The organism is Glycomyces sambucus (assembly GCF_900102815.1).
GTDB lineage: Bacteria > Actinomycetota > Actinomycetes > Mycobacteriales > Micromonosporaceae > Glycomyces > Glycomyces sambucus.
In genome coordinates, this window is sequence record NZ_FNGF01000004.1 from 280,714 (window position 1) to 501,650 (window position 220,937).

Annotated in this window: 223 protein-coding genes, 1 tRNA gene, 4 pseudogenes and 2 riboswitches (2 of these 230 only partly in view); of the genes and pseudogenes, 95 read left to right on the top strand and 133 right to left on the bottom strand. The window is 72.3% G+C overall.

What is annotated here, in order from left to right; genetic code table 11:
* Positions 1 to 3,693, bottom strand: the 5' portion of a protein-coding gene (locus BLS99_RS13770) for a DUF5979 domain-containing protein (protein WP_176953356.1). Its footprint begins 3,270 nt before the window's first position; 3,693 of the gene's 6,963 nt are visible here — the first part of the coding sequence; its start codon is at positions 3,691 to 3,693; its stop codon lies beyond the left edge, outside the window.
* Positions 3,694 to 3,889: 196 nt separating this feature from the next.
* Here BLS99_RS13770 and BLS99_RS26245 point away from each other — a divergent pair, with 196 nt between their 5' ends.
* Positions 3,890 to 4,495 carry a ribosomal protein L7/L12 gene (locus BLS99_RS26245; protein WP_176953357.1) on the top strand — a complete coding sequence of 202 codons (606 nt, stop codon included), beginning with the start codon at positions 3,890 to 3,892 and terminating at the stop codon, positions 4,493 to 4,495.
* Between the two features lie 25 nt (positions 4,496 to 4,520).
* Here the strand turns inward: BLS99_RS26245 and BLS99_RS13780 are convergent, their stop codons facing one another.
* Positions 4,521 to 4,973 carry a universal stress protein gene (locus BLS99_RS13780; RefSeq protein ID WP_218126488.1) on the bottom strand — a complete coding sequence of 151 codons (453 nt, stop codon included), beginning with the start codon at positions 4,971 to 4,973 and terminating at the stop codon, positions 4,521 to 4,523.
* A 172-nt stretch (positions 4,974 to 5,145) separates the two neighbouring features.
* Here BLS99_RS13780 and BLS99_RS26625 point away from each other — a divergent pair, with 172 nt between their 5' ends.
* Positions 5,146 to 5,937, top strand: coding sequence for a YflT domain-containing protein (locus BLS99_RS26625; RefSeq protein ID WP_218126489.1), 792 nt, complete (start codon positions 5,146 to 5,148; stop codon positions 5,935 to 5,937).
* A gap of 150 nt (positions 5,938 to 6,087) precedes the next feature.
* Here the strand turns inward: BLS99_RS26625 and BLS99_RS13790 are convergent, their stop codons facing one another.
* Entirely contained in the window at positions 6,088 to 7,314 is a 1,227-nt protein-coding gene (locus BLS99_RS13790) for an MFS transporter (RefSeq protein WP_176953358.1), read from the bottom strand.
* A gap of 75 nt (positions 7,315 to 7,389) precedes the next feature.
* Between BLS99_RS13790 and BLS99_RS13795 the strand changes: the two genes are divergently transcribed.
* The gene (locus BLS99_RS13795) at positions 7,390 to 8,355 is read left to right on the top strand and encodes an ArsR/SmtB family transcription factor (RefSeq protein ID WP_218126490.1); all 966 of its coding nucleotides are present in this window, start codon (positions 7,390 to 7,392) and stop codon (positions 8,353 to 8,355) included.
* Here BLS99_RS13795 and BLS99_RS13800 read toward each other — a convergent pair.
* On the bottom strand, positions 8,321 to 8,683 hold the full coding sequence (locus tag BLS99_RS13800) for a DMT family transporter (protein WP_091050465.1): 363 nt from the start codon (positions 8,681 to 8,683) through the stop codon (positions 8,321 to 8,323). The two genes, BLS99_RS13795 and BLS99_RS13800, sit on opposite strands and share 35 nt — an antisense overlap.
* 1 nt (position 8,684) lies before the next feature.
* Positions 8,685 to 8,999, bottom strand: a complete 315-nt coding sequence (locus BLS99_RS13805; RefSeq protein ID WP_091050469.1) for a DMT family transporter — start codon at positions 8,997 to 8,999, stop codon at positions 8,685 to 8,687.
* A 14-nt stretch (positions 9,000 to 9,013) separates the two neighbouring features.
* A riboswitch (guanidine-III (ykkC-III) riboswitch) is annotated at positions 9,014 to 9,080 on the bottom strand.
* Positions 9,081 to 9,225: 145 nt separating this feature from the next.
* On the opposite strand from BLS99_RS13805, the gene BLS99_RS13810 reads away from it, so the two are divergent.
* Complete coding sequence (locus BLS99_RS13810) at positions 9,226 to 9,708, top strand: MarR family winged helix-turn-helix transcriptional regulator (RefSeq protein ID WP_091050472.1); 483 nt, start codon at positions 9,226 to 9,228, stop codon at positions 9,706 to 9,708.
* 1 nt (position 9,709) lies between these two features.
* Here BLS99_RS13810 and BLS99_RS13815 read toward each other — a convergent pair.
* Positions 9,710 to 10,684, bottom strand: a pseudogene (locus BLS99_RS13815) (pirin family protein).
* A gap of 215 nt (positions 10,685 to 10,899) precedes the next feature.
* Here BLS99_RS13815 and BLS99_RS13820 point away from each other — a divergent pair.
* Genes BLS99_RS13820 through BLS99_RS13830 form a run of 3 tightly spaced genes read left to right on the top strand, consistent with a single transcriptional unit; the run spans position 10,900 to position 13,462 of the window.
* Entirely contained in the window at positions 10,900 to 11,952 is a 1,053-nt protein-coding gene (locus BLS99_RS13820; protein ID WP_091050475.1) for an LLM class flavin-dependent oxidoreductase, read from the top strand.
* Positions 11,952 to 12,578, top strand: a complete 627-nt coding sequence (locus BLS99_RS13825; RefSeq protein ID WP_091050479.1) for an NADPH-dependent F420 reductase — start codon at positions 11,952 to 11,954, stop codon at positions 12,576 to 12,578. Before BLS99_RS13820 ends, BLS99_RS13825 begins: the two co-directional genes overlap by 1 nt.
* Before the next feature lie 41 nt (positions 12,579 to 12,619).
* Positions 12,620 to 13,462 carry a maleylpyruvate isomerase family mycothiol-dependent enzyme gene (locus BLS99_RS13830; protein WP_091050482.1) on the top strand — a complete coding sequence of 281 codons (843 nt, stop codon included), beginning with the start codon at positions 12,620 to 12,622 and terminating at the stop codon, positions 13,460 to 13,462.
* Positions 13,463 to 13,489: 27 nt separating this feature from the next.
* On the opposite strand, the gene BLS99_RS13835 is transcribed toward BLS99_RS13830, so the two are convergent.
* Positions 13,490 to 13,846: a DoxX family protein gene (locus BLS99_RS13835; RefSeq protein ID WP_091050484.1), complete on the bottom strand. Its 357-nt coding sequence runs from the start codon at positions 13,844 to 13,846 to the stop codon at positions 13,490 to 13,492.
* Between the two features lie 37 nt (positions 13,847 to 13,883).
* Between BLS99_RS13835 and BLS99_RS13840 the strand changes: the two genes are divergently transcribed.
* From BLS99_RS13840 to BLS99_RS13880, 9 genes are all read left to right on the top strand, one after another.
* Positions 13,884 to 14,438, top strand: coding sequence for a TetR/AcrR family transcriptional regulator (locus tag BLS99_RS13840; RefSeq protein ID WP_176953359.1), 555 nt, complete (start codon positions 13,884 to 13,886; stop codon positions 14,436 to 14,438).
* 76 nt (positions 14,439 to 14,514) lie between these two features.
* Entirely contained in the window at positions 14,515 to 17,889 is a 3,375-nt protein-coding gene (locus BLS99_RS13845) for a DUF4132 domain-containing protein (RefSeq protein ID WP_091050489.1), read from the top strand.
* Positions 17,890 to 18,071: 182 nt separating this feature from the next.
* A complete protein-coding gene (locus BLS99_RS13850; protein WP_091050491.1) occupies positions 18,072 to 18,455 on the top strand; it encodes a group I truncated hemoglobin in 384 nt (127 codons plus the stop codon).
* A 4-nt stretch (positions 18,456 to 18,459) separates the two neighbouring features.
* A complete protein-coding gene (locus BLS99_RS13855; RefSeq protein WP_091050493.1) occupies positions 18,460 to 19,566 on the top strand; it encodes a globin domain-containing protein in 1,107 nt (368 codons plus the stop codon).
* 16 nt (positions 19,567 to 19,582) lie between these two features.
* Positions 19,583 to 20,188, top strand: a complete 606-nt coding sequence (locus tag BLS99_RS13860; protein ID WP_091050497.1) for a DivIVA domain-containing protein — start codon at positions 19,583 to 19,585, stop codon at positions 20,186 to 20,188.
* 179 nt (positions 20,189 to 20,367) lie between these two features.
* A complete protein-coding gene (locus tag BLS99_RS13865) occupies positions 20,368 to 20,967 on the top strand; it encodes a dihydrofolate reductase family protein (RefSeq protein WP_091050500.1) in 600 nt (199 codons plus the stop codon).
* 13 nt (positions 20,968 to 20,980) lie between these two features.
* Positions 20,981 to 21,310 carry a YciI family protein gene (locus BLS99_RS13870; protein ID WP_091050503.1) on the top strand — a complete coding sequence of 110 codons (330 nt, stop codon included), beginning with the start codon at positions 20,981 to 20,983 and terminating at the stop codon, positions 21,308 to 21,310.
* On the top strand, positions 21,307 to 22,524 hold the full coding sequence (locus BLS99_RS13875) for an RNA polymerase sigma factor (protein ID WP_091050506.1): 1,218 nt from the start codon (positions 21,307 to 21,309) through the stop codon (positions 22,522 to 22,524). Before BLS99_RS13870 ends, BLS99_RS13875 begins: the two co-directional genes overlap by 4 nt.
* Before the next feature lie 48 nt (positions 22,525 to 22,572).
* Positions 22,573 to 23,295 (top strand): class I SAM-dependent methyltransferase, encoded by a 723-nt coding sequence (locus BLS99_RS13880; protein ID WP_091050509.1) that lies wholly within the window; start codon positions 22,573 to 22,575, stop codon positions 23,293 to 23,295.
* 9 nt (positions 23,296 to 23,304) lie between these two features.
* On the opposite strand, the gene BLS99_RS13885 is transcribed toward BLS99_RS13880, so the two are convergent.
* Entirely contained in the window at positions 23,305 to 23,733 is a 429-nt protein-coding gene (locus BLS99_RS13885; protein ID WP_143034798.1) for a hypothetical protein, read from the bottom strand.
* Between the two features lie 165 nt (positions 23,734 to 23,898).
* Between BLS99_RS13885 and BLS99_RS13890 the strand changes: the two genes are divergently transcribed.
* Entirely contained in the window at positions 23,899 to 26,250 is a 2,352-nt protein-coding gene (locus tag BLS99_RS13890) for a heavy metal translocating P-type ATPase (protein ID WP_218126493.1), read from the top strand.
* Positions 26,181 to 26,693, top strand: a complete 513-nt coding sequence (locus BLS99_RS13895) for a hypothetical protein (RefSeq protein WP_091050515.1) — start codon at positions 26,181 to 26,183, stop codon at positions 26,691 to 26,693. Before BLS99_RS13890 ends, BLS99_RS13895 begins: the two co-directional genes overlap by 70 nt.
* Before the next feature lie 362 nt (positions 26,694 to 27,055).
* Here BLS99_RS13895 and BLS99_RS13900 read toward each other — a convergent pair whose 3' ends face one another.
* Both BLS99_RS13900 and BLS99_RS13905 read right to left on the bottom strand, forming a co-directional pair.
* Complete coding sequence (locus BLS99_RS13900) at positions 27,056 to 27,700, bottom strand: alpha-ketoglutarate-dependent dioxygenase AlkB family protein (RefSeq protein ID WP_091050519.1); 645 nt, start codon at positions 27,698 to 27,700, stop codon at positions 27,056 to 27,058.
* A complete protein-coding gene (locus tag BLS99_RS13905) occupies positions 27,697 to 28,944 on the bottom strand; it encodes a helix-turn-helix transcriptional regulator (RefSeq protein WP_218126494.1) in 1,248 nt (415 codons plus the stop codon). The genes BLS99_RS13900 and BLS99_RS13905 overlap by 4 nt, the downstream gene beginning before the upstream one ends.
* Positions 28,945 to 29,150: 206 nt before the next feature.
* Between BLS99_RS13905 and BLS99_RS13910 the strand changes: the two genes are divergently transcribed.
* Positions 29,151 to 30,563 carry an MFS transporter gene (locus tag BLS99_RS13910; protein ID WP_218126495.1) on the top strand — a complete coding sequence of 471 codons (1,413 nt, stop codon included), beginning with the start codon at positions 29,151 to 29,153 and terminating at the stop codon, positions 30,561 to 30,563.
* Positions 30,564 to 30,696: 133 nt separating this feature from the next.
* Positions 30,697 to 31,188, top strand: a complete 492-nt coding sequence (locus BLS99_RS13915) for an AAA family ATPase (RefSeq protein ID WP_281243605.1) — start codon at positions 30,697 to 30,699, stop codon at positions 31,186 to 31,188.
* Between the two features lie 52 nt (positions 31,189 to 31,240).
* On the opposite strand, the gene BLS99_RS27775 is transcribed toward BLS99_RS13915, so the two are convergent.
* The 4 genes and pseudogenes from BLS99_RS27775 to BLS99_RS13930 all read right to left on the bottom strand — a co-directional run bounded on the left by BLS99_RS27775 (position 31,241) and on the right by BLS99_RS13930 (position 33,199).
* A complete protein-coding gene (locus tag BLS99_RS27775; RefSeq protein WP_425432617.1) occupies positions 31,241 to 31,753 on the bottom strand; it encodes a DinB family protein in 513 nt (170 codons plus the stop codon).
* 42 nt (positions 31,754 to 31,795) lie between these two features.
* Positions 31,796 to 32,272: pseudogene (locus BLS99_RS27660) on the bottom strand (SRPBCC family protein); the annotation flags it as partial.
* The gene (locus BLS99_RS13925; RefSeq protein ID WP_091050535.1) at positions 32,269 to 32,637 is read right to left on the bottom strand and encodes an ArsR/SmtB family transcription factor; all 369 of its coding nucleotides are present in this window, start codon (positions 32,635 to 32,637) and stop codon (positions 32,269 to 32,271) included. The gene BLS99_RS13925 and the pseudogene BLS99_RS27660, both read right to left, overlap by 4 nt.
* Positions 32,638 to 32,740: 103 nt before the next feature.
* On the bottom strand, positions 32,741 to 33,199 hold the full coding sequence (locus tag BLS99_RS13930) for an acyl-CoA thioesterase (RefSeq protein ID WP_091050539.1): 459 nt from the start codon (positions 33,197 to 33,199) through the stop codon (positions 32,741 to 32,743).
* 185 nt (positions 33,200 to 33,384) lie between these two features.
* On the opposite strand from BLS99_RS13930, the gene BLS99_RS13935 reads away from it, so the two are divergent.
* From BLS99_RS13935 to BLS99_RS13945, 3 genes are all read left to right on the top strand, one after another.
* Positions 33,385 to 34,596 carry a wax ester/triacylglycerol synthase domain-containing protein gene (locus tag BLS99_RS13935; protein WP_143034799.1) on the top strand — a complete coding sequence of 404 codons (1,212 nt, stop codon included), beginning with the start codon at positions 33,385 to 33,387 and terminating at the stop codon, positions 34,594 to 34,596.
* 105 nt (positions 34,597 to 34,701) lie between these two features.
* Positions 34,702 to 35,997 (top strand): hypothetical protein, encoded by a 1,296-nt coding sequence (locus BLS99_RS26250; protein WP_091050544.1) that lies wholly within the window; start codon positions 34,702 to 34,704, stop codon positions 35,995 to 35,997.
* 262 nt (positions 35,998 to 36,259) lie between these two features.
* Positions 36,260 to 37,399 (top strand): cation diffusion facilitator family transporter, encoded by a 1,140-nt coding sequence (locus tag BLS99_RS13945; RefSeq protein WP_091050546.1) that lies wholly within the window; start codon positions 36,260 to 36,262, stop codon positions 37,397 to 37,399.
* Between the two features lie 9 nt (positions 37,400 to 37,408).
* Here BLS99_RS13945 and BLS99_RS13950 read toward each other — a convergent pair whose 3' ends face one another.
* Positions 37,409 to 37,774, bottom strand: a complete 366-nt coding sequence (locus BLS99_RS13950; RefSeq protein WP_091050550.1) for a winged helix-turn-helix transcriptional regulator — start codon at positions 37,772 to 37,774, stop codon at positions 37,409 to 37,411.
* Positions 37,775 to 37,830: 56 nt separating this feature from the next.
* On the opposite strand from BLS99_RS13950, the gene BLS99_RS13955 reads away from it, so the two are divergent.
* A complete protein-coding gene (locus BLS99_RS13955; protein WP_091050553.1) occupies positions 37,831 to 38,511 on the top strand; it encodes an SDR family oxidoreductase in 681 nt (226 codons plus the stop codon).
* A gap of 90 nt (positions 38,512 to 38,601) precedes the next feature.
* Here the strand turns inward: BLS99_RS13955 and BLS99_RS13960 are convergent, their stop codons facing one another.
* Together BLS99_RS13960 and BLS99_RS13965 are read right to left on the bottom strand one after the other, a co-directional pair.
* On the bottom strand, positions 38,602 to 39,042 hold the full coding sequence (locus tag BLS99_RS13960; protein WP_091050558.1) for a VOC family protein: 441 nt from the start codon (positions 39,040 to 39,042) through the stop codon (positions 38,602 to 38,604).
* Positions 39,043 to 39,088: 46 nt separating this feature from the next.
* Positions 39,089 to 40,000 carry an SDR family oxidoreductase gene (locus BLS99_RS13965; RefSeq protein ID WP_091050560.1) on the bottom strand — a complete coding sequence of 304 codons (912 nt, stop codon included), beginning with the start codon at positions 39,998 to 40,000 and terminating at the stop codon, positions 39,089 to 39,091.
* Positions 40,001 to 40,091: 91 nt separating this feature from the next.
* On the opposite strand from BLS99_RS13965, the gene BLS99_RS13970 reads away from it, so the two are divergent.
* The 6 genes from BLS99_RS13970 (at position 40,092) to rocD (ending at position 45,664) form a co-directional block, all read left to right on the top strand.
* Positions 40,092 to 40,757: a TetR/AcrR family transcriptional regulator gene (locus BLS99_RS13970; protein WP_091050563.1), complete on the top strand. Its 666-nt coding sequence runs from the start codon at positions 40,092 to 40,094 to the stop codon at positions 40,755 to 40,757.
* Between the two features lie 53 nt (positions 40,758 to 40,810).
* Entirely contained in the window at positions 40,811 to 41,350 is a 540-nt protein-coding gene (locus tag BLS99_RS13975) for a GNAT family N-acetyltransferase (RefSeq protein ID WP_218126496.1), read from the top strand.
* 152 nt (positions 41,351 to 41,502) lie between these two features.
* Positions 41,503 to 42,072: a PadR family transcriptional regulator gene (locus BLS99_RS13980; protein WP_091050567.1), complete on the top strand. Its 570-nt coding sequence runs from the start codon at positions 41,503 to 41,505 to the stop codon at positions 42,070 to 42,072.
* Positions 42,069 to 43,142, top strand: a complete 1,074-nt coding sequence (locus BLS99_RS13985; RefSeq protein ID WP_091050568.1) for a serine hydrolase domain-containing protein — start codon at positions 42,069 to 42,071, stop codon at positions 43,140 to 43,142. Before BLS99_RS13980 ends, BLS99_RS13985 begins: the two co-directional genes overlap by 4 nt.
* Positions 43,143 to 43,277: 135 nt before the next feature.
* Positions 43,278 to 44,321, top strand: a complete 1,044-nt coding sequence (gene tsaD, locus BLS99_RS13990) for a tRNA (adenosine(37)-N6)-threonylcarbamoyltransferase complex transferase subunit TsaD (protein WP_091050575.1) — start codon at positions 43,278 to 43,280, stop codon at positions 44,319 to 44,321.
* 146 nt (positions 44,322 to 44,467) lie between these two features.
* Positions 44,468 to 45,664 carry an ornithine--oxo-acid transaminase gene (gene rocD / locus BLS99_RS13995; RefSeq protein ID WP_091050578.1) on the top strand — a complete coding sequence of 399 codons (1,197 nt, stop codon included), beginning with the start codon at positions 44,468 to 44,470 and terminating at the stop codon, positions 45,662 to 45,664.
* 36 nt (positions 45,665 to 45,700) lie between these two features.
* On the opposite strand, the gene BLS99_RS14000 is transcribed toward rocD, so the two are convergent.
* Positions 45,701 to 46,876: an FAD-dependent monooxygenase gene (locus BLS99_RS14000; RefSeq protein WP_091050581.1), complete on the bottom strand. Its 1,176-nt coding sequence runs from the start codon at positions 46,874 to 46,876 to the stop codon at positions 45,701 to 45,703.
* Positions 46,877 to 46,978: 102 nt separating this feature from the next.
* On the opposite strand from BLS99_RS14000, the gene BLS99_RS14005 reads away from it, so the two are divergent.
* From BLS99_RS14005 to BLS99_RS14015, 3 genes are all read left to right on the top strand, one after another.
* Positions 46,979 to 47,560 carry a TetR/AcrR family transcriptional regulator gene (locus tag BLS99_RS14005; RefSeq protein ID WP_091050583.1) on the top strand — a complete coding sequence of 194 codons (582 nt, stop codon included), beginning with the start codon at positions 46,979 to 46,981 and terminating at the stop codon, positions 47,558 to 47,560.
* A gap of 58 nt (positions 47,561 to 47,618) precedes the next feature.
* Complete coding sequence (locus BLS99_RS14010) at positions 47,619 to 48,602, top strand: phosphotransferase enzyme family protein (protein ID WP_091050587.1); 984 nt, start codon at positions 47,619 to 47,621, stop codon at positions 48,600 to 48,602.
* Between the two features lie 78 nt (positions 48,603 to 48,680).
* Positions 48,681 to 49,415, top strand: coding sequence for a VOC family protein (locus tag BLS99_RS14015; RefSeq protein WP_091050590.1), 735 nt, complete (start codon positions 48,681 to 48,683; stop codon positions 49,413 to 49,415).
* A 41-nt stretch (positions 49,416 to 49,456) separates the two neighbouring features.
* Here BLS99_RS14015 and BLS99_RS14020 read toward each other — a convergent pair whose 3' ends face one another.
* Entirely contained in the window at positions 49,457 to 50,779 is a 1,323-nt protein-coding gene (locus BLS99_RS14020) for an FtsX-like permease family protein (RefSeq protein WP_091050599.1), read from the bottom strand.
* On the bottom strand, positions 50,776 to 51,555 hold the full coding sequence (locus tag BLS99_RS14025; protein ID WP_218126497.1) for an ABC transporter ATP-binding protein: 780 nt from the start codon (positions 51,553 to 51,555) through the stop codon (positions 50,776 to 50,778). The genes BLS99_RS14020 and BLS99_RS14025 overlap by 4 nt, the downstream gene beginning before the upstream one ends.
* 60 nt (positions 51,556 to 51,615) lie before the next feature.
* On the opposite strand from BLS99_RS14025, the gene BLS99_RS14030 reads away from it, so the two are divergent.
* Both BLS99_RS14030 and BLS99_RS14035 read left to right on the top strand, forming a co-directional pair.
* Positions 51,616 to 52,176 (top strand): TetR/AcrR family transcriptional regulator, encoded by a 561-nt coding sequence (locus BLS99_RS14030; protein WP_091050602.1) that lies wholly within the window; start codon positions 51,616 to 51,618, stop codon positions 52,174 to 52,176.
* 47 nt (positions 52,177 to 52,223) lie between these two features.
* Positions 52,224 to 53,504, top strand: coding sequence for an ArgE/DapE family deacylase (locus tag BLS99_RS14035; RefSeq protein WP_091050607.1), 1,281 nt, complete (start codon positions 52,224 to 52,226; stop codon positions 53,502 to 53,504).
* 188 nt (positions 53,505 to 53,692) lie between these two features.
* Here BLS99_RS14035 and BLS99_RS14040 read toward each other — a convergent pair whose 3' ends face one another.
* From BLS99_RS14040 to BLS99_RS14060, 5 genes are all read right to left on the bottom strand, one after another.
* On the bottom strand, positions 53,693 to 54,883 hold the full coding sequence (locus tag BLS99_RS14040) for a M20 metallopeptidase family protein (protein WP_091050611.1): 1,191 nt from the start codon (positions 54,881 to 54,883) through the stop codon (positions 53,693 to 53,695).
* Positions 54,884 to 55,048: 165 nt separating this feature from the next.
* Positions 55,049 to 55,423 carry a YciI family protein gene (locus tag BLS99_RS14045; RefSeq protein ID WP_091050615.1) on the bottom strand — a complete coding sequence of 125 codons (375 nt, stop codon included), beginning with the start codon at positions 55,421 to 55,423 and terminating at the stop codon, positions 55,049 to 55,051.
* 263 nt (positions 55,424 to 55,686) lie between these two features.
* Entirely contained in the window at positions 55,687 to 56,139 is a 453-nt protein-coding gene (locus tag BLS99_RS14050; protein WP_091050618.1) for a DUF4383 domain-containing protein, read from the bottom strand.
* 156 nt (positions 56,140 to 56,295) lie between these two features.
* Positions 56,296 to 56,958: a helix-turn-helix domain-containing protein gene (locus tag BLS99_RS14055; RefSeq protein WP_091050621.1), complete on the bottom strand. Its 663-nt coding sequence runs from the start codon at positions 56,956 to 56,958 to the stop codon at positions 56,296 to 56,298.
* The gene (locus tag BLS99_RS14060) at positions 56,955 to 58,133 is read right to left on the bottom strand and encodes a sensor histidine kinase (RefSeq protein ID WP_091050624.1); all 1,179 of its coding nucleotides are present in this window, start codon (positions 58,131 to 58,133) and stop codon (positions 56,955 to 56,957) included. The genes BLS99_RS14055 and BLS99_RS14060 overlap by 4 nt, the downstream gene beginning before the upstream one ends.
* 184 nt (positions 58,134 to 58,317) lie before the next feature.
* Here BLS99_RS14060 and BLS99_RS14065 point away from each other — a divergent pair, with 184 nt between their 5' ends.
* The 6 genes from BLS99_RS14065 to BLS99_RS14090 all read left to right on the top strand — a co-directional run bounded on the left by BLS99_RS14065 (position 58,318) and on the right by BLS99_RS14090 (position 62,148).
* On the top strand, positions 58,318 to 58,560 hold the full coding sequence (locus BLS99_RS14065; protein ID WP_091050627.1) for a LuxR C-terminal-related transcriptional regulator: 243 nt from the start codon (positions 58,318 to 58,320) through the stop codon (positions 58,558 to 58,560).
* Positions 58,561 to 58,756: 196 nt separating this feature from the next.
* A complete protein-coding gene (locus tag BLS99_RS14070) occupies positions 58,757 to 59,005 on the top strand; it encodes a hypothetical protein (RefSeq protein WP_091051445.1) in 249 nt (82 codons plus the stop codon).
* A 172-nt stretch (positions 59,006 to 59,177) separates the two neighbouring features.
* On the top strand, positions 59,178 to 59,894 hold the full coding sequence (locus BLS99_RS14075; RefSeq protein WP_176953360.1) for an ABC transporter ATP-binding protein: 717 nt from the start codon (positions 59,178 to 59,180) through the stop codon (positions 59,892 to 59,894).
* Positions 59,891 to 61,420, top strand: a complete 1,530-nt coding sequence (locus BLS99_RS14080) for a hypothetical protein (protein ID WP_091050634.1) — start codon at positions 59,891 to 59,893, stop codon at positions 61,418 to 61,420. Before BLS99_RS14075 ends, BLS99_RS14080 begins: the two co-directional genes overlap by 4 nt.
* The gene (locus tag BLS99_RS14085; RefSeq protein ID WP_143034801.1) at positions 61,314 to 61,634 is read left to right on the top strand and encodes a hypothetical protein; all 321 of its coding nucleotides are present in this window, start codon (positions 61,314 to 61,316) and stop codon (positions 61,632 to 61,634) included. The genes BLS99_RS14080 and BLS99_RS14085 overlap by 107 nt, the downstream gene beginning before the upstream one ends.
* A 34-nt stretch (positions 61,635 to 61,668) precedes the next feature.
* The gene (locus BLS99_RS14090; protein ID WP_091050639.1) at positions 61,669 to 62,148 is read left to right on the top strand and encodes a hypothetical protein; all 480 of its coding nucleotides are present in this window, start codon (positions 61,669 to 61,671) and stop codon (positions 62,146 to 62,148) included.
* A gap of 19 nt (positions 62,149 to 62,167) precedes the next feature.
* On the opposite strand, the gene BLS99_RS14095 is transcribed toward BLS99_RS14090, so the two are convergent.
* Positions 62,168 to 63,730, bottom strand: a complete 1,563-nt coding sequence (locus BLS99_RS14095; RefSeq protein ID WP_091050642.1) for a lipase family protein — start codon at positions 63,728 to 63,730, stop codon at positions 62,168 to 62,170.
* A 253-nt stretch (positions 63,731 to 63,983) separates the two neighbouring features.
* Here BLS99_RS14095 and BLS99_RS14100 point away from each other — a divergent pair, with 253 nt between their 5' ends.
* Together BLS99_RS14100 and BLS99_RS14105 are read left to right on the top strand one after the other, a co-directional pair.
* Positions 63,984 to 64,679 (top strand): sensor domain-containing protein, encoded by a 696-nt coding sequence (locus tag BLS99_RS14100; protein WP_091050646.1) that lies wholly within the window; start codon positions 63,984 to 63,986, stop codon positions 64,677 to 64,679.
* Between the two features lie 22 nt (positions 64,680 to 64,701).
* The gene (locus tag BLS99_RS14105; protein ID WP_091050649.1) at positions 64,702 to 65,721 is read left to right on the top strand and encodes a hypothetical protein; all 1,020 of its coding nucleotides are present in this window, start codon (positions 64,702 to 64,704) and stop codon (positions 65,719 to 65,721) included.
* A gap of 101 nt (positions 65,722 to 65,822) precedes the next feature.
* On the opposite strand, the gene BLS99_RS26255 is transcribed toward BLS99_RS14105, so the two are convergent.
* Together BLS99_RS26255 and BLS99_RS14110 are read right to left on the bottom strand one after the other, a co-directional pair.
* Positions 65,823 to 65,963 carry a hypothetical protein gene (locus BLS99_RS26255; RefSeq protein ID WP_176953361.1) on the bottom strand — a complete coding sequence of 47 codons (141 nt, stop codon included), beginning with the start codon at positions 65,961 to 65,963 and terminating at the stop codon, positions 65,823 to 65,825.
* 18 nt (positions 65,964 to 65,981) lie between these two features.
* Positions 65,982 to 66,920: an AraC family transcriptional regulator gene (locus BLS99_RS14110; RefSeq protein WP_091050651.1), complete on the bottom strand. Its 939-nt coding sequence runs from the start codon at positions 66,918 to 66,920 to the stop codon at positions 65,982 to 65,984.
* Between the two features lie 80 nt (positions 66,921 to 67,000).
* Here BLS99_RS14110 and BLS99_RS14115 point away from each other — a divergent pair, with 80 nt between their 5' ends.
* Entirely contained in the window at positions 67,001 to 67,537 is a 537-nt protein-coding gene (locus tag BLS99_RS14115) for an anthrone oxygenase family protein (protein ID WP_176953362.1), read from the top strand.
* Positions 67,538 to 67,723: 186 nt separating this feature from the next.
* Positions 67,724 to 68,335, top strand: coding sequence for a hypothetical protein (locus BLS99_RS14120; protein ID WP_091050657.1), 612 nt, complete (start codon positions 67,724 to 67,726; stop codon positions 68,333 to 68,335).
* Between the two features lie 61 nt (positions 68,336 to 68,396).
* Here the strand turns inward: BLS99_RS14120 and BLS99_RS14125 are convergent, their stop codons facing one another.
* Entirely contained in the window at positions 68,397 to 70,115 is a 1,719-nt protein-coding gene (locus BLS99_RS14125) for a dihydroxy-acid dehydratase (RefSeq protein ID WP_091050661.1), read from the bottom strand.
* A gap of 149 nt (positions 70,116 to 70,264) precedes the next feature.
* Here BLS99_RS14125 and BLS99_RS14130 point away from each other — a divergent pair, with 149 nt between their 5' ends.
* A complete protein-coding gene (locus BLS99_RS14130) occupies positions 70,265 to 70,954 on the top strand; it encodes an SDR family NAD(P)-dependent oxidoreductase (protein ID WP_091050664.1) in 690 nt (229 codons plus the stop codon).
* Here BLS99_RS14130 and BLS99_RS14135 read toward each other — a convergent pair.
* The 4 genes from BLS99_RS14135 to BLS99_RS14150 form a co-directional block, all read right to left on the bottom strand.
* Positions 70,948 to 72,357: an FAD-binding oxidoreductase gene (locus BLS99_RS14135; RefSeq protein WP_091050667.1), complete on the bottom strand. Its 1,410-nt coding sequence runs from the start codon at positions 72,355 to 72,357 to the stop codon at positions 70,948 to 70,950. The two genes, BLS99_RS14130 and BLS99_RS14135, sit on opposite strands and share 7 nt — an antisense overlap.
* A 159-nt stretch (positions 72,358 to 72,516) precedes the next feature.
* A complete protein-coding gene (locus BLS99_RS14140) occupies positions 72,517 to 72,822 on the bottom strand; it encodes a hypothetical protein (protein ID WP_091050670.1) in 306 nt (101 codons plus the stop codon).
* A 158-nt stretch (positions 72,823 to 72,980) separates the two neighbouring features.
* The gene (locus tag BLS99_RS14145; protein ID WP_091050673.1) at positions 72,981 to 73,415 is read right to left on the bottom strand and encodes a CBS domain-containing protein; all 435 of its coding nucleotides are present in this window, start codon (positions 73,413 to 73,415) and stop codon (positions 72,981 to 72,983) included.
* Positions 73,416 to 73,520: 105 nt separating this feature from the next.
* On the bottom strand, positions 73,521 to 74,825 hold the full coding sequence (locus BLS99_RS14150; protein ID WP_091050677.1) for an MFS transporter: 1,305 nt from the start codon (positions 74,823 to 74,825) through the stop codon (positions 73,521 to 73,523).
* Between the two features lie 89 nt (positions 74,826 to 74,914).
* On the opposite strand from BLS99_RS14150, the gene BLS99_RS14155 reads away from it, so the two are divergent.
* The 3 genes from BLS99_RS14155 to BLS99_RS14165 all read left to right on the top strand — a co-directional run bounded on the left by BLS99_RS14155 (position 74,915) and on the right by BLS99_RS14165 (position 76,563).
* Positions 74,915 to 75,418 (top strand): Lrp/AsnC family transcriptional regulator, encoded by a 504-nt coding sequence (locus BLS99_RS14155; RefSeq protein WP_218126499.1) that lies wholly within the window; start codon positions 74,915 to 74,917, stop codon positions 75,416 to 75,418.
* 100 nt (positions 75,419 to 75,518) lie between these two features.
* Positions 75,519 to 76,160 (top strand): hypothetical protein, encoded by a 642-nt coding sequence (locus tag BLS99_RS14160; RefSeq protein WP_143034802.1) that lies wholly within the window; start codon positions 75,519 to 75,521, stop codon positions 76,158 to 76,160.
* Positions 76,161 to 76,263: 103 nt separating this feature from the next.
* On the top strand, positions 76,264 to 76,563 hold the full coding sequence (locus BLS99_RS14165) for a hypothetical protein (RefSeq protein ID WP_091050682.1): 300 nt from the start codon (positions 76,264 to 76,266) through the stop codon (positions 76,561 to 76,563).
* A 25-nt stretch (positions 76,564 to 76,588) separates the two neighbouring features.
* On the opposite strand, the gene BLS99_RS14170 is transcribed toward BLS99_RS14165, so the two are convergent.
* Both BLS99_RS14170 and BLS99_RS14175 read right to left on the bottom strand, forming a co-directional pair.
* Entirely contained in the window at positions 76,589 to 77,317 is a 729-nt protein-coding gene (locus BLS99_RS14170; RefSeq protein ID WP_091050688.1) for a GNAT family N-acetyltransferase, read from the bottom strand.
* Between the two features lie 21 nt (positions 77,318 to 77,338).
* The gene (locus BLS99_RS14175; protein WP_091050692.1) at positions 77,339 to 79,606 is read right to left on the bottom strand and encodes a hypothetical protein; all 2,268 of its coding nucleotides are present in this window, start codon (positions 79,604 to 79,606) and stop codon (positions 77,339 to 77,341) included.
* 107 nt (positions 79,607 to 79,713) lie between these two features.
* Between BLS99_RS14175 and BLS99_RS14180 the strand changes: the two genes are divergently transcribed.
* A complete protein-coding gene (locus BLS99_RS14180) occupies positions 79,714 to 79,905 on the top strand; it encodes a DUF1737 domain-containing protein (protein ID WP_091050695.1) in 192 nt (63 codons plus the stop codon).
* Here BLS99_RS14180 and BLS99_RS14185 read toward each other — a convergent pair.
* Entirely contained in the window at positions 79,859 to 80,977 is a 1,119-nt protein-coding gene (locus BLS99_RS14185) for a hypothetical protein (protein ID WP_091050698.1), read from the bottom strand. The genes BLS99_RS14180 and BLS99_RS14185 overlap by 47 nt on opposite strands.
* A gap of 127 nt (positions 80,978 to 81,104) precedes the next feature.
* On the opposite strand from BLS99_RS14185, the gene BLS99_RS14190 reads away from it, so the two are divergent.
* Complete coding sequence (locus BLS99_RS14190) at positions 81,105 to 82,265, top strand: sensor histidine kinase (protein ID WP_143034803.1); 1,161 nt, start codon at positions 81,105 to 81,107, stop codon at positions 82,263 to 82,265.
* Positions 82,262 to 82,921, top strand: coding sequence for a response regulator (locus BLS99_RS14195; protein WP_091050705.1), 660 nt, complete (start codon positions 82,262 to 82,264; stop codon positions 82,919 to 82,921). The genes BLS99_RS14190 and BLS99_RS14195 overlap by 4 nt, the downstream gene beginning before the upstream one ends.
* Before the next feature lie 48 nt (positions 82,922 to 82,969).
* On the opposite strand, the gene BLS99_RS14200 is transcribed toward BLS99_RS14195, so the two are convergent.
* A complete protein-coding gene (locus BLS99_RS14200) occupies positions 82,970 to 83,536 on the bottom strand; it encodes a GNAT family N-acetyltransferase (RefSeq protein ID WP_091050707.1) in 567 nt (188 codons plus the stop codon).
* Between the two features lie 127 nt (positions 83,537 to 83,663).
* Positions 83,664 to 84,437, bottom strand: coding sequence for a GNAT family N-acetyltransferase (locus BLS99_RS14205; RefSeq protein ID WP_143034804.1), 774 nt, complete (start codon positions 84,435 to 84,437; stop codon positions 83,664 to 83,666).
* A 245-nt stretch (positions 84,438 to 84,682) separates the two neighbouring features.
* Here BLS99_RS14205 and BLS99_RS14210 point away from each other — a divergent pair, with 245 nt between their 5' ends.
* Positions 84,683 to 85,180 carry a hypothetical protein gene (locus tag BLS99_RS14210; RefSeq protein WP_143034805.1) on the top strand — a complete coding sequence of 166 codons (498 nt, stop codon included), beginning with the start codon at positions 84,683 to 84,685 and terminating at the stop codon, positions 85,178 to 85,180.
* Positions 85,181 to 85,304: 124 nt separating this feature from the next.
* On the opposite strand, the gene BLS99_RS14215 is transcribed toward BLS99_RS14210, so the two are convergent.
* On the bottom strand, positions 85,305 to 86,588 hold the full coding sequence (locus BLS99_RS14215; RefSeq protein WP_218126500.1) for an extracellular catalytic domain type 1 short-chain-length polyhydroxyalkanoate depolymerase: 1,284 nt from the start codon (positions 86,586 to 86,588) through the stop codon (positions 85,305 to 85,307).
* An 85-nt stretch (positions 86,589 to 86,673) separates the two neighbouring features.
* Complete coding sequence (locus tag BLS99_RS14220) at positions 86,674 to 87,963, bottom strand: MFS transporter (RefSeq protein WP_091050717.1); 1,290 nt, start codon at positions 87,961 to 87,963, stop codon at positions 86,674 to 86,676.
* 111 nt (positions 87,964 to 88,074) lie between these two features.
* Between BLS99_RS14220 and BLS99_RS14225 the strand changes: the two genes are divergently transcribed.
* The 5 genes from BLS99_RS14225 to BLS99_RS14245 are packed head-to-tail and all read left to right on the top strand — an operon-like array spanning position 88,075 to position 92,636.
* The gene (locus BLS99_RS14225; RefSeq protein WP_091050719.1) at positions 88,075 to 88,923 is read left to right on the top strand and encodes a PaaX family transcriptional regulator; all 849 of its coding nucleotides are present in this window, start codon (positions 88,075 to 88,077) and stop codon (positions 88,921 to 88,923) included.
* Positions 88,923 to 89,840 (top strand): SDR family NAD(P)-dependent oxidoreductase, encoded by a 918-nt coding sequence (locus BLS99_RS14230; protein WP_091050723.1) that lies wholly within the window; start codon positions 88,923 to 88,925, stop codon positions 89,838 to 89,840. Before BLS99_RS14225 ends, BLS99_RS14230 begins: the two co-directional genes overlap by 1 nt.
* Positions 89,837 to 90,712, top strand: coding sequence for an amidohydrolase family protein (locus BLS99_RS14235; protein ID WP_091050725.1), 876 nt, complete (start codon positions 89,837 to 89,839; stop codon positions 90,710 to 90,712). The genes BLS99_RS14230 and BLS99_RS14235 overlap by 4 nt, the downstream gene beginning before the upstream one ends.
* A gap of 5 nt (positions 90,713 to 90,717) precedes the next feature.
* Positions 90,718 to 92,184, top strand: a complete 1,467-nt coding sequence (locus BLS99_RS14240; RefSeq protein WP_091050729.1) for an acyl-CoA synthetase — start codon at positions 90,718 to 90,720, stop codon at positions 92,182 to 92,184.
* A complete protein-coding gene (locus BLS99_RS14245) occupies positions 92,181 to 92,636 on the top strand; it encodes a MaoC family dehydratase (protein WP_091050733.1) in 456 nt (151 codons plus the stop codon). The genes BLS99_RS14240 and BLS99_RS14245 overlap by 4 nt, the downstream gene beginning before the upstream one ends.
* Before the next feature lie 45 nt (positions 92,637 to 92,681).
* On the opposite strand, the gene BLS99_RS14250 is transcribed toward BLS99_RS14245, so the two are convergent.
* The 3 genes from BLS99_RS14250 to BLS99_RS14260 all read right to left on the bottom strand — a co-directional run bounded on the left by BLS99_RS14250 (position 92,682) and on the right by BLS99_RS14260 (position 96,351).
* Entirely contained in the window at positions 92,682 to 94,802 is a 2,121-nt protein-coding gene (locus tag BLS99_RS14250; RefSeq protein ID WP_091050736.1) for an alpha/beta hydrolase-fold protein, read from the bottom strand.
* 143 nt (positions 94,803 to 94,945) lie between these two features.
* Positions 94,946 to 95,635 (bottom strand): hypothetical protein, encoded by a 690-nt coding sequence (locus BLS99_RS14255; protein ID WP_091050739.1) that lies wholly within the window; start codon positions 95,633 to 95,635, stop codon positions 94,946 to 94,948.
* Positions 95,632 to 96,351, bottom strand: a complete 720-nt coding sequence (locus BLS99_RS14260; protein ID WP_091050742.1) for a hypothetical protein — start codon at positions 96,349 to 96,351, stop codon at positions 95,632 to 95,634. Before BLS99_RS14260 ends, BLS99_RS14255 begins: the two co-directional genes overlap by 4 nt.
* 175 nt (positions 96,352 to 96,526) lie before the next feature.
* Between BLS99_RS14260 and BLS99_RS14265 the strand changes: the two genes are divergently transcribed.
* Positions 96,527 to 97,165, top strand: coding sequence for a hypothetical protein (locus tag BLS99_RS14265; RefSeq protein ID WP_143034806.1), 639 nt, complete (start codon positions 96,527 to 96,529; stop codon positions 97,163 to 97,165).
* Between the two features lie 10 nt (positions 97,166 to 97,175).
* Here BLS99_RS14265 and BLS99_RS14270 read toward each other — a convergent pair whose 3' ends face one another.
* Genes BLS99_RS14270 through BLS99_RS27780 form a run of 4 tightly spaced genes read right to left on the bottom strand, consistent with a single transcriptional unit; the run spans position 97,176 to position 102,064 of the window.
* The gene (locus BLS99_RS14270; RefSeq protein ID WP_091050750.1) at positions 97,176 to 98,675 is read right to left on the bottom strand and encodes a molybdopterin-dependent oxidoreductase; all 1,500 of its coding nucleotides are present in this window, start codon (positions 98,673 to 98,675) and stop codon (positions 97,176 to 97,178) included.
* A gap of 55 nt (positions 98,676 to 98,730) precedes the next feature.
* Positions 98,731 to 99,882, bottom strand: coding sequence for a trans-sulfuration enzyme family protein (locus BLS99_RS14275; RefSeq protein ID WP_091050754.1), 1,152 nt, complete (start codon positions 99,880 to 99,882; stop codon positions 98,731 to 98,733).
* Positions 99,883 to 99,929: 47 nt separating this feature from the next.
* Entirely contained in the window at positions 99,930 to 100,748 is an 819-nt protein-coding gene (locus tag BLS99_RS14280; RefSeq protein ID WP_091050757.1) for an MTAP family purine nucleoside phosphorylase, read from the bottom strand.
* Entirely contained in the window at positions 100,745 to 102,064 is a 1,320-nt protein-coding gene (locus tag BLS99_RS27780) for a glycosyltransferase family 2 protein (protein WP_091050761.1), read from the bottom strand. The genes BLS99_RS14280 and BLS99_RS27780 overlap by 4 nt, the downstream gene beginning before the upstream one ends.
* 113 nt (positions 102,065 to 102,177) lie before the next feature.
* Here BLS99_RS27780 and BLS99_RS14290 point away from each other — a divergent pair, with 113 nt between their 5' ends.
* From BLS99_RS14290 to BLS99_RS14310, 5 genes are all read left to right on the top strand, one after another.
* Positions 102,178 to 102,867, top strand: coding sequence for a response regulator transcription factor (locus BLS99_RS14290; protein WP_218126501.1), 690 nt, complete (start codon positions 102,178 to 102,180; stop codon positions 102,865 to 102,867).
* Positions 102,867 to 104,090 carry a sensor histidine kinase gene (locus tag BLS99_RS14295; protein WP_091050768.1) on the top strand — a complete coding sequence of 408 codons (1,224 nt, stop codon included), beginning with the start codon at positions 102,867 to 102,869 and terminating at the stop codon, positions 104,088 to 104,090. Before BLS99_RS14290 ends, BLS99_RS14295 begins: the two co-directional genes overlap by 1 nt.
* Positions 104,087 to 105,373 (top strand): hypothetical protein, encoded by a 1,287-nt coding sequence (locus tag BLS99_RS14300; protein ID WP_091050771.1) that lies wholly within the window; start codon positions 104,087 to 104,089, stop codon positions 105,371 to 105,373. The genes BLS99_RS14295 and BLS99_RS14300 overlap by 4 nt, the downstream gene beginning before the upstream one ends.
* A gap of 19 nt (positions 105,374 to 105,392) precedes the next feature.
* Positions 105,393 to 106,439 carry an NAD-dependent epimerase/dehydratase family protein gene (locus BLS99_RS14305; RefSeq protein ID WP_091050775.1) on the top strand — a complete coding sequence of 349 codons (1,047 nt, stop codon included), beginning with the start codon at positions 105,393 to 105,395 and terminating at the stop codon, positions 106,437 to 106,439.
* A gap of 80 nt (positions 106,440 to 106,519) precedes the next feature.
* Positions 106,520 to 107,056, top strand: coding sequence for an alpha/beta hydrolase (locus BLS99_RS14310; RefSeq protein ID WP_091050778.1), 537 nt, complete (start codon positions 106,520 to 106,522; stop codon positions 107,054 to 107,056).
* Between the two features lie 57 nt (positions 107,057 to 107,113).
* Here BLS99_RS14310 and BLS99_RS14315 read toward each other — a convergent pair whose 3' ends face one another.
* The 6 genes from BLS99_RS14315 to BLS99_RS14335 form a co-directional block, all read right to left on the bottom strand.
* Positions 107,114 to 108,454, bottom strand: a complete 1,341-nt coding sequence (locus BLS99_RS14315) for a TfuA-like protein (RefSeq protein ID WP_091050781.1) — start codon at positions 108,452 to 108,454, stop codon at positions 107,114 to 107,116.
* A 3-nt stretch (positions 108,455 to 108,457) separates the two neighbouring features.
* Entirely contained in the window at positions 108,458 to 109,606 is a 1,149-nt protein-coding gene (locus tag BLS99_RS14320) for a YcaO-like family protein (protein WP_218126502.1), read from the bottom strand.
* Between the two features lie 71 nt (positions 109,607 to 109,677).
* Positions 109,678 to 109,845 (bottom strand): hypothetical protein, encoded by a 168-nt coding sequence (locus BLS99_RS26260; RefSeq protein ID WP_176953363.1) that lies wholly within the window; start codon positions 109,843 to 109,845, stop codon positions 109,678 to 109,680.
* Positions 109,846 to 110,019: 174 nt separating this feature from the next.
* The gene (locus BLS99_RS14325) at positions 110,020 to 110,430 is read right to left on the bottom strand and encodes an arsenate reductase ArsC (protein ID WP_091050784.1); all 411 of its coding nucleotides are present in this window, start codon (positions 110,428 to 110,430) and stop codon (positions 110,020 to 110,022) included.
* A gap of 41 nt (positions 110,431 to 110,471) precedes the next feature.
* Positions 110,472 to 111,554 carry an ACR3 family arsenite efflux transporter gene (arsB, locus tag BLS99_RS14330; protein ID WP_091050788.1) on the bottom strand — a complete coding sequence of 361 codons (1,083 nt, stop codon included), beginning with the start codon at positions 111,552 to 111,554 and terminating at the stop codon, positions 110,472 to 110,474.
* Positions 111,551 to 111,922: an ArsR/SmtB family transcription factor gene (locus tag BLS99_RS14335; RefSeq protein ID WP_091050791.1), complete on the bottom strand. Its 372-nt coding sequence runs from the start codon at positions 111,920 to 111,922 to the stop codon at positions 111,551 to 111,553. The genes arsB and BLS99_RS14335 overlap by 4 nt, the downstream gene beginning before the upstream one ends.
* 219 nt (positions 111,923 to 112,141) lie before the next feature.
* On the opposite strand from BLS99_RS14335, the gene BLS99_RS14340 reads away from it, so the two are divergent.
* Positions 112,142 to 112,789, top strand: coding sequence for an arsenate reductase ArsC (locus BLS99_RS14340; protein WP_091050794.1), 648 nt, complete (start codon positions 112,142 to 112,144; stop codon positions 112,787 to 112,789).
* Between the two features lie 102 nt (positions 112,790 to 112,891).
* Here the strand turns inward: BLS99_RS14340 and BLS99_RS14345 are convergent, their stop codons facing one another.
* Entirely contained in the window at positions 112,892 to 114,397 is a 1,506-nt protein-coding gene (locus tag BLS99_RS14345; protein ID WP_091050798.1) for an FAD-dependent oxidoreductase, read from the bottom strand.
* Between the two features lie 110 nt (positions 114,398 to 114,507).
* Here BLS99_RS14345 and BLS99_RS14350 point away from each other — a divergent pair, with 110 nt between their 5' ends.
* Positions 114,508 to 114,867 carry an ArsR/SmtB family transcription factor gene (locus BLS99_RS14350; protein WP_091050801.1) on the top strand — a complete coding sequence of 120 codons (360 nt, stop codon included), beginning with the start codon at positions 114,508 to 114,510 and terminating at the stop codon, positions 114,865 to 114,867.
* A gap of 36 nt (positions 114,868 to 114,903) precedes the next feature.
* Here the strand turns inward: BLS99_RS14350 and BLS99_RS14355 are convergent, their stop codons facing one another.
* The 5 genes from BLS99_RS14355 to BLS99_RS14375 form a co-directional block, all read right to left on the bottom strand.
* Positions 114,904 to 115,692 carry a sulfite exporter TauE/SafE family protein gene (locus BLS99_RS14355; RefSeq protein WP_218126503.1) on the bottom strand — a complete coding sequence of 263 codons (789 nt, stop codon included), beginning with the start codon at positions 115,690 to 115,692 and terminating at the stop codon, positions 114,904 to 114,906.
* A gap of 42 nt (positions 115,693 to 115,734) precedes the next feature.
* Positions 115,735 to 116,067, bottom strand: coding sequence for a YnfA family protein (locus BLS99_RS14360; protein WP_091050804.1), 333 nt, complete (start codon positions 116,065 to 116,067; stop codon positions 115,735 to 115,737).
* Positions 116,068 to 116,080: 13 nt separating this feature from the next.
* Entirely contained in the window at positions 116,081 to 116,503 is a 423-nt protein-coding gene (locus BLS99_RS14365; protein WP_091050808.1) for a MerR family transcriptional regulator, read from the bottom strand.
* Positions 116,500 to 116,901, bottom strand: coding sequence for a hypothetical protein (locus BLS99_RS14370; RefSeq protein ID WP_218126504.1), 402 nt, complete (start codon positions 116,899 to 116,901; stop codon positions 116,500 to 116,502). Before BLS99_RS14370 ends, BLS99_RS14365 begins: the two co-directional genes overlap by 4 nt.
* Before the next feature lie 242 nt (positions 116,902 to 117,143).
* The gene (locus tag BLS99_RS14375; protein WP_091050815.1) at positions 117,144 to 117,821 is read right to left on the bottom strand and encodes a hypothetical protein; all 678 of its coding nucleotides are present in this window, start codon (positions 117,819 to 117,821) and stop codon (positions 117,144 to 117,146) included.
* A 220-nt stretch (positions 117,822 to 118,041) separates the two neighbouring features.
* Here BLS99_RS14375 and BLS99_RS26265 point away from each other — a divergent pair, with 220 nt between their 5' ends.
* Entirely contained in the window at positions 118,042 to 118,191 is a 150-nt protein-coding gene (locus tag BLS99_RS26265; RefSeq protein ID WP_176953364.1) for a hypothetical protein, read from the top strand.
* 2 nt (positions 118,192 to 118,193) lie between these two features.
* Here the strand turns inward: BLS99_RS26265 and nhaA are convergent, their stop codons facing one another.
* Together nhaA and BLS99_RS14385 are read right to left on the bottom strand one after the other, a co-directional pair.
* Positions 118,194 to 119,561 carry a Na+/H+ antiporter NhaA gene (nhaA, locus tag BLS99_RS14380; protein WP_218126505.1) on the bottom strand — a complete coding sequence of 456 codons (1,368 nt, stop codon included), beginning with the start codon at positions 119,559 to 119,561 and terminating at the stop codon, positions 118,194 to 118,196.
* A gap of 91 nt (positions 119,562 to 119,652) precedes the next feature.
* A complete protein-coding gene (locus BLS99_RS14385; RefSeq protein WP_091050818.1) occupies positions 119,653 to 120,531 on the bottom strand; it encodes an alpha/beta fold hydrolase in 879 nt (292 codons plus the stop codon).
* A gap of 210 nt (positions 120,532 to 120,741) precedes the next feature.
* Here BLS99_RS14385 and BLS99_RS14390 point away from each other — a divergent pair, with 210 nt between their 5' ends.
* Positions 120,742 to 122,226, top strand: a complete 1,485-nt coding sequence (locus tag BLS99_RS14390) for a serine/threonine-protein kinase (RefSeq protein ID WP_091050821.1) — start codon at positions 120,742 to 120,744, stop codon at positions 122,224 to 122,226.
* Positions 122,227 to 122,280: 54 nt separating this feature from the next.
* Here the strand turns inward: BLS99_RS14390 and BLS99_RS14395 are convergent, their stop codons facing one another.
* The 10 genes and pseudogenes from BLS99_RS14395 to BLS99_RS14440 all read right to left on the bottom strand — a co-directional run bounded on the left by BLS99_RS14395 (position 122,281) and on the right by BLS99_RS14440 (position 134,949).
* Entirely contained in the window at positions 122,281 to 123,531 is a 1,251-nt protein-coding gene (locus tag BLS99_RS14395) for a hypothetical protein (RefSeq protein WP_091050824.1), read from the bottom strand.
* 215 nt (positions 123,532 to 123,746) lie between these two features.
* Positions 123,747 to 124,730, bottom strand: coding sequence for a hypothetical protein (locus BLS99_RS14400; RefSeq protein WP_143034807.1), 984 nt, complete (start codon positions 124,728 to 124,730; stop codon positions 123,747 to 123,749).
* A gap of 454 nt (positions 124,731 to 125,184) precedes the next feature.
* Entirely contained in the window at positions 125,185 to 125,889 is a 705-nt protein-coding gene (locus tag BLS99_RS25700) for a hypothetical protein (protein ID WP_143034808.1), read from the bottom strand.
* 448 nt (positions 125,890 to 126,337) lie between these two features.
* Positions 126,338 to 127,939, bottom strand: a complete 1,602-nt coding sequence (locus tag BLS99_RS14410; protein WP_091050832.1) for a hypothetical protein — start codon at positions 127,937 to 127,939, stop codon at positions 126,338 to 126,340.
* A gap of 412 nt (positions 127,940 to 128,351) precedes the next feature.
* Positions 128,352 to 129,719 carry a serine hydrolase domain-containing protein gene (locus BLS99_RS14415; protein WP_091050835.1) on the bottom strand — a complete coding sequence of 456 codons (1,368 nt, stop codon included), beginning with the start codon at positions 129,717 to 129,719 and terminating at the stop codon, positions 128,352 to 128,354.
* 268 nt (positions 129,720 to 129,987) lie between these two features.
* Positions 129,988 to 130,887: pseudogene (locus tag BLS99_RS27785) on the bottom strand (carbohydrate kinase family protein); the annotation flags it as partial.
* Positions 130,821 to 131,813, bottom strand: a complete 993-nt coding sequence (locus tag BLS99_RS14425; protein ID WP_218126507.1) for an alpha/beta hydrolase — start codon at positions 131,811 to 131,813, stop codon at positions 130,821 to 130,823. The gene BLS99_RS14425 and the pseudogene BLS99_RS27785, both read right to left, overlap by 67 nt.
* A gap of 2 nt (positions 131,814 to 131,815) precedes the next feature.
* Positions 131,816 to 132,640 (bottom strand): carbohydrate ABC transporter permease, encoded by an 825-nt coding sequence (locus BLS99_RS14430; RefSeq protein ID WP_091050837.1) that lies wholly within the window; start codon positions 132,638 to 132,640, stop codon positions 131,816 to 131,818.
* Positions 132,637 to 133,593 (bottom strand): carbohydrate ABC transporter permease, encoded by a 957-nt coding sequence (locus tag BLS99_RS14435; RefSeq protein ID WP_091050840.1) that lies wholly within the window; start codon positions 133,591 to 133,593, stop codon positions 132,637 to 132,639. The genes BLS99_RS14430 and BLS99_RS14435 overlap by 4 nt, the downstream gene beginning before the upstream one ends.
* Positions 133,594 to 134,949 carry an ABC transporter substrate-binding protein gene (locus BLS99_RS14440; RefSeq protein WP_091050842.1) on the bottom strand — a complete coding sequence of 452 codons (1,356 nt, stop codon included), beginning with the start codon at positions 134,947 to 134,949 and terminating at the stop codon, positions 133,594 to 133,596.
* Positions 134,950 to 135,091: 142 nt separating this feature from the next.
* On the opposite strand from BLS99_RS14440, the gene BLS99_RS14445 reads away from it, so the two are divergent.
* Positions 135,092 to 136,123: a LacI family DNA-binding transcriptional regulator gene (locus tag BLS99_RS14445; RefSeq protein ID WP_091050845.1), complete on the top strand. Its 1,032-nt coding sequence runs from the start codon at positions 135,092 to 135,094 to the stop codon at positions 136,121 to 136,123.
* A gap of 1,455 nt (positions 136,124 to 137,578) precedes the next feature.
* Here BLS99_RS14445 and BLS99_RS14450 read toward each other — a convergent pair.
* Genes BLS99_RS14450 through BLS99_RS25710 form a run of 3 tightly spaced genes read right to left on the bottom strand, consistent with a single transcriptional unit; the run spans position 137,579 to position 138,641 of the window.
* On the bottom strand, positions 137,579 to 137,854 hold the full coding sequence (locus BLS99_RS14450; protein ID WP_091050849.1) for a DUF397 domain-containing protein: 276 nt from the start codon (positions 137,852 to 137,854) through the stop codon (positions 137,579 to 137,581).
* On the bottom strand, positions 137,854 to 138,045 hold the full coding sequence (locus BLS99_RS25705; RefSeq protein ID WP_143034809.1) for a DUF397 domain-containing protein: 192 nt from the start codon (positions 138,043 to 138,045) through the stop codon (positions 137,854 to 137,856). The genes BLS99_RS14450 and BLS99_RS25705 overlap by 1 nt, the downstream gene beginning before the upstream one ends.
* Positions 138,042 to 138,641 carry a Scr1 family TA system antitoxin-like transcriptional regulator gene (locus tag BLS99_RS25710; RefSeq protein ID WP_342761281.1) on the bottom strand — a complete coding sequence of 200 codons (600 nt, stop codon included), beginning with the start codon at positions 138,639 to 138,641 and terminating at the stop codon, positions 138,042 to 138,044. Before BLS99_RS25710 ends, BLS99_RS25705 begins: the two co-directional genes overlap by 4 nt.
* A 456-nt stretch (positions 138,642 to 139,097) precedes the next feature.
* On the opposite strand from BLS99_RS25710, the gene BLS99_RS14460 reads away from it, so the two are divergent.
* Positions 139,098 to 139,484 carry a hypothetical protein gene (locus BLS99_RS14460; RefSeq protein ID WP_143034811.1) on the top strand — a complete coding sequence of 129 codons (387 nt, stop codon included), beginning with the start codon at positions 139,098 to 139,100 and terminating at the stop codon, positions 139,482 to 139,484.
* 218 nt (positions 139,485 to 139,702) lie between these two features.
* Here BLS99_RS14460 and BLS99_RS14465 read toward each other — a convergent pair whose 3' ends face one another.
* From BLS99_RS14465 to BLS99_RS25720, 3 genes are all read right to left on the bottom strand, one after another.
* On the bottom strand, positions 139,703 to 142,225 hold the full coding sequence (locus tag BLS99_RS14465; RefSeq protein ID WP_091050857.1) for a DEAD/DEAH box helicase: 2,523 nt from the start codon (positions 142,223 to 142,225) through the stop codon (positions 139,703 to 139,705).
* The gene (locus BLS99_RS14470) at positions 142,222 to 143,844 is read right to left on the bottom strand and encodes a site-specific DNA-methyltransferase (RefSeq protein WP_143034812.1); all 1,623 of its coding nucleotides are present in this window, start codon (positions 143,842 to 143,844) and stop codon (positions 142,222 to 142,224) included. Before BLS99_RS14470 ends, BLS99_RS14465 begins: the two co-directional genes overlap by 4 nt.
* A 418-nt stretch (positions 143,845 to 144,262) precedes the next feature.
* Positions 144,263 to 144,784 carry a hypothetical protein gene (locus tag BLS99_RS25720; protein ID WP_143034814.1) on the bottom strand — a complete coding sequence of 174 codons (522 nt, stop codon included), beginning with the start codon at positions 144,782 to 144,784 and terminating at the stop codon, positions 144,263 to 144,265.
* A gap of 611 nt (positions 144,785 to 145,395) precedes the next feature.
* Here BLS99_RS25720 and BLS99_RS25725 point away from each other — a divergent pair.
* Positions 145,396 to 145,884: a hypothetical protein gene (locus BLS99_RS25725; RefSeq protein WP_143034815.1), complete on the top strand. Its 489-nt coding sequence runs from the start codon at positions 145,396 to 145,398 to the stop codon at positions 145,882 to 145,884.
* Between the two features lie 307 nt (positions 145,885 to 146,191).
* Here the strand turns inward: BLS99_RS25725 and BLS99_RS14480 are convergent, their stop codons facing one another.
* Positions 146,192 to 146,776: a DinB family protein gene (locus tag BLS99_RS14480; RefSeq protein WP_091050864.1), complete on the bottom strand. Its 585-nt coding sequence runs from the start codon at positions 146,774 to 146,776 to the stop codon at positions 146,192 to 146,194.
* A 222-nt stretch (positions 146,777 to 146,998) separates the two neighbouring features.
* Here BLS99_RS14480 and BLS99_RS26270 point away from each other — a divergent pair, with 222 nt between their 5' ends.
* From BLS99_RS26270 to BLS99_RS14495, 4 genes and pseudogenes are all read left to right on the top strand, one after another.
* Entirely contained in the window at positions 146,999 to 147,376 is a 378-nt protein-coding gene (locus tag BLS99_RS26270) for a hypothetical protein (protein WP_176953337.1), read from the top strand.
* A pseudogene (locus tag BLS99_RS27790) lies at positions 147,376 to 147,420 on the top strand (hypothetical protein); the annotation flags it as partial. The gene BLS99_RS26270 and the pseudogene BLS99_RS27790, both read left to right, overlap by 1 nt.
* A gap of 21 nt (positions 147,421 to 147,441) precedes the next feature.
* Positions 147,442 to 147,642 (top strand): hypothetical protein, encoded by a 201-nt coding sequence (locus BLS99_RS27005; RefSeq protein WP_091050872.1) that lies wholly within the window; start codon positions 147,442 to 147,444, stop codon positions 147,640 to 147,642.
* Between the two features lie 259 nt (positions 147,643 to 147,901).
* Positions 147,902 to 149,020, top strand: coding sequence for an alpha/beta hydrolase family protein (locus tag BLS99_RS14495; RefSeq protein ID WP_091050874.1), 1,119 nt, complete (start codon positions 147,902 to 147,904; stop codon positions 149,018 to 149,020).
* Positions 149,021 to 149,308: 288 nt separating this feature from the next.
* Here BLS99_RS14495 and BLS99_RS27440 read toward each other — a convergent pair whose 3' ends face one another.
* A complete protein-coding gene (locus BLS99_RS27440; RefSeq protein ID WP_091050878.1) occupies positions 149,309 to 151,903 on the bottom strand; it encodes a helix-turn-helix transcriptional regulator in 2,595 nt (864 codons plus the stop codon).
* Between the two features lie 121 nt (positions 151,904 to 152,024).
* On the opposite strand from BLS99_RS27440, the gene BLS99_RS14505 reads away from it, so the two are divergent.
* The 3 genes from BLS99_RS14505 to BLS99_RS14515 are packed head-to-tail and all read left to right on the top strand — an operon-like array spanning position 152,025 to position 153,774.
* On the top strand, positions 152,025 to 152,513 hold the full coding sequence (locus BLS99_RS14505; RefSeq protein ID WP_143034818.1) for a DUF1579 family protein: 489 nt from the start codon (positions 152,025 to 152,027) through the stop codon (positions 152,511 to 152,513).
* The gene (locus BLS99_RS14510; RefSeq protein ID WP_091050885.1) at positions 152,510 to 152,986 is read left to right on the top strand and encodes an SRPBCC family protein; all 477 of its coding nucleotides are present in this window, start codon (positions 152,510 to 152,512) and stop codon (positions 152,984 to 152,986) included. The genes BLS99_RS14505 and BLS99_RS14510 overlap by 4 nt, the downstream gene beginning before the upstream one ends.
* Before the next feature lie 56 nt (positions 152,987 to 153,042).
* The gene (locus BLS99_RS14515) at positions 153,043 to 153,774 is read left to right on the top strand and encodes a DNA alkylation repair protein (RefSeq protein WP_091050890.1); all 732 of its coding nucleotides are present in this window, start codon (positions 153,043 to 153,045) and stop codon (positions 153,772 to 153,774) included.
* A gap of 242 nt (positions 153,775 to 154,016) precedes the next feature.
* Here the strand turns inward: BLS99_RS14515 and BLS99_RS14520 are convergent.
* Positions 154,017 to 154,101: transfer RNA gene (locus tag BLS99_RS14520), tRNA-Leu, on the bottom strand.
* Positions 154,102 to 154,258: 157 nt separating this feature from the next.
* Here BLS99_RS14520 and BLS99_RS14525 point away from each other — a divergent pair.
* Both BLS99_RS14525 and BLS99_RS14530 read left to right on the top strand, forming a co-directional pair.
* Positions 154,259 to 155,272 carry a phosphotransferase gene (locus tag BLS99_RS14525; RefSeq protein WP_091050893.1) on the top strand — a complete coding sequence of 338 codons (1,014 nt, stop codon included), beginning with the start codon at positions 154,259 to 154,261 and terminating at the stop codon, positions 155,270 to 155,272.
* A 48-nt stretch (positions 155,273 to 155,320) separates the two neighbouring features.
* On the top strand, positions 155,321 to 156,418 hold the full coding sequence (locus BLS99_RS14530) for a C45 family autoproteolytic acyltransferase/hydrolase (protein ID WP_176953365.1): 1,098 nt from the start codon (positions 155,321 to 155,323) through the stop codon (positions 156,416 to 156,418).
* On the opposite strand, the gene BLS99_RS14535 is transcribed toward BLS99_RS14530, so the two are convergent.
* Entirely contained in the window at positions 156,367 to 156,786 is a 420-nt protein-coding gene (locus tag BLS99_RS14535) for a DUF6463 family protein (RefSeq protein WP_091050900.1), read from the bottom strand. The two genes, BLS99_RS14530 and BLS99_RS14535, sit on opposite strands and share 52 nt — an antisense overlap.
* A 60-nt stretch (positions 156,787 to 156,846) precedes the next feature.
* On the opposite strand from BLS99_RS14535, the gene BLS99_RS14540 reads away from it, so the two are divergent.
* Positions 156,847 to 157,437 carry a TetR/AcrR family transcriptional regulator gene (locus BLS99_RS14540; protein ID WP_091050903.1) on the top strand — a complete coding sequence of 197 codons (591 nt, stop codon included), beginning with the start codon at positions 156,847 to 156,849 and terminating at the stop codon, positions 157,435 to 157,437.
* Here the strand turns inward: BLS99_RS14540 and BLS99_RS14545 are convergent.
* From BLS99_RS14545 to BLS99_RS14585, 9 genes are all read right to left on the bottom strand, one after another.
* Entirely contained in the window at positions 157,434 to 158,243 is an 810-nt protein-coding gene (locus BLS99_RS14545; protein ID WP_091050907.1) for a TrmH family RNA methyltransferase, read from the bottom strand. The genes BLS99_RS14540 and BLS99_RS14545 overlap by 4 nt on opposite strands.
* A 76-nt stretch (positions 158,244 to 158,319) precedes the next feature.
* A complete protein-coding gene (locus BLS99_RS14550) occupies positions 158,320 to 159,354 on the bottom strand; it encodes an SPFH domain-containing protein (protein WP_091050910.1) in 1,035 nt (344 codons plus the stop codon).
* A complete protein-coding gene (locus BLS99_RS14555; protein ID WP_091050913.1) occupies positions 159,342 to 159,857 on the bottom strand; it encodes an NfeD family protein in 516 nt (171 codons plus the stop codon). Before BLS99_RS14555 ends, BLS99_RS14550 begins: the two co-directional genes overlap by 13 nt.
* A gap of 95 nt (positions 159,858 to 159,952) precedes the next feature.
* Positions 159,953 to 161,011, bottom strand: coding sequence for a ferrochelatase (locus BLS99_RS14560; RefSeq protein WP_091050917.1), 1,059 nt, complete (start codon positions 161,009 to 161,011; stop codon positions 159,953 to 159,955).
* Positions 161,012 to 161,021: 10 nt separating this feature from the next.
* Positions 161,022 to 161,804, bottom strand: coding sequence for an enoyl-ACP reductase FabI (fabI, locus tag BLS99_RS14565; protein ID WP_091050920.1), 783 nt, complete (start codon positions 161,802 to 161,804; stop codon positions 161,022 to 161,024).
* A 45-nt stretch (positions 161,805 to 161,849) separates the two neighbouring features.
* The gene (locus BLS99_RS14570; protein ID WP_091050923.1) at positions 161,850 to 162,554 is read right to left on the bottom strand and encodes a beta-ketoacyl-ACP reductase; all 705 of its coding nucleotides are present in this window, start codon (positions 162,552 to 162,554) and stop codon (positions 161,850 to 161,852) included.
* Positions 162,555 to 162,656: 102 nt separating this feature from the next.
* Complete coding sequence (locus BLS99_RS14575; protein WP_091050927.1) at positions 162,657 to 163,607, bottom strand: VWA domain-containing protein; 951 nt, start codon at positions 163,605 to 163,607, stop codon at positions 162,657 to 162,659.
* A 14-nt stretch (positions 163,608 to 163,621) separates the two neighbouring features.
* On the bottom strand, positions 163,622 to 164,476 hold the full coding sequence (locus BLS99_RS14580) for a DUF58 domain-containing protein (RefSeq protein WP_091051472.1): 855 nt from the start codon (positions 164,474 to 164,476) through the stop codon (positions 163,622 to 163,624).
* Between the two features lie 46 nt (positions 164,477 to 164,522).
* Positions 164,523 to 165,602: an AAA family ATPase gene (locus tag BLS99_RS14585; protein ID WP_091050929.1), complete on the bottom strand. Its 1,080-nt coding sequence runs from the start codon at positions 165,600 to 165,602 to the stop codon at positions 164,523 to 164,525.
* A gap of 421 nt (positions 165,603 to 166,023) precedes the next feature.
* Here BLS99_RS14585 and BLS99_RS14590 point away from each other — a divergent pair, with 421 nt between their 5' ends.
* From BLS99_RS14590 to BLS99_RS14605, 4 genes are read left to right on the top strand one after another with little or no spacing between them, the layout of a single operon-like run.
* Entirely contained in the window at positions 166,024 to 166,587 is a 564-nt protein-coding gene (locus tag BLS99_RS14590) for a hypothetical protein (protein ID WP_091050933.1), read from the top strand.
* A gap of 23 nt (positions 166,588 to 166,610) precedes the next feature.
* Positions 166,611 to 166,817: a hypothetical protein gene (locus BLS99_RS14595; RefSeq protein WP_218126508.1), complete on the top strand. Its 207-nt coding sequence runs from the start codon at positions 166,611 to 166,613 to the stop codon at positions 166,815 to 166,817.
* A 7-nt stretch (positions 166,818 to 166,824) separates the two neighbouring features.
* Complete coding sequence (locus BLS99_RS14600; RefSeq protein ID WP_091050937.1) at positions 166,825 to 167,331, top strand: PH domain-containing protein; 507 nt, start codon at positions 166,825 to 166,827, stop codon at positions 167,329 to 167,331.
* Positions 167,328 to 168,746, top strand: a complete 1,419-nt coding sequence (locus BLS99_RS14605) for a PH domain-containing protein (protein WP_091050939.1) — start codon at positions 167,328 to 167,330, stop codon at positions 168,744 to 168,746. Before BLS99_RS14600 ends, BLS99_RS14605 begins: the two co-directional genes overlap by 4 nt.
* Here the strand turns inward: BLS99_RS14605 and hisG are convergent.
* Together hisG and BLS99_RS14615 are read right to left on the bottom strand one after the other, a co-directional pair.
* On the bottom strand, positions 168,743 to 169,600 hold the full coding sequence (gene hisG, locus BLS99_RS14610; protein WP_091050943.1) for an ATP phosphoribosyltransferase: 858 nt from the start codon (positions 169,598 to 169,600) through the stop codon (positions 168,743 to 168,745). The genes BLS99_RS14605 and hisG overlap by 4 nt on opposite strands.
* Positions 169,601 to 169,614: 14 nt before the next feature.
* Positions 169,615 to 169,878 carry a phosphoribosyl-ATP diphosphatase gene (locus tag BLS99_RS14615; protein WP_091050946.1) on the bottom strand — a complete coding sequence of 88 codons (264 nt, stop codon included), beginning with the start codon at positions 169,876 to 169,878 and terminating at the stop codon, positions 169,615 to 169,617.
* A gap of 226 nt (positions 169,879 to 170,104) precedes the next feature.
* Here BLS99_RS14615 and BLS99_RS14620 point away from each other — a divergent pair, with 226 nt between their 5' ends.
* A complete protein-coding gene (locus BLS99_RS14620) occupies positions 170,105 to 170,809 on the top strand; it encodes a GH12 family glycosyl hydrolase domain-containing protein (RefSeq protein ID WP_091050949.1) in 705 nt (234 codons plus the stop codon).
* A gap of 61 nt (positions 170,810 to 170,870) precedes the next feature.
* Here the strand turns inward: BLS99_RS14620 and BLS99_RS25735 are convergent, their stop codons facing one another.
* Positions 170,871 to 171,623, bottom strand: coding sequence for a TetR/AcrR family transcriptional regulator (locus BLS99_RS25735; RefSeq protein WP_176953366.1), 753 nt, complete (start codon positions 171,621 to 171,623; stop codon positions 170,871 to 170,873).
* A gap of 109 nt (positions 171,624 to 171,732) precedes the next feature.
* Here BLS99_RS25735 and BLS99_RS14635 point away from each other — a divergent pair, with 109 nt between their 5' ends.
* Entirely contained in the window at positions 171,733 to 172,644 is a 912-nt protein-coding gene (locus tag BLS99_RS14635) for an NmrA family NAD(P)-binding protein (RefSeq protein WP_091050956.1), read from the top strand.
* Here the strand turns inward: BLS99_RS14635 and BLS99_RS14640 are convergent.
* Positions 172,637 to 172,912 carry a DUF1905 domain-containing protein gene (locus BLS99_RS14640; RefSeq protein ID WP_091050960.1) on the bottom strand — a complete coding sequence of 92 codons (276 nt, stop codon included), beginning with the start codon at positions 172,910 to 172,912 and terminating at the stop codon, positions 172,637 to 172,639. The genes BLS99_RS14635 and BLS99_RS14640 overlap by 8 nt on opposite strands.
* A 180-nt stretch (positions 172,913 to 173,092) precedes the next feature.
* Here BLS99_RS14640 and BLS99_RS14645 point away from each other — a divergent pair, with 180 nt between their 5' ends.
* Positions 173,093 to 174,532 carry an ArnT family glycosyltransferase gene (locus tag BLS99_RS14645; RefSeq protein WP_218126509.1) on the top strand — a complete coding sequence of 480 codons (1,440 nt, stop codon included), beginning with the start codon at positions 173,093 to 173,095 and terminating at the stop codon, positions 174,530 to 174,532.
* 50 nt (positions 174,533 to 174,582) lie between these two features.
* Here BLS99_RS14645 and ribH read toward each other — a convergent pair whose 3' ends face one another.
* The 17 genes from ribH to BLS99_RS14730 form a co-directional block, all read right to left on the bottom strand.
* Positions 174,583 to 175,053 (bottom strand): 6,7-dimethyl-8-ribityllumazine synthase, encoded by a 471-nt coding sequence (gene ribH / locus BLS99_RS14650; protein WP_091050963.1) that lies wholly within the window; start codon positions 175,051 to 175,053, stop codon positions 174,583 to 174,585.
* Between the two features lies 1 nt (position 175,054).
* Complete coding sequence (locus BLS99_RS14655; protein ID WP_091050967.1) at positions 175,055 to 176,320, bottom strand: bifunctional 3,4-dihydroxy-2-butanone-4-phosphate synthase/GTP cyclohydrolase II; 1,266 nt, start codon at positions 176,318 to 176,320, stop codon at positions 175,055 to 175,057.
* Positions 176,317 to 176,907, bottom strand: coding sequence for a riboflavin synthase (locus BLS99_RS14660; RefSeq protein WP_091050971.1), 591 nt, complete (start codon positions 176,905 to 176,907; stop codon positions 176,317 to 176,319). The genes BLS99_RS14655 and BLS99_RS14660 overlap by 4 nt, the downstream gene beginning before the upstream one ends.
* 89 nt (positions 176,908 to 176,996) lie before the next feature.
* A riboswitch (FMN riboswitch) is annotated at positions 176,997 to 177,140 on the bottom strand.
* Between the two features lie 79 nt (positions 177,141 to 177,219).
* The gene (locus tag BLS99_RS14665; RefSeq protein ID WP_091050973.1) at positions 177,220 to 178,209 is read right to left on the bottom strand and encodes a GGDEF domain-containing response regulator; all 990 of its coding nucleotides are present in this window, start codon (positions 178,207 to 178,209) and stop codon (positions 177,220 to 177,222) included.
* Positions 178,210 to 178,216: 7 nt separating this feature from the next.
* Positions 178,217 to 178,912 carry a ribulose-phosphate 3-epimerase gene (gene rpe / locus BLS99_RS14670; RefSeq protein ID WP_091050977.1) on the bottom strand — a complete coding sequence of 232 codons (696 nt, stop codon included), beginning with the start codon at positions 178,910 to 178,912 and terminating at the stop codon, positions 178,217 to 178,219.
* A gap of 75 nt (positions 178,913 to 178,987) precedes the next feature.
* A complete protein-coding gene (locus BLS99_RS14675) occupies positions 178,988 to 180,340 on the bottom strand; it encodes a glycoside hydrolase family 6 protein (protein WP_091050981.1) in 1,353 nt (450 codons plus the stop codon).
* Between the two features lie 145 nt (positions 180,341 to 180,485).
* Positions 180,486 to 181,931 (bottom strand): RsmB/NOP family class I SAM-dependent RNA methyltransferase, encoded by a 1,446-nt coding sequence (locus BLS99_RS14680; RefSeq protein WP_425432615.1) that lies wholly within the window; start codon positions 181,929 to 181,931, stop codon positions 180,486 to 180,488.
* The gene (fmt, locus tag BLS99_RS14685) at positions 181,892 to 182,812 is read right to left on the bottom strand and encodes a methionyl-tRNA formyltransferase (protein WP_091050988.1); all 921 of its coding nucleotides are present in this window, start codon (positions 182,810 to 182,812) and stop codon (positions 181,892 to 181,894) included. The genes BLS99_RS14680 and fmt overlap by 40 nt, the downstream gene beginning before the upstream one ends.
* Positions 182,809 to 183,360, bottom strand: coding sequence for a peptide deformylase (def, locus tag BLS99_RS14690; RefSeq protein ID WP_091050991.1), 552 nt, complete (start codon positions 183,358 to 183,360; stop codon positions 182,809 to 182,811). Before def ends, fmt begins: the two co-directional genes overlap by 4 nt.
* A 217-nt stretch (positions 183,361 to 183,577) precedes the next feature.
* Positions 183,578 to 184,285, bottom strand: a complete 708-nt coding sequence (locus tag BLS99_RS14695; RefSeq protein ID WP_091050995.1) for a twin-arginine translocation signal domain-containing protein — start codon at positions 184,283 to 184,285, stop codon at positions 183,578 to 183,580.
* A complete protein-coding gene (locus BLS99_RS14700) occupies positions 184,282 to 184,986 on the bottom strand; it encodes a hypothetical protein (protein WP_091050998.1) in 705 nt (234 codons plus the stop codon). Before BLS99_RS14700 ends, BLS99_RS14695 begins: the two co-directional genes overlap by 4 nt.
* Positions 184,986 to 185,744 (bottom strand): hypothetical protein, encoded by a 759-nt coding sequence (locus BLS99_RS14705; RefSeq protein ID WP_091051002.1) that lies wholly within the window; start codon positions 185,742 to 185,744, stop codon positions 184,986 to 184,988. Before BLS99_RS14705 ends, BLS99_RS14700 begins: the two co-directional genes overlap by 1 nt.
* A 2-nt stretch (positions 185,745 to 185,746) precedes the next feature.
* Entirely contained in the window at positions 185,747 to 186,619 is an 873-nt protein-coding gene (locus BLS99_RS14710) for an ATP-binding cassette domain-containing protein (RefSeq protein WP_091051006.1), read from the bottom strand.
* Entirely contained in the window at positions 186,616 to 186,981 is a 366-nt protein-coding gene (locus tag BLS99_RS14715) for a GntR family transcriptional regulator (RefSeq protein WP_091051011.1), read from the bottom strand. The genes BLS99_RS14710 and BLS99_RS14715 overlap by 4 nt, the downstream gene beginning before the upstream one ends.
* A gap of 126 nt (positions 186,982 to 187,107) precedes the next feature.
* Complete coding sequence (locus tag BLS99_RS14720; RefSeq protein WP_091051014.1) at positions 187,108 to 187,749, bottom strand: response regulator; 642 nt, start codon at positions 187,747 to 187,749, stop codon at positions 187,108 to 187,110.
* On the bottom strand, positions 187,746 to 188,963 hold the full coding sequence (locus BLS99_RS14725; protein WP_091051017.1) for a sensor histidine kinase: 1,218 nt from the start codon (positions 188,961 to 188,963) through the stop codon (positions 187,746 to 187,748). The genes BLS99_RS14720 and BLS99_RS14725 overlap by 4 nt, the downstream gene beginning before the upstream one ends.
* A gap of 112 nt (positions 188,964 to 189,075) precedes the next feature.
* Entirely contained in the window at positions 189,076 to 189,555 is a 480-nt protein-coding gene (locus BLS99_RS14730) for a VOC family protein (protein WP_091051020.1), read from the bottom strand.
* A 105-nt stretch (positions 189,556 to 189,660) separates the two neighbouring features.
* Between BLS99_RS14730 and BLS99_RS14735 the strand changes: the two genes are divergently transcribed.
* On the top strand, positions 189,661 to 190,011 hold the full coding sequence (locus BLS99_RS14735; protein ID WP_091051024.1) for an iron chaperone: 351 nt from the start codon (positions 189,661 to 189,663) through the stop codon (positions 190,009 to 190,011).
* 233 nt (positions 190,012 to 190,244) lie between these two features.
* On the opposite strand, the gene BLS99_RS14740 is transcribed toward BLS99_RS14735, so the two are convergent.
* Positions 190,245 to 191,474, bottom strand: a complete 1,230-nt coding sequence (locus BLS99_RS14740) for an MFS transporter (RefSeq protein WP_091051027.1) — start codon at positions 191,472 to 191,474, stop codon at positions 190,245 to 190,247.
* A gap of 60 nt (positions 191,475 to 191,534) precedes the next feature.
* Between BLS99_RS14740 and BLS99_RS14745 the strand changes: the two genes are divergently transcribed.
* Positions 191,535 to 191,897 carry a MerR family transcriptional regulator gene (locus BLS99_RS14745; RefSeq protein ID WP_091051030.1) on the top strand — a complete coding sequence of 121 codons (363 nt, stop codon included), beginning with the start codon at positions 191,535 to 191,537 and terminating at the stop codon, positions 191,895 to 191,897.
* Positions 191,894 to 192,136 carry a hypothetical protein gene (locus BLS99_RS14750; protein ID WP_091051034.1) on the top strand — a complete coding sequence of 81 codons (243 nt, stop codon included), beginning with the start codon at positions 191,894 to 191,896 and terminating at the stop codon, positions 192,134 to 192,136. The genes BLS99_RS14745 and BLS99_RS14750 overlap by 4 nt, the downstream gene beginning before the upstream one ends.
* On the opposite strand, the gene BLS99_RS14755 is transcribed toward BLS99_RS14750, so the two are convergent.
* From BLS99_RS14755 to pyrR, 13 genes are all read right to left on the bottom strand, one after another.
* The gene (locus tag BLS99_RS14755; protein ID WP_176953378.1) at positions 192,133 to 194,016 is read right to left on the bottom strand and encodes a primosomal protein N' family DNA-binding protein; all 1,884 of its coding nucleotides are present in this window, start codon (positions 194,014 to 194,016) and stop codon (positions 192,133 to 192,135) included. The two genes, BLS99_RS14750 and BLS99_RS14755, sit on opposite strands and share 4 nt — an antisense overlap.
* 93 nt (positions 194,017 to 194,109) lie before the next feature.
* Positions 194,110 to 195,303: a methionine adenosyltransferase gene (metK, locus tag BLS99_RS14760; protein ID WP_091051037.1), complete on the bottom strand. Its 1,194-nt coding sequence runs from the start codon at positions 195,301 to 195,303 to the stop codon at positions 194,110 to 194,112.
* A 129-nt stretch (positions 195,304 to 195,432) separates the two neighbouring features.
* A complete protein-coding gene (gene coaBC, locus BLS99_RS14765) occupies positions 195,433 to 196,623 on the bottom strand; it encodes a bifunctional phosphopantothenoylcysteine decarboxylase/phosphopantothenate--cysteine ligase CoaBC (RefSeq protein WP_091051039.1) in 1,191 nt (396 codons plus the stop codon).
* An 8-nt stretch (positions 196,624 to 196,631) separates the two neighbouring features.
* Positions 196,632 to 196,904, bottom strand: coding sequence for a DNA-directed RNA polymerase subunit omega (rpoZ, locus tag BLS99_RS14770; protein WP_091051042.1), 273 nt, complete (start codon positions 196,902 to 196,904; stop codon positions 196,632 to 196,634).
* Positions 196,905 to 196,953: 49 nt separating this feature from the next.
* Positions 196,954 to 197,556, bottom strand: a complete 603-nt coding sequence (gene gmk, locus BLS99_RS14775) for a guanylate kinase (RefSeq protein WP_091051045.1) — start codon at positions 197,554 to 197,556, stop codon at positions 196,954 to 196,956.
* 20 nt (positions 197,557 to 197,576) lie between these two features.
* Positions 197,577 to 197,900 (bottom strand): integration host factor, actinobacterial type, encoded by a 324-nt coding sequence (gene mihF, locus BLS99_RS14780; protein ID WP_091051049.1) that lies wholly within the window; start codon positions 197,898 to 197,900, stop codon positions 197,577 to 197,579.
* Positions 197,901 to 198,049: 149 nt separating this feature from the next.
* On the bottom strand, positions 198,050 to 198,964 hold the full coding sequence (gene pyrF, locus BLS99_RS14785) for an orotidine-5'-phosphate decarboxylase (protein WP_091051052.1): 915 nt from the start codon (positions 198,962 to 198,964) through the stop codon (positions 198,050 to 198,052).
* A 13-nt stretch (positions 198,965 to 198,977) separates the two neighbouring features.
* Positions 198,978 to 200,051 carry a quinone-dependent dihydroorotate dehydrogenase gene (locus tag BLS99_RS14790; protein ID WP_091051055.1) on the bottom strand — a complete coding sequence of 358 codons (1,074 nt, stop codon included), beginning with the start codon at positions 200,049 to 200,051 and terminating at the stop codon, positions 198,978 to 198,980.
* A 90-nt stretch (positions 200,052 to 200,141) separates the two neighbouring features.
* The gene (gene carB, locus BLS99_RS14795) at positions 200,142 to 203,462 is read right to left on the bottom strand and encodes a carbamoyl-phosphate synthase large subunit (RefSeq protein ID WP_091051058.1); all 3,321 of its coding nucleotides are present in this window, start codon (positions 203,460 to 203,462) and stop codon (positions 200,142 to 200,144) included.
* Positions 203,455 to 204,591 (bottom strand): glutamine-hydrolyzing carbamoyl-phosphate synthase small subunit, encoded by a 1,137-nt coding sequence (gene carA, locus BLS99_RS14800; RefSeq protein ID WP_091051062.1) that lies wholly within the window; start codon positions 204,589 to 204,591, stop codon positions 203,455 to 203,457. The genes carB and carA overlap by 8 nt, the downstream gene beginning before the upstream one ends.
* Positions 204,588 to 205,886 (bottom strand): dihydroorotase, encoded by a 1,299-nt coding sequence (locus BLS99_RS14805; RefSeq protein ID WP_091051065.1) that lies wholly within the window; start codon positions 205,884 to 205,886, stop codon positions 204,588 to 204,590. The genes carA and BLS99_RS14805 overlap by 4 nt, the downstream gene beginning before the upstream one ends.
* Positions 205,883 to 206,803 carry an aspartate carbamoyltransferase catalytic subunit gene (locus tag BLS99_RS14810; RefSeq protein WP_091051069.1) on the bottom strand — a complete coding sequence of 307 codons (921 nt, stop codon included), beginning with the start codon at positions 206,801 to 206,803 and terminating at the stop codon, positions 205,883 to 205,885. The genes BLS99_RS14805 and BLS99_RS14810 overlap by 4 nt, the downstream gene beginning before the upstream one ends.
* A complete protein-coding gene (pyrR, locus tag BLS99_RS14815; RefSeq protein WP_091051072.1) occupies positions 206,800 to 207,378 on the bottom strand; it encodes a bifunctional pyr operon transcriptional regulator/uracil phosphoribosyltransferase PyrR in 579 nt (192 codons plus the stop codon). The genes BLS99_RS14810 and pyrR overlap by 4 nt, the downstream gene beginning before the upstream one ends.
* Before the next feature lie 272 nt (positions 207,379 to 207,650).
* On the opposite strand from pyrR, the gene BLS99_RS14820 reads away from it, so the two are divergent.
* Positions 207,651 to 208,151, top strand: coding sequence for a transcriptional regulator (locus BLS99_RS14820; RefSeq protein ID WP_091034397.1), 501 nt, complete (start codon positions 207,651 to 207,653; stop codon positions 208,149 to 208,151).
* Positions 208,152 to 208,221: 70 nt separating this feature from the next.
* Here BLS99_RS14820 and nusB read toward each other — a convergent pair whose 3' ends face one another.
* The 5 genes from nusB to aroC all read right to left on the bottom strand — a co-directional run bounded on the left by nusB (position 208,222) and on the right by aroC (position 212,565).
* Positions 208,222 to 208,668: a transcription antitermination factor NusB gene (gene nusB, locus BLS99_RS14825; protein ID WP_091051074.1), complete on the bottom strand. Its 447-nt coding sequence runs from the start codon at positions 208,666 to 208,668 to the stop codon at positions 208,222 to 208,224.
* A 2-nt stretch (positions 208,669 to 208,670) separates the two neighbouring features.
* Positions 208,671 to 209,228 carry an elongation factor P gene (efp, locus tag BLS99_RS14830; RefSeq protein ID WP_091051076.1) on the bottom strand — a complete coding sequence of 186 codons (558 nt, stop codon included), beginning with the start codon at positions 209,226 to 209,228 and terminating at the stop codon, positions 208,671 to 208,673.
* Positions 209,229 to 209,336: 108 nt separating this feature from the next.
* Positions 209,337 to 209,771: a type II 3-dehydroquinate dehydratase gene (gene aroQ, locus BLS99_RS14835; RefSeq protein ID WP_091051079.1), complete on the bottom strand. Its 435-nt coding sequence runs from the start codon at positions 209,769 to 209,771 to the stop codon at positions 209,337 to 209,339.
* Positions 209,768 to 211,324, bottom strand: a complete 1,557-nt coding sequence (aroB, locus tag BLS99_RS14840) for a 3-dehydroquinate synthase (RefSeq protein WP_091051082.1) — start codon at positions 211,322 to 211,324, stop codon at positions 209,768 to 209,770. The genes aroQ and aroB overlap by 4 nt, the downstream gene beginning before the upstream one ends.
* A gap of 62 nt (positions 211,325 to 211,386) precedes the next feature.
* Positions 211,387 to 212,565, bottom strand: coding sequence for a chorismate synthase (aroC, locus tag BLS99_RS14845; protein ID WP_091051085.1), 1,179 nt, complete (start codon positions 212,563 to 212,565; stop codon positions 211,387 to 211,389).
* 231 nt (positions 212,566 to 212,796) lie between these two features.
* On the opposite strand from aroC, the gene BLS99_RS14850 reads away from it, so the two are divergent.
* Positions 212,797 to 214,074, top strand: a complete 1,278-nt coding sequence (locus BLS99_RS14850; protein ID WP_091051484.1) for an ABC transporter substrate-binding protein — start codon at positions 212,797 to 212,799, stop codon at positions 214,072 to 214,074.
* 54 nt (positions 214,075 to 214,128) lie between these two features.
* Here BLS99_RS14850 and BLS99_RS14855 read toward each other — a convergent pair whose 3' ends face one another.
* Complete coding sequence (locus BLS99_RS14855) at positions 214,129 to 215,130, bottom strand: Gfo/Idh/MocA family protein (protein ID WP_091051087.1); 1,002 nt, start codon at positions 215,128 to 215,130, stop codon at positions 214,129 to 214,131.
* A 287-nt stretch (positions 215,131 to 215,417) separates the two neighbouring features.
* Here BLS99_RS14855 and BLS99_RS14860 point away from each other — a divergent pair, with 287 nt between their 5' ends.
* Together BLS99_RS14860 and BLS99_RS14865 are read left to right on the top strand one after the other, a co-directional pair.
* Positions 215,418 to 216,470 (top strand): LacI family DNA-binding transcriptional regulator, encoded by a 1,053-nt coding sequence (locus BLS99_RS14860; protein WP_245712252.1) that lies wholly within the window; start codon positions 215,418 to 215,420, stop codon positions 216,468 to 216,470.
* 84 nt (positions 216,471 to 216,554) lie between these two features.
* On the top strand, positions 216,555 to 219,149 hold the full coding sequence (locus tag BLS99_RS14865; protein WP_091051095.1) for a glycoside hydrolase family 9 protein: 2,595 nt from the start codon (positions 216,555 to 216,557) through the stop codon (positions 219,147 to 219,149).
* Positions 219,150 to 219,336: 187 nt separating this feature from the next.
* Here BLS99_RS14865 and BLS99_RS14870 read toward each other — a convergent pair whose 3' ends face one another.
* Both BLS99_RS14870 and BLS99_RS14875 read right to left on the bottom strand, forming a co-directional pair.
* Positions 219,337 to 219,738, bottom strand: a complete 402-nt coding sequence (locus tag BLS99_RS14870) for a hypothetical protein (RefSeq protein WP_091051098.1) — start codon at positions 219,736 to 219,738, stop codon at positions 219,337 to 219,339.
* A gap of 103 nt (positions 219,739 to 219,841) precedes the next feature.
* A protein-coding gene (locus BLS99_RS14875; RefSeq protein ID WP_091051101.1) for an RICIN domain-containing protein crosses the window boundary here: on the bottom strand, positions 219,842 to 220,937 show its 3' portion. It continues 794 nt past the right edge of the window; 1,096 of the gene's 1,890 nt are visible here — the last part of the coding sequence; the start codon falls outside the window, past its right edge; the stop codon is at positions 219,842 to 219,844.

Below are 220,937 nucleotides of genomic sequence, written 5' to 3' on the forward strand. Positions count from 1 at the left end.
GCCGTCCGGGAGCGCGAGCGCGGTGGCGGGCCGCCCGTTCGTCCAGGCGCCGCCGGTGACGGCGACGCCGGAGCCGGTGTCGGTGAAGGTGCCGCCGGTGAACGCGTCCACTTGGACGCGGTCGATCGGGGCGGCGAAGGCGAAGGCGCCGAAGCCGGTGAAGTCGTACTGGTTCCACAGCAGCGGCTCGTCGTCGGTGAGCGTCATGAGGTTGGCCCGGGTGGTGCCGCCGGGGCGTCCGGTGACGGTCATCGTGGTCGGGCCGTCGGAGGGCTCGACGATCTGGGCGGGGTCGAAGGACTTCCCGGCGGTGACGGTGAGGTCGATCCCGGTGAGGGCGATGGTGTCGTCGTCCGTCGCGGTCGGCTGGTCCTCGTCGGTGCCGCCGAGGTCGGCGACCTTGGCCTGCACGTCGTTGGCGACCGGCGAGTCGGCGGTGGTGACGGGGGCGCCGCCGTCGCGGTGGGTGGCGCGCAGGCGCAGGTCGAGGACGAGCCCGGCGGTGGCGCCTGCGGCGATGCGGCCGTCGTGGGAGACGGCGATGCCGACGGCGTCGGCGAGTTCGGCCTCGGTGAGCGCGAGCGCTTCGTCCACGGTGTACGCCTGCGCGGAGCCGTCGGCGAGCGTGAGCGTGACGGTGGTGGTCGCGGTCCCTTCGGGGACGGTGACGGACACGATCTGCTTGAGGTCGAAGACGTCGAACGGGTCGCCGGTGACCGGGTCGGCGACGGTGAGGCTGTCCACCATGGCCGCGGTCCGGTTGACGGCGGTGATGGTCACGCGCCCGGAGGGGTAGGCCGCGGCGTCGGTGCCCGTGGGCGGGATGCCGAGGGGGCCGCCGGCCCAGTCCTTGGTGACGCCGACGTTGAGCGGGACGTCGATGATGAGGACGTCGTCGCCGTCCTCGTCGCGCACGACCTGGGTGCCGCCGGTGGAGCCGGTGGCGCTGGCGGTGTCGTGGACGAGGCCGGGGCTGCCGGGCACGTTGTACTCGCGGGAGCCGAGGACGGGGTCGGGGTCGGCCTGCGGGTCGCGGACCTCGTCGCGGACGCGGAAGGTGAGGCGCAGGGCGCGGTCGTTGCCGGTGGATCGCGAGACGCCGTCGCCGACCTGCGGGAGGGTCGGGTCGGTGCCGATGCGGTCGGCGCGGGTGGGGCTCTCCACGAACACGAGGCGGACGCTCAAGGTGGACGCCTGCTCGTCGGCGGTGAGCGTGTACCCGGGGAAGGCGCCGTCGCAGGCGTCCGGGCAGGGGTCGCCGGCGGCGCGGACCCAGGCGGTGCCGTTCCACAGTTCGACGCGATCGACGGCGTCGTAGGTGAGCCACGGGTCGTCGGCGGCGCTGATCGCGTCGATCGCGACAAGGTCGAAGGCGTTGAAGAACGAGTCGCCCACGGCGGTGGCCTCGGGCGAGGCGACGTCGGCGATGACGACCTGGTCGAGGCCGGAGTAGCCGCCGGTGGACCAGTGGAGTTCGGCGTCGATCTCGTCGCCGGAGCGGGCCGTCACGGTCTTGCCGGCGCCGGGCGTCGGTTCGAGGAAGGTCTTGTCGATGAGGTCGCCTTCGCCGGGCGTGACGGGGTTGAGGTCGACGCTCGCGCAGGCGTCGCCGCTGTCGGCCGCGACGTCGCCGTTGGAGGCCGAGGAGGAGGCGCAGTCGGTCACGGACTCGTCGGAGCCGGCCGCGGGGCCGGAGCCGTCGCGCTTCTGGTCGCGCAGGGCCGCTTGGAAGTTCGGGGACACCGAGGTGCCGGGCGCGAACCCGTCCGGGTCGTAGTAGTCGAACTTCAGGCCCTGGATCTGGTCCTGGAGGTCGGCCGGGATCGGGATGTTGACGACGGCCGCGCCCTGCAGGTCCTCGGCGCCGGGCAGGACGACCCACTCGGTGCCGTTCCAGTAGGAGACGGTGAGCGTGGCGCCCGCGGGGATCGCGGTCTGGGTGATGGCGGTGGCGTTGAACGAGTTCCAGAACGGGTCGGGGTCCGGATCCGGCGGGACCGCGGACGGGTCCTGGACGACGAGGTGGGTGGCGTCGGTGGTGGAGGCCGGGAACGGCTCGATCTGGGCCGGGAGCTGGACGACGACCTTCTCGCCGGGGACCGAGTTGATCTCGGCCGGGCTGATGCGCTTGCCGATGTCGACCGCGAGGCGGGCGGCGAGGGTGGTGAGGGAGTCGGAGGCGGTGGCCGAGCCGGTGTCGTCGCCCTCGGCGACCTCGACCAGGACCTGGTTGTCGTGGACGAGCTCCTCTTCGGCCTGGTCGGGGTCGGTGTCCACGGTGAACGGGAGGGTGGCCTGGGCGCCCGAGACGATGTCGCCGGTGAAGACCGCGGTGAACCCGGTGACGGTCTTGCCGCCCGAGGGCGCGGGGAGGGTGTCGGCCTCGGTGGTCGTGAAGGTCTCGGTGGTGCCGTCGTCGTACGTGTAGGTGATGGAGGCTGCGGTGGCGCCGGAGGGCCAGACAACGCCGTCGGTGAACCCGGTGAAGGTGAGGCCGTTCTCGAAGGGGTTGGCGGTGCTCGGATCGGGCTCGGTGATCGTCATGGTGTCGACCGGGGTGCCGGCGTTGGTGCCGGTGAGAGTCACCGTGGACGGGTCGCCCGCGGCGACCGGGTCGGGGTCGAAGGACTTCCCGGCCCCGGCGGTCACGTCGAGCGGGATCAGCGTGTAGTCGGCGCTCGCGTCGCCGGTGGCGGTCTCGCCTTCGGCGGCGGTCTCGGCGGTGGCGGTGTTGTCCACGACCGTCTGGCGGTCGATGTCGGACACGTTGTCGCGCTGGACGAGTTCGAGCCCGATCTCGGCGGTGCCCCCGGCGGGGAGCGGGTCGCCGCCGGAGTCGGTGAAGGTGAGGCGCACGCCGCGCACGTCGTCGGGGTCGACGCCGGCGGGCAGGACGGCCTCGGGCCCGGGCGTGCCCGCGACCCAGGCGCCGTCGACCCAGACCTCGACGAGGACCTGGTCGGCGCCGTCGGGGAAGACCACGTCGCCGAAGCCGGTGAAGGCGAGGTAGTCGAAGGGGTTCGGGCTGGCGGCGGGGTCGGTCGGGTCGGTGACGCGCAGGTAGTCGACGTCGCCGTTGGAGGCGTCGGCGGCGGTGATCGTGGCGGTGGTGGCGGTGCCGGGGCGCGCGACGGCCTGGTCCGGGTCGAAGGACTTGCCGGCGGTGACGTCGAGTTCGAGCGGGACCTGCGGGGTGACCTCGGCGGTGTCGTCGGCGTCGGGGGCGTTGTCGGCGGTCGCGGTCGCGGTGTTGGGGACCGGGATGCCGTCGGCGGAGTGCGGCAGGTCGGGGTCGACGCGGACCTGGATCTGGACGGTCGCGGTCGCTCCGGCGAGCAACCCCTGGGTGCCGTCGCCCCCGGCGTCGGTGAACGCCACCGTCACGGTCTGGCCGTCCACCGCCGGGCTGCCGGCGGCGCCGGTGACCAGGGGCGTGCCCACGACGGTGAACTCGGCGGGGATGACGTCGGTGAGCTCGGCGTTCGCGCACGTCGGCGTGAAGGAGGTGCAGCCGATGACGATCGAGTACGTGAACGTCTCGCCGGGCTGGACGGTCTCGGCGGAGGCGGTCTTGGTGACGGTCATCGACCCGTCCTGCTGCGCCGCCGCGGGAGCCGCCGGTGCGAGCAGCACGACGAGCCCCGTCGCGAGGGCGAGGACCGCGGCCGCGGTTTTCCGTCCGAACGAGCGCATGGGACCTCCGGTAGACCGGCCGATGTGCACACCGACAGGAGCGCACAGACCTCGGGACACTAACACTCTGCGTAGTCGCATAAGGACGTATCGTGCTTCGGGCTCGCCGCGCCCGCCCGCTGGCGGGCCGGGGCTAGGCTGGGCCGTCTCGCCCCTGAGCAGCCGGGGCGCGGGAACCGACCTGAAAGGACCCGCCGTGGACCGCGACCCCGACATCGCACTGGTGGCGCTGGCCGTCATCCTCGTGGCGGGGGCGATCGCCGCCGTCGTCGGCGGACTCCGCAGCGACCGGAGGCGGTCGCGGATCGCCGGATCGACCGGCGCCTTCAGCGCCGCGCAGGTGCGCGGCGGGGAGTGGTCGCTCGTGCTCGACCGCACCGGGGACCGGCAGATCCAGGTCATCAAGGAGATCCGCACGATCACCGGCCTCGGGCTCGCCGAGGCGAAGCGGCTCACCGACCGGGCGCCGTCGATCGTGCTCGACCGGGTCGACCACGCCTCGGCCAGCGCGGCCTACCAGGTGCTGGCGACCGCGGGCGCCACCGTGCGGATCACCGAGGTCGGCCCGCCCGAGCCGCCGGCGCCGGGCCTGTGCACGGTGGTCCTGCACGACGCCGGGCCGAAGAAGATCCAGGTGATCAAGGAGATCCGGATGCTCACGGGCCTCGGGCTCGCGGAGGCGAAGCAGCTGACCGACCGGGTGCCCTCGACCGTGCTCGCCGATGTGGACTCCGAGACGGGGGCCGCAGCGCAGGCCAGGCTCACCGCCGCGGGTGCGACGGTGCGGGTCACCGGGTCCTAGGCGCCGCTGATGGTCGCTGCCCGGGTCACCGGGGGCCGGTCGGCGCCGTCGCGGTCCTGACGACCACGACCGGGCAGGGCCCGTTCGCGACGCAGTGCTGGCTCACCGAGCCCAGCAGCATGCCTTTGAACCCGCCGCGGCCGCGGCCTCCCAGAACCAGGAGGGCGGCGCCTTCGGCGGCCTCGGTGAGGACGCGCGCCGGGTGGCCCATGACCGTGGTGCGCTCGACCTGAACCTGACCGTCCTCGGCTGCGGCCGCGCGGACGGTCTGCTCGGCGACCTGCTTCGCGGCGGCGTCGAACTCGGCCTCGTCGGGCATGATCATCATGCCCGCGCCGTAGGCCATCGGCACCTCCCAGGCGGTGACCACCTGGACCGTCGCGCCGGTGAGCGCCGCCTGGCGCACCGCCCAGCGGACGGCCTCCACCGACTCCTCCGACCCGTCGGCTCCGACGACGATCCGTTCCTGCTGCTCCATCACCGCTCCCCCCGCGACCACTTCGCGTACCCGCCACGCTACCGAAGGTCGCGGCGGTATCGGTCCGGTCGGGGCGATCGCCAGTACAGAGGGGTGAGGGTTTCCCGCGCCGTCCCCAGGGGAAGCCCGAACGGGTAACGACCACAAGCGACCTCAAGAAGGACGGTGCGCGATGAGCCGACGCGACGGGCAGACGACCGCCGGATTCTCCGGCGGCGGGCAGGTGCTGGTGGGTTCCTACCGGGACTACGCCGACGCCGAGCGGGCGGTGGACCACCTCTCGGACAACCGCTTCCCGGTGGAGCGCACGGCGATCGTGGGCCGGGGGCTCACGAGCGTGGAGCGGGTCACCGGGCGGCTCACGACGGGCCGGGCCGCGGGTCAGAGCGCGATCTCGGGCGCGGTGCTCGGTGCGCTCTTCGGCTGGCTGTTCGGGCTGTTCAACTGGGTGGACCCGCTCATCGCGGGGCTGCTCCTGGCCCTGTACGGCGCGCTTATCGGCGCGGTGGCGGGTGCGCTGATCGGCATGGCGGCCCATGCGCTCACGGGCGGGCGGCGCGACTTCTCGTCGGTTGGCGAGCTGCGGGCCGACAGCTACGACCTGCTGGTGGACGCGGCCCACGCCATCGAGGCGGGGCGCCTGCTCGACGCCGAGGGCGGGCCCGGTCGCGGGGGCGATCCGGTGAGCACGACCGATGACGCCGCCGATGAGACCGCCGATGCGGCCGTGGACGAGAAGCGCGACATCGCCGACGAGGCGGACCGCCGCGGCATCGACGACGACACCGCCGTGAACGAGGACCGGCGCGACAAGCGCAGCCGGGTCGACCACGACGAGGAAGTGAACGCGGTCGTGCAGGAGAGCCGCCGCGACCGGCGCCGCCGGGCCCACCGCGAGGCGGAGGACCAGGCGGAGGCCGAGGCCGCCGCCGAGGACCGCGCCGAACGCCGACGCATCGTGTAGCGGTCGTATCGGCCGGCAAACGCGACTCGGCAGCGGTCGCGGCCTTGAGACCAGGGCGGGAGCCCGGGGGTTCCCGCCCTCTCGCGTGCCATCAGCGGCCGGGCCCTGCACCTTTGGGCCCTGGGCCGCTGGGCCCTACACGGATTGGCCCTACACGGTTGGAAAGTGCCGCCGGGCCGCGAACAGGATCGTCCATTGCAGGGCCATGCCCGCGGCGCCGACCCACATGGCCGTCCCGGGCGAGGCGAGTTCGCCCACCGCGGCCGCCGCGGCGGCGCCGATCGCGACCGCGCCCATGAGGAGGAAGCGGAACACCGAGTTCATGCGGCCCAGGAGCGCGTCGGGCGTGACCTGCTGGCGGAGGCTGATGCCGACCACGTTGGCCACGCCGATCACCGAACCGGTGAACGCCCACGCCGCGGCCGCCACCCATGCGCCCCAGCCGGGTCCGACCAGCGGCAGGCACAGCGCGGCGGGTGCGGCCAGGGCCCCGACCGCCCAGAGCGCGCGCCCGGCGCCGAGGCGCGAGCGCAGCCGCCGGGCGGCGGTCGCGCCTGCGAAGACCCCGACCGCGCCCGCGGCGAGCAGCAGGCCGAGGCCGTACGCGGGCAGGCCGGCGCCGACCCACACGAGCGGGAGCATGACGAGGAACATCTGGATCGAGCAGTTGTTCACGGCCCCTGCGAAGGCGAGGGCGCGCAGGGCCGGGTCGCGCATGACGTGGCCGACCCCTTCGGCGATCTCGCGGACGAGGGGGCGCCGGGGCGCGGCCGGGGCCGCGGGGGTGCGCACGCGGGCGACGAACACGGCCGACCAGACGTACCCGGCGGCGTCGGCGAGGATCGCCAGCGGCGCCCCGATGAGCGAGACCAGGAACCCGGCGGCCCCGTTGCCGCCGATGCCGAGTCCCGAGTCGAGGGCCACGAGGCGGGCGTTCGCGCCGGTCAGGTGCGCGCGGTCGACCACGGCGGGCAGGACGGACTGGTGGGCGATGTCGAACGCGGTGGTGCCGACCCCCGCGAGGAACACCACGGCGTAGAGCTGCCAGATGGTGAGCGCGTCGAACCACCAGGCGGCGGGCACGCTGAGGAGGAGCGCGGCGCGGGCCAGGTCGGCGGCGACCATGAGGCGGCGCTTGTCGGCGCGGTCGATCCAGGCCCCGGCCGGGAGTCCGAACAGGAGCGCCGCGGCCGTGGCGAGGGCCGCGAGCGTGCCGACCTCGCCCGCGCTCGCGCCCAGCGCCTCGATCGCCAGGAGCGGCACGGCCAGGTAGGACAGGTAGGTGCCGAGCTTCGCGGCGACGGCGGCGGTGAACAGGTGGCGGAAGTCCCGGTTGTCGCTCAGGCGGTCCGAGGCGGGGGCGGTCGTGGCGGTCACCGGCCGAGCGTCGCTCCGCGCGGGCGGCGCGGCAATGGATTCCGCTGTGGCTGAATCCGCGGCTAGATTCGAGGGGTGATCGAGCTGCACTTGTCCGTCGCCGACCTCGCGAGCACGCGGTTCGCGCTCTCGCCGCTGTGGGAGGTGACCGCGAGCGTCCGCGTCCTGCGCGCCCCTGACGAGCACGCCCTGCACCGGCGCTGGGTCGGCGCGGTCCGGGACCGGTTGCGGCGCATCGACCTGCGGCTGCTGCGCGACCTCGTCCCGGCGTCGGGCGGCCTCCCGGCGTTCCTCGCCCCGCCGCCGTCGACCTCGACGCCCGACATCGCCACCGAGCTCGCCGCGATGCGCTCGCTCGGCTACGAGCGGATCCGCTCCGGGCTCGACATGCTCGCGACCACGCCCGCGATCGAGCGGTTCCGCGAGGACCCCGACGCCGGGCTCGCACGCCTGGCCGCGGTGGTCGAGGCGTACTGGGAGGCCGCGCTCGCGCCCTGGTGGCCGCGCATCCGGACCCTGTGCGAGCACGACCTGCGGTACCGGGCGGCGCTGCTCGCCGAGGGCGGCGCGCGGCGCCTGTTCGCCGACCTCTCCCCGCACCTGGCCTGGGACGGGGCCGGGACGCTCCGCATCGACACCCCGGGCTGGACGATCGACCAGGCCCTCGGCGGGCGCGGACTCCTGCTGGTGCCCACCGTGTTCGGCGGCGACCGCGTCCACTCGGTGGTCGCCGAGCCGTGGCAGCCGACGATCCGCTACCGCCCGCGCGGCCTCGGGATGCTCTGGCGGGCCGAGACGCCGCGGGCCGCGGCGGGGCTGGCGGGCGTCCTGGGCGCGACCAGGGCCTCCCTGCTCGCGGCGCTCGGCGAGCCCGCCGACACCGGCGACCTCGCCGACCGCTGCGGGATCAGCCCCGGCGGGGCCTCGCAGCAGCTCCAGCTCCTGCTGAAGGCGGGCCTGGTGACGCGCCACCGGGCGGGGCGGCGCGTCCTCTACGCCCGCACGGTCACCGCGGAGGCGCTGCTGGAGGCGGCGCGGTGACCTCGCGCGGCTCGTGGGCGACGAGCTTGAGGCCGATGACGGCGGCGATGATCCCGGACAGGAACACGACCTTCCCGGCCGAGACGTCCTCGGCGCCCGTGGCCATCGCGTAGGCGACGGTCAGGGCCGCGCCCACACCCACCCAGACGGCGTAGGCCGTCCCGAGCGGGAGGTGCCGGACGGCCCACCCGAGGCCGATCATGCTGGCCGCCAGGGCGACGAGGAAGACCGCGGCGGGCCCGGGCGCGGACAGGCCTGCGGACTTCCCCAGGGCGGTGGCCCATACCGCCTCCAGGACGGCGCTGGCGAGCAGGACGATCCACGGCATGTCAGCTCACCGTCTTGAGGCCCACCACGGAGCCGATGAGGAGGAGCAGCAGGAGCGAGCGCGCGAGCGTGAACCGCTCCTGGCCGGTGGCGAAGCCCCACACGAGGGTGAGCGAGGCGCCGACGCCGACCCAGACCGCGTACGCGGTCCCGGCGGGCAGCGAGAGCATCGCCCAGGCGAGCCCGGCCATGCTCAACACGAGCGCGATGAAGAAGAGGACGGTGGGCTTCGGCTTCTTGAAGCCCTGGGAGGCGGCGAGGGCGGCGGCCCAGACGGCCTCCATCGTCCCCGCGGCGATCAGAACGGCCCATGCCATGGCGACAGCCTCGTTTCGCGGCCGTCTTGTCGTGGTGCGGGTACAGCTCCCTCGTCCGCGGACCCGATCGCCGGGTCCCGCCTCCGATGCTAGCCGGGTCCGGGCGAAAGGCAAGGGGCAGACGCGTCACACCGCCCGGACCGGTTGACGCGTCATCCGCCGGGCGCTACGGTAGTTGACACGTCATTCATCACGGTGCGGCCGGCGCCGCCGACAGGAGGCCCCCATGGCACAGCGGCAGGGCGGGACCGCGCTCACCCGCACGGAGCTCGACAGCTGGCGCGTGTTCGTCGAGACCACCGACGAGCTGCGCGCGACGCTCGCCGGGCGGCTCCAGGCCGACAGCGGGATCTCGGCCGGGGACTACCGGGTGCTGCTGGAACTGAGCGAGGCTCCCGACCGGCGGATGCGGTCCTCGCACCTCGCGGACGCGATCGGCTGGGAGCGCAGCCGCCTCTCGCACCACCTGGGGCGCATGGAGAAGCGCGGGCTCATCCGGCGCGAGGCCGCCGCGGGCGACAACCGCGGCGCCCAGGCCGTGCTCACCGACGAGGGCCGCACCGCCCTGCGCCGGTCGAGCGTGCCGCACTTCCACGCCATCCGGGAGCTGTTCCTCGACGCGCTCACCCCGGCGCAGCTCGCCGCCGCGCGGGACGTGGCCGAGACGCTGCGCGGCCACCTCGACGCGCTCAAGGCGGACGGGTCGTAGCTCAGGTGCGCGGCGGCGGGTTGCGCCGCGGCATGATGACCGCGTTCGGCAGGGCCGGCGCGGGCAGGCGGCGGCCGGGGTAGCCCTCCACGGCGCCGAAGCGGTCGGAGGCGGACTCCCAGTCCTGGCGGGCGGCCACGATGTCGTCGTGGCTGCGGCCGATGAAGTTCCACTACATGACGATCTCCTCGCCGAAGGGCGGGCCGCCGAGCAGGATCGCCCGGACCGGGGCGTCGCCCTCGTTCACGAGGGTGAGCGTGCTGGTACCGGGCGCGGTGTAGCCGAGTTCGGCGGGCCGGATCGCGGTGCCGTTCAGGGTCGCCTCCCCGGCGTCCAGGAGCAGGCCGTGCTCGTACGCGGGGTCGGCGTCGAGGACCGCGGTCGCGTGCGGGTCGAGGTCGATCTGGGCGCCCAGCAGCGGCGTGAACGTGCGGACCGGGGAGGCCGACCCGGCGAGGGAGCCCAGGAAGACCCGGATCTCGGCGCCGCCGGCGCGCACGGGTTCGGGCACGTGGTGCTGGAAGTCGCGGGGGGCGCGGCGGTCGGCCTCGGGGAGGGCGACCCAGAGCTGGACGCCGTGCAGGACCACGGTGCCGGGGGTGGAGACCTCGGAGTGGGCGATGCCCAGGCCGCCGGTCATCAGGTTCATCTCGCCGGGGCGGATGTACGCGTGGGTGCCCAGGCTGTCGCGGTGCTCGACCTCGCCGGCGAAGAGCCAGCTCACGGTCTGGAGCCCGGTGTGCGGGTGGGGCGGGACGTCCATCCCGGCGGCGGAGGCGACCGCGACCGGGCCGTAGTGGTCGGCGAAGCACCAGGCGCCGATGAGGGTCCGGGCGCGCTGGGGCAGCGTGCGCCGCACCTGCATCGCCCGGGGGCCGCCCAGGGGCACCTCGCGCGCCTCCAGGACTTCGACGCCGGGGGCGGGGCCGACCGGTGCGCATTGCACCTCTTCGGGATCGGCTTCGACGTTGCTCACTGCGACCACCTGCGATCGGAAGTAGTTGTCATGTCATTCACCTGCCCCCGAGCATAGCCCGCCGGAGGCGGCGGCCGGCGGGTTCGGCGGCCGGGGGCCCGCATGGTGGCGCGCGCCGCAGTCGGGGCCGAATGGTTGACGCATCATCGACCGGGCCCTACGATTGACATGTCAATCAGTTTCCGGCCTCCGGCCGGGCGATCGAGGAGACGCACGTGAACGGCATCGAGTTCGGCATCGACAGCTTCGGCGACCTGCCCCGCGACGACCAGGGCCGGGTCACGACCTACGCCGAGGCCATCCGCGCCACCGTCGAGGAGGCGGTCCTGGCCGACCAGGCCGGCATCGACGTCGTGGCCCTCGGCGAGCACCACCGCCCCGAGTTCGCGATCTCCTCCCCCGAGACCGTCCTGGCCGGCATCGCCACCCGCACCGAGCGCATCCGCCTCTCGTCGGGCGTGACCGTGCTCAGCTCCGACGACCCCGTGCGCGTCTTCCAGCGCTTCGCCACCGTCGACGCGCTCTCGAACGGACGCGCCGAGATCATCCTCGGCCGCGGCTCCTTCACCGAGTCGTTCCCGCTGTTCGGCTACGACCTCGCCGACTACGACGCCCTGTTCGAGGAGAAGATCGACCTCTTCCACAAGCTCCTCGACGAGAAGCCGGTGAGCTGGACCGGCACGCAGCGGGCGACCCTGGTCGACCAGGACGTGTTCCCCAAGACCGAGTCCGGGCGCCTGCCCACCTGGGTCGGCGTGGGCGGCAGCCCGCAGTCGGTCGTGCGCACCGCCCAGTACGGGTTCCGGCTCATGCTCGCCGTCATCGGCGGCCCCGCCGAGCGCTTCGCGCCCTACGTCGACCTGTACCGCCGCGCCACCGACCAGCTCGGGACCACCGCGTACCCGGTCGGCCTGCACTCCCCCGGTTTCATCGCCGAGACCGACGAGGAGGCGAAGGAGCTGTTCTACCCCGGGTACAAGGTCGTGCGCGACCGCATCGGGAAGCTGCGCGGGTGGCAGCCGCTGCGCCGCGAGGAGTTCGAGCACGAGGTCGAGCACGGCTCGCTCTACATCGGCTCCCCCGAGACCGTGGCCCGCCGGATCGCCAAGGCGATCGGCGCGCTCGACGTCGGCCGCTTCGACCTCATCTACTCCGCGGGCGGCGCCATGTCCGCCTCCGCGCGGCTGCGGGCCGTGGAGCTGTACGGCACCAAGGTGATCCCGCTCGTGCGCGACCTCCTCGCCGACGCCCCCGAGAAGGAGTCCTGATGGAGGCGAAGACGATCGGCATCCTCGGCGCCGGCAAGGTGGGCACCGTGCTCGCCCGGCTCGCGGTCGCGGCCGGGTACCGGGTCCGCATCGCCGGGTCGGGCGACCCGGCGAAGATCGCGCTCACCGTCGAGGTCCTGACGCCCGGCGCCGAGGCGGTCACCGCCGCCGAGGCCGCCGAGTCCGACATCGTGGTCCTGGCGCTGCCGCTGGGCAAGTTCCGGCGGATCCCGCCGCTCACCGGGAGGCTGGTGGTCGACGCCATGAACCACTGGTGGGAGGTCGACGGCCCGCGCGAGCGCGTCCTCGACCCCGGCGAGACGTCGAGCGAGGCGGTGCGCGCGTTCCTGGGCGCCGACCGGTTCGTCAAGGCGTTCAACCACATGGGCTACCACGATCTGGAGGCCGAGGCGCGGCCCGCGGGCGCGCCGGGCCGCAAGGCCATCGCGGTGGCCGGGGACGTCGAGGCCGATGTGGCGGCCGCGGCGCGGCTCGTCGACGACCTCGGTTTCGACCCCGTGGTCGCCGGGACGCTCGCCGAGGGCGTGCGCATGGAGCCGGGCAGCCCGGTCTTCGGCGCGAACGTGACGGCCGAGGAGCTGCGCGGACTGCTCGCGGCGGCCTGAAACCGGTTGAGCGGCGCGGGTTCCCGGGGGAGACTGCCGGGATGACTCCGCTCGACGATCCGTGGGCCCGGCTCGGCGCCCCCATCGACCCCCGCCCGCTCTTCGCGCCCGAGCACGCCGCGCTCATCGCGACCCTGCGCGGCCTCGCGCCCGCCGACTGGCGCGCCGAGGCCGTACCGGGCTGGACGGTGCGCGACCTCGCCTCGCACGTGCTCGCCGACTGCTACGGCCGCCTGCGCAACCGGGACGGCCACCGCGAAGGCCCCGCGTTCGAGGAGGGCGAGACGCTGGAGGCGTTCATCCACCGGATCAACCAGGAGTGGGTCGACGCCTTCGCGCGCGTCAGCCCGGCCGCCTTGACCGACACGCTCGACCTCATCGGGGCGCAGACCGCCCGCTACTTCGCGGGGGTGGACCTCCAGGCTCCGGCGGTGGGCGTGTCCTGGGCCGGGGTGGACCCGTCGCCGATGTGGCTCGACGCGACCCGGGAACTCACCGAGATGTGGACCCACCGGCAGCAGATCCGGCACGCGGCGGGGCTGGGAACCGATCCCGACCCCCGGTTCCTGTCGGTGGTCCTCGACGCGTTCATGCGGGCCCTCCCGCACACCTTGCGCGATACCGCCGCGCCGCAGGGGACGCAGGTGACGGTGCGCGTGGCGGGCCCGGCGGGCGGGACCTGGACCGCCACGGCCGCAGACGACGGGTGGACCCTGGCCCGGTCCGAGGGCCGGTCCGCCGCGGTGGTGGAACTGGACGCCGAGACCGCCTGGCGGCTGTGCACCCGCGGCATCGAGCCCGGGGCCGCGCTGGAGCGGGCCCGGATCGAGGGCGACCGGGCACTGGCGGAGGCGGCCTGCCGGATCGTGTCGATCGTCTACTGAGGCGCAACCGCTTCGCGGCGCCGGGGCTCAGGCGAAGGAGTACAGGAGCGTGAAGACGCTCAGGGCGAGCATGCCGGCGGCGTTGAGGAAGAGGTTGCGGCCGAAGTCGCGCGCCCGCACGTGCATCGCGACGGCGGACAGGAAGTAGAGGACGACCGCGGCGGCGGTGAGGGCACCGAGGTAGGGGACCCAGATCCCGGCGACGAGCCCGGCCGCGGCGGCGAACTTGAGCGGGGCGGCGACCCACCACCAGCGGCGCGGGAAGCGCACGTCCTCGAAGCACTTCGCAACGAACGCGACCGGCCGCAGGCACAGCAGCGCGTCGCCGAAGGACACGAAGGCCAGCACCAGGACCGGCCAGAGGGGGTCGGGGAAAGCGTTCATGCCTCGACCGTACCATACGGTATGGTACGGTGGCGCGATGACGACTCGCGACCGCTGGCTCGACGAAGGCATGGCCGTCCTGACCGAGCAGGGGGCCACCGGCCTGCGCATCGACCGCCTCGCCGCCCGCCTAGGACTCACCAAGGGCTCCTTCCACCACCACTTCAAGGGCGCCGAGGACTACCGCGCGGCACTGCTCGAACGCCACGAGCGCGAGCAGGCCGCCGCGCTCGCGGACCTCGAACGGGCGGCGGCGGACGGACCGCCGGAAGCGGCCTTCGGGATGCTCGCGGACCGCGTCCTCGACGTGCTCGACGCCGACCGGGAGCGGGCCGTGCGCGCCTGGAGCACCGGCGACCCGGCCGCCCACGCCGTCCAGGAGCGCCTGGACGCCGCCCGGCTGGCGCTGCTGGAGCGTTTGTGGGCGAAGCGGTCCGGTGCGAGCGCCCGGTCGCGGGCCGCCGCGCTCCTGCCGCACCTCGTGGTCGCCGGCGTCAGCGCCGTCCACCCGCGGCCGACGCCCGGCGAGATCCGCGACGTGTTCGCGCTCCTCGCCGAACTCGCCCCCGGAGTCGACCCGGACGGTCGGTGATCCCCTAGGCGCGCAACGTGTCCGACGTGGACGACCGGCCCGCGGCGTGTCGGAGGGCCGCTCTAGGCTTCCCCGCATGACCGAGCCCTCCCCCGCCGCGCCGAACGAAGACCGCCTCGTCCTCCCGGCGAGATGGCGCCGGCACGTCCTGCCCCGCCGCGACCGCGACCTCGCGAACGCGAACCCCGGCGGCGAGGCCGACCCGGGCGCCTCCGCGGCGGTCGCCGCGCGGATCGCCGCGGTCCGCCCGCTCGTCGAGACCGGCATCGCCAAGCGCGACGGCGACGCGTTCGCCCAGGCCATGACCGCGCACCTCGCCGGGCGCCCCGACCCGGTCGGCGCCGCCGCGCTCATGCACGTGATCGACAGCAACGGCAAGAAGACCGTCGAGCCGCAGGCCCGGCTGCGGCACCTCGACGCCTGGGCGGCCGACCACGGCCTCGCGTTCGCGGCCGTCGCCGTCCTGGAGTCCGCGACCGTCTTCAACTGGTCCTACGCCACCGACGAGCGCCGCATCACCGAGGCCCACCTGAGCCGGTACGTCGAATGGGAGGAGGCCACGGGCTGGCGGGCCGCCCAGCCCGCGCTGCACCGGATCCGCGCGCTCCTCGCGGCGGCCACCGAGGAGGAGTACCGGAACGCCGTCGCCGCGGTCGGCGCGCGGCGCACCGATCCCCAGCGGTGCATCGGATCGGCGCTCCTCATGCCCTCTGAGGCCGCGTGGGTCGAGGAGGCCGTCGACGCGATCACCGGCTACTTCGAGCACCGCCGCGCCGACGACTGGATGCTCTGGACCCTCACCGCCGACCCCCGAGACCTGCACCTCGCCAAGCGCCGCGGCTTCGGCACCGTGGACGAGCGCGGCCTCGCCCCGCTGGTCGAGGGCGTCGGCGCCGGCGCGCTCGCGATCCTCGTGGACCTCCTCGACCGGCAGTTCGACCGGATGGCGAAGCCCGCGAGGGCGGCCCTGCTGACCGCGATCGGGCTGCTGCCCGACGACGCCGCCGCGGCGGCCCTCATCGACCGGCTCGACCTGCCCGGCGCGCTCACCGCCGCGATGGAGACCGCCGCGCGGTTCCCGCAGCGCACGCTCCGCGCCGTCGCGGCCCGCGCCGCCGACGCCGACCCCGCGACCCGCAAGCGCCTCGAAGGACTGGTGGACGCCTCCCCAGCGCTCACGGCCGCGCTCGGCGACGCCGACGAGGCGGTCCGGACCGCGGTCGCGGCGCTCGCGACCGCGCGCGTCCCCGACGCGGCGCCCGAGGCGCTGCCGGGCCTCCTCGTCACCCCGCCGTGGGCGGGCAGGCGGGCCAAGGCGACCCGGCCCGTGATCGACCTCGTCGCGCCGGACCCTGCGGTGCGGATGGTCTGGGAGGACGACGAGGAGGCGCGGCGCTGGGCGACGCTCCTCGACGACCGCCCGTACACCTCGTACAACGCGGAGGGCGTGCGGCGGGCCGTCGCGGCCCTGGAGAAGTACGGCCGCTTCGGCGATCCGACCTCGCTCCTCGCCTGGGCGCGGGTCGAGGACGCCGCGCCGCTGGTCGCCCGCTGGGACGGCGGGGTGCCGCACACGGACCTGGTCGAACTCCAGCGGATCCTCGGCCGGTTCGGCGCGGAGGCCGCCGACCGGGTCACCGCGATCGTCCAGGGCCGCAGCACCTTCACCCAGGCGCTCCTGCCGATCCGGAGCCTCGCGGCGGCCCGGATCGCCGCCGACCGGCTCGCGCGGACCAAGTCGGCCGTGCCGCACGCCAAACGCTGGTTCGCCCGGCACGCCGAGGCGGCGGCGCACCTGCTCGTCCCGGACGCGGTCGGCGCCGACGCGGGCCGGCGCCGCGCCGCGACGGTCGCGCTGCGGTACCTCGCCGCCGTGCGGGGCGCCGAATCCGTTGCGGCCGCTGCCGAGCCGTACGGCGAGGCGGCCGCGACCGCGATCGGCGCGCTCATCGCGGCCGACCCGCTCGACCCCCTCGACGCGAAGATCCCCAAGCCCCCGGCCTGGGCCGTGCCGGCCCTGCTCCCGCAGGTGCTCCTCAAGGGACGGACGACGGCGCTCCCGGAGGCGTCGGTCGTGCACCTGACCACGGTCCTCGCCATCGACTCCCCCGGACTCCCCTACCCCGGTGCGGCGGTCGCGGCCGAGGTCTGCGACCCCGGCTCGCTCGCGGCGTTCTCGCGGGCGCTGTTCGAGCGGTGGACGGACTCCGGTTCGGCCGCGAAGGACGGGTGGGCGTTCACGCAGCTCGCGCACTTCGCCAACGACACCACGGTCGCCGACCTCGCCGCCCTCGTCCGCCGCTGGCCCGGCCAGGGCCAGCACAAGCGGGCCGTCACCGGCCTGGAAGTGCTGGGCGCCATCGGATCGGAGACCGCGCTGCGCGCGCTCCACGCGATCTCCCGGAAGGTCGACTTCAAGGCGCTCAAACAGGAGGCCGGGCGCCAGATCGAGGCCGTCGCCGAGCGCCTGGGGCTCACTCCGGACCAGCTCGCCGACCGGCTCGTCCCCGACTTCGGCCTCGGCTCCGACGCCGAGGGAGCGTCGGGCCTCCTCGTCGACTACGGGACCCGCCGGTTCACCGTCGGCTTCGACGAGCGCCTGCAGCCCTTCGCGACCGACGAGACCGGCAAGCCGCTCAAGAGCCTGCCCAAGCCCGGTGCGCAGGACGACCGGGAGCTCGCCGACCCCGCGTACCAGCGGTTCTCGCAGCTCAAGAAGGACCTGCGGACCGCGGCCAAGGAGCAGGTGCGGCGCCTGGAGCGGGCGATGGCCGCGCAGCGCTCCTGGACGGTGCCGCAGTTCGGCGAGTTCTTCGCCGACCACCCGCTCATGCACCACCTCGCGCGCCGCCTCGTGTGGGAGGCGGCGTGGGAGACCGGGACCGGCGAGATGCGGGCGGGCTTCCGGCTGGCCGAGGACAGCACGTTCGCGGGGGTCGAGGACGACGCGTTCGCGCCGCCCAACGGCACGCTCGTCCGCATCGCGCACCCCGCGACCCTCGCGGACCTGGACGCGTGGGTCGAAATCTTTGCTGACTACGAGCTGCTGCAACCGTTCCCGCAGCTCTCGCGCCCCGTCCACGCCTTCACCGAGGAGGAGCTGGCGACCGGCCGGCTCGCGCGCTTCGAGGGCGCCTCGTTCCCGGTGACGCGGCTCTTCCCCCTCACCGCGGCGGGCTGGCGCCAGGGGCCGCAGAACGGGCTCTGGGTCTCCCCCGGCCTCCACCTGCCGCTCCCCGCGGGCGGGTTCGTCGTGCTCGCCCTCGACCCGGGCGTGGACGGCTACCTCGGCCGGATCGACACCGCCCAACCGGACCAGACCGTCCGCGCGGCGTACCTGAGCGACACCGCGGACTACGGGCCCGGGGCGCCGCACGGGCACCCGGTCGGGACCGACGCGGTGACCGCCTCGGAGGTGCTCGGGACCCTCGCCCGGCTCACCGGAAGGTGACCGCGAGCGACCGGACGGGAGACGGAGCGAAGGCGTTTCGAATGCGAACGGTGATCGTCCACTTACGATTTACTATCGCAACAAGGGAAATGGCGAAAACATGAGTAGCACTATGGATCTTGGGTGGCATCATGGGTAGGCTCTGGCGCGTATCGCATATCACGCTTAAGGATGACTGACCCATGAATGCAGCCGAAGAGCAGCCGGTGTCCCCCTATGACCGGATCGGCGGCGCCCCCGCCGTCACCGAGGCCGTCGAGCGCTTCTACAAGCGCCTCCTCGCCGACGAAGACCTCGCCGGCTTCTTCAAGGACACCGACCTCCACGTCCTCAAGCGCCACCAGGTCGCCCTCATCTCCCAGGTCCTCGAAGGCCCCAAGTCCTACGAGGGCCGCGAGCTCGCCGAGGCCCACCGGGGCATGGGGATCACCCCCGCCCAGTACGCCGCCGTCGGCGCCCACCTCGTCGCCGTCCTCCACGAACTCGGTGTCCCGCAGGACATCGTCGACCACGTCGTGAAGGTCCTCGAATCCGTCGCCCCCGACGTCATCGGGGCGGACGTCTAGGCGCATGATCGACGCCGACCGGTTGAAGAAGAACTGGAGCCTGGTCGCCGCCCACGGCGATCAGGTCCCGCTGTACTTCTACTCGACCCTGTTCCTCACCCACCCCGAGACGCGCGACCTGTTCCCCATGAACATGGCCGCGCAGCGCGACAAGCTCGTGAACGCGCTCGGGGCGGTGGTCAGCAATGTCGACACCATCGACGCGGTCGTCCCCACCCTCCAGGCGCTCGGCCGCGACCACCGCAAGTTCGGCGCGCTGCGCGGCCACTACCCGGCCGTCGGCGAAGCCCTCGTCGCCACCCTGGAGCACTTCAGCGGCCCCCACTGGACGCCCGCCATCGCCGCCGACTGGGTCGCGGCCTACGAACTCGTCGCCGCCACCATGGCCGACGCCGCCGACGCCGCCGCCCACTACACGCCCCCGTGGTGGGACGCCGAGGTCATCGGCCACGAGCGCCGCGACCTGGAGACCGCCGTCATCACCCTCGCCCCGGGGACGCGGCTGGACTACCTTCCCGGCCAGTCGGTCTCGCTGTGCACGAGCCTGCGGCCGCGGGTGTGGCGCCAGTACTCCCCCGCGAACGCGCCCCGGCCCGACGGCACGATCGAACTCCACGTCCGCTCCATCGACGGCGGCGAGGTCTCGACCGCGCTGGTCTCCCTGCTCCGCGTCGGCGACACGCTCCGGGTCGGTCCCGCCACCGGCTCCGGGCTGACACTGCGCCCGGGCTCGGGCCCGGTCGCCCTCATCGCGGGCGGCACCGGCGTCGCCCCGCTCAAGGCCCTCGTCGAGCAGCTCGCCGCCGCCCCGCGGCCGACCAGCCTGTACTGGGGCACGCGCAGCCCCGCGGGCATGTACTGCGTCGACCAGCTCAACGCCCTCGCCGCCCGGTACGAGTGGCTCGAATTCGTCCCGTGCGTCGACGAGGACATGTGGGGCTCCGGCGTCCGCATCGGCTCCCCGGCGGAGCTCGCGGTGTCCCACGGGCGCTGCATCGGCGCCGACATCTACCTGTGCGGACCCTTCGGGATGGTGGAGTCGAGCAGGAAGATCCTGGTCGGCGCCGGCGTCCGGTCGGAGGCCATCTACTTCGAGCCCTCGGGCGCGTGAGAGAGGACGTTCCATCATGTACAACTACCGGTCACGCGATGTGAAAGTCACCGTCGGGCAGGTCAACAACGCCAGGTTCTCGATGACGAGCCTGACCCGGCGCGGATACCAGCCCGACGAGGTCCACCGCTTCCTGGAGCTCGTGGCCGACGAGCTCGCCAGCCGCGACCAGCGCGAGGCCGCCCTGCGGACCGACGCGGAGAAGCTGAAGGAGGCGCTGCGGTCCTGGCAGTCGCAGCAGAGCTCCCTCCGCTTGCAGGCCCCCGTCCCCGCGACCCCGACCTCGACGGCCGTCAACCTGGTCTCGCAGGCGCAGCAGCAGGCCGAGAGCTACGTCAACCAGGCGCAGCACTACTCCCGGCAGATCATCGCCCAGGCGCGGTCGCAGGCGTCGGAACTCATGCGCCAGACGCAGGAGCGCGCCAAGGACGAGGCGGACCGGGCCGTGGCCGAGTACCGCCGCGACAACGAGGGCCGGCGCGACCGCGAGGCCGAGGACCGCATCAGGCAGCTCGTGCGCGCCCGCAGCTTCCTGGAGGCCGTGGAGGTCGCCGAGGAGCAGCTGCGGCTGACCCGCCAGGGCCTCGAGCACGAGGTGGCGAAGCTCCAGCGGGAGGCGTGACCGCCCGCCCCGCAGACCTCCACGCGCCCGCTCCGTCCGGAGCGGGCGCGTTCTCGTGCGCCCGGCCCGCGGCGCGCGCCGGGAAAATAAGATCCGGGAGACCTGTCGATCCGGGCGGTCCGTGTTCGTAGCAGTGGTGAGGCCGCCCATCGGGGGCGGCGCGGCAGAGGAGCACCATCATGAGCACCACCTTCACCGTCGACTTCTTCAGCACCCTCGACGGCTACGGCATGGCGCACGGCTGGCCCGGGTACTGGGGCAAGGAGGGCCCCGAGCTCCTGGACGAGCTGGCGGGCAAGTTCGCGCAGGACCAGGTCCTCGTGTTCGGCGCCACGACGTTCCGGGAGTTCCGGGAGTTCGTGGTCGAGTACGACGAGCCGTACTACGAGCGCCTGAACGAGCTGCCGAAGCTCGTCTTCTCCTCCACGCTCGAGGAGCCGCTGGGCTGGCGGAACTCGACGCTGCTCACCGAGGACGCCGTGGCCGCGGTCGAGCGCCTGAAGGCCACCACCGACGTCCCGATGCGCTCGCACGGCAGCATCGCGCTCAACCGGGCGCTGCTCGCGGCCGGGCTCGTCGACCGCATCGAGGTCACCGTGTTCCCGGTGATCGCCGGCCGCGCCGGCGACGCGGCGCTCTTCCACGGCGGCGCCGAGTTCGACCTGGACCTGGTCGAGTCCACCGTCCTCGACGGGCGCACTCACAAGCTCGTGTACATTCCGCACCTCCACGGCGAGGTCCCCGAGGGCGTCGGGCCCAAGCGCCGCGACGCGAAGTAAAGGAGCGATCGACATGCAATACCTGGTCAACGTCATCGACCACCGCAGCAACTCCGGCACCGACGAGGAGATGGTCGCGATCGACGCGTTCAACGACCGGCTCCGCGCCGGCGGCCACTGGGTCTTCGCGGGCGGCCTCGCCGACCCGACCGCCTCCACTGTGGTCGACGGCCGCGGCGAGTCCCCGGTCCTCACCGACGGGCCGTTCGCCGAGACGAAGGAGTGGGCCGCGGGCCTCTGGATCATCGAGGCGCCCGACCTCGACGCGGCGCTCGCGCTCATGACCGAGGGCTCCAAGGCGTGCAACCGCCGCCTCGAAGTGCGCCCCCTCTACGCGGGATGAGCGACGCCCGAGAGGCCCTGACCCGCGCCCACCGCGAGGAGTGGGCGCGGGTGGTGGCGACGCTCGCGAAGCGGTTCGGGCACCTCGGCACCGCCGAGGACGCGGCCGCCGAGGCGTTCGCGACCGCCGCCGAGCGCTGGCCCGAGGACGGCGTCCCGCCCAACCCGGGCGCGTGGCTCACCACGACCGCCACCCGCAAGGCCATCGACCAGATCCGCCGCGACAGCAAACGCGACGGCAAGCACCGGGAGGCCCGCCTCGTGAGCAGCGCCCCTGCCGAACCGCTCGGCGCCGTCGACGACGACCGGCTGCGGCTGATATTCATCTGCTGCCACCCCGCGCTCGCGATGGAGGCGCGCGTGGCGCTAACGCTGCGGATGGTCGGCGGCCTCGCCGTCCCGGAGATCGCCCGCGCGTTCCTGGTGCAGGACACGGCGATGAGCGCCCGCATCACCCGAGCGAAGGCCAAGATCGCGGCGGCCCGGATCCCCTACCGGATCCCGTCGGCCGCGGACCTGCCCGAACGGGTCTCCGGGGTCCTCGCGGTCCTGTACCTCGTCTTCAACGAGGGGTACCTCGCCACCGGGCCCGGCACGGCGCCCGTGCGCGACGACCTGGCCGCCGAGGCGATCCGGCTCGCACGCCTGCTCCACGAGCTGCTGCCGGACGACGGCGAGGCGACCGGGATGCTCGCGCTCATGCTCCTCACCGACGCGCGCCGCGCCGCCCGCGTGTCCGCCTCGGGCGGGCTGGTGCCCCTGGACGAGCAGGACCGGAGCCGCTGGGACGCCGCCCGCATCGCCGAGGGTCACGCGCTCGTGCGCGAGCGCCTGGCCTCCGGGGAGGCACCGGGCCGGTACCAGCTCCTCGCGGCCGTCAACGCCGTCCACACCGACGGCGACGCGACCGACTGGACGCAGGTGGTCGCCCTCTACGACCAGCTCGTCCGCCTCGACGGCTCGCCGGTCGTGCGGCTCAACCGCGCCGTCGCGGTCGGCGAGTGCGACGGGCCGCACGTCGGCCTGGCCCTGGTGGACGCCCTCGAACCGGACCTCGCGGGCTACCACGGGTTCCACGCCGCCCGCGCGAACCTGCTGCGGCGCCTCGGCCGCACCGCGGAGGCGCGCGACGCCTACGACGCCGCGATCGCGCTCGCGGGCAACACCGCCGAGACCGCGTTCCTCCAGCGGCGGCGCGACGGCCTCCAGGGCTGAGACGGACCTGGACGCGTGTGGCGCTCGCGGCGTGTGAGGATGGCGGGCATGGCATCCGAACCCGAGACCACCGCGGCGACCACGGACTACGACGCGTTCGCCGAGGCGTACGCCGCCGATACCGAGTCGAACCTCATCAACGCCCACTACACCCTGCCCGCGGTCTTGGACCTGGCCGGCGACGTGGCCGGGCGGCGCGTCCTGGACGTCGGCTGCGGCCCCGGTCCCCTCTTCGCGTCGCTGCGGGAGCGGGGCGCGGAGGTCACCGGCGTCGAGCCGAGCGCGAAGATGCTCGAACTCGCGCGGGGGCGCCTCGGCGACGACGCGCTGCTCCTGCAAGGGGACCTCAACGACCCGCTGCCGTTCGCCGACGGCGCGTTCGACCTCGCCGTGGCCTCCCTGGTCCTGCACTACCTGGAGGACTGGTCGGGGCCGCTCGCCGAGCTGAAGCGCGTCCTGGTGCCGGGCGGGCGGCTCGTGGTGGCGGTCAACCACCCCTTCGTCTACAAGGTCATCCACCCCGAGGGGAACTACTTCACCGTCCACGAGTACGCCGAGGAGTACACCTTCGGCGACCAGACCGCGGTCCTGTCGCACTGGCACCGGCCGCTGCACGCGGTGATGAACGAGTTCACCGACGCGGGGTTCCGGATCGCGGTCGTCGGCGAGCCGCACCCGACCCCCGACGCGCACGAGAAGTTCCCCGAGCAGGTCAAGCAGCCCGACTCGGCGTTCCTGTGCTTCCTGTTCCTGGTCCTGGAGAAGCCCTGAGCGCGTTCGCTAGTGCGTGCGGTGGGGCAGGAGCGCGATGACGCGCGCCAGGTCGGCGCGGCGGGCGGGCCAGGTCGGGGCGGGAACGTGGGAGCCGTCGGGCAGCACCCGCATGACCGACCGCCCGTCGAAGTACAGCCGCTCCCCCGCGGGCGCGCCGAGGACGCGGTCCCTGAACCCGGGGAGGTTGACCAGGCGGAGTTCGGACGCCGCCGGGTCGAACAGCATGAACGGGCGCGCGAGCTGCGCGATGCCCGTGGCGATGAAGATCGCCCCGGAGACCACGAAGCCGTACCCGCCGTAGTTGTCGAGGCCGAAGGCGAGGACCACCCCGCCGGAGACCACCAGCGCGCCGCAGAGCGCGACCAGTGTCGAGCCGAACCACTTGCGGCGCACCACGACGACGTGCGGTCCCGGCCGTGCTGGTCCCGGCTGCATGCGGCGCCTCCTCGGTTCGGGCGGCCTTCGCGTCCGCCGCCCCGACCCTAGCGGAGCCGTGCGCGGCCGCGGGTGCGCCGCGGACCGATCGCGGCGAACCCGCACCCGGGCGCGGGCCTTCACGCATCATTCGGATATCACCCCCGGCATCGAGGAAGTGCGGACATGGACCACGCGCGGCACGGATCGCACGAGCACGCCTCCCACGGCGAGGCCCCGGAACACGAGGGGGCGGGCCACGGCCCGCACACCGGGCACTCAGGGGGTCCTGGTCACTCAGGGCACGGCGACCACGTCGCGCGGTTCCGGCGCCTGTTCTGGATCATGCTGGTGCTGTCCGTACCGGTCACGGCCGCCTCGGGGATGTTCGCGATGCTCCTCGGCTACGAGCTCCCGGACGCCGCATGGATCACGTGGGTCTCGCCGGTCCTGGGCACCGTCATGTACGTCTGGGGCGGCGCGCCCTTCCTGACCGGGGCCGTGTCGGAGCTGCGGGCGCGCAAGCCCGGGATGATGCTCCTCATCGGACTCGCCATCACCGTCGCATTCGCGTCGTCCTGGGGCGCGACCCTCGGCCTGCTCCACCACGAGCTCGACTTCTGGTGGGAGCTGGCGCTCCTCATCGCCATCATGCTCCTGGGCCACTGGCTGGAGATGCGCTCGCTCGCGCAGACCACCTCCGCGCTCGACTCCCTCGCCGCGCTCCTGCCCGACGAGGCCGAGCGCGTGGAGGACGGCCGGATCGTCGCCGTCGCCCCCGCCGACCTGCGCGTGGGCGACATCGTGGTGGTGCGCCCCGGCGGCAGCGTGCCCGCCGACGGCCGCGTGACCGCCGGACGCGCCGAGATGGACGAGTCGATGGTCACCGGCGAGTCCCGCACCGTCCCCCGCGGCGAGGGCGAGCAGGTCACGGCCGGGACCGTCGCCACCGACTCCGGCCTGCGCGTCGAGGTCACCGCCACCGGCGACGACACCGCGCTCGCGGGCATCCAGCGCCTGGTCGCGGAGGCCCAGAACTCCTCGTCGCGGGCGCAGCGCCTCGCCGACACCGCGGCCGGATGGCTGTTCTGGTTCGCGCTCGGCGCCGCCGCGGTCACGGCGGCCGTGTGGGCGCTGGCCGGGGAGCCCGATGCGGGCGTGGTCCGCACCATCACCGTCCTCGTCATCGCCTGCCCGCACGCGCTCGGACTGGCGATCCCGCTGGTCGTGTCGATCGCAACCGAGCGGGCCGCGCGCGGCGGGGTGCTCGTCAAGGACCGCCTCGCCCTGGAGTCGATGCGCACGGTCGACACCGTCCTGTTCGACAAGACCGGCACGCTCACCAAGGGCGAGCCGGTCGTGGCGGCCGTGGAACCGGCCGCCGGGCTCGGCGCCGACGAGGTGCTGGCGCTCGCCGCCGCCGCGGAGTCCGACAGCGAGCACCCGCTCGCGAAGGCCATCGTGCGGGCCGCCGCCGAACGCGGCCTGGAGGTCCCGACCGCCACCGGGTTCGCCTCGGCGCCCGCGGTCGGTGTGACGGCGACCGTGGACGGCCGCGAGGTCCGCGTCGGCGGCCCCCGGCTCCTCGACGACGCCGCGGCCCGGGAGCTGGCGGTCGCCGAGGAGTGGCGCGGGCGCGGCGCGATCATCCTGCACGTGCTGCGCGACGGCGAGGTCGTCGGCGCGGTCGCACTCGCCGACGAGGTCCGCCCGGAGTCCCGGCAGGCCGTCGACGCCCTGCACGGACTCGGGATCGCGGTCGTCATGATCACCGGCGACGCCGAGGCCGTGGCCGCCTCGGTCGCGGCCGACCTCGGCGTGGACCGGTACTTCGCGGGCGTGCGCCCCGAGGACAAGTCCGCGAAGGTGCAGGCGCTGCAAGCGGAGGGGCGCAAGGTCGCGATGGTCGGCGACGGCGTCAACGACGCCCCGGCGCTCGCGGCGGCCGACGTCGGGATCGCGATCGGTGCGGGCACCGACGTCGCCATCGCCGCGGCCGGGGTCATCCTCGCCGGCGACGACCCGCGGTCGGTCCTGTCGGTGATCGAGCTGTCCCGCTCGGCCTACCGGAAGATGCGGCAGAACCTGTGGTGGGCGGCCGGGTACAACCTCATATCGGTCCCGCTCGCGGCCGGGGTGCTCGCCCCGGTCGGGTTCGTGCTGCCGATGTCGGTGGGGGCGATCCTCATGTCGCTGTCCACGATCGTGGTGGCCCTGAACGCGCAGCTGCTGCGCCGCCTAGACCTGCGGCCCGAGGCGAGCGTGGCGGCCGTCCTGGACCGGTTATCGCCCGCCACCTGGGAATTCGTGCTTCCCCGGGCGAGATCCGCAGCGCTGCAAGGAATTTCACTACGCAGGTGTCGTACGCATGTGGAAACCTGTGTCCGTTCGGGTATCCCGTCCCGGAGTTCGAGTACGGCCCGCATCGCGGCCGTGCCGGAAGAGAGGAGCACGACCCCTTGGCGCACATGCGAACCACGACCGGAACCACCGCCACCTGGATCCGGTTCTCCAACCGCGGCGGCCGCGTCGAGATGAACACCGCCCTCGCCTGCGCCCAGCTCGCCGAGGCGGTCAGGGCCGGGTTCGAGGTCCGCGTCGAGGGCGACCGGCGCCTCGTGGTCGAGCGGGCCGGGTTCCCCGACCGGGTCACGTTCACACCCGCACAGGTCGCCGACGCGCCCGCGGCGTGGCAGTGGGGTCTCCTCGAACGGCTGGCGGCCACCGGCGGGCTCGCCGCGGGGTACGACCGGGGCGGCCGGGTGCGCATCCGCGCGGGCGGACGGCTCCTGGACCGCGCGGCCTCCGCGGTCGCGGTGGACCGCGGCTGGGTCGACGTCGCGGACGGCGCCGCCGCCCTGACGTGGATCGGCCGCCGCATGCTCGACCACTACCGGGGGTCCCGGGAGACCCGCACCCTGACTTTCGACAGGGGCAGGTCCGAACTTTCGGCAGGTGCGCCGGTCCCGGCCGGTACGTAGCCTTCTGCGGGAGCCGCGAGAACGGAGGCCCGCAATGCGAACCACGAGAACGACACTGAAAGCCGACAGCGTCCGAGCGTCGGCACTGGAAACCGACACGATCCGAGCAGCGCGCCCGGGCCCGCCCAGGGCCCGGGCGTTCCTGCTCCTGGCGGGAGTCGGCCTCTGCATCTTCTGCGGACTCATCGCCCGGAGGCGGGCGTCGGGCCGGCCGGTCGACGGTCCAGCGGGAGCGGACGGCGGCGCCGTTCGGCTCCTCGGGCAACCGGGAACGGTCGCCCATCGGCTCGCTGCGGTGCGGTTCGAGGTCCACCGCTCCGTCTCGGCCCACCGGTCGCGGGCGCCACGCCCATCGGTTCGGGTCAGGGGTCGAGGCCGCTGGCGCGGAGGGTGAGGTTGAGGCGGCCGGTGAGGCCGAGGCCGGCGGGGGCGGTGCCCGGCAGGATCCGGGGTACGCCGTGGAAGGCGAGGCGTGAGGGGCCGCCGAACACGAAGAGGTCGCCGCTGCGCAGTTCCAGGTCGGTGTAGGGGCGGGTGCGGGTCTCGGTGTTGCCGAAGCGGAAGACGCAGGTGTCGCCCAGGCTCAGCGAGACCACCGGGGCGTCCGAGCGCTCCTCCCGGTCCTGGTGCATGCCCATGCGGGCCTCGGCGTCGTAGAAGTTGACCAGCGCCATGTCGTAGGCCGGTCGCGGCGGCTCGTCGTAGGCGGCGGCCAGCGCGCGGCGGGCGAGGTCGCCGAGTTCGGGCGGGAACGCCTTGACCGGGGCGCCGTCGTCGGTGGTCCGCGAGTACCGGTAGGGGCGCCAGTGCCAGCCGAGGCAGACCTGCTTGGCGGTCATCGTGCCGCCGCCGGGCGTGTGGACGGTGCGCATGCCCGCGGGGTGCCGGGCCCAGTCCCGGCAGGCGGCCACTAGGTCGCGCTGCTCATCGGCGCCGAGCCAGTCCGGCACGAGCACCGCCCCGGGGGCGACCTCGGTGCGGGAGCGCGGGAACAGCTCGCCGCTCACCGGCTCGGAGCCGCCGTCCCGGTCTGCGGGTCGGTCGAGTCGCCGCGGGACGTCCTTGTTCCGACCCGCAGGGCCGCTGAGCCCACGCGCGATGTCGTCGAGTCGGCGTGCGGAACAGCCGATCCGGTGCACGGGTCGGTCGAGTCGCCGCGGGACGTCCTTGTTCCGACCCGCAGGGCCGCTGAGCCCGCCCGCGATGTCGTCGAGTCGGCCTGCGGAACAGCCGATCCGGTGCACGGGTCGGTCGAGTCGCCGCGGGACGTCCTTGTTCCGACCCGCGGGGCCGCTGAGCCCGCCCGCGGGGATCGTCGGTCGACGGCGGTTCCGTGAGCGGTGCCGACCTCGGCGAGAGGAACGGTGGGGCGGCCCAAGGCCGCGCGATCGGCATCGATCAGGGCGCGGAGGTCGGTGAGGCGGGTCGCGGTCTCGGGGTCGGCGGGGCTGAAGACGGTCATGCGCACGCCGTACTTGGGCTGCAACCACATCCGCTCGGCGGCGAAGCGCACCTCGCCGACGAACCGGTTGCGGAAGACCTTGACCGGCTTGACCTCGGCGGCCACGTCGTGGCGGTCCCAGATCTCGCAGAACTCGTCGGAGGCCGCGCGGAGGCGGTCGACCATCGAGCTCCACTGCGGCTCGTCGAAGTGGGCGGAGCCGGCGTTGCGGAAGTTGGCGACCATGAGTTCGAGGGTGGCGCGCCGCTCGACCATGGCGGCCCGCCAGTCGGGGTTCGTGAACGCCAGCCACATGCAGTTGCGGTCGCCAGGAGGGAGGGCGTCGAGGTCGCACAGGAGGTTGCCGAAGGTGCGGTTGTAGGCGAGGAGGTCGTAGCGGAGGTTCTGCACCGAGGCCGGGAACGGGTCGAGCCGTTCCAGGATGGCGCGCACCGAGTCCGGGACCTCGAAGCGGAACGCGCGCGGGACCGGGTCGACCGCGCCCGCGAGCGTGAACAGGTGGGCGCGCTCGGAGGCGTCCAGGCGCAGGGCGCGGGCGACCGCGTCGAGGACCTGGGCGGAGGCGCTGATGTCGCGGCCCTGTTCGAGCCAGGTGTACCAGGAGATGCCGACCGAGGCGAGCTGCGCGACCTCCTCGCGGCGCAGCCCGGGGGTGCGGCGGCGCCGACCCGGCGGCAGGCCGACCTGCGCGGGCGTGAGCCGTTCGCGGCGCGAGCGCAGGAAGTCGGCCAGTTCGCGCCGCCGCGGGGAGGCGGGCGGCAGGGCGCGGGCTGCGGTCGAGGTTGCCATGCGTTCCAGCATGCCTCGCGCGGGCGGGCGGAGCCAGGTGGTTCCAGTCCCCGGATAACGGCGATCAGGTACCCGGACCGGGGGCGGCCAAAGCTCGGTGCATGACGCAGATCCCGACCGCACCGTTCTCGAATGCACTGTCCTCGAATGCACCTTCCTCGACCGGCCCGTTCTCGAATACACCGGTTTCGACCGCACCGCCCCCGGTGCCCGCCCCGGCGCCGTCCGGGCCCGTCCTGTCCGGCGCGGGCCTGTTCGCGGTGCTGCTCGCCACCGTGCTGTCGACGATGGACGCGTTCATCGTCAACGTCGCGCTGCCCTCGATCGGCGCGGAGCTCGGCGCCGCACCGGCCGCGCTCGAACTCGTCGTCGCCGGGTACGCGGTGTCGTATGCCGCGCTCATGGTGCTCGGCGGACGCCTCGGCGACGCGCATGGGCGCCGCCGCATGATGGTGCTGGGCCTCATCGGGTTCGGGGCCGCCTCGCTCCTGTGCGGGCTGGCGGTCTCCCCGGCGATGCTCGTGGCGGCCCGCATCGCCCAGGGTGCCGCCGCGGCGCTGCTGCTCCCGCAGGGCATGGCGACGATCCAGGCGACCACCTCCGGTCCGCAGCGCGCCCGCGCGATGGGGATGTTCGGCGCCACGGTCGGCGTCGCGTTGGCGTTCGGGCAGGTCCTCGGCGGTCTCCTCGTGGCCGCCGACGTGGCCGGCACCGGGTGGCGGGCCGCGTTCCTCATCAACGTGCCGCTGGTCGCGGTGACGGCGGTCCTGCTGCGGCGCACCGTCCCCGATACGCGCTCCGAGCGGCCCGCGCCTCCCGACCGGATCGGTGCGCTCCTGCTCGGTGCGGCGATGGTGCTGCTCCTCGCGCCGCTCACGGAAGGCCGCGCCGCGGGCTGGCCCGTGTGGGCGTGGGTGTGCCTGGCGGCGTTCCCGGTCGCGGCCTGGGCGTTCGCGGCGACCCAGCGGCGGGCCGAGCGCGCGGGCCGCGTGCCGCTGCTGCCGCCGAGTCTGCTCGCGCTGCCGGGGATGCGCCGGGGCGTGCCGGTCATGATGCTGTCGATGGCCGGGTTCAGCGGCTTCCTGTTCACCGCCGCGGTCTCGCTCCAGAACGGCCTGGGACTGGGGCCGGTGGCCGCCGGCTGCTCGCTGGTGCCGTACGCGGTGGCGTTCTTCGCCAGCTCGGTCCTGGGCCCGCGCCTGGCGCCGCGCCTCGGCGGCCGGGCGGTCACGGTGGGCATCGGCATCCAGTTGGCCGGGCTCGCCGGCCTGGTGTGGGCGGTCGCGTCGGCGTGGTCGACCACCGCGCCGCTCACCACGGTGCTGTGGCTCGCACTGCCGCTCGCGGTGGTCGGCTTCGGGCAGGGCATGCACCTCCCGGTCCTGTTCCGGGTGGTCCTCGCTGACGTGCCGCCCGAACGCGCGGGCGTGGGCAGCGGCGCGATGGGCACGGGCCAGCAGATCGCGATGGCCTCGGGCATCGCGCTCCTCGGCGCGCTGTTCCTGCACCTGTTGCCGCGCATCGGCATCGGCGAGGCGTTCGCCTGGACGATCGCCGCCCAGGCCCTCTCAGCCGTGGTGAATCTCGGGCTGAGCCTGCGACTGCGCGACGGCCGCTGATCCGGTCGCTGCAAGCCCTCTGGGAGGGCGCGCCTCCCGTGACCGCTTTCGGACGGTCTCGGCGGGAAGCGGTCCGAACAGATGTCCGGGTGCCGGTGCGCGTGCCGCGAGCGGCCGATACGCTCGGAGGGTGGTGGCGATCTTGATAACCGGAATGTCGGGTACGGGCAAATCTACAGTCCTGCAACGGCTCGCGCAGCTCGGTCACACCACTGTGGACACCGATGAGGGCGGCTGGATCGAGCTCGCGCCGCTGCCTGACGGGACCGGCACCGAGCGGATGTGGGTCGAGGACCGGATCGACGCGCTCCTGAGCGTCCACGAGCTGTCGGGCGAGCCGCTGTTCATCGCGGGGACGGTGTGGAACCAGGGCCGGTTCTACCCCCGCTTCGACGACGTGGTGCTGCTCAGCGCGCCGGTCGCGGTGGTGCTCCAGCGCATCGCCGACCGCGACGCGAACCCGTACGGCAAGAGCCCCGCCGAACGCCTCCGGGTCATCGCCGACCTCACCGAGTTCGAGCCCGTGCTCCGCGAGACGGCGACCGTCGAGATCGACACCACCCGCTCCCTGGACGACGTCGTCGCCACGCTCGCCGCCCTCGTGGATCCTTCGCTGGAGGCGTGACGGCGCAGTGAAAGCGGCGGCCGGGAGCGCACCCGGCCGCCGACAACGCGGGTCAGCTCGCGGGCTTCCAGTACGGGTCGCGGCCGATGAAGGCCACCATGCGGTCCTGCGCGGTGGCGTCCTCGCCGACCGGGAACGCGGCGGTGCCGAACTGGCCGCTCGCGCGCAGCATCGGCTCGATCGGGACCATGTTCGCGAGGGCCGCCCGGCAGCGCTCCTCGCCGAGGTCCACGTCGCGGCCGAGGGCCTTCGCGAGGTCCCAGGAGTGCATCCAGATGTCGGGCGTGTAGAACTCGTCGATCGCCTCGTCCACCGGCCTGTCGCCGGTGTTCGGGTTGCTGAGCACCCGCCCGCCGGGCGCCTCCAGGATCGCCTGGATGTCCGCGACGTGCCGGCGCCAGGCGGCGGCCGGGTCGGCGTCCACGTCCAGCGCCTCCAGCTCGATGCCCGCGCCCTTGAGGAAGTCGCGCGGCCATTCGACCAGGTGGCGCACCACGTCCACGGCGGCCCAGTCGGCGACCGGGCTGCGGCGCGACCAGTCCTCGGGCGCCGCCGACTCGACCAGCGCGGTGAGCGGGACGGCCTCGCGCGCGTGGCGCCCGGCCGGGCCGTCGCCGAGGAGTTCGTCGAGCTTCTCGAAGCCCTCGCCCACGCCGGTCTCCATGTCGGAGGCGAGGATGCCGTCGCGGGTCGAGAAGTCGCGCACCAGGCTCAGTGCCCGCAGCCGGGTGCGCCCGTCGCCGGTCGGCTCGAACTCGAGCGTCTCCAGGGCGACGGCGTCGGGGTCGCCCTCGAAGGTGAAGGTGCGCACGATCCGCTCATTTTCGCGCACTTCGTGGAAGCTGCCGTAGAACGCGGCGACCTCCGCACCGCCGCGGTCGTTGGCGAAGGCCCACTCGCCGCCGGTGCGGGCGTCCCAGCGGACGATCCGGGTGGTCATCGAGCGCGGCCCGATCCACTGGGCGAAGAGGCCGGGGTCGGTGTGGGCGCGGAAGACGCGCTCGGGCGCGGCGTCGAACTCCCTGGTGATCGCGATCGACGGCACGTTCGGGTCGGCCGTGATCTCGGTCTTGTTCGCGGTCATGTCTGGTCCTTCTTCCGGCAGGGCGGCTGGTCCTCGGGTCCGGCCGTGCGGGCGAGCAGGTCGTCGAGGCGCCGGTGGCGCTCCTCGACCTCGATGCGGTACCGGTCGATCCAGGTCGACATCAGGTCGAGCGCCTCGGCCTTCAGGTGCACGGGCCGGCGCTGGGCGTCCCTGCTGCGGGTCACCAGGCCGGCCTCTTCGAGCACCTTCACGTGCTTGGAGATCGCCTGGAGGCTCACGTCGTAGGGCTCGGCCAGCTCGCTCACGGTCGCGTCCGAGACGGCCAGGCGGGCGACGAGCCCGCGCCGGGTCGCGTCGGCGAGCGCGGCGAACGCCCGGTCGAGCAGGTCTGCGCTCTGTTCCACGTCACTTCCTCAACCAATCGGTTGAATACGACGGTACCGCCGCCGGGCACCGTTGTCAACCGATCGGTTGAGGAAGCCGCACGGGAAGCCGCCCGAGAAGCCGCTAGACCCCGCTCAGGGCGGGCTCGGCCGCCGCGAACCGGGCGAAGTACTCGCGCTCGCCGTCGCTGAGCTGGCGCGGCCGGAGCCGCTCGGTGTCGATGGCGACGGCGACGGAGGCGACCTCGCAGTAGACGGCCTCGTCGTCGCGGATGCGACTGGCCAGGTGCAGCGAGGAGCGGCCGATCCGCGTCACGCGGGTCTCGATGCGGACCGGCGCGGTGCGCAGCGTCAGCTCGCGCTTGTACTGGATCTCGTGGCCGGCGTAGACGAAGCAGGGCGCGGCGACCACACCGGCCTCGCGTTCGAGGTAGCACCACCGCACCTGGGCGTCCTGGACCATCTCGAGCATCCGGACGTTGTTGACGTGGCCGAGCCAGTCCAGGTCGCCGAGTCCGAGATGGCGTTCGCACACGTGCACCTGCCCGCCGGTCGCCTCCGCGCGTCCTTGGCGCTGTTCCATGTCCTCGTCCCCTCCACTGGTCTGCGATGCCCGCGATGAGCCGGGATACCTTCGCACGATCCGACCCAGAAAACGGTCATTGACATCTATTCACCACTTTGGTTCACTCTCGCACCGCCTACCGGACCCGCGCGGCGGGCCGCGGGCGCCAGGAACCGGGGATCGGAGTCTCCTATGCTGCGGCTGTGAACGAGAGGAGCACCGCGCCGCGCAGGGCCATGGACCGGGCGCTGCGGCGGAGCCCGGCGATCTCGCCGCAGACGCTGCCGCACGTCGGCATGGTCCTGCACTGCGAGGGGCCGGTGCCGGGCCTGGAGGAGGTCGCGGCGCACGTCGCGCAGCGGCTGCCCACGGTGCCGGCGCTGCGGAGCACCCCCGCCGGGTCGCGCTGGAGCATCGCCGAAAGCCTCGATATCTCGTCTCATGTGGAAGAGCGAACGCTCGCACCGGGATCGCTCGACGCTGCCGTCGGCGAGCTCATCGGCGCGCCGCTGCCCGAGCCCGCGTGGCGACTGCACCTCCTGCACGGCCACGCCCCGGACGGGTTCGCGCTGCTCTTCCGCGTCCACCACTCGCTCCAGGACGGCGGCGGCATCCTCCACACTCTGGAGGCGCTGTTCTCGGAGGAGGCGCCCGCGTCGGCCGCGTACCCCGGGTTCGCACGGCCGCAGCGGATCACGATCCGCGACCTCGCCACCTCGGTGCGCCTCCTGCTCGGCGGGACCGTGCGGCGGGGCGCGTGGACCGCGCACCCGGAGGGGTTCTCGGGCTCGCGCGAGCACCGGTGGCGCACCGTGCCGCTCGACCTCCTCCGCAGCGCCGCAGGGCGACACAGCGCCTCCGTCAACGACGTCTTCCTCGCCGCGCTCGCCCACGCCCTGGTGCGGACGGGCGAGCGGCCGCCCTCGACACCGGCCGCGGTGCCGTTCCTGGTCCCGGTGAACCTGCGCCGCCCGGGCGAGGAGGCCGCGCCCGGCAACCGGGTCATCCTCACCTCGCTGGCACTCCCGGGCGGCGAACGCACTGCGGCCCAACGGCTCTCGCTGACCGCACAGGCCACCGGCGCGCTGCGGTCGGCGAGCCTGCGCGCGGCGCTGCGGCGCATCACCGACCTGACCCCGGTTCCGGTGCTCGCCGCGGTGCGCAGGTCCGTGACGAGCCCCGCCCACGCCGCGATGCTCGCCTCCAACGTCGCCGTGGGACGGCCGCTCGCGTTCCGGGGCGCCCGCGTCACCGGCGCGGCACCGGTCATGTGGGCGCCGCTCGGCATCCCGGCCGCGGCGGTGCTGACGACCTACGGGGACACCGCGACCGCGGGCTTCGTCACCGACCCCGCGATGCCCGGCCTCGACGGCCTCCCGGACCTGTGGCGCGAGGCGGTCGAGACACTGGCCTGAGCCGCGGGCACCGGCCCGCCTCGACGGGCCCGGGCGGTGGCGATCGGGACCTACACTGACCGCGTTTCTCCGTCCGTGCCCGGCAGGAAAGCGAACGACATCATCATGAAGATCAGAGCAGCGCTGTGCTGCCTCGCCGCCTCGGGACTGCTGCTCGCAAGCGCGTGCAGCGACAAGAGCGGCACCATCGAGGACCCCGCCGAGGAGTCCGCCGCCACCTCCGACGAGGCCGTCGAGGAGATCGAGGCCGACCCCTTCGACCCGCCGATGCGGTTCGACACCGCCGCGGGCGTCCCCCTCCCCGAGGAGGCCGCGGCCGGGAACATCAACCTGGCGGGCAACGCCGTCCAGCCGCTCCCGGTGGCCCTGTCCGGCACGAAGGCGTTCATCGCCTCCGCTGACCGGCTCCAGATCGTCGACGCCGCCACCGCGGAGGCGCTGCCCGCGATCGTGCCCGAGTCCGGCACGCCCATGGACCCCGCGCTCACCGTGTTCGCGGGCGACAACCCGATCCAGGCGCCGATCGTCGTGACCCTCGACGGCAAGGACCTCGTGGTGGTGCCGTTCCTGACCACCGGCGAGGCCGTCGGCACGGCCGTGGCGCACCAGAGCCTCGAACTGGTCGCGGTCGACGCGGCCACCGGCGCGGAGGCGTTCCGCGTCGTGTCGGAGCTGCCCATCCCCGAGGAGGACGCCGAAGGGCGGTACGCGAACGCGGTCGCCAAGGGCGAGTCCGGCGGGGTCGTCGTGGTCGACCTCGACGTCTACCCGGCGTACACCGTCGCGGTGGACCTGAACGCGCAGGCCGTGGCCTGGGAGCAGGTCTTCGCGACCGAGGCGGTCGCGGGCGACACGGTCGTCGGCATCCCCGGCGAGCGCGACTTCAACCGGCACCACAGCGGCCTGGCCGTCGCCGACGGCACGGTGAAGTGGGACGCGCCGGACTTCGGCTACGAGAACCTGCGACCGGCCGGGCCGAAGTACGTCTACGGGTTCGGCGGCTACGACCACATCGACGGCGGCCTGTACCTGGTCGAGGCCGCGACCGGCACGGTCACGAGCCTGGAGGCCGAGGAGCGCGACTCCGGCACCTGCCGCTTCGACGGCCAGACCACATTGGTGTGCAACGACACCTGGGGCTGGCTCGGCGCGGTGAACACCGAGACCGGCGAGTGGGCGTGGGAGCTCGACCCGACGCCCGAGCGCTCCAGCGTCGGGATCACTGCCGTCTGGCACGGGGCCGTGTACGGCAACGCGGAGAACGGCCCGGTCGTGCTCGACGCCCTCACCGGCGCCGACGCCGAGACCGCGCCCGGGATCGCCCCGTGGGTCGTCGACGAGTACGTGGGCATCGCCCAGGACCCGAGCGGCGGCGTCTCGACCTACCCCGCGATCGGCTAGCTACACGGGAAGTCAGGGCCCGGCGGAGGACGACCGTCCTTCAGCTCCGCTTCAGCCGCCCTCAGGCACCATCGGCCTCGGGGGCGCTGCGTACTACACGCGGGGGTAACTCCGATCCACCCGCCGCCGGGCCCTGCACCCTGCGCGCGCCCGCCCCGGCACGGGGGTGCTGTTGCCATGGTCGGGCAAGTGCGAGCGTTTTGCCTGGTAGACCGGCATATAATGAAGGGTTGCCGCCGCCGAGTCGAAGCCAGGGAGACCCATGTCCGGTCACGACCACCCGCATCACCGCCATGAGGCCCACGGTCATGAGGACCACGACCGTGCCCACGACGATCATGCCCATGACGACCATGCGCAGCACGGCCACGCCCACGACGACCGTGCGCACCATGACCGCGAGCCTCACGACCACACCCACGACCACCGAGGCGGCCGGGCGCACCGGCTGCGGCACCTGCTCGCGCCGCACTCGCACGACAGCGCCGACAAGACCGACCGGGCGCTGGAGTCGAGCCGGGAAGGGCTGCGGGCCTTGTGGATCTCGCTCGCGGTACTCGGGGCGACGGCCATCGCGCAGGCGGTCGTGGTCGCGTTCACCGGTTCCGTGGCCCTGCTCGGCGACACCCTCCACAACGTGGCCGACGCGCTCACCGCGATCCCGCTCGGGATCGCGTTCCTCCTCGGCCGCCGCGCGGCCACCCGCCGCTACACCTACGGGTTCGGGCGGGCCGAGGACCTGGCCGGGATCGTCATCGTGGCCTTCATTGCCGCCTCGGCCGTGGCCGCCGGGGTCGCGGCGGTCGACCGGCTCCGGCACCCCGCCGAGGTCGACCACCTCTGGGCGGTGGCCGCGGCGGGCCTGATCGGCTTCTGCGGCAACGAACTCGTCGCCCGCTACCGCATCCGGGTCGGCCGCCGGATCGGCTCGGCGGCGCTGGTCGCCGACGGCCTCCACGCCCGCACCGACGGGTTCACCTCCCTCGCGGTGCTGCTCGGTGCGGGCGGGGTGGCGCTGGGCTGGGACTGGGCCGACCCGGTCGTGGGCCTGGCGATCACGGTCGCGATCGCGCTGGTGCTCAAGGACGCCGCATGCCAGATCTGGCGGCGGCTGATGGACGCGGTCGACCCGGACACCGTCGCCGCGGCCGAAGCGGTGCTCGCGGCGACGCCGGGCGTGCGGCGCGTCGATGCGCTGCGGCTGCGCTGGGTCGGGCACCGGCTCCACGGCGAGGTCGACCTCGCCGTCGACGCCGCGCTCACGGTCACGGCCGCCCACGCCATCGCGGTCGACGCCGAGCACCGCCTCATCCACGCCGTGCCGCACCTCGCCCGCGCGACCGTCCACATCGACCCTGCGGACCACGCTGACGCGCACCGGGTCCTGGCGGGCCACCGCTGACCGGCGAGGTCAGTCCGCGGGCGCCTCGGCGCGCTCGCGGGCGGCGAGGATGTCGGGCACGTGCGCCTCGGCCCACTGGCGCACGGCTCGCAGCGGCACCAGCAGGGAGCGGCCGAGGTCGGTGAGGGCGTACTCGACGTGCGGCGGGTTGCCGCCGAGGTCGGTGCGCACGAGCAGGCCGTCGGCCTCCATGGCGCGCAGGGTCTCGGTGAGGGCCTTCGCGGTGATGCCGCGGATGTGGGCCTTGAGCCCGGTGAACCGCATCGGCCCGGCTTCGAGTGCGTTGACCACGAACACGGTCCAGCGCGCCCCGATGCGGTGCAGCACGGTGCGGCTCGGGCACGTCGCCGCCATCACGTTGTACGCCTTGCCCATCAGGCTCCTCCCGGTAGCGTTGCGTATACCGGTATAGATTGTATACCGTCGGGCCCATGAAGCAGGAACTGACAGGCAAGCGCATCCTCATCGTCGGCGGCGCCCGCGGTATCGGCGCCGACCTCGCCCAGCGCGCGGCGAAGGCCGGTGCCCAGGTCACCGTGGCCGCGCGATCCGGGACCGAGGTCCGGATCGACGTCACCGACGAAGCGACCATCGAGCGGGCCGCGGCGTCGCTCGATGCCTTCGACCACGTGGTCTCCACCGCGTCGGCCCACCACGACGTACCGGTGGCCGACCTCGAAGCAGAGAGGATCCAGGCCGCGTTCGCCGCCAAGGTCACCGGCCCGCTGCTGCTGGCCAAGCACTTCGCGCCTGCGATGCCCGAGGGCGGGTCGTTCCTGTTCTTCTCCGGCATCGTCGGATGGCGTCCCAAGCCGGGCACGGTCGTCAAGGGCACCGCGAACGCGGCGCTCGCGGCGCTCGTGACGCACCTGTCGGTGGAGCTCGCGCCCTTGCGCGTCAACGCGATCGCACCGGGAATCACCGACTCCGGCACCTGGGACCGGCTCCCGGACGAGCGCCGCCGCGCCCTGTACGACGGCGCCGCCGCGGCCTCGCTCACCGGCCGGGTCGGCACGCTCGACGACGTCGGGGAGGCCGCCCTGTGGCTCCTCGGCGCCGGCTGGGTCACCGGCGAGACGGTCCACGTCGACGGCGGCTCCCGCCACCGCTGACCGGTGGCCTGTCCCGGAACAGCGCCGTTCCGGGGCAACGCTGTTCAAAGGCAAGGTCATTCGGGCCCGTGGCCGCCCCGCCCGGGCCGGTCAGGAGAGCTGCTGCGCCAGGCCGACGACGATGCCCTCGGGGCCGCGGACGTAGCACAGCAGGTAGACGTCCTCGTAGCGGACGATCTCGCCGACGAGTTCGGCGCCGTGGGCGAGCAGTCGCGCCACGGTGTCCTCGATGTCGTCGACGGCGAACATGACCCGGCGCAGGCCGAGCGTGTTCGCGGGCGCGTCGACCGGCTCCGACCGGACCGGCTCGGGCCGGTGGAACTTCGCCAGCTCGATCCCGCTGGCGCCGTCGGGGGTCCGCAGCATCGCCACGTCCTGCCGGACGTCCTCGAGCCCGATCACCCGCTCGGCGAAGTCGCCTTCGAGCGGGCCCCGCCCCTGGAGGGTCAGCCCGAGCTCGACGAAGAAGGCGACGACCGCGTCCAGGTCCTCGACCACGATGAGCACGTTGTCCATGCGCTGGATAGCCATGCCCCGAGCGTAGGGCCCGCCCGCGACGCAGGGGTGCGCGGGCGGGTCAGCGCGCGGCGGGCACGGCGGTGCCGGTGAGGCGTTCGGCCTCGGTCCACAGCCGGGCCGCGACCTCCTTGTCCCGGGCCGGGCGCGGCAGCCGCGCCGGGACGGCCGGGCCGACCAGGCCCCAGCGGGGTCCGTAGTAGGCGCCCTGGGCCGCATCGGGATCGGTGGCCGCGCGCAGGAGCGGTCGCGCACCGCCCGCGGCGTCCTGCGAGGGCATGATGCGGGCGAGGACCGAGATGAGCAACGGCGCGCGCCCGCCCATGGTCGGGCCGGTGGTCTGGAGGTTGGTGCGGGCGCTGCCGGGGTGCGCGGCGGTGGACAGCAGCGGCCAGCCGCGGGCGGCGGCCAGGTCGGCGAGGTGCCCGGTCATCATCAGGTTCCCGAGCTTGGACTGGGCGTAGGCCGGGATTGGCCGGTAGCCGGTGGTGAAGTCGAAGTCCCCGAAGCGGATCGCGCCGCGGGCGGCCATGCCGCTGCTCATGGTCGCCACGCGCGGCGCGGGCGCCCGGAGCAGGAGCGGCAGCAGGCGGACGGTGAGGGCGAACGGGCCGAGGAAGTTGGAGCCGAACTGGAGCTCGAAGCCGTCCGCGGTCTCGTGCCGCACCGGCGGCATCATCACCCCGGCGTTGTTCACCAGCAGGTCGAGCGGGGCGCCGTCCGCGATCAGGCCCTCCGCGAACGCCGCGACCGAGGACAGGTCGGCGAGGTCGAGGCGGCGGACCTCGACGTCGGCGCCGGGGTGGGCGGCGAGGATGTCGGCGCGGGCGGCCTCGCCCTTGGCGGGGGTGCGGACAGCAAGGACCGTGCGGGCGCCGGCGGCGGCCAGCGCGGTGGCGGCGGCCTTGCCGGTGCCGCTGTTCGCGCCGGTGACCACGGCGAGCCTGCCGGACTGGTCGGGGACCTGGTACATCGCGACTCCTTACGTACTGGCGGTATCTTCTTTCGAACATAACATACCGTCGGTACTCAATCAAGGTACCGTCGGTATGTAACATGGGGCGATGACCTTCCAACGAGCCCGGACCGACGAGCAGCGCGAAGCGCGGCGGCGCCAGATCCTCCAGACCGCGTGGGAGATGCTGACCCAGATGCCGGTCGCGAAGCTGAGCCTGAACGAGCTGAGCCGCCGCGCCGGCCTCGCCAAGCCGAACGTGCTGCGCTACTTCGAGTCGCGCGAGGCGATCCTGCTCGAACTGCTCAACGCCGAGCTCGCCGACTGGGTCGACGGGCTCAAGGAGGCCCCGCTCCCCCAGGGCACGGCCCGCGAGCGCGGCGACGCCCTCGCTGCGGCCCTGGCCGCCTCGATCGCCGCGCGGCCGGTCCTGTGCGACCTCGCCAGCGCCCAGGCCGCGGTCCTGGAGCGGAACATCTCGACCGATGTGGCCTTGCGGCACAAGCACGCCGCGAACGCGGCCGCGGCCGACCTGACGGCGCTCGTGCGCCGGGCACTGCCCGAACTGGCGGCGGAGGACGCGTACGACGTCGTGGTCGTCACCCTCGTCCACGCCTCCGCGCTCTGGCCGCACTCGCAGCCCTCGGAGGCGGTGCGCGCCGCCTACGCCGCCGACCCGTCCCTCGCCGGGTTCCGGCTCGACTTCACGCAGGCCCTCGGCCACGCGATCGAACTCGTGATCTCAGGACTGGTCGCCCGCCGCGGCGAGGGCTGAGGCGGGCCGCGAATCGCGTTGCCGTGCAGCGCGCGCGGCACTAGCCTGCTGACGTGGAGCACATCGAGATACAGCGATTCACCGCAGCCGACGCCGAGGCGCTGGCGGACTTCCTCGCCGGCGAGGAGTGGCCCTTCCACGGTTCGGGCCGGGTCGACCGGGCGGACGTGCTGCGGCGGGTCGCCGAGGGCTACTACGACGACGAGGAGGCCCGCACGTTCTGGATCCTGGTGGACGGGAAGGCCGCGGGCACGCTGCGCCTCTTCGACATCGGCGACGACACCCCGCTGTTCGACCTCCGCATCGGCGCGGCGAGCCGGGGCCGCGGTGTCGGCACGCATGCGGTGCAGTGGCTCGCGTCGTACGTGTTCACCGAGTTCCCCGAGGCCCAGCGGATCGAAGGCACGACCCGCCGGGACAACGCCGCGATGCGGCGGGTGTTCCTGCGCTGCGGCTTCGCGAAGGAGGGGCACCACCGCCGGGCCTGGCCCGACGCCGAAGGCGTGCTGCACGACGCGGTCGCGTACGCGATCCTGCGCGGCGACTGGGCGACGGGCACGGTGACGCCGGTCGAGTTCGACGACGAGCCTTGAGAGCGGCAAGGCCGGACAACGCCGAGCCCGGGACGCACCGGGCCCGAGGAGCACGGTCTGGCGCCGCGTTTGATCACGCCGGCCGAGGAGGCGCGTTGCAACCGCAGCTCAGCATTATTGGACTATGCATATATAGGTGTTAGCATCTAGGCATGTCACTCAAGCACGCCGTCCTCGGGATGCTCGCCATCCAGCCGATGAGCGGGTACACCCTGAAGAAGGCCATCGACGAGAGCGTGGGCCACTTCTGGACCGCCGACCAGTCGCAGGTCTACCGCACCCTCGCCGGGCTCGTGGACGACGGCCTGGCCTCGCGGCGCACGGTCGTCCAGGACGAGCGCCCCAACCTCCACCTGCACTCGATCACCGACGAGGGCCTGGCCGAGCTCGACCGGTGGCTCGCGTCGCCGCTGCGCACGCCGCCCGCGCGCGAGCCGTTCCTGGCCCGGCTGTTCTTCGCCGACCGGATGGCGCCCGAGGCGATCCGCGACCTGTTCCGCAACCGGAGGCGCGAGGTCGGCGAGGCGCTCGCGGCCCTCGAAGCGGTCACCGTCCCCGAGCACGCCGAGGACACCGGCACCCTGCTGCGCCTGGCCACGCTCGACTACGGCATCGCCCAGGCCAGGACCGAACTCGCGTGGCTCGACGCCACCGAGCAGCGCATTGGCAAGAAACGCATACACGAGAAGCACACTGACGAGCACCGGCCGGAGGCCCCGTGAACGCGTCCCTCGCCGCCCGGCTCGACCGCGTCGCGGCCCGCTTCGCCGCCAAGCCCGCCGTCCACTCGCTGAGCCTCGCCGCCGCGCAGCCGTCCACCGGGTTCACCTGGGAGTTCGGGGAGGCGCGGCGCCCGTACTTCATCGCGAGCATCACCAAGCTCGCCACCGTCGCGATGGTCATGCAGCTCCGCGACGAGGGCGCGCTGACGCTCGACACCCGCGCCGCCGACCTCATCGGCGAGGACGTCATGCGGGGCCTGAACGTGCGCGACGGCCGCGACCTCGGCCCCGCCGTCACCGTCCGCGAGCTGCTGACCCAGACCTCCGGCATCCCCGACTACTTCGAGCAGCGGCGCCCCGACGGCGGCACGTTCCTCGCCGACGTCCTCCGCGAGGACGGCGCCTGGACCTTCGAGGACTACCTCGCGATGGCCCGGAGCCTCCCCAGCCGCTTCGCCCCCTCCGCGCCCGGGCGGGCGCACTACTGCGACACCAACTACCAGCTCCTCGGGCGCATCGTGGAGACGGCCACCGCCGGGGGCTTCGAGCGGGCCCTGCGCCGGCGGGTCCTCGAACCGCTCGCGCTGCAGGACACCTGGCTGTTCACGCCGGACACCCTGGACCGGTACGACGAGGTCGCGCCGGTCTTCCACGGCCGCAATGCGATCCGCATCCCGAAGGCGATCGCCTCGTTCGCCCCGGACGGCGCGCTCGTCTCGACGGCGGCCGACCAGATCCGGCTCCTGCGCGCGTTCCTCGGCGGCGAGCTGTTCCCCGCGGCGTACCTCGCCGAGATGACCGCGCACTGGAACCCGGTGTTCTCGCGCCTCGAACCGATCGAGTACGGCATGGGCGTGATGCGGTTCGCGCTGCCGCGGTGGCAGTCGCCGCTCGCCCCCGCACCGGCGATGATCGGGCACTCCGGGGCCTTCGGCAGCGTGCTCTACCACGTCCCCGACCTGGACCTCTACCTTGCGGGCACCGTCAACCAGATGCGGCCGCGGAGCCTGCCGTACCCGCTCCTGCTGCGGCTGGCCGGGCAGTTCGGGCGACGCGCCCCGGTCGCTTAATGCAAGTAGTTGGCGATAGTAGGATCCGGGCGTACCGTCGCGTGGTGAGCGCGGCGCCGCCGACCGTGACTGAACGACCGTGCATGAACGACCGCGCGTAAAACAACCGCGCATCGAACGACGAGGAGCCGCCGCATGGGCACCGCACTGCCGCCCGGAGCCCTGGTGCTGGGCATCGAGTCCTCGTGCGACGAGACCGGCGTCGGCCTCGTCGCGGGCGGGAAGCTGCTCGGCGAGTGCACCGCCACGAGCATGGACGCGCACGCCCGCTTCGGCGGGATCGTGCCCGAGGTCGCGGCCCGCGCACATCTGGAGTCGATGGTCCCGGCCGTCCGGACCGCCCTTGAGCGCGCCGGGGTCGACAAGTCCGATGTGGAGGCGGTGGCGGTGACCGCCGGGCCGGGCCTGGCGACGGCTCTGACGGTGGGGATCGCCGCCGCCAAGGCGTACGCGATCGCGCTCGGCGTCCCGCTCATCGGCGTCCACCACCTGGCCGGGCACGTCGCCGCCGACACGCTCGAACACGGGCCGCTGCCCGAGCGCAGCGTCGGCCTGGTCGTCTCCGGCGGCCACACCTCGCTGCTCATGCTCGGCGACCTCGCCCGCGCGCCCGTAGTGCACCTCGGCGACACCGCCGACGACGCCGCGGGCGAGGCGTTCGACAAGGTCGCGCGGCTCCTGGGCCTGGGCTACCCGGGCGGGCCGGCCCTGTCGAAGGCGGCCCTCGACGGCGATCCGGAGGCGATCCGCTTCCCGCGCGCGAACGTCGGGAAGTACGGGTTCTCCTTCTCCGGCTTGAAGAGCGCGGTCGCCCGCTGGGTCGAGACCGCCGAGGGGCCGCTGCCGGTGGCCGACATCGCCGCCTCGTTCCAGGAGGCCGTCTGCGACGCGCTCACCGCCAAGGCCGTCGCCGCGTGCACCGACCACGGCGTGGACACCCTGGTCATCGCCGGCGGCGTGGCCGCGAACCAGCGCCTGCGCGACCTCGCCGAGGCCCGCTGCGCCGAACGCGGGATCTCGCTGCGGGTCCCGCCGCCGCGCCTGTGCACCGACAACGGCGCGATGATCGCCGCCGTCGGCTCCTTGCTCGTCGACGCCGGCGCGCCGTGGGCCCCGCCGGGCCTGTCGGCCGACTCCTCCGCCCCGCTCACGGCCGCCTCGCTGCACCCGGTGCGGTGAGCCGTTCACCGTTTTCACGATCGCGCGGAAAGATTCCACAAAGCACCACAGTTCCAGTCCTGGCGACCGGTTCGCCGAGGCCGCATACTGCGAACCGGGGCGCCGGAGGCCGGCGCGGCGCCCGTCCGCACACCGAAAGGGAGTCCATGAACCGATCGAGCGACCTGACCGCACTCGAAGACCGCTACGGCGCGCACAACTACCACCCGCTGCCGGTGGTCCTGGCCGAAGGCGAGGGCGCCTGGGTCACCGACACCGAGGGGAACCGCTACCTCGACTGGCTCGCGGCCTACTCCGCGGTCAACTTCGGGCACCGCCACCCGCGCCTCGTCGCGGCCGCCAAGGCCCAACTCGACCGGCTCACCCTCGCCTCGCGCGCCTTCCACACCGACACGCTCGGGCCGTTCCTGTCCGGCCTCGCCGAGCTGTGCGGCAAGGACGCGGTGCTGCCCATGAACACCGGCGCCGAAGCGGTCGAGACCGCGATCAAGGCCGCCCGCAAGTGGGGCTACACCCGCAAGGGCGTCGCCCCCGGCAAGGCCCGCATCGTGGTCTTCGACGGGAACTTCCACGGCCGCACCACCACGATCGTCGGCTTCTCCTCCGACCCCGACTCGTACGAGGGCTTCGGGCCCTACGACGGCGGCTTCGACTCGGTCCCCTACGGCGACACCGAGGCCCTGCACGCCGCGATCGGCCCCGACACCGTCGCCGTCCTCATCGAACCCGTCCAGGGCGAGGCCGGCGTCGTCGTCCCGCCCGCCGGGTACCTGCGCGCGGTGCGCGCGGCCTGCGACGCGAACGGCGTGCTCATGATCGCCGACGAGATCCAGTCCGGGCTCGCCCGCACCGGCCGCACGTTCGCCTGCGACCGCGAGGACGTGGTGCCCGACGTGTACCTGCTCGGCAAGGCCCTCGGCGGCGGCATCGTCCCCGTCTCGGCCGTGGTGGCCGACCGCGAGGTCATGGACGTCTTCTCCCCCGGCACCCACGGCTCCACGTTCGGCGGCAACCCGCTCGCGGCGGCCGTCGCCACCGAGGTCGTCGCCATGCTCGCCACCGGCGAATGGCAGGCCCGCGCGCTAGAGCTGGGCAAGCACCTCGAAGGCGCGCTCACCGGGCTCGACGGCGTGGACGGGGTCCGGGTGTGCGGCCTGTGGGCCGGGGTCGACCTCGCCGACGGCGGCCCGACCGCCCGCGAAGTGTGCGAACGCGCGGCATCACTCGGCCTGCTGTGCAAGGAGACCCACCGGCGGACGGTGCGCATCGCGCCGCCGCTGGTCGTCACGCCCGAGGAGATCGACCGCGGCATCGCGACCCTGAAGCAGGCCATCGCAGGATGACCCGCGCGCGGCCGGCGCGACGCGCGCCGGCCGCGGCTACCTCGCGGCGCGTGCGGCGCGCAGCACGAGGCCGCGCAGGGCGGGCACGCGCATGGCGCGCATCGCCGCCTCGTTCATCCAGACGCGGCCCTTGGTGGGCGGCGCGAACTGGGCCATGCCGCGGCGCGCCAGCGCCTGCCGCTTGCGGACCTCCGGCCGCAGGCCGGCCTCCCAGGACGCCAGCGCGGCCGGGACGTCGTCGGCTTCGAGGGCGTCGCCGAGGCGGTCGGCGCCGCTCATCGCCAGGGCCGCACCGTATCCGGCGAAGAGGGTGACGCACCAGGCCGCGTCGCCGAGGAGGACGACCCGGCCCGTGCTCCAGGCGTCCATGCGGATCTGCGACGCCGAGTCGAAGTAGGCGCGGCCGGGGTCGTCGCGCAGTCGCCGCAGCGCGTCGGGCACGCCGCCGCCGAGGTCGCCGAACGCCCCCGCGAGCGCCTTCGCGGGTCCGAGCCGCAGCTGGGCGGCGGTGTCGTGGGTGCGGTAGGCGAAGAACGCGGAGGACCGGCCGGGGCCGAGGGCGATGAGCGCGGCGGTGCGGCCGGGTCCGATGTAGGTGGTGCCGGTGCCCGCTTCGAGTCCGGCCGGGGCCTCGTCCAGGGGGAGGGCGCCGACCATGTGGCCCATGTCGGTCAGGTGGTCGGGCTCGGGGCCGAAGGCGAGGGCGCGGACGGCGGAGTGGAGGCCGTCGGCGCCGATGAGGAGGTCGGCGCGCTCGGTGGAGCCGTCGCTGAGGACCGCGGTGACGCCGTCGCGGTCCTGCTCGATCGCGGTCGCGGTGGTGCCGAAGCGGAACTCGGCCGTGTCCCGGACCGCTTCGAAGAGCACGGCCTCGAGGTCACCGCGGAAGACGGTGAGCGCGCGGGGGCCGACCGAGGCGGCCACGATCTCCTCGGGGACGGCGAACTTCGCGGTGCCGTCGGCGCGGACGATGATCGAGGTGAACAGGCCCAGGTCCCGTTCCCGAAGCGCCGGAACGAGTCCCAGGTGCTCGGCGGCGTCGAAGCCGCCGTCGACCAGGTTGATCATGTAGCCGCCGCTGCGGCGCTCGGGCGCGCGTTCGACCACGAGGGCCGACCAGCCGGCCCGGCGCAGGCGGAGCACGGCGGCGAGCCCGGCGATGCCCGCGCCGACGACCACCGCCCGCCGCCCGCGGTGTCCTGCTGCTGCCATGTGGGCCTCCTCACGAGTATGAACACTTGTTCATCCATAGTATGAACGACTGCTCATCCTCGCTGCGCTCAGGCCCGGGTCCGCGCCGTTACACTGGGGCACGTGCCACGAGGTATCGCGATCCCCCAGCTCAGGCAGCATCTCTTCGCCGCCGCCGAGACCGTCGTCCTGCGCGGGGGCCCGACCGGGCTCACCGGGCGGGCCGTCACCGTCGAGGCCGGGGTCGCCGCCGGACTGCTCTACCGCCACTTCGCCGACTTCGACGCGTTCCTGGCCGCGTACGCCGTCGACCGGTCCTTCACCCTCGCCGCCGCGCCCGCGCTGACCGAGCGCGTCGGCACCGGCGAGGTCGCCGCGAACCTCGCCGGCGCCCTCACCGCGCTCCCCCGCCCCGCGCTCACCGCGCTGGCCCGGCTCCTGGCGATGCGCCCGGACCTGGTGCCGCGCATCGAGGACGTGCTCGGCGCGGGCGGCTCGGGCTTCGACGCGATCGAACGCGCCGCCGCCGAGTACCTTGCGGCCGAACGGCTCCAGGGCCGGCTTCCGGAGCGCGCCGACCCGGCGGCCCTGGCGCTCGCGGCCGTCGGCGTCCTCCACCGGCTCGTCTTGGCGGGCCGCGACCTCGACCGGCTCCGCGGCGTGGTCGACGCCCTGGTCACCGCAGCAGCCCGCGAGGGCGCCTGACCCGCGCCAGCGGGAATCGGGTTGCACGGCGCCACCGGTGCCCGTGAGACTGGCGGTGATGATGCCCTTGAACGAGATCGACCGCCTGAAACGCACCGTGACCGACGCGTGGGAGAGCCCCGTCGCCGACCGGGTCGCGGCCGAATGGGGCCACCCCGCCGGGACCGCGAAATGGTGGCGCTCCAGCGCCGCGCACGTGTTCGTCCTGCCCGACCCGGACGGGAAGCGGTACCTGCGCTTCACACCCGAGACCTACCGCGGCGCCGCGATGGCGGACCCGGTGGCGGACCTGATGGCCCGCCTGTCTGCGAGCGGATCGGCGGTGGTGCGCCCGGTCCCGACCGCGGCCGGGACGCTGACCGCTACGGTCCACACCGAGCTGGGTGCCATGCGCGCCATGGTGGTCGAGGCCGCACCGGGCGAGTCGATCGACGCCGACGACCTCACCGAGGAGCGCGCCGCGGCGTGGGGCCGCGCCCTCGCCCAGGTCCACCGCGACGCCGCGGGAGCGAAGGGCCTCACAGGGTCCTTCACCGAACTCGCCGCGGTCCCCGAGCGGTTCGCCGCCGACCGGCCGCTGGTGGAGGCCGCCGCGCGGATCGCCGCGCGCCTGGCGGAGCTGCCGCGCGACAAGGCGGTCTTCGGCGCGGTGCACGGCGACTTCGAGCTGGACAACCTGGCGTGGGACGGCGACCGGGCCACCGCCTTCGACTTCGACGAGGCCGCCGACTCCTGGTACGCCGCCGACATCGCCGGCGCACTGCGCGACCTGACCGGCCCGGACGGGCGGCCCGACCCCGGTCTGCGGGCGATGCACGACGCCTTCCTGGCCGGGTACCGCACCGCGCGCCCGCTCACGGACGCCGAGGTCGCGGCCCTGCCGCTGTTCGCGGCGGCGCAGGCGGTCGGCGCACTCGCGGCCATCGACCGCGCGCTCGGCGCCCCTGGCGACGACGAGGCTCCCTGGCTGGTCGAACTCCGCGCGCGCCTCGCCGACCTGGCCGCGTCCCACCGCGCGCTCGCGATCGCCGCCGACCTGTAGGGAACCGGCGGCGATCCGCCGCGGATGTCGGTGCCCCGTGGCAGGGTCGAGGCGACCTCGACTGCAAGGGAGCTGGACATGACCGCGACGATGCCGGACGGCGCCCCCGCCTGGGCGGACTCGGTGACCACCGACTTCGATGCCGACCTCGCGTTCTACACCGGACTCTTCGGGTGGACGCCGGTGGGCTTCGGGCCGGAGGTGGAGTACTACGTGGACTTCCACGCGGGCGGCCGGGCGATCGGCGGGCTCGTCGGCGCCTCCCCCGCGTTCCTTCCCGGCGTGCCGAGCCGCTGGACGGTGTACTTCCGCACGCCCGACTGCGCGGACGCGGTCGCCCGCGCCACGGACCTCGGCGCCGACGTCGTCATCCCGGCCTCACCGGTGGGCGGCGACCTCGTCTACGCGCTCCTGGAGGATCCCGCCGGAGCGCACTTCGGCCTCTTCGAGATCCGCTCCGGCACCGCGGGCCTCCAGGCGTCCGGCGAACCGGGCGCTCCCGCGTGGTTCACCTACGCCGCCACCGATCTCGATGCGCCGCTCGACTTCTACCGGCGCCTGCTCGACTGGTCCGTCGAGGACGGGCTGACCGCCGCCGGAGCCGCCGCGCCGTTCGGCGCCGCCCACCGCGCGGAGCGGGAGCACGGCTGGACGGTCTACTACGAGGTCGACTCGGTCGACGCGGCCGCTTCCCGCGCGAGCGAACTCGGCGGCACGCTCGGTACCGCGCCGCTCGAGGCCGCCGGCCACCGCCTCGCCGTGCTCACCGCGCCTTCCGGCGCCCGCTTCGGCGTGGCCGCCCCGATCCGTTAGCCGGAGGCTGCGGGGACCGCGAGCGCGGCCCCCGCAGCGCATCAGGCCGTCGCGGCCCGGATCGTGCGGCGGCCGACGACCGCCGTCACGCCCAGCGTCACCCCCGCGCCGACCGCGACGGTGAGGACGAACGGGACGGGCGCGAACGCCGCCGCCGGACCGCCCGTTTTGGCGATCGCGAACGGCAGGATGCTCACCAGCGCACCGAGACCGCCCGCGGCGGCGCTCACGATCGCGCTCGCCGCGACCTCGCCCAGGAGCATCCGGCGCGACTGGCCGGCGGTGGCCCCGATGAGCGACATCGACGCGAACTCCGGTGCGCGGCGGGCGATCGAGGCGACGAGGTTGTTCGACAGGGCGATCGCCATGAACAGCGCGATCAGGGCCACCACCAGGTAGTTGATCGCGGCCAGGACCTGGCCGTCGCTGCCGGCGGCGCCGAACTCGTTCTCGATGCCCTGCATGCCGAGCGTCCCGGCGGCCACGCCCACGAACAGGGTGAGGAACGTGACCGCGGGCCGGGCCCGCTCGGGCGCGGCGGCGAGGTTGCGCGCCGCCAGGTGCCCCGGCGCGTGCGCCCGCAAACGCGGGACGCGGTCGAACGCGAAGTCCGCCAGCGCGACCAGCTCCGGCGCGAGCAGGCACAGGCCGACGGCCACGAGCACGCACCCGGGGCCGGTGAGCGCCGTGGTGAGGATGCTCGCCGGGTCGACGGCGAGCACCGTGTAGGAGGAGGCCAGGCCCGCGCCGACGACGACCAGCGCGGTCGTCCTGCGGCCCCGCCCGCCGCGGCGGCGGCCGGTCCCGGCGCCGAGTCCGGCGACGGGGCTGCGGGCGGCGACGGCCCGGCTGCCGAGCCATGCCGCGGCAGCGGCGGCGGCGAGGACGAGCAGGGCGCCGAGCAGGAGGAGTCCGGCGCCGGGCGCGTACGCGGTCGCGTCGGCGATGAGGCCGGTGGAGCGGATGCCGGCCAGGAGCCCGGCGCCGAGGAGGTACCCGAGCGCGGTCCCGGGCACGGCGGCGAGGGCGGTGACGGCGACGGTCTCGGCCGCGACCATGGCGCGGACCTGCGGCGGGGTGGCGCCGATGAGGCGCAGTCCCGCGATCTCGCCGGCCCGGCCCTGGAGGGCCACGCCGATGGTGGAGACCATGGCGAACAGGACGATCGCGAGGACCCAGCCGCCGAGGATGAGCGGGAACTGGACGAGGAAGGCGCGGTCGGCGGCCGCGGTGGCGTCCGCGAGGCCGGTGCCGAGTAGTCCGGCCATGGCGGTGACCAGGGCGATCCCGGCGGTGGCGACGAGTCCGGTGGCGATCGCCGAGACGCGGTGGTGCGCGAGCGAGCGCAGGGCGAGGCCGGTCATCGCCGGGCCGCCGCGGCGTTGAGGGCCTGCTCGGCGGACTCGACGAGGACGGCCATGCGGCCGGCGACCGCCTGGGCCGTGGGCCGGCGGACGCGGTCGACGATGGCGCCGTCGGCGAGGAACAGGACCTCGTCGGAGTAGGCGGCGGCGACCGGGTCGTGGGTGACCATGATGATGGTCTGGCCCTGGTCGGCGAGGGCGCGCAGGAGGGTGAGGACCTCGCGGGCGCTGCGGATGTCGAGCGCGCCGGTCGGCTCGTCGGCGAAGACGAGCTGCGGGTCGGTGATGAGCGCCCGCGCGATGGCGACGCGCTGCTTCTGGCCGCCGGAGAGCTGGTCGGGCCGGTGGCCGGTGCGCTCCCCCAGGCCGACGCGGGCGAGGAGCGCGCGGGTGCGCCGGCGGTCGGGGCGGCGGGAGTCCAGGCGCAGCGGCAGCTTCACATTGTCCATGGTGGACAGTGCCGGGAGCAGGTTGAAGGACTGGAAGACGAAGCCGACGCGGCGGCGGCGCAGGCGCGCGAGCTCGGTCTGGTCGAGCGTCCCGAGGGACCGGCCGTCGAACTCGGCCGTGCCGGAGGTGGGGGTCTGGAGTCCGGCGGCGCAGTGCAGGAGCGTGGTCTTGCCGGAGCCGGAGGGGCCCATGACGGCGGTGAACGAGCCGGCGGGGATGTCGAGGTCGACGCCGCGGAGGGCGTGGACGGGGCCGCTCTCGCCCGGATACTCGCAGCGCAGGTCGCGCAGGCGCAGGACCGGCGGTACGGAGGTGGTGGTGTGCACGGTGGTTCCTTCCGGGTAAACGATCGTTGTAAACGAACGTTTATCTTATATCATGTCGGGATGAGCAACCGAGACAAACTCCTGTCCGCGGCCCGGGAGTGCCTGCTGACGATCGGGTACGCGAACACCACCGTCCGCGAACTCGTGCGCGCCTCCGGTGCGAACCAGGCGTCGATCAACTACCACTTCGGGTCCAAGGAGCAGCTGCTCACGCTCACGCTGCGCGAGCTCAACCGGGAGTGGGGCGAGGTGCTGTTCGCCGCGATCGGCGACCAGGAGGGCACGGTGACCGACGCCGAGCGCGAGGCGCTGTGGGCGCGCATCATCGAGTCGGTGCAGGCGAACCGGGCGCTGTGGTTCGTCAACTTCGAGTCGGTCGCGGTCGCGCGCACCGACGAGGAGATCCGGGCCATGATCACCGAGGGCCTGCGCATGTCGCGCCGCTCGCTGGCGCGCGCGTTCACCGGCCTCGACCCCGACCGCGACGACCCCGCCCGGGTCAGGGCCGCGGGCTCGCACTACTACGCGCTGCTGGTCGGCGTCGCGGCGCAGTGGATCGCCGACCCCGAGAGCGCGCCCTCGGCCGCCGAGGTCGCCGCCGCGGACGGCGCTCCGGCCTGACCGGCGGGGGGATTGACCCGCGCGCCGGGCGCTGATTCGATGGCACGATGCCGGATTCAGAGATCACCGCGCCGGAGGCGGCGGCCCTGGCCGCCGTCGACCCCGCCGCCGTCGCCGCGGACCTGCTCGCGTTCCTGGCCGTGCCCAGCGTCACCGGGACCGCCGCCGAATCCGAGATGCAGCACCTGCTCGCGGACCGCCTCGACCGGCTCGGGCTCGCCACCGACCTGTGGTCCATGGACCTCGCGGCCCTGCGGGAGACGCCGGGGTTCCCCGGCACCGAGGCGCCGCGGGACGAGGCGTGGGGGCTCGTCGGCACGGCCGAGGGCGCCGGGGACGGCCCGCGGATAATCCTCCAGGGCCACGTCGACGTGGTGCCGCCCGGCGACCGGGCCCAGTGGGACGGCGACCCGTTCGTCCCGCGGCTCGACGGCGGGATCGTGCGCGGCCGGGGCGCGTGCGACATGAAGGCCGGCGTGGTGGCGAACCTCGCGGCGGTGGCCGCGATCCGCGCGAGCGGGGTCCGGCTGCGCGGGGAGGTGGCGGCCCACTTCGTGGTCGGCGAGGAGGACGGCGGCATCGGCGCCTTCGGAACACTCCAGCGCGGGCACACGGGGGACGCCTGCGTCATCACCGAGCCGACCGGAGGGACGCTGCTGACGGCGAACGCGGGCTCGCTCACGTTCCGGATCGCGGTGCCCGGCAAGGCGACCCATGCGAGCACCAGGGACGCCGGGGTCAGCGCGATCGACGCGTACGCGCCCATCGCCGCGGCCCTGGCCGCACTGGAGGCGGAGCGCAACGCCGACCCCGATCCGCTGCTCGCGGAGTACCCGCTCCCGTACGCGCTCTCGGTGGGCGTGCTGCGCGCGGGCGACTGGGCGAGCAGCGTCCCCGACCTGCTCGTCGCGGAGGGCCGGCTCGGCGTGCGGCTCGGCGAGGACCCGGCCGCGGCGCGCGCCGCGTTCGAGTCCACTGTGGCCGAAGCGTGCGGGCGCGACCCGTGGCTGCGCGACCATCCGGCCGTCGTCACCTGGCCCGGCGGCGTGTTCGCCAGCGGCAGGCTCCCGAGCGGGCACCCGCTGGGCGACGTCGTGGCGCAGGCGCACGCGGACGCCGCCGGCGGGCCGCGCCCGCGCGAGCGGGGCGCGCCCTACGGCAGCGACCTGCGCTTGTACGCCGGGGCCGGGATCCCGACGCTCCAGTTCGGACCGGGCGACGTGCGCGTGGCGCACAGCCCGCGCGAGCACGTCAGGCTCGCGGAGGTCGTGGAGGTGGCGCGGACGCTGGTGCTCGCGGTGCTCCGCACCGTCGGCACGGTCGACTGAGCCCGGACGCGGGCGGCGCCGCCCCCGGAGGAGGACGGCGCCGGGGTTCCGCTAGTTCCAGTCGTCCTCGCGCACGGCGCGCTCCTTCCTCCACGGGCCCGACGGGCCCTGCCCGTGCCGATTGAACGCGCGATCGGGCGGCACGGGAAGGAGGCGTTGGAATCGGCTGGACGCCACCGGGAACGGCGTCAGTCGCGGGCCATGCGGCGGCCGGTCAGCTCCGCGAGGAGGGCGGCGCCGTCGGCGAGCACCGAGTCGTCGAACGCGGCGCGCGGGGAGTGGTTCGAGGCCGCCTCGCGCGGGTCGTCGTGCACGCTGGCGCCGTAGAACATGTAGCTGCCCGGGACCGCTTCGAGCACGCGCGAGAAGTCCTCCGAACCGGTCGCCGGGTCGGCCATCTCGACGTACCGGTCATCGCCGAACAGGTCCCGCGCCGTGGCGGCGACGAACGCGGCCTCCGCGGGGTCGTTCACAGTCGCGGGGTCCTCGCGGACGAACGCGACCTCCGCGGTCAGGCCGTGCGCGGCGGCGATGCCCTCGGCGAGCCGCACCGACTCGGCCTCGACCTGCGCCAGCGCCGCCTCCGAGAACGTGCGCACGCTGGCCTCGAACCTGGCGTTGTCGGGGATGATGTTGTGCCGCGTGCCCGCGTGGAAGGTGCCCACGGTGATGACGATGGGCTCGAACACGCTGAAGCGGCGCGTGACGAGCGTCTGGAGCGCGGTGACGATCTCGGCGGCGACCGGGATCGGGTCGAGGGTGGTGTGCGGGCGGGACCCGTGCCCGCCCTTGCCGACCACGTTCACCGACAGTCCGGCGATCGCGGCCATCATCGGGCCCGGCCGGGTGGTGACGATCCCGCGGGGCAGCCGGTCGGACATGACGTGCAGGCCGTACGCGGCGTCGGCTCTGCGGCCGGCGGCGTCGAGGACGCCTTCGGCGATCATGTGCTTCGCGCCGTCGCCGCCCTCCTCGCCGGGCTGGAACATGAAGACCACGTCACCCGCGAGGTCGGCCTGCCGCGCGGCGAGCAGCCGGGCGGCGCCGACGAGGCCGGCGGTGTGCATGTCGTGGCCGCAGGCGTGCATGGTCCCGACGTGTTGCGAGACGTAATCGGCGTCGTTCTCCTCGGTCACCGGCAGGGCGTCCATGTCCGCGCGCAGCAGCACCACCGGGCCGGGCCTCCCGCCGCGGAGCACCGCCGTGACGGAGGTGGAGGTCTCCCCGAGGGTGATCTCCAGCGGCAGTCCTTCGAGCGCCGCGAGGACGGCCGCCTGGGTCTTCGGTAGGTGCAGGCCGACCTCGGGGAAGCGGTGGATCTCGCGGCGCAGCGCGATCAGGTTGTCCTCGATCGCGGCGGCCGCAGCGCGGAAGTCCATGTCACTCCTGGGGGTCTCGTCCACTTGCCGGGCGGTCGGTTCGCCTGGCGGAGGCAATAGTGCCACGCGTCCCCGCGCGCTCCGGGAGCGCCGCCGCGGACGCCGGTGGACCGGCCGCCGGAACGGTGCGGCCCCGGCCCGCGGGCCGGGGCCGCACCGGGAGTCCTACTCCGGGGCCTCTTGGAGGGCGCGGACCTCGATGCGGGAGCCGAGGGCCGCCGACGCCTGCTCGGCCCAGGCGAGGGCCCGCTCCTGGTCGGGGGCCTCGATGATCCAGAAGCCGCCGACGTACTCGGCGGCCTCGACGAACGGCCCCGGCGTGTGCTGCGGCGCATCACCGGTCGCGTCGACCGTGATCGCGGTCGAGGGCGGGTGGAGGCCGCCGGCGGTGACGAAGGCGCCGGCCTCGTTCAAGTCCGCGTTGAACTTGCCGACGGCGGCCATCATGGCCTCGAGCTCGGCGGGGTCGAACTCCTGCATCGACTCCATCGTCGGCTCGTCGGCCGTGTCGTGCGGGAGGGTGAGGAAGTACTGCGTCATCGGTGCTGCTCGCAATCTGTTCGCGTGTAACGGACTTCGGTTGTGGGCAGTGTGCCGCCGGGCCTGGCGCCCCGGCGGGCGGCGTCACCGCCGCCGGCCTCCCCTGATCGTCACGTCCTCGATGCGGAAGAGGCCCGTGTCGACGATACTTCCCTCGACGTTCCCGGGCTCGGGCTCGCGGCCGTGCCGAACACCGTTCCGCCCGGAGACGCGACGGGCCCGCGTCTCCGGGCGGCGGGGCGAACGCCGCGGTCACCGTGGCATTAGGCGGTGACGCGCTTCGCCTGTCGGGAGAAGATCGCGCCGAGGGCGAGCATGCCGATGGCCAGGCCCAGGTGGAGCCAGTTGTCGGCGTCGTTGACGGGCACGAAGTTCGCGGCCGAGTCGAGGTCGATGAGCAGGCCGTACAGCCACAGCACGAAGTAGATCGCCCCGCCGGTGAGCAGGTAGGCGACCGCGGCGCCCGCGGTGCGGGCCATGGCGAACCCGACGATGCCGAAGAGCAGGTGCACCGCGTTGTGCAGCACCGACACCTCGAAGACGCCGAGCAGCCGCGCGTCGGAGTGGTGGCCGGCGAACGTCATCGCGTCGAAGCCGGTGGTGATCCCGGGGACGAACCCGAGCACCCCGACGAGCGTGAAGACGGCGGCGATCACCAGGGTCACGACCTGGACCGGGGCCCGCCCGGTGGTCGTCTGGGCGGATGAGTAGGACATTGCGGCCTCCTTGCCGAGAGCGTTCGGTACAAGGGTGGTTCGTCGCCGCGGGCGTGCCGGATGGGTCGGAACGCAATGTTTTCTCAGAATGCCCGGATTCAGGTGCGCGGTTTGAAAGTGCGCGGTTTGAAGGTGCACGGTCTCCGATCGGGCCGGTCAGGACGGCGGTGTCTCGGGCCAGAGGTCGATGAGGTCGCCCGGGCCGAGGCCCAGGGCCCGTTCGATGTCGCCCGGCGAGGTCGCCTGGAGGTACTGCGAGACCGTGCCGGTGAGGTCCCGCCAGTACCCGCGCAGCGTGGACTCCGAGAGGAACAGCGACCGGCTCAGCTCGGCGTAGGTCAGGCCGCGGGCGCGGCCGGCCAGGACGTCGCGCTGGCGGGGCGTCAGGATCGTGAGCGCGCCCCGCCGCGCGAGCACCTCGATCAGGCCGGTGACCGCGGGCGGCAGCACCAGCTCCCCCTCGGCCACCGCGCGGAAGGACGTCTCGGCGTCCTCCAATGAGGACGCCTTCGAGACCACGCCCAGCGCTCCGGCCGCGAGGCACGCGGCGAGCACGAACCGGCGCTCCTCCTGGGTGTACACGCACACCCGGTACCCGGCCCCGATGACCTGCCGCACCGCCGCGATCCCCTGGCTGGCGGCGGGTTGCAGGACGTTCGTCAGGTGCAGGTCGAGGATCACCACGTCGGCGGGCGGGCGCTCCTCCAGGAGCTCTTCGACGTTGCGGTGGACCGACACGAACTGCATGGCGGGCAGCAGGTCCGCGATCGAGGCCCGCAGGGCCGTCGCGTCGTCGACCATCGCGAACCGCGCCGTCATCGGGACCCTCCGCCGCGGACCGCCGTGTACCTCGCGTGCAGGACGGCCGTGGTGCCGAGGCCGGGCATGCTCGTGATCTCGGCGGTCACACCGCGGGTCGCAAGCTGGTCGACGACGACTTGGCGCAGGCCCACGCCGAACGACTCCGGCGCCGCGTGGAACCCGATGCCGTCGTCGTGGACGGTGACCGCCCAGCCCCCGCCGTCGGCGGACTCCTCGGCGTGGATCACCACCTGCCCCGCCCCGGCGTGCTGGTGGACGTTGAGGAGCAGACTCCGCAGGGCCGCACCGAGATCCGCGGCGAGGCCCGGTTCGAGGCGCACGCCCACGGCGAGGTCGGCGACGACGGTGAGCGGCATGTCCGCGTGCTCGGCGCCGATCGCGGACACCACCGCGGCCAGGTCGGTCTGGTCGCCGTCCACCCGCGGCGTGCCGCTCAGGTAGGCGCGCATGCGGTTCACCTCCGTCTCGGCCTGCACGCGCAGGCGCGCACGGGTCGCCTCGTCCGCGGACTCGTCGGCGAGCAGCCGCAGCAGCGCCGTGCCATTGTGGACGGCGAGCCGGGCCCGGCGCTCCTCCTCCTCGCGGGCGATCCGCGCGGCGTAGGCGCGGGCCTCGTCCGCCTTGTTCCCGATGCGGATCACGACCCGGGTGCTCACCCACGTGAGCGGGCCGACCGCGAGCAGCGTGAACAGGTTCCCGACCGCGGTGGGCAGGTCCCGGACGCCGTGGACCGTGGGCGCCAGGTACAGGACCTCGGCCGCCGCCAGCGCCAGCATGAGCGCCGCCCAGGTCTCCCGGCGGCGCACGCCCGCAAGGGAGCACGCGACGCACACCGCGTACGCGAGCTGGAACCCCTCCCAGGTCCCGAAGCGCATCTCCGGCGGCACCGTCCACGTCCCGACCACGAGCAGGCCCACGGCCACCGCGACGTCCGCGGTCTCGAACCGGGCCCCCGGCGGCGTCCGGCGCGCGATCGCGACCACGGCGATCCCGACCAGCATCGCCAGCGCCGAGCCCCAGCTCACCGCGACCAGGACGGGGAACTCGGTGCCCTCCAACGCGTACGGGACCGACGGCGCCATCTGGACGACCGTGGCCAGGCGGATCCCGGCGACGAAGAACGCCGCCAGGCGCTGGGCTTCGATGCGGGTGGAACCCGTCGGAGGGGGCACCTCTGCATTTTGGCGCCCCGCGTCCAGCAACGGGGGCCGGCGGCCGAAAAATGCGGATTCGTTGGGTATCGGGCCCACTCGGGCGGCCCTAGCCTGAGGCCATGAACGCCACCCCTCGACCGCATCTTCGACGACCGCTCCGAACCCGATTCCCGTACGTGCGACGCCAGCTTGGGGAACCGCCATGCAGATAGAGCCCACGCACCTCGACACCGCCAGCTACCTGACCGTCCGCCAGCGCCGGGTGATCGCCTGTGTGGCGCAGGGGATGTCGAACACCGACATCGCGACCGCGCTGTTCATCTCGCTGAGCACCGTGGAGCGCGAGCTGCGCCGCGCCCGCCGGACGCTGCGCGCCGCCAACCGCGCGGAGCTCGTGGCGAACGCCGCGTGCCGCGGACTGATCGGCATTCACCGATCCCGGTGACGGGTGCCCGTCACGGATTGACGGTCTCCCATCAACGCCTCCGCGATCCCTTGACCGCGCAGCGTGAGCGGCGCCAGCATCGAAACCGGCGGAGGACGCACGACCGGTCCGCCGCCGCATCGAAGACCGGGGCGGTCCGCAAGGGCCGCGTCCGGTCGCCCCACTCCCATTGAAAGGGAATCCCATGACCGAGTTCATGACCCTGGCCGGCGTCAAGGCGACCACCGCGGGCGCCTCCCTGGCCGGGAAGGCCAAGGACCGCTTCGACGACCTGCTCGTCCGCTACGACGCGTGGTTCCTGGTGTTCATCGCCGTCCTGCTCGCCCTGGGCGCGACGCTCCTGGCCGGCATGGCGATCTGGTGCCTGGTGAACCAGAAGGGCCGCTTCACCGGCTCGTGGCGCTGGGACAGCGGCATCGCCGTGTCCATGGAGTGCGTGCGCTAGCGCGACGCACCCCGTGGGCTGACACGTCAGTCTCATCAACGCGGAGGGTTCGTCCGATTCGGAGCCGCGAGCGCCATGCCGGGCGCGATCGGCCTCGCCGTCACATCGGGCCGGACGGGCGGACCCTTCCGCGACCATCGTATCCGACCGCATCGCCGAGGAGCGGGACAACGTGAACGACCTGGAGATCACCGGCCTGACCCACTCGTACGGGCGGGACGCGAGGGCCCTGGACGGGGTCGGCTTCGCCGTCCCGCGCGGATCGATCGTCGGCCTGCTGGGGCCCAACGGGTCCGGCAAGTCGACGCTCATCAAGAACGTGTTCGACCTGCTGCGCCCGCAGGCGGGGACGATCACGATCGACGGGAGCCCCCACGCCGCACCGGACGCGAAGCGGAAGGCGGTCTACCTGTCCAGCAACGACTACCTGCCCGAGTTCCTGACGGCCGCCGAGTACGCGGCGATGATCGCGAGGTTCTACGGGCTCGAAGTGGACCGCGAGGAGGCCCTGGAGCTGTTCTCGCGCTTCGGGATGGACGGGCGCTACGACGACCTCGTCGAGGACTACTCGCACGGCATGCGCAAGAAGACGCAGCTGATGGTGGCGCTCATGGTGCGCCGCCGCCTCACCGTCATCGACGAGACGCTCAACGGCGTCGACCTCGAAGCGCTGCACCTGGCGGAGAAGGAGCTCGCTGGCCTGCGCGACGAGGGCCTGTCGGTGCTGCTGTGCACGCACGACTTCCCGGTGCTCGAACGGCTCGCCGACGAGGTCGTGTTCCTCGACCGCGGCCGCGTCGTCTACAACGCACCCACGGCCGACCTCGTCGCCGAGCACGGGTCGCTGGAGCGGATGGTCTACGGCTACCTCGAATCGGGCGAGCGGTGAACCTGCGGATGCGGCAGTCGGCGCACCTGGCCGGCCTGCTGCTGCTGTTCTTCCGCCGCCGGGTGCTGCGCGTAGGCCTGCTGCGCGCCAGGGCGGTCCGCGCGGGCGCCGCGGTCCTGGCGCTCACGCTGTTCGGGGTGCTGTGCGCCGCGGCGTACCTGTTCCTGGAGCCGCTGGCGCTCTCCCCGGAGCTGTGGGACCTGATGTTCCGGATCAGCACGGTCTCGCTGGTGCTGTGGGCGATGGGCGCGTTCCTGGTCGTGAAGGTGCTGTTCATCAACGCGGCGGACATGCTGGAGCTGACCTACCAGCTGCCGGTCACCAATCGCGAACGGGCGCTGGCGTTCCTGATGTACGAGGCCGCGATCACCGGGTGCGTGACGGCCCTGGGGTTCGCGGCGCTCGCGGTGTCCTCGATCGCGCTCATGGGTGTTTCGGCGCTGCCGTACCTCGTCACGGCCTTCGCCGTCCCGGCCGCGGTGGTCTACTTGGGACTCGGGGTGCTGCACCACCTGCTGGTGCGCTTCTGGACCCTGCTCAGGCTGGGGAACATCGCCGGGCTCCTGTCGGTCATCGTCCTGTTCATACTGCTGGTGTGGTACTCGACGACGATGAACGCGACCATCGTGGCGATCACCGACGGGTACTTCGACGGCGGCGGGGTGTTCCTGTGGCAGAACGCGGTCGCGTGGCTGTGGGACCGGAGCCCGGTCCTGGCGCTGGCCGCGTCGCCGGCCGCCGTCGTGGCCCTCGTCGGCGCGAACCTGGCGCTGACGCCGGACCAGTACGTGCGCCAGTCGAAGTTCCTGTCGCTGTTCACCGAACCGTACGCGCGCCGGGTGCTGCATGCGTACGACTACTGCCTGGTGCGCAACTCCCAGACCGCGGTCGCAGCGGTCGTCACCGTGGTGCTGTACGCCTACCTGCTCATCGCCGGGCCCGGGATCAATCCGATGTGGAGCCTGGTGGCGCTGTCGACGGCGGGCCTGTACCACTACTCGGGTACCGAGCCGCTGCGGCGCCTGCCGATCGCGACCCGCTCGGCGGGCCTGGTCTACGCGCGGCTGTGCAAGGGCCAGGTCCTGCTCATCGCCGCGTTCGCGGTGCCGCAGTTCCTCATCGGGGCCCTCGTCGACCCGGCGGCGATGACGGACTCGGCGATGCCGCTGCTCGGCGCGTTCGCCGGGATCGTCCTGACCGTCTGGGTGTCGGTCGTCTTCCCCTCGGAGAGGAACAACCCGTTCTCCATCCTGCTCGGCATCGCCTGCGCCGCGGTCGTGTTCGGGCTCATCGCGATCGGCCTCGGCATGCTCGACCTGCCCGCGGCCGTCACCCGGGCCGTCATCGCCTGCTGCGCGGCGGCGGTCGCCGCCCACTCGATCGTCGAGATCCACGACAACGAATCCAAGAGGAGCAACCGTGAAGAAGTTCCGAATCATCCTGGTGTCGCTCGGGAGCGCGCTGGTCATCACCCTCGCCGCGACCGTCGTGTCGCTGATGCTGCTCATGTTCTCCACGACCGGTGACGAGCCGGTCCGCAAGACCGCGCTCTTCGACGCCGTGTACTTCGAGGTCACCGAGGCCAGCGCGAACTCCACCAGCGCCACCATGGGCGTCGACGGATTCGTCCCGCTGGCGGTGATCTTCGCGGTCGTCGCGGCCTTCATCGCCCTCGTCCAGATCATCCTCGACACGCTCCAGACGCGCCGCCGCCAGCTCCTGGCGCAGCGCGGTGAGTAGCCGCGGCGCCCGCTCCGGAGCCTCCCTCCGGGGCGTGGCGCTCGCGGTGGCCGCGCAGGTCTGGCCGCTGCTGGCGCTCGCCTCGCTGATCCTCGCGGCGGCGCTCGGCTGGGCGGCGGTCAGCGGCGACACGACCCAGCTCCCGGTGGCGGCGTGGATCTTCCTCGCCGCCACCGCGGGCCTCACGGCCTCGTTCGCCCTCCACGAGTGCGTCCACGCCCTACTGCTGCACCGCATCCCGACGGTCGCCTCGGTGACGGTCGAGCGCACGCCCGCCCGCATTTCGGTGGTCCCCCGCGGCCGCATGACGGGATGGCAGACGGCGGCCGTGGCCGCGGCGGGCCCGCTCGCGTGCGTCCTCGCGGGCGCCGCCCTCGCGGTGCATGAGGCCACGCGCCCGCTCTCGTGGTGGTACCTCGGGCACGTCCTGTTCCTGCTCCCCCTCTTCGGCGACGGCACGGCCCTCGTGAAGGGCCTGCTCGCGGGTCCGCGCCTCCTCGACGTCGGCCGCTGAGACACCGGGCGCCTCAGCGTCAGAAGCGGCCGAAGAGCCAGGCGCCGGGGCGGTCCTCGCCGGTGCAGAAGCCGCGCACCGCCTCCACCAGTTCCTCGGCGCTCACCTTGCCGTCGCCGTCCAGGTCCAGGGCCCGGCAGGTGCGCTCGACCTCGGCGGGTTCCTGGCGGCAGGCGATGAGGAGGCGGGCGAGTTCGGTCCGGTCGAGGACGCCGTCGCCGTCGGCGTCCACGAGGGCGATGACGGCCGCGGCGAGCGGGCGCACGGCCGCGGCGAACCCCTCATGACGCGATCGCCCCGCGACCCAGGCGCGGTACTCCGCCGCGGCGACCGTGCCGCTCCCGTCGGTGTCGGCGGCCGTGCGCACGGCGTTCCACAGCCGGCGGTAGCCCTCGCGCACCGCGACCGCCTCGGGCGAGCGCGGGGCGTGGCCGAGGGAGCGGGCCAGGCGCAGGGCGAACGCGTCGTAGTCGTCGCGGGCGAGGCGCCCGTCGCGGGACTGGTCGAGCAGGTCGAAGCGGTGCGCGGCGACCTCGATCGCGGCGGCTTCGGCGGCCAGGTGCGCCAGTCCGAACGCGAGCGCGCTGGGATGGCCGGCGGCGAGCATCCCGGCGTGCGAGGCGCTGTCGTGCGGCACGTCGAGGACCGAGGCGCCGGCCTCGCGCAGTGCGGCGGCGAACGCGCGGACCGGGCCGAACGGCAGGACCTCGTCGGCGCGGCTGGCGGCGATGAACACGGGCCGGTCGAGGTAGGTCACCGGGACGCTCACGGCCGCAAGGACTTCGGCCACGTCGGGGACGGCGGCCACGCCGGTGGTCCCGGCGGCGTCGTTGGTGAGGCCGCGGACCGCCCGGAACATGTCCCTGAGCGTCGCCCCGGCGGCCCGGGAGACGAGCGCGGCCCCGACCGGCGTGAGGGTGTCGGCGACGTCGAAGTCGGGATGGGTGACGGCCACGCCCGCGAGGGTGAGGATCGTGATCGGCGAGAGCGGGCCCGCGCCGTCCGCGGTGAGGTGCGCGACGAGGTCGGCGACGCACGCGGCGGGCGCGAGTGCGATGGTGCCGCGGAAGTCGAGCTCGGGGGCGTAGCCGGTGGCGATGTTGGCGACGTGCATCGCGGCGTGCCCGCCCTGGCTGAACCCGGCGACGAGCCAGGCGTCGGCGATCGGGTGCCCGAGGCCGCGGAGCGCGCGGACGGCGTCCACGACGTCGTCGGCGACCGCCTCGCCGTTGAAGTACGGGTGCGGGCCGGGCGTGGCCAGGCCCTCGTAGTCGGTCGCGGCGACGGCGTACCCGGCCGCGAGCCAGCGCCCGATGTGGTCGCGTTCGAGGCGGGAGAAGCCCGACCGGGAGGGCGCGGAGGCGTTCGACAGGCCCGTGGTGCCGTGGGCGAAGGCCACGACCGGCCAGCCGGACCCGGGCGCCCGTCCGGCGGGGAGGAACGCGGAGCCGGAGACGAGGCGGCGTTCGCCGTCGTAGCCGAAGCCGCGGTAGAAGATCCGGTGCGCGGCCGACGCCTCGTCGGGCCAGAACCGGCGCGGCAGCGGCCGGTGCCGCACGAGCGCCCCAGGTGCCCAGGTCATGTGGTCCTCCGTCGAGTCGAGACGGTTCAAGGAGAGGACATGGGGCCCTTCCGCACCACCCTCAACCGCCGCACCGGGCGCCGCGAGCGCCGCATCCGTCCAGACGGCGCCGGGGCGAGTGCACTAGGTCGACTGCTCGCGCCCTAGTACACTTCATCACCTTTTGGGTGGAAATCGTCGTGCTCGTGCGGGAGTCTGGGGGCATGAGAACCGATACAGCGTACGCATCCGACACCGAGGGCGGGCCGGTCGCATGAAGCAGCTCTACGTCAAGGTCGTCAAGCAGGTCGCGGCCGACACCGCGTATCTGTGCACCGCCTTCCCGATCGCGCTGGCCGCCTTCGCGGTCGGGGTGGCGGCCTTCGCCGCGGGGGTCGGCACCGTGGCCGTGTGGGTCGGCGTGCCGATCCTCGCGGCGACCCTGTACGCGGTGCGCGGCCTCAGCGCCGCCGCCCGCGGGCGCCTCGCGGCGCTGCTGCGCCGCCCGGTCGCCCGGCCCCGGTACAAGCGGGCTCCGGGCGACGCGGGCCGCATGCGCCGCTTCCTGGCCCCGCTGACCGACCCTCGGTCGTGGAAGGACCTGGTGTGGGCCGCGGTCCAGTTCCCGGTGGCGCTCTTCGGGTTCGTCGCGGGCGTGACCTGGTGGGCCGTGACCCTCGCCGTGACGCTCTATCCGCTCTACGGCTGGCTCATCCGCCGCCATGTGGAGACCGACGGCATGGAGTACGCGACCACCTGGCTCGGCTGGGGCGACGCGTACTCCGACGCCACGACCCTCGCGGGCATCGGGAGCTTCGTGTTCTCGATGCTCCAGCCGGTGGTCCTGCGCGGCCTCGCGAAGATGCAGTCCGCGGTCGACGCGGCCCTGCTCACCTCCCCCGCCGACGAGGTCCGGCCCCCGGTGGTCGGCGACGCCGTCGCCCGCGCCCGCCAGCGCCTCGCCGTCTGAACCCGAACGAGAGGAGAAACCCATGGAGGACAACGGGTCGCGCGGCCGGATCAAGGCCGCCTGGACACTGGTCGTGCTGGCGCCCTTGTGCGCCGAGCTGACGTTCACCGCGGTCGCGGTGCCGCAGACGTGGATCGCGCTGCCGCTGCTGATCCCGATGTACGGCGCGGGCGTGCTGCTGATCCGCGAGGCGGTGGTCCGCGCGGGCGGCGGCTGGCCGAGCCTGGTGGCGCTCGGGCTGGCGTACGAGCTCGCGGAGGACGGGCTCGGGCTCCAAGCGCTGACGAGCCCGACGATGTACGACGCGGCCGAGTGGAGCCTGCGGTTCCTCGGGTTCAACGGCACGTACTGGCTGGCGCAGGTGGGCGTCCACGTCGTGTTCAGCGTGCTGATCCCGTTGCTGCTCATGGACATGCTGTTCCCGCGGCACCGGTCGCGCCCGTACCTGCGCACGGGCGGGCTGGTCGTCGCGGCTGCGGCCGCGGTGCTCGGCGTGGCCGGGCTGCGGTTCGGGATCGCGGCCACCCAGGACCCTGGTTATCAGGCGCCGGTCGGCGCGCTCATCGCGTTCGCCGCGGTGATCGCGGTGCTGGCCGTGGTCGCCTTGAAGGTCCTTCCGGGCCGCGCCGCCGCGGCGCGACCACTGCCGTCGCGTCCGATCTGGCTGGGCCCCTTCGGTGCCGCCGCCACGCTCGTGTTCCTGGGGCTGCTCATGCCCGCGGGCCTGCGGCCGGGCGGGCCGGTCTTCGGGGACGCCGTGCCGCTCGTCCTGCCGCTGCTGGGCTCGCTCGCGGTGGGCGCGGCGACGATCGTGCTGCTGCGCCGCTGGGCGGCCGATCCTGGCTGGGGCGACGCCCACCGACTGTGGCTCGTGGGCGGCGCGATGGTCGCGCACACGGCGTTCATGGTCCCCGGCCACGGGACCGCGGGCCTGGTCACAGCGGTGGTCACCATCGCCGCCGAAGTCCTCGCGCTGCTATGGCTGGCCCGGCTGGTGCGCAAGCGCGAGCACTCGGCGGTTTCCAGTTCCCCCAAGGCATGACGGTGCGGCGCCGGCGGTCGTGGACCTGGCGCCGCACACGCTGCCGCTGGTGGCCGCGTTCGGCGTCGACGGCTCGCTCGCGCAGCCGATGCACTGACCGGCTAGGACGCCCGGCCGATGAGCCGGTCGACACCGTCCAGAATGCGCTCCAGACCGAACGAGTAGTCGAGCCGCCGCTCGTCCTCCGCGACCTCCGACGGGTAGTCGAACGCTTGGCCCGCAACGGCAACGACCCCAGCCAATTTCGCTCGACAGCGGCGTCAGGCGCTCGCGCGCTGGCGGTAGGCGAGGGGGCTGGCGCCGTAGTGGCGTTTGAAGGCGGTGCTGAAGGTGAACTGGCTGCGGTAGCCGACGTCGGCGGCGACGCGGAAGACCGGGGTGTCGTCGTGGCGGAGCCGGTCGGCTGCGAGCGCCAGGCGCCACGCGGTCAGATAGGACATCGGCGGTTCGCCGACGGCGGCGGTGAAGCGCCGGGCGAAACCGGCGCGGGAGAGGCCGACGCGGCGGGCCAGGGAGGCGACGGTCCAGGGTTCGGCGGTCTCGTCGTGCATGAGGTCCAGGGCCGCCCCGACGACGGGGTCCGCGCCGGCGCTGAGCCAGCCGGGCGGGTTCTCGGCCGAGGCTTCGACCCAGTGGCGGATCGCGGTGACGGTGAGGCCGTCCAGGAGCCGGTCGAGGAGGCTGGCCTGGCCGACGCCTTCGCCGTTGATCTCCTCGGCGAGCAGTGCGATGAGGCCGGTGCGGTGGTCGGCCCGGCGCACGAGGATCGTGGGCGGCAGCACGCCGAGGAGCCGCGACCCGGCTTCGCCCACGCTCGGGTAGGTGCCCACGAGCATGGTGTCGCGGCCCGCCGCGGCGTTGCCCCAGGTGCGGACCCCCTGCCGCATGGGGAGCTCGAGGCTGGCGCCCGCGGGCGTCTCGCACCGGCCGCCCAGGTGGATGACCGCCTGGGGCGGGCGGTCGGCATTGTCGGCGAACAGGTACGGGTCAGGCCTGGCGATGAGCAGCAGGTCGCCCGGGAGCAGTTCGACCGGATCGCCCTCGTCGGGCGCGTAGCAGGCCGAACCCGAGGTCACGGCGACCACGGTCAGCGGCGCCTCGTCCTCGATGCGCACCGACCACGGCGGCGACATCGTCACCCGCAGCAGGAAGGCGCCTTGCGCGCGAGGGGCGTCGAGGAGGGCGGTGACCGGGTCCATCCGATGAGCGTAGACGAATTCGAATGGAATCGCGTCTGTGAGCTATGGATGATCGCAGCGGCGTCGGCTTTGATAAAGACATGACGACAGCACCGAACACCCTCGCCCGCCCGGTCCGGCACCCGCTGCGCACCGGCGTCCTGCTCCTCGCCACCGTGACCACCGGCATGACCGCCGGCGTCTACACGGACTGGTCGAACACGATCATGCCCGGTCTCGGCGACGTGGACGACCGCACCTTCGTGACGGCCTTCCAGGCGCTCGACGCCGCGATCATGAACCCGCTGTTCCTCGGCGTCGAGTTCACCGGCTCGCTCCTCCTCATCGCCCTCGCCCTGGTCCTCCATCTGCGCTCCGGCCGGCGCGCCACCCTGGTCTGGCTGTCGGTGGCCCTCGCGGCCTACCTCGTCTCCGTCGTGATCACCATGGGCGTCAACGAACCCCTCAACCAGCAGCTCCGATCGATCACCGAACTCGACACCGACGCCGACTACACGGCCGCCCGGGCGATCCTCGACGAAGCCCGCTGGGCCGCCTGGAACACCGTGCGCGCCTTCGCCACCCTGACCGCCTTCGCCAGCCTCGCCTGGACCCTCGTCACCCACCAGCGCCGATGACGGCATCGAGGGTCGCGGTCGCCGTCCCGGGTGACGAGCAGGATCCGGCCGGTCGGCGTTGAGCGGCAACGCAATCGCTACGAATCGGGCGGTGCGTCGGTCGCGATGTTTACCGGTCGACAGCGGCCTGGCGCCGCGATTCGGGTGCCGCTAGTGTGATCTTGATCATCTCACCCGGAGGCATCGATGAGCGACGTGACCGCCATGTCCGACCACCCCGCCGACACCTCGACCCCGCAGGGCCGCGGACTCAAGCACGCCTTGATCCGACGCTGGCCCACCCTCCTCGCGATCCTCGTGAGCATCCCCGGCTTCACCGACGAGCCCACGCGCGGCCTCGTCGACTCCTTCGCCGTGGCGATGCTCCTGCTCCCCCTGTGGTACGTCGTCATCGGCGCCACCGGCAGGCGCAACCTCACCTGGTGGGTCCTGGGCGGCGCGATCGCCCTCTTCGTCGGGCTCCGCTTCCAGGACGCGGTCGACCCGTCCGTGGTCCTCCTCTCGATCTCGCTCGCCGCGGTCGTGTGGGGGACGATCCGGGGCCGCCTCGTCGAGCCCGCGTTCCTGCTCCAGATCGCCGGCCTCGCGGTCTTCGCCGCGCTTTCGGCGACCGCACTCAACGCCGCGGACTTCGACACCGCCCTCTACGCCGTGGCCGCGGGCTGGTTCGCCCACGGCATCTGGGACATCGCCCACCACCGCGCCAACGCCGGGGTCGCCCGCACCGGCGCCGAATGGTGCGCCGTGGTCGACGTCCTCATCGCGGTGCAGCTCGTCCTGATGTCCCTCCTGCTCTGAGCAGTTCGTTGAACAAGGCGACCCCGCGGCCGGTCCGGCCGCGGGGTCGTTCGCTGTGCGCTCAGTGGGACTCGCGGTGGACCTCCGCGCCGCTCGATCCCTGGAGGAAGTCGAGGTCGGCGCCGGTGTCGGCCTGGGTGACGTGGTCGATGTACAGGCGCTCCCAGCCGCGGGCGGGTTTCGCGTAACCGTCCACAGTGGCCTCGTTCGGGACGCGCGCGGCGAGTTCGTCGGCGGGCACGTCGAGGTCGAGCAGGCGGTTGGGGACGTCGAGGACCACGTGGTCGCCGGTGCGCACCAGCGCGAGCGGCCCGCCCGCGGCGGCCTCGGGGGTGACGTGGAGGACGACGGTGCCGTAGGCGGTGCCGCTCATGCGGCCGTCGCAGATGCGGACCATGTCCCGGACTCCCTGCTCCAGCAGCTTCTTCGGCAGCGGCAGATTCGCGACCTCGGGCATGCCCGGGTAGCCCTTGGGGCCGCAGCCGCGCAGGATGAGGACGGTGTCGGCGTCCACGTCGAGGTCCGGGTCGTCGACGCGGTCGCGGAAGTCCTCGATCGAGTCGAACACGAGCGCCCGCCCGCGGTGCTGGAGCAGGTGCGGGGAGGCGGCCGCGGGCTTGATGATCGCGCCGCCGGGGGCGAGGCCGCCGCGCAGCACGGTGATGCCGGCGGCCTCCTGGAGCGGCCGCGAGCGCGGGGAGATGACGTCCTCGTCCCAGATCCGCGCGTCGTCCAGGTAGGACACCAGCGGTTCGCCGGTGATGGTGAGCGCGTTGGGGTCGAGGAGGTCGCGGACCTCGCGCAGGACGGCCGCGAAGCCGCCGGCGCGGTGGAGGTCGTCCATGAGGTACTTCCCGGCGGGCCGGAGGTTGACCAGGAGGGGCACGTCGGCGCCGATCCGGTCGAAGTCGTCGACGGTGAGGTCGATGCCGAGGCGCCCGGCGATGGCGAGGAGGTGGACCACCGCGTTGGTGGAGCCGCCGATGGCCGCGAGCGCGACGATCGCGTTGTGGAAGCTCGCCTCGGTCAGGAAAGTGGAGGGGCGGCGGTCGGCGGCGATGAGGTCGACGGCGAGCCTGCCGGTCTCGTGGGCGGCTTCGAGGAGCCGCGCGTCGGGGGCGGGGGTGCCGGCGAGGCCGGGCGGGACCATGCCGAGGGCTTCGGCCACGAGCGCCATTGTGGACGCCGTGCCCATGGTGTTGCAGTGGCCCTTGGACCTGATGGTCGCCGACTCGGACTTGAGGAAGTCGGTTTCGCTGAGGGTGCCGGCCCTGACCTCTTCGGAGAGTCGCCACACGTCGGTGCCGCAGCCGAGGGCCTCGCCGCGGAAGGTGCCGGTGAGCATCGGGCCGCCGGGGACGACGACGGCAGGGAGGTCGACCGAGGCGGCGGCCATGAGCAGGGCGGGGATGGTCTTGTCGCAGCCGCCGAGGAGGACGACGCCGTCGACGGGGTTGGCGCGCAGCATCTCCTCGGCGGCCATCGCGGTCATGTTGCGCCACAGCATGGCCGTGGGTTTGACCAGGGTCTCGCCGGGGGCGACCACGGGGAGGTTGAGGGGGATGCCGCCGGCCTCGTACACGCCGTGCTTGACGGACTGGGCGACCTCGTCGAGGTGGGCGTTGCACGGGACGAGTTCGGAGGCGGTGTTGGCGATGGCGATCTGGGGGCGGCCGTGGAAGGCGCTTTGGGGCAGGCCGCGCCGCATCCAGGCGCGGTGGATGTAGGCGTTGCGGTCGGTTCCCTCGTACCATTCGGCGCTGCGGAGCCGTGAGTCCATGCTGTGCCGACCTCCGGAAGGTGGATCGATGGGGCGATGGCGGCTAGTATATCGGTAAACATGGGTGCAACGCGAGTGTCGATCTCGTATTCGACGGGCCCGGTCCCGGATTCGCACTGTTTGCCTGTGGCCGAACCGAGGAGGAGAGCATGGGCGCATCCGCTCCCAAGGTCGCGGTCGTCACCGGGGGTGCGAGCGGGCTCGGCGCCGCCAGCGCGGCCCGGCTGCGCGAGGACGGGCTGCGGGTCGTCACGCTCGACCTCGACGACCGGGCCGACATCCGGCTCGACGTCACCGACGACACGGCGCTCGCGGAGGCGGCGGCGCGGGTGGGGCCGGTCGACGTCCTCGTGAACTCCGCCGGGGTCATCGGCGGCAACGCGCCGCTGCTCGAATCGACTGCGGCCGACTGGCGCCGGGTCCTGGACGTGAACGTGCTGGGCGTGGTCGGGGCCATGCGGGCGTTCGTCCCCGGGATGGTCGAGCGCGGCTGGGGGCGCGTGGTCAACCTCGCGAGCATCGCGGGCAAGGACGGGAATCCGGGCCTGGCGCCGTACTCCGCGTCGAAGGCCGCGGTGATCGCGCTGACGAAGTCCGCGGGCAAGGAGCTCGCGCTGACCGGGGTGCTGGTCAACGCCATCGCGCCCGCGGTGATCGCGACGCCGATGAACGACGCGACGGCCCCTGAGGTGCTGGCGCACATCACGGGCCTGATCCCGATGAAGCGGGTGGGGCGGCCCGAGGAGGTCGCCGAGCTGGTCGCGTGGCTCGCCTCCGAGCGGGTGAGCTTCTCGACCGGCGCGGTCTACGACATCAGCGGCGGCCGCGCGACCTACTGAGCGCCTGGCACGGCTGGTTCGCCTGGTGCGTCCGGTACTTCGGCCGCGAAGATCACGCCGGGGTTGAGGATGCCGCCGGGGTCGAGCGCGCGCTTGACCTCGCGCGAGATCCCGAGCAGGTCGTCGCCGATCTGGCCGGCGAGCCAGGGGCGCTTGAGGCGGCCGACGCCGTGCTCCCCGGTGATGGTGCCGCCCAGGCGGATCGCGAGGTCCATGACCTCGCCGTACGCGAGGCGGGCGCGCTCGGTGAGGTCGGGGTCGGCGGGGTCGTGGACGATGAGCGGATGGGTGTTGCCGTCCCCGGCGTGCGCGATGAACGCGATCGCGACCCCGCGCTCGGCCGCGATGGCCTCGACGCCCTTGACGAGGTCGGCGAGCAGGGGCAGGGGCACGCCGACGTCCTCCATGAGGAGCGGGCCGAGGCGTTCGACGGCGGGGATGGCCATGCGGCGGGCCTGCGCGAACCGCTCCCCCGCGGCCGGATCGGCTTCGAACGCCTCCGTCGCGCCGTGGTCGGCGAAGGCGCGCAGCATGACCGCGATCTCGGCGCCGCCGGGGTGCTGGTCGTCGGAGCGGGCGACGACGAGCGCGGCCGCGTCGCGGCGCAGACCCATGTGCAGGACGTCCTCGACCGCGTTGACCGAGATGCGGTCCATGTACTCGAGCATCGAGGGCCGGATGCGCGAGGCGATCGCGAAGACCGCGGCGGCGGCCCGCTCGGTGCCGTCGAACCAGGCGACCACGGTCCGCGCGGGCGGCGGGGCGGGCAGGAGGCGGAGGGTGAGCTCGGTGATGACGCCGAGGGTGCCTTCACTGCCGACGAAGAGCTTCAGCATCGACAGGCCCGCGACGTCTTTGAGCCTCGGTCCACCGAGGACGACCGCGCGACCGTCGGCGAGGACCACTTCGGCGCCGAGGACGTAGTCGGCCGTGACGCCGTACTTGACGCAGCACAGGCCGCCCGCGTTGGTCGCCGCGTTCCCGCCGATCGAGCAGATCTCGAACGACGCCGGATCGGGCGGGTACCACAGGCCCGCCGCCGCGGCGGCGGCCTTGACCTCGGCGTTGAGCAGGCCGGGTTGGACGACCGCCATGCGCGTGTCGACGTCGATCCGGACGGCGCGCATCCGCTCGGTGCCGAGCACGATCCCGCCCTCGATCGCGGTGGCGCCCCCGGAGAGCCCGGTCCCGGCCCCGCGCGGGGTCACCGGCACGCCGTGTTCGGAGGCCCACCGCATGACGGCCTGCACCTGCGCGGTGGTCTCGGGCAGCACCACCGCGAGCGGCACGCCGGCACCGGGGTCGAGCGCCCGGTCCCGCCGGTACGGCTCCACGGCCGCCGGCTCGGTCAGCACCACGATGTCCCCGAGCGCCGCACGGAGCGCATCGCGACGACCGCTCATGCCTTGTTCCGCACCGGATCCCATCCTCAGATGCTACTACCGCGGACCTCCGGAAACACCGGATTCACATCAGCGAACTCAGATACGTCTATGCGGAAGCGGCGAAGGGGATCGGCACGCTCCGCACCGCCGCCGCGAACGACGCGGGCCGCTTCGGCGTCATCCCGGATCCCTGATCGCGCGGACGCCCAAGCCGATGCCCACCACGAGCAGCACGCCGCCGCAGAAGCTCAGGAAGCCGCTCATCGCCTCGGTCCTGGTCTCCAGGTCCGCGACGCTGCTGCACCGGTTCTGCTCCAGCAGTTCACCGTCGAGGTCGTAGTAGGAGCAGATGTCGTCGGCTTCGACCACCTCGCCGTCGAACACCCACGACGTGCGCTCCACCTGGATGAACCCGCCGATCAGGGCGGCCAGCCCGATCACCACCGCCACGACGGGACCGACCAGTGAAGGGCGCTGCGGCATGACTGGGTTCCTTCACTCTGGGGCACAGTGGATCTCGGGACTGCCCTTGAGGCTAGCGATACGGGCGCGGCGGGTCAACCACCCGCTCCCGGCTCGGCCTGCGGCGGTCGCCGCATGGCTCCGCACCGCCGTCCCGGAGGACGCGCTGGCGCACCGGATCAGCCCACTCCGGAGATGTAGCCCTCCAGCTGCTCCTTCTCGAACTCCAGGCGGCTGATGCGGGCCTTGACGACGTCGCCGATGCTCACGATCCCCACGAGCGCCCCGCTGCCGGAGAGCACGGGGACATGGCGGATGCGCCGCTCGGTCATGAGGAGCATCAGGTCCTCGATCGAGTCGCCGGGGGCGCGGGTGTGCACGTCGCCGGTCATGATCTGCGAGACGGGCGCGTCGAGCAGCGCCGGGTCCTCGTGGAGCCCCCGCGCGACGTCGCGCTCGGAGACGATGCCCGCGACGGTGGACCCGTCCGCGCTCACGACGACCGCACCGATGTTGTGGCGGGCGAGTTCGGCCACCAGCACCCGCACCGGGTCCTCCGGCCGGATGGTCGTGACGGTGGATCCTTTTGCTCGCAAGATGTCACTGATTCGCATGGACGACCTCCGGCAGGCGCGACGGGTAGCCCTCCAGATTAGTCGACCCAGGGCAGGAGGAACACCGTCAAAGCGACATCGGTCCCCGGCGCCGCGGGGATGCCTCTAGCTGCGCGAGTCGCCCGCGCGGACCACTCGGGCGACCTCGCCCGCGTACGCGGGCGGCGCCACCGGACGCCGCGAGGCGGGTGCGGCCCGCCTGGACGTGCTCCTGGGGATCACCACCGAGGGGATCAGGGCCGCGGCGACCGCTCCGGCCATGGCGAGCATGACGTAGCCGCCGAAGGCCATCAGCGGACCGCACGCGAGCCCGGCGAGTGCCGCGGCCGTGCCCATGCCGACCTCTCCCATGCCCTCGCGCTTGACGCGCACCTGCCGCGGCAGCGACGCCGTCAGCATCGCGCTGCCGGAGACCAGCCCGAGGTTCCAGCCGACGCCCAGGACCACCATGGCGATCCCGAGCATCCAGTGCGAGGTGGTGCCGGTCGCGGGGATGACGCACGCGCCGCTCATGACGACGCCGGCCAGCGCTGCTGTGCGGGCCGCGCCCAGGCGCTGGACCAGGTGCGCGCTGAGCACCGAGGGGGCGAACATGGCGGCGACGTGGGCGCTGACGACCAGTCCGACCGTCTCCAGCCCGCCGCCGTGGTGGCCCAGGTGCACCGGCGCCATCGTCGAGACGCCGACCATGACCAGGTTGGACAGGGCCAGGACGGCGAGTCCCGTTGCGGCCGAGGCGAACCGGTCGTTCGCGGGCGCCGACGCCGGTGCGGGTGCCGAGGGCGGGGCGTCGTGCAGCCGTCCGGTGCGCAGCATGGCGATGGTGACCGCGAACGCCAGCGCCCCGAAGACGAACGGGCCGGCCAGTCCGGGCAGGCCGAGCCCTTCGGCGGCCAGGCTCGCGGGGGCGAGCAGGTTCGGTCCGGCCACCGCCCCGATGGTGGTCGCGGCCAGGATCGAGGCCATCGCCTTGGGGCGGAGGGATTCGGGCACCTGCTCGGCGGCGGCGTACCGGCCGAGCATGACCGTCCCGGTCCCGGCGCCGAGGAGTGCGCAGCCGATGAGGACGATCGCCAGTGAGGACGTCAGGGCCGCCGCGGCGATGGCGAGCGAGCCCGCCGCCGCGACCGCCGCCCCGGCGGAGAGGGTCCGCCGGCGTCCGAAGCGGATCGACAGGCGGGAGGCGAACGCCGCCGCGGCGGCCGAGCCCGCCACGAGCACGGTCTGCGGCAGGCCCGCGGCCGTCTCGGAGCCGGTCACGTCGACGACGAGCAGGACGCCGGCGGTGCCGGTCAGGGACTGGGCGAAGCCGCCGGCGACGCAGGCGGCGCGCAGGGCCCGGATCGCGGGGCTGCGGAGCATGGCGCGGCCTGACGCATCGGGAAGGGCCGCAGTACGGTTGGTGTGCATCAGACGAGGCTAGAAGGGTGGCCGGTCGAATCGAATGGCCTTCGAACCGGTCTGCGGCCCTGCGGCTTTGCGAACGAAAGGAGATCGCGGTGCACGCTTTCCGGACGCCCGAACTCGACGATGTGGACTGGCTGATCCTGGCGGAGCTCCAGTCCGATGCCCGGCTCTCGTACAAGGAGCTGAGCCGGCGCGTGCACCTGTCGGCGCCGGCGGTGGGCGAGCGGGTGCGCCGGCTCGAGGAGTCGGGGGCCATCGCGGGGTACGCCGCGCGGGTCGACCCGGCCAAGGCGGGCCAGCCGATCCTGGCGTTCATCCAGTTGCGCTGCAAGTTCGGCAGGTGCCTGCTCAAGACCTCCGCCGCCGAGGAGTACCCCGAGGTCACCGAGGTGCACAAGCTTAGCGGCGAGCACTGCTCGATGCTGAAGGTCCGCGCCACGTCGCTGGCGCACTTCGAGGGGTTCGTCGAGAAGCTGGGCCAGCACGGGGACATGCGGACCCACATCGTGCTGTCGACGCCGTACGAGGACCCGACGGTCGCCCCGGCGCCCCCGGACCGGGACGTGAGCGATTCGGACGGCTGGTCGGGCAGGTGACGTCGGCGGCGAGATCGGCGGCGGCGCGGCCCGACGCGCGCGGTCGGGCGTCCGCGTACTGCGGTTGACGGCGCCGGTGCGCGTCACTATGGTCCGGGTCATGGCTTCGACAACGCATCCGAGCATGGAGGCGGCCCTGGCGGCCGCGGCGGCGGAGTTCCCCGCGGCCACCGACGAACCGGCGCTCGCGGCCCTGTTCTCCGGCTCCCGGGCACGCTACGACGCGGGCACCCACACGGTGATCCTGATCGGCCCCAGTGAACTGCTCGACGGCACGGTCGAGGGCATCTTTGAGACGTGCCCCGGCCGCGACCTGCCCTCGTGGGCGCCGTACACCGAGAACCTCCAGGGCACGTTGTGGACCGGGTGGGAGGCGGACAACACCGAGACCGTCGCCGCCATCGAGCGCATCGCCCAGATCTTCGCCGCCGCCGAACGGGCCCGGGTCCTCGCCCGCGACAGGCCCTCCACCACCCCGGACGCCGACGTGTACTGGGAGCTCGAACGGCGCCTGGACCGCCTCAAGGAGCAGGCGTTCGTCCTCGAAGCGGTGAAGGTCCGCCTCGTGCGCGACCGCCTCGCGGCGGCGTCCTCCGGCGCCGAGCGCGAGGCGATCGCCAAGGAGGTCCACCTCTCCTTTGCGGAGTGGCAGCAGCTCCTCGTCGCCGACCACATCGCCCTCGGCACCCTCACCGGACCTCCGGCCCCGGACGGCGCCGCCAGTTCGTCCACTCCGGACTGACTGCTTCGGCGGCACCGGTAAGGGTCCCCGTCGGTCGACTGATGCGCTCCTACTCCCTCCGGCAATAGCATCGGCCTCTCCGAGTGAAGGAGGCGACGAACCGATGATCATGCGCACCTGGACCGCCAGGGCGACCCCGGACGGGACCGCCGCGTACCGGACGTACTTCGAGGACGTGCTGCTGCCGCTGCTGCGCGCACGCCCCGGTTTCGAGGGCGGCTACCTCGTGGCGGGCACGGAGAGCCTGGAGACCCTGACGCTGTGGGCCTCGCTCGATGCGATCCGCGCCTTCGCCGGGGAGGACTGCACCGCGGCCGTGGTCGAGCCCGAGGCGCGGGCCGTGCTCATCGACTACGACCGCGTCGTCGAGCACAAGGTGGTCCTGGTCGACGCCCGAGGCTGATGCCTCGGTCGGCGCCTCCCCTCGGTCAGCGGTCCGGCTCTGCGGCCGCGGGCGGGACGGCGCCGAGTGAGCGGGGAAGCGCGTGGGCGGCGACGGTCCGCGTCCGTGCGGCCGCCCGGAGGAGCGCGGCGCCCTCCTCGTCGCGGGGAACCGCGCCCTCGGTGGCGGTGAAATACGCTTCGAGGAAGCGCCGGACCGGTGCGGCCGCCACTCCCCCCGGCTCCCGCACCGACGGGTCGATCGCGAGGGCGATCAGCAGCATCCCGTGCTCCCGTTCGCTGTCCGGGCGCAGCGCGGGCTGGAAGTAGGGGAGGTCGAGCGCGCGGGCGCCGTGCCGGCCGTAGAACGCGTACCGGCGCCCGGGGTCGCCCCATTCGGGGCGCCGGACGGTGCTGGTGGGCCGCTCGATCTCGGCGACGACCATCACCGGGCGGAACCTGTCGGTCCAGTCCTCGAGTGCGGCTTCGAGCAGCCGGCCGCCGATCCCCTGCGAACGGCGCGAGGCGTCCACCGCCAGGTACGCGAGCAGGACGACCCCCGCCTCCTCGTACCACTCGGCGATCGCGGTGCCCAGCGGCCGGCCGTCGGCGTCGACGGCGGCGAGGACGTGGGCCCGGCCCGACTCCATGCCCTCGCGCAGGTCCGCCAGGGTGTCGAGCTGGTCGGGCGGGAACGAGGGCGCCAGCAGTCCGGAGTAGACCGTGTCGAGGCGGCGGTCCCCGTGGCCGAGCACCACGACGTTCAAGGCGTTCACGACGGCATTGTCGCACCGGGTTCACTCGTCCGGAGTGGCGGCCGACCGGGACCAGCGGAACACCGCGACGCTGCACACGGCGGCCATCACCAGGATCGCGGCGACGGCCCATGCGGCGAACGCGGGCTGCGTCAGGCCCGCGGCCTGGAGGATCTGCACGACTCCCGCGGCGCCGAACACCGCGATGGCGGCGAGCAGGGCGTCGACGACGCCGCGGTTGAACCGCTCCTGGCGGACACGGTCGGCCTCGAACCGCTGCTGGAGCTTGGTCGCCATCGCGTCGATGCGCACCTCGATGCGGTCGCTGAGCAGTTCCCGGAGCTTGGTCGCGAAGTCGAGTTCGAGCTGCTCGACCTCGGCGGCGCGCAGCAGGACCGAGAGCGCGGCGGCGTCGGTGGGCGAGGTGACCAGGTTGGGCGAGTGGATCAGCGAGAGCACCGACCGGGTCTCGGTGGCGAAGTCGTGGAGCAGGAGCTGCTCGACGTGCAGGCGTTCGCTGTACGCTCCCAGCGCCTCGACGCTCCGCTCGTCGGTGGTCTCGCCGACGAGGTGCGTGACGCGCGGGTGGTGGGAGGCGAGCCGGTCGTGCCAGGCGCTGAACAGGCCGTCGAGGGAGCCGACGAACTCGGCGAGAGTGCGGTAGGTGCCGATCATGAAGCTGGGGCTGCCGAACAGCGCGATCACGGTGGTGTTCTCGGTGGCGGCCACCAGGTCGCCGCGCTTGCGCACGTCGTGCAGCAGCTGCGACGCGTCGACGGCGTACCGGCTCCAGTCGCAGACCGAGCCGATCCCGTTCGCCACCGGGTGCAGCAGCGCCTGGGCGCCGAACAGGCCCAGCAGGTCCCCGCCGGAGGTCACCGGCCGCCGCTCGCGGGCGGGTGCGCCGGGGCCGGTGCCGGCGCTGAGCTCGTGGAGCGCGACGAGCACCTGGTAGCGGCCCGGCCGGGCGGTCACCTCGCCCTGCCCCGAGAGCCGTCGGGCCACACCGGCCTGGAAGTCGGCGGCGAAGTCGGCGAGGCGGTCCCAGGTGCGCCCGCCGCACTCGACGGCGATGCGGCCGTGCCCGTGCTCGGCCCGGAAGAGGGCCATCTGCATCTCGTGCGGGTCGGCGTCGCGGACCTCGGAGTCGAGGCGGAGGTAGTGGTTGCCGAGCTGGGAGAGCCGGAGTTCGGCGGTGAACTCGGCGATGGGGGCGCCGTCGAGGTGGCGCAGGCGGACCGGGGGCAGTTCGACGGCGGCGCCTTCGAAGCGGCGCTCGAGGTAGTCGGCGCCGGCCCAGACGTCGTCGAGTTGGAACGACTGGCGGATCGCACGCCCCTGGACGCCCGCGATCACCGGGGGCCCGTCCATGCCGCGCAGGGCTTCGACCACCTCCATCGGAGGGCGGCCGTTGAGGCCGAACGGGATCACGAACGTGACCTCGGCCCGGTCGACGGTCAGCCACTCCTCGTCGGCGGCGGCCGCGATCCGCTCCAGGCTGAACCGGTGCGCGCGCAGTTCACTGCGCTCGATGGGAGACAGCTCATCGCTTCGCTCGGCCCGCGCGAGGGCGCGGATTCCGTCGGCGAGCGGGTCGAGGCGCCCGCGGAGCGCTTCGGCGGCCGACCCGACGGCGCCGCACAGCGCCCGGTAGTAGGCGATGCGCGCCTGCGCCAGCGCCTGGAAGTACGCGCGCAGGGGCGCGAAGCGCCCGCTCATCGCGGCGCTCGCCGACAGCAGCTCCTCGCCGGCCCGAAGGGTGTCGGCGGCCGCGGCCGCCTGGCGGGGCAGGTCGCCGCGGCACATCGCCGACTCGGCGTCGATCTCGAGGATCTGCAGGAGCGCGAGGGCGGCGCCGGCGTCGCCGGCCGCCCGCGTGTCGGGGTCGCCCGCGTCGCGGCGGTCGCGGTCCCAGAGGTCCGCGAAGGCGCGGAGGGTGCCGAGCATCCGGTCGAACCGGTAGGTGTGCTCCCACTCCTCGGCGCACAGGTTCCATACGTGCAGTGCGAGCAGGGCGCCGCCGGCCGGCTCCTCCCGCAGGGCCAGCAGGGCGTCGCCGAGCACCGTGTCGCGCTCGTCCCGGTCGGACTGCGGCGGTTGGTCCCCGGGGTCGGCGACTCCGGGTTCACCGCCTCCGGACTCGTCGTTCCATCGCGGCAGCCGCCAGAGCCGTTCGACGTCCACCTTGAGCGACTTGAGGAGGTCGGAGAGCGGGATGGGGTCCTCGGCGGCGAACGCCGCGATCGCCGCGGTCGCCTCAGGACTGAGCGGATCGCCAAGGGGAGGAACGGGAGCCGAGGGGTCAGCCATCACTCCAGGTTAGCGGGGACGCACGCCGGGGAGGCTCCCCGATCCGGGCGGAATCGGCCGCCGGATCGGCCGAACGCGCCCCCGGGAGGTCTGCGATCCTTGCCGGCATGAGCGCGCCACCCGACGGACTGCCCGTCTACCGAGTCCTGACCGGCCCCGACGACGAGCGGTTCTGCCGCCGCGTGAGCGAGGCCCTCGCGCTCGGCTACGAGCTGCACGAGGGCCCCGCGGTCGCCTACAACGGCGAGAACGTCATCGTCGCCCAGGCCGTGCGCTGGCCGCGGTCGCCCGCGGAGTGAGCGGCGGCCCGGCCTCGGCGCCGCCCGCGCCGCAGACGTCGCAGGCGCCTCGGCGCCGCCGGTGGTAGGCGATGGCGGCGACGAAGAGCGCCGCGCCCCACACGACCCAGAACACCTCGGGGAGGGTCAGCGGCCAGGTGCTGAGGGTGACCCCGTCGATCGCCACGACCCGCACGTACATCCAGGCCGCGGACGTGATGAGGACCGAGACCAGCACCGCCGGGACGACTGCGAGCATCGGCGGCACCCGCTTCCCGCGCAGGCCGATCATCCAGCGCGGGAAGACCTCGCCCCAGCGCTGGATCAGCCCGAGGGTGAGCACGGCCCCGAGCGCGCCGAGCGTCGCGAGCAGCGCGCCCGCGATCCACAGGCCGATCTCCTGCCCCTCCCGGTAGAACTCGGGGTCGATGCCCAGGCTGAAGCCGAGCGCCCACGCCCAGCGGGTGGCGCAGTACAGCAGCGGCGCGAAGAACGCGATCCACGTGGCGGTCCTGCCCGCGCGGTCGATCCAGGACGAGTCCTCGCCGGTGCGCCCGCACGCCTCGCAGCCGCCGGAAACCCTGCGGCGGTGGGCGACCGCTGTGAGCGCCCAGGCGACGCCCGCGAGGAGGCACACCAGGAGGTTCAGGCGGGGCACGGTGAACAGGTCGCTCCACTGGAACTCGCCGGCGAGGCCGGTGAAGGGCACCACGATGAGCATGATCGGGCTGTAGGCGACCACGATCAGGGTGCGGTAGTCCTGGATGCCGACCGCGAGCGCGACCGCGACCGTCCACGCGAAGGCCGGCAGGAGCCACCGGAGCGGGCCCTTCGCGTATCCGCGCGCCATGAGGACGGCGACGACCGCGCCGACCAGGCCGAGGGCGGCGATGACCGGCCCGGCGACCTCGGGGGTGGCCTCGCCGAGGAGGTTGAACTTCAGGGGCGGCTCCTCCTCGGCCGTGAGTTCGGCGTCGCCGACGCCGAAGGGGAACCCCCTGCCGCCGAACGTCCAATACAGACCCAGCAGGCCGTAGGCGAAGGTCCATGCGGCCGTTGCGTAGCCGATCCATCGATACCAAGTGCTTCTCATGCCTCCAGTCTCGGACGGGCGGGCCGCGGCGGCGATATGCCGAACGGCGCGACCTCGGGGCCGCACGGGGCGCGGCTGGTCCTTTCGGCACATCGCGTCCGCGAGGGCGCCCGTTTAAGCTCGGGAGGTGAACGGACGACGGATCTTGGCGGCGGCGGTGGCGCTCACCCTCCTCGCAGGGGCGATGGCGCTGCCCGCCGATCCGGCCGTGCTCATGGCCGGTCCGCTCGCGGCGGGCCTGGCGGTGGCGGTGGCGCTCGCGGCCGGGCCGCGCAGTGCGCGCCTCGGCCCGGTTGCGGCCGTGGCAGGCGGGGCGGCGTCGATCGCGGTGACGGCGTGGATGGTGGCCCGGGCGCCCGGCGACGGGTCCGAACCCGATGCGGTCACGGGCCTGTGGATCCTGCTGGAGCCGGCGATGCTCGTGGCCCTGGTGTTCATGGCGGTGCGGTGGGCGCCGCCGCGCGCGGCCGTGGCCTCGGCCGGTGCGGCGGGCGCGGCGACGGCGCTGATCGTGCAGCGCATGCTCACCGGCGAGCCGTTCCTCTCACTGGTGGCGGCGAGTGCACTGTGGACGGTACCGGCGCTGGCGGTCGGGACGGCGGCCTGGTACTTGCGCTGGACGGTGGCCGAGCGCGAGCGCACCGTGCAGCGGGCCCGGCAGGAGCAGCGGCTGCGCCTGGCCGGGGAGCTCCACGACTTCGTCGCCCACGACGTCAGCGAGATCGTGGCGCGCGTCCAGGCCGGCCGGATGGTCCTCGCCGGGGACGACCCGCGGCTGGCGCGGCTGCTGGAGCAGGTCGAGGCGGCCGGGGTCCGGGCCCTGGAATCGATGGACCGCACCGTGAACATGCTCCGCGACGACGAGGACGCCTCGCGCCGGCCCGTCTGCGGACTGGACGACATCGAGGCGCTCGCGCGGCGCTTCGCCGCCTCCGGGAGTGCCGCGGTCGCGGTCGACCGGCGGCTGGCGCGCGAGGCCGGGCGGGAGAACGGCGCCGTCGCCTACCGGGCCGTGGTGGAGGCGCTCACCAACGTGCGCCGCCACGCGCCCTCGGCCGAGACGGTGTCCATCGAACTGGTCGAGGACGAAGGGTGGCTCCGCGTGACCGTGGCCGACGACGGCCGCGCCCCGGCGAGACCCGTCAGGGCGTCGGCGGGCCTGGGCCTGCCGGGCATGGCCGAGCGCGTCGAACGCCTCGGCGGCACGGTCGCCGCCGGCCCGCGCGAACCCCGCGGCTGGCAGGTCGCGGTCCGACTGCCGATACCGGACCAGGGAGCGGGCGCATGACGACGCGGATCCTCATCGCGGACGACCAGGAGGGCATCCGGGACGCGTTCCGCATGGTCCTGGACGCCCAGCCGGACATGACCGTCGTCGCCGAGGCGGCCGACGGGCGCAGCGCGCTCGACCAGGCCCGCCACCTGCGGCCCGACGTCGTCCTGGCCGACATCCGCATGCCCGTCCTCGACGGCCTGGAACTGACCCGGGCGCTGGCCGGGCCCGAGGCGGCCGATCCGGTGCGGGTGGTCGTGGTGACCACGTTCGACCTCGACGAGTACGTGTACACCGCGCTGCGTGACGGCGCCTGCGGCTACCTGCTCAAGCGGTCGGGGCCGACGCTGCTGATCGAGGCGGTCAGGGCCGCGATGTCCGGCGACACGCTCATCAGCCCGCAGATCACGGTGCGCCTGCTGCGGCGGATGATCCAGGCCGAGCCTGCCGCGGGCGGGGGCGCGGCCCTGTCGGATCGCGAGCGGGAGGTCGCGCGGCTGGTGGCGCACGGGCTCACGAACGCCGAGATCGGGGCCGAGCTGTTCATCAGCGCCGGAACGGTGAAGAACCACCTCGCGAACATCCGCGGCAAGATCGGGGTGCCCAACCGCGTCGGCGTCGCCGCATGGGCCTGGTCGGCCGGGCTCGCACCGTCTCCGGCGCGCGAGTAGCCAACCGAAATCGACTGCACCCCAGCCGAGTTCACGCCCTGGGCTCGTTCAGGGGGCCTTCAAGGCGTCCTGGTCGGCGTCCGAAGGGGTCCAGACACCGAACCACTGTTCGGCGTCCCATTCCTCGAACCGCTTGACCTCGGCGAACCCGAGCTTCGCCGCCAGGCGCATCGAGGACCCGTTCGCGGTCTGCGTCGTCAGCACGACCGGCTCGCCGGGCAGTGCCCGCGCGCACCACTCGAGGGCGGCCGCGCACGCCTCAGCCGCGTACCCGTGCCCCCACGACTGCGGCAGGAACATGTAGCCGAGCTCGACCTCCTCGGCCCCCGGCCGGACATGGACCGGATGCTCGGGGTCGCGGCGGTCGAGCGTGACGATCCCGATCATGGAACCGTCGAGATCGACCACGAACAGACCGGGACGCTTTCTCGGAGTCTCGGGCATCGCACGCTCGAACTCCTCGCGCGGTCGAGGCCCGCCGATGTACGTGCCCACCTCCGGCGAGGTGAACAGGTCGACGATCCCCGCCCGGTCCCCCACCACGGGCTCGCGGAGCACGAGCCGCGCGGTCTTGATCGGGTCAGGCGGCCAAGCGGCGGTTGCGAGTTCAGGCATGGCAGACAACCTACCGCGACCGTGAACCCGATCCGCACGGTCTCACCCGATGCTGACGTAGAGCCCTTCGAGGGCGAGGTCGCAGCATCGCTACTCATCCCTTGTGGACGATACGGGTCGCATATAACTACGCTGCAGCCAGACCGGTCGGAAACCGAAGGCGTGGTAGAGAGAGGTGCTTCGGCGTGTCCTCGACCTCGGCGCCGATGAGGATCGATCGGGCACCGCCGGCGCGGGCCCGTTGCACGGCATGGCGCAGCATCTGCGTCGCGATGCCCGCGCCCCGCTGCCCGGGGTGCACGAACACGTCCTCGATGACGCCGATGCCCTCGATGCCCGGCCATGCCGCGATCGACCCGATGACCGCGCCGCCGCGCTCGGCGAGGAGGTACTGCACCTGCGGCCCCAACGATCGGCGCAGGTCGACCGCCGCGCGCGTCTGCGCCTCAGGCCGGGGGGCCGTGCCGTGGCGGGAGTCCTCTTCGAGGTGGTCGATGCGGAACAGCCGCTCGATCTCCCGCCAGTCATCGTCGCCCTCCGCGACGCGCACCTCAAGCCCCTCCGGTTCGGGCACCACGGTGCTCTTCGGCAGTTCCAGGAGCAGCAGATGCTCCACGGTCCAGTCGTGCAGGGCCGCTACGGCCTCGACCTCACCCGGGGTGTCCGCGTCCACGAGCAGCCGTCCAGGCACCACAGCGTCCTCGCCCGCCGCGATCACGGCCATCGCCGCAGCATCGCGCACCCGGTGGACGAAGGTCCCGAGCGGATGATCCGGCGCCGCCGCGTGCCGGACGACCTCGAAACCCGCGTGCACGGTGCTCTCCGCACCGAGCATCCAAAACGCAGTCGCAACGCGCTCAAAGCGCGAGCGGTCGGCCGATGCCGCCTGTCGGGAGATCATGCGCTCCAACGTATCTGACCCTCCTGATCAAAGGGATGCGCCGGTCGCCGACCATCATCGTCTTCTTCGTGCGATGAACAGTGCTTCGCGCCGACTGCGCGACGGCGGGGCCTCCGTTTCCAAGCGATTCCAACCGCTCCTGGCTCGACGGACGTACCGGTGTTCCTCTGGAATGAGATCCGACCGCGCTTGGGGTTGCGATAAATCGGTCAGCGCAGGTCATTGCAAGGGAACGGAGTTGCAGCATGCAACGAATCAGGAGCAGGCTGGCAGCGATCGGCCTGGCGCTCGCCACGACCATCACGCTCGTCTTCACGCAGTCGGTCGCTGCAAGCCCGGCGTCCTCGCCCCTCGATACTCCGAGCGGTATCGGCGCCCAGCAGAGCTGCCAGTCGGTGTCCGGCGGCCCGGAGTCCAACCCGAACGTGACCGGACGGCAGACCGTCCGGTCCATCGCCTCGTACCGGGGCACGATCCAAGTGCGTTCCGGCTACCTCAACGGTGTCCGCTACGGATGGGCCCGCGTCATCGACGGCAACCCCGTCTGGGGCATCGTGATGAAGATCGACCTCAACGGCGACCGCGTCGAAGACCTCGCCTGCGAACACGACGGCTTCTACACCGGAACGTCCTACATGTATCCGACCTCGACCTCATCCAACCGGGCCTTCAAAGCCTGCATCCTCATCACCACCAACACCGACACCCCGTGCACCCCGCAGTACCAGACCGCATGGTGGTGACCTGACAGCTGGGCGTCGGCGATGACCGCCCGAACCAGGTCGGCCGCGGCGCGGACGTCCTCGATCGCGCTGGGCGGGAACCCTTCCGGTGGTGCTGCGGCGGAAGGGTTCCCGTTCGGGCGGGTTATGCGGGTGTGCAGGTGACGGTCGGGGTCGCGGCGGGGCCCGATCCGACGAAGCCCCACGCGGCGGTGCGGGTCTGGCCCGCCGCGATGGCGCCGTTCCAGCCGACGTCGCGGGCGGTGACGGTGGAGCCCGAGGCGGTGACCTGGGCGTTCCAGCTACTGGCGAGGGACTGGCCGCCGGGCCAGGTCCAGGTGAGCGTCCACCCGGTGAGGGCGCGGGCTCCGGCGGTGACGTCGACGTCGCCCTGCCAGCCCGATCCCCAGTTCCCGACGGTGCGCACGGTCGCGGTGCAGCCGCCGGTCGGCGGCGGGGTGGTCTCGGGCGGGGTCGTGCCGCCGCCCGGGTCGCTCTGGTGCAGGCCGAAGAACTCGACGGCCAGCCGCGCCATGCCGCCCTGGGGCAGGCTGTGCCCGGCGCCGAAGGCGGTGACCGCCTCGACGCGGACCGTCCCGGAGGCGTCGGCGAAGCGCTTGCGCTCCCAGTTCGACTGGGGCCGGTCGGTGGTCGTCGGGTTCTGGCTCAGCCCGAACACGTTGGTCCACTGCTCGACCTCCTCCTGGAGGAGCTGGTACGGGACCAGGGTGTCCTGGCTGCCGTGCCAGAGCTGCACGCGCGGCCGCGGTCCGCTGTAGCCGGGGTAGGCCGCGCGCACCGAGTCGCCCCAGGACTGCGGGGTGCGGTCCATGGCGCCGTTGACGCACCGGCTGGTCTGCGGCGGGAAGTCGGCCTCGTTGGCGAAGCAGGTGAACGGCACGCCCATGAACACCGAGCCGGCGGCGAACACGTCAGGGTAGAGCGCGAGGAGGGCGTTGGTCTCCATGCCGCCGGACGAGCTGCCGGTGACGAAGACCCGGTCGGGGTCGCCGCCGTACTGGCGCTCGACGTACTCGACCATGGAGACGACGGATGCCGGGTCACTGCCGCCGCCCCTGGTCTTGGACGCCGCCGACCACACGTCGAAGCAGTTGCCCATCGCGGTCTGCTTGGTGGCGGTGGGGTAGACGACGATGAAGCCGTACTGGTCGGCCAGCGCGGCGAACTCCGAGCCCGAGTAGAACCCGGTGCCCGAGCCGCCGCAGCCGTGCATGGCGACGAGGATCGCCGGTTCGGCGGGCCGGGTGTCGGGGACGTACAGGTGCATGCGGAGCCCGCCCGGGTTGTCGCCGAAACCGGTGACCTCCTGGAGCGAGGCGGCCGCCGCCGGGGGCGCGAGCGCGGCCCAGGCGGTGACGAGCAGCAGTCCGCTGAGGACTGCGGCGAGTGCGGTTCTCGTTCGTTTCACGGTGGATGCCTTCCTTCTCTCGGGCCGAGGCCGCCGCTGGCCTCGGCCGGGTCGTTCGCTGGTGCGGCGCGGGTTCGAGGCGGGGTCACCGGTCGGTCCCGGTGAGGTCGCGGCGGTGCGTCTCGCCGACGGCGCGGATGCACGCGACGGTGATCAGGCAGCACGCGGCGATGATCGCGGAGAGCACCCAGGGGTCGGCGCCCGCGGCGAGGAGGGCGGCGAACGCCAGGGGCGCGGCGCCGGCGCCGGTGGAGGAGATCTGGTAGCCGAGCGAGGCGCCGGTGTAGCGGGTGCGGGTGGCGAAGAGTTCGCTGTAGAGGGCGGCGAGGGGCCCGTACATGAGCGGGTGCACGAGGGCCTGGCCGAGGACGACGGCGAGGAGGAGCAGTCCCCATGAGCCGGTGTCGATCAGGGGGAAGAGGGCGAAGGCGACCGCGATCATGCCGATCGCGCCGGCGGCCACTACCGGGCGTCTGCCGACGCGGTCGGAGAGGGCGGAGTAGCCGAGGATGCCGGCGACCGCCAGGACCGAGGAGATGACGAGGGCGTTGAGGACGGCGCCGCGCTCGAATCCGGACTGCACGGCGTAGGAGACGACGAAGACGGTGAGCGTGGACTGGGCGACGAAGGCGCCGAAGCCGATCCCGATGGCCAGCAGGAGGTTTCGCGGGTGGCGCTTGACTACCTCGACGAGGGGCCAGCGCGGGGGCGCTTCGGCGGCGTCGTCGAACACGGGGCTCTCGGGCACCTTGAGGCGCACGAACAGGCCGAGGGCGAGGAGGGCGACGCTGAACAGGAACGGGAGGCGCCAGCCCCAGGCGGCGAACTGGGCCTCGGTGGTGCCGGCGGCGACGAGGGCGAGGACGCCGGTGGAGACGACCATGCCGCTGGGCGCGCCGGCGTTGGTGAAGGAGGCCCACAGGCCGCGCCGGGAGGTGGCGTGCTCGGCGGAGAGCAGGACGGCGCCGCCCCATTCGCCGCCGAGGGCGATGCCCTGGACGATGCGGAGGAGGACCAGGAGGATCGGGGCGGCGGCGCCGATCTGGTCGTAGGTGGGCAGGGCGCCGATGAGGGTGCTGGCGACGCCCATGGTGGTCATCGTGGTGACGAGCGTCCGCTTGCGGCCCAGCCGGTCGCCGTAGTGGCCGAAGAGGGCGCCGCCGAGCGGGCGGGCGAGGTATCCGGCGAAGAGGGTGCCGAAGCTGGCGACGGTGCCGACGAGGGGGTCCATGTCGGAGAAGAAGACCTGGTTGAACACGAGGGCGGCGGCGGTGGCGTAGAGCAGGAAGTCGTAGAACTCGATCAGGCTGCCGAGATAGCTGGAGAAGACTGCGCGGCGGAGCGGGGTGCCCGGCGCGGTTCCGGTCCGAGACATGGGACGCCTCCGGTGGGGTAGCGGTGGCGGGGCGGCAGGTGGACCGGCCCGCTCCCAAATAAACGTATGCAGATACATGACGATAGTCAATATATTGACTAATATGAATTCATGTTGAGTGACGACTCGAGCGGCGGCGGCGGGACCCGCCCCCAGGCGCTCCTGCTCCCCTTCTTCGGCGGCCACGTGCTCGGGCGCGGTGTGCGCGTGTCGACCCGCAGCGTCCTGGACGTGCTCGCCCGCGCCGGCGTCGCCGAGACCGCCGCGCGCTCGGCCCTGTCCCGGATGGGCGACCACGGCCTGCTGGAGCGGCACCGGCGCGGCCGCAAGGTCTACCTGGGCCTCACCGCCCGCGCCCGCGGCATCCTCGACGACGGCGAGATCCGCATCTGGCGCGACGGCGTGGTCAACGAGCGCTGGGACGGCACCTGGACCCTCCTCGGCTTCACCGTCCCCGAGTCGCAGCGGCGGCAGCGGCACCTGCTGCGCTCGCGCCTGCTGTGGGCCGGGTTCGGGTCCCTCCAGGGCGGGCTGTGGATCGCACCGTCCCCAGTGGACATCGACACCGTGCTCGACGGCATCGAGGCCGCCCGGCACGTGAAGGTGTTCGAGGCCCGCGCGGTGGCCCCGACCGACGTCGACGACCTGGTCGACGGCGCCTGGGACCTCGACGGGCTCGCCAAGAACTACCACCGGTTCCTCGACCGCTGGTCCGCCGAACCGCCCGGCGCGGGCACCGCCGACGCCCTGGCGCTCCAGCTCCAGCTCACCGCCGACTGGCTCCAGGTCCTGCGCGCCGACCCGCGCCTGCCCGCGCGGCACCTGCCCGCCGGGTGGCCCGCCCAGGCCGCCCAGCGGCGGTTCCGCACCCTGCACGCCGAGCTCGAACCGCACGCGCGCGCGATCGCGTTCGCGGTCCTCGACACCGTCCCCGAGACCGACGACGAAGGAGGCCACTGATGGACCTGAGCGGCAGGAGCGTCATCGTCACCGGCGCGGGCCGGGGGCTGGGCCGGGCGTACGCACTCGCGCTCGCGCGGGCCGGCGCGTCGGTGGTGGTCAACGACGCCGACGAAGCGGCAGCCGAAGCGGTTGCGGCCGAGGCGGTCGAGGCGGGCGGCGCGGCCGTCGCGGCCCCCGGCGCGGTCGGGCCCACCGCGACCGCCGAGATGCTCGCCGACCGGGCCGTCGACGCGTTCGGCCGCCTCGACGGCCTCATCGCCAACGCGGGCGTGCTCCGCGACCGCATCCTGTGGAAGATGTCCGATGAGGACTTCGACACCGTCGTCGGCGTCCACCTGCGCGGCACGTTCACCTGCGTGCGCGCCGCGGTGCAGCGGATGCGGGCGCAGGGGGAGGGCGGGCGGATCATCGTCGTCGGCTCCCCCGCAGGGCAGCGCGGCAACGTCGGGCAGACCAACTACTCGGCCGCGAAGGCCGCGATCGTGGGCATGGTCCGCACCTGGGCCATGGAGTGCGCCCGAGACCGCATCGCGGTCAACGCCGTGATCCCCGTGGCCGCCACCGCGATGACCCGCACGATCCCGGTGTTCGCGCCCTATGTGGACGCGTGGGAGCGGGACGGACGCCCGCTGCCGGGCTGGCTGCGGGCCGGGGCCGGCTTCGGCGTCCCCGAGGACGTCGCGCAGCTCCCCGTGTTCCTCATGTCCGACGCGGCCGCCGCGGTCTCGGGCCAGGCGATCGGGCTCGGCGGCGACCGGCTCTCGCTGTGGTCGCACCCGCAGGAGACCGTCGCGGCCGTCGAAGGCGGCGGCTGGACGGCCGAGGGCATCGCCGAGGTGTGGCCGGCGGTCTTCGGCCCCCGGAGCGAGACCGTCGGCGTCCCCGCCGTCGAGGCCCCCGAGGAGCGGCCGTGAACATCGACGACCTCGTGGCCATCGACGTGCACGTCCACGCCGAGATCGGCGCCGACGGCCGCACGGCGCTGCCCGAAGCGCTCATGCACGCCTCCGCGGCGCACTTCGGCGCGCGCGAGCGCCACCCCACGGTCGACGAGATCGCCGCGCACTACCGCGAGCGGCGCATGGCCGCGGTGGTCTTCACCGTGGACGCCGAGCACGCCACCGGGCACCGGCCGGTCGCGAGCGAGGAGGTCGCCGAGGCGTGCCGCCGCAACGCCGACACCCTGATCCCCTTCGGCAGCGTCGACCCGTGGCGCGGCGCCGCCGCCGTCACCGCCGCCCGGCGCCTCGCGGCCGACCACGGCGTGCGCGGCTTCAAGTTCCACCCCAGCCTCCAGGCGTTCGACCCCGACGACCGCATGGCCTACCCGCTGTACGAGGCGATCCAGGAGCTCGGGCTGCCGGTCGTGTTCCACACCGGACAGACCGGCATCGGCGCGGGCGTCCCCGGCGGCGGGGGGATCAGGCTGCGGCATTCGAACCCGATGCTCGTCGACGCCGTCGCCGCCGACTTCCCCGACCTGCCGATCGTCCTGGCGCACCCGTCCTTCCCGTGGCAGGAGGAGGCCCTGGCCGTGGCCGTCCACAAGCCGTCCGTCCACATCGACCTGTCGGGCTGGTCGCCGAAGTACTTCCCGCCGATCCTCATGCGCTACGCCGACTCGCTCCTGAAGGACAAGGTGCTCTTCGGATCCGACTACCCGCTGCTCACCCCCGACCGGTGGCTCGCCGACTTCGCCGGACTCGACCTCAAGGACGAGGTGCGACCGCTCATTCTCAAGGAGAACGCCGCCCGCCTCCTCGGCCTCCGACCCGCTGAGGGGTGAAGCCCATGCGCGACTTCGGCATCGGGTCCTGGACGGCACGCCGGGCCCGCAAGACCCCGCACAAGACCGCCGTCCTCGACCCCGGCGGCCGGTTCACCTACGCCGAGCTGCACGAACGCGTGCACCGCCTCGCCCGCGCCCTGCGGGGCCTCGGCGTCCGCCGCGGCGACCGGGTGGCCTACCTCGGACCCAATCATCACGCGTTCCTGGAGGCGCTGTTCGCCACCGGCGTGCTCGGCGCGGTCTTCGTCCCGCTCAACACCCGCCTGGCCCCGCCCGAGCTCCGGCACTGCCTCCACGACTCGGGGGCCGCGGTGCTCCTGCGCGACCCCGCGCTCCCCGCCCCGCCCGCGGGGCGCACGGTCATGGTCGGGCCCGAGTACGAGGACCTGCTGGCCGGTGCGCCAGGCGAGCCGATCGACGAGGCCGTGGGGCTCGACGACCCGTGCGTCATCATGTACACCTCGGGCACGACCGGCCGGCCCAAGGGCGCGCTGCTCACCCACGGCAACCTCACCTGGAACGCGTTCAACGTCCTCGTCGACATCGACCTCGCCTCCGACGAGACCACCCTGTGCACGGCCCCGCTGTTCCACACCGCGGGCCTCAACATGACCTGCCTGCCGACGCTCCTCAAAGGAGGGACGGTGGTCCTGGAGCCCGCCTTCGACCCCGAGCGCACGTTGAAGCTGGTCCGGTCCCTGCGCGTCACCTACATGTTCGGCGTCCCGGTCATGTTCGCGGCGATCGCGCGCTCGGCGGCCTGGGCGGACGCCGACCTGTCGAGCCTGCGGCGGGTCAGCTGCGGCGGCGCCCCGGTGCCGGCGGCGACGATCGCGGCGTACCTGGAGCGGGGCGTCGTCTTCAGCCAGGGGTACGGCATGACCGAGGCGTCCCCGGGGGTGCTGTTCCTGGCCGGGGAGGACAGCGCCCGCAAGGCCGGGACGGCCGGCGTCCCGCACTTCTTCACCGACGTCGGCATCGTCGACGCGGCGGCGCGCCCCGTCGGGCCCGGCGAGCGCGGCGAGGTGGTCGTGCACGGCCCCAACGTGATGCGCGAGTACTGGGACCGCCCCGAGGACACCGCCGCCGCGTTCGCCGACGGCTGGTTCCGCACCGGCGACATCGCCTCCGCCGACGCCGACGGCTTCGTGTCCATCCTGGATCGGGCGAAGGACGTGTTCATCTCCGGCGGCGAGAACGTCTCCCCCGCCGAGGTCGAGGCCGCGCTCGGCGGCCACCCCGCCGTCGCCGACTGCGCGGTCATCGGCGTCCCGGACCCGACCTGGGGCGAGGTCGGCCGCGCGATCGTCGTCGCGGCCGAGCCGGTGGACGGCGCCGAGCTCCTGGCGTTCCTGCGGGGCAGGCTCGCCGGGTACAAGATCCCGAAGTCCGTGGTCTTCACCGCCGGACTGCCCCGCTCCCCCACCGGCAAGATCATCCGGCGCGCACTGCGAGAGGAACACCGATGAGCAGACGAGTCAACGGCATCGAGGAGATCGCCGCCTTGGGCGGGACTGACCTCGGCCGCACCGGCTGGCGCGAGATCGCCCAGGACCGGGTGGACGGCTTCGCCGACGCCACCGACGACCACCAGTGGATCCACACCGACCCCGTGCGCGCCGCCGCCGGGCCCTTCGGCGCCGCCATCGCCCACGGCTACCTCACGCTGTCACTGGTCATACCGATGTTCAACGAGCTCTTGGAGATCGGCGGCGTCACCGCGAGCGTCAACTACGGGCTCAACCGGGTCCGCTTCCCCGCCCCGGTGCGCGTAGGCGAGCGCGTGCGGCTCCACGCCGCCGTCGCCGCGGCTGAGGAGGTCGCGGGCGGCGCGCAGCTCACCCTCGACTTCACCGTGGAGATCGAGGACGGCGCGAAACCGGCGTGCGCGGCGCAGGCCGTCTACCGCTACTACCGCTGAGGGAGCGGCCGTCCGGGACCGGGTTCGGTCCCGGACGGCCCGGCGCTACCGCTCCGCGGTGAACAGGCGCGGCAGGAAGTCGATCAGCGCCTGCTGCCAGACGTCCCAGCCGTGCGGGCCGGGGATGACCGGCGCGAACTCGTGCGCGATGCCGCTGCGCTCCATCGCCGCGATCAGGTCGAGCGTCGGCTTGTACGTGAAGTCCTGGCTGTCACCGGTGTACACGCGGATGAGCGCGGTGCCGGCGTTGACGGCGTCGATGTCGGTGCCCTCCGGCGGGCCGCCGAACGCCGACATCGCGCCGATGTAGGCGAACGCGCCGGGATGGGCCCACAGGGTGCTGAGCGTGTGGCCCGAACCCATCGACAGGCCCGCCAGCGCGCGCCGCCGCGGGTCCGCGCTCACATGGAGCCGGGCCTCGGCGGCCGGGGCGATGCGCGCGGTCAGCTCGGTCGGGAAGTCGACCCCGTTGCCGTTCGCCATGACCACGACCATGGGCACGACGGCGCCCTGGCGGTGGTGGTGGTCGAGGATGCGGTCGGCGTGGCCGACCTCGATCCAGTCGGTCCACGTCTGGCCGCCGCCGTGCTGGAGGTAGAGCACGGGGTACGCCTCGGCGCGGTGCGGGTCGTAGTCCGGGGGCGTCCACACGAAGGCCGATCGCTCCGCCTCGCCGGCGGTGCTGGTGTAGGCCAGGACGCTCGCCTCGCCGCGCTCGGCGGCGGGGGCCGGGACGGTGTAGCGGCCCCGGAGGGTGTCGCCGGGGACGGCGAAGGTGCTCCAGGCGGGTTCGGAGTGCACGGAGGCGGGGTTGTTCGGGTCCTTGCGTTCGACGCCGTCGACCTCGAACTTGTAGTGGTACGAGCCGCCTTGGAGGGGCATCGTCAGGCGCCATGTGCCGTCGGGCCGCCGGGTCATGGGCGTGCGGGGCCAGCTTCCGGCGGGGCCGAAGTTGCCCCAGACGGCGACGCGCGAGGCGGCGGCGAACTCGGGGCCGGCTTCGAAGGTGGCGACGCCGTCCGCGTCGATCCACGGGGTGGGGGCCGTGCCTGGTGCGGGCGGCTCGTGCGCGGTGAAGGGGCGGTGGCCCTCGCTCGGGCCGCGGTCGGCGACGGGCCGGAACAGGCGCTGCGCGAAGTCGCGCAGGGCGCTCCGCCAGGTCTCCCAGGTGCCGCCGGCGCGGGGGTGCGCCCCGTCGGACTCGAACGCGACGCCCGCGGCGGCGAGCGCGGCCTCCAGGGCGACGAGGTCGTCGTAGGCGGGGTCGGTGACGTTGCCGCCGTAGACGCGGATCATGTTGGCGGCGTTGAGCTCGCGCGCCTCGGCGGGGCCGATCGGGCGGTCGAGGCCGCCGGAGAGGACACCGACGCTCGTGAACGTTCCCGATGCCGCGAGGAACGATGCGAGCGCCGTGCCCGCGCCGCGGCCGATGCCGGCGACCGCGCGGTCGGCCGGTGCGGGCGAGACGCGGTAGGCGGCCTCGGCGGCGGGCACGAGCCCCTGGACGAGGTCCTGCACGGCGAGGTCGCCGGCCGCCACGACCACCATCGGCTCGGCGTCGCCGTCGAGCACGAGCCGGTCGAGGATCTGCTTGAGGCGGCCCGGTCCCGCCCAGTCCCGATGGCTCCGGCCCTCGTCCGGGAGGAGGTAGAGCGCGGGGTAGGGCTCGGGGCGGTCGGGGTCGTAGCCTGGCGGGGTCCACACGAGCGCTTCACCGGTGCCGTACCGGAGTACGGCAAGTTCGCCGCCGTCAGGGGCGTCGGCGAGCCATGCCGCGCCGGGGCCGGGGACGAACAGGGTGTCGAGATCCGCGGTCGTCTCACGGCTGTTCTCGGAGCGGCGGATCGCGACGGCCTCGGCGTCCGGGGTCGGGCGCACGACGAACCGGTAGGTGTACACGCCGGGTTCGAGCGGGCCGACGGTGGCGGCGCGGTCGCCCTCGCCGTCGGCGTTGAACTCGGTCCAGGTCCGGCCGGGCCCGAAGTCGCCTTGGACGGCGACCTGGCCGTCCCGGCCGCCGGGCGCCTCGCTCACGGCCGCGGCGGGCACGGCGAACCGGTACACGCCGCCGACCGGGTCGTCGGGGGCCGGGGCGACCCACGGGTCAGGGCTCGCCGCTGCGAAGCGGTCCGGTGGTGCCGCGTGGCGTGGTCGGGGCTCGATCATGGAGTTCCTCCTCTGGTCCGATGCTGCACGACCGGCCGGGAGGGGCGGCCGGTGCGAACGTCAGTACCAGGCTCATATACCGATAAACCGATGTCAAGGGCCAGCGCGTCGCCGAACCCCGACCTGCGGCTTCCGTTCGGGCGTCACGCGGACCGTTCGCACCAGGTCTGCCAGGTCCGGCGGGAGTTGGGGAGGTCGGGGTCGTCCAGGAGCCACAGGACGTAGCCGGCATGCACTCGCGCCCAAGGGTTCTCCGAGTCCACGGCCATGACGAGGCCGGAGCGGAGGTCGTCGCCGTCGACGGCGCGGGCGACGCGGACGTACTCGCGGTCCTTGCATCGGTAGGCGCGCGACACCGCGGCGATGACCAGTCGGACGAGCCTGGCGCGCACCGGCCCGCGATGATCGTCTCCGGCGAGGTCGCGGATGAGGTCCTGCTTGGTGCCCCATTTCTTGGCGTGGAGCGTCCATTCCCGGGGGAACCGGGCCTCCCATTCCAGGTATCCGAGTGCGTAGGGCAGGCCGGGCCAGTCGGTGAGCGGGCCGCGGGGGCGGCCCCACAGGGCATCAGGGAAGGCGCGGCGCCTGGCCTCGGAGTGGACGGTGATCAACCGGCGCGTCTCCGGTTCGTCGTACCACTGCGGGAGACGGCCGAGATCCCTTGCCCGGAACCAGTCTTCGTTGAAGCGCGTGAGCGCCGCATCGACACCTGCACGCGCGGCGGCGAGACCGGCGAGCGCGATCGCCCGCTCACCCGGATCGGCACTGGTGAGCCCACGGGTGTAGCCGATCCGGCGGGCCCAGTCCGCCTCGTCGTCGCCGGTCGTCGTCATGAGCCGCTGTCGGAAGGGGCACTGTCGAAGGGGGCACTGTCGAAAGAAGCACTGTCGTACTCGTTGAAGTCCTTGTACGCCACGACGTTCCGGGACCGCAGGATCCTCAGCGCCCGCTGCCGGACCTTCCGGAGGATCTCGATGTCGTCCGGCGTCAGCGACGCGACGTCGACCGCCGGGGGCTTCTCGGTGGCCCGCAGTCGGACGTGGACGACGATGACGGCGACCGCGAACGCGATCAACAGGAGGAACGGCACGGCCAGCACCGCGTTCGAGGCGGACTCCCAGGTGCGGAAGAGCGCCGCCCCGAGGGACAGCGTCGCGATCACGAGGATCATCACCGCGATGCCGTGCAGGGTCCGATTCCACTGCCGGTGCGGCGTCAGCAGCCACGGCACGAAGAAGCCGAGGACCGCGCAGGCGGACAGCCCGGCGCCCGCCCACGCCACCGGGAGCAGCGCCTCGTTGTCGATGGCGCCGGTGAGCATGAAGATGCCCAGTGCCACGGCCGCGCACAGGCTGATGATCGTGAGGGTGTAGCCGAGCCCGGCCACGGTCTTCCCCAGGGCCGTGCGCCGGTACCAGCGCCTCGCCAGGGTCAGCTCCACGTGCGCGTAGTCGAGCACGACCCGGTTGAGCGCCCCGATGTCGAAGGGGGTGAAGTTGTCGTGGATCGTCGCCCATTCGTTGGGCTGGATGGCGGCGGCCTTGGGCATCGGACTTCCTCGATCTCGGCGGCGACGGGCCGGCTCCGGGCGACCCAGGCCCCGTACAGGAGGACCGTAGCGGGCGGGAACCAGCGGCCGCCGAGGCGCATCGCGTGGCCGCCGTTGGACGCGGGTCGGCAGAATGGGGACCTGCTCGAATCACGACGATGGAACGGGGTCCCTGATGGGCGTTTGGGAGCACATGTGGGTCGCGCCCGCCGAGCCGGTCCGGATGCCGCTCGACCGCTTCGCGCGGCTGTGCGCCGACCTGCTCGACGAGCGCGTGACGCGGCAGCGGTGGGTGCTGGTCACCGGCCGGCTCGACTCGGCCGCGCCGATCGCCATCGGGAACCAGGCCGCCGACGCCTTCCGCGAGCAGGCGCGCGAGGGACTGCTCGGCACCACCGTCGAGACGTACCGGGAGGTCATGACCTTCCGGGCCTTCGGCACCGGCTCCCGCGAAGCGGCCGCGGCGCTGGCCGCGCTGCCGGCCGACTGCGGGGACGTCGCCGTCTACTTCCCCGGCCTCGATTTCGGCAACCCCGGGATGGCCGAGGTGTACGGGGACGTGAGCGACCCTGAGGCGGCGCTCTACTCCCTGGCCGAACCGACGGCGCTGCGGGACGAGCGGGACAACCCCGACTTCATGGGCCCGGACGGGCCGAACTTCGACCTCGACCCGGTCGTCATGACCGAGCACGCGGTGCGCACGGTCTTCGCCACGTACGCCAAGAACGGCCCCACCCGCCCCCACGGGCCGCTCCGCGACGTCCTCCTGCGGCACTTCGGCGACGGCATGCTGGAGTGCTGCGCCTTCGATTGACGCGCGGCGCTCAGCCGACGGTGACGGTGACGCTGTGGAGGCCGGTGGCGCCGTCGGGGATGACGCCCTGTTCGACGCTGGTCTGCACTTCGCCCTCGCCGTCGGTGGCGCGGACGGTGAGCGTGTGCTCGCCGCCGTCGGCGTCCCACTCGTACTTCCACTGCCGCCAGGTGTCGCCGGTGGACACGTCGGACAGTTCGCAGGGGACCCACGGGTCGTCGTCGACGCGCAGTTCGACGGCGCTGATGCCGCGGTGCTGGGCCCAGGCGACGCCCGCGACGACGACCGTGCCGCTGCTGGCCTTGCTGCGCGGGGTGTCGATGCGCGACTGGGTCTTGATGGGGCGCGGGGTGGACCAGCCGCGGGTGATCCAGTACGCGTTGTAGGAGTCGAACGTGGACAGTTCGAGTTCGGTGAGCCACTTGGTGGCCGAGACGTACCCGTACAGGCCGGGGATGACCAGGCGCACCGGCCAGCCGTGGTCGATCGGGAGCGGGGCGCCGTTCATGCCGATGGCGATGAGGGCGTCGCGGCCGTCGAAGACGAGTTCGGTGGGGGTCCCGGCGGTCCAGCCGTCGGTCGAGCGGGACACGAGCTGGTCGGCGGCCGGGTCGGGCCCGGCCTCGGCGAGGAGGTCGGCGAGGGAGACGCCGAGCCAGCGGGCGTTGCCGACGAGGTCGCCGCCGACCTGGTTCGAGACGCACGCGAGGGTGATGTCGCGTTCGATGAGCTCGCGGCCGAGCAGGTCGTCGAAGCTGAAGGTCAGCTCCCGGTCGACCATGCCGTGGACGCGCAGCGACCAGGTGTCGACGTCGATGCGCGGCACGGTGATCGCGGTGTCGATGCGGTAGAAGTCCCCGTTCGGGACCCGGTAGGGGCTCAGGCCCTCGACCTCGAAGTCGGCGACCGGGCCGGGTTCGACCACGGGCGCGTCCGGTTCGGGGAGGGTGAGGGCGTCGCGCTGGGCCTCGATGCCCGCCGGGCCGGACCGGGCGGCCCACCAGGAGGCGCCGAGCGCGGCGGCGCCGACGCCGCCGAGGACCATCAGGAATCCGCGGCGGCTCGCGTCCTCGGAGCGGCGCCGCGACCACCACTCCAGCGAGACGAGCGCGGCGGCCGCGGCGATGAGCGAGGGCACCGCCGCCGCGAGGCCGAGGCCGGGCCGGGTGAGGGCCGCCGCGGCACCGATGAGTCCGAAGAGGACGATCGCGGCGCGTGCGGGCCAGGGGCGGGTGCGCCGCAGGCGGCCGATCGCCCCGCCGACCACCGCCGTGCCGATCGCGAGTCCCGCGATGAGCAGCGGCTTGTCGGCGGTGCCGACGAGTTCGATGAACCAGTGCGAGACCGAGAGCGGGACGACGGCGATCACCGCGTCGCTCAGCGCCGACAGCGGCGCGGACCGCGGTTCGAAGAACGCGGCGGCCAGGTGGCCGAGCGCCAGCCCGGCGAGGGTGGCGACGAGGCCGGCGACGGCCCAGGCGCGCGGTGAAGCGGGTTGCGTCGTGTTCACCCCACCATTCTCGCGCGCGGGCGCGCCCGCGACCGGCGGTGGAGCTTACGTTCCGCTAAACAACGGCGGGGAGGCCGTCGAGGGCCTGCGCGAGGTCGGCGATGAGGTCCTCGGGCGACTCGATCCCGGCCGAGAACCGCACCAGGTCAGGCGGGATGCCGGGGGTCTCGTGCGACCCCGCGTGGATCCCGGCGGCCAGGTGCGTCACCAGGGACTCCACCCCACCCAGGCTCGAGGCCGCGTACGCCACGCGCATCGACTCGACCAGCGCCGCGGCGGCCGCGGCGCCGCCCGCGGGCCGGAAGGACAGGACCGACCCGAACCCGTCGAAGAGGGCGGCGGCGCGCGCGTGGTCGGGGTGCGAGGCCAGCCCCGGGTAGTTCACCTGGGCGACGGCCGCGTGCCCGGCGAGGAAGGCCGCGACGGCCGCGGCGTTCGCGTTCTGCTGGCGCACCCGGAGGGCGAGGGTCTTGATCCCGCGCGAGAGCAGGAACGCCGCGTGCGGGTCGAGGCTGCACCCGTAGGCGCCCATGGCGGAGGCGACGCGCGCGATGCGCGCGGCCGAGCCGGTCACGGCCCCCGCGGCGATGTCGGAGTGGCCGTTGAGCGCCTTGGTCGCCGAGTGGCACACCAGGTCGAAGCCGACGGAGTGGGGGCGGAAGACCACCGGTGTCGCGAACGTGTTGTCGATGACGGAGGCCAGGCCGTGCTCGCGCGCGAAGCGGGCCGCACCGGCGAGGTCGCCCACGCGCAGGTGCGGGTTGGTGATCGTCTCGGTCAGGAACGCGGTCGTCGCGGGCCGCAGCGCCTCCCGCCAGGCCCGCGGGTCAGCGGGGTCGACCAGGTCGTAGGTCCAGCCCAGGTGGGCGGCGTGCTCGGCGAGGAACCGGTGCGTGCCGCCGTAGAACGAGCCGGCGGCGATGAGGTGGTCCCCGGCGTCGAGGACGCTGTGGAGGGCGGTGCTGATCGCGGCCATGCCCGAGGCGGTGGCGACGGCGTCCTCGGCGCCTTCGAGGGCCGCGAGCCTGCGGTGCAGGTGGCGCTGCGTCGGGTTCGTGCCGAGCCGGATGTAGCGGACGCCGCCGCCGGGGGCGTCCTCGAAGACGGTGCCCTGGTGGATCGGGAACACCACCGAGCCGCCCGCGGCGGGCCGCGGCTCACCGCCGTGCACCGACAGGGTCTCGAACCGGGTTCGCTGGTCGCTCATCTGGCAGAGGCTACGGGCGGCGGCGTCCGCGGTTCAACGATTCGTCCTTAACTTTCGCTTACGGTCCCGGCGCCCGGCCCCGCCGGGCCCAGGGCCGCGGCGAGCGCGGGCAGCGACGCGTCGATGAGCTCCCGGACCTTGTGGAGGTTCGCCTCGAAGACGGCGAACACGGCCTCCTGGCTGACGGCCTCGACGTCCGGGTCCTCGTCGAGCCCCGCGTCGTAGTCGGTCACGAGCGCGATCCCGGCGAAGGGGATGCCGGCCTCGGCCGCGAGCGGCGCCTCCGGGGACTGCGTCATGTTGACCACGTGCCCTCCGGCGTCGCGGTGCCACCGGGACTCGGCCCGGGTGGAGAAGCGCGGGCCGTTGACGACCACGACGGTGCCGCCGTCGTGCGCGGTCACGCCGGTCGCGGCCGCCGCCTCCAGCATGATCCGCCGCAGGGCCGGGTCGTAGGGCTCGGCGAACGGCACGTGCACCGGGCCGTCCGCGAACTCGTCGTGGAACGTGGACTCGCGCCCCCAGGTGCGGTCGACGAGCTGGTCGCACACGACGAACTCACCGGGCCGGATCTCGGGCCGCAGCGACCCGGCGGCGAACGGGGACAGGAGGGCGCGCACACCGAGCCGGCGCATGGCGTCCACGTTGGCGCGGTAGTTGACCCGGTGCGGCGGGAGCCGGTGGCCGGGGCCGTGGCGGGGCAGGAACGCCACGCGCAGCCCGGAGCGCTCCACGATCGACACCGGGCCCGACGGCGGCCCCCAAGGAGTGGCGACCTCGACGGTCTCGGCCTGCTCGGCGAGGGTGTAGAACCCCGAGCCGCCGAAGATCCCGACGTCGGCCCGGGATCGGTTGCGTTCGCTCATGTCCGGCTCCTCGTCGTTCGCGCGGCGGCTGCGGCGCGGGCGAGCTGCGACCGCATGTCCCCCACCGCGCGGAACGTGCCCGCGACGGTGCCGGTCACCTTGCTCCTGCCGATGCGGGGGCGGTACGGGACCGGCGTCTCGGCGATGCGCCAGCCGTCGAGCCCGGCGCGCAGGACCATCTCGAGCGGCCAGCCCGAGCGCCGGTCGGTGACGCCCAGGCCCAGCAGCGCCGTCCGCCGGGCCGCGCGCATGGGGCCGATGTCGCTGACGCGCGCGCCGCACAGGCGCCGGACCCGGCCGGCGAGGTAGCGGTTCGCGAGGCGCCCGTGCAGCGGCATCGCACCGGCCGCGGCGTCCCTCGCCCCGAGCGAGAGGTCGGCGTCGCCGGCGAGGACCGGGCCGCACACCGCGACCAGGTCCGCGGGGTCGAGGGAGGCGTCGCAGTCCATGAACGCGACGACCGGGGCCGTCGCGGCGGCGAGTCCGGCGAAGCAGGCGGCCCCGAAGCCGCGCCGGGGCTCGGCCACGACCCGGGCGCCGAGCCCGGCGGCGACCTCCGCCGACCCGTCGGTCGAGCCGTTGTCGACCACGATCGGCCGGTACCCCTTCGGCATCCGCTCCAGCACCCACGGCAGGGCCCCGCGCTCGTCGAGGACCGGCAGGACCACGTCGACCAGCGGCGCGCCCGCGGCCCCGAGCAGCGGGAGGACGGTGCGCGCGGTGCGGGTGCGCGGGGCGTCCGCGGCGATCGCGCGGGCGTCCTCGGCGTCGTCGAGGTCGCGCAGCACCGGCAGGTCGGCGACGGTGAGGCCGAGCGCTTCGAGCCGCTTGCGCTGCATGAGGCCGGTGTCGCCGCGGCTCATCGGCACGCCCGCGAACGCGCCCGGGTGCGGCCGGGCCAGGCCCAGCGCCCACCAGCCGCCGTCCTCGGCCATGCCGAGCGCGGCCTCCCGGCCCTCCTCGGCGACCACCGCGAGCGACGCGCCGAGCAGACCGGCGCTCGCCTGCGGGGTGTCCATGCCGATCTGGAGGCAGGGCCCCTCGACCCGCGACCAGGCCGCGGCCAGCCGCTCGTTGAAGCCGCCGCCGGACTGCGCGATCACGGTGAACCCCTCCGGCAGCCACGGCCCCGGGTCCCCGTCCAGCGCCAGGAGCAGCCGGTCGGCGCCGCAGGCGGCCACCGCCTCCAGCGTGTCGGCGAGCGCCGCCTCCGCGACCGCGGCCGCCTCCCCGGGGGAGAGCGGCGGTGAGAGCCTGGTCTTGACCCGGCCCGGGACCGGGGCCTTCGCCATGACGAGGAGATGAGTCCGCTGCATGCGGCCGATGCTACTGACGGCGCGGCCGCTCCAGGCCCGGACGAATCTTACGGTTCGCGAAAGTCTCGGCAGGTCCGATGGCGAACGGCGGCGCGATCGGGCATCGTGGTCACATGGACTCCGGAGCCGACCCCCGCGTGCTGGTCGTCGACGACGACCCCGCGCTCGCGGAGGTGGTCGCGCGCTACCTGCGCCGCGACGGCTTCGACGTCGACTACGCCCCCGACGGGCCCACGGGCCTGGAACGGGCCCTCACGACCCTGCCCGACCTCGTGGTGCTCGACCTGATGATGCCGGGCATGGACGGCTTCGAGGTCTGCCGCCGCCTGCGGCAGTCCACCGCCGTCCCCGTGGTCATGCTGACCGCGCGCGGCGAGGAGACCGACCGCATCGCCGGCCTCGACCTCGGCGCCGACGACTACGTCACCAAGCCGTTCTCCCCCGGCGAGCTCGCCGCGCGCGTGCGCGCCGTCCTGCGCCGCGCCTCCCCGGCGGCCCCGCCCCCCGCGGTCCTCACCGGCGGCGGCGTCGCCGTCGACACCCGCGCCCACCGCGTGCGCCGCGGCGCGGCACTGCTCGACCTGACCACGAAGGAGTACGACCTGCTCGTGTGCTTCCTGACCCATCCGGGCCGCGCGTTCCGCCGCGAGGAGCTGCTGGAGACGGTGTGGGGGTGGCGCATCGGCGACACCTCCACCGTCACCGTCCACGTGCGGCGCCTGCGCGAGAAGATCGAGGACGACGCGTCCGCGCCGCGCCACCTGACCACGGTGCGCGGGGTCGGCTACCGGTGGGAGCCCTGATGCGCCTGGTGACGCGGCGGCGCGCGGGCTCGCTCCTGATCCTGGCCGTCGCCCTCGGCGCGGCCACCGCCCTCGCGGTCGCCTTCGACTTCCCGCCGCGCGACATCGCCGTCCTCGTCACCACCGCCGCGGTCGCCTCCGCGGTCGCCGGCGTCGTCGGCGGCCTGGTCCTGCGCCGCCTGCGAGGCCGCGGCGCGCGCGTCCAGACGATGACCGTCGCCCTCTCCTCGGTCCTGGTGGCCGCCACCGGCGTCGTCACCGCCGCGCTCGCGATGTTCATCTCCTTCCACGACCTCGTCCTGCTCTTCGTGGTCCTCATCGTCGCCTCCGGCGTCGCGTTCGGCGCCGCCTGGCAGCTCGGCGACGACATCGGCGCCGGCGCGCTCCAGGTCGGCGCCTACGCCCGCACCATGATCGACGGCGAGCGGCACCGCGCCCCCGCCGTCACCGGGCCCGGCGAACTCGCGGCCCTCGCCGGGGAGCTCGCCGACGTCTCGCACCGGCTGGAGGAGTCCCGGCGCCGCGAGCGCGCCCTCGAATCCTCCCGGCGCGAGCTCATCGCCTGGGTCTCCCACGACCTGCGAGCCCCGCTCGCCACCATCCGCGCCATGGCCGAGGCCCTCGACGACGGCGTGGTCGACGACGACACGGCCGTCAAGCGCTACCACGCCCAGATCCGCACCGACGCCGAACGGCTCACCGCGCTCGTGGACGACCTGTTCGAACTCTCGCGGATCAACAGCGGGTCGCTGCGGCTCGGCAGCGAGCAGGTCGACCTGCGCGACGCCGTCGCCGACGCGCTCGCCGGGGCCAGCGCCGCCGCCGACCTCAAGCAGGTGGCAGTCGTCGAGCACCTGGCCGCGCTCCCGGCGGCCGACGTGGCCGCCCGCGAATGCTGCCGCGCCCTCGACAACCTCCTGGACAACGCGATCCGCCACACCCCGGCCGGCGGCACCGTCCGCATCGAGGCCGCGGCCGATGCGGGCGCCGCCGTCCTCCACATCGACGACGAGTGCGGCGGCATCCCCGCCGCCGACCTGCCGCGCGTGTTCGACATCGCCTACCGCGGCGACCGGGCCCGCGCCCGCGACGACCGCGGCGGCGGCCTGGGGCTGGCGATCAGCCGCGGCCTCATCGAGGCCCACGCAGGCACCGTCACCGTCGCGAACACGAGCACGGGCTGCCGGTTCACCGTCCGCCTGCCCGCCGCGGCACGCCGGTGACCGCGCACCGCCCCGCCGTCCGGTCGGCGCTCGTCCTCGGCGCGTGGGCGCTCCTCCTCGCCGCCGCCTGGGTCCTCGGGCAGGTCAAACTCGCCGTCACCGAAGGGCGGCACCAGCTCGGCGCCATGCCGCTGTTCGGCAGCTGGGAGTGGCACCTCGACGCGACGCTGCTCGTCCCGGTCGCGGTCGGGGCCCTGCTCATCGCCGTCCTGCCCGCCGTCGCCGCCCGGTGGCGCTGGCGCTGGACCGTGGCCGCGACCGCGGTCGCGGGCGTGCTGTTCAGCCTCGCGCTCACCGTCGCCCACTCCCACCCCCGGACCTGGACCGACCTCGACCACCACTACGCGGGCCACGCGCACCTGATCGACGACGCCGGAGGCCCGGGGGCGTTCCTGGCCGGGTACACGACGCATCAGCTCGCGGGCGAGTTCCCGATCCACTTCCAGTCACACCCGCCCGGCCTGGTCCTGTTCTTCTGGGGCGCTGGCAGGCTCGGCCTCGACGGGCTGGTCTTCCAGAACGCGGTCGTCCAGCTGGGTGTGGCGGCCGCGGTCGCGGCGGCGCTCATCGCGGGCCGCGACGTCGCCGGGGAACGGCTCACCAGGCGCGCCGCACCGTTCCTGGTCGTGGCCCCGGCCGCGTTCTGGCACAACACCGCCGACCTGGTCTTCGCGGGCGTCACACTCGCGGCCGTCGCCTGCCTGGTCCCCGCGACGAACCGCACCGGGACGCGCGCCGCGGTGCTCGCCGTCAGCGGCGGGCTCTTGGCGGGGGCCGCACTCCTGCTCTCGTTCTCCGCTGCGCTGCTTGCGATCCCGGTGATCGTGGTCGCGGTGCGGCGGCGGCGCTGGGGGGTGCTCCTGGCGGGCGGGGCCGTCGCCGCCGCGGTGGTGCTGGCGCCGCTGGCATGGGGGTACTGGTGGCTCGACGGGCTCCGGACCACGCGCGTGCGCTACTACGCGGGCGTGGCCTCGATCCGCGGGTACTGGTACTTCCTGCTCGCGAACCTCGCGGTGTTCGCGCTGGCCCTCGGGCCGGCCGTCGCCGTCGCGCTCTCGCGCCTGCGCGACCGCCGCATGTGGATCGTCGTCGGCTCGTGCCTGGCCGCCGTGGCGCTCGCCGACCTCTCGGGGATGTCCTCGGCGGAGACCGAGCGGATCTGGCAGCCGTTCATGCCCCTGGTCCTCCTGGCCGGATGCGCCCTGACGCGCCCGCGCGCCTGGCTCGCACTGCAACTGGCCGTCGCCGTCGTCCTCGCCGCCGCACTGCGCGTGCAGTGGTGACCGAGAGAAAGGCACATCGATGCGCGTACTGGTGACCGGCGGCGCCGGATTCATCGGCGGGGAGATCACCTCGCAGCTCGCGGCGCGCGGCGACCAGGTGGTGGTCCTCGACTCGCTGGTCGCGCAGGACGCGCCGCCGGAGCACCTGCCCGCCTCGGCCGAGCTCGTCGTGGGCGACCTCGGCGACGAGTCGGCCGTGCGGCGCGCGGTCGAGGGGGTCGACGCCGTCTGCCACCAGGCCGCGCGCGTGGGCCTGGGCGTGGACTTCGACGACGTCACCGCCTACGTCGCCGACAACGACGGCGGCACCGCGAACCTCCTTCGCGCCCTGTGGCGGCGGTCCTTCACCGGGCGCCTGGTCGTCGCGTCCTCGATGGTCGTCTACGGCGAGGGCCGGTACCGGTGCCCCGTCCACGGCGACGTCCGTGCGGGCGCCCGCCGCCGCGACGACCTCGACGCGGGCCGCTTCGAGCCGCCCTGCCCGACGTGCGGGGTCCCGCTCGACTGGGCGCCGGTCCGCGAGGACGCGCCGCTCGATCCCCGGAACGTCTACGCCGCCACCAAGGTTCACACCGAGCACCTGTCGTTCCTGTACGGTCGCGAGACCGGCGCCGCCGTCTGCGCGCTGCGGTACCACAACGTGTACGGCCCCCGCATGCCCCGCGACACCCCGTACGCGGGCGTCGCCAGCATCTTCCGCAGCGCCTTCGAGGCCGGGCGCGCCCCGCGCGTGTTCGAGGACGGGGCGCAGACCCGCGACTTCGTCCACGTCCGCGATGTGGCCCGCGCCAACCTCCTCGCCCTCGACAGCGACTGGGCCGGCGCTGCCAACATCGCCAGCGGCCACCCGCACACCGTCGGCGACATGGCCCGCGCCCTCGCCGCCGGCTTCCCCGACGCCCCCGCGCCGGTCACCACCGGCGAATACCGCCTCGGCGACGTCCGCCACGTCGTCGCCACCCCCGACCTCGCCACCCGGGCCCTCGGCTTCACCGCCGAGACCGACTTCGCCGAAGGCATGCGCGCCTTCGCACACGACCCTCTGCGCCAGCACCGGCCCGAGTAGTCGGTAGGTGCGCCCGGCATCCGGTCGTTAGCGCCGCGAGGACATGGGCCACCGAGCCGGGTTCGAGTAGATTCGCTGGAATGGCGGATGCGATCGTGATTCCCGGAGGCGCGTTCGGCCCCGGGGCCGGGATGCTCATGTACGTCGCCGAGGCCGTCGAGCGGCGCGGCGCGCGGGTGCACCGGCACTGGTGGTCAAGCGATCCCGAAGACGCCGCGGAGCCCGGCGTCGAGGGTTGGGTCACGAGTGAGGTGGCGCCGCTGGTCGACTCTGTCGGCGGGCGGCCGCTGCTCATCGGCAAGTCCTTGGGCACCAACGGCGCCGCGCTCGCGGCCGAGCGCGGCCTGCCGGCGGTCTGGCTGACACCGGTCCTGACCCTGCCGTGGGTCGCCGCCGCCCTCGCGGCGAGTCCGGCTCCGTTCCTCCTGGTGGGAGGCACGGCCGATCGCTGGTGGGACAGCGCCGCCGCCGCGCGGCTCACCCCGCACCTGTTCGAGGTCGAGGGCGCCGACCACGGCATGTTCGTGCCCGGTCCGGTCGCGGACTCGCTCGACGTGCTCACCCGGATGATCGCGGCCGTCGAGGGATTCCTCGACGACATCGACTGGCCCGCTTGACTTCGCTGTCGAAGGAGCCGCGAAGTGCCGCCGGAGGCCGCTCGGTCGCATACGGACTCAGGCCAGGAGCCTCCACAGGCCCTCGCCGGCTTCGGCCAGGATGAACTGGCGGCAGACGCCGACGGCCCCGTCGAAGCCGCGGAAGCCCCGGTCGCGGGCCGCGGCGTCGCACTCCGCGGCTGCGGCGTCGCCCAGGTCCCAGAGTCGGCGCAGGTACTGGCCGACCGCGGCGGCGTCCAGTCCGTGGACGTCGACACCGAAGGCGGCGGCGCGGTCGTTGACGGCGTAGGCCCGCGCAACCGCCTCCATTGAATTTAGCTCCACTGTGGTGCTGTCTGATACCGTTGCGGGCCAGTCGCGTCCGGGGAAGACCGCGCCCGAGCCGGCGCTGCGGACCAGCAGGCGCAGCAGTGCCTCCTCGGCGTCAAGTGCGGCGTCCTCGGCGGGGGTGAGCCAGCGCAGCCGCTGCGCCGCGGTCAGATCCTCCACGCGCAGGCCGCTGTCCGCGGCGGCGTGCACGGCCGCTGCCGCCGTCTGGGCGGCGGTGCATTCGTCCATGGTGGACGCACCAACGATCCAGGCCAGCACGCGGGCCCGCCAGCGCTGCGGGTAGTCGGGGTCGAAGATCTGCTGGTACTGGCGCTGTGCCAGCACCGAGACGTGCCGCTCGCCATGGACTGCACCGGCATGGCGGTCGGTCCATTCGGCCAGGTGCTCGGTCCGCCATGCCTGCTCGACCCAGGCGCCCGGGACGGCCGGCTCGATCGCTCCTGTGGCGATGAGGCGCAGCGCGGTGAGGGCGTCGCGGTGCTTTGCCCCGCGGTGGTCGGGATGTGCGGCCAGCCAGGAGTGGAAGGCCGTGATGCCAGGGGCCTTGCGCACCGCCGGGTGGCGGGGGCTGCGCTCGGTGTAGTGCACCTCGCGGAGCGCGGCGGCGATGGCGTCGTGTTCGGTGCCGTCGATGGCGCCCGCCAGGTGGGCGTCGCGGAGCTGGGACTCCAGGTCGACCAGCGCCGCCGACAGCGGCTCGGCCTCGGGCCCTTGCGTGTGGGTGACGGCCACGTCCGCGTCGCTGTCGCGGCGTCCGTCGCGGTACCCGCAGTAGACCTCGCCGACGCCGACCATGCCGTACGCGTCGAGTTCGGCGGCGCGCAGCGCGCCCATGCTGGAGCAGCCGACGACGGTGGCACCGGCCGCCATGAGTGCGAGGATCTCCTTGTGGCGCACCGAGGCCGACTGGTGGAAGACGCCGTCGACGATGAGCACCAGATCGCCGGGGCCGGCGTCGAGGCGCAGGGCGTCCCCGTGGCGGATCGGCGGGTGCGCCGCCGCCTCGGGCAGCACGGCGCGAACCTCGGTGGCGCTGAGAGAGGGGCCGCAGAAGACGTGGACGGTCACCGGCTACTCCGGGCGCGGGAGTTCGTGGCGCGAGAGGAACGCGAGGCCGGGGCTGACGGTCTTGACCACCGCGAAGTCCTCCCCCGCGTCGGGCCGGGTCAGGTCCACGCGCATCGGTGCGGTCCCGGTGGCGGTGGTGATGAGTGCGACCAGGCGGTTCATCTCCGCAGTGTCGGTGTCGGCGAGGGCGTCGGCGTCTGCCGGGTCGGACCACGGCGTCGTCGCGGGTTCCGCCTTCGGCGGCCGGGCGGTGCCGCCTCGGTAGACGCGGGGATCGAGGTCGTCGCGGGTGCCGGCGATGAACGTCAGCCGGGACTGGGCCGCCTCCGTGATCGCCCGCGACAGCGCGATCGCCGGGGAGGCGTGCGCCCCCGCCCCGCCGAACGTCGCGCCCATGTCCGGCATCCACAGGTGGCAGGTAAAGCACGCGACCCCTCGCCATCGCGCGAGGGAGGCGTCGGCGATCTCCAGTCGGCCTCCCGCCGCGCGGACGCGCCGGATGAGGTCGGCGCAGTGCGGGTCGGTGACCGATTCGGGGTCCACGATGACGCGTTCGCCGACCGGTCGCAGCGCCAGCGCGGCGGTGCAGTCGCGTTCGATCTGCTCGTACAGCGCGTGGACGGTGGCCTCTTCCACGGTGTTCCCTGAGGCCAGTCCGTTGGAGCTGGACGAGAGGTGGTGGCCGCGCCAGGCCGTGCCGGTCATGCCGATGTGCACCGACTCCCGCGGGACGAGGGTCTCGCCGCCGGTGAGGAGTTCCGCGGTGATCCAGTCGAGCCGGATGCGGTCGGTGATGAGGCTGCCGTCGACCTGCTCCAGATCGGTGACGGCGTACGGCAGGTCGAGTTCCGCCGCGGCGACGCCTTCCAGCTCCGCCTTCGGCACGGCGTGCTCCGCGTGCCACAGCTCGACGGCCTCCATGGCCGCGGAGACCCGGGCATGGGTGAGCGTCGCGCCCTTCCCTTGCGAGACCGACAAGGTGGTGGCCAGGGGCCGCACCGCCATCACCACCGGGATGCCGATGACGTCGAGGTCCGTCACGTCGGCAAGGCGGGTGATCCCGTACTCGCCCAGGCGGCGGCCGATGCGCTCCAGGGTGTCGAGCGGGTCCCGGGTCCGGCGGGTGCCGGCGAAGGTCTTCAGTTGCGGCACAGGCGCCTCCCGGAACGGAACGATGGTGCTCGTGGAGCGGGGGACTCCACGAGCACGGAGATCGGCGGCGCTCAGGTGTAGGCGGGGGCGTCGCTGTGGGTGTGGGCCCACTGCGAGATGGCGTGCACCGTGCCGTCGCCGGGGTCGGCGGCGGGCGCGTCCGCCACGGGGCCGTCCGGGGCTTCGGCGGCGCCGATGAGGCGACTGATGAACTCGTCGGTCATCTCCACACTGCTCATGGACATCGCGTTCCTTCCACTGCCAACTCTGGGCTGTCTACCGATCAGCCGCCACAGTGACAAGTCTGGTGTCGGAACGTGACGCGGACAAGGCGAGACACAGGCAGGGCAGCGGCAGGAACGCTCACCGCGTCGCGTGTTCGGGACCGACCTCGCGGATTTCGCTGGCGCCCATCACTGATGCTCTCCGGGGAAGAGTTCGGCGAGCAGGCCCTCGATGCGGGTCTTGATCTCGTCGCGGATGGGGCGGACGGCCTCGACGCCCTGCCCGGCGGGGTCGTCGAGTTTCCAGTCGAGGTAGCGCTTCCCGGGGAAGATCGGGCAGGCGTCGCCGCAGCCCATGGTGATGCACACGTCCGACGCCTCCACGGCGTCGACGGTGAGGATCTTCGGGGACTGGTCGGAGATGTCGATCCCGACCTCCTTCATGGCCTCGATCGCGGCCGGGTTGACTTGGTCGGCCGGGGCGGACCCGGCGGAGCGGACCTCGACGCGGTCGCCTGCGAGGTGGGTGAGCCACCCGGCGGCCATCTGGGAGCGCCCGGCGTTGTGGACGCAGACGAAGAGCACGGACGGCTTGGACATGGCGGTGTTCCTTTGCGTTGCAGGGCTTGAGTGTTCGGTGGTCATGATCGGGCTGCTTGCGGTTCGGGTGCGCGGAAGAACCGGCGGGCCCACAGGCTGACGTAGACGAGGCCGACGAGGACGGGGACTTCGATGAGGGGGCCGACGACGCCGGCGAGGGCCTGGCCGGAGACGGCGCCGAAGGTCGCGATGGCGACGGCGATGGCGAGTTCGAAGTTGTTGCCCGCAGCGGTGAACGCGAGTGTCGTGGTGCGCTCGTAGTTCAGGCCGATGCCCTTGCCCAGGAGGAAGGACCCGGCCCACATGAGCGCGAAGTACGCCAGGAGCGGAAGCGCGATGCGCACGACGTCCAAGGGCCGGGCGATGATCGCCTCGCCTTGGAGCGCGAACAGCACGACGATCGTGAACAGCAGCCCGTGGAGCGCGAACGGCCCGATGCGCGGCAGGAACTTCGACTCGTACCAGTCCCTGCCTTTGCGCCGCTCGCCCAGGGTCCGGGTCAGGTATCCGGCGGCGAGGGGGATGCCGAGGAAGACGGCGACATTCGCGGCGATCTCCCAGCCGGAGACGTCGAGTCCGGTGGCGTCGAGGCCGAGCCAGCGCGGGAGCGCGTCGAGGTAGAGCCAGCCGAGGCCGCCGAACGCGATGACCTGGAAGACGGAGTTGAGTGCGACGAGGACGGCGGCGGCTTCGCGGTCGCCGCAGGCGAGGTCGTTCCAGATGATGACCATCGCGATGCACCGGGCCAGGCCCACGATGATCAGGCCCGTGCGGAACTCCGGGAGATCCGGAAGGAAAACCCAGGCCAGGGCGAACATGAGCGCGGGCCCGACAAGCCAGTTCAGAACCAGCGAGGAAGCCAAGAGCCGCTTGTCGGCGGTGACGGTGTCGAGCCGGTCGTAGCGGACCTTTGCCAGGACCGGGTACATCATGACCAGCAGCCCGGCCGCGATGGGCAGGCTGATGCCACCGATCTGGATCGCATTCAGCGCCTTGCCCACCGCTGGTATCCACTGGCCGAGGGCGATCCCGGCGAGCATGGCGGCGCCGATCCAGACGGGCAGGTACTTGTCGAGGGTCGACAGCCGCCCGCCCGCGGCGGTGGGGACTTCGGTCGCGGTCATGCGCCGGCCTGCTGCGGGACCGACAGGACCGTGGAGAGCAGGTCGAGGGCGGGCTGCTCGGCGCGGTAGTAGACCCAGGTGCCGCGCCGCTCGGAGGAGACCAGGCCGATCTCGCGCAGCACTTTGAGGTGGTGAGAGATCGTGGGCGCCGAGACGTCGAACGTGTCGGTCAGGTCGCACACGCACGCCTCACCGCCCTCGAAGGAGGCGATGAGCGAGAGCAGCCGCAGCCGGACCGGGTCGCCGAGGGCCTTGAACGAGGGCGCGAGGCGCTCGGCCTGGTCGGCGCTCAGCGGTTCGGCGACGAGCGGGGTGTGGCAGTCGGCCAGGGCGAGCGGGAGCGGGGTCCGGGCGGGTTGCTTCGACATGCGCCTATTTTGACGAGGATCGAACCAGTCTGCCACTCGGACATGCCGGTCATGAAGGTGGAGTCTCGGGTGACTCGGACACCGAGCGAGGTGCGGATGCCAGGGGTTCGCCCGGCGTTTGCGCACATGACCGCCGATGTTCACGCCGATGCAAGTTCGACGTCTCTCTAATTAGATGTTCATCAAGTTGTTGTGTCCTGGATCGAAGGGACCCCTGCCATGTCCGATGCCGACGCGCTGACCATCCCGCCCGCCGTGGCGATGCTCCTGGACACTTCCGCCGCCCGCCTGACCGAGCGGTTCACGGCCTCGTTCTCCCCCGAGACGGTCCGGGAGTGCCTGGACGACTCCTACCTGGTGCTGGCCGCGACCGCCCGCGTCCACACACACCTGTACGTCCTGGCCGAGCGCTTCGCCGCCGAACGCCTGGCCGCCACCGCGAAAGCCACCAGGCTCGCAGTCTCCGACGTCCCGGAGGTGCTGTTCGTGTGCGTGCACAACGCCGGGCGCTCCCAGATGGCCGCCGCGCTCCTCGCCCACCACGCCGCCGGGCGCGTCGTGGTCCGCTCGGCCGGATCGGCCCCCGCCGGATCGGTGAACCCGGCCGTGGTCGCCGCGCTCGCCGAAGCCGGGCTCGACATCGCCCAGGAGTTCCCCAAACCGCTCACCGACGAGGCCGTGCGCGCCTCGGACGTCGTGATCACCATGGGCTGCGGCGACGCGTGCCCGATCTACCCGGGCAAGCGGTACCTGAACTGGGACCTCGACGACCCCGCCGGAGCCGACCTCGACTTCGCCCGGGCCCTGCGCGGCGACATCGACGCCCGCGTCCGCGCACTCCTCGCCGAACTGCTCGACCGGCCCTGAACCGCCCGGCCCGTCCCCTGCGCGGCAACACCGCCGGACAGGAAGGGGGCCGGGACGCCTCCGCGTCCCGGCCCCGATCCTCTCGCCTATGCGCGGGATCGGTCAGCCGCAGCACCCGCCGCTGGCCTTGACCTGCGGGAGTTCGGTGCGCTGCCCGGCCCGGCCGTGCAGGACTCCGGTCGCCAGGCCGCGCGCGGGCACGGTCACCGGCTCCTCGTCCGCCGCCGCCCCACAGCCCGAGGACGCAGTGCCGCAACCGGACTCGGCCTCACCCGCCGCGTCCGCGCCGGTGCCGCAGCACCCGGACGCCTCGGCGGCGTCGGCGATGCTGGTGGCCTCCAGTGCCCGGGACGAGGAGCAGACACCGGTCTCGGGCAGGTCGAGTTCGACCCGCTCGGCCGCCTCGCGGTCCCCCGCGAGGGCGGCGGCGATCGAGCGGACCTGCTCGTACCCGGTGGCGAGCAGGAACGTCGGGGCGCGGCCGTAGGACTTGACGCCGGCGATGTAGAACCCCTCGTCCGGCTGGGCGAGGTGGGCCTCGCCGTGGGCGGGGACGGTGCCGCAGGAGTGGAAGTTCGGGTCGATGAGCGGCGCGATCAGGCTGGGCGCCTCCACCACCGCGTCCAGGTCGAGCCGGACCTCGCGCAGCATCTCCAGATCGGGGCGGAACCCGGTCGCGGCCGCGACCTGGTCGACCTCGATCTCCACCGCCAGGCTCCCGGTGGAGCCGTGGATCGCCACCGACCCGTCCGCGCGGGTGGTGAAGGAGCGGATGGTGAACCCGGTGACCAGCTCGACCGCGCCGGACTCGACGAGCCCGCGCAGGCGGGTGCCGATGGTGCCGCGCGCGGGGAGCGCGTCGGCCGAGCCGCCGCCGTAGACCTTGCCGGGGTCGGTGCCCCGGATCGCCCACATGACCGTCGTGCCCGGCTCGGTCTCGGCGAGTTCGGCCAGCAGCAGGAGCGTGTTGGCGGCGGAGTGCCCGGCGCCGACGACGAGGGTCCGCTTGCCCGCGAAGCGGTCGCGGTCCGCGCCGTGCACGTCGGGCAGCGGCCCGGCCTGCCACGGCGCGTCGGCGCGCTCCCCTGCGGCGGCCAGGCCGTGGGCGCCGAGCGGGTTGCGGTGGGCCCACACCCCGGAGGCGTCGATGACCGCGTCGGCGATCACGTCCTCGGTCTCGCCGGCGTCGGTGACGGTGCGCAGCAGGTAGGGGCGGCCGTCGCGGTCGACGGTGTTCGTCTTGTCCACGCCCAGGCGGGCGACGCCGACCACGCGGGCGCCGTAGCGGACGTGCTCGTCCAGGACCTTCCCCAAGGGCGCAAGGTAGTCGGCGATGAGCTCCGCGCCGGTCGGCAGGCGCTCGGGGTCGGGGGCCGTCCAGCCGGTCGCTTCGAGCAGGCGGCGGGCGGCGGGGTCGATGTCGAAGCGCCAGGGCGAGAACAGGCGGATGTGACCCCACTGGCCGATGGCCGCGCCCGGACCGTCCCCGGCTTCGAGGACGATCGGGGTGAGCCCGCGCTCGACCAGGTGCGCGGCGGCGGCGAGGCCGACCGGGCCCGCGCCGATGACCGCGACGGTCCGGACCTGGGGGCTGGTGGCAGTTGACATGGTCTCCTCCGAGATCGATCAGGTGGGTCGCGCTCCTCGCGATCACATGAGCTGACTTAACTAATATCAGCAAATACTGTTGATAGCAAGTTCTGTGGTTTAATAGATGCATGAGCCGCACGATCGAACTCACTCTGACCGACGTGACCACCGGGCACTCGGACGACTCGGTGATCGAGCACGCCAAGAACCTCGCACCCCAGTTCAAGGCCCTCGCCGACGAGAACCGACTCGCGATCGTCCTCCTGCTCTCCGAGCACTCCCGCACCGTCCGCGAGCTGACCGACGCCACCGGCCTCGCCCAGACGCTCGTCTCCCACCACCTCGCGCCCCTGCGCGAACTCGGCCTCGTCTCCGTGACCCCCAAGGGCCGCAGCAACGTCTACTCCCTGTGCTGCGAGGCGTTCTCCGCGCCCCTGCGCGCCCTCGCCGGACTCTCGACCCCAGTGGAAGACACCTGCTGCGACTGAACCGCTTCGCAGGGGCCCTCAGAAACGCGCGCCCGGTCAGGTGAGGCTCTGGGCCGCGTAAAGCGCCGCGAGGCCGATCGCGAGCGCGCCGAGGAGGCGGCGCAGGAGCCGTTCGGGCAGGCGCGGCTGCAGGGCGGCGCCGGCGTAACCGCCGACGAGTCCGCCCAGGCCGCAGGCGATGCCGAGGGGCCAAAGCGGGGCGACGTCGCCCGGCGCGGTCAGGCTCAGGACCGCGTACGCGACGCATCCGGCGATCGAGGTGAGGAACGTCGACAGCAGCGCCGCCGGGGCCACGACCGCGACCGACAGGCCCGTGCCGACCAGGACCGGGCTCAGCAGCGAGCCGCCGCCGATGCCGTACACCCCGCCCACGCACCCCGCGGCGAACGCCAGCGCCAGGATCGCGTTGCGCCGCAACCCGGTCCGGGTCGCCGCGGCTTCGCGCCGCGGCAGCAGCAGCCACACCCCCAGCGGCCCGAGGACCGCGGCCGCGCACAGGCGGAACAGGTCCGCGTCGGCGACGAGGTGCACGCGGACGGCCGCGCCGATGACCACGCCCGGCAGCGTCCCGGCGACCAGCAGGCCCGCCAGCGGCGAGCGGAGCGATCCGCTCCGGGCGTACCGGGCGAGCGCGCCGGGGCCGGCGATCACGTTGTACAGCAGGTTGGTCGGGGTGACCGCCGGGTTCGGCACGTGGAGGACGCTGAGTTGGACCGGCAGCAGGAAGACCGCGCCGGAGACGCCGGCCGGAGCGGTCACGACGGCGATCGCGAGCCCGGCCGCGAAGCCGAGCAGCAGATCGCGGTCGAGCACGGAGTCGAGCACACGCTAACTCTACCCATGCGGTAGGAATAGGCGCGCGCCTCCTCACCCGCGCGGTGCGTACATGATGACGGCGACGCCGACGAGGCAGATCGCGGCGCCGATGACGTCCCACCGGTCGGGGCGGAAGCCGTCGACGACCATGCCCCAGGCGAGCGACCCGGCCACGAAGATCCCGCCGTAGGCGGCCAAGATGCGCCCGAAGTTCGGGTCGGGCTGGAACGCGGCGACGAACCCGTACGCACCCAGCGCGATCACCCCGGCGGCGATCCACAGGACCCCTTTGTGCTCGCGCAGGCCCTGCCAGATGAGCCACGCGCCGCCGATCTCGGCGACGGCGGCGAGCAGGAACAAGCTGATCGAGCGGGCGGTGTCCATGCGCGCGAACCTATCAGGATCGCGAGCCAGGAGCCGGAAGCGCTGCTGTGAAGGGGATCGGGCACGCCGGGTCGTGGGCGCACGAGGCGAGGTCGTCGCAGCCGGCAGACACCGCTGCTTCGAGCAGACCCGCGACCGCTTCGAGTTCGGCGAGGCGCTCGCGAACGTCCGCGAGCTTGGCGCGGGCGTGCTCGTGGAGACCGGGGACGGACCGGCCGGCTCCGAGCAGACCGGTGATCTCGTCGAGCGTGAAGCCCAGGCGCTGGGCGGCTTTGATCGCCCGCAGCCGCGCCACGACCGCGGCCGGGTAGCGGCGGTGGCCGCCGAGGGTGCGGTCCTCGGGGGCGATGAGGCCGCGCCGCTCGTAGTACCGCAGCGTCTCGCGCCCCACCCCGGAAACCGCGGCGACCTCGCCCACGCTCAGCAGCACGTTCACGGCCGCGCCTTCGCGGCTTCGGCCTGGGCGGCGATCCCGTCGAGGACGTGGGCGCGCTCGGGCGGCACTGCGACCTCCAGCGCCAGCGTCCCTTGGGCCGCGGTGAGCGTGAACGTGAAGAACCCGCAGCAATCCGCCTCACGCACCGCCAGTTCCGCCGTCCGCGCCGCGAAGGCCGGGTCGGGTGCGAGGGCGAGCCGGAGCAGGTGCGCACCGACGCGCTCGACACCGGTCACCGCGTCGGCGAACAGGGACTCGAACGCCGCCAGGCGCATCGGCTGGTCCGCGACCGGCAGGCGGCACGCCTCCACCGGCACCCAGCCCAACGACACCGCCCGCGCGGTCCGCGCCCGCTCGGTGCCGGACGTCCCGTCCGTAGGGATCGGTGATGTCGTCATGGACTGCCTCCCGCTCGCACTGCCCGGCCCTGCTGCCTCAACGCTAAACCCGGACCCGGGTACCGGATGCAACCCGAGGAGTCCCAGGTCCCAGGGAATACGCGCCCTCGCGCTGCTCGACATCTTCCGCCGCGACGATCTCAAGGGCTGGCTCAAGACCCGCGTCTTCGGAACACCGTCGCCCGCGTGAGTTCAAGCGGGTGACCCCTGCGGGGCGGTGGAGCCTGTCGTCACCGTCCCTTTCAGAACGTCTTCGGCAGCGCGAGGATCACGATCGCGGCGCCCAGGAACGTGACGACCGCGGCGCCCGAGAGGATCCACTGCGAGCGGCGCGTACGCATGCGGCCGGCGACGCCAGCGAAGAACAGCGCCAGGGCCAGGACCACGGCCATGAACACGTAGTTGTCCGAGCGCTGGTTGTCCGCTTGGGCCTCGGCGGTGGCGGCCTCGGCCTTCGCCACGAGGTCGGCGGCGAGCGCCTCCGATTCCAGCGCGTACTCGGGCATGTCGAACGGGGTGGCGGGCGCGGCCGGATCGACCAGGGGATGCGTCGCGATCCACGCGTCGACGGCGGGCTTGAACTCGGGACGGAACCGCTCGTACAGGAAGCCCGAGACCTCGTCGGGGTCCGGCGCGTAGTCGCCGTTCGGGCGGGGCGAGGTGCCGGCGATGATCTCCTCCTGGAGTGCGCCGATCCAGGAGGTGTAGGCGACCAGGTCCTTGAGCCGGTCCTGGCCCGCGTCGGTGGCGGCCTTCGCCGACTCGGTACGCGCCGCACCGGCCTCGGCGAACGAGATCGCCTGGTATCCGCTCCACTTCGCGCTCTGGAACCCGGACCAGGCGGTGCCGACGGCCGCCAGCGCCATGACGATCGTCAGCACCAGGTCCATCCAGGACGGCAGCTTCCAGTCCTCGCCCATGCGGCCCCTTCCCAGATCACGCCGTGCGCGGCCTCGGCCGAGGTACGGGCCGGCCGGTCTGGCGCGCCATCTGACGGCTCCTTCGAACGGCGCCGGCGGTCGCCGAGGAACCAGAGCCTACGACCCCTGGAGACCCGAATTCGCCCGTTTCTCGCATTCGCCCGCCTCCCGTCCGCCGGACTTCTACATTGGGCGGATCCAGACGGAGAGGGGCGAGGCCGTGACCACCAGTCCGCAGAAGCGCGCATGGGCCGCCGGCGGCATGGTCTTCGCCGCGTGCGCCGCGATCGTCATGTGGTCGCTCGCGACCGCCGGCGACCGACCGTTCCTCGCAGTCCTCCCCGAAGCGGGGAGCGGGCAAGACCGGTAGCGTCACCTCTCCGGTTCCTCCTGGTCCAGGGGCCGACGGCGGGCGAGGAGGAGGCTGCCGGTGAGTGCGGCGAGGACCGATCCGGCGAGGACGCCGATCTTGGCCTCGTCGGTGAGCAGGGCGGTCTCGGAGCCGCTGAAGGCGAGTTCGGTGATGAAGAGGGCCACGGTGAAGCCGATGCCGGCCACGGCGGCGATGCCGGTCAGCAGGGGCCAGGTGGTGCCGGTGGGGAGCCTTCCGGCGCCGGTCTTGACGGCGATCCAGACCGCGGCGGTGATGCCGAGGGTCTTGCCCGCCACGAGCCCGAGCACGATCCCGATCGTCACCGTCGAGGCCGCCGCGGTCGCCATGAGGTCGCCCGAGAGCGCGACTCCGGCGTTGGCGAGCGCGAACAGGGGCAGCACCACGAACGAGGAGAACGGGTGGTGGGCGTGCTGAAGCCGGTGAGCAGGCGGCTGCGCGTCGCGGGTCAGCCGCACCAGGCGCTCGGTCTCGGCGACGGTCAGTCCGTCCTTGGCGAGTTCCTGCGCTTCGGCATGGGCCACTGCGGGGTCCAGGAGCGGCTTGGCCGAGATGATCAGGCCCATCGCGACCCCGGCGATGGTGGCGTGGACGCCGGATTCGAGCGTCGCCAGCCAGAGGGCGATGCCGACGATGAGGTAGACCGGCGCCGACCAGACGTTCAGCAGCCGCAGGCCGACCGCGAGGGCGAGGAGCGCGCCGGCGGCGGCGAGCCAGGGCAGCGACAGGTCGTCGGTGTAGAAGAGGGCGATGACTGCGATCGCACCGAGGTCGTCCACGATCGCAAGCGTCAGCAGGAAGACCTTCGCGGCCGAGGGGATCCGGGGCCCGAACAGGGCGAGGACGCCCACGGCGAAGGCGATGTCGGTCGCCATGGGGATGCCCCAGCCGCCGGCGCCGGGGCCGCCGGCGTTGATGGCGGCGTAGACGAGCGCGGGCACGGCCATGCCGCCGATCGCCCCGGCCACCGGCGCGACCGCGTTCCGCGGTCGGCGCAGCTCGCCGGAGACGATCTCGGCCTTGATCTCCATGCCGACCACGAAGAAGAAGACGGCCATGAGGCCGTCGTTGATCCAGTCCTTGAGCGTGTGGTGCAGTTCGAAGGAGCCGACGTGCAGCGAGATGTCCAGGCCCCACACCGCCGAGTACGAGGCCGACCACGGCGAGTTCGCCCAGGCCAGGGCGATCACCGCGCACACGACCAGGACCACGCCGGCGGCCGGCTCGATCTTCAGGAACTCCGCGGCAGGGCGCCCCACGTACCGCGCCAGAGGCTTGCGCGAGTACAGGAACGAGGGCGCGGACCGCCAGAGCGGGGACTTCCAGGGTTCTTTGGCGGCAGTGGGCACGGGCGGCTCCGTTCCGGGGTCGCTGACAGGACTCGCCGACCAGCCTTCCCGGCACACCAGACGCCACCCTACCCGAACGGCGGCCCTCCGATCACGCGCCGACCAGGCCCAGGGCCTCCTGCACGAGGGCGACGACGTCGCCTGGCCGCTCCTCCACCGCCAGATGCCCCACTCCGGGCAGGATCCGCAGCTCCCGGCCGAAGGCCGACTCGACGGCCGGCGCCAGGCGGTCGGCGGGCAGGAACCGGTCGTGCTCACCCACCGCGGCCACCAGCGGCGTGCCCCGCCAGCGCTGGAGATCGGCGGAACGCAGGGGCGCGGGGGCGAGCGTGGTGCGGCAGTAGCGCGCGACCAGCGCCATCCACTCGACCGTCGTCGGCGCGGGCGCCGAACCGGGGGCGCAGAACAGGTCGAGCAGGGCGCGCGTGCGCTCCGGCGACGGGCTCGCGAGCCATGCCAGGGACCGGCGCATCAGCAGTGGGTCGGTGCGCAGGGGGACGATGCCGCCCGGGGAGGACAGGACACGGGCGGCGATGCACGGAGAATCGCAGCTGAGGGCGATCGCCGCGCCCAGCGAGTTGCCGACCACGACCGCGTCGCGGACGGCGGTGAGCTTGAGGATCTTCGACAGCGTCTCGCCGTACCAGGACTGGGCGTACGGACGGGGCGCGAGCGGGCGCCGGGGGCGCTCGCCGGTCGACAGTCCTGGCTGGCCGGGCATGTCCACCACCATCGTCGCCCACCGCGCGCCCAGCGCCTCGGCCACACCCGTGCAGGTCGCGGCGTTGAAGTTGGTGCCGGGCACGAACACCACCCGCGCCGGGCCGTCACCGATGAAGGTCAGGTGGGCCGACGATCCGTCGACGGGCACACGGTCGGTGCGGTGCGGGACGGACCACTCGCCGAGGCGGGCGCGGCACCAGTGCTGGATGATGCGGCGACCCGCATCGGACTTGTAGAGGCTGCGCACAGAACCGGGCTCCGATCACGACGAAGGACAACGCACTTCGCCGACCAGACTTCCCGGCACACCAGGACACACCGTACCCCCAGCGGAGCCGCCGACGTGACGAGCCTCGCCGACTGCGGCGACTTTGCCTGGCATTGAAAGAGATCCGTAGAATGGCCCGGATGAGTCGGCCGGAGCTGCGGGCGGGCTCGACACCGTTCCGGAGGTCCTGTGCGCCCCTTGCCCCCGACAGAGCGCCACCAGTTCGGTGGGTTCCGCGTCATCGCCGAGCTGGGACAGGGGGCGATGGGCCGGGTCTTCCTCGGGTACGGACCGGACGGTCGGTGGGCGGCGGTCAAGGTCATTCACGGCATGCACGTCGCCGATGCGGGCTTCCGGGCCAGGTTCCGTGAGGAGGTCGCCGCCTCGCAACAGGTCTCCGGCGGCTACACCGCAGCCGTGCTCGATGCCGATTCCGAGAGCCCGACACCGTGGATGGCCTCCGAATTCCTCCTCGGACCGACGCTGCGAGAGGCGACCGAGAAGACCGGGGGCCTGCCGGAGGAGGCGCTGGTGCGCCTCGCTGCCGGGCTCGCCACCGCGCTGGCCGAGATCCACCGCGCCGGTATCGTCCACCGCGATCTGAAGCCCGGCAACGTCATCCTCACCGGAGACGGTCCCCGCGTCATCGACTTCGGCATCGCCCGCGCCCTTGCCCGCACCGGAACCGATCTCACCCGCACCGGCGGCGTGATCGGCACGCCCGAGTTCATGTCGCCCGAGCAGGTCGAGTCCCGTCCCCTGACGCCCGCCTCGGACATGTTCGCGCTCGGCTCCGTCCTCGCGGCCGCCGCGAGCGGCGCCAGTCCGTTCGCGGCCCCGGCCACCTTCCACGTGCTCACCGGCATCGTGCGCGCCGAACCCGACCTCTCCGGCCTGCCCGGGCGCCTCCGCGCCCTCGTGGCCCCGTGCCTTGCCGCCGATCCCCGCGACCGCCCCACACCCGCGGGGCTACTGGAGCTGATCGGGCGGCTCGAACCGACCGCGAACCCGTGGCCGGATCCGGTTGTGGCGCTCGCGCACTCGCAGCGCCGGCAACTCACCGAGCTGCTGACGCGCACCCCCGCGCACGCGACACGCCTCGACGACGGTCCGACGCTCGTGGTCGACCCTGACCGGCCGACATGGGCGGAGACGCCGTCCCCGTCTGCGACCCGGCCGCCCGAACAGCGGCGGCGTGCTCCTATCCCCCAGGGCCCGCATCGCACCGGACCGGAAGCTCCGCCGCGAACGGTCCGAAGGGCGCGACGCCTCGCGTGGTGGTGCCTGCCCGGCTTCGTCTGCGTCCTCGCCGCCGGCGTCCTCTCACTCGGTGCGCCCGGCTCGCCGAAAGCGGTGATCGCGGTCAACATCGTGCTCGCCGCCGCCTCGATCGCCACGGTCATGGTCGGGAACCGGTGGCTCCTCCAGCGCCGCACGGCCGGAGTCGGCCTCATAGCCGCGGCAACCGCGGTGGCGGCACTGCAGGCCATGACGATCCCGCTGCAGGCGTCGCTGACCGGCGCCGACTTCCCCCTCGACAGCAACGATCCAGTCGAAACGCTGCTCTCACTCCTGTTGTACTTCTACGCCTCCGCCGCCACCATCGTTGCGATCGCCGGGTTCGTGTACGTGATGCTGCCCGCGACCCGCAACTGGTGCCGCACCCACCCGTAGACGATCTGCCCTGAGCGAGACCGCCGCCAGGATGAAACCGACCGTGTCGGGTCGTCACCAGGACAGCGTCGCGAGGTAGCTGCCGCTGGCACCGGACGTCGCGGAGTGGCCGCTTCCGGACGCACCGCTGGAACTGCTCGTCTCCCTCCATTCGGTCTGCCGGAACGTCCACATGCCGTAGCCCGCCTCGATCGCCGCCCCGAAGCGTGAGACGAAGGTCGTCCATGTGCCGCCGCCCCACCCGGAGGTGTGGGTGACGTGCGTGGCGTGCTGGCCTTCGTACGGCGGGGCTTCGACGGTCTCGCGGCGGCGCCGGCCCTGGGCGCGCAGCCGTTCGTCGACGCGTCCGGTCAGCGGATTGACGCGGAGATAGCGCTGGCCCGAGTACATCGCGGGCAGGTCGCCGATCCAGCGGGCGAGGAAGATCACGGGGACGCGCGCGGCCGTGACCAGCGCGGCCGCCGCGACGAGCGACCAGAAACCGTCGAAGCGCAGCGGGATCGGCAGCACGTTGGGAGCGAACCAGGTCGCGAGCCACAGCAGGAACGCCCCGCCCAGGAACGAGGCCGCGAGGCTGTACCAGGTGCCGAACACCGTGATCCCCGACGTCCAGTACCGGTGCCCGCCGAGCGCCATCGCCTTCGCCCATTCGACGTCGCCTCCGAGCCGGACCACGGCGGCCTTGGGCAGCGCGAAGAACACGACGGCCGCGATTCCGGCCGTCAGCAGGGTCTGCTGGAGGTCCGCCGTGCCGAGACGGACCCCGTCGACCAGTCGTGAAGCCGCGACGAGACCCGCCCATGCCGAAGCGGCGCTGAACAGGCCGAGCAGGACCGCGCGGCGCCCGTCGGTGTTCGCGAGCTGGTAGGCGAGTTTCGCCAGCAGCGCGACGATGAGGCCCGCGATGCTGGCCGCGACGGGTCCGCCCGCCGTCGACGGCCAGCCCAGGCGGACGGCGACCTGGGAAGCGCCGAACATGGCGAGCGGGACCGGACCGAGGATCCACAAGGCGGTGAGCGTCCAGCTCATCAGGACCCAGCGCCACAGCACCGACTCGTGCGGCGAAGACCAGGCGTCCTCGGCAGACGCCATCATGCGCTGCCAGTCGGCGCGGCGCTTCGGTTCCACCCAGCGCCGTTGCAGCGCAAGGAACGGCCAGGCGCTGAGGAGCACCAGGCCGGTCGCGAGCGGCACCACGGTGAGCAGGGCTTCGGGTTCGGTGGGGAGTGTGAACCCCGGGATCACGTAGTTCGCGGACAAGAGCCCGGCGGCGGTGACGACGACCGCCCGCAGCAGCCGGAGCAAACGGGTGAGAATAGGGCGCACAACGTACATGCTCCCAGAAACGGCGCATCGAGCAAGCCCACCGAACGCGGCGCGGCCCAGTCAGGCCCGTGGGTCGCCGCTACTAGTTTCTGCCGGAAGGGAACACGGCGACTCCGCGCCCACGCAGGTAGGCGCGGCCTCACGGTGGGAGTTCCTGTCTTCGGTTGTGGGGCAGTGAGTACCGGGTGCGTAGGTCAGACCATTTCGACCACGGGTGCATGGGTCGGATCGGTGCCGCAGTGGAAGATCTGGAGGTCGGCGCCGCGGCCGATGACAATCTCGACAGCGTCCTCCAGCCGATCGCCGTCCTCGACCGGTATCCAGTGCGGGGCCCCCGACCCCGCCCTGCGGGAGGCGGCGTTCAACAGCGGCTTCGCTTCGGCGCCGCACTCGCATCGCACCTCGAAGCCGTCGATCAGCATCCACAAGCTGCCGTGCCCGCTCACTTTCCAGCCGGGCGCCACCGCGAGCTCGCGATAGGAGAAGTCGTCGGTGACGCGTCCGTACGCCTGAATGCGGTCGGCGAGGCCGGGAGGGAGGAGGTCGTAGTCGGGGTACTCGATCACCGGCTCCGGGGCGACGGTGCAGGGGTTCGGCACGTAGTCCTCGAAGCCCACCAGGGTGTCCCCCGGAGGTAGCGCGGCGGTCATGGGTTGATCGGCCGTGTTGCGCCAGCGCAGCTGGACGGCGGGCTGGTAGTCCTTCGCGTGGTCGAACGGGCACCAGAGCACTTGGAGGAGGTCGAACCGGTCGCGCAGCGGCAGCCCGGGGACGTCGCGGGTGAACAGCTGCGCGATGGGCAGGAGCGCCGCCGGCTCGGCCAGGGCCTCGGTCCGTCGGGTGCGGTCGGTCTGTGTCTCGTTGATCAGATCACGGCGGGCCTTGTCCTCGGTGGAGAAGTTGAGCGGGCCCGCACCGTCGGGTCCCCAGGCCCTCGCCATGATGCGGCGGTGTTCGGCTACTTCGTCCAAGGTGGCGAGCACGTCCCATTCATGCGGGGCGGTGCACGTGGGCCACGGCTCGTCCAGGGGCCACAGCAGCGGCCCGCCGATGGAGGACTGATCAGCAGTCGGCCTGCCCCAGCGCGGATGCAGACGAATCGCGGTGCGGGCGAGGGGCGCGAGCGCGGGCCAGAGCGCGGCGACATCATACGGCCGGTCAGGAGAGGTGAAAGGCATGGACGGAACTTCCAACTGAATCGAGCAGAGTGATGGGCTTGGGAACTGTAACCCCGCGCACCGACAGCGCCAGCGGATGCCGAAAGCCCTTGTCCTATCGAATTCTGCATGGCACCAGAGTTGGCACAGGTGGGGCCCCAGTTCTGTTGGACGCGGCATCGCAGCTTGGTGGGCATCGCCGAGCTCAGCTCGTCAACATTGCAACCGCCGCCGCGGCCGCGGCCAGGAGTCCTGCTGCGCCTCCGAGCGCGAGAACCACAATCACCGCGCATCCACTGTTCGTCGGTCCGGCCGCTGTCTCTCTCACATGGCCGACGCGCGATACGTTGCCCGGTTCGATGCTGGTTGATCCAGCAGGCCCAGCCAGCGACTTCCAGTACGCGCAAGCGTGCCGTATTCAACATCTGTCGATGGCCTCTATGGTTCGCCGTAGGTCCGGGGAGAATGACCAGGTTCAGGGCTGGAGTTTCGCCAGGCGTTCAGCGATCTTCGATCCTTCTCGCCGGTCCGCTGGCGTGTGGTCGATCCAGCGTTTGAGCACGGCGATCTCCAGTTCGCGCTCGCCGAGTTTGCGATGGATGATCGCGGCATGCTCGGTGTAAGCCGGTGCCGGCTCAAGACCACCAGCTGCTTTCTCTGCCCCTTCGATCGCCTGGTAGCACAGCTCGAGTGCTTCGCGAAGTCGACCATCACGTTTGAGCTGTTTGATCGGTTCCACCAGTTCGAGGTAATGGATGCCGTTGACCATGCCGGCGCGGAACTGCTCAGCTCGTGAGCCGCCTTCGACGAGCGCTTGTTGTACCAGGTTCGTACGGAACGCCGATTCAGCGGCTCGCTTCTCTTCAGGGGTCAGCGGCGGAGGGTTCGCAGCGCTGTAGCTCCACTGCGGTGGCTCCGAGCCCAGCCACACCCAGGCTTCGCCGCGATAGTTCCGGTCGCGTTTGAGGCTGAACAGCCGCATTGGCACCCGCAATTCGGCGCCGGGGCGAAGCGGCAGATATCGCGCGGTAGCCGAGGAAAGATAGCCGATCCGCATCCCATCGGCATGCGCGGCGACAGCTGCAGGATCGACATGGTTGTCGGGCACTCTGCGCAAGACGGCCTCGATATCGAGCATGCCACGCTCCGGAAGGGCGTAACGCTGGATCAATGCGGCCACTTCGGCTCTCGCTACCGTGGTGGTCCCTGACAACTGTTCTTGGCCGGAACCCGTCGCGCCCCAATGGGCTGGGAGCCTCGGTTCACTTTGCCCGTTCGCTTGTCTCAACCAGCTTCTCAGACCCATGAGGTCCATTGTGCGCATGTTGATGCGCCCAGGAAATCCCCTGACCGGGCATCTTCAGGAAGCGTTTCGCCCCAACCGGTCAAGGCTGTTCGGGCAAGGCGCGTCGAGGGATGGATCGCTCAGAGTCCCGAGAGGCCGCGCACCACGGTGGCGCCTTCGAACTGTGCTCAGACGAGAAGGCCCCGGTTCTCAGGGGCCTTCTGTTTCGCGTTCGCGGTGAGCCTCCGTCTTCGGCGCTCGCCGGCATGGAATCGGGCGGGACCACCTGGTCAGGCGGCCCCGCCCTTGTCGCGCGGGTGCGGTCGGCGACTCCTGCAACGGTTTAAGACTCGTTGGGCGGGTAGGACGGCACACCTCCCATCACGTACGCCACCTGCTGCGCGAGCGGGATCGTGCCGCTCGGTTCGGGGGCGCCGAAGGTGACGGTGACCGAGCCGTCGCTGGAGCTGGTGTCCACCTTGTTGACCGAGTAGTTCGACGATGCCGAGCCGACCCGGAACAGTCCGAACAGGTCCACCGACGCCGTCGCGCCGACCTTCATGTCGCTGGTGACCTTGCTGGCGTTGCCGCCCTTGAAGGTCATCGACATCTCCGGTTGCTGGGAGACGACGAAGGTCTTCAGGCGCGAGAGCTTGCCGCCCTCCCCGAACAGCTCGCCCACGTTGAACTCGCTGCCGTGCAGCTGGTACCCGGTCGCGTCCTGCCCGGTCTTCGACGCGATCTCGCTGAGGATCTGGCCGTCGTACCAGCCCACCGTGCCGTCGGGCGTCAGGGCCGTGGGCGCCGAGCTGATGATCGTGACGCCCTTGTAGTTGAGGTCGATCGTGACGGTGGACGAGCTCGACGTGTAGGTCGACAGGTCGTAGGACGAGGACGCGCCGAAGTTGATGCCCACGGCGTCCATGATCGGGACCGAGAACCCCACCTTGCCTCCCACGCTGAGGTCGGTCGACTTCGAGGAGAAGTTCGACAGCTCCAGGTGAAGCGACACGGCGTTCCCGTCGGCCTGGAGCTGCCCGATGAGCTGGTTCGCGCTGGGCAGCTTGTCGGGCGTGTAGCCGACGTAGAACTGGCCGGGGCCGATCTCCTCGCCGCCGTTGGCCGCGCTCGCCTGGATGATGTTGGCCCGGGCGGCATTGAGCAGGGCGGTGGCCTCGAAGTACCTGCGGTGCAGGAGGATGCTGTTCGCCGCCACCACCTTGTAGTTCGCGATGGCGTTGTAGAGCGCGGTGAGCGAGTCCGGCATGTCCTCGAAGGAGCCGTACCTCGCCAGCACCTGGTCGAAGACGTCCTGGAGCTTCCCGCCCATCGGCAGCGGGTTGGTGTAGGCGAACCCGGCGTTGGTGAACTCGGTCAGGATCGACGCGATCTGCGCCGATGCGGCCGTGTCCTCCTTGTTCATCAACTCCTGGTCGGCCTTGGAGTAGCCGAAGACGGTCGCCCCCAGGATGTTGCGGTAGAGCGTCGAGAAGCGGTCGGTGCCGATCTGGAGCTGGCCGCTGCTGGAGGTCCCCAGCAGCGAATCGAGGTCCTGGAGCGTCGCCGCGTTGTAGTACGCGTTGGAACCGTAGGTGATCCCGTAGTTGAAGCCGGCCGGGTACGACACGGTGCTGAACTTGCCGTCCAGCTTCGCGCCGAGGAACTCGCCGATCTTGCCCTGGAGTTCGTCGGAGAACGCCTGCTGCGCGGCGGTGGTGCCGGTGGCACCGGCGACACCGCCGGCGCCGCGGAGCGTCATGCCCCCGGTCGGGTTCTGCTTCTCGTACAGGTAGGAGCAGTTCTCCCATCGAGTCGCCCGGCTCCTCGGGAAATGGCTCTTGAAGACCATGAAGGCCGCCTGCTTCGCCCGCTCAGCGTCGACGGCCCAGACCGTCGTCTCCCAGACATCGGAGCCGTAGCTCACCCTGACGAAGTACCTGTCCATGATGTTCCTCCTTCTCGGATGGGCGACCGAACCGTGATGATCGATCGCGTTGCATCCAGAATCACCAGCCACTCCAGTTCGCGAAGGCCGCTCGGAGATTTCCGTCCGAAGCCGCTACGACAGCCGCATTTCGTGATTATTACTATTGATTGCGTCCAATAGTGTTGCGCCGCAAGAGATCACGGACAGGCGCTCAGATCGGACGAGATGCTCTCCTCGGTCGCGGCGTTGTTCGGGATGGGTGACCTTGGCCGCCCCGGCCGGCCGTCGGATGCATCCGCACGCTGCTCGCGCGGCGCTCGGTCCACCGGCGTTGAGTGAGCCCTCCAGAAGGCGGAGGTAACGAAATACGGCTTTCGTGCTGCCGGAAACGGGCCTTTCGACCCCGCCGGACACCCGGGGCGGCTCGGGGCTACACGCGGCGGAACTCGCGGCCGGCCAGGTCGAGTGCGGTGACGTTGCCGTCCCGGTCGCGGTGGAAGTATCCGCGCTGGCTCTGGAGCGGGCCCTCGGTGACGATGTAGTCGTCGCCTTCGGGGTGGAGGAAGCCCATGTTCGCTGGCTCGCAGTCGGCGGGCATCTCCTCGTCGGAGGCCGCGCGCAGCTCGGGTTTGATGCGGGCGGCCAGGGTCAGGCGCCCGCCTTCGTCGGCGACGGTCACGGTCATCATGTCGACGTCGTAGTCGCCGACCACTGCCGCGGCGCGGGGCGCGTCGTACGCGACCGGCTCGGGGTCGCGGTCGACCAGGCCCGTGTACTGCTCCAGGGCCCAGCGGATGACCTCCCAGTTCGCGGGGGTCCCGCCGGGTTCGGCGTTGGCGAGCGCGACGACGGCGAAGTCGTGCCCGGGCACGACGACGAAGTCCGCGAACTGGGCGATCGAGGACCCGCCGTGCGCGAAGGCCGGCTCGCCGTCGATGTCCTTGAGGAACCAGCACTGCCCGAACGCGTCCCCGATCGAGGACCCGCGCAGTTCCACAGTGGGCGTGCGCATGCCGTGCAGCGCTTCGGTGGAGAGGACGCGCTCGCCGCTCTCGGTCCGGCCGTCGCCGAGGTGGAACCGGGCCCAGCGCAGCAGGTCGGACGCGGTGGAGGCGAGGCCCCCGCCGGGGTTCTGGGCGCGGTGCAGCTTCCACTTGTGCACGACGGCCGGGCCGTCATCGCCGGCGGTGTGGCCGACGGCGAACCGGCGGGTCATGGCGTCGGCGGCGAAGTAGGTGCTCTCACCGAGCCCAATCGGGTCGAGCAGGAGCTCGGCGACGGCCTGCTCGTAGGTCTGGCCGGTGACGGCCTCGACGACCCGGCCGAGGAGGTTGAACGCGGCCTGGCTGTAGGAGGCGCGCTCGCCGGGGCGGGCGATGATCGAGAGCTCCTCCAGGTCGCCGACGTACTTCTCGAGGGCGTCGTCGCCGTCGCCGGTGTCCAGGAGCATCCACGTGTCCAGGCCCGCAGTGTGGTTGAGCAGGTTCGCGACGGTGATCGAGGCGGCGGTGCGCTCGTCGGCGAGCCTCAGGCCGGGCAGGTAGCGGCGGACGGGAGCGTCGAGGTCGATCAGGCCGCGCTCGGCCAGGGCGACGACGGCGGTCGCGGTGAACGGCTTCGTGGTCGAGCCGAGGGTGAAGATCGTGTGCTCGTCGACCGGCAGCGGATGGTCGAGGCTGGTCACGCCGTGCGCGGCGAAGACCTCGCGGCCCCGGTGCCAGATCCCCACGGACATCCCGGGGATGCCGTACGTCTCGGCGGTGCGGGCGACGGTCTGCTGGAGTTCGTTGGCGCTCATGGTGATTCCCTTCGCGGGCCCGGTGTGCTCCGGGCGGTTTCGCTGGCAGGGGGAACCATCGCCGACGGCACTGACGGGCCGCTGACACGCTCCTGACACCGGGCCGACGCCGGTGCGGCGGAGGTCCGTCCTCGGCGAGGATCGCGGAGTCGAGATGCGACGACTCCCCGCCGGGTAACCTCCCCCAGCCGTTGAGCTCGTCGCGCCGCGGCGGATTCGCTCCGGCCCGGGAGCAGGTGATCGCCGCGACCTTCGCGGCGAACTCGACCGCCGTCTGCGCCTCCTCCGGACTCAAGCGGGCCAGCGCCGGTGGCGTCAGCCGGTCGTTGCGGTCCAGCCAGTTGAGGAGGCCGCCGCTGAAGGCGTCTCCGGCGCCGACCGTGTCGATCACGTCCGTCTCGGGGGCCGGTACTTCGAGCGACACACCGCCGCAGTCGACCAGGGCACCGTCGCCGCCGCGCGTCACCACGACCAGTCTGCAGCCCTTCGCGGTCCAGTGCCGCGCCCACTCGGTCTGGTCGGCGCCCGGCCAGATCCACTCCAGGTCCTCGTTCGACACCTTCACGATCGACGCGATCGCGAGCCACCGCTCGAGTCGGTAGCGGAATGCTCGTCGGTCCCCCAGCAGCGCCGGCCGCACGTTCGGATCCAGGCTGACCGTGGTCCCAGCACTCAGCTTCGCCAGCCAGGGTTCGATCGCCGTCGTGCCCGGTTCCAGTGCCAGGGCCAGTGATCCCGCGTGCACGGCCGCCAGCGGTGGTGAGTCCGGTAGTTCCCCTGGGGTCCACTGCCAGTCGGCCGTGCCGGTGACGTGGAAGGTGTAGTCCGCCGAGCCGCCGGGCGCCACCGAGACGACCGCCAGACTGGTGGGTTCCTCGGCGTCGATCGCCCACCGCAGATCCACCTCCGAGGTCTCCAGGTGGGTGCGCAGGAGCCGCCCGAACGCGTCGCGCGACAGCCGACCGAGGAAGGCCGTGTCGGATCCCAGGCGGCCCAGGGTGATCGCGACGTTCATCGGGCTTCCGCCCGGGTGCGCCTCGGGGTGCCGCCGGTCGGTCTCGGGCACGGCGAGGTCGATGAGGGCCTCGCCGATGACGCCGATCATGCGTGCACCGGCCGCTGGTCGTCGCCGCGCGCGGACTCGTCCGCGAGCAGGCGGCGCAGCCATTCGGCGCGGGTGCGCCTGGCCTGGCGCGAGAGCGCGGCCTCGGGTATCCAGGCGTCGAAGGCGTGCGCGCCGCCCTGCCAGATGTGCAGTTCGGCTGTGCCGCAGGCGGCCCAGATGCGGCGGGCGTACTCGACATCCTCGTCTCTGAAGGTCTCCGCCGAACCGGCGTCGACGTACGTCGGCGGGAGTCCACTCAGGTCGGTCGCTCGGCCCGGGGAGGCGTAGACGGGAACGTCGCGGCGGGGCCGGTCTCCCAGGTACGCGGACCATCCGGTCTCGTTGGCGGTCCGGTCCCAGACCCCGGCGCCCTCCATCTGCCGGGACGATTCGGTGTCGTTCCGGTCGTCGAGCATGGGGCAGATGAGGATCTGCCCCAGCAGGCCGGGTCCGGAGCGGTCGCGGGCGAGCAGCGCGGCCGCCGCCGCGAGGCCGCCGCCGGCGCTGATGCCACCGATGACGATGCGGTCGGGGTCCAGTCCGAGGTCGCGCGCGTTCGCCGCCGTCCATTGGAGTCCCGCGTACACGTCCTCGACGGCGGCTGGGTACCGGTGCTCCGGTGCCAGCCGGTACTCGGCCGTCGCGACCGCCATGCCGGCACTGGAGGCGAGTTCGGCCGCCATCGCGAGATCGTCGAGCGCGTTTCCGGCCACGAGGCCGCCGCCGTGCAGGTAGTAGAGGACGGGCACGGGTCCGGGACGCTTTCGCGGCCGGAGCAGCACCATGTCGGGCGATGCGCCGGTGCGCGGGTCGTGCGCCCGGTGGCGGCTGAGGGTGAACTCGCCGCCGCGGGTGATCTCGTCCTCGTCCGGTGCGACCGCGCGCGAGCGCAGCTGCGGGATCTCGTCGGGGCGCAGGCTCGTCGTCAGATCCGTGCGCTGCGACAGCGCCCGTTCGATCTCGGGGGCGAAGGGCGGGCGGTTCGACACGGTCACCCCTTCAACGACCCTTGGAGCAGGGCCGAGACGAACTTGCGCTGGAACACCAGGAACACGATCAGTGTCGGGGTCAGGATCAGCAGCGACCCGGCGCACAGCAGCGGGATGTCGGTGCCGTACCGGCCTTGGAACGCGCCCAGTGCCCCGGCCATGGTCCGCTGGGCCGGGTCGGCCACGAGGACGATCGCGAGGAGGAACTGGTTCCACGTCCACAGGAACAGCAGGATGGCGAGCGACGAGATCGCCGGCACCGACAGCGGGACGTGGATGCGCCAGAACAGGTGCCACGTGGTGGCCCCGTCGACGCGCGCGGCCTCCGACAGCTCTCTGGGGATCGTGGCGAAGTTGGCGCGCATCCAGGTGACCGCGAAGGGCATGAACAGGCCGATCAGCGGCAGGATGATCGCCCACCGGGTGTTCAGGATCCCGAGGTCGCGGATCTGGAAGTACAGCGGCGTGATGATCCCTTCGAAGGGGAGCGTCAGGCCGAGGATGAAGACGATGAACACGGCCCGGGCGCCGACCGGCCTGAGGTGGCCCAGGCCGAATCCGGCGAGGGTCGCGAGGAGGACCGCGGCGGGGACGACTCCCAGTTCGATGAGCATGCTGGAGCCGAGCAGGCGGAACATGTCCGCCGACTGGAAGGCGAGGCCGAAGTTCTCCCAGTGCGGTGTCTCCGGCCATTCGATGCCCTGGGGGTAGCTGCCCGGCTCGTGCAGGGCGGTGACGAAGATGCTGACGAAGGGCAGCACCGTGACCAGCATGAGCACGACGAGGATGACGCGCCCGATGATCTTCTCGCGACGGGAGGTGATCATGATTCACGTCCCCGGAGGAGTCGCTGGAGGGGCAGGACGACGACGATCACCAGTGCCATCAGGACGATGCTGAACGCGGAGGCCGTGCCGATCTCGCGTTCGAAGAAGGCGAGGTAGAAGATCTGCAGGCCCGGCACCAGGGTGCTGTCGCCCGGTCCGCCCTGAGTGGCGACGTAGATGATGTCGAAGCTGGCGAGCGCGGAGATGACGGTGACCGTGACGCACACGGCGATCTCCTGGCGCACACCGGGAAGCGTGATCGAGAAGAACTCGCGCACGGGTCCCGCCCCGTCGATGCGCGCCGCTTCGTAGAGCGACGCGTCGATCCTGGTCATGCCGGCGAGGATGAGCACCAGGCACAGGCCCACCTGCACCCACGCGCCGATGACGCCCACCGCCGGGAGGGCCGTGTCGAAGTCGCCCAGCCATGCCCGGGTGAGCGCGTCCAGCCCGACCGACCGGAGGATCTGGTTGGCGAGGCCGTCGCTCGACAGCTGCCAGCTCCAGATGATCCCGGCGGCGACCAGTGGGATCACCTGCGGGATGAACAGGACGGTCCGCGCCGCGGTCGCCAGGCGGCTCGCGGCGATGGACCTGATGAGGTTGGCGGCGAAGAGCGCGATCGCGACGGGAACGACGCTGAAGTACAGGATGAGCTCGAAGGCGTTCCCGATCGCGCCCACGAGTTTGGGCTCGCTCAGCACCGCGATGTAGTTGTCGAAGCCCGCCCAGGTCGCCGTGGTGACGCCGTTCCAGTCGTAGAACGAGTACTGCACCGAGGTGGCGATGGGGCGCAGCACGAAGAACGCGTAGAAGAGGGCGGCCGGGGCGACCAGGGCATAGGCGAGCAGGCTGCCGCCGGCGCGGCGGCGCCGGGCGCGCCCGCCCGGCGCCGGCGGGCGCGGACGGGCGGCGCCCGGACCGGTCGACGCAGTGGTCGCGGGAGTGGGCATCTAGTCACCGACCTGCGACTCGTAATCGGCCTGCACGGATTCGAGCAGTCCCTCGGGCGTCTGCTCTCCGGCGACCAGCTTCTGGAGGTTGGGGGTCCAGCTCTGGGCGTAGATCGCGCCGGTGGCGTTGGCGATGAAGTCCATCGCCCCGTCCGCTTCGCTGATGGCCGCGCCCGCGGCGAGCGTCGCGGCGGTGACGGAGCCTTCGGCGACTTCCGGCATGAAGCCGTCGGCCGGCCCCATCGGGTGCGAGCCGCCGGTCTCGACCTCGATGGTCCGCGCCTCCTCGTCGGTCGCCGCCCAGTTCAGGAAGAACGCGGCGCACTCGGCGTGCTCGGCGGTGGCGGCGATCCCGTAGGTGGCCGGGGCCGACATGGCGCCGATCGCGCCGCCCGCTTCGAGCGGAGGCATCAGGAAGAAGCCGGCGCCGCCGGGCATCTGCGCGTCGAGGTTGCCGGACTCCCAGTCCCCGTTGAACATGAACAGCGTCTCGCCGTTGGTGAACCGGCTCATCATCTGCGAGTAGTCCATGGAGTTGACGTCGTCGGCGAAGTAGCCCTCGTCGATCCACTCGGCGAGGTGTTCGGCGGCGGCGAGGTTCTCGGGCGTGTCGATGTCGGCGCCGGGCTTCTGGTAGATCCAGTCGTTGACGGCGGCGGTGTCGCCGTACGAGGCCATGAGCGCCTGGAGCGGGAACGCGAGGCCGCCGGTCGCACCGCCGTTGAACTGCGCGATCGGGGTGATGCCGGCGTCGCGGGCGGCGGCGAGGTAGCCGTCGAACTCGTCGAGCGTCGCGGGCGGCTCGGTCATCCCGATCTGCGCTCCGAGCTCCTTGTTGAAGAACACCCCGGTCATGGAGTAGCCGAGGCCCATCGCGTAGAGCGGGCCGTCGCCGCGGCTCCCGTCCTCGTCGACGCGCAGCTGCTCCAGCTGCGAGGCGGGCCACGTGTCCCAGCCGAACGCCTCCGCGTAGGGGTCGAGGTCGAGGAGGAGGCCGTCGGAGGCGAGTTCGGACATCTGCGGCAGGCGCATGAGGTCGGGCGGGGAGTCCTGGAGGGTCCGCGGCGCGTTCTGCGTGATGACGGCGAACTGGTCTTCGCGGATGTCGAAGGTGACGTTCGGGTACTGGCGCGTGAACTGGTCGGCGAGCGCGCTCGGCAGGGGGAAGCCCGTCTCGAAGTACGCGCTGAGCACGACCGGGTCCTCACCGCAGGTGGGATCGCCGGTCAGCGGGGCCGAGGCGTCCTCGGCGCCGTCGCTCCCGGGAGGGGCGCAGGCGGCGAGCCCGATGGCGGCCGAGAACGCGACGCCCGAGATGACCAGAGCGCGCCGGCGGAACTTCCTGATGCGAGACATCGTTGTCCCCTTTCATCCATGTCGTGGAGGGATCGGCGGATGATGCAACCGTCGAGCTAAACCGAGTTAGCAACGACTATACTGCGAGACGGATCTGCGTTTGTCAACTCCGCGGAGACCTCGGAGTACGGAAGGACCTCACGTGCATCAAAAGCGAGTCACCCTCGCCGACGTCGCCAAGGCCGCGGGCGTGTCCCGCACGACGGCATCACTGGTGCTGTCGGATCGCGGCGACGAACTGCGGATCTCCGAACCCGTCCAGCACCGGGTGCGCCAGGTCGCCGCCGAGCTGGCGTACCGCCCCAACGCGGCGTCGCAGGTCCTCCGGACCGGCCTCAGCCGCACCTTCGGCTTCATCTCCGACACGGTCGCGACGTCCCAGCTCGCGGGCGACATGATCAAGGGCGCGCTCGAGGGCGCGCGCCGGCACGACCACATGCTCTTCATCGGCGAGTCCGAAGGGTCCGAAGACGAGCAGGCCCGCCTCATCCAGGCGATGGTCGACCGGCAGGTGGACGGGATCGTCATCGCCTCCATGTTCACCCGGGAGCGGCCGGTCCCCCGTGGAGTCGGCCGCCCCCTCGTCTTCCTCAACACCGTCCCCGCGGAGGACCACGCTCAAGTCCCCGTCGTCATTCCCGACGAGATCGGCGCGGGCCGCGCCGCCGCCCGCGCACTGCTCGACGCCGGCCATCGGGAGATCCACCTCATCGGGGCCGGACCCGCGCTCGGCGACGTGCCGCCGCTGACCATCGCCGGACAGGAGCGCCTGGAGGGCATCCTCCGAGAACTCGACGGCGCCGGCCTCGAGCCCGCGAGCGGCCGCAGGTGCAGCATCTGGCTGCCCGAGGACGGATGGCAGGCGACGACGGCGCTCCTGCAGTCGGGTGTCACCGGCGGGGCGATCCTCTGCTTCAACGACCGCCTGGCCCTCGGTGCGTACCAAGCGATCCAGGAAGCCGGCTTCCGAGTGCCCCAGGACTTCTCAGTGGTGTCCTTCGACGACCACCAGCTCGCGAGCTGGCTCCGACCCGGCCTCACCACCGTCGCCCTCCCCCACTACGAGCTCGGCCGAAGGGCCGTCGAGGCCCTGCTCGCTCCCGCCCAGGCCGACACCCGATTCGAGCGCGTGCCGATGCCCCTCCGAGCACGAGGCTCGATCGCCGCCCCCTGATCGAACCCTGCCGTTCGACCGAGCGGTCGACCGGCGGGAAGCAATGGCCGGCAACTCGGCCGACCGAGCCCCGCTCGGCGCCCGAAGACCTTGGCCCCGCGATCCGGGGACAGCAAAGAAGGCCCTGTCACCAGGGCCTTTCGTTCTGTGCGCGTCTCAACAGCCTATCTGAACCCGCTCCCGCAGGTCACGGCCCTGGTTTCGCGCCTGTCCGCCGTATTGGCGGCCCCGACAGCAAATCCGGCCGTGTCGCGGCCCGCAATGACTGTATCCGACCTCTCAGCAGCCACCGGCGGCGCTGGCCGAGATCGGAGTCCTGGACCTGGGCGGCCGTGGAAGTTGTACGAGCGCCTCACTTCGGATGACGTCGCGACGATTGTCCACGGCCACCGGAGTGGTAGCCGTCAGAAGGACCTTGCAGCGCGCTTCGGGATCAGTGTCAGCAGCGTCCAACGAGTGCTTCGCGATCACGGCGCCATGGGATAGACGGAGGCAGGGGCGGGGTCGGGCGGTCTTCCACCAAAGATTGCCCGACCCCGTTTCGGGTGCGGTGGTGTCGCGAGAAGCGAAGACGGCCACCGCAACCCGGTCGGTTCCGCGGCCGGTCTGTGGTTCAGGCGCCCGGCTGCGGAACTTCAAGGGTGAAGGTCAGGTGGTGTCGGGTGCGGCGATCAGGGCCGCGCACTGGTCGAGGAGCCAGGGGCACCACGGGTCACCGGACCAGGCCGGGGCCCATTCGGGCACCTCCTCGGGGTCGTCGGTGAAGCGGCAGCACTCGCGCGGCCCGGCCCCATCGTCGACATCCAGGAGGTAATCGACGATCTTCTGGGAGCGGCCCGGATCCGATCCAGGCGGTAGAGCGTGAAGACCACCGGGCCGCGTTGGAAGTCGCCGAGGTAGCCGTCGATGCCAGGCTTGCCGTCGGACCGGAGGTTGTACGGGTCGCCTTCGGGCGCAGTCGGCTCAGCCATTGCCGGACTCCGCCCGTGCCGTGGCGAGGTCATCGCGGTAGAAGACGCGGAACGCTTGTTCTTGGAGCCATATCTTCGCGTGGGGCTTGAGGCCCCGCCAGAAGGCGCCCCAGGTGGCTTTCAGGTCGCCGGAGTTGAGGCCGGAGACCACCAGGACGACGTCGTCACTCCGCGGGCCGGTCAGGACTTGGAACGAGTCCGGTGCGACCGGCCCGGAGGCGCGGACGGTGTAATCGCGGTACTGATCGCTAAAGGTGCCCGGTTGAGTGCGCCGGGATCAGGACACCCGACGGCTGTGTGTCTGCTGCTCATGCCAATGAGCTTATGAACTGCGCAAATGCAGGTACCAGCATTGGTTATGTCGTGCGCGTCCGACCCGCTCGCGGCAACCGGACACCGAGGGCCGACATAAGGACCGGACAAGAAAGACGCGCCGTGGTGTCCCATCGGCGCGTCTCCAAGCGGCAGTTAGAGCAGCTTAGCGTTATTCGAGGCTGCCGCGTTCGACATCGGCGGCCAGGACGGCGAGATCGAGCTCCCCGTCGCGGACTCCGCCGACAAACGCTTTCCATTCCTCGGGCGTGTAAATCAGGATCGTTCCGGCGGGGTCGTCGAATCGGCGCATGGCGATCAGGCCGTTCTCGGCGAAGCCGAGCTCCAGTTCACCGGGGGTGCCGTCGGCGGCGTCCGGACGGACCCACCGGGCGGCTGCAGTGTCGAATTCGCCCTTGAGCGGGTGCTCCCTGACCGGACCGGACATCAGCCGTGGTCTTTCACCCAGGCAAGGAGGCCGGTGTAGGTGGCGGAGCCGACGGTGACGATCGGACGGTCCTCGGGGAGCTTGGAGTGCGAAACCTGCGGGGCACCGTCGCTCAGCCGTACCTCGACACAGCTGTTGTTTTGGTTGCCACCGCTGCGGCTGGACTTGCGCCAGGGACCAGTGGTGCTCATTTGAAGAACTCCTCCGCGGTGATCGACTTGGCAGACGCGAGCTTGAACGCGCCTGTGAAGAACGTACCCTGCGAAGTGTTCGCGTCCACGAATCCCCCACCGCGCGGGGATTCGACGTTGACCACCGGCGGCTGTTCGCTGTCGTACTCGAAGAGGTTGAGCGACCACGGCTGCAAGTCGTAGCGCCCCAACGCGAGCGGCATGATACGCACGTCTGCGAACGGCAGCGCGGAGACCTGCTTCAGGTCTGCCAGTATCAGGTCCCGGTCCGGTCCGAGATCCATGGTCAGGGCCGCCTCGCCAATCAGGAGAAGTGCTTCTCGTCCGGACTCGATCCACCGCTCGCGTCGCTCCATCCGGAACTCCAGACCGTCGTCCCAGTCGATATCGCCATCGAAGGAAACGGCCGTAGTCCCCCGGATCATCCGGTAGTACGCCTCGCTGTGCACGAGCGAAGGAATCGCGAGTGGCGAGTGGTAGTACAAGAAGGTGGCGGCATCTTCGCACTGCTGGAGGAACCATCCGCGGTCGTTGACGGCGTTGCTGTAGATCGAGCACCAGTCACCGGTGCGGGCGGCCTCGGCAAGGCGGGCGATGTGGTCGACCTTCTGGTGCGGGTTTCATAAAACCGCAGGAGCTCCAGGACCGTACCGACCTTGACGCCCCGGTATGACCCGGACTCCGAGCGGCCGAGCGTCTTCGCCGAGCAGATGTTGGTCGGGACCTCGTTCTTCCGGTAGCCCGTTGGCCTTCCCGGGCGGCGCCGGACGCGTTCGGCTTCGAGCTGGCGCCCCAGTTCCTGCACCGGCGGCGGGACCTTGGCCGGGTCTTCGATGTCGGTCATGCCAACGGATTCTAGAGATAGTGACCTACCGATTACAAGCCATACATGCAGGAACTTCCCTGCGCGCCAATCGAATCAGCCAAGGCGACCGGACAAAGCCATGGGACAAGTATTGCGGTTATTGTTGTCTGGTTCCAAGGACCGGACAGCGTCGGGTTCCGGACACTCAGGTTCACATCAAGGTGTCGATCAGATACGTTCCGTTGCCATGTCTAGGAAGAAGAAGTCACCCCTGTACCGCTACTGGGGCTATCTGCTGCTGGCCGGAGCCGTAGTCCTGCTCTTCGCCCGCGACGTCGGTCCACTCGCGGTCTCGGGCGCTTTCGCACTCAGCTTTGTATGGATGCTGCTGGCCGCCCCGACATGGTGCGGAGCGAAGAACCGCGGCGAAGGGTACTGCCGCAACAACTCCTCGGGCCTGCTCGGCGGCTGCCGCCAAGTCCGCCAGCACAAATGGCAGCGTTTCAAGTCCCTGACCCGCCTCGACACCCTCACCACCGCCGCCCGCGGCTGGTTCACCGGCGCACCCCAACAGATCGCCACCTGCGCCCTCGCCGTCTCAGCCATCGGTGTCATCGCGGGCCTGCTCAAATAGGCACTCCAGGCGAACAAGGGACGTCCATTGGGCCTAGTTCGATGACGAGACCGCCCCAACGCCTGGACACGCCTATCGAAACCTGCACTGATATAGGAGACGAGGTCAAAGCCTAGAATGCCCGCCGACCTTAATGTCTTTGGACTACTAGTGAAAACCACGCAGCCCCATGTGGCTGGTTGTGACCGCTCATAAACGGTCACATGCAAGGACTCCGCTCAGACGAAGGTCTGTGCACCTCTGCGAAGAGCCAGCCATGAGGACGAGTTGGCGACCACCGATTCGGATGCGAGAAGGTAGCCCCAGTGGTCGAATACCACGGAGTCCTCGTTGACTGCGCGCAGCCAATCGCGCGCTGCGCTGCACTTGGCTTCCACGACGGCGGAGGCGATCTCGCTGTCGCGTTTACCCTCGATGATCCAGTGGGTGCGCTCATCGTCAATGACGACGAAGTCGGGCTCATACTGCCGTCCGAATGCTCCCATGGAGTAGTCGATGCGCAACGGCACATCGCCATCGACGCGAAGCCAGGAATCCACTCCGCTGGCGGTATCGAACAGTTCTGCCAGGCGGAACTCCGTTGAGTAAGCGTCGAAGCGCACCACGTCGTAGAAGGATCGCTCCCAGCCCTTGTACGGGTAACCGCGCGTGAACGCGGACGACGAGGTAACCAGGTGCCGGTCCGCCGGTGGAACCACCTCGATCCGCTCCTGAGGGTCGGGCCAACGGTTGAGCAGGACCGAGGTCTCGATCCACGTCCGGGTCGCGGCTTGGCGCTGCTTGATCCACTCCGTCAGTCGCGTCGTGGCGAGGCGTCCATGTTCAATCCGCCACGGGGTGCTCTCGGTGACGCGAGCGCCGTCGAGAAAGACCTGGGCGACCTTCAGCGCAGCGTTGGCCTCACGTACCGATGCCTCGATTCCGTCAGTGCGGAGCAGACGGCCCACGAGGTCATTCTCGATCGAGAGGTACGGGATCAACTGCGCTGACGCTGCCACTTTGTCGTGCTGCTCGGCCAGGACTACGTGGGCGTCGCCCATAAGGTCGCGCTGCGCGTTCAGGGCTGTGCGTCGCAGCGAGTCTCCCTCGTCGTTGGCGAACTGGCGGCCGAGCGCCTCGACCTGAGTCAGGTCGAGGTTCGCAAGCGAGAACGAGTCCCGCCTTGTCGTACGGGTCACACGCGGGATAAAGAGCGGCAGCGTGTGGGCGCGCTGTGGCTTCGGAGAGACAACCTCGGCTACTGCCTTCTCGGAGGACCGCGCCGCATCTGCGCGGCTCTCGGGCGTCGCGAAGACAATCCCCGTGTGTATTCGACCTGACGCCGGTGAATCGCCGTATTGACTGTGGTCCTTAAGGTTTACTGCCGAGCCATCAGGGAGCGAAACCTCAATGGAGTCGACGGCATTGGGGTCGACTGGGAGCGTAGCGGTCGAGCCCGGCAGCAGGCCCGGCGAGATGATGCCGGGCACCGGATTCGGCGTGACGACGACGTCTTCGGTGCGCTTGCCAAGGGTCTCCTCGAGCAACACCCTGGCCTGCTTCAGGAGCGCCGTGAACGAGCGATGGGAGAGTACCTCCACAGTGTCGAGCATCGGGTTGCCTGTGCGGGTGCCGAACGGGAGCCGGAGCCCGCGGCCGAGGACCTGCTCAGTGAGGAGTGACGACTCGAGAGAACGCACGGAGGCGATCACGTAGACGTTCTTCACATCCCAGCCCTCCTTCAGCATGCCGACACTGACAACTGCACGGATGGGAGAGTCCGGGTTCTCCAAAGTGTCGAGCAGGGAGAGCGTCTTGTCGGGCTCCTCGGACGTCACGAGCAGGACCTGGGAGGGGTCACTGAGCATGTCGGGTCCGGCTAGTAGGTCGCGAATCTCGTTCGCCTCGTCGATGGTTGAAGCCACCACGAAGAGAATCGGCTCGGAGTAGGCCTGCCGTGTCATGTCGCAGTATGCGCGCATGGTGGTCGCCTTTGCAGCAAGCAGCGTCAAGCCGTCCGCCATCTGCGTGCGCAGGTCCGCGACGCCGTCGCGACGCGACACCAGCACCGGAATCTTTACGTATCCGTCGGCGATCGCCGACGACAACGGGTAGCGGTAGACAATCTTTGACTCGGTGGCTTCATGAGGGGTGGCCGTGAGTCCCACGAGAGCGAGCGGGTGCATCTGCTCTATCGCCTGCTGGAACTTCTTCGCGTTTCCCGAGTAGTAGACATGGTGCTCATCGGCGATGACGACGAGGTCGCCAGCAGCCTGCAAGTAGTCATACAACGCGACTCCGGTCGTCTCGTGCTCACGATATGCCCGGCGGGCACTATTCGTGTTGGGGCGCAGCAGCGATTGCACCGTGAGGACGAAAACCTTGAACCTCGCGGGATCCTCAAGAGCTGCCCCGACTTCGCCACGTTCCAGTGAGTCGAGCGTGACGACCAGCGGGTTCGACTGCAGCCCGCGAAGATACTTGCGATGCCCCGGGGTGAGGTTGTCGACCGTCTTTCGCTGGATTGTGGATCCGGGTGTCACAATCACCACATTGCTGACGCCCGACGCATACAGGTAGTCCAACAAGGCGCCGGCGATGTAGGTCTTTCCAACTCCGGTCGCGAGGTCTGCGACCAGTTCGGCGCCGAACTCGGCCGTGCGTAGGGCCTGGGCCAGTGCGTCGAGCGCGTCCTGATTTGGCTTGCGGAGGTCGAGGGTGTGCGAGACCTGCTCGATCAGACTATGGTCGTACTCGATCATTCGCCGACCTCGCGGGAAGCACGCCGCCGGAGGCGCAGCGCCGACTTGGTAAGGAGATCGCGAGGAGCCTTCGTGATCTTCGAGCCCTTGGCGAGTTGCACCAGAGTCGCAGCAGCTCCGTCAAGAATGGACCGTCCGACGATCTCAACGCGCTCCCCCGCGTTGAGCTTGCTAACCACAGCACGCACCTCTTCTTCGCCCACAGTGCCGTCGAGCACCGCCAGTCGCATCCTGCCGCGGAATCCGCAAAGAGGCGCAGCGTCAGGCTGGAACTCGTACCCCAATTGACCAGCAACGGCTCTTGCAAATGTGCCGTTCGTGGCGGCATCGGAAAGCAACACTCCCACTGGCGTGTCGATGTACATGGATGGTCCAACTTCGACGCATCGGAAGCCGCCCCCGCGCTCCCACCCGACGGCCTTCGTGATGCCACCCTGGTCTTCACCCTTCACGACGAGTTCGAGCCGCGGCCGCGTGAACGTTTCAACGGTCTCAGGAGACACCTCGGCAGTGACCCACCGTCGGCCCATCTTGTGCGCAACTGCGGCCGTCGACCCAGATCCGGCGAAACAGTCAAGAACGATGTCGGCCGGATCCGAACTAATATGAATGATGCGCTCAAGGAGACGCTCGGGCTTCGGTGTCGAGAATGAATCCTGCTCAAACAGCTTCGCAATCTCGGCCTTTGCTTCGCGGTTGTTCCCAACTTCCTCATGAAGCCATACGGTCGTCGGAACAAGGTTGCCTAGCTCGGACTTAAACCTCTTCCGGAAAGGAAAGGAGCGCCCGTTCTTGCCCCACCAGATCCGGTTGTCCGCCACCAGTGCCGCGAAATTCTCCTCAGACGTAGCCCAGGGCCGACCGGGCCGGGGCTTAAACACGTCCCCGTGAGGCCCCACCACTTCGTAGTGGCCGTCCTTGTATGCCTTCGAGGCTGTCATGTCGCTACGTCGCCACGGCCCTCGTGAATCCTCATCGGGGTTCCAGAAATCGCTATCGCTCTTCTCCGTCCGAGCGACCCTGTTTGACCTCCACTTGGTGGCATCTTTGGCGTAAACGGTGATGAAATCGTGATCAGCAGAAAAGTGCATCGCCGAATTATTGCGTGCGTGGATTTTCTGCCAGATCACAGTTGTGACAAAGTTGCTAGCCCCGAAGACCTCGTCCAGGAGTGCGCGCATTCTGTGCTGCTCGACATCATCCAAATGGACCCAGACCGATCCAGTGTCAGACAACAACTCACGGATTAGGATCAGACGCTCGTGCATGAACGAGAGCCAGGTTGCGTGCTCCAGCCAGTCGTCGTATTGATCGAATGTCTGACCGGTATTGAATGGCGGATCGATATAGACCTGCTTGATCTTCCCGCGATAGACCCGGCGATACTCGGGGACCTCGGCCAGGATCCGAAGAACATCTAGCGAGTCGCCAGTGAACAGGAGATTGTCCGCGTGTGGGTCTGCGTCTTTCACCCCGCCTACTGCAGTGGTGAGCTCGCTGACCCGCACCTCGGCTGCGGCGGGATGGTTACGGTCGACCCATACAGGCTTGCCTTCATCGTCCTTGGGGACGAGAAGGAAGCGGTCCTTGTTGGGCCACATCAACTCAAGTCTCGTCACCACTGAAATCTATCCTGACAACGATCGGCACTTACATCCAGGGCGACTTCATGTGTGGGGTTTGTGAGGCTACTCGGATTGAATAGACTTAGTTGGACTGCAAAAACTTAGAAATGTGACAGACAAGGCCCACCGGTGTTAATGGGAGTGCTGGAAACTTTCGGTCGTGGTGGGGATTCATGTGGGGGCTTATTCAAGTTCCCGAATAGTCAGAATTGTGGTTGATGCCAGGAACGGGAGAGCTCGTTCAGGTTGGGCTGCGATTGACCTGGTGGTCTTGGCGATGTTGGTGCCGCCAAGGATTTTGAGGGAGTCCGTTTCAAGCCTTCCATCGCTCCGCCCAACACTGCACCAACTTTGGGAGCCCAGCTGGGCAAAATTGGTGCACGGTGGAGCTTGTACGTGCTCAACCAAAGGCTCAATCTTCGCCGAGGCCCATTGCAGCAAAAAGAGACAGTTGGTTGAGGTCGAGCTCAGGCCGGTAAACCGGAAATCCTGGCCCATCACCGTCTGCACGCCGCCAAGAGAGCTGCTCCACCGAAAATCCGAATTCCCCGCCAAAGAGGACAGCAATTCGAATTATCAATCGAATGGATCCATCCGCCCTGACCGCACGAGAAATCTTTGTCAATTCTATTGTCCATCCCGGATCGGGTTCGAATGACTCAGGAAACTCAGCCTCAAATTCCACGTTGTAATCGACTGCATACTCGACTAGAGAGGTCTCATCAGGGGTATCCGACCCGCGAATAACTTCGAACAGACCGCCCCATTCAAAATCGACGTGAACGTTGAACAGCCCGTTTGACCAGATCTTGGTGAGAGACTTGCGGCCAAGATAGTACGGTGATGCCAAGTTGGCTTTCAAATCGCTCACTAAGAAGCCTGTGCAGAGAAAGTCACAAGCCAACTCGTTCGCATCCAAGAGAACCGTCTTCACATTGCAGGATTCTATGCCATCCGGCGACAACCATATTTACCCCCGGTCTCCTCAACGACTCGTTCGGGCCTTATATTCACTTCTGTCACAACAGAACCAGAAGGCGTGAAATAAGGAAATTAGTTCGGGCCTCGATCGAATTCTTCCTAGATTCAACCCCTTAAGACTGACTCGGTTGAGGCCCTGAGCAAGGCTGCCTGTACTGCCATAACCAGTGAACATAAGTTTCCGTAAGCCTCCCTGCTTGGCAGCTGCCGCCGGGTCCGCTAGGTAGGAGTCCTCGGATCCGAGGGCAGAAGATAGGCAGACGTGCCGGCAGGGGCCTAACACCCAAGCGGGCCAGGCGACGTCTTTCAAGCTGAGGCCGCTGTCAACGAGTACGAGATCGGCTCCGCCGGTCGGGAATCTTGTCCGAGAGTGCCTTCGAGCGCGCCGATGCACAGAGCGTCGATCTCCTTGCGTGAGAGGTCCGGAGGCGGGTGAACTCAACGAACGCGAGTTAGGCGCCGAGCGCCAACCGGGTTGCGGGGGGTGTGTCCTCCTGCCCGGTGTACTGGAGGTGGACGCGGTGGTTGTCAGCGATGAGGTGGGCAGCCGACGCAGACCGCAAGGTGCTCAACCAGATCTGCTTCAAGATCCTCTATCTCGACCGAGACCAGCACGGCATACGAACCGCCCGGTCGGAGGCGGGTGCGGCCGAGCCGCCGCTGGACCATGTACGGTCCCGGAGAACCAAAAACGGCGCTGCTTCGAAAAGCAACGCCGATCCTGAAAACGGTTTTCACAAACCTACGGGTTCAAACATGAAACCCAATGCGCGCGACGGGGAGCTTGAACCCCCACATCCGTTAAAGGGCACTATCACCTCAAGTCTACTTTCAGGGCGCTGGCAGACCTACATCTCCACGATCTACTCTCCCGAGACCGAGACCTTCACCCTCGACTTCCGCGACGGCACCCCGGCCCTGCACTACAGCGCACCGGCCCAGACCCGCGAGACGGTGATCGGGGCGTTTCTGAGCTACCTCGCCGGCGACAACCGCTGGAAGACCGCCGCCGAATGGAAGCGCGACACCCACTACGAGCTGATCCAGGGCTGACCGATGCGATACCTCAACGACCCGACCGTCGCCGAATTCCTCGCCGGCCCCCGCCTGCGCCTCCTGGTCTTCGGAACCGGCACCGACCTCAGCAGCCAGGTGTTCGGACGCCAACTCACCCGACGACACCGCCCATGGTGGAAGCCACGCCCGCTTACGCTGGGGATGCCACCACCCTGGGAGCGATTCGGCGAGGCCGGGATCATCGGCTCGGTGATCTCCCACAGCCCGTCGGGCACCAGTTGCCTGGCGAACTCATCCACACATTGTCTATACCAGATGTCTTGCGCACCAACCGAAACAAGCCCTATGACTTGACCTGTTCCGCCGATCTGGCGGCCCGCGCGATCTTCGCGCGGTAGGCCGCACGGGCCTCCTCGTCGATCGGTTGCTCGTTTTCGGGGCGTACGCCGGTCCGGCCGTCGATGCCCTCACGCAGGATGTCGGCGTGGCCGGTGTGCCGGATGGTCTCGCCGAGGACGTGGGTCAGGACGGCGAACAGGTTCGTGTTGGGAGCGGGCTCCGCCCACCACGGCACGTGGCCGGGGGCGTCGAGAGGAAGCGCGTTGATCGTCGTGTCAGAGTGCTCCCAAGTGCGCCGGTAGAAGGCGATGATCTGATCGCGGGTCTCGTCCTCGGCCGCCCACTGGTCGCTGCCGTCGGAGTCCTGCCACAGGCACAGCGGTTCCGGGGAGGGGCGGTCGAAGACCTCGCCGAAGTACCTGGCCTCGACGGTGGCCACGTGTTTGACCAGGCCGAGGAGGTTGGTCCCGGTCGCCGTCAACGGCCGGCGGGTGTCGCATTCGGACAGGCCGTCGAGCTTCCACAGCAGCGCCTCGCGGTCCCGCCGCAGTCTCCCGTGCAGGTTGTCCTTCGCGAAATCATCGATCATGCGGCATGAGCCTGCCATAGGTCGCTCGCGGTTGCGAGATCCCCTCCGCAGCCTGCAACGACCTGCGAAGCCGAGACCCGGCCACGCCTGCCGCCCCGACCTGCTTCGAGAAACCCGCCAACAGAGACGTCTCCCAGCAGGACGAGAGTCCCACCGGACATCTGCGCTCGGAGAGTCTGAAACCAGCAGTTCGCGCCCGGCCGTTCCATACGATCGGCCGCTATGGCACCCGACTGCCTCGGCGAACGCATGACGGCATCGCGTGCTGACGCGATCAGGAACGCCGGCACACCGCGTCGGGCGAGCGCCGTCGTACGCCATCCGGTGCTCGCCGCGCTCGTCATCCTCGTCATCGTGTTCGGATTCCACCAGGTCGTCGGCCGCATGGTCTTCCGCGGCCTCGACGACGGGACCGTGTACTCCAGGCACCTCGGCGAGCTGATCGGGGAGACCCTCTCGGCGCTCCTGGTCGTGGCGATCATCCTCGCCCTGGGATGGTGGCGATCGGTGGGCCTCGCCGGGCCGGTCGCGAAGGGGGCGATTTCGGCGGCGCCCACCTCCTCAACCTCCTCAGCGGGGCGTCGCTGGCACCGCCCCTGATCCAGGTCGGCTACGCCTTCGGGTTCGGCGTCGGATTCGCCGCGCTCCTACTCAGGACGAACACCATGTGGATCGGCATCGTGCTGCACGCGCTGGTCGACGCCAACAGCGGCGCCTGGTTCGGGCCGCCCGCCGGCGGCGGCGACGACGGATCGGCCTCCATCGCCCCGCTGCTCATCGTCGGGCTCCCCCTCCTGGTCTACGGCCTCATCCTCATCCGCAAACGCAAGCAGCAGGCACCCGCACCCTCCACGGTGAACCGGTAGGTCCCGAGGCGAGCCCGTACCGGCTCTGTCTTCGACGAACTCCTCGGGGCCCGTCCACCGGTTCAGCGGCCGCGCAGGCGAAGCTGACCCGCTGCCGTGGCGGGAGCGGTGGCGCGGTGTCGTCTCGATTCGACGAACTTCGGTCCGATGGCCGATGCGGTTCGGTCGTTCGGCCCAGGGCGGCAACGGGATTGCCGGGAAACGTAGTGGAGGCGGGCCCGGCCGGGCCTGCGTCTCCGACACCGATTGGACACCGAAAATGCCGCACCGACGCCTCCTCCTCGGAACTGCCGCGCTGGCCGTCGCCGCCGCCACGGCCGCCGCCGCACCGGCGATAGCGCAGGGCGACTCCGCCGCGGACGCCGCCGACGGGTTCGCGCTCGCCGAGCCCACCGGACCGCACGAGGTGGGATCGAGCGAACTCCACCTCGTCGACGAGGACCGCGCCGACCTGTGGTTCCCCGACCAGGACCGCCAGCTCATGGTCACCATGTGGTACCCGACCCGCGACGAGGGGGGCCAGGCCGCGCCGTACATGACCGCGGCCGAGTCGGCGGTGTTCGTCGACCAGCTCGGCATCGACGCCCCCGGCGACTACTTCGCGACCGTCCGGACCAACGCCGTCGCCGACGCCGAGCCGGCGCGCGGCCCGCTGCCGCTGGTGGTGCTCTCCACCGGCTGGAGCTTCCCGCGCGCCACCCTCACCGGCCTCGCCGAGGATCTCGCCAGCCACGGCTACGCGGTTGCGGCCGTGGGCCACAACTTCGAGGCGCCGATGGAGCTGCCCGACGGCACCGTCAACGGCTGCCTGGCCTGCCCGATGCGCCCCGCGGGCTTCGACGTGACCGTGCAGCGGGCCGCGGATCTCTCGTTCGTCCTCGACGAGCTGACCGCTCGCGGCAGCGAGTGGCGCTCCCGCATCGACACCGACCGGATCGCCGTCGGCGGGCATTCGATGGGCGGCTCGGCCGCGCACACCGCGCTCCAGACCGACGAGCGCTTCGGGGCCGGGTTCAACCTCGACGGCGCCCTCCACGACGCCCAGGACGCGCCGGTCGACGTCCCGTTCCTGCTCGTGGGCGCCGAAGTCAACGGCGTCCCCGGCGAAGCCGACGGCTGGCTGTCGGCATGGCCGCAGATGAGCGACTGGAAGCGGTGGCTCCGCGTGGACCAGACCACCCACTCCACCTTCACCGACCTCGCCCCGTTCGCCGACGACCTCGCCATCCCCACCCAGGAGATGGACGGCGAGCGCGCCCTCGACCTCACCCGCGCCTACGTCCTCGCGTTCATCGACCGGGCCCTCGACTGCGAAGACTCCCCGATCCTCAACGGCCCCAGCACCACATGGCCCGAGGTCGCCTTCGAAAACCCGTGACCGATCGGCGGCGAGCGCTCACGATCGCGAGCGCTCGCCGCCCTCTTCACGCCGGACCCACTCCTCGATACGTTCACCCCTCGCCGCCGCCACCTGCGACTTCACCGACCCTCGGTCCTGCCGGGTCTGGACGTACTGGTCGCGGGAGGCCACGACACGAAATCGCATCCCTGCTCGACGGAACCGTTCCGACGACAGCGGGGACACCAGCGCTGAGTGCCGAAGGCGTGCGGGCGGTGGGCGGGGAACACCTGGGGCCTGATCGAGTGGCACCGCCTCTGGTCGAGCTCATCCGCGTTCGACGGTCCCGAGTTGGGTCCGGTTCGCGACGCCCAGCTTCGCGTACGCGTGCGACAGGTGCGTCTTCACCGTCGCCCGACTCATGAACAGCTTCCCCGCGATCTCGGGATTCGTCATCCCCGTGACGGCCAGTTCGACCACGCTCAGCTCCGTCGGCGTCAGGCTCGCCCAACCGCTCGACGGCCGCGCCCGGCTCCCGCGCGCCCGCCGCGCGTACGCCACGGCCTCCTCCAGCGCCATCGACCGCCCCTTCTCGCGCTCGGGGGTCGAATCGCCCTCCGCCGCGGGGAGGCCGAACTCCTCCCTGGCCCGGTCGCAGGCGCCGAGGATCCGAGCCGACTCCACATCGGAGCCCGCGGCCGCGGCCAGTCCCGCCAGATGCTCGAGACTGCGCACGCACCCCAAGCGCAGCCCGTGCTCGGCGCGCAGCGCGAGCGCCTCGTGGTGGGCGTCCTCCGCCCGCTTCCGATCGGTCTCCAGCAGCCCCGTCACCTCGAAGGCGTCGGCGAGGAGCCCGGGCATCCCGAGCTCGCGCCCGGCCCGCATCGCCACCGCGGCGTGCTCGGCCGCCGCCGCGCCGTCGGACCGCGCCAGCGCCCGCGCGAGCCCGAGCCTCGACTGCGGGGTCAGCAGGCGCCCAGCGGCGCCGCCCGGGTTCACCAGGTCCCGCTCGAACCACCCGACGGCCTGCGCGATGTCCCCGGCGTCCAGATGCAGCTCGCCGACGCAGGAGCAGAACCCCGGCATGAACGGCGGCGGCTCGACCCCCTCAACCACGCGGATCATCGGTGTCACTGCGGCCCAAGCGTTCTCACGCCTCCCGGCCCACAGCTCCACCGTCGCGAGGGCGACCCGCGCCGCGCCGACCCGGTGGTAGTCCCCGAGCGGCTCGGCCAGCGCCAGCGCCTCGCGGGCCAGCTCGACCGCCCGGTGCAGGTCACCGCCGTGGGCGACGCTTATTGCGAGGAGCCCGCACGCCGTCGAGGCGACCTCCCGGTCGCCGCGCGGCACCAGCCCCCGCAGCCCGGCCTCCAGCAGCGCCGCGGCCTGCCCGTGGTCGTCCCGCATGTGGCAGACGATGCCCGTGAGCACGTCGGCGCTGTCGCGGACGAAGCCGTCGCCGAGCCGCACGCCCCGCTCCCGGGCGTCGGCGGCCAGGTCGCGGGCTGCGTCGAGGTCGTCGTAGAACCGGTCGATCGCGGCCAGCGCCAGCGCGAGGGCCGCCGAGCGCGGCTCGCCGACCTCCTCGGCCAGAGCGAACGCCTCCGCCGCGGGCCCGGCGCCCGCGGTCGGCTCGTTGGTGTCGGCGACCAGCGCGAGCCCGGTGAGCAGCCGGGCCTGGAGCGGCGTGCGCTCGCCGTCCCCGAGCGCGAGGGCCTTGCGCAGCAACGCCAGTCCTTCCCGCCCCCGGCGGCTGGAGTGCCAGAACCAGGGCAGTTCGGCGGCCAGGCTCCGCCCGCCGGAGGGGTCGTCCCGCGACAGCCCCCAATCGATCGCCGCGTGCAGGTTCTCGTACTCGCCCGAGACGGCGGACCGCCAGGCGTCCTTGTCGGTGTCGATCAGCGGCCGCAGCGACCGGGCCAGCGAAAGACAGGCCGCCAGGTGGCGGTCGCGCACCGCCTCGCTCGCCCCGGCCTCCACGAGCCGCTGCTCGGCGAACTCGCGGACGGTCTCGAGCATCCGGAACCGCGTCACCGCCCCGCCCGTGTCGGCCGTCAGGAGCGACTTCTCGACCAGGCGCCGCAGGCCCTCCAGGACCCCGAGCGGCTCCTCGTCCGCGCAGAGCGCCTGCGCCGCCGAAGCGGCGAAGCCCCCGCGGAACACCGAGAGCCGCTGGAGCAGCAGCCGCTCGGACTCCTCGAGCAGCCCGTGGCTCCACTCCATCGAGGCCGCGAGCGTCTGGTGCCGGGCGGCGACGCCGTGCGGGCCCCGCACGAGGAGCCGGAACCGGTCGTCGAGGCCGTCCAGGATCTCCTGCGGCGACAAGACCCCCGACCAGGCCGCCGCCAGCTCGACGGCCAGCGGCATCCCCTCCATGCGGGCGCAGGCCGTGGCGATGACCGGATCCTCCGCGGCACCGCCGAGATCGCCTGCGCGGGCGGCGAAGAGGCGCACGGAGTCCTCCCGGTTCATCGGCGGTACCCGCCACACCACCTCGCCTGGCAGCCGCAGCGCCTCGCGGCTGGTGCAGAGGACCGTCAACTGAGGACACGACCGCAGCAGTTCGCCGACGACGTCGGCGGCGGCCTCGAGCACGTGCTCGCAGTTGTCGACGCACAGCAGGATCCGGCGGCCGGCCAGCTGGCTCGCGAGCACTCCCATCGGGTCCCGGTCGGCGCGCAGCACGCCGAAGGCGGCCACGACGGCCTCGGCGACGGCCGCCGGGTCGCCGAGCGCGGAGAGGTCGGCCCAGTACGCGTCCTCGTCCGCGTCCCGGGCGGCGCGGATCGCCAGCCTGGTCTTCCCGCAGCCGCCGGGCCCGACCAGGCTGACCAGCCGCGCCGAGCCCAGCGCGGCGCCGATCGCCCGCAGCTCCTCGCCGCGTCCGATGAATCCGGTCAGTTCAAGCGGCACCCCGTCCATGGCCCGAGTCTGCCACTAGGCCGGGTCGGCGCGCGATATCGGCCACCTGGCCGATTTTCCGGGGCCCCGAATCGACCAGCATGGTCCTCATCAGCGAGAACACCTGAATCGAGGAGTGATCATGGAGAACGAGAACCAGACGACGCCGCTCGGCCCCGACCCCGCGCTGGCGGTCCTGGACCGGTTCGTGGGCGACTGGGTCATGGAGGGCAGCCTCGTCGGCTCGGACGAGGTGAACATCAAGGGCAGGGCGAGCTACCGCTGGCTGCCGGGCGGCTTCTTCCTGGAGCAGCACGTCCAGATCGACTTCGCGGGCATGGCGCAGATCGACAGCTGCGAGCTGGTCGGCTACGACCCGGCGACGGGGACCTACCCGTCCCAGGTCTACTCGAACATGTCGCCGCAGTCGCTGCCCTACACCTGGAAGATCGACGGGGACGAGGTGACCATCACCGTGGTGCACGGCCCGATGGACGCCACCTTCACGGGCCGCTTCAGCGGCGACGACGTCTTCGGCGGCGGCTGGCGCCCCAACCCGGGCGCCGACGAGCAAGTGAACATCTCCTATGACGTGAGCGGCCACCGAGTCCGAGGAGGGGAAGCGGCATGAACGACCCGAGTTTCGCGGTCTCCCGGAGCATCGACGCCCCGGTGGCCCGCGTCTGGGACGCCTGGCGGGATCCCGACCAGATCCGCCGCTGGTGGGGCCCGCAGGGGTTCACCGGCACCACGGCGGAGGTCGACTTCCGCGAAGGCGGCACGACCCTGGTCGGCATGACCATGAAGGACGGACCGGAGTTCTTCAACACCTGGACCTACACGAGGATCATCGATCACGACCGCATCGAGTTCACCTCCCGTTTCGCGGACGAGACGGGCGCCGAGATCGACCCCGCCCGGATGGGCATGCCCCCGGGGGTCCCGAAGGAGGTCCGCCACGTGGTCGCCTTCAAGGAGCATGGCGAGGGCACCGAGCTGACGGTCGAGGAGTTCGACTACGAGCCCGGCCCGATGCTCGAGCAGTCCAGAACGGGCCAGGAGCAGGTCATGGACAACATCGCGGCGCTGTTCGCCGCGACGTAGGCGAGGGCCCCGCGCCACCCGGCGCGGGGCCGTCCGGCACGAAGGAGAGGCAGAGGATGGACCTGACCGCGAACGCGTTCCTCGAAACACTGCGGACGTTCCCCCGCTCCGAGGACCCGGCGACGACCCACAAGCATTACAAGGGCACGGCCGAGGTGCTCGGCGTCAGGATGAAGCACCTCTTCGACACCGCCAAGCGGTTCACGGACATGCCCCTGGACGAGGTCGCGAGGCTGCTCGACGAGCCGGTCTACGAGGCGCGGCTGGGCGCGGTCAGCGTCCTGGACTTCAAGGCCCGCCGCAAGCGGATCACCGACGAGGAGCGTCGAGCGCTCTACGAGCTCTACATGGACCGCCACGACCGCATCGACAGCTGGGACTTCGTGGACCGCGCCGCCCCGCGGGTGGTCGGCTGGTACCTGCTGGACAAGCCCCGCGACCCGCTCTACGAACTCGCGCGTTCGAGCGACACGTGGGAGCGGCGCACCGCCGTCACGGCCTCGTTCTGGCTCATCCGCCGAGGCGACCTGGACGACGCCCTGAGCCTCGCCGAGCTCCTTCTGCGCGATGAGGAACCGCTGATCCACACATCGGTGGGCGTGGCACTCCGCGAGATAGGCCAGGTGGACGAGAACCGCCTGGTCGCCTTCCTGCGAGACCACGCGGGCGACGTCCCGGCGGTCACCTTCCGCTACGCGACGGCGAAACTCCCGCCGGACCTTCGAAGGGACCTGAGGGCGAGAAACGCGCTCGAAGCGCAGGACCCGAACGGAGCAGCGAGCGCATGACCGGCCGACCCGTGGCTGGTCCGAAGCCCGGCCCGGCGAGGAACGTGCTTCTCGCCGGCCGGCCTCACACGCCATATGCTGAGGGGAGGACAAGGCGACCAAGCAGCACGCGCGAGACCATAAAGGAGCATCAGGGAGCCAACTCGGCTCCAAGAACGGCTCCCAGTCAGCGAGCGTCAAAAGCAACGGCCCGATTCGGCCACAAAAAGAAGGCCCCGGGGCATCCGGGGCCTTCCTGTCTGTGCGCGAGGGGGGACTTGAACCCCCACGTCCGTTAAAGGACACTAGCACCTCAAGCTAGCGCGTCTGCCATTCCGCCACCCGCGCGTGCACAGAGAGAGTGTATATCTTGTTTGTTTTGCCTGCCAGTTGGGCCTTTCGGCTTGCCCCGGCACGAGACGAAACTTTACACGACGGTGCCGGGGGTTGCGCAAGGGGGGTTCGCGGTCGGTGCGGGGGGCGGGCGGCGGCTACGCTTGGGGGCATGACCGTGACCGCGCCTCGACTCCCCGACGCGGCGCTGGCGCATTGGGATCTGGGGCAGATCTTCCAGATGCAGCGGGTGCAGACCGGGTTGATGAACCGGTCCTGGCGGGTGGACACCTCGACCGGGTCGTACCTGCTGAAGCTGTTCCGGGACGTCACCGGCCCCGAGCTGCAGTTCCAGTTCCACGTCCTCCAGACGCTGGGCTCGTCGGGCGTGCCGGTCGTGCTGCCGGTGTTCAGCCGCGACGGGCGCACCACCATCTTCCTGGAGGGCGAGGAGTTCGGCGTCTTCCCGTGGGTCGGCGGCCGGCACCGCTCGGGTCTGTCGATGTCCCGCGAGGCGTGCCGCGACCTGGGGGCCGTCATCGGTCGCCTGCACCGGACCCTGCACGCGTCGATCCCCGCGGACCGGGCGCCGAAGGCGGAGAACCCGCCGACGACCGAGGCCGCATTGCAGAAGGTCGACCGGCTCCTGGAGCTGGTCGCGGCGGGCCGGGGCGACAAGACCGGGTTCGAGGCGACGGCGGAGCAGACGCTCCGGTTGAAGCGGGGGCTGCTGGTGCGGCTCGGAGACCGGCGGCCGCCGGACCTGGCGCCGCAGTACACCGGGTACACCCACGGCGACCTGCACCCGCACAACGTGCTGCACGGGCCCGACGACCGGATCTCGGCGATCCTGGACTGGGACCGGCTGACCGTGTCGTCGTACGCCCGGGAGATGGCGCGCGCCGCGGTGTTCTACTTCACCTACGGCGATGAGCGGGGTCTGGACTGCGACCGGATCCGGGCCTTCGCCGGTGGTTACCGCAGTGTGTTCGACGTCGGGGAGCCGGAGATCGGGCTCGCCACGCACCAGCTGTGGTGGGACCGCCTGACCGACAACTGGGTCATCGAGTGGCACTACGTGCGCCACAACTCCGCGTGCGACCACCTGCTCCCCGGCCAGACCGGGCTCGTGAAGTGGTGGACCATCCACTACTCGCAGGTCGAGCAGTCGCTGATGGGCCGCTAGGGAAATTCGCGGTGGCGAGGCGATATCGCCTCTGTCACAATGGCACGCATGACTCAACTGCCCCTCATCCACCTCCAGGGAAGCCCCTACCGGCAAGGCGTGCAGCACGGCGAGCAGCTCAGCGAGCAGATCGCCCAGAACGTGGCCGTCTACCGGTCCCGCATGCTCACCTCGGGTCTGAAGGAGGCGGAGCTCGCGGAGCGGTCCCAGCGGTACCTCGGGGTCTTCACCCGGGAGGACTCGCTGTACCGGGCGATCATGGACGGGATCGCGGACGGGTCGGGGCAGAACCTCCTCGACATCGCGCTGTTGAACGCGCGGTACGAGCTGCTGTACTCGGCCTGGAGCGAGTTCGGGCGGCCCACGGTCGACAGCATCCGGTCCGAGTGCACCTCGTTCGGCGGCGCCGACGGGGTGTTCACCGCGGGCGGCACCCACATCGGGCAGAACTGGGACTGGTTCACCGGCGTCGAGGGCGCGCTGCTCCAGTGGAAGCACGGCGAGACGACCGTGGTGGGGTTCACCGAGGCCGGCGTCGCCGGGACCAAGATCGGGATCAACTCGGCCGGGATCGGCCTGTGCGTCAACGGACTCGGGGCCAGCGCCGACGACTGGAAGATCGACTCGGTGCCGTTCCACCTGCGCACGTGGCGGATCCTCCAGTCCACGTCGCTGTCGGAGGCCGTGGGCCACGCGACGGCCCCGCGCCCGGCGTGCTCGGCGAACTTCTTCGTCGGGAGCGCGGCCTCGGGAGTGGCGACGGTGGAGACCTCGCCGCTGGGGTCCCGCGTGATCTACCAGACCGGTGACGCGCCCCTGGTGCACGCCAACCACTTCCGCGACCCCGAAGCGCTGGGCGTGTACCAGAGCTGGCTGGAGACCGGCCGCGTCTCGACGTACCACCGCTGCGAGCGCATGGAGCACCTGCTGGCCGAGGAGGCGCCGGTGTCGACCGAGCGGCTGCACGCGGCCATGCGCGACCACGAGGGCGGGCCGCTGGGCCTGTGTCGCCACCCGGTCGAGACCGACCCGGAGGAGCTGCGGACGCACACCGCGCTCGCGGCGCACCTGGAGCTCGACGCGCTGAGGTTCTCCTACACGTGGGGCCCGCCCTGCGAGTCGGAGTTCACCACGGTCGCCTTGTAGCCCTTGCGGGTCCCGGCGCCGAGGAGGACGGCGCCGATCGTGGCGGCGATCCACGGCGCGGGCTCGAAGACCAGGCCCGCGGCGACCGACCAGGCGCCGACGATCCAGGCGAGGAACGCCGGAGGGACGATGCCGCGGCGCTCCAGCCACAGGACCGTGAGGCCGAGGGCCAGGAGCGGGGCGCCGAAGCTGCCGAAGGTCATCCAGAACGCGCCGGAGGCCGGGGACATCTCGGCGAGGGTGCCCTCGGGCAGCCACAGGTCGCCGCCGGCCCACGCGCCCGCGTGGCGGGGCGCGAGCAGCGCGAATCCGAGGACGAGGTGCAAGGCGCCCAGGACGGTGAAGATCCAGCCGGCCCACTTGGTCATGACGACTCCTTAATTACGGAACTGATAGTTCCAATACTATCGGTTCCCTATCCTAGGGGCATGCCGGAACCGAAGCAGAACGTGGGCCGTCCTCGCGACGCCCAGATCGACGGCGCGATCGTCCGCGCCACCCGTGAGCTGCTCGTCGAGCGCGGGTACGCGAAGCTGACCGTGGACGCGGTGGCCGCGCGCGCCGGGATCGGGAAGGCCGCGATCTACCGGCGGTTCGCCACGAAGCAGGAGATGATCTTCGCGGCCACCGTCCACGACATGCGGGAGCAGCCGCCGCCGGACTCGGGGTCGCTGCGCGGGGACCTCGCCGCGGTCTGCCGCACCATCGCCGCGCAGCTCGGCGAGGCGCCGCCTGACGTGCTGCACGGGCTGCTCGCCGACATCCACGCCGACAAGGAACTCGGGGCCCGGTTCACGGGGAGCTTCATCGAGCGCGAGCGGTACGTCCTGGACGTAGTCCTCGACCGCGCGCGCGAGCGCGGGGAGCTGGAGGACCGGCCCGACACGGCCACGGTGCACGCGCTCTTGATCGGGCCGGTGTTCTTCTGGCTGCTCATCCTCGGCGGGGACCGCGAGCGGGTCGAGGCGCTGTCGGCGACCGTGGCCGAGTCGGTGGCGGACTTCCTGGTGAAGGCTTAGCGCGCCGGCTGCGACAGCTCCCAGCACGCGACGGCCGTGGCGGCCGCGACGTTGAGCGAGTCGACGCCCGCGTGCATCGGGATCACCACGGTCCGGTCGCACGCGTCGAGCGCGGCCTCGGTGAGGCCGGGGCCCTCGGCGCCGAAGAGCAGGGCCGGGCGCTCGCGTTCGGCGGCGGTGAGCTGTGCGATGTCGACCGCGCCCCGCGAGGGGCTGAGGCCGTGGAGGGTGAAGCCCGCCTCGCGGACCTGCGCGAGCCCAGCGGGCCACGGGTCGAGGTAGGCGTACGGCACCGCGAACACCTCCCCCATCGAGACGCGCACGCTCCGCCGGTACAGCGGGTCGGCGCAGTCGGGGGCCAGCAGGACGCCGTCGAAGCCGAGACCCGCGGCGACCCTGAAAATGGCGCCGATGTTGGTGTGGTTGTTCAGACCTTCGAGGACCACCAGCCGCGTGACGCCGGCCAGGAGTTCGGCCGGTTCGGGGAGGGGCTTGCGGTGGAAGGAGGCCAAGGCGCCGCGGTGGACGTGGAAGCCGGTCACCGATTCGAGGACGTCGGGCCCGGCGGTGTAGCAGGGGGCGTCCTCGGCGAGGTGGGCGAGCTGGTCGGCGCGCTTGGCGTCGATGAGCATGGAGCGCATGCGGTACCCGGCGCGCAGGGCGCGGCCGACGACCTGGTGGCCCTCGGCGATGAACAGCCCGTGGGGCTGCTCGAAGCGGGTGCGCAGGGCCAGGTCGGTGAGCGCCCGGTAGTCCTCCAGGCGGTCGTCGGCGGGGTCGTCGATCTCGATTACGCGGTCGGGCACCCCGAGATTGTCCACCACGGGACGCAGGACGCCCCCGGGCGGCCCGCGGGCCGCCCGGGGGCGTCACTGGGCGGGTCTAGGCCGGGGCGGGCGGGAGCTCGCCGCGGTCCTTGCCCTCGCCGATGTCCTGGACCTCGCGGGCGGCCTGCTGGGCCGCTTCGAGGGCCTGGAGCGCGGAGTCGTCGAGTTCGAGCGCGCTGGTGTCGACCTCGACCTCCTCCTCCTCGCTCGGGCCGGACTTGTCGGCGCCGCCGAAGGCGTTGCCGATGCCGCCGAGGGCCTTGGTGAGCTCGGCGGGGACGACCCAGACCTTGTTGGCGGTGCCCTGGGCGATCGTGGGCAGCGTCTGGAGGTACTGGTAGGTCAGGAGGCGGTCGGTGGGCTTGGCCTTGTGGATGGCCGCGAAGACCGTCTGGATGGCCTTGGCCTCACCGTCGGCGCGGAGCACCGCGGCGTCGCGCTCGCCCTTGGCGCGCAGGACGGCGGACTGCTGCTCGCCCTCGGCCATGAGGATCGAGGAGCGCTTGGTGCCCTCGGCGTTGAGGATCGCGGCGCGGCGGTCGCGCTCGGCGCGCATCTGCTTCTCCATGGCGTCGCGGATGCTCAGCGGCGGTTCGATGGAGCGCAGCTCGACGCGGGTGACCTTGAGGCCCCACTTGTCGGTGGCCTTGTCGAGCTCGGCGGCGAGGCGGGCGTTGATCTCCTCGCGGCTGGTGAGCGTCTTCTCCAGGTCGAGGGAGCCGACCACGTTGCGCAGGGTGGTGGTGGTGAGCTGCTCGACGCCGGCGAGGTAGTCGTCGATGTTGTACACGGCCGCGGTGGGCTGCGTGATGATGTAGTACAGCACGGTGTCGATCTGGACGCCGAGGTTGTCGGCGGTGATCACCGGCTGGGGCGGGAAGTTGACGACGCGCTCGCGGAGGTCCACTTTGGCGCGGACGGAGTCCACGAAGGGCACCAGGAGGCGCGGCCCGGGTTCGAGCGTGCGGCGGTAGCGGCCGAGGCGCTCGATGATGTAGTTCCACTGCTGCGGCACGATCTTGATCGATCGGAAGAGCACGATGATCAGGAAGAACGCGACGATCAGGAGCAGTATGCCTACGGGTTCCATGGTTTCTCAGCCTCCAGTGGTCTGGCGGATCGGCGGGCTATGGGCAGAAGACTACTTAACGACTGCTTCCACACGATCACGGTCGCTCCCTTGATCTCGACGACCGTCACCGTGTCGCCGGGCTCGAGGAGCTGGTCGGGTTCGAGGGGGTAGGCCGTCCAGTTGTCGCCGGCGATCTCGACGAGGCCGCCGGTGTGGTCGACCTTCTCGATGACGCGCGCGTTCGCGCCCTCGATCGCGCGGGTGCCGAACGGGCGGTGGGAGGTGTCGCCCTTGGAGTCGGATTCGAGGGCCTGCTTGAGGAACGGGCGCAGGCCGAAGATCGAGGCGACGGAGCCGACGCCGAAGAGCACGGCCTGGAGCCACAGCGGGGCTCCGACGGCGGCGCCCAGTCCGGCGAGCACGGCCCCGACGGCGACCATGGCGAGGACCAGGGTGCCGGTGAAGAGTTCGACCGCGCCGAGGATAACGGCGACGATGATCCAGATGAATACGTCGTCCACCCGTCAAGCATGTCATGCGGGCGGGACCAGCGGGGATTACGGTCCGGGCCCGCGCACCGCGCGGCAGTGCGGGCGGTGCGGTGCGCGGGTCCGGTTCAGCGGTTGCGGTGCTTCTCCGGGGCCGGGGGCCGGCGCGCGGGGCAGCAGCCCTCGACGGTCGGGTCCCAGACCGGGAGCTTGCCGAGGCGGCGCAGGGGCGCGCCCTGGACGCGCTCGGCGACGAGGTCGCGGAACATGCCGACGAGGTCGGCGTCGACCGTGGGCGTCCCGGCCCGCAGGTAGCGCAGCCCGAGCTCGGCGGCGGTCTCCTTGGCCTCGTTGTCGAGGTCCCACAGGACCTCGATGTGGTCGGAGAGGAATCCGACGGGGCTGACCACGACGGTGTCGACGCCTTCGGAGGCGAGGACCTTGAGGTGGTCGTTGACGTCGGGTTCGAGCCACGGCATCGCCGGCGGTCCCGAGCGGGACTGCCAGACCACGTCGAAGGGCCCGGTCCAGCCCGCGTGCTCGGCGACGAGCGCGGCGGCCTCGGCGACCTGGTCGGAGTAGCGCGCGCCCTCGGGGCCCGAGCACTCCTCCATGACGTCGGGGATCGAGTGCGCGGTGAAGACGACCCGCGTCTGCGACCGGTCCTCGATCTGGTCGAGCGAGGCCCGCAGCTGCCGGGCGAAGCCGCCGACGAACCCGGGGTGGTCGAAGAAGTGGCGGATCTTGTCGATCTGCGGCGCGGTCTCGCCGACGGCGGCGCGGGCGGCGTTGATGTCCTCCACGTACTGGCGGCACGAGGAGTAGGAGCCGTACGCGCTGGTGCACAGGGCGAGGGCCTTCTTGACGCCGTCGCCGGTCATCTGCGTGACCGCGTCGACGAGCATCGGCGGCCAGTTGCGGTTGCCCCAGTAGATCGGCAGGTCGATGCCGGCCTTGCGGAACTCCTGGCGCAGGGCCTCGATGACCTCGCGGCACCACTGGTTGATCGGCGAGATCCCGCCGAAGTGGTAGTAGTGCTCGGCGACCTCGGCGAGGCGCTCGTCGGGGATGCCGCGGCCGCGGGTGACGTTGCGCAGGAACGGCAGGACGTCGCCGGGCCCCTCCGGCCCCCCGAAGGAGACGAGGAGGACCGCGTCGTACGCGCTGGTGGTGTCGTTGGCTGTCATGGCGCCTCCGCTACTGCTCGGTGCGCTCGACCCCGACGGCGTGGAAGCCGCCGTCGACGTGGACGATCTCGCCGCTGGTCGCCGGGAAGAGGTCGGACAGGAGGGCCGCGCACGCCTTCGCGACGGGCTCGGAGTCGGTGAGGGACCAGCCGAGCGGGGCGCGCTTGGTCCACGCCTCCTCGAACGCCTCGAAGCCGGGGATGGACTTGGCGGCCATGGTGCGCTGCGGGCCGGCGGAGACCAGGTTCACGCGGATGCCCTTGGGGCCCAGGTCGCGGGCGAGGTAGCGGTTGACCGCCTCCAGGCCGGCCTTGGCGACGCCCATCCAGTCGTAGACCGGCCACGCCTGCTGCGCGTCGAAGTCCAGGCCCACGATCGACCCGCCCTCCTCCATGAGCGGCAGGGCGGCGACGGCCAGGGACTTGAAGGTGAACGTCGAGACCTCCACGGCCTTGGCGACGTCGGCCCACTCGGTGTTGAGGAAGTTCCCGCCGAGGGCGCCGGGCGGGGCGAAGGCGATGGCGTGGAGGACGCCGTCGATGCCGGAGACGTGCTCGCGGACCTTGTCGGCGAGGCCGGCGAGCTGCTCGGGGTCGGTGGCGTCGAGCTCGACCACGGGGGCGGGCTTGGGGAGCTTCTTCGCGATGCGCTCGACCAGGGAGAGGCGCCCGAAACCGGTGAGGACCACGTCGGCGCCCTGCTCCTGCGCGTACTTGGCCACGCCGAATCCGAGTGACTGCTCGGTGATGACACCGGTGACGAGCAGCCGTTTGCCGTCCAGGATTCCAGACATGTGAGTTCCTCCGTCGTGATAGCTGCTTGAAAACTTGTGCGGGCCCTAGTGGCCCATGCCCAGTCCGCCGTCGACGGGGATGACCGCGCCGTTGACGTAGGCGGCGCTGTCGCCGGCGAGCCAGGTGACGGCTCCGGCGATCTCCTCGCCGGTCGCGAAGCGCTTCGCGGGGATCGAGTCGAGGTACGCCTTGCGCTGGGCCTCGGGGAGCGCGTCGGTCATGTCGGTCTGCACGAAGCCGGGCGCGACGACGTTCGCGGTGATGTTGCGCGAGCCGAGTTCGCGGGTGACCGAGCGGGCGAGGCCGACCAGGCCGGCCTTCGAGGCGGCGTAGTTGGTCTGCCCGGCGTTGCCGTAGAGGCCCACGACCGAGGAGATGAAGATCATGCGGCCGAACTTGGCGCGGAGCATCTTCGAGGAGGCGCGCTTGGCGACCCGCCAGGCGCCCTTGAGGTTGGTGTCGACGACCCGCTCGAACTGGTCCTCGCTCATGCGCAGCAGCAGCGTGTCGTCGGTGATGCCGGCGTTGGCGACGAGCACCTCGACGGGGCCGAACTTGTCCTCGACCTCGGTGAACGCCGCGTCGACGGAGGCGGTGTCGGTGATGTCGCACTGGACGCCGAAGAGGCCGTCGGGGGCGCCGGAGCCGCGGTGGGTGACGGCGACGTTGTCGCCCTGGGCCGCGAACGCCTTGGCGATCGCCAGGCCGATCCCGCGGTTGCCTCCGGTGACGAGGACGGTGCGCGCCATTGTCCGATCTCCCTCATGTTTCCTTGTACGAAGCCACCGACGATCGTAGCGACGGCCCACCTCAGGGGCGAAGGGGCCTTCACGCACCGTGTGGTGCCGGACTCACGTGAGGCGGGAGGTCCAGGCCAGGCTCAGGCCCGCGGCGGCGAACAGGAGGACCATCGCGGTGCCGATGAACCACTGCGAGACGTCCTCGGCGATGGTGCGGTAGCCGAGGGAGGAGCCCATGTCCTCGTAGACGGCGCGCAGCTGCTCGGCGGTGACGGCCTCGTAGTAGTCGCCGCCGGTGGCCTCGGCGAGCCCGGCGAGGGCGTCGCGGTCGACCGGGACGGAGACGAGCTCCTCGTCGAGTTCGATGACGCCCTCGTCGGTGCCGAAGGCGACGGTGGAGACGGGGATCTCGGCCGCGGCGGCGGCCTCGCCGGCCTCCTCGACGGTGCGCCCGGCGGTGCGGTAGCCGTCGGAGAGCAGCAGGATGCGGGCGGGCGCGAGCTGCCCGGACTCGTCGGCCATGACCTGCTGGACGGCCTGGAGCGAGGCGAAGACGGCGTCGCCGGTGGCGGTGGCCTCGGCGAGGGTGAGGCCGTTGATCGCGGTGGTGACCTCGGCGCGGTTCTTGGTGGGGGGCACCACGACCGAGGCGAACCCGGCGAAGGACACGAGGCCGACGTTGTACTGCTCGGGCAGTTCGGCGACGAAGTCGGAGGCGGCGGCCTTGGCGGCGTCGATGCGGGTGGGGTCGACGTCGGAGGCCATCATCGACAGCGACACGTCGATGGCGAGGATGACCGTGGCCCGCTCCTGGGGCTCCTCGACGTCGACCGCGGGCCGGGTCATGCCGCCGACGAGGACGGCCAGCGCGATGACGAGCAGGCCCGCGGGCAGGTGGCGGCGCCAGCCGGGCAGGCGCGGGACGAGCTTGGCCAGGAGGGAGGCGTTGGCGAACCTGACGGCGACCCGCTGGCGGGCGAACTGGGCCCAGACGTACACCCCGGCGAGGATCGCGACGGGGACGAGCGCCAGCAGCCACGCGGGTTCGAGCAGGCGGATCAACGGTTCTCCTTGGGTCAGCGGTAGGCGGCGAGGTGGCGGCGCTCGGCGACGAAGGCGGCGATGTCGCGCAGCCAGTCCGAGCCGGTCGAGAGGCGCAGGTGGGCGGCCCCGCCCGAGCGGATGCCGGCGGCGATGCGGGCGCGCTGCTCGGCGGCGGCCTCGGCGTAGCGGGCGCGGAAGCGGGCGTTGCCGGTCTGGACCTCCACCGTCTGGCCGGTCTCGGGGTCGATGAGGTCGAGGACGCCGACGTCGGGCAGGGCGAGTTCGGCGGGGTCGAGGACTTCGACGCACAGGACCTGCTGGCGCACGGCCAGGCGGCGCAGTTCCCGGGGCCAGTCGCTGGGGTGGTCCTCGTCTTCGAGGAAGTCCGAGATGACGACGGCGAGGCCGCGGCGGCGGGCGTGGCGGCGGGTCTTGTCGATGAGCTCGGCCAGGTCCCCTGCGCCCTCGCCGCGCGGCAGGCCGGTGACGGCGCGCAGGAGGGAGCGGGCGCCGCCGCGGCCGGGGCGCGGGGGGATCGCCTTGGCCGGGCCGCCCTCGGTGACGACGGCGCCGATGCGGTTGCCGCCGCGGCCGGCGAGGTAGGCGAACGCGGCGACGGCGCCTTCGGCGAGTTCGCGCTTGAGCATGCCGACGGTGCCGAAGTCGAGGCTCGGGGAGAGGTCGACGGCGAGCCAGGTCTCGAGTTCGCGGTCGGCGATGGTGGTGCGCACGTGGGGGACGGTGGTGCGGGCGGTGACGGGCCAGTCCATGCGCCGCACGTCGTCTCCGGCGCGGTACTCGCGGGCCTCGCCGGGCTCGGATCCGGCGCCGGGGAGCAGGCCCAGGTAGTCGCCGTGGAGGAGCCCGTCGAGGCGGCGGGTGACCATGAGCTGGAGGCGGTCGAGGGCGCGCAGGTCGGCGGCGTTCACGCGGCTACCAGGCCCCCGGCTGCTGGGGCTGCTGGTAGGAGGGCGAGGGCTCGGGCGGGCGCGGCGCGGCGTCCTGGCGCGGGGTCACGGTGGGGGCCGGGACGGCGGCGAGGAGCTGGAGGACGAGGCGGTCGGCGGTGATGCCGTCGGCCATGGCGTCGTAGGAGAGCACGAGCCGGTGGCGCAGGACGTCGGGCGCGATGTCGTCGAGGTCCTGCGGGAGCGCGTAGTCGCGGCCGCGCAGGAGCGCGATGGCGCGGGTGGCGCGGATGAGGCCGAGGGAGGCGCGGGGGCTGGCGCCGTACTGGATGTGGCGGGCGATGGCGCCCAGGCCCGCGGCGGCGGGGTTCCGGGTGGCCATGACGATGCGCACGGCGTAGTCGACGAGGGCGTTGTGGATGAAGACGCCGTCGGCGGCCTGCTGGAGGCGCAGGAGGTCGTCGGTGTCGAGGACGCGGTCGGGGACGGGGGTGTCGACGCCCATGCGGAAGACGATCTCGCGCTCTTCGGCGTCGGTGGGGTAGCCGACGTTGATCTTGAACAGGAACCGGTCGCGCTGGGCCTCGGGGAGGGGGTAGACGCCCTCCTGCTCGATGGGGTTCTGGGTGGCCATGACGAGGAAGGGCTTGGGGAGGACGTGGGTCTGGCCGCCGATGGAGATGCGCTGCTCGGCCATGACCTCCAGCATCGCGGACTGGACCTTGGCGGGGGCGCGGTTGATCTCGTCGGCGAGGACGAAGTTGGTGTAGACCGGGCCGAGCTCGACGTCGAAGGTCTCCGAGGACTGGCGGTAGATGCGGGTGCCGACGATGTCGGCGGGGACCAGGTCGGGGGTGAACTGGATGCGGTTGAAGTCCGATCCGACGACCTTGGCCATGGTCTCGACGGCGAGGGTCTTGGCGACGCCGGGGACGCCTTCGATGAGGCAGTGGCCGCGGGCGAGGAGGGCCGCGAACATGCGCTCGACGAGGGCGTCCTGGCCGACGATGACCTTCTTGATCTCGAACAGGGCCTTCTCCAGCAGCGCGGCGTTCTCCGCCGGGGTCGGCAGGCCGTTCGCTCCCGATCCCTCGGGTGATCCCATTTCGGCTCCAGCTCTCTGGTCGACGGCGCGGCGGTCCGGTCCCCCGGGGCCGCCGGTGCGCTCGGTGGTGCGGTCCGGTGGTGTCGATGGTAGTGCGCCGTTTCGAGGGGCGCAGGGGCCCGGAGGGACCCGTTTCGCGACATCGCACCGCTTTTTGTCGGGAACCCGACAGTTGACGCCGAACCCCTTGGGGCGCAGCAGGTCTAGACTGCGCGCGTCGAAATCCGGCAAACCCCCAGGGGGTTTTTGCCCTGGAGCGTGACGCGCCGCGCGGATTCAATCCGTTGCTGCGAAATGTCGGAGCGCTATGCTTTCTGCAACCCGCACGACTTCCCCCGTGGTCGTGCGGGTCTCTCGTTTCCCGGGCGGCTCGCGTTTCGCGGGCCCGCCCGCAGGTCGAAGCGCCACTAGAATCACTCTCATGTCCCGCCGTCGCCAGGCCCTCCTCCTCCCCGGACGCAACTACAGCGTCCAAGGGCCCTTGCTGATGTACACCCACGTGGCGCTGCAATCGCGTGGGGCGCATACCTATCCGATCGAGTGGACGAACGTCGACCGCCTCGCCGCGGACGGGCAGACCATGGTCGAGGGCGTGTGCGAGCAGACCGAGGCGGTCCTCGACCGGGTCCACAACGACGACCCGCCGCTCCTGGTCGGCAAGTCCCTCGGGACCGCCGCGGCCGTCCTCGCCGCCCACCACGGGCTCCCGGCGATCTGGTTCACCCCGTTCCTCCAGCACTACCCGATCGTCAAGGCCCTGCGCCGCGCCACCGCGCCGTTCCTGCTCATCGGCGGCACCGCCGACCCCGCCTGGAACGAGGCGCTGGCCCGGGACCTGCCCGGCGAGGTGTGCGAGGTCCGCGGCGCCGACCACGGCATGTTCCTGCGCGGGCGCCCCCTCGTGGACTCGGCGAACGCGCTCGCCGACGTCATCGAGGCGGTCGAGGCGTTCATCGACACAGCCGTGTGGCCTCGCCACGGCTGACCGCGGTGACGGACAATCGCACTGTGTCCGAGACCGACCCTGTGAACGCGCCCGTGTGCTCCTCCCGCGGCTGCCGCGCCGACGCGGCCTGGATGCTGCTGTGGCGCAACCCCCGCATCCACGGCGCCGAGCGCGTCAAGCGCTGGGCGGCCTGCGACGAGCACCTGCCGGTGCTCCGCGACTTCCTCACCGCACGCGGATTCCCGTGCGAGACCGCGAAGGTGGAATGATCGAGCCATGAGCCCGAAAGCGACCCCGGTGTGGGACCTGTGGCCCGGCGACCTCCAGTGGCAGCCGATGTCCCCGCAGCTGCGCAAGGTGTGGGTGCTGCGGAGCTGGATCAACCTGTTCTTCCTCGCCGTCGCCGCGGCCGTGCCGCTGACGATCTGGCTCGGCTGGGAGGGCCCGCTGTGGGCCCTCGGCGGGTACGCCGTCCTCGCCTCGCTGCGGTCGTGGGCCGTCGCTCGCACGGTGGCGACCTGGGGCTACGCCGAACGGGACGAGGACCTGCTGGTGCGCCACGGGCTCCTGACGCGCCGGCTCAGCATCGTCCCCTACGGCCGCATCCAGCTCATCGACCTCTCCGCGGGGCCGATCGAGCGCATGTTCGGCCTCACCACCGTCCAGGTGCGGACCGCGGCACTCGGCTCGACCACCGAGGTCCCCGGCCTCGACCCGCCCGTCGCCTCCGCGCTGCGCGACCGGCTCGCCGTCCGGGCCGCCGAGGTCCGGGAGGGCCTGTGAGCGACGAGCCCGCGCCCTCGCTCGCCGAGGCGCCCTACGGCCCTGAGCCGTCCGCGCCGACCGCGCCCCCCGCGGGCGTCCAGCGACAGCGCCTGCACCCGCTCACGCCGCTGCTGGAGAGCTTCCGGTTCCTCACCGCGGCGGTCGCGGCGGCGGGCCTCCAGGCGTTCACCTCCCGGAACTTCCTGTTCGCGATCTACATCGCACTCGCGGCGGCCGTGGTCGGCGGGATCGCGAGCCTCATCGCGCTCCAGTACCGCGGCTTCGTCATCTGGGGCCGCGAACTGCACATCTACGGCGGCGTGTTCACCCGCAGCCACCGCACCGTCCCGCTCGACCGGCTCCAGTCGGTGGACCTGGCCCGGCCCATCCGGGCGCGCCTGTTCGGGTTGGCGCAGTTGAACATCGAGGTCGCCGGGGGCGACGGGACCGACGCGAAGCTCGCGTACCTCAAGGCCGACCGGGCCCTGGAGCTGCGCGCGGAACTGCTGGCGATCGCCGGGCGCCCGCCCGCGGAGCCGGCCCCCGAGCCGGCCGAGGGCGCGGTGCCCGACCGGGACGCGGGGCTCCTGGTGCCGCAGCTGACGGTGAAGCGCCTGGCGCTGGCCTCGGTCCTGGAGGCCCTGCCGGTGCAGCTCACCGCGATCCTGGTGTTCGGCACGGCGTTCGCCGTCACCGGGTCGATCTTCGGGTTCAGCACGGTCGCCACGACCCTGTGGGTGGGCTTCTTCGCCCCCGCGCTGCTGGGGTACCTCCAGAGCACCGTGGCGATGGTGAACCGGTTCCTGCGCAACGGGCGCTTCAGGATCGGCCGCGACGGCACGAACCTGCTCATCCAGCGCGGCCTGACCGACACCAGCCACGAGACGGTGCCGGTCGACCGGGTGACGGGCGTCAGCTTCGACGAGCCGGTCCTGTGGCGCTCGCGGCGGTGGCGGCGCGTCGAGGTGTGGACCGCGGCCGTGGCGCAGCAGTCCGCGACGGCGGTCAAGTCGACCACGGCGCTGCCGGTGGGCGAGCCGGACCAGGTGGCGGTGGTGGCCGCCGCGGCGGTCCCGGACCTGCCGAGCGTGTTCGCCACCGAGCGGCCCCCGCGGCGGGCGCGGTGGCGGATGCCCCTGCGCTGGAAGCGGACCGGGGCGGCGCTGACGGACCGGGCGTTCGTGGTGCGGCACGGGTACTGGGTGAACACCCATGTGGCGGTGCCCTACGCGCGCATCCAGTCGGTGAAGGTCACGCAGGGCCGCGTCCAGCGGATGCAGGGCCTGGCGACGGTGCGCGCGCTCGCCGCGGGCGGGCTCGGGCACGACGCCGTGGCGCTCCACCGGGACGTGGGCGAGGCGGTCGCGATGGCCGCGGAGCTGCGCGAGCGTGCGGACGCCGCGGCGGCCCTGGAGCGGCCGCGGCTGTCCTAGAGCGGTCCTAACAGGCGGCAGGCGTCGATGTTCGAGGCGAGGATGCCGCGGGCGCCCAGCTCGTAGAGGGCGTCCATGACGCGGTGCAGGTCGGCGCGCTCGGTCATCGACTGGACGGCGACCCACCCTTCCCGATGCAGCGGCGAGACCGTCGGCGACTCGATGCCGGGCGTGAGCTCGACGGCGGCCTCCAGGAGCTCGGCGCGCACGTCGTAGGCGAGCATCACGTAGGAGCGGGCGACCAGGACGCCGCGCAGGCGCCGCAGCAGCTGCTCGGTGGCGCCGTTGCCGGGGTTGCCGCCCTTGCGGACCAGGACGGCCTCGGAGTGCATGATCGGGTCGCCGAAGACGGCGAGCCCGGCCTGCTTGAGGGTCGTGCCGGTCTCGACGACGTCGGCGATCGCGTCGGCGACCCCGAGGGCGATGGCGTTCTCGACCGCGCCGGCGAGCTTGACGATCTCGGTCTTGACGCCGTGCTGCTCCAGGTCGCGGCGGACCACGCCCGGGTAGGAGGTGGCGATGCGCTTCCCGTCGAGCCCGGCGACGGCGTCGACCTCGCCGGGGCGGGCCGCGTACCGGAACGTGGAGCGGCCGAAGCCGAGGGCCAGGACCTCGTCGACCTCCGCGCCGGAGTTGACGGCGAGGTCGCGGCCGGTGATGCCGAGGTCGAGGTCGCCGGAGGCGACGTAGGTGGCGATGTCGCCGGGGCGCAGGTAGAAGAACTCGACGCCGTTGGCGGCGTCGACGGACTGGAGGTCGCGGCTGGAGCGGCGCTGCCGGTAGCCGGCCTCGGTGAGCATGTCGGTGGCGCCCTCGGAGAGCGCGCCCTTGTTGGGCACGGCGATGCGGAGCATGCGGATGGGCCTTTCTAGAGGTACCGGTAGACGTCGTCGACGCTGATGCCGCGGGCGACCATCATCACCTGGAGGTGGTAGAGGAGCTGGGAGATCTCCTCGGCCGCGGCCTCGTCCGACTCGTACTCGGCGGCCATCCAGACCTCGGCCGCCTCTTCGACGATCTTCTTGCCGATGGCATGGACGCCGGCGTCGAGGGCGGCGACGGTGCCGGACCCCTCGGGGCGGGTGACCGCTTTCTCGGAAAGTTCGGCGTAGAGCTGCTCGAAGGTCTTCACATCCGTGAATGCTACGCGCCGGACCGCTCCGGGCCCGCGCCGACGCGGCGCGGCGACCGCAGTGCGGGACGGGTGGGACCGGGATCACGCGGGGGCGGCGAGGGGCGATGACGGTCGGTGACCGGGCTGGACATTAATTTGGACATCTGGTTTAATTAACGTATCGACATTTGTCACTCGAATGTCGGTGACTGAGACCGCGACTCTTGAGAAAGGCGCACCGCCTATGCGACGCAGATCGCTCCTCACCGCCGCGCTGGCCGCCCCCGTGGCCACCGCGGGCGCCGTCGGCGCCCTGCAATCCCCGGCACAGGCCGCCGTCTGGTCGTCCTCCGCCCAGTGGGGCAACTGGACCACCGGCGCCTACACGCTCTACAACAACATCTGGGGCTCGGGCGCGGGCCCGCAGACGATCTGGGCGAACTCCGCCTCCAACTGGGGCGTGTGGGCGAACCACCCGAACACCGGCGGGATCAAGTCGTACCCGAACGTGTCGTACACGCTGGGGCGCAACGTCTCCAGCATGGGGAACGTCTCCAGCTCGCACAACATCACGGTGCCGAGCGGATCGGGACTGGCCTACAACGCCGCGTACGACGTGTGGGGCAACGGCCACGCGCACGAGATCATGATCTGGACGAAGTGGACCTCGAACGTGGGCCCGCTCGGCAGCTTCCAGACCAACGTCAACCTCGGCGGCCGCAACTGGGGCTACTACCAGGGGCACAACGGGTCGAACCCGGTGTACAACTTCCTGGCGCACACCCAGACCACGACCTCGACGGTCAACGTCACGGCGCACTGCCAGTGGCTGGTGAACACCGGCCGCATGCCGAACGTGCGGATCGACCAGATCCAGTTCGGCTGGGAGATCACCTCCTCGGCCGGGGGCTACGACTTCAACTGCAACAGCTACTCCCTCAGCGTCTAGGACGCGGACGGGCCTCCCGCCTGGGGCGGGAGGCCCCTTTGCCGTCGCCGTACGGCCCGGATCAGGCCCCTCTCCGCTTGTCGCGGAACGCCTTCTGGCGGCAGGCCGGGGAGCAGTACTTCGCGGGGCGCCCGGTGCCGGCGGGGGCGATCGGCGTCCCGCAGACCGGGCAGGCGCCTTCCGTTACGGCGGTTTCGTTACTCGGTTCGGGCACGGACCGGGTTTCGTTACGAATCTGGGGGTTCCGTTGCACCCGGAGGCCGTCCCAGACGACCTCGACCAGGCGCCGGGCGCGGTCCGGGGAGCCGGTGGCGCCGGCCATGCCCACGCAGCACGAGAGCAGCGCCCGCACGTCCTCCAGGTCGAGGTCGCCGCGCACATGGCCGGACTCCTGGACGCGGCGCAGGAGGACGGCGAGGGGCGAGTCGATGACGCAGGCGCCGGACGCCTTGGCGGGCTCCATCCAGTCGCCCCGCCCGGCCAGGGCCTCGCAGATCGCGCGGTTGGCGAGCGCCTGGTCGGCGAGGAATCCCAGGTAGGAGAAGAACGCGGTCTCGGGATCGGGGTGGCCCGCCATCGCGGCGCCGTACTCCCCGAGGGCGCTCAGCCGCTCGTCGAGGACCGTGGCGAGGAGGGCGTCCTTGGTGGGGAAGTGCCGGTAGACGGTGCCGGCGCCGACCCCAGCGGCGGCGGCAATCTCCCCCAGCGAGACGGCGGTGCCGCCCTCGCCGAAGAGGCGGTCGGCCGTCTCCAGGACCTTCCGCCGGTTGCGCTGCGCGTCGGCGCGCTCGGCCCGCTTCGCCGTCGTCGGCATCCCGCCCCCTCTCGTGCCCGCCGTTAAACGGGTGTAGTGTTCCGTTTCAGCAACCGGGTCGCCGCCTCCGATACTAGTCGGCGGCCCCTGGAACGGAAAGGACCTCACCATGTCCTCCGATGGGAAGACCATTCTCGTGACCGGCGCGACCGGCCGCCAGGGCGGGGCCGTCGCGGCCCGACTCCTCGCCGACGGCTGGCGCGTCCGGGCCCTCACCCGGGACGCCTCCAGCGCGAAGGCCAAGGCGCTCAAGGAGTCCGGCGCGGAGGTCGTCGAAGGCGACCTCGGCGACCGCAACTCGCTCGACCGGGCCGCCGCGGGCGCCTGGGGCGTCTTCAGCGTCCACGCCGGGGCCTACGAAGGCGGGCCGTACGGCCACGACCTCGGACACGAGGAGCGCTCGGCCGCGAACCTCGGGGCCGCCGCGAAGCAGGCGGGGGCGGCGCACCTCGTGCACTCCTCCGCGGTCGGCGTCGGCGGCCCGCTGGAGCCGCACATGGAGATGCTCCAGCGCAAGGCCGAGGCCGAGCGGGCGATCCGGGCGAGCGGCGTGCCGTACACGATGCTGCGGCCGACCTCGTTCATGGAGAACACGTTCGACTCGTTCCGGGAGCTCCAGGACGGCGCGCTCGTCACGGCCCTGCACGCCGGCACCTACGAGCCGCACATCGCCGCCGACGACATCGCGGCCTTCGCCGCCATCGCGTTCGCCGACCCCGCCGCGCATGAGGGGAAGGCGTACGAGCTCGCCGGGGACGACATCACGCAGCTGGAGAAGGCCGCGATCATCTCGCGGGTCACCGGCCGCCAGGTGCCGTACGTCGGGATCAACCCCGCCGCCATCGCCGAGCAGAGCCCGTCGACGGCGAAGACGCTGGCGCTCATCAACGAGCACCGCATCGAGGTCGACATCCCGGCGCTCAAGCGGGTCCACCCGGGCCTGCTGACGTTCGAGCAGTGGATGACCGGGATCGGCAGGCCCCTGGTGGACGCCTACTTCGCGCGCGCCGACGCTACGTGAGGCGCTGGGACAGGTGGACGGTCACCGGCTCGCCCGCGGCGCTCTTGCCGATGGCCTTGCACAGCGCGGCCCGCACGGGCAGCCAGTGCGGCCCCTGGCCCGAGGGCATGAGGGTCGCGGCGAACTCGTGGCCGTCCATCGTCCCGGTGACCTTGACGGCCCGGCGGGTGCCCAGGAGCTCCGCGGAGCCGGGCACGGTGAGGTAGGTCGCGAAGGCGCCGTCCTTCTCGATCGGCGCGGTGAAGTGGTGGTCGAGGTCCTGCGGCATGTCGCCTCCTGGTGTCGGTGGTACCGGTGGAGACGACGCGCGGGCGGCGGATTCATCGCCCGGCCGCACCGACTCAGGCGGCCGCGGAAACCGCCCCGCGTGCGGCGAGGCGATGCGCGGGGGCGGGAGGGGGACGCGGTACGCTCGCCTCCGGGACCCCCTCACCCATGAAAGGCCGCCGTGCGACCGCTCCATCGACTCCACCCGACCTTGGCGAGCCTCGCGCTCGCCGCCGCCCTCGCCCTCACCGGCACCCGGTACGACTACCACCGCGACGAGCTGTACTTCCGCATGCTCGACCCCGCCTGGGGCTACGTCGACCAGCCGCCCCTCACCCCGCTCCTCGGCCAGGCGTCCATCGCCCTCTTCGGCGACACGCTGTGGGCGCTGCGCCTCCCCTCGGTCCTGTGCATGCTCGGCGTGCTGTGGCTCGCCGTCCTCGTCACCCGCGAGTTCGGCGGCGGCAGGGCCGCGCAGGCGCTGTGCGCCTGGGGCCTCGCGTTCGGCGGGGTCGCCCTCGCCTTCGGCCACACGCTGTCCACCGCCACGGTGGACCTCCTGGTGTGGGTCGCGGTGCTGCTCTTCGTGGTCCGGGCCCTCATGCGCGACCCGCGCTGGTGGCTCGCGGTCGGCGCGGCCACCGGGATCGGGCTCTACAACAAGCACCTCATCGTCCTGCTGCTGCTCAGCCTCGCGCTGGGGCTGCTCGCGGCGCGCTCGCCGAACGGCCTGCGCTCCAAGTGGCTGTGGGCCGGGGTCGCGCTCGCGCTCGTCCTCGGGTCGCCGAACCTGGTGTACCAGGCCGTCAACGACTGGCCGCAGCTGGAGATGGCCTCGGCGATCGGCGAGACCGACGGCGAGGAGAACCGGATCCTCCTGCTGCCCTTCCAGTTCCTGCTCGTGGGCCTGTTCCTGGTCCCGGTGTGGTTCGCGGGGGTCTGGGGCCTGGTGCGCCGCACCGACTGGCGCCCGGCCCGCGCGCTCGCGATCGCCTATCCGGTGCTCCTGGTGATCGTCCTGGTCACCGGCGGCCAGTTCTACTACCCGATGGGCCTGGTCATCGTGTTCTACGCGATCGGCTGCGCCCCGGTCGCGGCGTGGGCGCGCGGGCGCGGACGGCGCGTCCTCCTCGTGGGCGCGGTGGCGCTGAACAGCGCGATCTCCCTGGTGGTGGCGCTGCCGCTCATCGCCGTGGACGAGGTCGGCGAGACGCCGATCCCCGACATGAACAACTCGGTGCCCGACCAGGTCGGGTGGCAGGCGTACACCGACCAGGTCGAGGCCGTGGTCGCGGACGCGCCCGAGGCCGGGGCGATCGTCACGGCGAACTACGGCGAGGCCGGGTCCCTGGACCGGTACGGCGAGGACCTGCCGCCGGTCTTCAGCGGCCACAACGCCCTCCACCAGTACGGTCCTCCCCCGGCGGACGCCGACACGGTGGTCTTCGTCGGCATGCCGCCGGGCTTCGTGAGCGGGTACTTCGACGAGTGCGTCGCGGAGGCGGAGCTCGACAACGGCGTGGGCGTCGACAACGAGGAGCAGGGCGTCCCGGTCGTGGTCTGCACCGGCCTGCAGGGGACCTGGGACGAGGTCTGGCCGGACTTCCGGCGCTTCAGCTAGCGACGCCGAAAGCCGCGCCCGCGAATCCGGGCGCGGCTTTCGCGCGCGTGCTAGTCGAGCGAGCGGATCGCCAGGGCCGCACCGAGGGCGGCCACGACCGCCTCGTAGCCCTTGTCCTCGGTCGAGTCCGCGAACCCGGCGCGGGCGAGCGCCTGCTCCTGATCATCCACAGTGAGCACACCGTGGGCGACGGGGGTCGACTCGTCGAGCGCGACCCGCGTGAGCCCCTCGGTGACCGACTTGCAGACGAAGTCGAAGTGGGCGGTGCCGCCGCGGATGACGGTGCCGAGGGCGACCACGGCGTCGTACCTGCGGGCGAGCGCCTGCGCCGCGATCGGGAGTTCGACGGCCCCGGCGACGTGCAGGACCTTCACCTCCGCGACCTTGGCGTCGGCGGCGGCGTCGAGGGCGCGCTTGAGCAGCTGCCCCACGACGGCGGCGTTCCAGTCCGTGGCGACGACGCCGAGCGTGAGCCCGGTGGCGTCGGGGACCTTGGCTTCGGGTGCTCCGTGTCCGGCCATGCTATGCGGCTTCCATTGCGGTGACGGGCGCGAGCCGGGGCAGGTCCGCGAGGAGGTGCCCCATGCGGTCGCGCTTGGTGGTCAGGTAGGCGATGTTGTCGGGCGTGACGTAGGTCGGCAGCGCCACCCGGTCGACGACCTTGAGGCCGTGGCCCTCGATCCCGGCGCGCTTGTCCGGGTTGTTGGTCAGCAGCCGCATCGACTTGATGCCCAGGTCGGCGAGGATCTGCGCGCCGATGCCCCAGTCGCGGGCGTCGGCGGGCAGGCCCAGTTCGAGGTTCGCGTCGACGGTGTCGCGGCCCTGGTCCTGGAGCTGGTAGGCCTGGAGCTTGTGGACCAGGCCGATGCCGCGCCCCTCGTGGCCGCGCATGTAGAGGACCACGCCGCGGCCCTCGGCCTCGACGGCGCGCAGGGCGGCCTGGAGCTGCGGACCGCAGTCGCAGCGCAGCGAGCCGAAGGCGTCGCCGGTGAGGCATTCGGAGTGGACCCGGACGAGGACGTCCTCGCCGTCGCCGATGTCGCCCTTGACGAGCGCGACGTGCTCGTTGCCGTCGAACACGGCCCGGTAGCCGACCGCGGTGAACTCGCCGGCCTCCAGCGGCAGGCGGGCCTCGGCGAGGCGCTTGACGTGCACTTCGTTGCGCTGGCGCCACTCCACGAGCTGGGCGACGGTGATGAGCGCGAGGCCGTGCTCGTCGCAGAAATCGCGGAGCTCGGGCAGGCGCATCATGGTGCCGTCGTCGTTCATCATCTCGGAGAGCACGCCGACGGGCTGCTTGCCCGCGAGGCGGGCGAGGTCCACGGCGGCCTCGGTGTGGCCGGTGCGCACGAGCACGCCGCCCTCCTTGGCGCGCAGCGGGACCACGTGGCCGGGGCGGCTGAGGTCGCCCGCGGCGGTGGCCGGGTTCGCGAGCACGCCGATGGTGTGCGCGCGGTCGGCGGCGGAGATGCCGGTGGCGATGCCGCGGCGGGCGTCGACGGTGACGGTGTACGCGGTGCCGCGCGGGTCCTGGTTCTCGGCGGCCTGGGGCGGCAGCTGGAGGAGGTCGGCGCGGTCGGCGGGCATGGGGACGCACAGGTAGCCGCCGGTGTGGCGGATGGTGAACGCGACGAGTTCGGGGGTCGCGTCCTCGGCGGCGAAGATGATGTCGCCCTCGTTCTCGCGTCCCTCGTCGTCGGCGACGATGACGGGCCGGCCGGCCTTGATCGCGGCGATGGCGTCGTCGACGGTGTCGAGGACGATGTCCTCCACGTGGATGTCGTTCATCGGTTGCCTCCGGCAGATTCCAAGAGCTTTTCGACGTGCTTGGCGACGACGTCGGTCTCGATGTGGACCGGGTCGCCGACCTGCTTGCGGCCCAGGGTGGTCGCGTCCAGGGTGGTGGGGATGAGGCCGACGGTGAACTCGTCGCCGTCGATGTGGGCCACGGTGAGGGAGGTGCCGTCCACGGTGATGGACCCCTTCTCGACCACGTACTTCGCCAGGCCGGCGGGGAGGCGGAAGGTGACTTCCTCCCACTCGGCGGCGGGCGTGCGCTTGACGATGTGGGCGACGCCGTCGACGTGGCCCTGCACGAGGTGCCCGCCGAGGCGGGTGGTGAGGGTGGCGGCGCGTTCGAGGTTGACCCGGTCGCCTTCGCGCAGGTCGCCGATCGCGGTGCGGCGGTAGGTCTCCGCCATGACGTCGGCGGTGAACACGTCGCCGTCGACCTGGACGACCGTGAGGCAGACGCCGTTGACGCTGATCGAGTCGCCGAGGCCGGCGTCGGAGGTGACGAGCGGGCCGCGGACGGCCAGGAACGCTTCACCGGCCTTGACGACTTCGCCGAGTTCTTCGACGATTCCCGTGAACACGATTGGAACTCCCTACCTGCTGCGTTGCTGTGCGGCGCGCAGGCGGGGGCAGGAGAAATGCTCGCAGGGGCCACCAGTGGCCTCCCGCGTTGCGTCTGCTCCCATCCGGACTTTGACCGTCGGTCCTGGATTCTCACCAGGTCAACCGTCCGCTGGTTGCGGACGGGTCGCGGACTCGCGGCCTCTCGGCCGCTCACCGCCGGCTCGGAATTTCACCGACCCCGCTGACGCGCGTTTGCTACAAGGAATTGTGCCACGGGGATATTCCACGGCGATGCGGACTGTGACGCACCCTACTTGCCGCCCGGTCGGTCAATGCTCGTTCGTCCAGAAGACGGGCCGGCGTCCGGTCCGCCCGGGCGCGCGGCCCTCGGGATAGGCGACGTAGTTCCCCGAGTGCGACTTCGCGACGCTCTTGAGGGCCGTGGCCTCGGCGACGGCCTCGTAGGCGTCGCTGAAGCGGCGCTGGGTGGAGAGGGCGACGCCGATCGAGAGCGTGGGCAGGCGCGAGCGGGTCATGCGCCGCGAGGTGCGGTCGGCGTGCTCGATGTAGCCGCGCTCGGCGTCGGCGGGGTCGCAGAGCTGGCGCACGCGGCGGGCGAAGTGGTCGTTGAGGAAGCCGGTGACGGCCTCGGCGTGCTCGGGGACGCACAGGATGGTGAAGTCGTCGCCGCCGACGTGACCGAGGAAGACCGGGGCGGCGCCGGCGTCGCCGGCCGCGGCGTAGACGCATTCGGCGAGGGCGCGGATGAACTCGTCGCCGCGCACGAACCCGTAGACGTCGTTGACGGCCTTGAACTGGTCGATGTCGATGTAGCACAAGGCGAACGGGTCGCCGCGCTTGATCCAGGACTGGAGTTCGCGCAGGATGCGGTCGTTGCCGGGCATGCCGGTGAGCGGCGAGGACTCGCGGACCTCGCGGTGGCGGCGGATCGCGGAGTCGATGCGCGCGGAGACCTCGGCGGGGTCGAAGGGCTTGGCGATGTAGTCGTCGGCGCCGGCCTTGAGGCCGGCGATCTTGTCGGCCGAGGAGGGCTGGGCGCCGAGCAGGATGATCGGCAGGCTCGCGGTGGCGGGGTCGGCGCGCAGCTGCCGGGTGAGGGCGAGGCCGTCGATGAACGGCAGGTCGGCTTCGAGCAGGACGATGCCGGGGCGGCGCAGGGCGATCCCGGCGAGGGCTTGGTAGCCGTCGCGCGCGAGCGCGGTGTCGAAGCCGTCGGCCCGCAGCCTCGCGGCGAGGAACTCCGCTATCTCGGGGTCGGCGTCGGCGATGAGGACCAGGTCAGGGGTGGTGGGGGCCATGCGCGGCTCAATGGGGTGATCGGGCCGCGTCGGCGCGGGCGCGCAGGCGCCGGGCCGCATCGGCCGGATCGTCAGCGCCGTAGACGGCGGTGCCGGCGACGAACGCGTCGGCTCCCGCCTCGGCGGCGGCCGCGATGGTGTCGTCGGCGATGCCGCCGTCGACCTCGATCCGCAGCTCGAGGTGGCCGGCGCGCGCGTGGGTGCGGGCGGTGCGGACCTTGTCGAGCATCGCGGGGATGAACTGCTGGCCGCCGAACCCGGCCTTGATCGTCATGATCAGGAGCGTGTCGAACTCGGGGAGGAGGTCCAGGTAGTCCTCGACCGGGGTGTCGCGGTCGATGGCGAGGCCGGCCTTGGCGCCCGCGGCGCGCAGGTCCTTGGCGAGCGCGGCGGGGTCGGCGGCGGCCTCGGCGTGGAAGGTGACGTTGTACGCGCCCAGTTCGGCGTAGCCCGGGGCCCACCGGGCGGGGTCCTCGATCATGAGGTGGCAGTCGAGCGGGATCGCGGTGGCGGCCTTGAGGGACTTGACGACCGGTGGGCCGAGCGTGAGGTTGGGGACGAAGTGGTTGTCCATGACGTCCACGTGGAGCCAGTCCACCGCGCCCTCGACCGCGTCGGCCGCCTCGGCGAGGCGGGCGAAGTCCGCCGCCAGGAGGCTCGGTGCGATGACGGTGTCGGCCTGCGCCGCTTGGAACTGTGCCACACGGACAGTGTAGGTCGCGAAACCGCGACGCAGGCCGGACACCTGGTGCCTTCTGTGGCTCAGGTCAGTTTTCCGCTAGCACGGCACGTCGAAGTCGGCCGCGGGGCCGGAGGCGACGAAGCCGAACAGCTCCTTCGTCTGGCCCGCCCCGACGGCGGCGTTCCAGCCGACGTCCCGGGCCGTGACCGTCGATCCCGAGGTCGTGAGCTGCGTGTTCCAGCTCGACTGGACGGACTGCGAGCCCGGCCAGGTCCAGGAGACCGTCCACCCGTTGACGGCGGAGTCGGCGGTCATCGAGACCTTGCCCTGCCAGCCGTTGTTCCACGAGGACACGGTGTCGATGTGGACCGTGCAGTCCCCTGAGGGGCCGCCGGTGGTCGGGTCGTCCGAGGTCGGGTCGTCGGAGGTGACCGGGTCGGTCGGCTCGACGTCGCCGGGCCAGCCGGAGCCGGCGTTGTTGGCGAGCTGGTAGGCGAGGTCGGGGATGAACTGGCCCGCCGCGCCGGCGCAGCCGTCGGCCTCGCCGGGGAGCTTGACCCACAGGTACGCGTCGATGCCGGCGACGCCGGTCGCGGTGGTCGGGAACTTGCCGATCGCGCGCCCGGGCGGGTCGCACCAGTCGTTGGGGTTCGGCGGGTTCAGCGGGCCGTTGCCGTTGCGGCTGGTGTCGATCACGGCGGTCTTGCCGGAACCGACGATGCCGCGGACCTGGTTGGCCCAGGAGGTGGCCTCCTCGGTGGTGCGGTAGTTGGAGACGTTGAGCGAGAAGCCGTCGGCGTTCTGGATGCCGGCGGCCTGGAGGCGGGAGCCGGCGACGCTGGGGGTGAGCCAGGCCGAGTTCCCGGCGTCGATGTAGACCTTGGCCGCGGGGTCGGCGGCGTTCAGCTTCTGGGCCGCGTAGGAGAGCGAGGCGTTGATCTGGGCCCGCTCGGTCGAGTTGTAGCAGTCGTGCGCGATCACGTCGGGTTCGAGGATGATGTACGCGGGGCCGTCGATCTGGGCCGCGATCTGGTCGATCCAGCCGCGGTAGACCTCGTGGCTGGACGCGCCGCCGCCGGAGGCGCCGCCGCAGTCGCGGTTGGGGATGTTGTAGACGACCATGATCGGGGCCGCTCCCGCGGCGGCGGCGCCGTCGACGACGGCCGAGACCTGGGCCGCGATGCCGCCGGTCGGGTTGGTCTGGGTGAACCAGGTGCCCGCGGGGGTCTCGGCGATCCGGTCGCGGATCATGTTGGCGCGCGAGTCGCCGGGATTCTGGGCGACCCAGCGGGCCGCCGCCGTGTTGGGGTTCGTCCACAGTGCTTGCGCCTGCGCGGAGACGTCCTGCGCGCCCGCGTTGGGGCTGAGGAGGAGGCCCGCGCTGAGCGCGGCGGCCACGGCGGTGGCCGTTGCGGCGACGATCGCGGCGAGGCGCTGCCGTCGTTTCATCTGGTGCTCCTTGGGGTCTAGGTGCCGGTAGCCCGGAGTACATTCACTTATGTCAATGTATGGTAGCGCTTCCAATTCGGGCACTTAAGCGGCATCACCCGGCAAAAGGGCAGGGCTCCGCCCCCACGGCCTTCGAACAGTGGTGTTAGCGGTTGCCGGTCTTGCGCAGGAGCGCCATGAACATCGCGTCGGTGCCGTGGCGGTGCGGCCACAGCTGCACATAAGCCCCTCCGGCACTGTCGCCGCGCGACGAATCGGGCACCCGGTCGAGGAGCCAGTCGGGACGCACCAGCTCCGCTCCCCCGGCCTTGAGCACCGATTCCACGGCCTCCGAGGTCTCGTCGAGGACCGGCGAGCACGTCACGTACGCGACCAGGCCTCCCTTGCGCGCCAACCGGAGTCCTGCCGCGAGCAGCTCGCGCTGGAGCGGCACCAGCGCGTCCAGATCCGACCTTTGCTTGCGCCAGCGCGCCTCCGGGCGGCGGCGCAGCGCGCCCAGCCCCGAGCAGGGCGCGTCGACCAGGACGCGGTCGGCGGTGCCCGGCTCGCCGAACAGGCGCCCGTCGCCGGTGTGGACGTTGACCGGGAGTCCCCTGGCGGCCTTGGCGACCAGTTCGGCGCGGTGCGGCTGGACCTCGACGGCGTCGAGGTGCGCGCCGCGCTGGGCGGCGAGCGCGCCCAGGAGTCCGGTCTTGCCGCCGGGGCCGGCGCACAGGTCGATCCAGGCGGCGTCGGGGCCCTCCAGGGGCGCCTCGGCGAGGGCGACGGCGACGAGCTGGCTGCCCTCGTCCTGGACGTGCGCGAGGCCGGTGGCGACGGACTTGACGCGGCCGGGGTCGCCGCCGGGCAGGTACACCGCGTACGGCGAGTACTGCCCGTGCAGGCCCCCGCGGGTCTCGCGGGAGAGGTCGCCCTTGGTGATGCGGCCGGGCTTGGCGCACAGGTGGACCGGCGGGGCGGCGTTGTCGGCCGCGAGCGCGGGCGCGAGCTCGTCCGGCCCCAGGACGGCCTCGAACTCGCGGGCGATCCACTCGGGGTGGGCGTGGCGCAGCGAGAGGTCGTGGAGGCGGTCGCCGGTGGCGAGCTCCTCGCACCACTGGTCGAGGTCCTTGGCGGCGACCTTGCGCAGGACGGCGTTGGCGAGCCCGGAGACGCGGGGGCTGACGGCGGCCTTGACGAGGCTGACGGTGGTGGCGACGGCCGCGTGCGCGGGGATGCGCATGTACAGGAGCTGGTAGGCGCCCAGGCAGAGGGCGTCGAGGAGGTCCTGCTGGAGTTCGCGCACGTCGCGCCCGGAGGCGGCGGCGAGGATCGCTTCGAGGGTGCCGAGGCTGCGGAGGGTGCCGTAGGTGAGCTCGGTGATGAGCCCGGCGTCGCGGCCGGTGTGCCCGGTCTCGTTGATCATGCGCGGCAGCACGATGTTGGCGTACGCGTTGTCGGCGGTGACGGCGCGGATCGCGTCGAAGGCGATGCGGCGCGGGTTGACGGTGGGGCGCGGGGCCTCGTCGTCGTCGCGGCGGCGCCGGCGGTCGTTGCGGGGCCTGCTGTCGCTCATGCGAACCTCGGTGCGGTCTGGAGGCCGCGGCCCCACGATGCGGCGTCCATGGGCTTCTTGCCCGCGGGTTGGACCTGGCCGAGCCGGACCGCCTCGGTGGCGGTGCCGACGTGGACGGCCTTCTTGCCCACGGCGACCTCGCCGGGGGCGAGGCGGGGCGCGTCGGGGTCGGGGGTGACCGGGCCCAGGCGCAGGCGCTGGCCGTCGAGGTCGGTCCAGGCGCCGGGGGCGGGGGTGACGGCGCGGACGCGCCGGTCGACGGCGAAGGCGGGGTCGGTCCAGCGGACGCGGGCGTCGTCGACGGTGACCTTGGGGGCGTAGGAGATCCCGTCCTCGGGTTGGGGGGCGCCGGTGAGGGCGCCGACGTCGAGGCCGTTGACGACGTCGAGGGTGAGGCGGGCGCCGGCGACGGCGAGGCGGTCGAGGAGGTCCCCGGCGGTGTCGCGGGGGCCGACGGGCTCGGTGAGGCGGCCGTAGACGGGGCCGGTGTCGAGGCCCGGTTCGAGCTGGAAGACGCAGGCGCCGGTCATGGTGTCGCCGTTGAGGACGGCGTACTGGACGGGGGCGGCGCCGCGCCACGCGGGCAGGAGCGAGAAGTGGAGGTTGATCCAGCCCAGGCGCGGGATGTCGAGGGCGGCGGGGGGCACGAGGGCGCCGTAGGCGACGACGGGGACGAGGTCGGGTGCGATGGCGCGCAGGCGGTCGAGGAACTCGGGCTCGCGCGGCTTGGCCGGGGTGAGGACCTCGACGCCGTGCTCGTCGGCCCAGGCGGCGACGGGCGAGCGGTGGAGCCTGCGTCCGCGCCCGGTGGGCGCGTCGGGGCGGGTCAGGACGGCCGCGACCTCGTGGTCGGACGCGTGGAGGGCCGCGAGGGTCGGCAGCGCGACCTCCGGGGTCCCGGCGAAGACGATCCTCATCGCTTGAAGAACACACCCTTGGAGTCGTGGGGGGTGACTTTGACTTTGACCTCCTCGTTGTACCAGTCCTGGGACTGGATCTCGGTGAGCGCGGCCTTGCGGCGCTCCGAGTCGAGGCGGTCGATGAAGATGATGCCGTCGAGGTGGTCGGTCTCGTGCTGGAGGCAGCGGGCCATGAGGCCGGTGCCGACGATCTGGAGGGGGTCGCCGTACTCGTTGAAGCCCTTGGCGACGACGTTCTGGCGGCGCACGGTGTCGAAGTACAGGCCGGGCAGGGACAGGCAGCCCTCGGGTCCGTCCTGCTCCTCCTCGTCGGGGAACTCCAGGACGGGGTTGACGATGTGCCCGACGACGTCGTCGACGTCGAACGAGAAGACGCGCTTGCTGACGCCCAGCTGCGGTGCGGCGAGGCCGGCGCCGCCTTCGTCGCGCATGGTGTCGAGCAGGTCCTTCACGAGGTTCCGCAGTTCCTTGTCAAAGGTGTCGACGTCCTCGGCCGCGGTGCGCAGGACCGGGTCGCCGAAGATGCGGATGGGCTGGATCGACAATGTGCTGACCTTCCGGTGCGTGTACTGGCCGTTCACCAGTGTCCCATTCGCCTGCGCTGCGCGGTGCGGGGTCGGCGGGCCGTGTGGCGCGTCTCGGCCCGGGCGGCTGCGGCGGGGGGCCGGTGGTGAGCAGGAGGCCCGCGACGACGCCCGCCGCGATGCACGCGGCGACCACGAGCATCGGGAACGGGACGTCGGCGAGGAGGAGGCCCACGGCTCAGCCCGTCCTCGGCCGCATCGGGGCGCGGCGCAGGAGCGCCCAGGCGAGGGCCGCGAAGAGCACGGCGCCGGCGGCGTCCACGGGGACCAGGGAGAAGCCCTCGATGGGCAGGGAGAGCATGACGCCGTCCTTCTGCGGGACCTCCCCGGCGAGGCCGAGCGCGCCCCAGACGGCGACCTCCCGGAAGATCACGGCGGCGAAGACGAACGCGGCGGCCACGGCTCCAGCGGTGCGGCTGGTGAAGCGGGCCATGACGGCGCCGGCGGCGGCCCCGCAGGCGAGGTAGAGGGCGGGCCGGGCGAAGGACTCGGCGACGGTGCCGCCGTAGAAGACCGCCTCATCGGGCGCGGCGGTGAGGTCGATGTAGAGCAGGCCGAGCTGGGTGAACGCGGCGGTGGCGAGGACGGCGGCCGCGCCGTGCAGTGCGGAGGCGCCCAGGAACTCCCGGCGGGTGACGCCGACGGCGACCATCCGCGGGTAGAGCTGCTGGGTGTGGCTCCAGCCCAGGCCCGCGGCCATGAGCGGCACCGACATGAGGACGAAGGTCGCGAGCTCCCCGCCGCCGCCGGTGGCGGCGCGCAGGAGCGCCGATCCCGCCGCGGCGGCGGCGAACGCGATGAGGGTCCACAGGCCCCAGGTCTTCGCGGCCCGCGCGGAGAAGGCGGCGGCGAGCCGGAGCGGGCGGCGTGCGAGGGTCGCGGTCATGTCCGGCTCCTGACGGGGAGGGAGCGGAGGACGGCGGCGGTCCCGGCCGCGAGGACCGCGATCACGGCGAGGCACACGCCCAGCCACAGGGCGAGGTCGCCGCCGGAGCCGAAGAACCGGAACTCCAGGGCGAGGACGCCCGCGTAGTGGCCGGAGGCGGCCGCGACGACGACGATCGTGAACCAGTGGCTGCCGCCGAAGCGGATCGCCGAGGCGCCGATGAGCGCGCCGGAGAGGAAGTAGATCGGCGTGATGAGCAGGTAGCGGGCGCCGCCCGCCAGCGTCCCGGCCCACGTGTCGACCGGCTCGGCGAACGCGGCGAGCAGGGCGTGCTCGGCGAGGGCCCCGGCGGTGACGACCGCGGCGGTCGCGACCGAGGCGAGGAGGCCGAAGATCATGTAGGCGGTGGTGATCTCGCGGCGGGTGACGCCGCGGGCGACCGTCCCGGGCAGGTTCTGGTAGAACCACATGCCCGCGACGCTGGCGACGAACCACTGGAAGACCGTGGCGGTGATCGACCACAGGCCCGTCTCGACCGCGTCGTGGAAGAGCACCGACAGGAGCGGGGTCGCCACGACCCAGGCGAGCACGATCCAGCGCAGCCAGCGCGCGGATCCGAAGAAGAGGGACAGGCCGAGGCGGTAGCGGCGGCGCGCGAGCCGCGCGGTCGCGGCGGCGGCGGTGTCGTCGAGGGCGGCCATCACGCCTGCTTCGATCGGAGCGGCACGTCGATGAGGAGGCGGTACGCGGCGGCCGCGAGGCCGGCGGTGGCCAGGACGATCGCGGCGACGATGAGCCGGCGGTCCCACCCGTCCATGAACAGGCCCAGGAACCCGGCCCAGCCGGGGCCGACCGGCTCGGTGTCGAACAGGCCGTTGTCGAGGCTGAACACGATCGGGACGATCGGCACCAGCAGCAGCCAGCCCGACGCCTCCCAGCGGTAGGACGCGGCGCCGATGACGGTGCCGGCCGCGAAGTACACCAGGTACAGCAGCGGGTAGGACGCGCCGAGCGCGACCGTGTCGCCGAGGGAGCCGATGGGGGCGATGACGTCGTGGGCGTCGATGCCGTGGGACCAGTCGAGGGCGCCGTAGAGGTAGCGCTCGGCCACGAGCCCGGCGAAGGCGATCGCGCCGAGGAGCGCCGACCACAGGAGGCCGAAGACGCCCATGGAGACGGCGAGTTCGCGGCGGGTCAGGCCCGCGGCGATCATGTTGGGCACCAGCGAGTACACGAAGCCGCCGCCGACGAACGCGGTGAACCACTTGCCGACGTTCGCGGCGTAGAACCAGGCCGAGAGCCGGATGTCGTTGAACTGGGCGATGAACAGGGGCAGGGCGACCGACAGGATCACGGCCGCGATGAGCCAGTACCGGAAGTACTTGAGCCCTTCGAGCGCGAAGCCGGCGCCGAGCGCGTAGCGGCGGGTCGGGAGTCGCAGGTTGGCGGGGGCGGACATGGTCAGGCTCCGGTTCGGTTCGGGTCGGTCAGGTGGATGAAGAGGTCCTGGAGGCCGACCGGGCCGACCTCGATCCCGGCGGCGGCGGCCCGCTGCCGGGTGCCGGCGTCGAGCGCGTCGGCGACGGTGATGCTCTTGGTGCCGCCCAGGCGCTGCTCGGCGAGGGCGGCGAGGCCGAGGGCGTCGACGGCGTCGGCCGGGCCGGTGAGGGTGGCGCCCATGCCCTGGAACGCCTCGATGTCGGCGTGGCGCAGGATGCGGCCGCGGTCGACGATGACCACCTCTTCGAGGTAGTTGGCGACCTCGTCGATGAGGTGGGTGGAGAGGACGACGGTGTGCGGGCGGTCCATGTACTCGGCCAGGAGCTCCTTGTAGAACGCGTCCCGGGTGGGGGCGTCCATGCCGAGGTGGACCTCGTCGAACATGGTGAGCTCGGCGCGGGCGGCGAGGCCGCAGATCGCGGCGAGGACCGAGCGCTTGCCGCGGGAGAGGGCGCTGACGCGCTTCTTGAGCGGCACCTCGAACTGGTCGGCGAGCTTGAGGGCGTACGCCATGTCGAAGGAGGGCCGGATCTGGCCGGTCTCGATGGTGGCCTTGACGGACTCGGTGTCGTCGAAGTCGCCGCCTTCGCGGATGAGGGCGACGCGGGAGACGACCGGGGCGTTCTCCCAGACCGGTTCGCCGCCGACGAGGACGTCGCCGGCGGTGGGGCGGCGGAAGGCGGCGATGAGGCTGAGCAGGCTGGTCTTGCCGGCGCCGTTGCGGCCGAGGAGTCCGTAGATCTTGCCGGCTTCAAGGTCGAGGTCCACGTCGGCGAGCGCGTCCTCGGCCCCGTACTTCAGGGTGACGTTGCGGAGGTTGACGGAGAAGCTCATTTGAGGGCGCCTTCCTGGTCTCTGAGGTAGTCGATGATGTCGGTCAGGGGGATGCCGGCCTGGCGGGCCTCGCGGACCAGGGGGGCCAGGACGCGTTCGAAGAAGCGCTCGCGGAAGTCGGCGGCGAGGCGGTCGCGGGCGTCGTCGGCGACGAACATGCCGACGCCGCGCTGCTTGTAGAGGACGCCCTCGTCGACGAGCTCGCGGAACGCCTTCTGGGCGGTGGCCGGGTTGATCTGGTAGAACGCGGCGTACTGGTTGGTGGACATGACCTTGCCTCCCGGTTCGAGCGATCCGTTCAGAATCTCGGCCTTGATCTGGTCGGCGATCTGCCGGTAGATCGGTGTGCCGTCATCGAACATCTCGCCTCCTAACGTGTGGATTGGTTGATTGGTTCAGAGGTTCATTACTTGACTAACGAACCATAGCACGAAGAAGCCCGGGGCGGGAGGCCCCGGGTCGTGGAAGCGTCCTTGGACCTGCCGTCTTTAGACCAGGCCGCCTTCGTAGGCGGCGATGACGGCCTGGGTGCGGTCGCGGACGCCGAGCTTGGCGTAGACGGCGCTCAGGTGGGTCTTGACGGTCTCGCGGCCCAGGTACAGCTCGGCGGCGATCTCGGCGTTGGACAGGCCCCGGGCGGCGAGGGTGAGCACTTCGCGCTCGCGGTCGCTGAGGTCGCCGATGCCCTTGGGGGCGCTGCGGACCGGGGCCTTGGCGGCGAGGCGGCGGACCGCCTCGGGGAACAGGAGCGCGTCGGTGCGCGCGACCAGGCGCACCGCGGCGAGGAGGTCTTCGAGGCGGGTGCGCTTGAGCAGGAACCCGTCGGCGCCCGCGCGCAGCGCCTCCCACACGTAGTCGTCGTTGTCGAAGGTGGTGACGACAAGGATCTTCGGCGGGGCCGCGAGTTCGGCGGTGATGCGCGCGGTGGCCTCGATGCCGTCGACCTTCGGCATGCGCACGTCCATGAGCATGACGTCGGCCTTCCCGGAGCGGGCGATGGCGAGCGCGTCGATCCCGTCGGCGCCCTCGGCGACGACGTCGAGGTCCGGTTCGGCGCCGATGACGGCGGCGAACCCGGAGCGGATGAGCGCTTCGTCGTCGACGAGCGCGATGCGCAGCGGCGCGGTCATGCGGTCCCTTTCGGCAGTGCGACGCGGACGGTCCAGGTCCCGGGGGCGGCGGCGGTCGGCGCGGTCCAGTCGGCCTCGGCGGTGCCGCCGAGGACGGCGGCGCGCTCGGCGATCCCGATGAGGCCCCTCCCGCCCGGGCGCGGGCGGGGCCGGCGGGCGGCGGGGCTCGCGACGGCCACGGCCACCTCCTCCCCCGCGTCGACCAGGACGCTCGCGCGCGGCTCGTCGGCGTGGCGCAGCACGTTCGTGAGCGCCTCCTGGACGATCCGGTACGCCTCGCGGGAGGTCAGGCGGCCGACCGAGGCGAGGTCGCCGGTGACGCGCAGGTCGACCTCGACGCCGGACTCGGCGGCGAGGGAGGCGAGGTCGGCGAGGTCCTTCTGGGGGCCGCGCGCGTCGTCGCGGTCCTCGCGGAGGGCCCCGATGACGGCGTCGAGTTCGGCGAGGGCGCCGCGGGCGGTCTCGCCGACGGCGGCCATGGCGCGGGCGGCGAACACGGGGTCGGCCTCGATGAGCCGGGAGGCAGCCTCGGACTGGACCACGACCACCGAGAGCGCGTGGCCGACCGAGTCGTGCAGCTCGCGGGCGATGCGGTTGCGGGCGGCCAGTCGGGCGGTCTCGGCGCGCGAGGCGGCGAGCCGGTCGGCCGCGCCCTGCCCCAGCAGGCCCGGCGCGAGCGCCCGCATCCCGGCGGCCGCGGCGGCGACGAGGTAGACCAGGGCCAGGAGCAGGCCCGGCCCGGTGAGCAGGCCCCAGTCGGGGAGCCACCCGACGTAGGCGCCGGTGGGCGCCATGTCGAGCACGGCGCGGGCGCCCTGGATGAGGAGGTAGGCGCAGAAGGGCACGAGCCCGAGCGTGACGCCGCTGAGCGCGCCGCCGACGACCGCGTGGAGGGTGAACCAGCAGCCGGTGCGCCAGCGCGAGTTCCAGGTGCCGTCGTCGGCGGGCGAGGCGAACTCGGCGCCGAGGAGGCGGCGGGCGGCGGTGCGCTCGACCTCGCGGTCGGGCAGGAGCAGCGAGACCGCGGCGGTGAGCGGGATGACGGCGGCGAACACGGCCGGGTGCAGGGCGCCCTCGAAGCCGGCCTCGGGGTGGAACCAGTTGTAGACGATGGCGCCGACCAGCATGAACGGCATCATGAGGGCGCCGCCGAGGATGAGCCACACCCAGCCGCGGTAGGTGGCCCCGGACCGGAGCGGGGCGAGGAGGCGCATGGGGCCATTGTGCCAGCGGACGTTCACGGCTCCAGCCTGCCGGGCGCGCGCGGGCCCCGCCTCCCTCGCGGGGGCGGGGGCGGTCCCCCGCGCGGGGGACCGGGCCGCGCCGCTACGCGCCCTCGTAGGCGTCCTTGAGGCCCTGGAGGTCGATCTTCTTCATGGCGTACATGGCCTTGACGGCGCGCTCGGCGCCGGCCCGGTCGGGCCCGCCGACGTACCGCTCGGCCTCGGTGGACCACACCTGCCAGTTGACGCCCCACTTGTCGGCGATCCAGCCGCATTCGATCTCCTTGCCGCCGTTGGCGAGGAACGCGTCCCACAGGCGGTCGATCTCGTCCTGGCCCTCGCAGTTGACCAGGAGCGACATGGCGTGGTCGTGCTTGGCGGAGTCGTCGCCGTTGATGCCGGTGAACTGCTGCCCGGCGAGCTCGAAGTTGACGACCATGGCCGTCCCGGGCTCGCCGTGCGCGTCCTCGACGAACGGGATGCTCCCGGTGATCCTGCCGTCGTCGAACAGGGAGGTGTAGAACTCGGCGGCCGCCTGGGCGGCCCCGTCGGTGTACCAGATGTTGGTGACGATCTTCTGCATGGTCGGGTCCTTCCGAACTGGTGGCTCACGCCGATTGCACCAGTTGAGACGAGGCGGCGCGCCGGAACTCACCGGATCGCGGCGGGCGGGGGATACATTCGGCGCATGGTGCAGAGCGACGCCGCGACCGTGGACGAGTACCTGGCCGGCCTCCCGGAGGACCGCCGGGCGGCGGTGGCCGCGATCCGGGAGGTCCTGCGCGGGGAGCTGACCGGGTTCACCGAGGCCATGGCCTACGGGATGCCGTGCTTCCGGCGCGGCGATGGCACCGAGGTCGCCTACGCGTCCCAGAAGCGGCACCTGTCGGTGTACCTCCTGCGCGACGACCTCAAGGAGGCGTTCGCCGACCGCCTCGCCGGGCACGACACGGGCAAGGGGTGCCTGCGGTTCTCCACGCCCGCGAAGGTGGACCTGCCGCTGGTCCGGGACCTCGCGCGGGCCGTCGCCGCGTCCTAGACGGGCCGGCGGCCCCGCCACCGACCGCGGCTGGACCCAGAACCTCGGCGCGGCCCTCGCGGGCCTCGCCCCCGTCGAGGTCCGGAGCCGCGACCCCGGTACCGCGGCCGACCTCCTCGAACGGCGCTCGACGCCTACCGCGAGTGCGGCGACGATCTCGGGGAGGCGTTCGTCCGCAGCCGCCTCGCGCACGCGCGCCCTCCAGGGCTTCGCCTGCACGAGGCGATCGGGACCTACGGCAGCGCCGAACTCGCCGGACTGCTCGGCGACCCGCTCGCCGACGGGAACGCGTGACGGCGCGCCCCGAGCGCCACCAGCAGCACCGGGACGCCGAGGACCGCCACGGTCCACGCCAGCGACAGCGGCCCGAACTGCACCAGCAGGAGCCCGCCCAGGGCCCCGCCCGCGGCCGTCGCCGCGTTCCACAGGGTCACGACCACCGCCTGCACGGTGTCGGCGGCCTTCGCGCCCGCCTGCCCGGCCGCGGTCTGGAGCAGCGTCGGCACCCCGCCGTGCCCCAGGCCCCACAGCGCCACGGCGACGTAGACGAGCACCGGGGACTCCGCGGCGACCGCCAGGAGCGTCGCGGCCGCCGCGGTGAGGACCGCGGCCCCGATCGTGAGCCGCCGCAGCCTCCGGTCGATCTGCGCGCCGGTGATCCAGATGCTCGCGATCGACGCGACCCCGAACACCAGCAGCACCCGGTCGACCGCGCCGCCCATCCCGAACCGCTCCAGGAACGCCGCGATGTACGTGTACAGGACGTTGAACGCGACCACGTAGGCCGCGATCACCGCCAGGACCGCCGCGACCCCCGGAATCGCCACCGCGCGCGCCACCGGCGTGCGCTGCCCCGACCGCTGGCCCGGGAAGTCCGGGACCGCCAGCGTGATCCACACGATCGACAGCACCGCCAGCGCCGACATGACGCCGAACGACTCCCGCCAGCCCAGGAACCCGCCGATGAACGTCCCCGCCGGCACCCCGAGCGCCAGCGCCAACGGGATGCCCGCCATGACGATCGCGATGGCCCTGCCCTCCATGCCCTTCGGGGCCAGGCGCCGCGCGTACCCGACCATGAGCGCCCACGACAGGCCCGCGGCCATGCCCGCCACGAAGCGCGCGCCCATCGTCAGCAGGTAGTCCGTGGAGACGGCGGTGACGGTGTTCGCCGCGACGAACCCGGCCATCGCCAGCAGCAGCACCGGGCGCCGGCCCCACCCGGCGGTGAGCGCGGACAGCGGGATCACCGTCAGGGCCGTGCCGATCGCGTACACGGTGACCGCCTGGCCCATCGCGGCCTCGCCCACCCCCAGGCTCGCGCGCATCCCCGGCAGGAGCCCGGCGGGCAGCGACTCGGTGATGACGGTGATGAACACCGCGGTCGACAGCGCGAGGAGCCCGGAGACGGGCAGCCGCTCCCGCGGCGGCGCCCCTGACGGGGAGAGGGTCGTTTGACTCATGTGGAAAAGCGTCTAACCTTGACACTAATGTCAGAGTCCAGTCGGAGTGAGGCGGGCCATATGAGGATCGGCGAGCTGGCGGAGCGCACCGGCGCCCCCGCCCGGATGCTGCGCTACTACGAGCAGCACGGCCTCATCACCGCCGAGCGCTCCCCCAACGGCTACCGGGACTTCCCCGAGGCCATCGTCGACCGCGTCCGCCAGATCCGCGGCCTCCTCGACGCCGGCGTCCCCGTCAAGATCATCAAGCAGATCCTCCCCTGCCTCGGCAGCCCCGAGGAGATCTACTTCCCCGTGCCCGACCCCGAGATGCTCGCCCAGCTCGAGGAGCAGCGCGACCGCATGACCCGCAAGGCCGAGTGCGTCCTGCGGAACCGCGACGCCATCGCCGCCTACCTCGAACGCGTCAGCGGCACCGCGTGAACCGCCTCCGCACCCTGATCCTCGCCCTCGCCGTGCGCGCCCAGACCATGACCGTCCTCGGCTACATGGGCGTCATCTCGCTCATCGGCGTCGAAGCGCTCGTCGTGGTCCTCGGCTTCACCACGGTCTTCCCCATCGCGATCCCCTTCGTCCTCATCGCCGTCGCCGCCGCCTGGTACGGCCGCGACCGCCTCCGCGCCCTCTGGACCGCGATCAAGTCCAGACGCGAACGCGCCTAAGCGATCTCGCGCGGGTCGATCTGGACTCTGACCGGGTCGGCCTTCGCGTTCGCGCGTTCGGCCGTGGCCTTGGCGAGGGTCGCCGCGAGGGCGGCGCCGTCGCGGCGGCGCACGCGCAGGAGCAGGCGCTCGGTGTGCTCGTCGACCGGGATCGGGCCGATCGGCTCGGCCCCGAGGTCGTGCGGGAGGTCGGTCGCCAGCTTCTCCGGCTCGCCGTTCGGGCCCGTCAGGGCCGCGAACTTCATCACCGGCGGGAAGCCCAGCTCGGTGCGCTCCTCCAGTTCGCGCGCCGCGAACCAGGCCGGGTCCCAGCGCATGAGGGCCTGGACCACCGCGAGCCCGCCGTCCGCGACCACGACCGCGGTCCCGTCCGGCCGCGCCAGCGCCACCGCGTTCATCCAGCGCCGCAGCGCCTCCTCGCTCGCCGTCAGCTCCGCGCGCGTCAGCAGCGCCCACGTGTCGAGCAGCAGCACCGCGCCGTAGCCCTCGGCCGCCGCCGGTTCGACGCCCGGGGTCGCCACCACCACGGCCGCACCCGCGGGCGCCGACTCGAGGCGGTTGACGCCCGTCGACTCCACGACCGGGGTGTCCGGGAACGCCTGGGCCAGCTCCTCCACCGTCCGCTCGGCCCCGATCACCACCGCGCGCACGCGGTTCGATCCGCATTCGGCGCAGCGGAAGTCGCGCGCGACCGTCCCGCACCACCCGCACACCGGGTCGCGGCGCGGGCCCAGCAGCCGCAGCGGGCCCGAGCAGTTCGGGCAGGCCGCGCGGGTGCGGCAGCGCTGGCAGGAGACGGCGGGCACGTAGCCGCGGCGCGGGACCTGGACGAGGACGGGCCGGTCCTTGGCGAGCGCCGCCCGGGCGGCCTCCCAGGCGACGGTCGGCAGGCGCGCGGTGCCGCCGGAGGGGTCGCGTTCGAGGTCGGACTCGTCGCCGACCGGGACGATGCGGGGCGTGGCCGAGCGGATCTCGCCGCGCGGGGCGGTCATCGAGACCGCCCAGCGGGTCTCCACGAGCAGCTGCGCCTGCGGGGTCCGGGCGTGGGCGCCGACGAGGCAGGCGGCCTTCGCGAGGCCCGCGCGGGTGAGGAGGACTTCGCGCGCGTGCGGGTAGGGCGCGTGGCGGTCGACGTGGGAGCCGTCGCCGTCGTCCCAGATCGCGACCAGGCCGAGGTTCGGGACGGGCGCGAACGCGGCGGCGCGGGTCCCGGCCACGATCCTCACGTCGCCCCGCGCGGCCTTCAGGAAGGCCCTGTAGCGCTTCGTGGGCCCGGCCTGCGCCGAGAGGACCACGTGCCGGTCAGGGCCGAGCACGGCCTCCAGGGCGGCGTCGAGGCGGTCGAGGTCGGTCTGGTCGGGGACGACGAGCACCGCGCCGCGCCCGGCGGCGGCCGTCGCCGCGGCGGCCTCGGCGAACCGGGCCGGCCAGTCCTCCCCCGGCACCGCGGTCCACACGGCCCTCGGCGACTTGGTGTCGTGCAGCGCGCGCAAGAATGCCTCGCCCGCGATATACCTCTTCCAGTGATCCGAGGAGGGCGCCGCCACCGGCAGCACCTCGGCGGGGGCCTCGGCCTCGACCCGCACGCGCCGCTCCGGCACCGCCAGGCGCAGCACGTCGGACATCGTCCCCGCGTACCGGTCGGCCACCGCACGCGCCAGCACCGCGATCTCCTCGGTCACCACCGGCTGCGGGGAGACGAGGTCGGAGATCCACAGGAGCTTGCCCGCGAAGTCGGTCGAGGGCTTGACGGCGATGACGAACCCGGCGACCTTCCTGCGCCCGAACCGGACCCGCACCCGGCACCCGGGCCGCACGTCCATGCCCTCGGGCACCAGGTAGTCGAAGAGGCGGTCCAGCTGCGGCAGCGGCTGGTCGATGCAGACCGCTGCGATCGCCGGGGACTCGTCCATCCGATAAAAATACCGGGCGCCTCCGACGGTGGAGGGCGCCCGGCGCGAAGTCCCGGCCGCCTAGCTGACGGCTTCCTTGAGGGCGGCGGCGCGGTCGGTCGCCTCCCAGGTGAACTCCGGCAGCTCGCGGCCGAAGTGGCCGTAGGCGGCGGTGAGCGAGTAGATCGGGCGGATCAGGTTGAGGTCGCGGATGATGGCGGCCGGGCGGAGGTCGAAGACCTCCAGGACGGCCTTCTCGATCAGCGCGGGGTCGACGGTCTCGGTGCCCATCGGGTCGACGGCGATGCTCACGGGCTTGGCCTTGCCGATCGCGTACGCGACCTGGACCTCGCAGCGCTCGGCGAGACCCGCCGCGACCACGTTCTTGGCGACCCATCGGGCGGCGTACGCGGCGGACCGGTCGACCTTCGACGGGTCCTTGCCGGAGAACGCGCCGCCGCCGTGCCGGGCGTAGCCGCCGTACGTGTCGACGATGATCTTGCGGCCGGTCAGGCCGGCGTCGCCCATGGGCCCGCCGATCTCGAAGCGGCCGGTCGGGTTCACCAGGAGCTTGTAGTCGGCGATGTCGAGGTCGAGCCCGGAGACGACCGGGGCGATCACGTGCTCGGCGACGTCGGGCGAGAGCAGCGAGTCGAGCGAGATGTCGGGCGCGTGCTGGCTGGAGACGACCACGGTGTCCAGGCGCACCGGGCGGTTGCCCTGGTACTCGATGGTCACCTGGGTCTTGCCGTCCGGGCGCAGGTACGGGACGGTGCCGTCCTTGCGGACCTCGGTGAGGCGCTGGGACAGCCGGTGGGCCAGGGCGATCGGGAGCGGCATGAGCTCGGGGGTCTCGCGGCACGCGAAGCCGAACATGAGGCCCTGGTCGCCCGCGCCCTGGAGGTCCAGCTCGTCGTTCACGGCGGCGTCCACACGGGACTCCCACGCCTTGTCGACGCCCTGGGCGATGTCGGGGCTCTGCCCGCCGATCGAGACGTTCACGCCGCACGAGGCGCCGTCGAAGCCCTTCTTGGACGAGTCGTAGCCGATGCGCAGGATCGTCTCGCGCACGATGCGCGGGATGTCGGCGTACGCGTGGGTGGTCACCTCGCCCGCGACGTGCACCTGGCCGGTGGTGATGAGGGTCTCGACCGCGACGCGGCTCCCGGGGTCCTCGGACAGCAGTGCGTCCAGGATCCCGTCGGAGATCTGGTCCGCGATCTTGTCCGGGTGGCCTTCGGTGACCGACTCGGAGGTGAACAGGCGACGTGCCACGGCACTCCTCATAACCATTGCTCAAAACATGCCACGCCGCCCAGCGGCGCACTTCGACCGACTTCGCAGCTCACAAGTCTATGCGCTCAAGATCTTCCCACCAAGTCGCCGCGCTGGGCGGCGGCGGTGTCAGTGCCGTCCACCCACCGGGAGCCGGGCGGCCACCGCGTCCCAGACGGCGTCCGCGACCAGTTCTTTCGAGGTCTCGGCCAGCGCGGCGACGGGCCCGGCGGCGTCGAACACAGTGACGGAGTTCTCCAGGCGGCCGAACACGGCCCCGCCCGAGACGTCGTTGAGCACGACCAGGTCGGCGCCCTTCGCCTCGCGCTTGGCCTTGGCGTGCTCGGGGCCGTCGTGGGTCTCGGCGGCGAAGACGACGAGGACCTGCCCGGGCCGCTTGGCGCGGCCCACGGCGGCGGCGATGTCCGCGGTCGAGGTGAGCGCGAGGTCGAGGTCGCCCTTGCGCTTGATCTTGCGGTCGGAGGTCTCCTTGGGGGTGAAGTCGGCGGGCGCGGCGGCGAGGACCACGGCGTCGGCCTCGGCGGCGGCCTTGACGGTGGCCTCGTGGAGCTCCCCGGTGGTCCCGGCGCGCTCGACGCGGACGCCGGCGGGCAGCGGGGCGTCGATGTGCGCGGCGATCAAGGTGACGTCGGCGCCGCGCGCGGCGGCCGCGGCGGCGAGGGCGATGCCCTGGCGGCCCGAGGAGTGGTTGCCGATGAAGCGGACCGGGTCGATCGGCTCGCGGGTGCCCCCGGCGGTGACCAGGACCCGGCGGCCGGCGAGGTCGCGGGCGGGCGAGGTCAGGAAGCCCTTGAGGAGGGCGAAGACCGCCTCGGGCTCGGGCAGGCGGCCGGGGCCGGTGTCGGCGCCCGTCAGGCGCCCCGAGTCGGGCTCGACCACGTGGTTGCCGCGCTCGCGCAGGACGGCGACGTTGGCGCGGGTGGCGGCGTGCTCCCACATCTCGGTGTGCATCGCCGGGGCGAACACGACCGGGCAGGTAGCGGTGAGCAGCGTGGAGGTGAGCAGGTCGTCGGCGCGGCCGTGCGCGGCCCGCGCGAGCAGGTCGGCGGTGGCCGGGGCGACGACGACGAGGTCGGCGGCGCGGCCGAGCCGCACGTGCTTGACCTCGGACACGTCCGAGAACACGCCGGAAGCCACCGGGCGGCCCGACAGGGCCTCCCAGGTGGCTTCACCGACGAACTTGAGCGCCGCCTCGGTGGGTATCACGGTCACCTCGTGACCGGACTCCTTGAGGAGGCGGAGCAGAATGCACGCCTTGTAGGCGGCGATGCCGCCCGACACGCCCAGGACGACGTTCAACTGGCCCTCTACGCCTCGGTGTCGTCGAACGCCTTCGTCTCGAGCAGGCCCTTGTCGAGCTCGCGCATGGCGATCGACAGCGGCTTCTCCTCGGGCGTGGTCTCGACGAGCGGACCGACGTACTCCAGCAGGCCCTCGCCGAGCTGGGAGTAGTAGGCGTTGATCTGACGGGCCCGCTTGGCGGAGTAGATGACCAGCTGGTACTTCGACTGGCTCTTCTTCAGCAGGTCGTCGATCGGCGGGTTGGTGATGCCGACGGGGTCGGCGACAGTCCCTGACACGTGTTGTCCTTCGTGTGCGACTTGTGGGTGTTGCCAGCGCAGATCGGCGCTAGCGCGCCCCGGTCTTGAGTACGGCCGGAGAACTGAGCAACTCTACCAGCTCGGAGGCCGCCTGCTCGATCGACACGTTCGTGACTGTGTGATCGAACTCGGCTTCCGCGTCGAGCTCGCCGCGCGCGGCGTCGAGCCGGCGCGCGATGGTCGCGGCGTCCTCGGTCCCCCGCCCGGTGAGGCGGCGGACGAGCTCGTCCCACGACGGCGGGGCCAGGAACACCAGTTGCGCGTCGGGCATGGCCCGGCGGACCTGGCGGGCCCCCTGCAGTTCGATCTCCAGCAGCGCCGGGAGTCCGGCGCGCAGGCGCTCCTCGACCGGGCCGCGGGGGGTTCCGTAGAGGTTCCCCGCGTAGGAGGCCCATTCAAGGAACTCCCCCGCGGCGATCATCGACTCGAACTGCTCGGTCGACACGAAGTGGTAGTCGGCGCCGTCGACCTCACCCGGACGCGGCTTGCGGGTCGTGCAGCTCACGGAGAGCCAGACCCACGGGTAGTACTCCTGGATGAGTGCCTTGACGCTGCCCTTGCCAACGCCGGACGGGCCGGAGAGGACCGTCAGTCGCTGGGCGAGGGCGGCGTGGTGGTGATCGATGCTCACGCGACTACTACTACCCGAACTTAGGCCGCGTCGCCCTTGAATTCATCCAGAAGCGCGGCGCGCTGGTGCTCGCCCAGGCCGCGCAGCCGACGCGAGTCGGCGATCTTGAGCTTCTCCATGATCTGGGTGGCGCGCTTGTCGCCGATGCCGGGGAGGGCCTTGAGCACGGCCGAGACCTTCATCTTCCCGGAGATGTCGTCGGTGGCAGCGGACTTGAGGACCGCTTCCAGGGTGGTCTCGCCCGACTTCAGCTTCTCCTTGAGCTCGGCGCGGGCCTTGCGGGCCGCCGCCGCCTTCTCAAGGGCGGCTGCGCGCTGTTCCGGAGTCAGTTTAGGGAGCGGCACGGGGTCTCCTTGCAGTCGATGGTTTCGTCCCTGTGGACCTTGACGTGCGGGTATCGCCAAAGCATACCCAGCTCGGAGACGGTAACCCCACCTACCGACACGCCTGCGACCGGGGGTGGGGCAAATCCCGGGCCCGGAAATCGCCGGTTTTATTCCCCCATGGCGGCGCGGCATTCCTCCTGGAGCGCCTCGACGGCGGTGCGAATGCTCGCCGCGGCCGGACCGGGCTGTGCGATTTGCCGGGAATAGGACGGTATTGCGAAGTTCGTCGCCGAGCCGAGGACGCGCGGAAGATCACTCGGGCGCCCGCCCTGGGCGCCCATGCCCGGCACCAGGATGGGCCCGTTGAACTGGGAGAGGTCGTGAGCGGAGTCACGTTGGCTCACCGTGGTGTGGGTGATTCCGTAAGTCGACTCACGCAGGCGCGCCTCGCCCTCGGCCGCGCAGGCGCCGATCGTCGCGCCCATGACGATGCCGAAGGAGCCCATCGGCTCGGCGTCCCCGTTGCGCTCGTTGACCTCGTCGATGACGCTCTGCGCCACCGAGCGGCCGTCGCGGCGCTTGGCCATCTGGAGGTACTTGCCCTCGGGGTTGGAGGTGCGGGCGAGGACGAACACGCCCTTGCCGTGCGCGGCGGCGGTGTCGAACGCGGGCTGGAGTGAGCCGGTCCCGAGGTAGGGGCTGACGGTGATCGCGTCGGCCGCGAGCGGCGAGGCGGGATCGAGGTACGCCTGGGCGTACGCGGCCATCGTGGAGCCGATGTCGCCGCGCTTGACGTCGAGGATGACCAGGGCCCCGGCCCGGCGGGACTCGGCGATCACCCGCTCCAGGAGCGCGATGCCACCCGACCCGAAGCGCTCGAAGAACGCCGACTGGGGCTTGACGAACGCGCACCGCTCGGCGACCGCCTCGGTGAGCGTCATCGCGAAGCGCTCGGCGCCGGCGAGGTCGTCGTCGAGGCCCCACTGGAGGAGCTGGGACCCGTGCGGGTCGATGCCGGCGCACACCGGGCCGCGCTCCTGGGAGAGGCGGAAGGCGCGGGCGCCGAATTCCTTGTTAGGCATGGTTCCTCGATTGTCAGGCGTGAGAGGCGGATCGGTGGCGGCTGGCGGACTTGCGGTAGCGGCGCGCGCTCGCGCGCACCACGCCCGGCCCGTTGTAGATGAGGCCGGAGTAGATCTGGACGAGCGAGGCCCCGGCGTCGAACATGGCCTGCGCGTCGTCGGGGGTCATGATCCCGCCCGAGCCGATGATCGGCAGGCGCCCGCCCGTCTCGCGGTGGACGAAGCGCACGATCTCGCGCGAGAACGCGGTCAGGGGCCGGCCGGACATGCCCCCGGGCTCGGCGGCCACGGCGTCCTCGCTCGGGACGATGCCGTCGCGCCCGAGCGTGGTGTTCGTGGCGATCACCCCGGCGACCCCGGTGTCGAGGCAGACCTCCAGGAGCTGCGCAAGGGCCGGCTCGGTGAGGTCGGGGGCGATCTTGACCAGGATCGGGCGGACGGGCCGCCCGGCGGCGAGCCGGTGCCCCTCGGTGTGCAGGGCCCCGAGGAGGGCGCGGAGCGCGCCGGCGTCCTGGAGCTGGCGCAGGCCGGGCGTGTTCGGCGAGGACACGTTGACGGCGAAGTAGTCGGCGTAGGGGTAGAGGAAGCGCAGCGAGGTCAGGTAGTCGTCGACCGCCCCTTCGAGCGGGACGGCCTTGGACTTGCCGATGCTGATCCCGAGCGGGCAGTCCACGGCCGGGCTGGCCTGGAGGCGGGCCGCGAGGGCCTGGGCGCCCTCGTTGTTGAAGCCCATCCGGTTGACGATGGCCTGGGACTGCTTCGCGCGGAACATCCGCGGCTTGGGGTTGCCGGGCTGGGCCTGGGCGGTGACGGTGCCGATCTCGGCGAAGCCGAAGCCGAGCGCGGGCCAGGCGCCGACGGCGACGCCGTTCTTGTCGAGGCCGGCGGCGAGGCCGATGGGGTTGGGGAAGGGGATGCCGCAGACGGTCACGGGCGCGCTCAGCCGGTTGAGCTTGATGAGGGCGTTGCGCGCCTGCCGCTGCTCGGACAGGCGCGTCAGCCAGCGCATCGTGGTGTCGTGCGCTCGTTCGGCGTCACCGCGGCCGATCCGGAAGAGGACGGGGCGGGCGAGATTCTGGTACAGCATGGTCTTTCCTGTATACGTCACTTTCAAGACGGCACGGCGCGGGGTGAGCGGAACGGCCGCGGGCCGGACGCCGCTCACCCCGTGATCGTGTCAGGCCGCGACCCGCTCGTCGCCGCGCAGTCGCCGGTGCAGTTCCTGGAGGGAGGCCACGCGGATCTCGCCGCGCGAGGCCGACTCGATGGCCTGCGTGGCGGCGGCCGCGCCCTGGATGGTGGTCACGCAGCTCACGTCCGCGACGACGGCGGCGGAGCGGATCTCCCAGCCGTCGGTGCGCGGGCCCGGGGAGGCCGAGGGCGTGGTGATGACCAGGTCGACCTCGCCGGAGGCGATGAGGCTGACCGCGTCGACCGCCTCGCCGGAGGAGTGGCGGGCGACGGGCGTGAAGTCGATGCCGTGGCGCTTGAGGACCAGGCCGGTGCCCTCGGTGGCGTAGACGTCGAAGCCGAGGTCCACGAGGCGGCGCACCGGGAAGACGATGGCGCGCTTGTCGCGGTCGGCGACCGACACGAACAGCTTCCCGGAGGTGGGGAGCTTGCCGTAGACGGCGAGGGTGGCCTTGGCGAAGGCGAGCCCGAAGGACGAGTCGATGCCCATGACCTCGCCGGTGGACTTCATCTCCGGGCCGAGCACCGCGTCGATGCCGGAGCCCTCGACGGTGCGGAAGCGCTTGAACGGCAGCAGGACCTCCTTGACCGAGATCGGGACCTCGGGTCCGGCGTCGGAGCCGTCGCCCTCGGGCAGGAGCATCCCCTCGGCGCGCAGCTCGCTGATCTTGGCGCCCAGCGCGATGCGCGCGGCGGCCTTGGCGAGCGGGACCGCGGTGGCCTTGGAGACGAACGGGACGGTGCGCGAGGCGCGCGGGTTCGCCTCGAGGACGTAGAGCTGCTCGTCCTTGAGGGCGTACTGGACGTTCATGAGGCCGCGCACGCCGATGCCGAAGGCGAGCTTCGCGGTGTACTCGCGGATCTGGCCGATGACGGCCGCGCCGAGGGTGATCGGCGGGAGCGCGCAGGAGGAGTCGCCGGAGTGGACGCCGGCCTCCTCGATGTGCTCCATGATGCCGCCGAGGTAGAAGTCCTCGCCGTCGCAGAGGCAGTCGACGTCGATCTCGATCGCGTCGTCGAGGAACCGGTCGATGAGGACCGGGTGCTCGGGGCTGGCCTCGGTCGCGCGGGAGATGTAGCCGCCGAGGGTGTCCTCGTCGTAGACGATCTCCATGCCGCGCCCGCCCAGGACGTACGAGGGCCGCACCAGGACGGGGTAGCCGATCCGGCCGGCGACCTCGCGGGCCTCCTCGTAGGAGGTGGCGGTGCCGCCGTCGGGGGCGACCAGGCCGAGGTCGTCGAGGAGGCGCCCGAAGACGCCGCGGTCCTCGGCGTTGTCGATGGCCTTCGGGGAGGTGCCGACGATCGGGAGGCCGGCGCCCTGCAGGCGCTCGGCGAGGCCGAGCGGGGTCTGGCCGCCGAGCTGGACGACGACGCCGATGACGCCGGGGCCGCCGGCGGCCTTCCCGGACTCGTGCTCGGCGTGGAAGACCTCGGTGACGTCCTCGAACGTGAGCGGCTCGAAGTAGAGCCGGTCGGCGGTGTCGTAGTCGGTGGAGACGGTCTCGGGGTTGCAGTTGACCATGATGGTCTCGTAGCCGACCGCGCGCAGGGCCTGGACGGCGTGGACGCAGCTGTAGTCGAACTCGATGCCCTGGCCGATGCGGTTGGGGCCCGAGCCGAGGATCATGACCTTGGGGCGGTCCGAGGGCGCGACCTCGGTCTCCTCCTCGTAGGTCGAGTAGTGGTAGGGCGTGTGGGCCTCGAACTCGGCGGCGCAGGTGTCGACGGTCTTGTAGACCGGCCGCAGGCCGAGCCGGTGGCGCAGGCGGCGGACGCCGTCCTCTCCGGCGAGCTCGGGCCGCAGGGCCGCGAGCTGGGCGTCGGAGAACCCGGCGCGCTTGGCGCGGCGCAGCAGCGCCCCGTCGGCGACCGCGGCGGCCTCGATCTCGTCGCGCAGGGCGATGAGCTGGGCGACCTGGTCGAGGAACCACGGGTCGATCTTGCAGGCGTCGTGGACCTGCGCGACCGTGGCGCCCAGGCGCAGGGCGCGCTCGGCGGTGTAGAGGGTCCCGTCGTGCGCGGTGGTGAGCGCTTCGAGGGTGTTCTCCAGGGTCGCGCCGACCGGGTCGGGGCGGGTCCAGAACCCGGCGGCCTTGGTCTCGGTGGAGCGCAGGGCCTTCTGGAGGGCCTGCTGGAAGGTGCGGCCCAGGCTCATGGCCTCGCCCACGGACTTCATCGTGGTGGTCAGGGTCGGGTCGGCGCCGGGGAACTTCTCGAACGTGAAGCGCGGGACCTTGACGACGACGTAGTCGAGCGTGGGCTCGAACGCGGCCGGGGTGGCCTTGGTGATGTCGTTCGGGATCTCGTCGAGCGTGTAGCCGATGGCGAGCTTCGCGGCGATCTTGGCGATCGGGAAGCCGGTGGCCTTGGAGGCGAGCGCGGAGGAGCGCGAGACGCGCGGGTTCATCTCGATGACGATCATGCGCCCGGTGGCCGGGTCGATCGCGAACTGGATGTTGCAGCCGCCGGTGTCGACGCCGACCTCGCGGAGGATGGCGATGCCGACGTCGCGCATGTGCTGGTACTCGCGGTCGGTGAGGGTCATCGAGGGGGCGACGGTGACGGAGTCGCCGGTGTGGACGCCCATGGGGTCGACGTTCTCGATCGAGCACACGACCACGACGTTGTCGTTGCGGTCGCGCATGAGTTCGAGCTCGTACTCCTTCCAGCCGAGCACGGACTCCTCGATGAGGACCTCGGTGGTGGGCGACTCGGCGAGGCCGTTGCCCGCGATGCGGTCGACGTCCTCCCACGTGTGGGCCATGCCCGAGCCGAGGCCGCCCATGGTGAAGGAGGGCCGGATGACCACGGGCAGGCCGAGGTCCTTCACGGTGTCGCGGACCTCGTCCATGGTGTGGCAGACGGCCGAGCGCGGGACCTCGCCGCCGACCTTGAGGACGACCTCCTTGAACTGCTGGCGGTCCTCGCCGCGCTGGATGGCGTCCATGTCGGCGCCGATGAGCTCGACCCCGTACTCGGCGAGGATGCCGGCCTCGTGGAGGCCGACGGCGGCGTTGAGGGCGGTCTGGCCGCCGAGGGTCGCCAGGATCGCGTCGGGCTTCTCCTTGGCGATGATCTGCTCGATGACCTCGGTGGTGATCGGCTCGACGTAGGTCGCGTCGGCGAACTCGGGGTCGGTCATGATCGTGGCCGGGTTGGAGTTGACGAGGGTGACCCGCAGGCCCTCCTCGCGGAGCACGCGGCACGCCTGGGTGCCGGAGTAGTCGAATTCGCAGGCCTGGCCGATCTGGATGGGACCGGATCCGATGACCAGGATGTGCTTGAGGTCGTCGCGCTTAGGCATCTGCCTTGGCCCCCTTGGTGGTCTCGATCAGTTCGACGAGCCGGTCGAACAGGTAGTCGGCGTCGTGCGGCCCGCCGGCGGCCTCGGGGTGGTACTGGACGGAGTAGGCGGGGGCGTCGAGGCAGGTGAGCCCTTCGACGACGCCGTCGTTGAGGCACACGTGGCTGACCTGGACGCGCCCGAACTCGGTGTCGAAGAACTCGCCGCTCTCGGGTGCCTTGAGGGCGAACCCGTGGTTGTGCGAGGTGATCTCGATCTTGTTCGTGTGCCGGTCGAGCACGGGCTGGTTGATCCCGCGGTGGCCGAACTTGAGCTTGTAGGTCTCCAGGCCGAGGGCGCGGCCGAGGATCTGGTTGCCGAAGCAGATGCCGAAGACCGGCACGCCGCGGCGCAGCAGCTCGCGGGTGAGCGCGACCTGGTGGTCGGCGGTGGCGGGGTCGCCGGGGCCGTTGGAGAGGAACACCGCGTCGGGGCCGTCGGCGAGGACGGTGTCGGCGTCGGCGTACGCGGGGAACACGGTGGTGGTGATGCCGCGCTCGGCGAGGCGCCGGGGGGTGTTGCGCTTGATGCCGAGGTCGAGGGCGGCGACGGTGTACTTCGCGGTGCCCTTGGCCTGGTAGGTGTACGGCTCGGAGGCGGTGACGGCGCCGACGTGGTTGGCGCCGGCCATCTGCGGCGTGTTGCGGACCTTCGCCAGGAGCTCGTCGGCGTCGGTGGTGCGCGAGGAGATGCCCACGCGCATGGCGCCCTTGTCGCGCAGGTGGCGCGTGAGGGCCCGGGTGTCGACCTCGCAGATGCCGACGACGCCCTGGGAGGCGAGCTCGTCCTCGAGGCCGCGCTTGGCGCGCCAGTTGGAGGCGATGCGGGAGGCGTCGCGGACGACGTAACCGGCGACCCAGACGCGGCGGGACTCGTCGTCCTCGTCGTTCCAGCCGGTGTTGCCGATCTGCGGCGCGGTCTGGACCACGACCTGCCCGTAGTAGGACGGGTCGGTGAGGGTCTCCTGGTAGCCGGTCATGCCGGTGTTGAAGACGGCCTCGCCGAAGGTCTCGCCGACGGACCCGAACGCCTCGCCGCGGAAGACGCGGCCGTCCTCGAGGACGAGGATCGCTGGTGCTCTGCTGCTCATTCGGTCGTCTCCTCTGCGATCTTGCCGTTCAGCACGGTGGCGCGTCCGCGGAGGAACGTCGCCTGGACGGTGACCGGGAGGACCATCCCGGCGTAGGGGGTGTTGCGCGACAGGGACGCGAGGTCGGCGGGGACGACGGTCCAGGTCGCGGTCGGGTCGACGAGGGTGAAGTTCGCCTCGGTGCCCGGCTGCGGGTCGCGGCCGTGGGCTTCGAGCCCCGCGATGCGCGCGGGGGTGCGGGAGGTGCGCTCGGCGACGGTGTCCCAGTCCACGCCTTCAGGCCCGCCGAGGGCGAGGACGGTGATCGACAGGGCGGTCTCCAGGCCCAGCATGCCCGGGCGGGCCGCGGCCCACTCGCAGTCCTTGTCCTGCGGGGCGTGCGGGGCGTGGTCGGTGGCGACGGCGTCGATGACGCCCTCGGCGAGCGCGCCGCGCAGGACCGCGACGTCGGACTCGCGCCGCAGCGGCGGGTTCACCTTGTAGACGGGGTCGTAGGTGCGCGCGGCCTCGTCGGTGAGGAGGAGGTGGTGCGGGCAGACCTCGGCGGTGACCTTGGCGCCGCGGGCCTTCGCCTCGCGGATGATGTCGACCGAGCGGGCGGTGGAGACGTGGCAGAAGTGGACGCGCGCGCCGGTGTACTCGGCGAGGAGCACGTCGCGGGCGATGATCGCCTCCTCGGCGACCGCGGGCCAGCCGGGCAGGCCGAGTTCGGCCGAGACGGCGCCCTCGTTCATCTGGGCGCCCTCGGTCAGGCGCGGCTCCTCGGCGTGCTGGGCGATGAGCCCGCCGAAGGTCTTCACGTACTCCAGGGCCCGGCGCATCATGATCGGGTCGGCGACGCAGTGGCCGTCGTCGGAGAACATGCGGACCTTCGCCGCGGAGTGGGCCATCGCGCCGATCTCGGCGAGCTGCTTGCCCTCCAGGCCCACGGAGACGGCGCCGATGGGCTGCACGTCGGCGTACCCGGCGGCCTTGCCGAGCGCGGCGACCTGCTCCACGACCCCGGCGGTGTCGGCCACGGGGTAGGAGTTCGCCATGGCGCACACCGCGGTGTAGCCGCCCTTGGCGGCGGCGCGGGTGCCGGAGCGGACGGTCTCGGCGTCCTCGCGGCCGGGCTCGCGCAGGTGCGTGTGGAGGTCGACCAGACCGGGCAGGAGGATGAGGCCGTCGGCGTCGACCACCTCGGCGTCCTTCGCGGTGACCGAGCCGGTCTCCACCACGCGGCCGTCGCGCACGAGGACGTCCTGCCGTCCCTTCCCGACGATGTCGGCGGACTTGATCAGGAGGTCGGTCACCGGGTTTCTCCGTTCGTCAGCAGCAGGTAGAGGACGGCCATGCGGACCCAGACGCCGTTGGTCACCTGCTCGGTGATGGTGGCGCGGGGCGAGTCGGCCACGGTCGCGGCGATCTCCATGCCGCGGTTCATCGGGCCGGGGTGCATGACGATCGCGTGGTCGGGCAGCAGCCGCAGGCGGCGCTCGTCGAGGCCGTAGAGGCGCGCGTACTCGTTGGCCGTGGGGAAGAACGCGGCGTGCATGCGCTCGCGCTGGACGCGGAGCATCATGACCGCGTCGACGCCCTTGAGGCTCGCGTCGAGGTCGTAGCCGACCTCCACGGGCCAGTCGCCGATGTCCTTGGGCAGCAAGGTGGGCGGGCCCACCAGGCGCACGTTCGCGCCGAGCTTGGACAGGAGCCACACGTTCGAGCGGGCCACGCGCGAGTGGAGGATGTCCCCCACGATCGCGACGGTGCGGCCCTCGACGGACCCGAGGCGCTTCTTCATCGTGAACGCGTCGAGGAGCGCCTGGGTCGGGTGGGCGTGGGTGCCGTCGCCGGCGTTGAGGACGGCGCCGTCGATCCACTCGGTGAGCCGCTGCGGGGCGCCCGCGGCGGGGTGGCGGATGACGACCGCGTCGGCGCCCATGGCCTGCAGGGTGAGCGCGGTGTCGCGCAGGCTCTCGCCCTTGTTCACGCTGGAGGTCTTGGCGGCGAAGTTGACGACGTCGGCCGAGAGGCGCTTGGCGGCGGTCTCGAACGAGGTGCGGGTGCGGGTCGAGTCCTCGAAGAAGAGGTTGACGACGGTGCGCCCGCGCAGGGCGGGGAGCTTGGGGACCTCGCGCCCGGTGACGGCCTCGGCCATCTGCTCGGTGACGTCGAGGATGAGCTCGGCCTCGTCGCGGGTGAGCTCCTTGGTGGTGAGCAGGTGCTTCATCGCTCCCGGCCTCCGGTGAGGATCACGGCGTCGAAGCCGTCGTACTCGGTCAGCCGCACCGAGACGCTCTCGTCGCGCGCGGTGGGGATGTTCTTGCCGACGTAGTCGGCGCGGATGGGCAGCTCGCGGTGGCCGCGGTCGACCAGGATGGCGAGCTGGACGCTGGCGGGGCGGCCGAGGTCGTGGACCGCGTTGAGCGCGGCGCGGACGGTCCGTCCGGAGTAGAGCACGTCGTCGACGAGGACGACCCGCTGGTCGTCGACGCCGCCGGGCGGCAGCTCGGTGGGGCCGAGGGGCCGGAGCGCGTTGCGGCGCAGGTCGTCCCGGTAGAGCGTGATGTCGAGGGTCCCGGCGGGGACGTCGAGTCCGGCGAAGCGGCGGATGCGGTCGGCGAGCCGGCCGGCGAGCGCGACGCCGCGGGTGGGGATGCCCAGGAGCATGGTGTCGGGGGCGCCCTTGGTCTTCTCCAGGATCTGGTGGGCGATGCGGTCGAGGATGCGGCCGATGTCCTCGCCCGAGAGGATGTGCTTGCCCGACGGGTCTTCCTCGGTCTGCCTGAGGGCAGGGGAAACCACGCGAACCTCCTTCTCCGCCTCACTGGACGGTCTGTTAAAGAACGGTTTCGTCGCGGGCCATGCTACGCCGCCGGTGACGGAGCGTAAACCCGAGTCCCAAAACCAGGGCGGCTTTAGCTGCGTCTTTGACGGGTATGATGTGTTTTGCCGGTCAGTCTTTCGGGCCTTGCGCGACGAAGAACACTGTTTGGGGGCACCCCAACGGCCGATGGTCACCGACGGTAGTCAACAATAGGATTCCTCTCGTACCGAAAATTGGAGTTGATCCCAGCATGGCGACATCTGACTACGCCAAGGCGCTCGGCAACCGGCTGCGCGACATTCGGATGCAGCAGGGCCTGTCCCTGCAAGGCGTCGAGGACAAGTCCGGCGGCAAGTGGAAGGCCGTCGTCATCGGTTCCTACGAGCGGGGCGACCGGTCCATCACCGTCAGCCGCCTCGCCGAACTGGCCGACTTCTACCGGATCCCCGTCTCGGAACTGCTCCCCGAGGGCGTGCCGCTCCCGGTCGAGCAGGCCGAGAAGATCGTCCTCAACCTCGAGGCGCTCTACGACCACCCCGACCCCGAGCTGGAGCACGTCGCCAAGCTCGCGCGCTCCATCCAGCAGCGCCGCGGCGACTACAACGGACGGATCCTCTCGATCCGCGCCGACGACCTGTACACGCTCGCGGTCGTCTACTCGACCACGCCCTCCGGCCTGATCGAGAAGCTCGAGGACTTCGGCGTGCTCGTGCACGACCTCCAGGCGTTCTTCGCCTCGGACGGCGAGTAGCCCCGGAACACGAGAAAGCGGCTGGGCCCGGGATCGGAGGGCGCAGCCGCTTTTCGCTTGTCCTGGAACCCTACTCCTCGGCCTTCGCCGCCGCGTCGAGGACCGCGTTCACGAACGAGGTGTCGTCGGAGGAGCCGATCTGCTCCGCCACGCGCATGGCCTCCTTGATGGCCACGGGCGTGTCGACGTCCTCGACGTAGATGATCTCGTACAGCGCCACCCGGAGCACGTTCCGGTCGACCGCGGGCATCCGCTCGACCGCCCAGCCGCTGGCGGCGCGGCCGATGGCCTCGTCCAGCTCGTACCGGTACTCGTCGACGCCGCGCACCAGCTCCTCGGCGTACTTCGGGAGCCGCGGGGCCTCGGGGTCGGTGAAGGCGCGGTCGGCCCGCTCGGCGAGGACGCGCTTGGCGCTCTCGCCGCGGGACTCGGCCTCGTACAGGATCTCGACGGCCCGCATGCGCCACTTGGTGCGGGCGGTCAGCCGGTCGGGTCCGCTGCTCTGCTGGTTCGCCACCCCTAGGCTCGCGAGAGGTACTTGCCGTCGCGGGTGTCGACCTTGATCTTCTCGCCGTTGTCGATGAACAGCGGCACGAGGACCTGGGCGCCCGTCTCGACGGTGGCGGGCTTGGTGCCGCCGGAGGAGCGGTCGCCCTGGAGGCCCGGCTCGGTGTAGGTGATGACGAGCTCGACCGAGGCCGGGAGCTCGACGTACAGCGCCTTGCCGTCGTGCCACGCGATGGTGACCTCGGAGTTCTCGAGCATGAACTTCGCGGCGTCGCCGACGAGGCCCGGGCCGAGCGGGAACTGCTCGTAGGACTCCATGTCCATGAACACGAAGTCCTCGCCCTCCTTGTAGAGGTAGCTCATGGTGCGGCGGTCGACGTTCGCGGTCTCGACCTTGGTGCCGGCGTTGAACGTCTTGTCGACGATCTTGCCCGAGGGGATCTGCTTGAGGGTGGTGCGCACGAACGCGGGGCCCTTGCCGGGCTTGACGTGCTGGAATTCCTGCACCTGCCAGAGCTGGCCCTCCAGGTTGAGCACCAGGCCGTTCTTGAGGTCGTTCGTGGATGCCACGGGCGTTCGTCTCTTTCGGTAGTGGGTCTGACTGGGCCGACCGTCAATGCTAGCGGGCGGCCCGGCAGGTCAGGGCGCAGGCCGCGTCGGCTGTGACCAGGGGCGCGGCTAGGCGGTGAGGGAGGCGAGGTGGCGCAGGGCCGCGGTGTAGCCGTCGGCGCCCAGGCCGGCGATGACGCCCTTGGCGTGGGCGGACACGAAGGAGTGGTGCCGGAACGCCTCGCGCTGGTGGACGTTGGAGAGGTGGACCTCGATGAGCGGGGCCGTGAGCTGCGCGCACGCGTCGCCGACGGCCACCGAGTAGTGGGTCCAGGCGGCCGAGTTGAGGACCACCGGGTACGACTCGTCGGCGGCCTCGTGCAGCCACTCCAGCATCTCGCCCTCGTGGTTGGTCTGGCGGAAGTCCACGTCCAGGCCGAGCTCCGCGCCGGTCTTGGCGCACAGCGCCTCGAGGTCGGCGAGGGTCTGCGAGCCGTAGATCGCGGGCTCCCGCTTGCCGAGCCGGTTGAGGTTGGGGCCGTTGAGCACGAGCACAGTCGTCATGCGGTCAGCCTCTCATAGGCTTCCCGCTGCTGCTCGGCGGTCACGTCGTCCACGACGACGGGCGCCGCGAGGGCGTCGAGGAGGACGAAGCGCTGGGTGGCGCCGACGTTCTTCTTGTCGATCTTCATGACCTGGAGCAGCTCATCCCAGCGCCCGGCCTCGTACGTGGTGGGCAGCCCGAGCGATTCGAGGACGGCCTCGGTGCGCTCCACCAGGTCGACCCGGCCGGTGATGGCGTTCAGGTGCGCGGCGTAGACCATGCCCACGGCGACGGCGTCGCCGTGGCGCCAGCGGTAGTGCTCCAGCTTCTCGATGGCGTGCGCGAAGGTGTGCCCGTAGTTGAGGACGGCGCGCAGGCCGCCCTCCTTGAGGTCGGAGGCGACGACCTCGGCCTTGACGGCGATGGCGCGCTCGACGAGTTCGGCCACGACCGGGCCGGTGGCGTCGAGCGCGGCCCGCGGGTCGGCCTCGACCAGGTCGAGGATGGCCGGGTCGGCGATGAAGCCGGCCTTGACGACCTCGGCGAGGCCCGCGGCGAGGTCGCGTTCGGGCAGGGTCGCGAAGTTGTCGAGGTCGACCAGGACCGCGCGGGGCGGGTGGAAGGCGCCGACGAGGTTCTTGCCGGCGGCGGTGTTCACGCCGGTCTTGCCGCCCACGGCCGCGTCGACGGCGCCGAGCAGCGAGGTCGGGACGTGCACGACCGCGACGCCGCGGAGCCAGCAGGCGGCGACGAACCCGGCGAGGTCGGTGACCGCGCCGCCGCCGACGCCCACGACGAGGTCGGTGCGGGTGAAGCCCTCGGCGCCGAGCGCGTCCCAGCACTGCTCGGCGACGGCGACGGTCTTGCCGTCCTCGGCGTCGGGCAGCTCCATGAGCGTGGCCTCGACCCCGTCGGGCAGGAGGGAGCCGACGCGCTGCGCGAGGAGCGCGGTGCTCTCGGTGTGGAGCACGGCGACGCGGGCGGCCTTCCCGAGGAACTCGGGGAGCCGTTCGACGGTGCCGCGGCCGATGAGGACCGGGTAGGGGGTCTCGGCGTCGTTCACGGCGACGGTGCGCACGGCGAGCCTCGCGCGGATCTCGGCGGCCAGGTCGTCCACGTCCCTCCCGGTGGTGTCGACCTCGACGTCGGCGACCTCGCGGTACAGCGGCAGGCGCTCGTCCAGGAGGCGGCGCAGCGTGGCGCGGGGGTTGACCTGGAGGAGCGGGCGGCCCTTGTCGATCTCGTTGCGGCGCACGGCTTCGGCGAGGTCCACGCGGAGGTGGACCACGGGCACGTCGGCGAGGAGCTTGCGGGTGGCCTCGGACAGGACCGCGCCGCCGCCGAGGGCGAGGACGCCGTCGTGCTCGGCCACGGCCCGGCGCACGGCCTCGCGTTCGAGCGCCCGGAAGTGGTCCTCCCCGTCGTCCACGAAGATGTCCGCGATCGGCTTGCCCGCGACCGCGACGATGTCGGCGTCGGCGTCGCGGAAGGGCGCGCCGAGCGCGTCGGCCAGCGCGCGGCCGACCGTGGTCTTGCCGGAGCCGGGCGGCCCGACGATCACGATCAGACTCATCAGCGTTCACTCCGGTTCGGGGAGGGGCGCCGCGGTGCGGCGCCGGCGGGCGGGACGGCGGGCTACTTCACCCGCAGGTGCTCCAGGTACTGCTCGAAGTTGCGGCGCGATTCGCCGACGGAGTCGCCGCCGAACTTCTCCAGGGCGGCCTCGGCGAGGACGTAGGCGACCATGTGCTCGGCGACGACGGCCCCGGCGGGGACCGCGCAGACGTCGGAGCGCTGGTTGATGGCCTCGGCGGCCTGGCCGGTCTCGGTGTCGATGGTGCGCAGCGGGCGCGTGAGCGAGGAGATGGGCTTGAGCATGGCCGAGACGCGGAGCGGCTGGCCGGTGGTGATGCCGCCTTCGAGGCCGCCGGCGCGGTCGGTGAGGCGCTGGACGCCGTCGGGGCCGGGGACGATCTCGTCGTGGGCGGAGGAGCCGCGGACGGCGGCCTGCATGAGGCCGTCGCCGATCTCGACGGCCTTGACCGACTGGATCGACATGAGGGCGGTGGCGAGGCGGGCGTCGAGCTTGCGGTCCCACTGGACGTGGGAGCCGAGGCCGGGCGGGACGTTGTAGGCGAGGACCTCGACGACGCCGCCGAGGGTGTCGGCGTCCTTCTTGGCGGCGTCGACCTCGGCGACCATGCGGGCGGAGGCGTCGGGGTCCATGCAGCGCAGCGGGTCGGCGTCGACGGCGGCGGCGTCGTCGGGGGTGGGGACGAGCCCTTCCTTGGCGCGGACGGGGCCGAGGGCCTTGACGTGGGAGACGATCTCGATGCCGAACGCCTGCTTGAGGAAGGCTTTGGCGGCGGTGCCGCCGGCGACGCGGGCGGCGGTCTCGCGGGCGGAGGCGCGCTCAAGGATCGGGCGGGCGTCGTCGTGGTCGTACTTCTGCATGCCGGCGAGGTCGGCGTGGCCGGGGCGGGGGCGGGTGAGGGGGGCGTTGCGGGCGACGCCTTCGAGTTCGGCGGGGTCGACCGGGTCGGCGGCCATGACGGTCTCCCACTTGGGCCACTCGGAGTTGCCGACGCGGACGGCGACGGGCGAGCCGAGGGTGCGGCCGTGGCGCAGGCCGCCGATGAAGCTGACGGCGTCGGCCTCGAACTTCATGCGGGCGCCGCGGCCGTAACCGAGGCGGCGGCGGGCCAGTTCGGCGGCGACCGCCTCGGTGGTCAGTTCGATCCCGGCGGGCAGGCCGTCGATCGTGACCACGAGTTCGGGGCCGTGGGACTCTCCAGCTGTCATCCATCGCAACACGCGTCAAGTCTGCCATCCGGGCCGGTGTGATCCCGCCCCTGGTGGGACGCGCCTCCCAGATTTCGGACAGGACCGTGATTCAACCGGACGGCGGAGGGGGTCCTGTCCGGACGGCGGGCCTTGGGGGCTGCGGAAATACAAGTTACCGAATAGTATTCTCCGTGCACCCGGGTACCGCTTCCCATCAACGTTCATCAATGCGGCGCCCGGTACCACGAAGAGGTGATCGACATGCGGACCCCCGCGAAGACGTCGAGGAGCGCGGCGGCCCTGGCGGCCCTGGCGGTCCTCGTCCTGGCCGGCTGCACGGCCCCCGGCGGTGAGGAGGAGGCGGCCGCGACCCCCGGCGTCACCGCCGACACGGTGACCATCGGGACCCACCAGCCGCTGTCGGGACCGGCCGCGGCCGGGTACTCGGCGGTGTCGGCGGCGACCTCGGCGTACTTCGCGTACGTCAACGCCGGCGGCGGCGTCAACGGCAGGAGCATCGAGTACCTGGTCAAGGACGACGCGTACGAGCCGCAGCAGACCAACGAGGTCGTCACGGAGCTGGTCGAGGACGACGAGGTCCTGGCGATCGTCAACGGCCTGGGCACGCCCACGCATTCGGTGGTCCTCGACTACCTCGCCGACGAGGGCGTCCCGGACCTGTTCATCGCCTCCGGCTCGCGGGTGTGGAACCAGCCCGCGCTGTACCCCAACGCGTTCGGGTACAACGCCGAGTACACGACCGAGGGCGCCGCGCTCGCGCAGTACGCGCTGGAGCGGGAGCCGGGCGCGAAGGTGTGCGTCCTGGGCCAGGCCGACGACTACGGCGAGGGCCTGCTCGAAGGGGTCGAGGCGGTCCTGGGCGGCAACGAGATCACCGAGATCCAGACGTACGCGACCTCGGCGACCGACCTCACCGTGCAGATGGGCGTCCTCAAGGCGGCCGGGTGCGAGGTGAACATCCTGGGGACCATCAACGGGTTCACCGCGCTCGCGGTGGGCACCGCGGCGCAGATGGACTGGTCCCCGCAGTGGTACGTGTCCTCCTCGGGCGCGGACTACCCGACGCTGGTGGGGCACCTCGGGGAGGAGGCGGCCGCGCGGCTCCTGGAGGGCATGGTGTGCGTCAACTACCTGCCGTTCGGGCCCGACAGCGAGTGGACGGCCCTGTTCCGGCAGATCAACGAGGAGTACAACGGCGGCGCGCCGTTCACGGCGAACACGGTGCTCGGCATGAGCGTGGGCTACCTGTTCGCGGAGGCGCTCGCGGCGGCCGGGGAGGACCCGACGCGCGAGTCGCTGATCGCGGCGGTCGAGTCGGGGTCGTTGCAGGGCAACGGGATCGTGCCGCTGTCGTTCAGCGAGACGAACCACGGCGGGTACAGCACCGTGGGGATCATGACCGTCGAGGACGGCGTGCAGGACTACAACGGGACCACGTACCGGGTCGAGGTCGGGCAGGTGACCGAGGTCGAGGCGGACCCGGTGCCGCTGGTGAACGGCGGCATCCCGGCCGGATGAGCAGGACGGGCCCGGCCGCCAGGCCGGGCCCGTCCTCATAACCCCAGAGCAAAGTCATTCCTTGTAGAAGTCCGGCCGCGCGGGCAGGTCGACCGGCACGATCGCACCGGTGCGGCGGGCCTCGACGGCGGCGTTGGTGACCACGGTGGCCGCGTAGCCGTCCCAGGCGCTCGGCCCGGCCGGGAGCCCGGCGTGCAGCGCGTCGACCCATTCCTGGAGCTCGGTGTCGAAGGCGTCGGCGAAGCGGCTCGGGAAGTCCTGCACGAGCGGGTACGCGGCGCGGCCCCCGCTGCGCACCAAGGGGGCCGCGGGGTCGGGGAGGCGCACGGTGCCGGTCTCGCCGACGATCTCGCACTGGATGTCGTAGCCGTACTGGCAGTTGACGAACACCTCGACGTCGACCCGGGCCCCGGACTCGGTCTCCAGCAGCAGGATCTGCGGGTCGACCAGGTGCGGGTACCGCTTCGCGGTCGAGCGCGGCACCACGACCTGGACGGTGGCGAACTCCTCGCCGAGGAGCCAGCGGAGCACGTCGATCTCGTGGACCGCGGTGTCGACCATCGGCTTGTCGGAGTGGTACGACTCGGGCTGGGTCGGGTTGCGGTGCGCGCAGTGGGCCATGAGCGGGGTCCCGACGCCGCCCGCGTCGAGGACCGCCTTGATCTGGCGGTACCCGGCGTCGTAGCGGCGCATGAAGCCGACCTGGACGAGGCGCTTGCCATGGGCCTGTTCGGCTTCGAGGATGCGCAGGCCGTCGGCGGCCTCGGTGGTGAGCGGCTTCTCGCAGAACACCGGCTTGCCCGCCGCGATGCAGGCGAGCACCTGCCCGGCGTGCGCCGGACCCCAGGAGGCCACCACGACGGCCTCGACCTCGGGGTCCGCGATGAGCCGGTCGGCGTCGGCGGCGACCCGCGCCCCGACCGCCTTCGCCACGGCGGCGGCGCGCTCGGGGTCGATGTCGGACACGGCGGCCACCTCCGCGCCGCTGATCCGCCCCGAGAGGCGCCTGGCGTGCTCCTCACCGATCCAGCCGGTGCCGATCAAGCCGATCTTCATGGGCCGCTGCCCTCCTTCGCGGATCCGTTCGGGTGACCCGTCCACAGTAGCCAATGGGGCGCCGGTCGGGGCGGGCCGAGCCCGCGCCGCCTCCGGAGCGGACGGGCCCTCCGAACGCGGCGCGGCGGCCGCCGGGGAAGGCGGTCGCCGTTTGGGCGGTGTATGTCGGTTTCGCGCGCGCCACTAGAGCGCGCTAGTGAAGCGAGGATGGCATGCGCCACGTGGTCCGGTCAAGTGGTCGCGTATGAAAAACTTCAGTACGCATCGACCGGAAGGACCACCACTCGATGACCCCCCAGAACCTGCGACAGGGAAACGACCGCTCCCCGGCACCGCGGTCGCGCAAGCCCACCATGGCCGACGTGGCCGCCGAGCTGGGCGTCTCGCGGGCGCTCGTGTCCCTCGTCTTCAGGGACCAGCCCGGCGCGAGCCCCGAGACGCGCGAGCGCGTCTTCGCGGCGGCCGCCCGGCTCGGCTACAAGCCCGACATGGCCGCGCGCCTCCTCGCGCGCGGCAGGAGCAAGGTGCTCGGCGTGCTCTTCACCGCGCGCAACCCCCACCACGTGGACCTCGTCGAGGCCATCTACCCCACCGCCGAGGAGCTCGGCTACGACCTGGTGCTCAGCGCCGCCGTCCCCAGCCGCGACGAGCACAAGGCGATCGAGGCCCTGGTGGGCCACCGCTCCGAGGCGCTGCTGCTGTGCGGACCCACGATCGCGGAGGAGGACATCGCCGACCTGGGCACCCGCCTGCCGGTCGTGGTCCTCGGCCGCCACCTCAAATGCGCCCCGGTCGACATCGTGACCTCGTACGACCGCCCCGGCGCGCGGGAGGTCGTGGACCACCTGGTGGGCCTGGGGCACCGCGACATCGCGCACGTCGACGGCGGCTCGAAGCCCGGCGCCCCGGAGCGGCGGCGGGCCTACCGGGACGCGATGCGCTCCCACGGCCTGGCCGACCGCGTCCGCATCCTCCCGGGCAACCACACCGAGGAGGGCGGGCAGGAGGCCGCGCGCGGGATGCTCGCGGGCGACGAGGGCCTGCCCACGGCGGTGTTCGCCTCGAACGACCAGTGCGCGATCGGCCTGCTCGACGTGTTCACGCGGGCCGGGGTGAAGATCCCCGAGCAGGTCTCGATCGTCGGCTACGACGACTCGCACATCGCCGGGCTCAGCCACATCGACCTCACCACGGTGCGCCAGGACGTGCCGCGGCTGGCGCGGCTCGCGGTCGAGGCGGCCGACGAGCAGCTCCGGGGCGTGCGCGACCCCGGCGCCACGCTCAAGCTGGAGTCGAAGCTGGTCGTGCGCGGCACCAGCGGCCCGCCGACGCAGCGCTGAGGAGCGGACTCCTTGACATTCACGTCTATCAATGACAGGATGTGCGTGGAATCGCTCCCAACCCCCTGCGAGGAGACCACCTCCATGCCGCGACCCGCACGATCGACCCGCTCCCGGCGCCGACGCCTGGCACTCGCCGCCGCGACCGCCTTCGCCCTGGGCGCGGCGGCCGCCGCGCCCTCGGCGCAGGCCCAGGACGAGCCCAACGACCTCATCACCAACGGCGACTTCGCGAACGGGACCACCGGCTGGTGGACCACCGCCAACCTCACCGGCGCCGTCGACGCCGGCGAGTGGTGCATCGACGTCCCCGGCGGCACCGCCAACGCCTGGGACGCCATCGTCGGCCAGGACGGCCTGCCGCTGGTGACCGGCGAGTCCTACGAGCTGAACTTCACGGCGCGGGCCTCCGCTGACGTCAGCGTCCGGGCCCTCGTCCAGCGCCCCGTCGACCCCTGGCCGACCGCGCTGGAGGAGTTCCCGGCGCTCGGGGCCGAGGCCCAGGACTACAGCTTCACCTTCACCGCCGGCGCCGACTGGTCCGACGCGCAGCTCGCGTTCCAGATCGGGCGCCACGCCGACCCGTGGCAGTTCTGCCTATCGGAGGTCCAGTTGCTCACCGGAGCCGAACCGCCCGTGTACGACCCCGACACCGGCCCGCGCGTGCGGGTCAACCAGGTCGCCTACCTCCAGGACGGGCCCAAGCGGGCCACGCTCGTCACCGAGGCCGCCGACGCCGTCCCGTGGCAGCTCCACGACGCCGAGGGCGCGCTCGTCGCCGACGGGGACACCGCCCCGTACGGCGCCGAGTCCACCTCGGGCGAGTCGGTGCACGTCATCGACTTCTCGGCGGTGACCGCCGCGGGCGAGGGCTTCACGCTCACCGCCGACGGCGAGACCTCCTACCCGTTCGCGATCGGCGGCGACGCCTACCGCGACCTGGCCGTGGACGCGATCTCGTTCTACTACCCGCAGCGCTCGGGCATCGCCATCGACGACGCCGTCGCGCCCGGGTACGGCCGCGAGGCCGGGCACGTGGACGCCGCGCCGAACCAGGGCGACGGGGCGGTGCCCTGCGCCGCCGGCGCCTGCGACTACACCTTGGACGTGACCGGCGGCTGGTACGACGCCGGCGACCACGGCAAGTACGTCGTCAACGGCGGCATCTCGGCCGCGCAGCTCCTGTCGGTCTACGAGCGGGCGCTCCACGCGCCCACCGGCGACACCGGGCGCCTCGCGGACGGGTCGATGCGCGTCCCCGAGCACGGCGACGGCGTCCCCGACGTCCTCGACGAGGCCCGCTGGGAGGTCGAGTTCCTCATGTCGATGCAGGTGCCGGCGGGCGAGGAGCTCGCGGGCATGGCGCACCACAAGATCCACGACGAGAACTGGACCGGCCTGCCGCTCATGCCGGCCGACGACCCGCAGCCGCGCTACCTCCAGCCCCCGTCGACCGCGGCCACCCTGAACCTGGCCGCCGCGGCCGCGCAGGCGTCGCGACTGTTCGAGCCGTACGACGCCGCGTTCGCCGCGGAGGCCCTGGAGGCGGCCGAGACCGCCTGGGCCGCGGCGCTGGCGCACCCGGACGTCTACGCGCCCGACACCAGCCCCGCCGGCGGCGGCCCCTACGGGGACTCCAAGGTGGAGGACGAGTTCTACTGGGCCGCCGCGGAGCTGTTCCTGACCACGGGCGAGAAGACCTACGAGGACTTCGTGCTCGACTCCAAGCTCCACGACGCCGACGTCTTCAGCGCGGGCGGCTTCTGGTGGGCCGAGGTGGCCCAGCTCGCGAAGCTCGACCTGGCCCTGGTGCCGAACGCGCTCCCGGGCCGCGACGAGGTCGTGGCGCAGGTCGTGGCCGGCGCGGACCACTACCTGGCCGAGCAGGGCGCGAGCCCGTGGGACCTCGGGTACGGCGCGAACGGGCTCTTCGACTGGGGCTCGAACAGCGTGGTGCTCAACCGGCTCGTGGTCGTGGCGACCGCCTTCGACCTCACCGGCGAGGCGGACTACCGCGACGGCGTCCTCTCCGGGCTCGACTACCTCTTGGGCCGCAACGCCCTCGGGAACTCGTACGTGACCGGGTACGGCTCGCACTTCTCGCAGAACCAGCACTCCCGCTGGTACGCCAACCAGCTCGACCCGAACCTGCCGAACCCGCCCGCCGGGACGCTCTCGGGCGGCCCGAACTCGGTGGCCGGCACGTGGGACCCGGTGGCGCAGCGCTGGCTCGCCGACTGCGCCCCGCAGCGCTGCTACATCGACGACATCGGCTCGTGGGCGACCAACGAGCTCACGATCAACTGGAACGCCTCGCTGGCGCAGGTCGCGAACTTCGCGGCCGACCAGTCCGGCGGTGTGCAGACCGCGCCGCACTGCGAGGTGGAGTACCGCATCAACGGCCAGTGGCCCAGCGGGTTCAACGCGCAGATCCTGGTGACCAACACCGGGAGCCGGTCGCTCGACGACATCACGCTCACGTGGACGATGCCCACGGGCCAGTCGATCGTCCACTCCTGGAGCGTGCAGCTCGACCAGGAGGGCCAGCAGGTGACGGCCACCGACGTGGCGGGCGGCAAGGCCCTCAAGGCGGGCCGCACCTTCACCTTCGGCTTCATCGGCGCGAAGGACGGCCGGCCCGCGGTCGCCCCGTCCTTCATCGGATGCACTGCGGGATAAGGGCACCGCTGGTTTGCGGCCCCGTCCCCGAGGTATCCGGGGGGACGGGGTCGCACAAGAGAACAGCTTCAATCCAGCCGCACCGGGAAGGGTGAGCCCGGGGCGCGGCGAAGGGGCGGCCATCTCGCGATGGCCGCCCCTTGACGTGTCGACATGAGCACTTGACGAGTGCCCTTGCGGGACGCGCCTAGTCGTGGTGGTGGTGCGGCTTCTGGTCCTTGGACCAGTTGCAGACCTTGTCCACGTCGGAGGTGCCGAGCAGGCCGAGGCTGGCGGCGTTGCTCCAGTCCCAGTTCAGGGCGCAGATGTTCGAGGCGACGTTGACGCCGTTCGGGTTCTGGTCCCACCCGTTGCACAGGTCGGTCACGTCGCTCTTGGCGACGTTGAGCAGGCTGATGACGTCGCCGCTCCAGTTGCCGATGCAGAGGTTCGACAGGAAGTTGACGCCGCCGAAGTCCTGCGGGTCGTACTCGTGGCCCGCCTCCGGGACCGGGGCGGTCTCGGCGGCGACGGCCGGCGCGGCCGCTCCGGCGGCGAGAAGTCCGGCCGCGGCTGCCGCGATGGCGGTTTTGGCGATAAAGCGAATCACTGTCACCTCTCAGTGCATCGGTGTCTGTTGTGACCCATTCGTGCCAGGTCGGCCATGAACATAACCGCTCCGCGGCCGCCGGGGCGGCGTTTCGGGAATCCCGTCACCCGTCCGGCGTGAGCGACCACCGCTGGTTCGCGGCCCCGAAGTCGTCCCACTGCTGGATCGCCGCGCCGTCGGCCTGCGAGACGCCCTGCACGTCGAGGACCTTCCCGCTGTGGCGGTTGACGATCGCGTAGCCGCCGCCCGACGCCTCCACGCGCCACTGCTGGCTCGCGGCCCCGGTGTAGGTCTGCTGCACCACGAGTGCGCCGTTCGCCGTGGAGGACTGCGGCACGGCCAGGACCTTCCCGGAGAAGACCGAGGTGATGGTCCAGTGGCCGCCGCCGGCGTCGGTGAAGCGCCAGCGCTGGTTGGTGGCGCCGAAGTCGGCCCACTGCTGGATCTGGGCGCCCTCGGCGGTCGAGCGGTCGCGCACGTCGAGCACCTTGCCGGTGCTCAGCGAGGCGATCGCGTAGACCGCGTCGGGGTCGATGCCGCCCGGCGGCTCGGAGGTGCCGCCCTCGTTCCACGTGAACGTGGCGACGGCCCCGGCCGGGAGCGTGTAGCCGAACTGGCGCCCGCCCTCGGTGACGGTGAAGGTCCGCTGCGAGGCACCCGCGTTGAGCGCCAGGAGGACCCGCGAGCCGTCGGGGTTGCGGAAGGCGGTGGTCTCGATGTCGCCGCCGAGGTTCGAGGACTCGACGCGGACGGCGCCGGGGTCGACGAACTTGCTCACGTGGCCGAGCACGTAGTACTCGACGTTGTAGGTGACGTTCCCGGAGTTCGTGTCGATGGTGACGACGCCGCGGCAGTCGGCGCAGCCGCCGTTGGTGGGGCCGTGGTTCTGGTCGAGCGCCATGTTCCACAGGGTCACGCTCTTGGCCCAGTTGCGGGTGGCGCCGATGACGAGGTTCTGGGTGTTCCACTTCAGGTTCGAGCCGAAGTCGGGGGCCCACTGGCCGCCGGAGCACTCGGTGAACCAGACGCCCTTGCCCGGGTGGGCGTTGCGGACCTGGGTCTGCGCGGCGACGTTCCCGGCGTAGCAGTGGAAGGCGCTCCCGGCGAGGTAGCGGTTGGCCTCGGGGTCGTTGAGGACGTTGATCGCGTACTCGGGCTGGTCCCAGTTGTGGTCCCAGGCGATGATCCGGGTCCCGGTG

Bases quoted from the DNA above. Each gene is read 5' to 3' on its own strand.
- BLS99_RS14045 (WP_091050615.1), bottom strand. From the start codon at position 55,423: ATGACGCAGTACTTCCTCACCCTCCCGCACGACACGGCCGACGAGCCG.
- BLS99_RS13865 (WP_091050500.1), top strand. From the start codon at position 20,368: ATGAGCACCACCTTCACCGTCGACTTCTTCAGCACCCTCGACGGCTAC.
- BLS99_RS14820 (WP_091034397.1), top strand. From the start codon at position 207,651: ATGGCGACATCTGACTACGCCAAGGCGCTCGGCAACCGGCTGCGCGAC.
- BLS99_RS14540 (WP_091050903.1), top strand. From the start codon at position 156,847: ATGCCGGAACCGAAGCAGAACGTGGGCCGTCCTCGCGACGCCCAGATC.
- BLS99_RS13835 (WP_091050484.1), bottom strand. From the start codon at position 13,846: ATGAACGCTTTCCCCGACCCCCTCTGGCCGGTCCTGGTGCTGGCCTTC.
- BLS99_RS14350 (WP_091050801.1), top strand. From the start codon at position 114,508: ATGAGCCGCACGATCGAACTCACTCTGACCGACGTGACCACCGGGCAC.
- BLS99_RS13905 (WP_218126494.1), bottom strand. From the start codon at position 28,944: ATGGCAACCTCGACCGCAGCCCGCGCCCTGCCGCCCGCCTCCCCGCGG.
- BLS99_RS26270 (WP_176953337.1), top strand. From the start codon at position 146,999: ATGGCACCCGACTGCCTCGGCGAACGCATGACGGCATCGCGTGCTGAC.
- BLS99_RS14655 (WP_091050967.1), bottom strand. From the start codon at position 176,320: ATGAACGACATCCACGTGGAGGACATCGTCCTCGACACCGTCGACGAC.
- BLS99_RS14640 (WP_091050960.1), bottom strand. From the start codon at position 172,912: ATGCCGCAGGACCTCGACCACCACTTCACCGCGCCGATCGAGAAGGAC.
- BLS99_RS14255 (WP_091050739.1), bottom strand. From the start codon at position 95,635: ATGACGACGACCGGCGACGACGAGGCGGACTGGGCCCGCCGGATCGGC.
- BLS99_RS14325 (WP_091050784.1), bottom strand. From the start codon at position 110,430: ATGTCCAAGCCGTCCGTGCTCTTCGTCTGCGTCCACAACGCCGGGCGC.
- BLS99_RS14205 (WP_143034804.1), bottom strand. From the start codon at position 84,437: ATGATCTCCCGACAGGCGGCATCGGCCGACCGCTCGCGCTTTGAGCGC.
- BLS99_RS14675 (WP_091050981.1), bottom strand. From the start codon at position 180,340: ATGAAACGACGGCAGCGCCTCGCCGCGATCGTCGCCGCAACGGCCACC.
- BLS99_RS13895 (WP_091050515.1), top strand. From the start codon at position 26,181: ATGCGAACCACGACCGGAACCACCGCCACCTGGATCCGGTTCTCCAAC.
- BLS99_RS14230 (WP_091050723.1), top strand. From the start codon at position 88,923: ATGGACCTGAGCGGCAGGAGCGTCATCGTCACCGGCGCGGGCCGGGGG.
- fmt (WP_091050988.1), bottom strand. From the start codon at position 182,812: ATGAGGATCGTCTTCGCCGGGACCCCGGAGGTCGCGCTGCCGACCCTC.
- BLS99_RS26250 (WP_091050544.1), top strand. From the start codon at position 34,702: ATGAAGATCAGAGCAGCGCTGTGCTGCCTCGCCGCCTCGGGACTGCTG.
- BLS99_RS14720 (WP_091051014.1), bottom strand. From the start codon at position 187,749: ATGACCGCGCCGCTGCGCATCGCGCTCGTCGACGACGAAGCGCTCATC.
- BLS99_RS14210 (WP_143034805.1), top strand. From the start codon at position 84,683: ATGCAACGAATCAGGAGCAGGCTGGCAGCGATCGGCCTGGCGCTCGCC.
- BLS99_RS13980 (WP_091050567.1), top strand. From the start codon at position 41,503: ATGTCACTCAAGCACGCCGTCCTCGGGATGCTCGCCATCCAGCCGATG.
- BLS99_RS14635 (WP_091050956.1), top strand. From the start codon at position 171,733: ATGTCCTCCGATGGGAAGACCATTCTCGTGACCGGCGCGACCGGCCGC.
- BLS99_RS14745 (WP_091051030.1), top strand. From the start codon at position 191,535: ATGAGGATCGGCGAGCTGGCGGAGCGCACCGGCGCCCCCGCCCGGATG.
- BLS99_RS14000 (WP_091050581.1), bottom strand. From the start codon at position 46,876: ATGGCAGCAGCAGGACACCGCGGGCGGCGGGCGGTGGTCGTCGGCGCG.
- BLS99_RS14600 (WP_091050937.1), top strand. From the start codon at position 166,825: ATGAGCCCGAAAGCGACCCCGGTGTGGGACCTGTGGCCCGGCGACCTC.
- BLS99_RS14535 (WP_091050900.1), bottom strand. From the start codon at position 156,786: ATGACCAAGTGGGCCGGCTGGATCTTCACCGTCCTGGGCGCCTTGCAC.
- BLS99_RS13930 (WP_091050539.1), bottom strand. From the start codon at position 33,199: ATGGAACAGCGCCAAGGACGCGCGGAGGCGACCGGCGGGCAGGTGCAC.
- BLS99_RS14375 (WP_091050815.1), bottom strand. From the start codon at position 117,821: ATGGGCGAGGACTGGAAGCTGCCGTCCTGGATGGACCTGGTGCTGACG.
- BLS99_RS14020 (WP_091050599.1), bottom strand. From the start codon at position 50,779: ATGACCGGCCTCGCCCTGCGCTCGCTCGCGCACCACCGCGTCTCGGCG.
- BLS99_RS14460 (WP_143034811.1), top strand. From the start codon at position 139,098: ATGTCTAGGAAGAAGAAGTCACCCCTGTACCGCTACTGGGGCTATCTG.
- pyrF (WP_091051052.1), bottom strand. From the start codon at position 198,964: ATGCCTAACAAGGAATTCGGCGCCCGCGCCTTCCGCCTCTCCCAGGAG.
- BLS99_RS13840 (WP_176953359.1), top strand. From the start codon at position 13,884: ATGACGACTCGCGACCGCTGGCTCGACGAAGGCATGGCCGTCCTGACC.
- BLS99_RS14415 (WP_091050835.1), bottom strand. From the start codon at position 129,719: ATGAGCGCCAACGAACTCCAGCAGACCGTCGCCCGCACCGCCGAGACG.
- BLS99_RS14120 (WP_091050657.1), top strand. From the start codon at position 67,724: ATGAGCGACGTGACCGCCATGTCCGACCACCCCGCCGACACCTCGACC.
- BLS99_RS13885 (WP_143034798.1), bottom strand. From the start codon at position 23,733: ATGCAGCCGGGACCAGCACGGCCGGGACCGCACGTCGTCGTGGTGCGC.
- BLS99_RS14065 (WP_091050627.1), top strand. From the start codon at position 58,318: ATGCAGATAGAGCCCACGCACCTCGACACCGCCAGCTACCTGACCGTC.
- BLS99_RS13850 (WP_091050491.1), top strand. From the start codon at position 18,072: ATGAATGCAGCCGAAGAGCAGCCGGTGTCCCCCTATGACCGGATCGGC.
- BLS99_RS14200 (WP_091050707.1), bottom strand. From the start codon at position 83,536: ATGCCTGAACTCGCAACCGCCGCTTGGCCGCCTGACCCGATCAAGACC.
- BLS99_RS13875 (WP_091050506.1), top strand. From the start codon at position 21,307: ATGAGCGACGCCCGAGAGGCCCTGACCCGCGCCCACCGCGAGGAGTGG.
- BLS99_RS14140 (WP_091050670.1), bottom strand. From the start codon at position 72,822: ATGCCGCAGCGCCCTTCACTGGTCGGTCCCGTCGTGGCGGTGGTGATC.
- BLS99_RS13855 (WP_091050493.1), top strand. From the start codon at position 18,460: ATGATCGACGCCGACCGGTTGAAGAAGAACTGGAGCCTGGTCGCCGCC.
- carB (WP_091051058.1), bottom strand. From the start codon at position 203,462: ATGCCTAAGCGCGACGACCTCAAGCACATCCTGGTCATCGGATCCGGT.
- BLS99_RS27780 (WP_091050761.1), bottom strand. From the start codon at position 102,064: ATGCAGCGGACTCATCTCCTCGTCATGGCGAAGGCCCCGGTCCCGGGC.
- BLS99_RS14740 (WP_091051027.1), bottom strand. From the start codon at position 191,474: ATGAGTCAAACGACCCTCTCCCCGTCAGGGGCGCCGCCGCGGGAGCGG.
- BLS99_RS14145 (WP_091050673.1), bottom strand. From the start codon at position 73,415: ATGCGAATCAGTGACATCTTGCGAGCAAAAGGATCCACCGTCACGACC.
- rocD (WP_091050578.1), top strand. From the start codon at position 44,468: ATGAACCGATCGAGCGACCTGACCGCACTCGAAGACCGCTACGGCGCG.
- BLS99_RS14525 (WP_091050893.1), top strand. From the start codon at position 154,259: ATGACCGTGACCGCGCCTCGACTCCCCGACGCGGCGCTGGCGCATTGG.
- BLS99_RS14400 (WP_143034807.1), bottom strand. From the start codon at position 124,730: ATGCCTTTCACCTCTCCTGACCGGCCGTATGATGTCGCCGCGCTCTGG.
- BLS99_RS14265 (WP_143034806.1), top strand. From the start codon at position 96,527: ATGGGCGTTTGGGAGCACATGTGGGTCGCGCCCGCCGAGCCGGTCCGG.
- BLS99_RS14370 (WP_218126504.1), bottom strand. From the start codon at position 116,901: ATGACGACATCACCGATCCCTACGGACGGGACGTCCGGCACCGAGCGG.
- BLS99_RS14585 (WP_091050929.1), bottom strand. From the start codon at position 165,602: ATGGGATCACCCGAGGGATCGGGAGCGAACGGCCTGCCGACCCCGGCG.
- BLS99_RS14705 (WP_091051002.1), bottom strand. From the start codon at position 185,744: ATGTCCGCCCCCGCCAACCTGCGACTCCCGACCCGCCGCTACGCGCTC.
- BLS99_RS14115 (WP_176953362.1), top strand. From the start codon at position 67,001: ATGACGACAGCACCGAACACCCTCGCCCGCCCGGTCCGGCACCCGCTG.
- BLS99_RS27440 (WP_091050878.1), bottom strand. From the start codon at position 151,903: ATGGACGGGGTGCCGCTTGAACTGACCGGATTCATCGGACGCGGCGAG.
- BLS99_RS14220 (WP_091050717.1), bottom strand. From the start codon at position 87,963: ATGTCTCGGACCGGAACCGCGCCGGGCACCCCGCTCCGCCGCGCAGTC.
- arsB (WP_091050788.1), bottom strand. From the start codon at position 111,554: ATGACCGCGACCGAAGTCCCCACCGCCGCGGGCGGGCGGCTGTCGACC.
- BLS99_RS14310 (WP_091050778.1), top strand. From the start codon at position 106,520: ATGGCGGATGCGATCGTGATTCCCGGAGGCGCGTTCGGCCCCGGGGCC.
- BLS99_RS14700 (WP_091050998.1), bottom strand. From the start codon at position 184,986: ATGGCCGCCCTCGACGACACCGCCGCCGCCGCGACCGCGCGGCTCGCG.
- BLS99_RS14340 (WP_091050794.1), top strand. From the start codon at position 112,142: ATGTCCGATGCCGACGCGCTGACCATCCCGCCCGCCGTGGCGATGCTC.
- BLS99_RS14505 (WP_143034818.1), top strand. From the start codon at position 152,025: ATGGAGAACGAGAACCAGACGACGCCGCTCGGCCCCGACCCCGCGCTG.
- BLS99_RS14495 (WP_091050874.1), top strand. From the start codon at position 147,902: ATGCCGCACCGACGCCTCCTCCTCGGAACTGCCGCGCTGGCCGTCGCC.
- BLS99_RS13800 (WP_091050465.1), bottom strand. From the start codon at position 8,683: ATGCCGTGGATCGTCCTGCTCGCCAGCGCCGTCCTGGAGGCGGTATGG.
- BLS99_RS14570 (WP_091050923.1), bottom strand. From the start codon at position 162,554: ATGGCGCGCACCGTCCTCGTCACCGGAGGCAACCGCGGGATCGGCCTG.
- BLS99_RS14275 (WP_091050754.1), bottom strand. From the start codon at position 99,882: ATGAGCGACCAGCGAACCCGGTTCGAGACCCTGTCGGTGCACGGCGGT.
- BLS99_RS14515 (WP_091050890.1), top strand. From the start codon at position 153,043: ATGGACCTGACCGCGAACGCGTTCCTCGAAACACTGCGGACGTTCCCC.
- BLS99_RS14790 (WP_091051055.1), bottom strand. From the start codon at position 200,051: ATGCTGTACCAGAATCTCGCCCGCCCCGTCCTCTTCCGGATCGGCCGC.
- BLS99_RS13870 (WP_091050503.1), top strand. From the start codon at position 20,981: ATGCAATACCTGGTCAACGTCATCGACCACCGCAGCAACTCCGGCACC.
- fabI (WP_091050920.1), bottom strand. From the start codon at position 161,804: ATGTCTGGAATCCTGGACGGCAAACGGCTGCTCGTCACCGGTGTCATC.
- hisG (WP_091050943.1), bottom strand. From the start codon at position 169,600: ATGCTCCGCATCGCCGTGCCCAACAAGGGCGCGCTCTCCGAGGGCGCC.
- aroQ (WP_091051079.1), bottom strand. From the start codon at position 209,771: ATGACGACTGTGCTCGTGCTCAACGGCCCCAACCTCAACCGGCTCGGC.
- BLS99_RS13830 (WP_091050482.1), top strand. From the start codon at position 12,620: ATGACTCCGCTCGACGATCCGTGGGCCCGGCTCGGCGCCCCCATCGAC.
- BLS99_RS13950 (WP_091050550.1), bottom strand. From the start codon at position 37,774: ATGGGCAAGGCGTACAACGTGATGGCGGCGACGTGCCCGAGCCGCACC.
- BLS99_RS14245 (WP_091050733.1), top strand. From the start codon at position 92,181: ATGAGCAGACGAGTCAACGGCATCGAGGAGATCGCCGCCTTGGGCGGG.
- BLS99_RS14620 (WP_091050949.1), top strand. From the start codon at position 170,105: ATGCGACGCAGATCGCTCCTCACCGCCGCGCTGGCCGCCCCCGTGGCC.
- BLS99_RS14195 (WP_091050705.1), top strand. From the start codon at position 82,262: ATGACGACGCGGATCCTCATCGCGGACGACCAGGAGGGCATCCGGGAC.
- ribH (WP_091050963.1), bottom strand. From the start codon at position 175,053: ATGGCCGGACACGGAGCACCCGAAGCCAAGGTCCCCGACGCCACCGGG.
- BLS99_RS13810 (WP_091050472.1), top strand. From the start codon at position 9,226: ATGGCACAGCGGCAGGGCGGGACCGCGCTCACCCGCACGGAGCTCGAC.
- BLS99_RS14710 (WP_091051006.1), bottom strand. From the start codon at position 186,619: ATGAGCTTCTCCGTCAACCTCCGCAACGTCACCCTGAAGTACGGGGCC.
- BLS99_RS13860 (WP_091050497.1), top strand. From the start codon at position 19,583: ATGTACAACTACCGGTCACGCGATGTGAAAGTCACCGTCGGGCAGGTC.
- BLS99_RS14225 (WP_091050719.1), top strand. From the start codon at position 88,075: ATGTTGAGTGACGACTCGAGCGGCGGCGGCGGGACCCGCCCCCAGGCG.
- BLS99_RS13880 (WP_091050509.1), top strand. From the start codon at position 22,573: ATGGCATCCGAACCCGAGACCACCGCGGCGACCACGGACTACGACGCG.
- BLS99_RS14125 (WP_091050661.1), bottom strand. From the start codon at position 70,115: ATGGACTCACGGCTCCGCAGCGCCGAATGGTACGAGGGAACCGACCGC.
- BLS99_RS13955 (WP_091050553.1), top strand. From the start codon at position 37,831: ATGAAGCAGGAACTGACAGGCAAGCGCATCCTCATCGTCGGCGGCGCC.
- BLS99_RS13945 (WP_091050546.1), top strand. From the start codon at position 36,260: ATGTCCGGTCACGACCACCCGCATCACCGCCATGAGGCCCACGGTCAT.
- BLS99_RS13960 (WP_091050558.1), bottom strand. From the start codon at position 39,042: ATGGCTATCCAGCGCATGGACAACGTGCTCATCGTGGTCGAGGACCTG.
- BLS99_RS14150 (WP_091050677.1), bottom strand. From the start codon at position 74,825: ATGCACACCAACCGTACTGCGGCCCTTCCCGATGCGTCAGGCCGCGCC.
- BLS99_RS14175 (WP_091050692.1), bottom strand. From the start codon at position 79,606: ATGGCTGACCCCTCGGCTCCCGTTCCTCCCCTTGGCGATCCGCTCAGT.
- BLS99_RS14860 (WP_245712252.1), top strand. From the start codon at position 215,418: ATGACCCCCCAGAACCTGCGACAGGGAAACGACCGCTCCCCGGCACCG.
- BLS99_RS14100 (WP_091050646.1), top strand. From the start codon at position 63,984: ATGAAGCAGCTCTACGTCAAGGTCGTCAAGCAGGTCGCGGCCGACACC.
- BLS99_RS14165 (WP_091050682.1), top strand. From the start codon at position 76,264: ATGATCATGCGCACCTGGACCGCCAGGGCGACCCCGGACGGGACCGCC.
- tsaD (WP_091050575.1), top strand. From the start codon at position 43,278: ATGGGCACCGCACTGCCGCCCGGAGCCCTGGTGCTGGGCATCGAGTCC.
- BLS99_RS13805 (WP_091050469.1), bottom strand. From the start codon at position 8,999: ATGGCATGGGCCGTTCTGATCGCCGCGGGGACGATGGAGGCCGTCTGG.
- BLS99_RS14530 (WP_176953365.1), top strand. From the start codon at position 155,321: ATGACTCAACTGCCCCTCATCCACCTCCAGGGAAGCCCCTACCGGCAA.
- BLS99_RS14345 (WP_091050798.1), bottom strand. From the start codon at position 114,397: ATGTCAACTGCCACCAGCCCCCAGGTCCGGACCGTCGCGGTCATCGGC.
- BLS99_RS14295 (WP_091050768.1), top strand. From the start codon at position 102,867: ATGCGCCTGGTGACGCGGCGGCGCGCGGGCTCGCTCCTGATCCTGGCC.
- aroB (WP_091051082.1), bottom strand. From the start codon at position 211,324: ATGAGTCTGATCGTGATCGTCGGGCCGCCCGGCTCCGGCAAGACCACG.
- BLS99_RS14185 (WP_091050698.1), bottom strand. From the start codon at position 80,977: ATGAGAAGCACTTGGTATCGATGGATCGGCTACGCAACGGCCGCATGG.
- BLS99_RS14130 (WP_091050664.1), top strand. From the start codon at position 70,265: ATGGGCGCATCCGCTCCCAAGGTCGCGGTCGTCACCGGGGGTGCGAGC.
- BLS99_RS14865 (WP_091051095.1), top strand. From the start codon at position 216,555: ATGCCGCGACCCGCACGATCGACCCGCTCCCGGCGCCGACGCCTGGCA.
- BLS99_RS14440 (WP_091050842.1), bottom strand. From the start codon at position 134,949: ATGTCTCGCATCAGGAAGTTCCGCCGGCGCGCTCTGGTCATCTCGGGC.
- BLS99_RS14335 (WP_091050791.1), bottom strand. From the start codon at position 111,922: ATGTCGAAGCAACCCGCCCGGACCCCGCTCCCGCTCGCCCTGGCCGAC.
- BLS99_RS14435 (WP_091050840.1), bottom strand. From the start codon at position 133,593: ATGCCCACTCCCGCGACCACTGCGTCGACCGGTCCGGGCGCCGCCCGT.
- BLS99_RS14590 (WP_091050933.1), top strand. From the start codon at position 166,024: ATGTCCCGCCGTCGCCAGGCCCTCCTCCTCCCCGGACGCAACTACAGC.
- BLS99_RS14465 (WP_091050857.1), bottom strand. From the start codon at position 142,225: ATGATCGAGTACGACCATAGTCTGATCGAGCAGGTCTCGCACACCCTC.
- BLS99_RS14055 (WP_091050621.1), bottom strand. From the start codon at position 56,958: ATGACGGCGCGGTTCGCGATGGTCGACGACGCGACGGCCCTGCGGGCC.
- BLS99_RS13845 (WP_091050489.1), top strand. From the start codon at position 14,515: ATGACCGAGCCCTCCCCCGCCGCGCCGAACGAAGACCGCCTCGTCCTC.
- BLS99_RS14550 (WP_091050910.1), bottom strand. From the start codon at position 159,354: ATGGAACCCGTAGGCATACTGCTCCTGATCGTCGCGTTCTTCCTGATC.
- BLS99_RS25735 (WP_176953366.1), bottom strand. From the start codon at position 171,623: ATGCCGACGACGGCGAAGCGGGCCGAGCGCGCCGACGCGCAGCGCAAC.
- BLS99_RS14035 (WP_091050607.1), top strand. From the start codon at position 52,224: ATGCCGGATTCAGAGATCACCGCGCCGGAGGCGGCGGCCCTGGCCGCC.
- BLS99_RS14725 (WP_091051017.1), bottom strand. From the start codon at position 188,963: ATGCGCCTCCTCGCCCCGCTCCGGTCCGGGGCCACCTACCGCGGCTGG.
- BLS99_RS14560 (WP_091050917.1), bottom strand. From the start codon at position 161,011: ATGACAGCCAACGACACCACCAGCGCGTACGACGCGGTCCTCCTCGTC.
- carA (WP_091051062.1), bottom strand. From the start codon at position 204,591: ATGAGCAGCAGAGCACCAGCGATCCTCGTCCTCGAGGACGGCCGCGTC.
- BLS99_RS14855 (WP_091051087.1), bottom strand. From the start codon at position 215,130: ATGAAGATCGGCTTGATCGGCACCGGCTGGATCGGTGAGGAGCACGCC.
- BLS99_RS14735 (WP_091051024.1), top strand. From the start codon at position 189,661: ATGGTGCAGAGCGACGCCGCGACCGTGGACGAGTACCTGGCCGGCCTC.
- BLS99_RS14305 (WP_091050775.1), top strand. From the start codon at position 105,393: ATGCGCGTACTGGTGACCGGCGGCGCCGGATTCATCGGCGGGGAGATC.
- BLS99_RS14250 (WP_091050736.1), bottom strand. From the start codon at position 94,802: ATGATCGAGCCCCGACCACGCCACGCGGCACCACCGGACCGCTTCGCA.
- BLS99_RS27005 (WP_091050872.1), top strand. From the start codon at position 147,442: ATGTGGATCGGCATCGTGCTGCACGCGCTGGTCGACGCCAACAGCGGC.
- BLS99_RS14040 (WP_091050611.1), bottom strand. From the start codon at position 54,883: ATGGACTTCCGCGCTGCGGCCGCCGCGATCGAGGACAACCTGATCGCG.
- BLS99_RS14095 (WP_091050642.1), bottom strand. From the start codon at position 63,730: ATGACCTGGGCACCTGGGGCGCTCGTGCGGCACCGGCCGCTGCCGCGC.
- BLS99_RS14050 (WP_091050618.1), bottom strand. From the start codon at position 56,139: ATGTCCTACTCATCCGCCCAGACGACCACCGGGCGGGCCCCGGTCCAG.
- BLS99_RS14850 (WP_091051484.1), top strand. From the start codon at position 212,797: ATGCGGACCCCCGCGAAGACGTCGAGGAGCGCGGCGGCCCTGGCGGCC.
- BLS99_RS14410 (WP_091050832.1), bottom strand. From the start codon at position 127,939: ATGGACAGGTACTTCGTCAGGGTGAGCTACGGCTCCGATGTCTGGGAG.
- BLS99_RS14105 (WP_091050649.1), top strand. From the start codon at position 64,702: ATGGAGGACAACGGGTCGCGCGGCCGGATCAAGGCCGCCTGGACACTG.
- BLS99_RS14480 (WP_091050864.1), bottom strand. From the start codon at position 146,776: ATGATCGATGATTTCGCGAAGGACAACCTGCACGGGAGACTGCGGCGG.
- BLS99_RS14810 (WP_091051069.1), bottom strand. From the start codon at position 206,803: ATGAAGCACCTGCTCACCACCAAGGAGCTCACCCGCGACGAGGCCGAG.
- BLS99_RS14030 (WP_091050602.1), top strand. From the start codon at position 51,616: ATGAGCAACCGAGACAAACTCCTGTCCGCGGCCCGGGAGTGCCTGCTG.
- BLS99_RS14010 (WP_091050587.1), top strand. From the start codon at position 47,619: ATGATGCCCTTGAACGAGATCGACCGCCTGAAACGCACCGTGACCGAC.
- BLS99_RS14110 (WP_091050651.1), bottom strand. From the start codon at position 66,920: ATGGACCCGGTCACCGCCCTCCTCGACGCCCCTCGCGCGCAAGGCGCC.
- BLS99_RS13780 (WP_218126488.1), bottom strand. From the start codon at position 4,973: ATGGAGCAGCAGGAACGGATCGTCGTCGGAGCCGACGGGTCGGAGGAG.
- BLS99_RS14360 (WP_091050804.1), bottom strand. From the start codon at position 116,067: ATGGACACCGCCCGCTCGATCAGCTTGTTCCTGCTCGCCGCCGTCGCC.
- BLS99_RS14450 (WP_091050849.1), bottom strand. From the start codon at position 137,854: ATGTCCGGTCCGGTCAGGGAGCACCCGCTCAAGGGCGAATTCGACACT.
- BLS99_RS14260 (WP_091050742.1), bottom strand. From the start codon at position 96,351: ATGCCCAAGGCCGCCGCCATCCAGCCCAACGAATGGGCGACGATCCAC.
- BLS99_RS14015 (WP_091050590.1), top strand. From the start codon at position 48,681: ATGACCGCGACGATGCCGGACGGCGCCCCCGCCTGGGCGGACTCGGTG.
- BLS99_RS14280 (WP_091050757.1), bottom strand. From the start codon at position 100,748: ATGAGCGAACGCAACCGATCCCGGGCCGACGTCGGGATCTTCGGCGGC.
- BLS99_RS14160 (WP_143034802.1), top strand. From the start codon at position 75,519: ATGGCTTCGACAACGCATCCGAGCATGGAGGCGGCCCTGGCGGCCGCG.
- BLS99_RS13890 (WP_218126493.1), top strand. From the start codon at position 23,899: ATGGACCACGCGCGGCACGGATCGCACGAGCACGCCTCCCACGGCGAG.
- BLS99_RS14290 (WP_218126501.1), top strand. From the start codon at position 102,178: ATGGACTCCGGAGCCGACCCCCGCGTGCTGGTCGTCGACGACGACCCC.
- BLS99_RS14730 (WP_091051020.1), bottom strand. From the start codon at position 189,555: ATGCAGAAGATCGTCACCAACATCTGGTACACCGACGGGGCCGCCCAG.
- BLS99_RS14135 (WP_091050667.1), bottom strand. From the start codon at position 72,357: ATGAGCGGTCGTCGCGATGCGCTCCGTGCGGCGCTCGGGGACATCGTG.
- BLS99_RS26260 (WP_176953363.1), bottom strand. From the start codon at position 109,845: ATGAGCAGTGTGGAGATGACCGACGAGTTCATCAGTCGCCTCATCGGC.
- BLS99_RS25705 (WP_143034809.1), bottom strand. From the start codon at position 138,045: ATGAGCACCACTGGTCCCTGGCGCAAGTCCAGCCGCAGCGGTGGCAAC.
- BLS99_RS14510 (WP_091050885.1), top strand. From the start codon at position 152,510: ATGAACGACCCGAGTTTCGCGGTCTCCCGGAGCATCGACGCCCCGGTG.
- BLS99_RS13970 (WP_091050563.1), top strand. From the start codon at position 40,092: ATGACCTTCCAACGAGCCCGGACCGACGAGCAGCGCGAAGCGCGGCGG.
- BLS99_RS14240 (WP_091050729.1), top strand. From the start codon at position 90,718: ATGCGCGACTTCGGCATCGGGTCCTGGACGGCACGCCGGGCCCGCAAG.
- BLS99_RS14430 (WP_091050837.1), bottom strand. From the start codon at position 132,640: ATGATCACCTCCCGTCGCGAGAAGATCATCGGGCGCGTCATCCTCGTC.
- BLS99_RS14695 (WP_091050995.1), bottom strand. From the start codon at position 184,285: ATGACCGCGACCCTCGCACGCCGCCCGCTCCGGCTCGCCGCCGCCTTC.
- BLS99_RS14665 (WP_091050973.1), bottom strand. From the start codon at position 178,209: ATGGCCCCCACCACCCCTGACCTGGTCCTCATCGCCGACGCCGACCCC.
- BLS99_RS13965 (WP_091050560.1), bottom strand. From the start codon at position 40,000: ATGTACCAGGTCCCCGACCAGTCCGGCAGGCTCGCCGTGGTCACCGGC.
- BLS99_RS14580 (WP_091051472.1), bottom strand. From the start codon at position 164,476: ATGGTCACCCGCCGCCTCGACGGGCTCCTCCACGGCGACTACCTGGGC.
- BLS99_RS13825 (WP_091050479.1), top strand. From the start codon at position 11,952: ATGGAGGCGAAGACGATCGGCATCCTCGGCGCCGGCAAGGTGGGCACC.
- BLS99_RS14070 (WP_091051445.1), top strand. From the start codon at position 58,757: ATGACCCTGGCCGGCGTCAAGGCGACCACCGCGGGCGCCTCCCTGGCC.
- BLS99_RS14715 (WP_091051011.1), bottom strand. From the start codon at position 186,981: ATGTTCGATGACGGCACACCGATCTACCGGCAGATCGCCGACCAGATC.
- BLS99_RS26625 (WP_218126489.1), top strand. From the start codon at position 5,146: ATGAGCCGACGCGACGGGCAGACGACCGCCGGATTCTCCGGCGGCGGG.
- BLS99_RS14180 (WP_091050695.1), top strand. From the start codon at position 79,714: ATGAGCGCGCCACCCGACGGACTGCCCGTCTACCGAGTCCTGACCGGC.